This window comes from Paenibacillus sp. 01T443 (genome assembly GCF_056398325.1).
The window spans coordinates 230,687-408,060 of the sequence record NZ_JBFTPE010000003.1; the positions used below are offsets into that span (position 1 = coordinate 230,687).

Sequence of the window (177,374 nt, forward strand, 5' to 3'; positions counted from 1 at the left end):
GAGCGCCTTGACGAAGAGATTGCTTATCTTCAAACGATCGGAGCAAAATATGCGATTTGTCCATGGCTCCCGGCGGATGCTCGCGATACCGAAGCTTGGCGCAGCCATCTCGTGAAATTCGAAGAATATGGGAAGCGTTTCCGTGATGCGGGCATTTCATTCGCTTATCATAATCATGAATTTGAATTTGAAGTGGAAATCGACGGACAAATCGTATTTGATGCGATGTATGAGCGTATTGATGCGCAGTACTTGAAGGTTGAAATGGATATTGGCTGGGTGCAATATTCGGGCGTTGATCCTTTGGCTTATATTGCGAAATATGCAGGCCGCTTGCCGCTGCTGCATCTGAAGGATTTCCGCGCGGGCGAGAAAGGGCAGCAAATCGATACTGTTGAGCTGGGCCGCGGAGATTTGCCTCTGCTGGGTATCATTAATGCTGCTTCGAACGCATCGGTTGAATGGTTGATCGTGGAGCAGGACACATGCGCGAATCCGCCGCTTGAAGCCGTTGCGGAGAGCATGGAATGGATGAAAACAAATTATTTAAACAAATAATCTAATTCAGAATGGGTAGGGGAAAATATCAATGTCAAAAGTACGCGTAGCAGTTATAGGTTGCGGATCCATATCGAAATACCGTCATATCCCGGAATATGCCGCACACGAGAATGTTGAGCTTGTTGCATTCGTAGACCCGATTATCGAACGCGCAGAGCTTTACGCTAACCTTCACGGCGGCAAAGCTTTCGCAGATTATGAAACGATGCTGGCTGAAATTAAGCCGGATGCTGTGAGCGTATGTACGCCAAACGCGCTTCACGCTTCTATGTCCATTACGGCTGCTAATGCGGGCGCTCATGTGTTGGTTGAGAAACCGATGGCTGTTACCGACGAAGAAGCAGAAGAGATGATCGAAGCGGCTAAGAAAAACGGCGTTCATCTGATGGTTGGCCACAACCAACGTTTTATGCCGCCGCATGTGAAGGCAAAGCAAGTTTTGCAATCAGGCATCCTTGGAAAAGTTCTTACATTCCGCACGTCCTTCGGTCACCCAGGACCGGATGGCTGGAGCATTGATGGCGCAGCAAGCTGGTTCTTCCGTAAACCGGAAGCAATCATGGGCGCTATGGGCGATCTAGGCGTTCATAAATCCGATCTTATCCGCTGGATGCTGGATGATGAAGTGTCAGAGGTTGCCGGCTTTGTGGGCACGCTGGACAAAAAAGGCACGGAGGTTGACGATAACGCTTCTTGCTTGCTTCGCATGAAGAGCGGCGCGATCGGCACGCTTGTAGCTAGCTGGACCTACTACAAAGGCGAGGACAACAGCACAATTCTATGGTGCGAGAACGGCGTTATGAAAATCGGTACGCATCCAGACGATCAAGTTATCGTTGAATTGCGTAACGGCACCGTTGAGAAGCATAAAGTTGGCGCGATCTCCACAAATGATAAACAAGAATCAAGCGGCGTTGTTAATGCGTTCTTGGAAAGCATTCTAACGAACACGACTCCTGCCGTTAGCGGAGAAGACGGCCGCGCATCCTTAAAAGTAATTTTGTGCGCATTTGAATCACAAGCGACAGGCAAGTTCATAAGCGTAAACTAAGATAAGGAATACCTCCGATAGACGGCTTAGGCTGTAATGTCGGAGGTATTCTTTTTTGAACACTATCTTGCATTGTAGAATAGTATGTGGTAAATTGTAAAAAAGAGTAAATCACCTCGACGCGCTATTCTATAATGGTGAATAGTAAGTTATGCTTCATATACATTTTTGAAGCGGATCAGCTAAAGTTCACATATGGGGGACAGGAAATGAACATTCAGTTTAAAAAAGGCGTACTCGAAATTTGCGTTTTGGTCTTGGCAACAAGAGGAGACCGTTACGGGTATGAGCTTGCGGTCAAAATATCCGAAAAATTCGAGGTAGCTGTAGGAAGCGTCTATCCCTTGTTAAACAGATTGACACAGGACGGATACTTCTCAACTTATTTGAAGGAGTCGAACGAAGGACCTCCACGCAAGTATTATCAATTGACGCAGGAAGGTTGGAGCCATATGCGCAGGTTGATTGCCGAATGGGAAAGTTTCACTCAAGCCGTAAATGAAATTGTAGAGGAAGGTCTAAAACCATGACGACAAGAGATCAATATATGTTAGAGCTTGAAAGTATGCTCAAAGTAATTCCGGAGCCTCAGCGAAAAGAGTGGTTGTATGATTATTACATTCACTTTCAGCAGGCGGTTGAGAACGGTCAAAGTGAAGATGATGCGGCGCGCGAGCTGGGCGATCCAAGAATGATTGCCAATGAGCTGTTGCTCGGATACCGGGTGGTGCAGGCGGAGAAAAATAACAGCTTCGGAAAGCTCTCGAAGGCGGTCTTTGCAACGGTAAGCCTCGGTTTATTCAATATTATATTCATATTAGGCCCTTATCTGGCTCTTGCAGCGGTCATCATCGCTTTATGGGCATCAGCGGTTGCGATCGGTATCGCCGGTATCGGAATCGTGGTCGAAAGCTTATGGAACGGCACGTTCTCCATTCCTCAGGCTCTAACGCTTGGCTTGATCAGCAGCTCGATAACGATTTTGCTAGTCATAGGATTAAAGGCACTTACAACCTCCTTCTATAAAATGACTTTAAAATATTTGAAATTCAATACAAGAATTGTAAAGGGGAATATCAAATGAAGAAACTGGCGGCTGTTGCGCTCATTATGCTTGGAATCGGTGTGCTATGTGCATTCTTTGTTTTCAATAAAAGCGATTTAGTTAAGTTTAAAGGAGATCCATATTCAGAGGAGAAGACGGTGGATGCCTCAGCGATCCGGTCGATTCATGCGGAGACCGATACTTTTAACGTTACTTTTGTACGAGGGACATCAAAGGATATTCAAATCAAGCTTGATGGTAATGTTAACAAAAAATCATTGGACAAAATTATTTTCACAGCCGAAACAAAGGGAGATACGCTATATATCGAAGGAAATACGAAAAACAGCTTTACTATTGGTATCTCCATCGTTAATTTGAAAATGACAGTTGAACTGCCGGAAAAGCTTTGGAATACCATTGATATCGAAACAGATACAGGTAATATTGTTCTTGATCAGCTGGAAGGGAGCAAGCTTCATATTACGGCGGATACCGGCAATCTGAAGGTTACTAACTACAGCTTCGCGGAAATCGATTTCGAAACCGACACGGGCAATGTAACCTTCACAGATGGAGAAGGTATTTTAAAGGGCGAAACGGACACGGGTAATGTGCGTATCGAGACAGCCGAACTGCGGAATGATATTTCGTTGCAATCAGATACGGGCAACATCACAGTTAATGTAGATAAGGAGCCTGCTTCCGCAGCCGTTTATATCCAAAAGGATGTTGGCAGCAGCAAAGTCGAGTGGGAGGGCTTCTCCGATTCCAATGATTCTAAAAGCATCGTGGATGGCAAGATCGGCAGCGGCGATATTAAGATCGATATCAAGTCGGAAGTAGGTAACGTCAAGCTAGGCACGAGATAATAAAAAGAGGAATATTCCATGTAAGAAGCAGGCCATATCTGCAAATGGCCTGCTTTTTGCTTTTTTGCCGTTTCGGGTCATCGCTTTTAAGCATAGGATAATAATAATTGTTTTACCGAAAGGAAGCGATGCTGGATGGCTGTAGAACGCAAAAACTTCCGTAGGTTTACTTATGCGGAATATGTTGATTATTTGAAGCCGTTTCACTTAAAGGTAAAGTTCTCGCAGGTACATGTGCATGGGACCTGGAAGCCCACGATTGCGGATTACCGCAGAGCAGCGGATAAAATGAAAATTATCCAAGCGATGTGGCGTTTTCATGCCGTCACTCAAAATTGGGGCGATATCGCCCAGCATGCGACGGTCGATCCTGACGGGTATATATGGGAAGGGAGATCGCTGCTGGAAGCACCAGCCTCCTCGGTAGGCTACAACGATGCCGACAAGGATCGTATCCATCCGTTCATGTTCGAGATGATCGGGAATTTTGACATTGGGGCGGAGAAGCTTGAGGGTGCTCAGCTTGCAACAGCGGTAAAGCTAACAAGTCATATCGCAACAATGTGGAAGCTGCCAGATTCAAAAATTAAGTTCCACCGTGAATTGAATCCGGCCAAAACATGTCCAGGAAGCTCAGTGAATAAAGCTTCATTCCTAGAGCTTGTTCGCGATTGGAGAGATATCCAAATGAGTCCTGCCGACGCAAACAAAATCATTTCTACTTGGCTGTCGCCTGCTTGGTTTGCCGCTAGTACAAAGGCAGAACGAGACGAAATTCATCGTTTGGCTAATGAACTGCGCAAAGCCAGCGGTCAGCTATAAACGCTTATTTTTGGTGATGAGTATATTCTCATAAAGCAGTAACCGTGCTGTTTTGCAGGCCATTTTCACGTTAATTCCAGTTTTTGTGTCATGAAACGGCCAAAACCCCATGGTAAGATAAGTGGCGTCGGGAAGAACGAAACGCAAACAAAACGAATGCGCTGCTTCATAAAGCATCAGCGTACGTCGCTTTTGTATAAAAAAACTTATCTTATTAGGAGGAATTATTCATGAAGATGCAACCAATACGTGTAGGTGTCGCTAGTATAATCGCAGCAACCGTAATCGGCGCAGGATTTACAGCTCCAACTGCAGGTGCAGCACCGGCTGTGAAAACATACTCCAACTGTCCAATGATTACTACGATTAGTCAAGATACAATCAAGCAGATTGCAGATAGATACGGAGTAGATATTAACCAGCTGCTGGGCGGCACAATCAAATGGCCAACGACAGGCAGCGGTACAGTAACAAAGCCAAGCACTGGTACAGGAACTGGTACAGTAACGAAGCCGAGCACAGGAACTGGTACAGTAACGAAGCCGAGCACAGGAACTGGTACAGTAACGAAGCCGAGCACAGGAACTGGTACAGTAACGAAACCTAGTACGGGTACAGGAACTGGTACAGTAACAAAGCCGAGCACAGGTACTGGCAGCGGCACAGTAACGAAACCTAGCACAGGTACAGGCACTACAACTAACCCAGGAACAGGAACGACTACTGGAGGTAGCTTGAGCGCATTTCAATCCCAAGTCATCGATTTAGTCAACCAAGAACGTGCGAAAGCTGGACTATCGGCAGTTAAAAATGATGCTTTGCTTACGAAAGTAGCTACGGAAAAAGCAAGAGATATGGATGTTAATAATTACTTCAGCCACACATCGCCGACATACGGCTCTCCATTTGATATGATGCGTTCTTACGGCGTAACTTATTCTTATGCAGGTGAAAACATTGCTTCCGGCCAAAAGACTCCACAAGACGTTATGACAGCTTGGATGAACAGTTCAGGTCACAGAGCCAACATCTTGAGCCAAAACTTTACTAAAATCGGTGTCGGTTATGTAAACGGCGAATGGGTACAAATGTTTATCGGCTAGTTTGTCCCGTTTAATATTGGACAAGAGCACATGTTAAGGGCGCCCAGCGCCCTTAACGATATTTATAATAACGCTATCGAAGTTGTGAAACTTCGGAAGCGCACAGGAGGATTTACCGCATGTTTAAAAAACGCACTTTAGCAGCAGCAGTAATTGGGTTATCCGTTATGATGGCGGCAGGAACGGTAGATGCAGCTTCAAAAACACATACGACGATTGACAATGATACATTCTGGAAGCTTTCCAAGCAGTATAAGGTCCCTTTGGATGCACTGATGGAAGCGAATCCAAAAGTTAATCCTCTCAATTTATCGATAGGCATGAAGCTGAACATTCCAACCACGGAAGCGGCTGCGGCAAAGAAGACAATGACAATGAAAGCATCCGTTAACGATTCCTCTAAGACGGTTACTGCGATAAATGGTAAAGAATACGCTTACTCCAAATCGTTTTCCGTAAAAGCTACAGCCTATACGGCAGCTGCATCGGAAAATGGCAAATGGGGAGCAGTTGATTATTTTGGCGATAAGCTTAAGGTTGGCACGATTGCGGTAGACCCTAAGATCATTCCTCTCGGCACGAAGCTTTATGTGACGGGCTACGACTATAATGGACTGCCTCAAGGAGGCATGGTTGCAACAGCTACGGATACCGGAGGTGCGATCAAAGGTAAACGCATCGATATTTTCGTTCCTGGGGTAACGAGCCAAGCGAGATCATTTGGTTTCCAAAATGTAAAAGTGTTTATTCTTAAATAAGCAGAAAAAGTAAAAACGGCAATTCCCTCCTAGGAGCGAATTGCCGTTTTTTTGTTATTAGCGAGCAGCTGGCTGACCTAACAGCTCAGGCAATGTGACGAGCTCGTAACCTTTGCCGCGCAGCTGCCTAATAAGATTTGGCAACGCATTTACCGTTCCGTATAAATTTTGGCCCACGCCGCCTCCGGCATGCTGGAGAATAATCGAGCCTGGTTGAAGCGTTTTTTTTATGTTTTTCAGAATCAAGTCGCTGCTAGGATTATCTTTCCAATCGACGGAATCAACATCCCAATTGACGATGGAAAAGCCTGCCTGCCTGCTCCACTTCACCTGCTGGGGCATCAGTTCGCCGTAGGGCGGGCGGATGAAGTGAGGAGAGTAGCCAATTAAATTTGTAATAATGGCATCAGTACGCCAAATTTGCTTTTGATAGTTCGTTAACGTAAGCGTGGATAATACAGCATGGTCGTATGAGTGGTTGCCGATGATATGTCCTTCGTTATGTATCCGTTTCACAATCGCTGGATAATGAGATGCACGGTTTCCAACGATGAAGAAGGTTGCGCAAGCATCATGCTGGGCTAAGATATCCAATATCATCGGCGTGTACTTCGGATCAGGGGCATCATCGAAGGTAAGTGCAATCCGCTTCGAATGACGCGGGCCGTTTAATAAAAAGGTGCTCGGAAATTGCTGGTGAAGCTTTACCCATGACATGGAGGCAGCTCGGCGCTTCTTTTTTTCCTTATCGGGCGCGAATTGCCCTGCTTGCTTTCCGCTGGCAGACGCGGCATACGCGTCAGCCGAAATTCCAAGCAATAAAATACTGAGCAAAGCTAGGCCTGCAGCAGCCAGCCATTTTTGATGCTGTTTTTTTCGCATACCTTATCAGTCCCGTCCCCATGATTGAGAATAAAAAGCTGTGCCGCTATTTTACCCAAGAACCTTTCTTTCATGCACTTTACAAGGAAAAAGAGGAAGCTTAAGATGAATATATAATGCTCGTTATATAGGAGGAGAATGATTATGAAGCTGCTGCAGTTTAAACTCTCGGATGATGTATTGCTTGGGATGAAAACGGAAGAAGGTGTTATCGATATTGCAGCCGCATCACAGGCAATAGGGATAGCTGCGCCTAGGTCAATGGAAGCTGCTCTCTTAGGCGGCGAGGCTGTAAGAGCACAATTGGAAGCGCTTAGAGAAGCTGTGCAAAAAGAAGCAAACCCTGCCTACTTGGTGGCGGAATCGAGCCTGACGTATGCGCCGGTCGTTTCCAATCCGCAAAAAATTATTTGTGTAGGCTTGAATTACCGAAAGCATGCGGAGGAAACGAAAGCGGAAATTCCCACCTCACCGATTCTGTTTAATAAGTTTGCCAATTCTCTAAGCGCACATGGTGATATTGTCGAGCTTCCTCTTACAAGTGATGAGGTAGATTACGAAGCAGAGCTAGCCATTATTATTGGTAAAACAGCCAAAAATGTTGAAGAAACCGAGGCGCTTGACTATGTTTTTGGTTATAGCTGCGCAAATGATCTATCCGCACGCAATCTACAGCGCCGTACTTCGCAATGGATGCTTGGGAAAAGCTGCGACGGTTTCGCGCCGATCGGACCGTATCTTGTGACTGCCGACGAGGTGGTTAATCCGGATGAGCTAACGATTTCCTGCAGCGTGAATGGGGTACAGAAGCAGAATTCCAATACAGCTGATATGATTTTCTCATGTAGCGCCATTATCAGCTACATATCCAAACATATGACGCTTGTGCCCGGGGATGTTATTTTAACGGGAACGCCTGAAGGTGTCGTCATTGGCTATCCCAAGGATCAACGGGTATATCTGAAGTCAGGCGATGTAGTGACCGTTAATATCGAGCAGCTGGGAGAGCTTACGGTCAATATGGCTTAATGTAATTGATAATCATTATCGCATACGGTATAATAATTTTAATGCCAAATTATTGTACATGTATGGGGATGAGAGGACGATTGCATCGATGAATGAAGCAATGCTGGAGCTGCTGGAGAGTAATTTTGATCTGACGGTAAAAAAACGGGATGATCTCTTATTCAGCTGTCCCGCAACGGATCTACTGGATGAGGATAAAATGAAGCGGCTATTGGAGATCTATACTCCTTTAGTAAAAGGAAATGATCCTTCTGTAGGAGAAGTCTATACGGCGGGATGGTTTCGCGGACCGATGCTAGGTTTGATTTATATGCTCTCAGCATGGAACAAGACCTTGGACTTATCATTAGATAATATTACGGTTCAAATTTATACGGCTGACTATAACGGATATAAATATACGGCAACTAATTTTTATTTGAATCAAACGGATCTCATAGCTGCACCTGAGCAGGAACATGAACACGCGGCTTGGACGAAGGACAGGATCAGCGGTTTTTTTGAGCATACGGTACTGCCGATTTTTGAATCCATTGCCAAGGTAGGCACCTTACAGGTAGGCATGCTCTGGGGACAGCTTCCAACCTCGCTCGCTTACGGCTATGACCGACTGATGGATATGGATGTGAGCGAGCAGGTAAAGCAGCAGGCGCACAACAATTTTGAGCTTGTGAAGTCGCTTGAGGCTTCGGTTTTCGCACGAAACAAAAATCCGCTTAATGTAAAGTTCCGTATGACAGAAGCGATGGATAATCCAGATAAGCAGGTTCGCCTGAAATCTTCCTGCTGTTTGTATTATCACGTAGACGGCGGTTATTATTGCTATACCTGTCCGAGAATCAAAGAGAGCGAACGCGAGGAGCGCCGGCAAGAGTATAGAGCTAAGCAGCAAGCTTAATGGTGCCAGTCGAATTAAAAAGACCGTAATCAACCCGCGATAAGAGGGCTTGATTACGGTCTTTTTTCAATATATAAGAATTTATAAGTTTTCACTTATAAATGTGCTTATATATCACCGCGAAACGTCAGCTTTTGCCACAGAGGACGGCGACAGCCGTTTACGCTTGTATACACTTAATTCGTGAAGCGAAATTTATTTCATTTTGAAAACACTAATCGTTCTTAGGAGCTGGCCTGCCATCGTGCGCATGCGTTCGGTTTCTTCCACAACCGCCTGCACGGACGCGATCTGTTCGTTCATGGAAGCAGAAACCTGTTCGGTGCCTGCAGCGGATTGCTGCGTAATCGCAGAAATGTTCTGGATCGCACCGGATATTTTTCGGGCGCTCTCAAGCATCGCATCGCTTTCCTKCGAGAATACAAAAATTTTGTCCGTAATAAATTGTACGCTTTGAACGATTTCCGAGAATACGAGTTCCGATTCCTTGATGTGCTCGGTTTGCAGCTTAACGACCTCTTCGTTTGTTTTCATGTTGCTGATGGTATGCTTGATGCCCTCATCAATACTCTTCACCAGCTGGAATACTTGTTTGGTTGAAGCGCTGGATTCCTCCGCGAGCTTGCGGACTTCTTGGGCGACAACAGCAAAGCCTCGGCCATGTTCGCCTGCTCTTGCTGCCTCGATGGAAGCGTTCAAGGAAAGCAAGTTGGTTTGTTCAGCTAAATCAGAAATGGTCGTAGTAATGGCACTGATCCCCTTCGCTTTGCTTGCGAGATCTTCGATCGTAGCCGATACCTTTTCCGTGGCTTCCACGTTGCGGCGCATACCTTCGGCTTGTACATCCAGAGCCTTCATGCCTTTGTCTACGAGCTGCAGCGTCTGTTCTGAGCGTGTGTTCATCTCTTTCGTAGAGGAAGCATAGTCGGACACTTTCTCTTCGATTTCATTGATCGACTCGCTCATATCCGATACATCTTCGGAAATTTCATTTGCCCCGGTCGCAAGCTCGTTGGCGGAGGCTGCAACCTGCTGCATAGCTATTTGGATATTATTGTTTTTATCAAAGATGCTGTGGCTCGTATCGGACACGTGACGGATAATGTTTGTTGTTTCCGTCAGGATGTCGCGAAGCTTATCAATCATGCTGTTGAAGGAATGTCCCAGCTCCCCTAAAGCGGAAGAGGAATTAGTGTCGATTTTTTGGGTGAAATCGCCTTTGGAAATTCGAAGTGCGGTTCCTTTGATTTCATCGAAGGAATTGTTGATCGATTTCTCAATAAAGGAAACAAGCGGAAACGTAGCGATTGCCATAATGATTGTGACGATAATGCCTGTAAGAAGAGAGCCGCCAGATATCGATAAAACGAGAAGCATAATGAGGGCGAACACTGCTAAATTCAGATAGGAAGTGATCATCAGCTTATTGCGCACGGAAAGCGAATAGTACCATTGGATCATTATGTAAGCGCTCCTTTTATTAGATTATCCATATTATAGCACCACCCGCGAAATTGGTCTATAATTGTCGATTTGCAAAATGTATAAATATTTAGTGCCCGCAAGCGCCTTTTCGGAAAATACCAAATACGTTTTCGGTGTAACGCAAATTAGAAAATGATACCATTAGCGGTAATCGTAATTAGTTATTCGATTTACTGTTATTTATAAATGATGGTTCAAATATCCTAAATACCGATTTTAAATTTGGAAAAAGCAGGTGGAGCCAGGCGACAGAACTAATATAGCGGCTATCTTAGTCCAAAAGATTCAATTCGTATTTGCACATTATTGATTATCTTATTTAAATATGTAAAAAATAAGCATTAAACATTATTTATTGGTCGAAAATAATCGAATTTTTAAAAATAATGTTGAATAATATATTGTAAATGATAGAAATGAACTATATAATATGCGTTGAGACCTATATGGAAACTCATACCTAATAAATCATAAAGGAGGATAATTTGTATGCAAACGGATTCGACATCACTCGCTCGTCAAGTAGAATTTGTATTTCGCCAGCTTGAAGGTGAACTGACTAACGCTACTGCCGGTACGGTATTAATTCATGTAAGAAATAATGCGGTAGGAAAGTTCGGGGTAAGACATCATCCCATTGAAAGCAAAAACGGAAAGTTTGAGAGTGGGGATAAGGGACTTACAGCGGTTCAAGTCCAAGCCTTTAAGCAAATGGCAATTGAGTCGCTGAAGTACAGGAAGGAATGGTCGCATGGCGAAATTTTGTATGATTTCTCTGTACGGACAAGCTCCAACACTTGGTCAGCCAGCATCCTTTTTGAATCCAATTATAATATGGCTAATTGGAATTCACGCTATTATCCGAAAAGAAATGATTTATGGGATTCACAATAAACAGACACAGCGAACAAGAAAAAGAGCTGACGACCGCCGTCAGCTCTTTGCTTTATAGACCAAAATCGAGATCAGGATACACGTAAGGCGACTCTGGTGTCTTTATTCTCTCCAGTTTAACGGCATCCAATAGGATAATTTCGTTATCCATATAGGTAGAGGTAGTCAAGGTGCCTTTTACGGTTACCCATTCGTCATCCGCATACTCACTAGCTTTTGGCCAATTAATCATTAGTCCGTAAGGCAGAGCGTCTGCTGAACAGCAGCTCATTGCGAATCTGCTGACCGCAAAACGTTCCTTGCCCATATCTTCCTCGCGATAAACAAAGCCGGTTATTTCAATTTCCTTTCCCATGAACGCTTCCCGAAAGAGATCAAGCGTCGTTAAGGTCTCGATAAATTGCTTTTCCGGTACGCTGATAAGCGGCTGGGCATAAAGCTTTTTCCCATAAGCGGCATGCGCTTCTGTATATTCATCAGCTGGAAACAGCTTGTCTATGCCATCACCGGCGCCGTTGCTGCCCTGCGCTGATTGAGGCGTATTCACAGCCGCGTCTTTGACATCCGGTGTCTGCGTGTTGTTAGACAGGGTCCGCTCAAAGCCAGCGCTGCCGGAGAGGCTCATCCCCTTTTTTGCGGCAAGCGCACTGCCGAGCGTCCCGGTAGGAACGAGGAAGCCAAGCAGCAGCGGAAATATGAACAAGCCATAAATGATGATGTTTTTGAAAATGGAAGGCGAGGGCTCATGTTCGCAATCGCAGCTTGGTGTTTGATTGCCCATCCGCTTTTGAAGCGCGGCATACACTTGATAGATTGCAGCCGCATAAAGTCCGAGCGCTGACAGCTTGACGTAAAGCTCCATTCTTGGCGCGATGTAAAGCATCATTTCGCCTGTACGGTCCAAATAAACAATAAACATGGCAAAGCCGGTTAAGATGGCAGCACGTATCAAATGATGAGTCATAATAATACCTCCGTTATCCAAGCACCGATGAAGGTTAGCGCCGCGGTTAAAGCAATCAGAATAAATACGAATTTAACGCGGAAGGTGCTTAAGAGCATCAGCGTATTTTTAAGATCAATCATGGGACCGAATACAAGGAAAGCCAGCAGCGGTCCAAAGTCAAACATACCGCTGAATGAAGACGCGATGAACGCATCTGAGGTCGAGCAAATCGATAGAATAAAAGCAAAGCCCATCATGAATACGTATGAAAAAATAGGCTGATCAGCAAATGCCGCAAGGGTGCTGCGATCAATTGCGGTTTGGATAATAGCGGTTAATAAGGCGCCGAAAATCAAATATTTTCCCATTTCAAAAAATTCGTCTGACGCATGGGATAGGATCGAGGCGACTCGGCCCTTGAACCCGCTGCCGCTTGCTCCGTGGTCGTGGCTGTGGGAATGGCCATGATAAGCCATTTGTGTCGCTTGAGTTGTCTTAAGCGGACTGTTTTTCATAAATTTATAAAGCAGCAAGCCGACAATGACAGCGATGACGAAGGCTAGTCCCATTCGAGAATAAGCCATTTCAGGTTTTGTGCGGAAAGCTGTGAAGGTAGAGGCATAAACAATTGGATTTACGATAGGTCCGGCGAGCAAATACACAATCCCGATGTAGGCAGGCATGCCTTTGCGTATTAAGCGGCGGACGACAGGAATCATGCCGCATTCGCATAAAGGAAACAAGATACCAAGCAGCGCACCGAATAGAACGCCGGCTACCGGATTTTTTGGCGTGAATTTTTGGATCAGCTCGTCCGTAACAAATACTTGCAGCAGGGCTGAGAATAATACGCCAAGGAGGATGAATGGAAAAGCTTCTAATATAATGCTTATAAATAATATTTTGAAGGATTGCAGGTTTGCGGCGTTGAAAATATGTGTCGGCAATTCTCGATTAGTAACGATAAGGGCAAGCATTATTAAGCATCCTACCCCAAGCAGCGGGGTCCCGAAGCGAAAAACGAACTTTAGCATAGACCAGTATCCTTTCTTTTTGTAAAGATTACGAATATCAGTATAGCCTATGCAAGAAATGGTAACAATAGGACAACTATTTCGCCGCTTGACTTTACAGTTTTCACAGGTATAATCGTGTTAAATGCAATGATGGGAAAAAGTAAGCTCGATAGATTTGCGTGCAGAGAGCCGGTGGTCGCTGTGAACCGGTGCAAGCATCGATGCTGAATGGGCCCCGGAGCCTACAAAAGGAAACTGGCGGCATTCGCAGCCGAAGATGTTTGTACGGTAGCTCCCCGTTATGGAGCAATAAGGCTTATGGGTGTATCATGCGCTTGGTTTTACAGAAAAGCGTACCATAAGCGAATTAGGGTGGCACCACGGTCCCTCGTCCCTTGCGGCGGGGGATTTTTTGCGTTTTTTTAAGATCATATCGGAAAGAGGTTGAAGCATAATGAAAAAAGTTCTTTCGGGCATACAACCAAGCGGCCAGCTTACGCTTGGTAACTATATTGGCGCCATGCAAAATTTCGTGAAGCTGCAGCATACGGAAGAATGTTTCTTTATGGTTGTTGATTTGCATGCGATTTCCGTTCCGCAAGACCCGGCTGCACTTCGGGAACAAACAGAAGCGGTAGCCGCTTTGTTTATTGCCGCCGGCATTGATCCGCTCAAAGCCAATGTATTCGTCCAATCCCATGTCCGCGCGCATGCGGAGCTTGGATGGTTGTTTACGACACTGGCGAACATGGGTGAGCTGGAAAGAATGACGCAATTCAAAGATAAATCTGCCGGCAAGGATTCGGTCGGCGCGGGTTTGTTCGTTTATCCTACGCTAATGGCTGCGGACATACTGGTATACAATGCTGATCTTGTACCGGTTGGTGACGATCAGAAGCAGCATTTGGAGCTCACTCGTGATTTGGCTCATCGCTTCAATACGAGGTTCGGCAAATACTTTACGATTCCGGAGCCTTATATTCCGAAGGTAGGAGCACGGGTTATGTCACTTGACGATGCCAGCAAAAAGATGAGCAAAAGCAATCCAAATGCAGGCAGCTTTATCGCATTGCTTGATCCGCCTGATGTCATCCGCAAGAAAATTAGCAGGGCGACGACGGATTCTGGCCGCGAAGTGAAGTTTGATCCCGCGAATAAGCCGGAAGTCAGCAATCTAATGAGCATTTACTCGCATTGCGCGAATATGAGTATTGAAGAGATCGAAGCTCGCTACGAGGGGCAGGGGTATGGACCTTTCAAGAAGGAACTCGCTGAGCATGTCGTATCCGTTATCGAACCGCTCCAGGCCAGATACAATGAAATTCGGAGTTCGGGTGAAATTCATCAGATATTGAAGCAAGGCGCTGAGCGTGCTTCTGTTATAGCAGACCGCACGCTAGCAGATGTAAAGGAGCTTATGGGCTTTCTTCCTCCTCGCGGCTAGAGATTGAAACGGCAACAGGGCTGACGCCACGCGTCAGCCCTGTTTTTTTCTGCGTAAGCGAGCTTTAACGATAAACCCGGCTCCGATGGTAAAGAGGCTCAATAAGCCAAATAATAATACGAGCCAACCGCTATAGCTGATTGAGACAGACATAGCGCTCAAAAATACGATAGCAACGACGGAAAAGAACAAAGAAAGCGGCTTCGACATGGTGTTTTCTCTCCTTAACAAATCATCAATATATTTTTTTGAATTTTAGAATAGTTTCTTTGAAGCAGCACATAATAAGTTTGCAAGCTTGCAACACACATCAAAGTGCAGAGGACGAAAGGAGAAATACATTATGGCAGGAAGCAGAAATCAACTTGTTGTTCCACAAGCAACTGCAGCATTACAACAAATGAAACTTGAGGCAGCACAGGAGCTGGGCGTGCAAATTCCTCAAGATGGCTACTACGGTAATGTTTCGACGCGTGATGCAGGCTCCCTAGGTGGTTATATCACTAAAAAGCTTGTCCAAATTGCTGAACAACAGCTTTCTGGCGGCTCCCGATAATCGCTTCTTATACACAATGGTGAATGAAGCCCAAGGCTTGCCTTGGGCTTTTTAGTTAGGTTAGTCATCATTTTATCACAGCAGGAATGAAGATGGACTGAACTTTTTTTAACAAAAAAAGAAAGCCCCCTGTATCATGCGGCAAGGGCTTTCCAACGTCAATATTAATAAGTATCCATACGCAGTCTTTTCATTAAACGCTCATCGCTGAGCCAGCCCACATAAGAGCCGATCGTTTCATCGTTTTTGTTCATTAGCAGGACGCCTACAAAAGGATACTGCTTACGATGACGATATCTTACATCGCACCATCTGACCTCGTACCCCCAATGATGCTCCCTGACATCTGCGCAAGCAAAGCTGGTGAAATATAAAAACGAGCGGATTGCCGGATCGTTTTTGGATTTGGCGACGGAGGGATGGTCGGAGCACTGCACCCGATCCAGCCATTTTAATTTGCCATTGCGCAGGTTGCCAATGACAAAGCCGCTATTTTTAGCTTGCTTAACCACATTCCATATCGAAAGCGAAATCGTTGGGATCGCAATATACACATCGCCCTCTTCATATTCAGAATCGAGGGTTTTCATCTTTTGTACCGTGCTTCTTGCCGTTATTGTCCTCCATACGAAGTATACGGCAAGAAACAGATACATAAGCGGAAAGATAAATGCCGGATTTACGAAACCGCCGGCCCACAGTAAAATAGCAATGACATGCGTTGTGAAAATAATGGGATCAAAGATGTGTATGATGTTCCAGGAGATCCACTTGTCTGTAAAGGGCCGCATGGCTTGTGTGCCATAGGTGTTGAACAGGTCGGTGAATACATGAACGCATACGGCGAGCAGCACCCAGCTTCCAATATGGAGCCATGGCAGGCTACCGCCGTAAAATAATTGAAGGATGACGGTAATCAGCACCGTCCAAATGGCGATCGCCGGCAAAGAATGAGAAATGCCGCGATGGTTCCGAATATATACCGCGTTACCCTTTAAACGAAGCAGACTGTCTAAGTCGGGTGCTAGCGATCCGGCTACCGTGCCAAACAATACAGCGGTTTGAATGGATTGATCTGCTGCAACTAAGGGATCGATGGCTGCCAGTCCGGCGAGCCCAATACCCATGACGAGATGTGTGCCTGTATCCATGTCGAGTCCTCCCAAGGTAAATGAATAGGTGTAGTATCGACGGACAGGGGGAACTTTATCAAAGAAAGCAAAAGGAGACTTGAGGCAAATGTACATTTGTTTTGCGGAATACCGTATTTTACCGGAATGGCGTGAGCATTATCTGACGACTACGAAGGAGCTCCTGCTGCAGGAGCATGAGGTCTATTTATATGAAGGAACAGATCAAGAAAATCTTTTCGTTGAGGTTTGGCAAGCGTTCTCGCTCGAGCAGGCTGATCAAATCAAAAAAGAACGCTGCAGCGAGCGCTCTTCTTGGTTTCAACTATCGGATTGGATCGCGGGCGGGCCGGCGAAATTGCATGTATGGACATTCAAGCCGGCACATTCACGCGATCGCAGCTCGATTAACGGCTAGAATTAACCGTTCCTAAGGTAGCCATGCCGAGCGGTGTAGAAGAGGTCACGACGTTTCCGTTAAATGGATATTCGTAAGCAATAGGCTCGTCGAAGGTCACATAATCGAGATTAAGCGTCAAAAGTAAGTAACGCATACCCGTCGTCGGATCGCTTATTACGATATGGTCGCGACCGGCAGCCTCGATAATTCCTTTGAAAATTTTGGCGTTCCACTCGCTGTTGTTTTCGTAAGTCATGTAGAAGGTTGCCATTTTACCGCGGTTTAGACGCAAAATGTTTTCTACATAAGATTCCTCAATTGCAGGAAGAGTAACGATGTTGCCGCCTGCAGGGGTAACGAAGGCACCGCTTGGAACAGCTGGCGGCATTTGTTGCATTTGAGCAGACTGTACTTGCATCCCGGCAGGAAACGTAGTTGGCTGCTGCCCCATTGGCATGCCGGCAGGAAGCGTAGTAGGCTGCTGCCCGCCCATTGGATATGGATAGCTGCCATATCCGCCGTAACCGTAGCCATGATGTGGACCTACATTTGCGGGACTTACCTGAGTTTTAAAGCCGTAACCGTTAGACATCTTGAAATTCCTCGCTTTCACACATTAGAAATTGAAATTAATAGACAGCTGGGCATTCGCCTTGCTTTGGAATATAGAAGCAATGCGCCTTAAATCTTCCGCTGTGCGTTTGGTTCCACCAAGTAGGGGGACAGCCTCCAGCCGGACGGAAAAACCACAGCGCATTGGAAGCCGGATGCTGACGCTCACCGTTGATCATCCGCTTCGCCAATCGAATATCTTTTTCGCGGGCGCTTTGGTAAAAATAACCTTTGGTTATTGCTTCGAAGCCGCCGGGCCGTTGGTTGACCATCTGCGGAATGGAGCGAATGTTTTTAAAATCAAGACAGTTGCCGCGAACACGGTTTACGCCCACGTTGCCTACCATAAGCATTCCAAGCTCACCTTCGCCCTCTGCCTCAGCTCGCATGAGACGGGCGAGCATCTTCGTGTCCTCGGAGTTCGTTTTAATGACTGCCATAGACTTGTCGGTTCACTTCCCTTCGCATCTTTAGGACGGTTTGATACGCGGTTTGGAATGGGCATCAAACTACATAGTCATTGTACTCGGCGCCCAGCAAAATGGTTACTAAATGATTTGTCACAATTTGCGTGGCAAAATGATGAACAAAACCGTCGAACGTTGTCATCGCGGTCTTTTTTCGGTATGATTAAAAACGATTCATCAATGGATGATAGACGCATCAAGCGTCTTGTCGCATAACTCGGGAGGCTCGCTTCGTGCTGAAAGACTTGATTGCTTTAACAAAACCGCGGCTACTTCGACTTAATGTGTTTGCTGCGCTGGGTGGCTTTTTGGTTGCTTCCAAATGGGATATCGATTACCTATTGCTTATATGGGCGCTTATCGGTTCAACTTTGACTATAGCGTCAGCCACCGTCATTAATAATTATTGGGACCGGGAATTGGATTTGAAAATGGAGCGTACGAAGGATCGCGCACTGCCTACCGGTCGCATGCAGCCTGGAACGGTATTGCTTTACGGCATTATTTTGGGCATAGCTGGACTAGCCGTCTTGTTCATACTCGTTAATCCTTTATCGGGTTGGCTTGGCCTGCTAGGGTGGTTCGTTTACATTGTCATTTACACGATGTGGCTAAAACGGACTTCTACGTGGAGTACTTCGGTCGGAGGGATCTCGGGAGCTATGCCGCCCGTTATCGGATACTGCGCGGTTACGAATGAGGTTGATGCAGGAGCTTGGATTCTATTCGCACTRCTGTTTCTATGGCAGCCCGCTCATTTCTGGTCGCTTGCGATTAGAAGGGTGGAGGAATACCGCGCTGCGGGCTATCCTTTGCTTCCGGTTGTGAAGGGTATCAAGCGGACTAAGCTGCAAATGATTCCCTACATCGTACTGCTGCTGCCGACTGGGATCTTGTTTTACACCTACGGGTATGTAGGCATTTACTTTTTAATTATTTCTGTTTTGGGCGGACTTCTGTGGCTCGTTCATACGCTTCGCGGTACAGGAGCCAAGGATACGGAAAAATGGGCAAAAACAAATTTCCTTATTTCGGTTAATTATTTAATGGTAATTTTCGTTGTTATGATTCTGAATACGACAGGGTCATAAGTATTGATTAGGGAGTGACTTTCGTGGTTTTTTTGAAGAAGCATAGCTTTAAGATAGCAGTGCTGGCGCTATGCGCGGCTATGGGCATTTATTTATTTATTACGTACGGCATGCAGCCGAAGCAGACGCTTCCCATCGAGATGGCTGCTCCGGCATTCGAGCTTACGGATATTGACGGACAGAAGGTTTCGCTCCAATCCACCAATGGCAAGGCGCGAATCGTTTATTTCTATTTTGCGAATTGTCCGGATGTATGTCCGCCGACCACCTTCCTGCTCTCCCAGGTACAGGATCAGCTTGAAGCGGAAGGCAAACTTGGCACAAAGGCAGAACTGATATCCATCACGTTCGATCCGGAGCGCGATACGCCGGAAGTCATTCGCGATTTTGCGAAACGCCATTTTGCCGATACGAGCAGCTGGCGATTCCTGCGCGGAGAAGAAGCGAACACGCTTCAATTGGCTAAGGATTTCGGCGTGTCTGTGATGAAAAACGAAGACAGCTCTTATACACATATGAATGTTATTACCATCGTGGACAAGGACGGACAAATCCGGAAATGGATTGACGGCAGCAAGGAAGATTTAACAGCTGAAGATATCGTCAATGAATTAAATAAGGTGCTTTAAAATTCATCTTTGCTCCAACTGGAAGCGGGACTCTGCGCAGGATAATTAATATGCGCATCGAGGCCCGCTTTTTCTAATTGCTCAATTAAATATTCCAGAGGGGTATGCTCAACGCCAGAATAGCCTCTACGGGTATAAATATGCTCAGCGTCTGGAAAAACATCGCGAAGCAAAAAGCGGATTCTTTTTCCAGAGGAATCATTGTCGGTGAAAATATAGGCTTGATTATGCCCCACCTGCTTGCGAAGCTTGTCCAGCTGCTCGGAGCCGGGCGTGCCAAAGGTGCAATAGATCGGCACCTGATCATCGAGAACGCGCTTTAGTCTTGCTTTATCATTTTTACCTTCTACGATAATGGCAATTTCCATTGAAGTCACCTCGAATACGAAAGTAGGTGCAGCTGATTGCGGCATATTTATAGTTTACCACCAAATATCGATTTTACCGATAGCAGTTGTCATAGGAAAACAAACGGCCTGCTCTCAGCAGGCCGTTCACATTTTATCCTAGTATAGGCAAGTGCACGCAATGATTACGAGCAGGATAAACAGTACGAGGATGATGCCGATATTCGAATTGCCATGGTGTCCGCAACCTTGATTCAATCCACCCACATTATTTCCAGACATATATGAGTCACCCCGTTTCTTTTTGCCTAAAAGCTATGATAGCCGTCAGCGGGAGCCGACTGTCTTGGCTGGTCATTTGCCATAATGTATGTTATGTAGAGGGGGGGAATTAGCCCTGTGCGTATACCCATGCCTACGAAAAATGGGTTCGGGACGACATCGACCTGGAAATATGCAGAGGCAGAAGCGTCACGGCTATCATCAGTGCAATGAATGCGATGTAGTAAGGAGAAATATAATCGCGTACCTGCCCGGCAGCCATAGGACCGATAAATGCGCCGATTGAAAATGCAATCGATAAAACAGAGAAGGTTCGCCCATAACGCGCACCGCCGCTGAGCTCGATTAACAGCGTGGAGAGTGCGGGTAAAATGACCCCTTTGGCCATCCCGACCAAAAGCAGCATCAAGGTAAGCGGGGCCGGCATTTGAGAGGCGATGCCGAAATAGACAATGGCAAGAAAAAGCGAGCCCCACAGCGTACGTTGGTAGGCGGATACCCGGTTTAAAAACAGCATGCTCAGCGTAACGAGAGCACCTATGCTGACAACGGAGAATAGGAGCCCGGTCGTCATCATGGCTTCCTTCGTCTTGGCTAGAAGCGGCAGCTCGAACGATAAGATGCCCTGTGCGCAGCTTAGAGCAACTGGCAGTAAGAAGACGAGCCATGGTATGGAAACCGGCTGTTCCAGCGGCAGCTTTTCTTTGCTTTTTCCTTTATTCTCTTCTACCGGAGCTGCTGCCTGCACGGCACTCCCGCGGATATCTCTAATAAAGAAGAGAGCGCAAACGGAAGTGACGATCAGAATCCAGCCAAGCAGGGTAAATGCGGTCGTAAACCCGATTTTGGCAACAAGATAGGCGCCGGCTGCGGGGGAGACGACGGAAGCCAGCGTATGGACAAGACCGTTACCCGCCATAAGCTTTCCTTGTTCCGTTCGATCGCTGGTCATTTTGGCGAGTAAGGCCAGGCAGGCTGGTGAGAGGAATGCCAGTACGAAGCCGCTTATGGAGCGCAGCAGAAGCAACTGCCAAGGGTTAGTAACATGCGACTGGAAAAGAAGCACAACGCCCGCAGCCATGAGACTGAATACGATAAAAAATCTGCTGCCGTATCGGTCAACGCCGAAGCCCGCAATAAGATTGCCGGGCAAATGCGTAATGGAGTACATGCCCATCATAAGTCCGATAAAAGAAGGTGCCGCACCCAAGGAAATAGCAAAAGGTGTCAAAATCGGATATTGCGCATGCAAATCAAAAAAAGCAACAAACAAAAATAAATAAAGCCAAACCGCTGTTTTCACAGGGCTACCCCTCCTTGCCAATTACACACTTATATACTTGTACGTTTAATTGGGACAGGATATGTCTGCATAAAAAGGAGGCAAGCGTTTACGCCCTATATTTCGTAGGTTATAATATTTTGTAATGAGATTTTGTACGAGGTATAATGGAGGGGATGCAATTGGATTTTTTGGATTTTTCGACTTATGATACGGACACATGGATGACTTTCTTTAAAGACCATTGGTTAGTGCTTGTTATAGCGCTTGTTGTACTATTTATGATTGTGCGCATTGTGAAGACCGTGCTCAAATGGGCGATCGTTGCGGCAATCGTTCTTGGTATTGTTGTTTATAGCGGCTACAGTATGGATGATCTTAAGGAGATCGGGACTAAGGTAGCGGATACGGTGAAGCAGGAAGCGGTTAATGCCATGGTAGGCGAGGCAAAGGATGCTGCTTTCGTGAACAACTCGGACGGTACCTTCACCGTAAAAACTAAAAATGTAGAGCTTACCGGCGTGCCAGGCGAGAATGAGGTAGCCGTATCCTTTCGCGGGACCGAGCTTGGTAAGTGGGAGCTTGACAGCACGATACAAACCTTCATTGACCAAGCGAAGCAGAACGGGTAATGCTTATGACTAGCTGGATAGGACGATTAGATGAGTTAGAGCCCGTTGCTGTCATTGTGCTTCTGCTGCTGCTTGGTTCTCTTGTTCAAGGGATGAGGAGAGGCGCATCGGGATCTGCGAGGCGTCTTTTCTTTTTTGTCTGGGAGGGCATTGTCATTGCTGTCTGTTTGCTGCTCTCCGCTCAGCTTACGAATAAAATATCGCCCGTCATAGCGGATTGGCTCGCCGAGCGCGTAAAGGTTCCTGAGCATGAGATCAGCAGCTTGGAGCAAGCATGGTTCACGCTGCTCACAAGTCTGCGGGATTTCGCGCTGCTGCGCTATGGCGTCTTATTCCTGCTAGGCTATTTGCTGCTGCGCGCATTGGCTGCATTCGCGGAGCCTTTTGTAGAACGCGGATTGCAAGGGATGCTGCGCAGCGGGAGGGAAGAATCAGCCGCCAGCCTGCATAGCAAGAAAAATGCAAGCCGTGCGGTTGGGGCACTGCTTGGCGCCGTTCATGGCGCAGGGCGGTCATTTCTATTCGTAGCTTTCTTATTCGTCTATGTGTCTCTTATGCCAAATGGTTGGTATGTCGATAAAATATCCGATTCGCAGGTTTATAACAAAGCAGCTGCTTGGCTAAGTCCGGTTGCGGGAGATGTTCTCGAAGGACAAGGGCCGGTTTTCACCAAAGCGGTTGAGGCGCAGTTTAAGCAAATTTTACAACGCAAATATGAAATGATTGATTATGCCATTCCTGCTGAAATCGAGCAGGCGGCCCTTTATGTAACGAAGGATGCGCAGACGGAAGAGGAGAAAGCGCGCAGCCTTTACGAGTGGCTGGGCACAAGAATTGCTTATGATTATGACAAAGCGAGCAATTATGAGGAGCATGGGATTTGGAAGGAACAAACACCTCCCGAGACATTTGATACGCGAAAAGGCGTATGTATAGATATAGCTCGTTTGTATGCGGTAATGGCGAGGTCAGCAGGCCTTGAGGTACGGGTTGTGACGGGGATGGGTGCCGACGGGCGCGGAGGCTTTGGTCCTCATGCTTGGAATGAGGTGCAGATCGGATCAGAATGGATTCCGCTGGATGCCACATGGGCAAACGCAGGCGACTGGTTTAATCCGCCGGCATTCGATGACACGCATATACGCGAAGCATAGCCGGGTTATAGGAAATCGATTTATTTTAAGGATATGAGGTGATTCAACGTGCAAGATGATCCGCAAAAGCGGGAGATCATAAACCGGCGGCATTTTTCTTTTCGACTGAACTTATTTTTCTTTATTACTTTCGCATTGTTTAGCATATTGATCGTTCGTCTGGCCATATTGCAGTTCGTGGAAGGGCCGACGCTTAGCGCGGAGGGCATCAATAAGGCAACCCGCAGCGTGAAAATTCCGCCTATACGTGGTAATATTTACGATTCTACAGGTTATCCAATCGCCTATTCCACTTCAACGCAGTCATTGTATTTCAGCATACAGCCGGAGCTTAAGCTGGAGGATGCCAAAGAGAACGCCAAGGAAATGGCGGCAAAGCTGGTCGAAGTCTTTACGAGATTCGGCGATCCAACGAAAGCGATGACCGTAGATGACATTATCCGGCAGATGGACTTGGATTTTAGACGGAATACGATCTCGACGCCAAGACGTATCAAATCCGGCTTAACGAATAAGGAAATCGCTTATTTTATGGAAAACCGGACGGACTTTAAAGGAATCGACATCTTGGAGGAAAGCGTTCGGAATTACGATACCAATTCCATCGCGGTCCAGCTGGTCGGCTATTTGAAGAAATATAAGGGCGTTAGGGAAACGGTTGATTTCTATAAGGAAAAAACGACGGAAGACGATGCGACTCTTCAGTATCTGGAAGAGGAGGATGTGGGCATGGACGGCCTGGAGTTCATGTACCAGGACGTTTTGCGCGGAACAAACGGCTTGAAGACGTATCCGGTTAACAATGCGGAGCGTATTATTGGTCCTATGCAAATAACGAATCCTCAAAAAGGGTCTGATATTTATTTGACCATTAATAAAAACGTACAGCTAAGAACAGAGCAAGCGATTATGGATCAATTGAAAAAAATAACAACCTCAAGCAATAAATATGAGCGTGCGGAATACGCCAAAACAGGCTTCGCCGTGGCCATGGAAGTGGATACCGGCAAGATCGTCGCGATGGCAAGCATGCCGGATTACGATTCAAACATTTGGGCCGGGGGAAGAATCAGTTCTGAGGATTACGAAAACTTCTCCAACGTATTGGAAAACGGAACGATTCGCAGCGTTTACGGGAAATATGACTCGGAGGAAGAAAGAAAAAAACATCCTTCCTCCATCGTGCCGCTCGGTTCTACGATGAAGCCGTTGTCTGTATTGATTGGACTGAATGAGAAATTATTTACCACATCGAGTTATTATCTCGACACGGGTGTATTCACCTACGGTAAAAAAGGTTATGAGGTATTTATTCGAAATTCGCAGCGGCATGTGTATGGCAACATAGACGGCGCAGAAGCTATTGAGCATTCATCCAACCCGTTCATGGCTGCGATGGTCGGAGATAGGCTCTATAAGCGCGGCACCGTTAACGGAAAGAGCAGCGTAGAAATTTGGGATGATTACATGAAGCAGTTTGGACTAGGCGTTCTTACAGAGAGCGGCCTATTCGGAGAATCAAAAGGGATTATCGAATATTTTGACTCGGCCGAAAGATATAGTTCACAAGCAGCGCTCATTTTGGCTTCGTTTGGTCAGCAAGGACGTTATACAACGCTTCAGCTTGCGCAATATGCAGCGATGCTGGCTAACCACGGAAAACGGCTTAAGCCGCAATTCGTTAACCAAATAAAAGACTCGGACGGGAATGTCGTTCAAGGCTACACGCCCGAGATTTTGAATGAGGTAAATTTTCCGGCTGAATATTGGAAAGAGATTGAATCCGGCATGTCCAAGGTTAGCTCGCAGGGCTTTGAAGGCGTTGATTATTCCTACCGACGGAAGACAGGTACATCCGAGCAGGATGTGGCGAAGCGCACGGCGGAAAATGCGGTCTTTATCGCGTATGCCCCTGCAGATAAGCCGAAGCTTGCCGTAGCCGTTGTCGTGCCTGACGGCGGCTTCGGTAGTTACGGAGCATCTCCAATCGCGAGGCAAATATTCGATGCTTACAATGAAGAGATCGGCCTGTACGGCGTTCCTAAGAAAAAGACTGCGGATGCGGGAAATGCAGGGAATACAGCTGATGGAAATGCAGCGAATAATACGGCGGACACGGCAAATACGAACGAATAAGCATGTTTTATTAGTAAAGGCAGGTTGGAGCGATGGCTCCAGCCTGCCTTTTTTTTCCACGGAAAGAGCCCATTTAAAAATAAATGTTGCACTAGTGAAACATTTTTGTGTATTATTAAAAAAAAGGCATTAGGCAAACTAAGATTCATAAGGGCAAACTGTATTGAATATAAAAATAAGATAAGGTTATAGGAGGTCTTTATTATGCGTAAAGCTTATAAGACGAATTCTGCTCTTCGCAGATTCATCATGACAATTGTATTTTTGACGGTGACAGCCGTCTTAACATCCGCCTGCGGGCAGAATGGATCGTCCGGAGGCAGCGGAAAGCTAAACATAACGGCGACAACCGGAATGATTACAGACGTAGTGCAGGAGGTAGGCGGCGAGTATGTCGAGGCCAGCGGTTTGATGGGAGCGGGAATCGATCCCCATTTGTACAAAGCGTCGCAAGGCGATGTGAAGAAGCTGGATGATGCCGATATTATTTTCTTTAACGGCTTGCACTTAGAAGGAAAAATGGCGGAAATGTTTGAAGCCTTGGAGCAGCGTAAACCGACGGTGGCAGTATCCAAGTATTTGACAGAGGATCAGCTGCACGCCGCACCGGGGCAAGGTCAAGGCATGCATGATCCGCATATCTGGTTTAACGTAAAGCTTTGGATTTCTGCAACAGAGGTCATTCGCGATACATTAGTCGAGAAGGATGCTGCCCATGCAGACTACTATAAAGATAATGCTGCGGCCTATATCAAGGAGCTAGAGGAACTGGATGCTTACGCGAAAGAGCAAATTGCAACGATCCCTGAGGCCAGCCGTATTCTAGTAACCGCACATGATGCTTTCGGCTATTTCGGTGAGGCATACGGGTTAACTGTCACGGGTTTACAAGGCATGAATACCATGTCTGAATACGGCTCTAAGGATGTCAGCAAGCTTCGCGACTACTTGGTCGAGAAAAAAATTAAAGCGGTCTTTATCGAATCCAGCGTACCGAAAAAATCCATTGAATCGGTTATCGAGGGTGCACGTCAATTAGGCCACGAGGTGAAAATCGGAGGAGAGCTCTTCTCCGATGCGATGGGAAATGCGGGAACGGTGGAAGGAACCTATATCGGAATGGTGAGACACAACGTGGATACGATTGTAGCCGCTTTGAAATAGCAGAATATACACGTAGGAAAGCGAGTGATGAACATGAGCCAATCTCAAACAGCAGCTAAGCAAGACGTGAAATCAACAATAGCGCCGCTAAGCATTAAAGGACTAAGTGTCGCTTATCAGAAGAAACCCGTCCTTCGTGGCGTAACCTTTGAAGTAAAAGAAGGGGAGCTAATCGGTGTAATCGGTCCGAACGGAGCCGGTAAATCAACGCTGATGAAGGCGGCTCTTGGACTCATCCCAAGCATTGGCGGTGAAGTGCTTGTCTATGGGAAACCATATAAGCAGCAGCGTAAAATGATCGGTTATGTACCGCAGCGAGAATCGGTCGATTGGGATTTCCCTACCAATGCGCTGGATGTTGTGCTAATGGGCCGTTATGGACATTTGGGCTGGTTCCGCCGCCCAAGCGCGAAGGATAAGGCACTTGCACTGGAATGCCTCAGCAAGGTAGGCATGGCTGACTACGCAGGCAGACAAATCAGCCAGCTGTCAGGCGGGCAGCAGCAGCGTGTGTTTCTAGCGCGTGCGCTCGCGCAGGATGCGAAGCTGTATTTTATGGATGAACCCTTCGCTGGCGTGGATGCCGCGACGGAGAAAGCGATTATTACATTGCTGCAGGAGCTGAAGCTGCAGGGGAAAACGGTTATCGTCGTACATCATGATCTTGCGACGGTACAGGATTATTTCGACTCAGTTCTGCTTCTGAATGTGGAGCTGCAAGCATTTGGGCCGACAGCGAAAACCTTTACGCAGGAGAAATTGCAGCGTACTTACGGCGGCCGGCTTGCCTTCCTTGATCGCAGCCTGCAGTCCCCGTCACCATTTGACGGAAAGGGTGAGTGAGGATGGAAAAAATTTGGTTAATGCTGTCTGATCCAAATATGCAGTGGATTTTTCTCGGATGCACCCTGCTTGGTTTAAGCAGCGGTGTCATCGGATGCTTCTCTTATCTTAGGAAACAAAGCTTAATGGGCGATACGTTAGCTCATGCGGCGCTCCCGGGAATTTGCATTGCATTTATGCTTACGGGTATCAAATCAATTGGCCTATTTTTAATCGGTGCGGGCGTGGCGGGAATTGTCGCAACATTCGGCATTGGATATATTACACGCAATTCCAAGCTTAAACAGGATGCGGCGATGGGCATTGTATTGTCAGGATTTTTTGGCTTAGGCATCGTGCTCCTCACGATAATCCAGCATGGAAACTATGGCAATCAGTCAGGTCTGGATAAGTTTTTATTCGGGCAGGCCGCTTCTATGATCGCTTCCGACGTGATTACGATGACGGTGGTATGCATTTCGTTGATTACGATTTGTACCTTGCTGTTTAAGCAGTTCAAAATTATCTCGTTTGATCCCGGCTTTGCAAGGGGCCTTGGTTATCCGGTAGCGTTTCTTGAGCAGCTGCTCATGTTTCTTATTGTGGTAGCCGTAGTATCCGGCATTCAAGCGGTTGGCGTTGTGCTTGTGGCAGCGCTGCTGATTACTCCAGCTGTATCAGCCAGGTATTGGACGGATCGTTTAGGCTTCATGGTTATATTGTCCGGCTTATTCGGCGCTGTCAGCGGTGCCATCGGGACTTGGATCAGCGCCTCGGTCTCTAACCTGCCGACTGGACCGGTAACCGTACTGGCAGCGACGCTGTTGTTCTGCTTTTCTATTCTATTTGGACCACAGCGCGGCCTTGTTGCGAAGCGGCTGCTTCGTCAAAGGGTAAAGCAGCGCTATAATCGTGACAATGAGCGTCTTCTTGAGGGCAATGTGAAGAAGGAGGCGGCGTTATGAGTGACTTTTGGATTTTGCTTACAGGAGCACTGGTAGCGAGCTGCTGCGGGGTGCTTGGCGTATTTCTTGTTCTGCGCAAAATGGCGATGATCGGTGATGCCATCAGCCATTCCGTCATGCCGGGCATCGTTATCGCGTTTCTGCTTAGCGGTTCGCGCGATTCGCTGCTTATGATGTTCGCCGCATTATTATGCGGCTTGCTGACGACCTTTCTCATTCAAATGTTCCAGCAAAGCGGCATTCAATCGGATGCGTCTATCGGTGTTGTATTCACGGCATTATTTGCAATCGGCGTCGTGCTTGTCAGCTTATATGCCCGTCAGGTCCATTTGGACCAGGATGCGATTTTGTACGGCGAGATTGCTTATGTGCACTGGAATATATGGGAGCTCGGCGGCATCAATATGGGGCCGAAGGCCGTATGGCTGCTTGGATTTACGCTTCTTATTATTACGTCCGTGGTTGCCTTGTTTTATAAGCAATTCAAGCTTTGCGCGTTTGATCCTGCCCTTGCGGCAGCCATCGGCATTCCTGTAGCACTGTTTCATTACTTGTTAATGGGACTCGTCTCTATGGCAACGGTCAGCTCCTTCGAGAGCGTAGGAGCGATTCTTGTAGTCGGCTTGCTGATCATTCCGGCTTCAACGGCTTATTTACTGACAGACCGGCTCGGAATCATGATTGGCCTAAGCGTAGCCGCAGGTATTGCCAGCACCTTTATCGGTTATGGAGCAGCGGTAGTGCTGGATGCTTCAATCGCGGGCTGCATGGTTTGCGCGGCAGCATTATTGTTCGTGATCGCTTTTTTATTCTCGCCGTCTCACGGCATTGTGATAAAGAAGCTTCGGCTGCGGAAGCTTGCATAACCAGAACCCAAATATTAATAAAAAGAAATAATCGAGAAAAGAGCGGCCGAATTTGGCTGCTCTTTTTTTGTATGCAACAAAACATAAACCAAAAATGCAACTTTTATCCAGTAAGGGACGTACTATATTTGGGACTTATTAGGAGATATAAAGGAGAGGGAATTACAAATGAAGGTTTGGTCAAAATTCGTAATACCGTTTGTCATCATGACCCTTATGTTAACGGCATGCAGCTTTGGGGGAGACGATAAGAGAACAGAGAAAGATCAGCAATCGACACTAAAGGTTATGTATTATGACGAAGGTGCTTTTTTTCAAGATTACGGCATKATCTTCTCGGCTTTATATCCTAATGTTGAAATCGAGGTTGTGTCTACCCAGGGAATCTATTCGGAGGATCAAAAGGACTACGATGCCGCTTATGATAAGTTTATTGAAGAAAAGCAGCCCGACCTTCTTATGCTGGATACTGAGAAATATAAAAAGATGGCACAGGATGGGAAGCTTTATGATCTTGATGCGGTTATCGAGAAAGAAAAGTATGATACGGAGGGACTTATTCCCGGAATGCTCGATTATTTGAGAGAACTCGGAGGCGGCAGATTGTTCGGGATGACGCCTAATTTTTATAGCCAGGTCCTCTTTTATAATAAGGATTTGTTTGATGAATACAAAATCGAGTACCCGACCGATCGGATGAGCTGGAACGAGGTCATACAGCTTGCGCGCCGTTTTCCCGTCGAAGGAGATGCCAAGGATCGGATCTATGGTCTGAAAATGGGATACAATGAAAATTTATTTGAAGTGGCGAGCATGCTTGCAGCTGCCGACGGGATTAGCTATGTGAATGCTGCTCAAAAGGAAATGACAATCAATACGGATTCTTGGAAAAATGCAGCCCAGATTGCACTGGATGCTATAAACTCTAACTCGCTTTATTTTGAGAGCATGAATAATCAAGAATCGGATATGGCGCAAACCTATGAGGATTACCTGCTGCGGGATCCCTTCATATCCGGCCGCTTGGCCATGGCAATAGGCGATAATAATTATATTAGCCAAATGAAGCAAGCAGGTGAAAACGAAAAGGTAAAGGATAAAATCGTGAAAAATTGGGATCTGGTTACCGTTCCAGTCGGACAACAAAACCCGGATCAATCCAATATGACCTCCTTCCAAAATCTTTTTGCGATTCGTGCAGAATCCCCTAATAAGGAGACAGCATGGGAATTCCTTCAGTATGTAACGAGCGAGGAGTATGCTAGGGTAAAATCAAAATCCAATAACTATAACGGCTTGCCTGTTCGCACCAAATACATAACAGATGCCGAAGGACGCAACTTCGCGGCATTTTATAATTTGAAGCCAAGCACATTCAACAGCTATAAGGATTACGAAAAGCTGCCTGAAACCTTCTGGGGCGACTTTAACGCGGCTACGCAGCAGGAGTTCCAAAAGGTGAAAGATGACCAGCAAACGATTAATGAGGCGCTTGATATTTTACAGGTAAAAGGGCAAGAGATGCTTTTGAAGGAGTCTCCTGTCATCAAGGAGGAAACGCCTGCCGCAGAGGTGAATACGACTACGGCGGAGTAAGCTTAGGTTAAAAGCAACGGAGCATGCTTTCGCGTATTCGCGAAGGCTGCTCTTTTTTCAAATATAAGAAAGTATAAAATTCAACCTTATACGTTGCTTATATTTCACCGCGAAACGAGCTTTTGCCGCCAAGGACGGCGTCAGCCGTTTACGCTTGAAATGGATAAGAATTGATAAGGTTAAAGGACGATCGTTTGGAATCTGCCGCAAATGTGCTAAAATAATTTACTAGCGGGTTGCATCTGTGAACGGCATTTATGAGGAGGCACACTATTGGGAGAGTATAAACTGTTGGCGCTCGATATGGACGGGACGCTGCTAAATGAACAAAGTGAAATTAGTACGGAGAATGCGGAGTGGATTCAAAAAGCGCTGGATGCTGGCGTAATAGTCAGCTTCTCTACCGGACGCGGCTTTCGCAGCGCGCTGCCCTACGCGGAGCAGCTGAAGCTGGAGACGCCGATGATTACAGTCAACGGGAGCGAGATTTGGCATCGTCCGCATGTGCTGCATAAGCGTACGCATCTAAGCCATGTCTATGTGCAACGCTTGCATGAGCTGGCTCTTTCTCACGGTGAGCCGTGGTTCTGGGCATATACGGCCGATGATATTTTTAACAAAGAAAAATGGATTAATCCCGCTGATGACTACGCTTCGCATCACTGGCTGAAATTTGGCTATTATACGGAGGATGACAGCATTAGAGAAAAGCTGCTGGCTGAGGTACAAAGCTGGGGTGCGCTTGAAATTACGAACTCATCGCCTTGGAATTTGGAACTTAATCCGCTGGGCGTGTCCAAGGCAAGCGCTTTGCAAGAACTTTGCGTTTTGCTTAACATCGAAATGTCGCAGGTTATTGCGGTCGGCGATAGCTTGAACGATATCGCTGCGATCCGTGAAGCCGGTCTTGGCGTGGCCATGGGCAATGCCCAAGAATCAGTCAAGGAAGCAGCGGATTTCATAACCTTTACCAACAATGAGCACGGCGTTGCAGAGGTTATCAAACGATACGTTATGAAAGGATGATTAACGTATGGATATTTTAGGCTGGACATTAGTTATTATTTTGTTCGTTGTGGGAATGGCCGGGGCAGTCTATCCGATTTTGCCGGGCGCTCTTGCTATTTATGGCGCGTTTTTTGTTTATGGCTTCTTTTTCTCCTTTAGCGAATTCGGAGTATGGTTCTGGCTCATCCAGACCATTATTGTCATCGTACTGTTTGTGGCCGATTATGCGGTCAGCGCCTGGGGCGTCAAACGGTTCGGAGGCTCGCGTGCCTCTGTAATCGGCAGCACAATCGGTCTTATTTTTGGTCCTTTCGTAATCCCGGCGCTAGGTCTTATCATTGGGCCGTTTGCCGGCGCCGTTATCAGCGAAATGATTATCGGAACAAAATTCGATAAAGCGCTCAAGGTCGGCCTAGGCTCCGTGGTCGGATTATTTACGAGCGTTGTTGTGAAGTTTATTTTGCAGCTGGCGATGATTGTGTTGTTTGTGCTTTGGCTCGTATTCTAATTGAAAAGAGGATTCATTCGATGATTAAAGTGACGGTATGGAATGAGTTTTTGCATGAGAAGATTCACGAGGAAGTAAAAAACGTATATCCTGATGGCATTCATCAAGCGCTGGCCAAAGGCATCGCGAGCGGTGATATCGAAGTGGCAACGGCGACGCTGGAAGAGCCGGAGCATGGGTTAACGGTAGAGTGTTTGGCTAATACGGATGTTCTCATTTGGTGGGGGCATATGGGGCATGATCAAGTAGATGATGCCATTGTTGAACGCGTACAACAGCGCGTGTGGGAAGGCATGGGCTTAATCGTGCTGCACTCGGGTCATTTCTCGAAAATCTTCAAAAAACTTATGGGTACAAGCTGCGATCTGAAATGGCGCGAAGCGGGCGAGAAGGAACGGATTTGGGTCGTTAACCCGGCACATCCGATTGCTGCCGGCTTGCCGGAATACATCACGCTGGAGCATGAAGAAATGTATGGCGAGCACTTTGATATCCCTGCACCGGATGAGCTGATATTCGTAAGCTGGTTCGAAGGCGGAGAAGTGTTCCGCAGCGGCTGTACGTTCAACCGCGGTCAAGGCAAAATCTTTTATTTCCGCCCGGGCCACGAGACGTATCCTACTTATTACAACCCGCAGGTTTTGCAGGTCATTCAGAATGGCGTGCGCTGGGCGGCTCCATCGCTTGCAGCTGCGCCGGTTCGCGGCAACCATCAGCCGCTAGAGCCCATTGGCAATAAAGGATAGGGAGACTTCGGAATACCATTATGCTAAAAAAAGACTCATTACTAAAAGGTACCATTATTTTGACGGCTGCAGCCCTGGTCGTCCGTTTTCTCGGTTTATTCCAGAGAATACCGCTCGATTACATGCTGGGATCGCTCGGGCAAGCAGCCTTCAACTCAGCGAATACCATCTATTTATTACTGTTAACGATCGCTACCGGGGGCATTCCACTGTCCATTAGTAAGATGATATCGCAGCGTTATGCGCTGGGCAGGCCGGACGAGGCGAAACGGATCTATCAGGCCGCTTTAATGTTTGGTGCTGTGACAGGCTTGCTGCTCGCCACTGCCTTGTTTGTACTGGCGCCTGTCTATGAACGGATTTCGAGGGTGCCGGACTCAGCTTTATCGCTCCAAGCCATAGCGCCTGCGCTGCTGCTGTTTCCCATTATTGCGATGATGCGCGGTTACTTTCAAGGTAGGCAAATTATGGCCGCCGGCGGCATATCGCAAATTATGGAACAAATTTTACGGCTCATCGGCGGTATCGGGCTCGCCTTTATCATACTCGGTTTAGGCTGGGGTGATAAATACGGCGCGGCTGCCGTTGCGTTTGGCTCGGTACTCGGAAGCATCGGCGCATTTTCGGTCATGATGTGGTTTGCCAGAAAACTCAAAAAGCAGGATCGTACCGAAGCATTTGCCATAACAAGCGACAAGGCAGCAATGCCAAGCTCCAAGCTGCCGTTTCGTACGATTTACCGGGAAATATTCAGAACCTCAATTGCGGCCGTCGTAACGGCTATGACCGTGCAATTTGTCTATTTCTTCGATCAGACGCTCTTTGTGAGGCTGACGACTGCTTTTTACAACCATGACACGGCAATAAAAGTACTCGCGGAATATCAGAACAAAGCGATGGGCATTGCGGGCATCCCGCCTATTTTGGCTATTGCGCTTGGCGCTTCGATTATTCCGGTCATTTCTTCGGCCTATGCCTTGAAGAATATACAAGAAGTACAGCGGCAATCCTCGCTCGTTATGCGGATTGTTTGCTTTACTGGCGTACCGGTCGCTTTGCTGTTCACCGTCGCATCCTATTCGGTAACTGGTCTTTTATTTAAGAGTCCAAGCGGCAGCAATACCGTTGCTTTGCTGACGGCCGGAGCGATTTTTCAAATTACGATGATGATCTCTAACTCGATTCTCTACGGCCTCAATAAACCCAAGCAGCCCATGAATCATACGTTTATCGGGATTGGTTTAAAGGTCGTTACCAGCTTTGCGCTTGCTCCTTTTCTTGGTGTATACGGACTCATTATCGGATCAACAATTTGCTTTATTGTCATTACGGCACTGAATGTACGAACAATCAATAAGGAAGTCAATTTGAATATACTCGGCAGCAAGTGGCTGGCCTATATGGCAGCAATCGCGATACCGGCCTTGGCAGGCTGGGGCGCAGAATATGCCGTGCTGTCATGGACAGATGCTTGGGCTGACAAGCTATCCTATTTCTTAGCGTTTGCCGTTACTTCGGCCATTGTAGGAGGACTTTATCTCATTTTACTGGCAGCGCTGCGCGTTATAACGCCGGAGGATATACGCTCGTTCCCTGGACCTTTGCGTAAGATCCTCTCACTTGTTTTAAAACCTTTCTATAAGAAAGCGGTATAAAGGCTAGAAAAGTTAATGGCGAAGGACGTTTCCATAATAGGGAACGTTCTTTTTTTGTTGACTAATATGCAAAAAATAACCAAAATAGCAATGCTATATTTTTTTATTCGTCTCATGAATCTTATCTAAGTTTAATAAGTTGTACGTAGCTTTCGGTTGAAAGGAGCATAAGCATGACAAGAGAAACCATTCTGATGGTCGATGACGAGAAAGAAATTTTAAGCTTAATGGACATCTATTTTAAAAATGACGGGTTTACGATGCTAAAGGCTTCCAACGGGCTAGAAGCGCTCGCGCTGTTAAATAGCCATAAAATCGATCTAATTATATTGGATGTGATGATGCCCGTTATGGACGGTCTTGAGGCATGCATGAAAATACGCGAAAGTAACCATATTCCGATTATTATGCTTTCCGCCAAAACACAAGATATCGATAAAATATCGGGTCTCAGCCTTGGAGCAGACGAATATGTAACGAAACCTTTCAGCCCCCTGGTCCTGTTGGCAAGCGTAAAATCGCATATTCGCAGAGCAAAGCAGTTCCATGCACAATCGGTTCGGAACGAGCATGAAATGATCGTAGATGATCTGGTGATCAACACGGCTACGCATACGGTTACAGTGGATCAGAAGGAGGTTAAGCTCACACCCCATGAATTCGCCATTCTTAGCTTGTTGGCCGTGAACCGGGGAATTGTCCTTAGCATGGATAAGATTTATGAGAGCGCATGGAACGAGCCCTTCATGGAATCAAAAAATACAGTTATGGTCCATATCCGCAAAATTCGCGAAAAAATCGAAAAAGACACTCAACATCCCAAATACATAAAAACCGTGTGGGGAATCGGCTATAAAATGGAGGCGCTCTAAGCATGAATAACGTGGGGAGCCTTCGTCTTCAAGCAAACCCTTAAAATACAGGAGATGAAATGATAAAAAGAAACCTATTAAAAATGGCTGCAGCGAGCCTCGTAATCGCTTTGGCGCTTGCATGGCTCGCACGGCTGCTGCTTGCGTTCATGATTAAAATTCCGCCCTATGACAAACCGCTGAAATGGATTGTTGAGCATATCGGCTCTTCGCCAATAATGCTGGCCTCCGTTATTTTAATATTTGGCCTTTGCTATAAAAAGCTGTTCAAGCAAAGTCTGGCCTGGCTACCAAGCGGGCATCGCGAATCGTACCCGCCCAGTCAGCCGAGCCATCCGCTTTTCCGCACGATCCGCTGGACCTTTATGGCAGCCTTTCTAAAGAGCCTGGGTCTAATGCTTTGCTTTGTTATTGCGGGGCATTTATTCGCCTTCGTGCTTATTCAATACACACCGTACGACCGGACTTTGATCTGGATCGTCAACCATATCGGTTCAACGCCGGTTATTGCTCTATTCGGATGCCTGCTGTTTCTTGGCTTTTTTTTCTGGACGAGTCGAAACATGATTCTATATTTGAAGGAAATTCGTTATGGATTGCAGCAAATGGCTTCCGGCAAGTTTGATCATGAAATTCCGGTCAAAGCTGAGGATGAGCTCGGTGAAATCGCCAGCAGCATCAATGAATTAGGCAAGCAATTTAATCATTTGCTGCAAGAAGAAAGAAATGCCGAGAAATCGAAAAATGATTTAATAACGGGCGTTTCACATGATTTGCGTACGCCGCTTACCTCCATACTCGGCTTTCTTGAGCTGATTGAGCAGGACCGGTACCAAGATGAAGTGGAGCTTCGTTACTTTGTTAACATTGCGTATGAGAAATCGAAAAATTTAAAAGGCTTAATCGATGATTTGTTTGAATACACGAAATTAAACAACGATATGCCCCTTACCTTAGCTAAGCTGGACATCGTAGGTTTCGTGAGGCAGCTCGCCGAAGAGTTTGTTCCGAGCCTTGAGAAGGCGGGAATGAGCTGCCGTATTCATACCGATGAGCCTGCAATATGGATCTCGGCTGACGGGGAGCTGCTGGCCAGAGCCTATGATAACCTCATCGCAAACGCCATTCAATATGGACATGCGGGGAAATTTATCGATATCCAGGTGGAAAGGCTGCATGAAGAAGCCATTATTCGAATCATAAATTTTGGCGATCCCATTCCAGCGAAGGATGTACCTTATATCTTTGACCGTTTCTATCGTGTTGATCGTTCACGAACGGCGGAGTCGGGTGGAACCGGGCTCGGTCTCGCGATTACGAAGAGTATTGTGGAGTCTCATAACGGAAAAATTTCTGTCAGCAGTTCGGCGAAAGAAACCGTATTTGAAACCTGCTTTCCGCTGCTGTGACTCAAAACTTAAGAATTCATTAAGCAAATTATAAGCACCAGAAGGCATTCGCGATAAGATATTCCCCTTACAATAGCCAGTAGTTGGTTATTGGAGGGGAAGCAAAATGGATCGTACTCATCAGGCGGGTATCGCAATCGTTGTTGCTGTTGCTATGCTAGTCGGTTGGCTGCTCATGGGCTGCGCCTCTGCGTGATTTTTGCGAATTTTTCGGCTGGGCAGCACGTCCGAGCAATTCAATCAAGCAGATAGGAATCCTGTGACAATATTCGCTGTAAAAAAGCGCAGAAGTCTAGTAAAATCGACAAAACTAGAGCTTTCCATACATTTACATTAACTAGAGTCTCCTGTACAATGAATAGAGTTTGTCAGTAAAAAAGGCCTACTATATTCAATCATAAAGGAGACGAATGGATGAGAAATTTTTTTGCAAGACCTAAAAAGCTGACCATGCTGTTATTAGCATTTACACTCGTTTTTGCAGCAGGCTGTCAAGCGATTTCTAATTTGGATTTTAACACGGTATTAAAAAATTCCTTGAAGGTAACTTCTAGCGAGAGCAAACAATCCGTAGAATTAAAGCTTTTGCTTGATGATGCCGCATATGAGGGATCCTCTGAAGAGGATCTAGCCATGATGAAGCTTGTCTCCAATGTAAAGCTGCAGTTGAATAACGTGAAAACGCAGGACGACTCGCATATTTCTTTTGACGGCAGCTTGATTTTTGGAGATACCGCGAGCATTAAGTTTGCTTTGAAGATGTCGGATACCTTAGCGGTAATGGAGCTTGAAGGCGCTAAGCAGCCGTTTGTGCTGGATCTGACAAACGAGAGCCTGCTGGGTATGTCGGGTGTTGCAGGTCTGACCGGTTTGCCGGTGGAAACCGCGTCAGAAGAGGTTCCCGGAGTAGACGAAGCAGCGGTTACGGCGCTCGGTCAAAAGTTAATCGATACGGTTGGAACTTATGTCATACATAATCTTCCGAACCCGGAACGCATTGATGTGAAGCCGGTGTATGAGACAATTAATGGAACGGCAACTTCTTTGATGAAGGTGCATGTTGACTTAGACGGCCCTGAAATTTGGGCATGGGTTAAAAAATACGTAGATGCGCTTATCGCTGACCGAGCGGGACTCGATAAGATGGTTGCGGGCGTATTCGAAATTTTGCAAAGTAACCCGGATATTTGGGAAGCAGCCGGTACAATTCCTTTTGAGGAAGGCGGGCTTGATACTGCTGATCCAGCAGAGGCGCTTAAGGAAGCAACGGATGGCATCGCTCTTATGCTTACCGAGCTGCAGGATGAGCTGAAGCTGCTTGAGGAAGAGGATCAGGAAACGCTTGATGAAATATTCAGCAAGGATCTTACGATAAAAGCAGACGTATTCGTGGACAACAAGCTTGATATTCGCAAGCAGGTTTATGAACTTTCGTATGTACCGAGCCAAACTCCAGAAATTGGGGTACTGCCGATTAAAGGCCTTACCGTTAAATTTGAGAGCGAATCCTGGAATGTAAACGGACAGGTGAAGGCGGAAGTTCCAGTCGCATCCGCTAAGAATTTCCCGGTCGAAAAATTGTTCTCGATGCAAGGCTATCAAGTGTTGAAGCAATTTGATGAAAAATCTGCGATTTACGATCTGTTGAAAAATAAGCTGCATATTAATAAACAAAACCTTACATGGTATTCTTACCAATACTATAATCCGGTTATCGTCACCGCCAGCCACGTCACGCTTATACCGCTGCGCAATACGGTCGAGCGGCTGGGCGGAGTGCTTACCTATGATAAAAAAACAAAAAGCTTGAAGGTATTCGATGAAGCGACGAATACAACGATTGTTTTGAAGAACGGCAGCGATACCGCTGTAGTTAACGGCAAAAACGTTAAATGGTCATTCCCTGTGACTGTTATTGACGGGGTAACTTACGTGCCTGCACGCAATTTGGCTGCGGCAATAAAAGCAAAGATTGGCTGGACGGTTCTTGACGAGGATATGAAAGTATTTACGCTCGATCGGGAAGTCTAATCCATAGCTGGAATAACGTTAAATCATTTATTAGAACCGTAAGGGGTGCAGCATGAGAAAATTAACGACAGATGAAGCGTTTCGCGAAGCGGTAGCAAGCGAAGGGCTCACGATTGCGGTGTTTAAAGCAACCTGGTGCAAGGATTGTCATTTTATTAATCCCTTCATGCCAGACTTGGAGCGTCAATATGAAGGCAAGGTCACCTTCATTGAGTTAGATCGCGATGATCTTCCTGATCTATGCTCAGAGCTGAACATATTAGGCATTCCGAGCTTTATCGCTTTCCGCGGCAGTAAGGAGCTTATCCGTTTCGTAAGCAAGCTTCGCAAGACACGTGAGGAAATCGAGGAATTCGTAAATCGCGCGATACAAGTCAGCGATGCGCTGACACAATAGTAATCGTTAGTCCGCGTTTCAGGGGAAATCGTACCTAGGCGCGGGCTTTCCTTTTTTAATCGTGTTTTACTCGGAAGTGTCACATTTTCAACATGGCTTTTGCCTTTTTTTATGGCTATAATTGAACTGTTATTAAAACACGAAATAAGGTGATTTTATTATGGTAACCGGGCGTTTTCGCGCGTTGGCAGTCGCTGCGTGCATCGGAATGCTTCTTGTACTGCTCGGCGGAGCACTTGTCACGAATACGGATTCTGGACGAGGCTGCGGTGATGATTGGCCTTTGTGCCATGGGAAATTTATACCGGCTTATACGATTGAATCCATGATCGAATATTCACATCGGCTTATAACTGGCTTTGAGGGACTTCTTGTTCTTGCTACTTGCGTTTCCATTTTTTTGCGGTATAGAAAAGATAGGACAGGCTTTAAGGAGCCTCTTTTTTATGCAGGCGGCGCTCTACTCTTTACGATTATTCAAGCTTTAATGGGAGCAGCAGCCGTTATGTGGCCCCAATCACCGCCTATTATGGCGATTCATTTTGGAATCTCATTAATCGCCTTTGCTTCAACTCTGCTGTTGGTTATTTGGACGTTCCGTGCCAAAAACGGACCGCCTGAGGTGTTTAAGGTACCGCGTTCGATCTTTCCCCGCGTGCTTGCAACAGCTATTTATAGTTACGTCGTTGTTTACCTTGGAGCCTTTATACGGCATACCGATTCGGGTGGCGGCTGTCTAGGCTGGCCGCTTTGTAACGGAGAGATCGTTCCAGAAATCAATGGCGCTACTGGAGCTGTATTTATACACCGCGTAGCAGCCTTGCTGCTAGCCATCAGCCTAGCTGGCCTATATATGCACATTCGTAAAGTCAGTAAGGGCGGAGCCGGCTTAACTAAGCCCGCTGCATGGACGCTTGGCCTTGTTGTTACTCAAATTTTCAGCGGCGCGCTGCTGACGGCTACGATAACGAATTCGGAATGGTTTTTGTTCACCAACCTTTTGCATAATTTAATTGTTACCGGCTTATTCGGAATACTCATGGATATTTTAGTTCGTTCGTGGAGGCTACGCGAAGGGCGGTAAAGGCGTAAAAAAGGATTGCGGAGAAAAAAAGCGAATATGGGACATGCTGAAGGTAGATGAATATGCGTCTCCTTCCAGTCATGCGCCAAACCTGCAAGCCTGCAAACGTGAAAATTCGCTTGCAGGTTTGCCTGCTATTACGAACTTAAATTTTTGGTTGGCAGATGTCACTCTTTTGATGAAGGGACTGATCGATGATGCTGCGCTTCATGTTTAATGAACCTTTGAGAGAAGCGGAAGGAACCCTTGCAGAAACATTCCGTTTAATGGATCAGTTCGTTGCGATCCTGTCCAAAAAAATAAAGGCAGGCGGAGAAGACGTCCAAAAGCTTCGCAAATATGAAATATGGACGCTAGGCCTGCGCTCCTCTTTGGATGAGCTTGAGCAAAGCCACTATGTATCGCTGCACTTTCAACATAAAGTTACCTCCTCTTCGCTTAATCAAATGACAGATGAGGAACGAATCTATTATAATCGTTATATCTACTTCGATAAAAATGCCTTTATCCGCGTCTTCTCCTTGCTGGACAAGCTCGGTACGCTCCTAAACGAGCTCCTCGATATGCGGACGGAACGAATCAAAGCCCATTTTTCTTATTTCACGGTTTTGCGGAATATGAGAGAGAAGAGAGCTCATCCGGAGCTTACTTGGAAGCTTAATGACGTGAAAGAGAAATACAAGGAGTCGATGACAAGGCTGCGGAAACGAAGGAACACCGAGATTCATTATATGAACTCGGAGATGCAGGATGACTTGATTCAAAGCAATCGGATGTACGGCGAAGAGATCAAATTAGAAAATGTGGCGGAGCAATCTGCCGATTTGACGCAGGGCTTGTACCTGGCGATGGAATCACTACTGCTTACGTTTCAATACGCATGCGGATTGATGCGAAACAAGCACACATAATCCCGAGGGGGGAAAACTCGTGGGACTGAGAGGCAAAACAGCATTAGTAACAGGCAGCGCGAAAGGACTCGGCAAACGAACGGCGATCCAGCTAGCCGAGCAAGGCTGTAATGTTGTCATTAATTACTACGAGAGCGAGCATGAAGCACAGCAGGTTAAGGCACAGATCGAGCAGCTGGGCGTAAAGGCGCTTACGGTACAGGCGGATGTAGCAACCGTTGAGGGAGCAGAGAAGCTCGCGAATGCTGCGGAGGAATGGGCTGGGGGCGTTGACATTCTTGTCAATAATGCAGGACCATTCGTTCGGAAGCGGCGTCTATTCAGCGAATATGATGAAGCGACGATCATTAGGCTGCTGCATGGCAATTTGTTAGGCGTAATGCTGCTTGACCATCGATTGCTGCCAGGCATGCGTGAACGCAAGTGGGGACGCGTCATCCATTTCGGCTTCGGTCATGCGGGAGAAGCAAGAGCCTGGCCTCACCGCGCCGTCTATGCCGCCGCGAAGACAGGGCTAGTATCCTTTACAAAATCTCTAGCGGTAGAAGAAGCACCGTATGGCATCACCGTTAATCTCATCGGTCCTGGAGATATTCGCGGCGTGAATAAAGAACGGTCCATTGCTGAGGTAGAGGAAGAGTACGACAATGAATCTCCAATTGGCCGTCCAGGCGCAGGAGAGGACGTAGCGCGAGTGGTGCTTTTCCTTTGCGACAGACAGTCGAATTTCTTAACAGGGAACGTCATTGACGTCACAGGCGGCTTTGATCCTATTGTGGCTAACATCAAAGGCATGTTTTAATCGCGAATAAGCAAAAAAAGAGTCTTATCAATGAGCAAAGGAGCAGGACTCCTTGCTTCTGATAAGACTCTTCATCATTTGTGTTTCAAGGCCATCATGATTCGTTCTTATATATTAAAATACTTGAACGACTTCAATTACACCTTCAACTTCTTCAAGAAGAGCACGTTCGATACCCGCTTTAAGCGTGATCGTCGAGCTTGGGCAGCTACCGCATGCCCCCATTAGGCGAAGCTTGATGATGCCGCCTTCGACATCAACTAACTCAACGTCGCCGCCGTCGCGCTGCAAAAACGGACGAAGCTTATCGAGTACGTCCAAAACTTCGTCATACATCGTGTCTTGTACTTGTTCACTCATTGCAATCATCTCCTTTCTCCCCTATTATAGTACAAAGTGAAGCAATTGAAAATGGATAGTAACTAAGTAAAGTTAGGTGAAGCATGGTGTTTAAACCAATGATCGAGTTTTGTGCCAGTAATATGCATCACGGCACGGACCGGATAATGAAAATATTTGAAGAAAATGATGAATATGAAGTAACCGAATACGGCTGCTTGGGCAATTGCGGCGAATGTTATTTGAACCCATTCGCGTTAGTGGATGGCGCAATTGTATCTGCTGAAACGGTAGACGAACTTCATGAGAACATATTGAAAGCAATAGACCAGCAGCAGGCCGATAAGGAAGCTTTGGACAAGCTGCTGGATGATCTGTAATCGGTGCTAGCCAAGATGGCGCTTAGAGCGCCAGAGCACGCCGCTCTTAACAAGCCGCGGCACACGCCCCATGATCGCAGTGCCCCCCATAAGGCCAAATCCGCTTTTCTTTCCAAGTGAGCCGAGTACGCCCTTTAGCTTCAGCTTGCCAAGACGAGGCGTTTTATCATGCCACATCGCCTGCAAAACCTCGGCGATTTGCTTGCCTTGGGCTCCGGCTGCTTGACCGCTTGGAGAGAGCGGCAGCGCAGCGCAGTCGCCTACGATGAATACATCGTTATGATCAGGCAGCTGATGATATTCGTTTATTATGAGTCTGCCTTGGTTATCCTTAGGCAAATTCATGCGTTGTACGATCGGTACTGGCTGGATGCCTGCCGTCCATACCGTAACATCGGTATAAATAGGCGTTGTTGAATTACAATCATGCAATATGCCGCCTTCGACTCTAGTAAGTCCAACATGGCCGCGCATTTCAACATGATGTTCCTCGAACCATTCCGTGACAAAGGATTGCAGCTTGCTCGGGAAGGCAGAAAGCACACTTGGACCGCGATCCAAAATTCGGATATTAAGGTCAGGCCGGCTTTCGCGCAGTTCAGCTGCAACCTCAACGCCGCTCAAACCTCCGCCTACGATTGATACCTGTCCGTATGGCTTAATATCATTCAGCTGAGCATAAGTCTTCCGGGCTGCCGAGAAGGTCTGAATGCTTGTCGAATATTGCTCGGCACCCTCAATTCCATGGTATTTATCCGTACAGCCAAGACCAATAACCAGCCATTCATAAGCCATTGATTCTTGGCCTTCGATATGGACAAGCTTTTGCTCCACATTCACATCGGTAACTTCGCCGTAAGCTAATGAAATTCTCGGATCGACCGGGAATTTGACGCGAAGCTCCAAATCGGAAACCGTTCCGGCAGCAAGGGCATAATATTCTGTTTTTAAGCCTTGAAACGGCATCCGATCAATTAATACGATAGATACGTCGATTGGCATTTGCTTCTCAAGCAGTTCGTTTGCGATGGCAAGGCCGCCGTAGCCGCCGCCCAAAATAATAAGTTTTCTCATAGGATTTCCAACTCCACGCCTCTTGATGATAATCTATTTTGTGCTTCCGTGATGCTGATTACTCATTCATAAACTTTAATTTCATTGTAAAAAGTATCGCGTTCAACCGGGATGCGGCCTGCGCCTTTAATTAACCAGATCAGATCCTCGCGGGTAATGCCTTCCGGCGTAAGGGCGCCTGCGGCATGGCTGATTTTTTCCTTGACGATGGTACCGTGCGCGTCCGAAGCGCCCATTGTTAGAGCAACCTGCGTCAGCTGTACGCCGATGTTAATGAAATAAGCTTTAATATGCTGAAAGTTATCAAGCATCAAACGGCTGATGGCAATCGTCTTCAAATCCTCAAATGCTGAGTTGCGGCGGCGAATGCCGGCTCTCGGATTGATCGGCTGCATCGAGAGCGGAATAAATACAAGAAATCCGTTCGTTTCATCCTGAAGCTCGCGAATATGCATCAAGTGGCGAATACGATCCTCTTTGGTTTCAATCGAACCGTAAAGCATGGTCGTATGCGTGCGCAAGCCAAGCTCATGAGCCGTGCGATGTACCTGCAAATATTGGGTAACATCGGCTTTATCTACGCGCATTTTTTTGCGATAATGATCGGATAAAATTTCGGCGCCGCCGCCAGTGAGCGACTGCAAGCCGGCTTTCATAAGCTCTTGAAGCACTTCACGGTAGGATAAGCCGCTAATGCGCGAGAAAAAATCGATTTCTGCAGCCGTGTACGCTTTAAGCGTTACTTCAGGAAAACGATCCTTTAATGCTTTGAGTGAATCCACATAATATTGGAATGGAACATTGGTGTTGTGACCGCCGACGATATGGAATTCGCGAACGCCAGGGTGAAAATGCTTCTCTACGTATTCAATCATTTCTTGACCGCTTAGCGTATATGCGCCTTCGTCGCCTTCATCTTTGCGGAAGTTGCAAAACGCACAATGGGCTTCGCATACGTTCGTGAAGTAAAGACTCATGTTTTCGATAAAATAAACCTTTTTGCCATTTTTGCGCAGAGCGACTTCATTAGCAAGCTGTCCAATCGTGAGTAAATCATCTGATTGATATAAGTAAACGCCATCCTCTAATGTTAAACGCTGTCCATGACGCACTTTTTCAATAATTTCCTGCATTTTTGTATCTTCTGTCGGTATAACGACGTTCATGGCCGGGCCACCTCGATATCTTTAGATTGTGAAAAAAAGAACTTTCTTTTCCGATTAAGAAGCTGTAACTATTATAAACCTCATATGTAACATGAGCAATAAGAAAAGTAAGCGGTACGCCAAAAAATGGGAAATGAGTTAGTAGGCATGCTGCTATTGAGCAAGTGAAGAAACTGGAGTATACTACAAATAAGTAAGTGAGTTGCAACACATTCGATTAAACGGATAAACGGAGGGATGTAGCATGATCACAATAAGTGATACAGCATCTGACAAAATAAAAGAAATGCTCGCAGAAGAAGGCGGACCTGAGCTTTTCCTGCGTATCGGAGTAAAGGAAGGCGGCTGCAGCGGCTTTTCCTACGGAATGGGCTTTGACGATGAGCAGCATGACGGCGACAAGGAGCTGGATATGGAAGGCCTTAGAGTTGTCGTCGACGCCGACAGCATTAAATATTTGAATGGTCTCGTTATCGATTTCAAGGAATCGGCAATGGGGGGCGGCTTCACGATCGAAAATCCGAATGCCAGCGCAACATGCGGCTGCGGCTCCTCGTTCCGCACAGTGAGCGACGCAGGCAAACCGGCTGCTGCCGGTGAGTGTTAATCTAGAAGAAATAGGGATTGTATCTTCCGGAATGTGTATGGGGCTCCCTGCACATCCCGGAAGATTTTTTTGCTCATATATTTAAGAAGTTATATGTATTTCTTATAAATCTGTTTATATATCTCATCAAAACGAGCTTTTGCCGCAGAGAACGGCATTAGCCGTTTGTGCATAGCTTTTCGGCTTCACGTCTATAGATCAATCACCTTGGGGGATAGCGGCATATGAAATTCATTCATGATTATAGACATTTTATTGAAGTAGGGTGTACGTCTTGCGGCAGGAAGCACACGGTTCAAAAAGGAAGCTATAACGTAACTATGCAAGGGTATTCGTTTCATTCGCCGATCAGTTGTTCTTGCGGCCTAGTGGCAATCACGGCGATTAAGGAAAAACGAACGTGGACAAGCAAAACGGAGCCAAATGACATAATGAAGCGTAGCAAAGCGACAACAATCAAAATGATGTTAGTTATTAGTTTTGTTATCGTTTTTTTCGCGGGAGAAATGGTTTATATGTTCCAATAGTGAGTGATTTACGAAATAAACAAAAATTTTCGATTGCATGAATAAGCTCTGAGAAAAAGGTGCATTATAGTATTGACGGTGTGAAGAGAGGTGTGGTTCCGTTGGACCAATTGGTGCTAGGGCTGCAGGAGGAACTTATTTAATTTAATCACTAAGCTTTTATGAAAGCGAGGGGTTGTGTCGCAGAACTCTTCTGAACACACACGCTTACTGCAATCCATTAAAACGGAATGCAACCAGCGGTGCCCAAGTATTCTTAATAATGTGAAGTGTTAGATGTGAAGAGACTCGAACGATCAAACACCGTCGAAAGAGGGGCCTGAAAAGGCTCCTTTTTTCTGTTCATCAGCTCACCATCGGCTTACTTGAAAAGCGATTCGTTTCTAAACTCAACTTTTTAATTCGTTTTATGAATAAGCTTTGCGAAAAAGGTGCATGATAGTATTGACGGTGTGAAGAGAGGTGTGGTTCCGTTGGACCAATTGGTGCTAGGGCTGCAGGAGGAACTTATTTAATTTAATCACTAAGCTTTTATGAAAGCGAGGGGTTGTGTCGTAGAGCATTCTCGAACACACACGCTTACTGCGATCCATTAAACCGGAATGCAAACAAGCGGTGCCCAAGTAATCTTAACAATGTGAAGTGTTAGATGTGAAGAGACTCATACGATCAAACACCGTCGAAAGAGGGGCCTGTAAAAGGGCTCCTTTTTTCTGTTTTTCCTCCTGTGAACATTAAGGTAAGCTATAATTGTTAGAAATGAAAAGGATGAGGAGGATCCCCGTGTATCGTATTTTTATCGTGGAGGACGATGACAAAATCGCTTCTATTTTGAAAAATAACATGAATAAATATGGCTTTGAGGCGGCTGCCGTCAATCAGTTTCGCGAAATTATGCCTGAGCTGGAGGCCTTTGAGCCGCATTTGGTGCTGCTGGACATTAATTTGCCGTATTTCGACGGTTATTATTGGTGCAGACAAATCCGTGCCAGGTCGAGAATTCCGATTATTTTCATCTCCGCAAGAGCAGGTGAAATGGATCAGGTGATGGCGATCGAGAACGGCGGCGACGATTACATAACGAAGCCGATTCACTTGGATTTGCTTATGGCGAAGGTGAAGAGTGTGCTGAGGAGAACCTATGGGGAATATGCGGCGCCCGGATCGACGGCAGCAGCTGACACAGGAGCCGTGTCGCATGGGGAGTTGTCAGCAAACGGATTGCGCCTTTTTTTGAATCGCAACGAACTGGAATGGAACGGCCAACGCGTCGAGCTGACGAAAAATGAGCAGCTGCTTGCTGAATGCTTGATGAGGCAAACGGGCGTCGTCGTGTCACGCGAGCAATTGCTGGAGGCGCTCTGGGATGACGTGCAATTTGTTGACGATAATACGCTCACCGTAAACGTGACGAGACTTCGGAAAAAGCTTGAGGAGCTTGGGCTTCAAAAAGCGATTGAAACCGTGCGCGGTCAGGGCTATAAGTTGATTATCCCAGAGGGGGCGCCCTGATGAGAGGCTTGTCGCTGGCGTTATTTTTACGTGACAGGCTGTTGTTTATTTTTATGGCTTTGTTGATTATTTTGCTGTCGTTCAGCATGCTGCTTCTTGAGCGAGAGCGTTATCCAGGCCTTGTCGAGCTGGGTACGGTTTATTATTTTATGTTGCTGGCCTTATTTTTTCTTGGGGTATGGCTGGCTGTTGATTACGTTCGACAGCGTGCTTATTTTAAGCAATTAATCGATGCAATTAACCGGTCTGAAGAGCTCAAGGCTACGTCGATTATAAAAACCACCGTTACGCAGGAGCAGAAGCTTGTCTCCAAGATGCTCGAGGAGCAGAACCGCGCCTATTTGAACGAGCTCGGCAAGTATCGCCGGCAGCAGGAGCTGCACAATCATTTTGTGCTCCAATGGGTACATCATATGAAGACGCCAGTATCGGTTGTCGACTTGCTGGCGCAAGAAGCGCTGCAGAAGCCCGCATCCACTCAGGAAGAACAGAGGCTGCTTGCGCTGAGCCTGCAGGAAGAGACGGACCGAATGACGCGCGGGCTTGAAATGATGCTTTATACCGCAAGGCTGGGCAAGTTTGAAATTGATCTCCATGTTAAGCAAACGGCGCTGCATGCCTTGGCAAGGAACGTGGTAAATGCACATAAGAAGCTGTGTATAAGGCACTCCATTTTTCCGCGCATTGACGGCGAGTCTTGGGTGGAAACGGACGAGAAGTGGATGACGTTTGTGTTAAATCAGTTCGTCAGCAACGCGATCAAATACAGCAAAAGCAAAGCGGGCGCCAAAAAGATTAATTTTACGATGGAAGCTTTCGGAAATGGCGGAGGCAAGCTTACCGTGTCAGATGAGGGGATCGGCATAGCTCCGCATGAGCTGCCGCGTATTTTTGATCCATTCTTCACAGGGGAGAACGGCCGTACAACAGGGGAGTCGACAGGGATGGGTCTCTATTTGGCGAAGCAGGTATGCAGCCGGCTGGGCCACGAGCTGTCCGTAACCTCCGTTATGGGAGAGAGCACGGCGATGACTGTCGTATTTAAGCCGCGAGGCATTCATATACTAGGCAGCCAAGAGGAGAGCAGCGACTAGGTGACAACTTTGTAAGGTTCGCAGATAATTGAAAGGGAAATCGATGGGATTCATGTATCCTTCTCGTCTATACTAAGGCTATCGAAGCACACTATGGATCAGATTTGGGGAGGAACAAAGCAATGAGCGTACTAAAAGCACAAGGGCTAGGCAAAATATACAGCAGCAAAGGTAACGTTGCATATAAAGCGCTTGAAGATATTGAACTGCAGGTTGAAGCGGGAGAGTTCGTAGGCGTAATGGGACCTTCAGGAAGCGGGAAAACAACTCTGCTAAATTTATTATCAACGATTGATCGGCCAACCTCTGGCGAGATCGAAATCAACGGCGTCAATCCAAGCAAGCTGGCCGATAAGAAGTTGGCTTTATTCCGAAGGCGCGAGCTTGGCTTCGTCTTCCAGGATTTTAATCTTCTGGATACGTTATCGATAAAGGAAAATATCATTTTGCCGCTCGTATTGGAGGGCATAGCACCGAAACTAATTGAGCAGAAGCTGAATCCGCTCGCGGAATTGCTGCAAATCGCATCGATACTAAATAAACGGACCTATGAGGTATCAGGCGGACAGAAGCAGCGAGCTGCGATCGCACGGGCTATTATTCACCAACCTTCGCTTGTGCTGGCCGACGAGCTCACCGGAAATCTGGATTCGAAATCGGCGAAGGATGTCATGGATTCGCTTAAGGATATGAATGAGCGGTTTAAGGCGACAGTGCTCATGGTGACGCATGATCCGTTCTCTGCGAGCTATTGCCAGAGAATCGTATTTATCAAGGATGGGAAGTTTTTCTCGGAAATTCGCCGCGGTTCGAATAGACAAGCATTCTTCCAACAAATTTTAGACGCTCTCAGCGTGCTGGGAGGTAATTTCGATGACGTTCCGTTCGCTCGCGCTTAGTAACATTCGGGGCAACTGGCGATCATACAGCGCATTTTTTCTGAGCAGCGTGTTTTCCGTTATGATCTTTTACATTTATGCGGCATTTCTTTACCATCCCGAGGTAGTGAGCGGCTATATTATGGCGGCATCGAAAATACGTGAAGGCATGGTTTTCTGCGAGTACATTATCGTTATATTCTCGTTTTTGTTTGTACTGTATTCCAATTCCGCCTTTCTAAAGACGAGGCAGCAGGAGTTTGGTTTATTCTCCTTATTCGGCATGACAAGAGTACAGCTGCGAAAGCTGGTCATCTACGAAAATGCCGCGATCGCCTTTTTGGCTATCGTCGTAGGGATCGGACTCGGCATGCTGTTCAGCAAGCTGTTTTTTATGGCTCTATCGGTGCTGTTGAGTTTAGAAAAAACGATTCCTTTTGCAGCGCCTGTTAAAGCGATTGGACTTACCGCAGGCGGATTTTTTGTCCTGTTTATGCTAATTTCCATTTGGACTGCGCTTCGCATCGGCCGTACCGAAATTGTCGATTTGCTGAAAGCCGCGCGCAAGCCAAAGGGGCAGCTCGTATTTTCACCCTGGCTGGTTGCCGTGGCTGTATTCTGTTTAATGGCAGCGTACGGCATGGCCTTGGCCATGAACAGCGGAACTTTTATTATACTGGCACTGCCCATATTGGTTACCGTCGTAATCGGAACTTACTTTCTCTTTACGCAGCTCAGCATATTGCTGCTAAGGTTTATCCAGAAGCGGGCTTCGGTATATTACAAGCGTACGAATATGATTGTTTTCGCCCAGCTTGGCTACAAAATAAGAGACAATGCACGGATTCTTTTTATCGTATCGATTTTGAGCGCCGTCATTATGACCGCCTTAGGAACCGTCTATATTTTGCAGATCGGCGGAAAAAAAGGGATTCTCGAGAACTCGCCTTTCACTCTTGCCTACAGCGAGACGGGCTTAAATACGCATAAAGTCATCGATCCTGCTGAGCTAAAGCGTATCGTCGCCGAGGATGGCTTTCAAATAACGGAAGAAATAAAGGCTGCCGGCGTGCTTATTAATCGTTATTCCGTCCAATGGGGAGACGAGGAGTTCCGCGAATCGGATTTTGATGCGTTGATTCTCTCTGCTACGGATTACAATAAGCTTGCTGAATTAACGAGTCAGCCAAACATTCAACCTGAAAATGGCAAGGTAATTCTAGTTTCGTCATTTTCCAGAAAGGATACAAATCCGACCGGCGTTGTAAAAGGGAGCATCAACGGCAAAGCAACACAATTCGAAATTAGCGGCGTGAATGAAGCGACGGTAATGAACGGGCTTCAGAGCAATTATTACACGTTCGTAATGGATGATTTCTCCTATATGGAGCTGTTATCGGGCGTGYCGGAGGAACAGCTGTTTACGATGTACGGCTACGAGCTGAGTGATTGGGAGAATTCAGCTGCGACTGCTGATAAGCTGAGTAAGCTGGTGCCTGAAGAACTCCAAGGTCAAATAGATTTTAGGCGCGCAGGCCATTTGGAACAAATAAACGAGACGGTTTCATTAACGCTGTTTATAGGTATGTTCATCAGCTTGTTATTTTTTATCGCTTCCGGCAGTATGATTTATTTCAAGCTCTTTACTGAGCTGCAGGAGGATCAAGCACAGTTTAGAGCTCTGACCCGAATCGGCATGACGAAGGGCGAGATTCGAAAAATCGTTGTTACGCAAGTCGGCATCGTGTTCTTTGTTCCTGTTGTCGTCGGTATTTCTCACGCTTTATTTGCGATGCAAGCACTCGATAATATGATGGAATCCTCTAACTGGATCTATTCCTTTATCGTTATCGGCATTTATATTGCGATGCAGACGCTGTACTTCCTTGTCGCATGCAGCAGTTATATGAAGAGCATGCTTCGCGGTGCAAGCGCATAGTCGATATCAAATGAAAACGGCTTCCTTCTCATGATTGAGAGGAAGCCGTTTTGAATATATAAGAGGGGTTTAGCTGCAAGTAAAAGAGCTGATTTGACGCAAATCAATCCCCATATACATCCATGATCTTCCAAACCAACGGAAGCCGGCGACAGAATTCCGCCCAACAAATACGGGGAAAAACCAAAAGCCTTGACCATTTTGAAGCCAAACAAAGGTATTTCTGAACAAACAACCGGAAATAGCGCCAGGATCAACGGCGAACAAGGACGGAGAAGGCTGCTGCGGCGTAAACGAAGGGGGCGGCGCAGTTGGCGCTCCCATCATGCCTGGTTGTCCTTGCGGCCCTTGAGGCCCTTGAGGTCCTTGTGGGCCAAACGGCCCGATCGGTCCAAACGGTCCAAACGGTCCCGGAGGCGGGCCGGGAGGAGGCATAAATGACATGGATAATCACTCCTAATCAATTGGGCTAGAGCATTGTATGCAAAAGGGACTTACAAGGATTGGGCCATTTTACTATTCGCGCCATAACGCCAAAAGGATTAGAAATGGGAGATGAGCTTCGTGCCAAGAATGGCAACGGTCAGCCTGGAGGATGTAAAGGAGCTTCCTTCCCAGCTCAATAGATTCTCCACATATCCTAGCGTATCGGCGTTTGTTGGTCCGATAATGCGCTGGAGAGCAAGCAAATCAAAGGATATGCGATTTTCATTTGTCACGATCGGGTTCAATGCCGCAATCGCAAGCACCTCGCCCTGAACGGGCTTTTTTAATTTTCCGTTTTCTTTGTAAAGCTCATTTAAGTAACGGCTTCCTTTACCGCTGATATCAATCAAGAACAGAACATCAAGCTGGGGACTCGATACAGCTACCTTGTAGTGGTCTTCAAAGTTGACGCGAAACTTGTACTCCTGATTATAGTCTTCCGAATCAAACCGTTTGCGCAGCGTGTTGTTCGCAAAGGAGTAGATATAGAAGGTTCCGTACCCTCCGCTTCCCCCGGAATCAATGCTCACGAGAATATCCGGAATTTTATTCTGATCGAAATCGCCAAGCAGCACCGAGGCATTGTACCCGGCATTATTTTGCAAAGCAACGACAATTCGTTTCTGGGAATAGCCGTCCTGAATGACAAGCTTGATCTGATCGGCGAAAATACCGGATGGGCCATCCGGTTTATGTCCTATTAAGTAAACATGATCGGGTATGCCGTCTCCGTTTATATCGCCTTGCTTCATATCAAGCAAAAATTCATCTCTTGAAAAGCCGTTCTGTTGAATGCGGTGTGTATGGAAAGATGAATGCATGACCATTCCTCCAAGCAGCAATTTACAGTTCTCCTGTCTATACCTATGCAGGAGTATGCGTTTTGGATTGTGCGGATGCCCATTTCAAAGACATAGGCTGGAGTATAATTCCGTTAAATATGACCACATTGAATAGATAACGGAGAGAGATAAGCGAGGAATGAAATGAGTCATAAAGATGAAACTATGGCACAGGAAGACATTCAGGACCAAATCCAAAGCCCTTCATTTGAGCATACGATAAACGAGTTTAAAGATTGTGCAGATATCATTTGTCGAACGATGCCTGACCTTCAAATTCAAATGGTGTATTTTGGGCATTTAATGGGGAGTACAGAGTTTTCGCGTGAAATTGCAATACCTTTTGCAAATGTTAAAGAGAATGAAGTATCGCAGCTGTTACAACATTCACAATTTATAGAAATGACAGATTCCGATACTTTAATCAACAACATATTAAACGGTGCAGTAGCCATTTTCCATCAAGGAAAAAGCTATGCCATTAGTGTATTCAAGCCCGACTCCCGCGCCATTTCAGAATCGGAAACCGAGGTTGTCATTACGGGGCCGCATGATTCTTTTGTAGAAGCTGCGGCAATAAACCTGTCTCTCATAAGACGACGGGTTAAAAGCCCTCGTCTTAAAGTATTGAAATGCGAGGTTGGGGAAGTAACAAAAACCGATGTTTATATCCTCTATATCGATGGTATTGCCAATATGGATTATGTGAAAGAATTCGTGAAACGAATCGAAATCATTGAAGTGGATGCGATTCATGATGGGACGATGCTCGTTCAATACATTGACGATGCCCCCAACTCGATATTTCCGCAGTTTCCGACGACGGAGAGAGCAGATTCAGCCGTTTCCAAGCTTGTGGCAGGGAGAATTGTAGCGATTGTTGACGGGAGTCCTTCCGTTATTTCGGCACCCGCTTCCTTCTTCGAATTTTTCTCTTCACCGGATGATTATTACCAGAGATGGGCTCTAGGCACTGCAACGCGGCTGCTTCGATTTGCCGCCTTCATCATTACGATTTCATTTACAGCGTTATATGTTTCCGTCACTACGTTTCATTATGAGATGGTCCCCGAGGACTTATTGCTTACCTTAACCGAATCAAGGAGCAGGGTTCCTTTTCCGCCGATTTATGAGGCTTTATTGCTCGAAGTAACGATTGAGCTATTAAGGGAAGCGGGAGCCAGGCTCCCGTCCAAAATCGGCCAAACGATCGGTATCGTTGGCGGTATCGTGATCGGACAAGCCGCTGTTCAAGCGGGGTTGACCAGCAATATTTTAATTATTGCGGTAGCATCGTCTGCCATTGCGTCCTTTGTGATCCCCAGTTATATGATGAGCGCATCAATACGGCTGGCACGATTCGGACTTATTTTGCTCGCGGGTTTATTGGGTAATTTTGGGTTAATGATCGGAGTTGGACTGATGGTCATCCATTTATCCGGCTTGACCAGTCTAAAGAGTTCGTATTTGACGCCTATTGCTCCAAATAAAACGGGTGATTGGCGCGATACCTTTATAAGAGCGCCATTCTGGATGCTCATAAAAAGACCAACCCAATCCAAGACGCCAAATCCAGTGAAAAATAAAATGAAGCAATAAAGGGAAGTGGCCATTCATTGAAGGAGAAATTATACCCTTTCCATACCGCAATCTTGATTTATATGATCCAGACCGGCGTGGTTATTATGAGCCTGCCTCGTTTATTGGCCGAAAACTTCGGATATAACGGATGGATCGGATTGCTAATCATTTCTTTCTTGGTCAATGTTAATATATACATCATCTCACTGGTATATCGAATGGGGAAGGGGAAATCCATTTTTCAAATCTTAGAAAGCGTCATTCCTAAATTTATCCTTGTTCCCATATATGCGATACTAATCGGAATTTGGACGCTTACGGGTTCTATGGTCGTTAAAAACTATGTTTATATTTTTCAGATCGTATCCTATAATACGACCCATCCGATGCTCTTAAAGCTGCTGATCGACGTTCTTTGCTTCTTGCTCGTGATTAAAGGAATTTACAATATGTCAAAAGCGGCAACAAGCTTTTTTTGGATAACGATGTGGATGGTGCTGCTTCAGCTCTTTTTTATAAAGGATTTTGATTGGGCAAGGCTGACACCGTTTATATTTAAAGGAGATACTCATTTCATAGAAGGCGGATTTTTAGTATTTACCGCTTTTTTGGGATATGAGCTTTGTATGCTTCTGTTTCCGTATGTTGAAAACAACAAAAAGTTTATAAAGGCTGTCGTCGCAGGCAATGTTCTGACTACGCTGTCCTATGTCGTTTTTTGTTTCATCTGTTTCGGATTTTACAGCTTCGACCAGCTGAAAAATATGGTTTATCCGCTTCTTGATCTGCTGTCCTACATTCGGTTGCCCTTTATCGAGCGAATCGAAAATTTATTATACAGCTTTTTCTTATTTACGACGCTCATTACCGTGGCTCTTTACACCTGGTCGGCTCAATTGGCCGTCAGCCGGATGCTGCCCAAAATGAATGTGAATCTTATCATCCTCATCCTTATTGCAATCGGTTATGCAGTCGCATGGATTCCGGATACATTAATGGAAGTGGGACAGTGGCTGCAATATTTAGGTATGGCGGAGCTGATGGTTGCGTTTGGCCTGCCTATATTACTCATATTCATTCTTCTTGCTTTTAAAGGAGCCCGATCATCATGAGAATGGTATTCCAGTTGGGAGTTATCAGCCTGTTCTTTCTATTTCTGATCGGATGTAAAGATCAGCGAATTCTGGAAAAGCAGGGCTTTATGCAAACTGCAGGCTATGACCTGCTCCAGAAGGATGAAGAAAATTTAGATGATGAATTGTTAGTTACCGTAGATATTCCCAAGGCAGACCCCGAAGGGAAAATGCTCAGGGAAACGTTATCTGCTACTGCTTACTCAGGCAAAGAAGCAAAAATTAAATTTTCGGAACAGACAGAGCTCAACCTTGTAAGCGGGCAATTAAGGGATACATTATTTGGGCTTACGCTGGCTAAGAGAGGTATTTGGGAGCATATCGAAAGTTTGATTCGAGATCCTTCTATTTCCCAGAACGTGAAGGTGGTAGTCGTTAACGGAAGCGCGCATGATTTAATCGTCAAAAACTATACGCAGCATCCCCGTACCAGCCAATATGTCGACAGAATGCTGGAAAAGGAAGCGGGATCCAGTCAAATTCCAGTTGTGACGATCTACGATTTCGCAAGGGATTATTTTGATGACGGAATAGATCCGGTCGCACCGATTCTTAAAGAGACTGCCAAAAATATTACAATGGATGGTATTGCCTTATTTAATAAGGATAGATATGTCACCAAAATAGAGCCGGAAAAATCGCTTATATTTTCGATCCTGCGGCAAAACTTCAAAAAAGGAGAAATCAGCATTAATTTAGGCAAGGTGGATGGAAAGACAGAGCGTCTTCTGTTTAACTCTGTCATTAATGATCGAGAGATTCATGTAAAACGAATCAAAGACGAGTCATTTTCCGTCGAATTTCGAATTGATATTAAAGGTTCTGTTTTAGAATATTTAGGAAAGTATCAGCTTAACAAGGACAAAGACCGTCAGGCGGTAGAGAAACAGATGTCTGAGTATATCATGAAAGAAGCTGAATCGATGGTTAAGCTGATGCAGAAAAACAAAGTGGACAGTCTTGGCATCGGCAAATATGTTAGAAACAGCCTCAGCTATGAGGAGTGGAGTGCCCTGGATTGGAATGAGGTTTATTCTAACCTGGATGTACGCTGCACAGCGAAGGTCGTCATTAAGGATTTTGGGAAGTTCAAATAACGCTGCATCGTCCTTCTTACTAATGGTAAAGCCAGCAGGTCGGCCCTACATAATGCATTGAGATTAGGCAACACTAAGGCCGACCGATTCTCATATCTGCGGAGGTGTCGCTAATCATGAAGCATTTAATCATTTATTGTCATCCGAATCCGGACAGCTTTAACAATGCGATCGTCGATGCGTTTATCGGATCGCTCAAGGAACAGGGGCATGAAGTCATTGTGAGGGATTTGTATGCGATGAGATTTGATCCCGTGCTCAAAGCGAATGATTTCGAGGCTTTGCGCGCAGGCAATATCCCAGCGGATATCAAAACGGAGCAGGAGCATGTGAAATGGGCAGATGCCTTTACCATGGTGTACCCCATTTGGTGGACCGGTCTGCCGGCACTTATTAAAGGATATATTGACCGTGTGTTTTCCTACGGTTTCGCTTACGTTTACGGGGAGAACGGGACTATAAACAAGCTTCTAACCGGTAAAAAAGGACTTATTATTAATACGCATGGAACGCCTTCGGATATCTATAGCAAGACAGGCATGTACGATGGGCTCATAATAACATCGGACACCGGTATTTATGAATTTTGCGGCATCGAACCGGTGGGGCATATTTTCTTCGGCAGCGTGCCGCAAATTGACGATGACGCCCGCAAGCAAATGCTTGAGGAAGTGAAGGGAAAAGCGGTAAGTTTGTTTGAATAAGCCGTATGGAGAGCTAGTAAGTAATACGCAATGATAACGGCAAAAAAAGGTGCGCTAAAAGGTCTGAATGACCTTTGTTGGCGCATCTTTTTTTTATGTTATGAGTTTAGCGCTCATAGCCGGGATAATTGTAATCGGTATCCTCCAGCTTGGCCAAAATGTTCATCTGACGGATATGGGATCTGGTTTCATCCGTGCCGAGCTCATATATGGCGTGATAGACCTTAATCAAGTCCTCATTAAATTTATCCGTCGCTTTGTCATGATCCGAGGATTTGTAGGGGATTGGAGCCCGGAACTGCGTGATCTCATCATCCCGCTGAATCTGGTCCAGCTGCTGCTGGAGCTCATTCATCTCGTCAGGCGTTCCTACCACTGTCAGTTGGTCATTAATAGACGGCTCAGGCTCGATCCGCTTTCCGGATATAGATACATAGTACAATTTTCTCTGTGTCATGGCCCTCACTCCTCTAGATATTCATTACTAAGTAATAAAACAAGTTTGAAGCCGCTGAAACATCGAAGCAGTGCTGAATTTTAAATAAAATAGCATTTTATTGCAAATACTTGTCTTCCTGTTTTACCTATAATGGATGAATAATGATTTCTAAACGAACTTGGTTTAGTGTCTTATCCATAGGGAGGGAATAGAACAAGTGCAGAAATTTCTGATCAGGAAGAAAGGTAATTCATTTCATGCTATCATGTCTTGTTTATTATGCGTTTGCTTGTTAGTTACCTTTGTGCCGTCCATGCCGGCGGTGTCTGCCGCTGAAGGGCAGCCGCTGGCCGTATTCACGGATGACTTTAACGACGGCAATGCTGATGATTGGGATAAATACGGCTCGGATAATGCGGGCAATCGCGGGGTATGGGCGGTAAACCAAGCGAAGGAATACAGTATTAACGGCGCTCCTGGAGCCAAAACGGTTGCAGGCAGCACTTATTTTACCGATCTGGTCTATGAGGCGGACCTGCGGGTAACCGGCTTCAATTCAGACATGACGGGCGTTCTATTCCGGACAACCCAACTTTCCGATAACACGCTTGACGGCTATAATGGCTATTTTGCGGCGATAACGGTCGACAAAAAAGCGGTACTCGGCCGTGTGACCGGGAATAACGAGTGGAAGGAGCTGGGCCGTGTAGGGATCCCTTGGACCAGCGGCAAGATTAAGGTTGTAGCTGTCGGCAATCACATTCAAGTTTACGTGAATGATATGGTTACTCCAAAGATCGATGTTATCGACGATGACGGCAAACAAATCGTGACGGGAGGCGCAATCGGCCTTCGTACCTGGTGGGGAACAAGTACAATCGATAACATCAAAGTAAGGGAATATTCCGTAGAGGCGGCTGCTTCGCCGCAATTCAGCCTGGCAAGCGGAAGCTATGAGACACAGCAAACCGTCGCAATGACATCGGCCACGCCGGATGCTGTAATTAGATATACGCTTGACGGTAGTGAGCCGAATGCAGCTTCCCCTGTGTATACCTCGCCTTTCGTCGTAACGTCAGCGGTAGGCATTAAGGCATATGCGGAGAAAGTCGGACATATGGCGTCCGATACTGTAAGCGCTCTCTATGTGATCGCAGCAAGCACGATCCTGCTTGAAGAATCGTTCGAGGTTGGCAATGCGGAAGGCTGGACCACGTATACAGGTGTTCAAAACGGGGCTTGGTCCGTTGTAGACGGCCGGTATAACGTTCAAAATCCGCGGGGCGACAAAGCTATGATTCAGGCTGCGCCTGAAAACTTTGTATGGGAAGGCGATATTAATGCCGGCAGCAGCGGGCAGGACAACGGCCTTGTGTTCCGGGTAACCGCTCCTGGTAACGGTGCGGATCGTATGAACGGCTATTATGTTGGTTTTAATTTAAAGGGATTTGTGCAAATTGGGAAAATGAATGCGGATGCGAACAATGGAAACGGTTCGTGGATGGAGGTAGCCAAAGCGGCTGCGGAAGTATATCCGAATCAAGATAACCATCTGAAAATAATCGGAATCGGTACGACTTATTACGTTTATGTGAATGGCAAGCTGACGACGCAATTCACAGATGCGGATTATACTGCGGGGACGGTAGGAATTAGGGCATGGAACGACGGCAGCAAGGTTTCTTATGACAACCTGAAGCTGACAGGCTTAACATCGATTGCAGAGCAAGCTGCTCCGCCGGTGTTTGAACCGCAAAGTGCAAATTTTGCCGAGTCGCAGCAGGTTGTTATAGCAAGTCCAACAGAAGGAGCTGTCATCTATTATACGACGGACGGAAGCGAGCCAACTCATGCTTCTGCCGTTTATAACGGGCCGATTACGGTAACGGAAACGACGACTGTGAAAGCAATCGCTGGTAAAGGCGGCTTGTTTGATTCCGCTGTCCGCAGCGGAGTGTATACCAAAACCAGCCCGGGCTTTTCAGAAAACTTCGAAGACGGCAACGCGGACGGATGGTCCGTCTATGGGGGGACTTGGAATGTTTCCGCTGGAAAGTACAGCGTAAACAAAGGGGCTGGCTTCAAGGCAGTAGCGAATGGCACTAACTATAGCAACTTCGTATATGAGGCGGACATTCAAATTAACGGTGGTGCCGGCCCTGATAATGCGGGCTTAATCTTCCGGGTGAGCAATCCATCCGTCGGAGCCGACAATTTAAAAGGCTATTATGCCGGCATTGGCATGAATAACCGGGTTCAGGTCGGCAGGCTGAATAACAATTGGACGGAACTGGCTTCCATTCCTTTTACCGTCAAGCTGAATACGGTCTACCGGATGAAGGTAGTTGCCGAAGGACGCAATATCGAAGTGTACATCAACGATGAAATAGTCGTCAGTGTCGTCGATCGGATGTTTACGGAAGGAGCTGTCGGCATAAGGTCGCATTTCCTGAACACTTCGTACGACAATCTTTTGGTAACTGACACAGGGCCTGTCACGCAGCCAACCTATGATTGGTCTTGGGTGAAGGGAGCCGTATTCGTTCCGACGAATGTAGTCAATCAAATCCAGCAATGGAATGAGTATGACCATGACATTAATGACAGGGAGCTTTCCTACGCCCATGACTACGGCATTAATTTTGTGCGGGTGTTCGTCCATAACCTCCTTTGGGAAAATGACAAGGAAGCGCTGCTCGCTAATTTGGAGGATTTCCTTCAGCTGGCGGATAAGTATGACATCAAAGTGGAGCTGGTTTTCTTTGATGATTGCTGGAATGATTACCCTGTATTCGGACCGCAGCAGGCACCAAGGTATGGGGCCCATAACAGCCGCTGGGTAGAGGGACCGGGAGATGCGGTCAAATCGAATTATGGCGCTAATAAACAAAAACTGAAGGAATACGTTCAGGGCATTGTCAATGCGCATAAGGATGATCCGAGAATCGCGTTCTGGAACGTCTATAACGAGCCGAGCAACGGTGAAAGCGGCTTGATGGATGTGGTGACGAAACAAATTATGAACGATGCGCGGATTTGGATTAAAGAAACGGGCTCAACCCTGCCAATCTCATCGACGGGAGGACAATTCTCCGGCGGTCCGTTCTCTGATTTCATCACTTGGCATCCGTATGAATCGGATTATCCGACGCCATTTGGCGTAAGCAAGGAAGTGCTTGCCGATGAGCTGATGAACAGATTGACTCAAACCCTTCCGGGCGTAGTTGAGAACTACGGCGGCAGAGGTATGGGGTATGTGATTTGGGAGCTGGGCATCGGCCGCTCCAATACGAGATTCCCATGGGGCTCGGATGTAACGCCGCTAACCTCGGAGCCAGAGGTACCGTTCCACGGCATTGTGTATCCGGATGGCCATCCTTGGGATGTGAATGATGTTAAAGCGCTGCTGGGCGATGGCTTCGAATCCTTACCAGTGTTCAACGTTCAATATTATAAGGACGACAATTTCTCGCAATTGGCCAAAAAATCGATTACGACAAGAATAGATTTTGATCTTGGCAACGAGAAAGGCACAGGCTCTCCGGATCCGACGGCAGGCATTGGCGAGGATCATTTCTCAATCCGCTGGACAGGAACGATCATGCCGGAGCAGACAGGGGAATACACCCTTTATGCAGACAGTGATAATATCGCAAAAGTCTGGGTAAACGGCGAACAGGTTATTGATAAAACCAGCCTCGCAAGGGAAGAGGTTAGTGCCAAGCTGAACTTGATAGCAGGCCAAAAGCTTCCGGTTAAAATTGAATATGTGCACGCAACGGGTGATGCCAGCTTGCATCTGAAATGGTCCGCAGCGGGGATGCCTAAGCAAGCTATGCTTCCGATCTATTCCGGAAAAAGCGTAGAATCGGTCGCGATTACACCGGAATCCGTAAGCTTGAAGGTGGATCAAACGAAACAGCTGATTCCGGTGCTTACGCCAGTAGATGCATCGAAGCAGGAAGTGCTTTGGAGCTCCGATAAGCCCGGAGTCGCAGTTGTTAGCGCAAGCGGCGTGGTTAAGGGCGTGAGCCCTGGTACGGCAACGATAACCGTAACGACGGTTGACGGCGGCAAAACCGCAACGGCTGAGATCTCGGTTGCGGCCAGCACGCTTTTCCAAAATCCGATCGTGCCGGTAGCCGGAGGTGCGGGTTCGGCTGATCCGAGTATCGTCTTTAAGGATGGTTACTATTACTATGTGAAATCGGAGAAGGATTCTTCTCTGCAGGTGGCAAAATCAAAAAGGCTCCAGGATATCGGTACGGCTCCGCGCGTGACAGTATATACGCCGCCAAGCGGCACGATGTATTCAAAGGAGCTTTGGGCGCCGGAGCTGCAATATTTGAATGGAAAGTGGTATATCTATTTCGCAGCGGACGACGGCAATAACAACAACCATCGCATGTACGTGCTGGAAGGCATGTCACAGGACCCGCAGGGTGAATACGCATTCAAAGGAAAAATAGCGGATGCGACGGATAAATGGGCGATTGACGGCTCCGTCTTGGTTAAGGACGATCAAACGATGTATTTTGTTTGGTCAGGCTGGGAAGGCGATGTCAATGTGCGCCAAAATCTTTATATCGCTCCGATGAGCAATCCTTGGACGATTAGCGGTCCCCGCGTGCTGATATCGACTCCGGATCAGGCTTGGGAGCTGAATGGTTCGCCATTCATCAATGAAGGTCCCGAGGTGCTGAAGAAAAACGGGAAAATCTTTATCGTTTATTCGGCAAGCGGCAGCTGGACGGATGATTATACGCTTGGCATGCTGACGAATACGGATGGCGATGTGCTGAACGCGTCTTCATGGACGAAGAGCGGGCCCGTATTCAGCAAAGTGCAAAAGGCTTACGGTCCAGGACATAACACGTTCACAACCTCGCCGGATGGCACAGAAGACTGGATTGTTTACCATGCAACCCTAAACAGCGGCGGAAGCTGGGCAAACCGAAGCGTGAGAGCGCAGAAGTTTACATGGAATCCAGACGGCACGCCGAATTTTGGAACACCGGTTGCTTACGGCGAGCAGATTGAGCAGCCTTCAGGCACGCCTGCCGCTCCGCGATATAAATTAGAAGCCGAGGATGCCGTGCTTGGTGGCACAGCCAAAGCAGGCGATTCAGGAAATGCATCGGGCGGTAAGGTAGTCGGCCATTTGGACGCGCCGGGCAGCGATTATGTAGAATTTAACGTTAACGTGCAGCATGCCGGCGATTACAACTTGGTTGTTATGGCTGATAACGGCAGTGCCGGAGGAGCGATCGCGAAGCATGCCGTAAAGGTTAATGGCGGTGCTGAACAAGAGATCGCGTACAAAAACTTCGGTTGGAACCAAATTAACCCGTCATCTATGGATGTAACGCTGCAATCGGGAATAAATACGATTCGCTTGGCAAAGAAAACGAATTTTGCTCAGCTGGATTCGATCATATTAACACGAATTCTGGAAGAGGTAGGCTCAGAGCCGGTAACCTCGCTCCGGGTAGATCAACCAAGCTTGACCGTGACTGCAGGGGATTCCGCGGCTATCGTCGCTTCGGTCCGCCCAATCATGGGGACGAATAAAAATGTGATTGTCACTTCTTCCAATCCTGAGGTGGCTGGCGCAGCGGTAACGAGCAAGGATACCGCATCGGGAAGCATCATGATTACGGTCAATGGGTTGCAGAAGGGTACAGCCCAAATCAAAGTAGTAAGCGCGGATAATGATGCGATTATTGCAGAGAGCACCGTGATCGTCCGCGGGGAAGCAGGCGAGCCTAATCTAGCCGGGTATACGGTAGATCAGTTCGACAACACGACGCTGGACAGCGGGGTATGGTCGATTTTCCAAGAGAGCGCAGGCAATTGGAGCTTAACTCAAAACCCTGGCTCGATGACGATCCATACGACGGCTACAGATGTATATCAAGACAATAATTCGCAAAATAACGTGTTCCTTAGAAATGTCCCGGGAGACGGCGATTTTGAGATCGTTACGAAAGTAACGGCGCCCATTGCCAAAAACCACCAGCAGGCAGGATTGTTCATTTGGCAAAATGCGGATAATTTCATCAAGCTTGCCCATGTTTGGGTAAATGGCAGCGCTGTAGAAACCGCCTATGAAATAAACCGCGTGTATCAACAACCGGCTAATCAAGTTAAACATCCGGGCGGAGATACCATGACGCTTAAAATCCGGAAGATCGGAGACCGCTATACGACCTATTATTGGGACGGATACGAATGGATACAAGCGGCTGCTGCCGTAACAGCGAATCTTACGAATATTAAAATCGGATTTTTCGCGAACAACATCGTTGCCGGGAATGATCGGATCAATGCGAAGTTCGAGTATTTCGCGGTAAGAGCGATTCAGGGCGGCGTGGACCTGGCGCCTAAGACGCTAACACTTGAAGCAGGAGAAACGAGTCAGCTAACGAATTTAGGCGCAAGCGGCACCGAAGTGATCTGGACATCCTCGAATCCGGATATCGCTGCCGTGAATGCGGAAGGTTTGGTAGAAGCGAAGACTTCTGGAAGAGCCGTTATTAAGGCAGTATCTCTTTCCGGAGATTTTAGCGGGCAGGCCGTCGTAAATGTACGGGAGCAGACGCCGCCTCCAAGCGTATTGTTCGAGGAGGACTTTACCAGCTACAACGAAGGCAGCTGGGGCACTTACGGAGGAGAATGGAAGTCCGCAAACGGCGTTTATTCGGTAAACGCGGGAACCGGGTACAAATCGGTACTGCAAGAACGTAAATTTACCGATTTCAAGCTTGAGGCAGACGTGAAAATCGTAAGCGGAAACGAAGCGGGCCTTATTTTCAGGGCATCCGGGCTTGGTGTCGGACCTGATGCTTTGGAAGGGTACTATCTAGGCATTAATGCGGCTACGCATACAGCCGTGCTTGGGGAAATGAGCGGCGGCAAATGGAAGGAAATCGCTTCGAAGAGGCTTCCGATCTTTACGAATGTCTCTTACAAAATAAAGGTCATTGCCGATCAAAACCACATTCAAGTCTTTATTAACGATAACCCGCTAAACGTAAACGGTTATCCTAAATTTGATTTGCTGGACAGCACGCATGTCGCAACGGGCTTTATCGGCTTCAGAACATGGAATGCGAATGCCGAGTTTGATAATGTGAAGGTCAGCTCGTACTCGGAAAATCTAACCGAACCGACCTATACGAATTCATTGCTTGGAAACATCGCGGATCCGTTCGTGCTGTCACATGAGGGAATGTATTATCTCTACGGCACAAACACGACGGCAGGCGGAATGAGGGATGGATTCAAGGTGTACACGTCTGAGGATCTGGTCCATTGGTCAGAGCATGACCAATTGGCGCTTTCGAACGAAGATTCATGGGGCAGCACCAATTTTTGGGCACCGGAGGTCATTGAACGCGAAAGCAAATTCTACATGTACTATGTAGTAGAAGAGCATCTGGCGGTTGCAACAAGCGACTCGCCGCTTGGACCATTTGTCCAAGACGTGCAAGAGCCTATGCATGCGACGAAAGAGATCGACGCGCATATCTATACGGATGAAGATGGAAAAACGTATATTTATTTTGTCCGCTTCAACAACAACAATGAAATCTGGGTAGCTGAGTTGAACGACGATATGAAAACGATGAAAGACGAGACGCTGCAGAAGGTGTTTAGCCCGACCCAAGAGTGGGAGCTGAGTCAGAAGCCGCCAGTCGCGCAAATTAATGAGGGACCGTTCGTCATCAAGCATAATGGAACCTATTATATGACGTATTCCGGCAATCACTTCCAAAGCCCGGATTACGGCGTAGGGTACGCGACTGCACCGACTCCAACGGGACCTTGGACAAAATATGAGTATAATCCGATCATGAAATCGAATGTCATCGTGCCTGGCGCAGGTCATCATTCCTTGGTCTACTCGCCAGACGGCACAGAGCTGTTTATGGTGTATCACACGCATTACAATGTTGACCAAACCGAACCAAGAAAGCTCGCGATTGACCGCGTACAATTTGTTAAGACGGCAGATGGCCTGGATGTGATGGAGGTATGGGGTCCGACGATCACGCCTCAGCTTATGCCTTCTAACCAAAAACCACCTGTAGAGGTGCCGGTGCTGTCCGTTGAAGTCACAGGGGAGGACGGGGCAACAACGATTACTGAAAATGATGGTAAGCTGCAGCTGCATGCTTCCGTATTGCCGGAGGATGCGACGGATAAAAGCGTAGCATGGGCCATCGTAAGCGGAGAAGCCTATGCGACAATCTCGTCAACCGGTTTGCTCTCGGCAGCAGCGGACGGAACGGTCATCGTAAAAGCCGTATCAATCAGCACGCCGGCTGTTTATGGGACGATTTCGATTACGGTTACGGGACAAACAACGGGCGGCGAACCGAATGTGCCTCCTGTCGTGACACCGCCGGCGGATGCTCAAGCGGAAATTGACGGCAATACGCTGAAGCTTCCTGCAGGTAAGCCAAATGGTGAAGGATTGCTTGCGGTCGCGGTTTCAAGCACGGACTTTAATAAGCTGCTCGCACAGGCAGCAGGTGAAGGGATTCATGTAGAGGTTCGCGGCTTTGAAGCAGCGAAGGAAGTATCCTTGGCCTTTACGGACGGTCAGCTGGAGGCAGCGGCAGCTAAAGGAGTCAAGAGCCTAACCGTTGATTTGGGCCTTGCATCGTTTACCTTTAATCCGAGATCTTTCACAAGCCATGAAGACCCGATGGCAAAAATCGTCTGGTCAGTATCGAAATCGGATACCGCTTCATTGCCTGCTGAGACAAAAGCGTTACTCGGAAATAAACCTTTGTTTGATTTCAAGGCAGCCATTAACGGCGTAAACGTTACTGCATTCAGCGGTGAGCCGATTAAAGTTATGCTGGATTACGATCTCCAGCCTAATGAAGATCCTAACCTCGTCGTTGTGTACTATATCAACGAGAGCGGCAAGCCTGAAATCGTGAAAAATGCAAAATACATCGCGGAAACAGGCAAGGTTGCCTTTACGGTGTCCCACTTCAGTAAGTATGCAGCTTTGCATAAGAAGGTCATCTTTAGCGATCTTGCGAAAGCGGCGTGGGCTAGAACGAGCATTGAAGCATTGGCGGCCCGTGAAATGATTAACGGAGTAGGCGATGATCGATTTGCGCCAAGCGATAAGGTTACAAGAGCGCAATTCATTACGATGCTGATGAGAGCCTTATCATTATCAGCTGCAGATGCGACTAGCTCATTTACCGATTTGCAGCAAGGGGCCTGGTACTATGAGGCGGTAGCTGCGGCGCAAAAGCTTGGCATTGTACAAGGCAAGCAGGATGGCAGCTTCGGCATTAACGAAGCTATCAGCAGGGAAGAAATGGCGGTTATGGCGTACCGTGCTGCGAAGGCAGCGGGATCTGCTCTTGCCGGGGATGGCACAGTTCAACCATTTGTGGATCAAGCCCAAATTAGCGCTTACGCAGCTGAGAGTGTTGCAGCGATGCAGCAAGCAGCTATCATTAACGGGAAAGGCAATGACCGCTTTGCTCCGAAAGAGACAGCAACAAGAGCGGAGGCGGCGAAAATCATTTACAGCTTGTTCCAAATGCTGTAAGCGAATGAACGGGCTTTAATACCAGGATGAAAGACACCCTTTAGGTATAACAGAGAAATAACGGCAAGCCGGTTATTTCTCTGTTTTCCTAGGGGTGTTTTTTCATTTTGAGAAATAATAGAGTACGAGATTAGGAAGCAGGGGACTATTTTCAAGAAAAAGGGGAAAGAATGGAAGGGAGAGTACATCTTGACGGATAGGAATGATCGATATGATGAATATTCATTGGCGAATGGCCGAGCTTTGGCTGCTGCAGCAGAGCCGGGGCCTGACGGAACAAGAAAACTCAGAGCTGAATTCCTGCTTGAAGCTAAACGCCAAATATGCACAGCGGCTGGCCGAGCAATATAATTTTGGGTATATGGCGAGCATGACGGGCGATGAGTCATGGCTGTTGGAAATTTCAACGGACATCGATAAGATGGAGCGGTATTATGAAAGCAAGCGGCCAGCATTTTTTGAGAAATAACCGTAATGCTTATCGGCAGAGAACCGTTTATTTTTGCGTGTGCCGCAATCTCAAAAAATAGCAATCCAAAAGAAATCATAGGCTGTAAAAAATGCTAGAATAAGGATATAATCATATCGAATCGATATGTATCCTATCAAATGCAGAACATTCTAATGAAGAGGTGATTGGTCTTGGCATTTAAATCCAGTAACATTTTTGTGAATCTTCCGGTTAAAGATCTGAATAAGTCCGTTACGTTTTTTACGAAGCTTGGATTTGAATTTAACCCGCAGTTTACCGATGAGAACGCCACTTGCATGATAATCGGAGAAAATATTTTTGCGATGCTGCTGGTCGAAGACTATTTCAAAACATTCATCGACAAAGAGATTGCGGATGCCTCGAATTCGGCAGAGGTTATCGTAGCTTTATCAGCTGAAAGCAGAGAACAAGTGAACGATATCGTAAACAAAGCCCTTGCGGCAGATGCAAAGCCTTACCGAGATCCGGTTGACCATGGGTTTATGTACAGCTGGAGCTTTCAAGATCCGGATGATCATCTGTGGGAGCTTGTGTTTATGGAGCCTAGTGCCGTCGAGCAGGGCTAAACGATATACGAAGAAAGAGGCTGGCGAATTTCGCAGCCTCTTTTTTGTGCTTTTTTCAGCAGGGAGTAGAACAAGAAAATTGAACGAATGCAGTGAGCGGGACTCCCCGCATCAGCTATGTTTGGAGACCAATTCCCATAGCAGCTCGCGCCGGCTGTTTACGCCCATTTTGACAAAAATGGATTTGAGGTGGTCTTGGATGGTGTAGGCGGAAATATGCAGGGATTGCGCCATTTCCTTGGTGGAGAAGCCTTTAATGATTCGTTCGGTCACTTCATATTCCCGCGCCGTCAGTGCGTATGCATGCGTAATAAGCGGGAGGATGTCGGCCGGTTTGGCAGGCACCATCGTTACCGCAAGCTGGACAAGGCCAAACGAGTTTTCCAGCTTGGATGCCTCAATTGCCAGGTATAACCCGTCCGGCATCAGAAGGCACACCTTCGCTGCGTTCATCTGGGTTGAAGCAGCATTTTCGCGGCCTTGACCGAGCGCGCGCGAGCAAACCGCCCGCAGTGGTCTAGGCAGCGTCTCCGTGTCGATTCGCTCCAGCTTTCTGAGCTCGGCCAGCCAGTGGGCGCCGGAAGCATTGGAGCTGCTCAGCTCAAGCGAGTCAGTCAGGATAAGAATGCCTGATTCCTTTGCTTTGGCGGTAATGTTTGACGAAGACGGCTTTAGCGCAATTTTTTTTATCGTTTTCGCCAGATCAGGAGCAATCGCGGCTAGGATCAGACGCTCCTCCTCATTGAAAGCCGGCTCGCCGGTTCGGCGAAATAACGTTAAATACCCCCAGCAGGCTCCTTCGCTAAGCAATACGGCGCGAAGCTCGTCGCCAATGCCGGCAGGCGCAAGCACCTCCCGGAATCGCCCGCTGCGGCTGAGCATTCCCTCTGTCGAAGCGCTTAAGCTGGCAGCCGGAAGAGGTGCATGGATCAAGTGCTCATAGCTGTTATAGTCCTCATTCCCGTGGCCGTATTCATAGGCAAATAACTGGTGATGAATGGCCTCAATGACATCATCGGTAGAAGAACCGGTCGACAGCAGCGTTACTGGATCCACGGAGGTGCAGCATGCAGCAGCAAAAGGAACAGTATCCGAAATCATGGTCAAAGCGGCTTCACGGCATTGCTGCACAGAAAGCGTTGAGGATTCCAGCGTGCCTAATTTACGTTTCAAAGCTTCCAAACGATCAGCCATAGATGGCCTCCTACTCAAAATCCCCACATTTGTGGGATAGCGTTCATTTTGGTCCTCATGAATAATGAAAAGTAATTCCTTTTTATTTTACAGAACTGAGACGAGGATGAACAGAAGAACGCGGATAGGAGAGAGCAGCAATGAAGGAATCAAATCTGTCGATGGACGGCAATGAGAGCTTATTCGAGATCAAGAAAAGTAGGGCTCCGTTATGAAAACAGACATTATAGTAGTTGGCGGATACGGTCATGTCGGAGGGCAGATATGCAAGCTGCTTTCTGCTTCATATTTAAGCAACGTCTATGCAGCAGGTAGAAGTCTCGAACGGGCGGAGGCCTTCTGCAGCAGAATGGGAGGCGGGGTTAAGCCTCTTGTTATAGATGTGGAGAAGCCGATAAGCAGGCAGCAGCTCGAGAGGGTCAAGCTCGTCATTATGTGCTTGGATCAGACCGCGGCGGATTTTGCGAAGGCTTGTTTAAAGGCTGGCGCGGATTATATGGATGTATCGGCAAACGGCCGTTTTTTTGAAGTGATGGAGCAAGTGAAGCAGCAGAAAGAGGAGGTAGACGGAACTGCGCTGTTAAGTGTCGGTCTTGCGCCCGGCCTTACGAATCTTCTTGTGCTTAAGGCCATGCAAGCCTTGGAGGAAGTCACCAGAGCCGACATTGGGATTATGCTCGGATTAGGAGACGCGCATGGGAAAGCTGCAATTGAATGGACGGTAAACAGCCTTGGCGCGACTTTCGATATTACGGAAGAGGGCCGTACAAGGAAGGCTGACAGCTTCACGGAAGGAATTAAGACAGACTTCGGCGATGGATGGGGAATAAGAACCGCGTATCGTTTTCCTTTCTCCGATCAACAGACGCTGCCGAAGACGCTCGACATGCCAACGATTTCGACGCGTTTATGCTTCGATTCTCGAATAGCGACAGTTTTAATCGCTTGGTTAAGGAAAGCCGGTTTCGTGCGATTCATGTCTTTCAGCCCCATTAAGAAGCTAATGATCCATTCGTTAGGAAAGTTGAGGTTTGGTTCGGAGGGCTTTGCGGTGAAGGTTGCCGGTTACGGAAAGCTTGCCGGCGCTGCCGCCATGGCCGAATTTGGGCTTCAGGGCGAGAAGGAAGCCGATATAACCGCTGCGGTTGCCGCAGCAGCCGCGAAGCTGATGTGCGAAAACAAGCTGCCGAAGGGCATCTTTCATATCGAGCAGTTGTTTGAGCTGGATTTAATGGATGATGAGATTACGCTGCGTCTAACTCATTATGAGGGAACAGGCTCTCATGCGGTCATCCCGTCTATTCAAAGCTGGTCTCGCTTGCAAAGCTAGTGCTTTCATCCAATGATTTGATATAATTAGGATTCATTTACCATTTATATGGATCGTCAACGGGATTGGGGGAGGAGTGAAGCATGGATAGGACAGCTATGATTGCTTTTATTTTGGAGGAGTATGAGCAAACGAGTCAAGATAACCGTGAACAGTTTCATGCGGGGCTTCAGCAAATTTTTGCATTTGAAGGCGAGCTGACGTCTGAAAATTTGCTGGAATGGAAGGAACAAGAACTCTCCACGCTGTATAAAATCGTTTCTGGAATGAGGCTGACACGTCTGCATGTGCCGAATATGATGGATGCGTATGCCAGCATGGATACGAGCCAATTGCCCTCGCGTGTGTCGTTCGGCCGCATAGTTGAGGAAGAATGAGCTTTATCATGAGCAGCACCAATTGATGGAGCTCGACGATGAAACGATCAAGGAAGAGCTGTCCAGTGGGTCTTTAAAGACACGCTGAGACAGCTCTTTTTGCGGTACAAGGGCCACTGCTTAATTCATATCGTTCATTTGTGCAATAACCCGCCCAATAGCTTCTTCTGTTACTGCCCCTTGGCTGAACATGGCAAGCGCCCGAAGCGGCAAAAAGTTCAGCATGGCTTCCATCATCTCGGGAGCGTCCTCCATAAGCGAGCTCATCATGCCGCTGCCCTCGGAAAATTGCTGCAGCATGCCGTTTGCAACCGCGGCCCGTTCGGGATCCTGAAGCAGGTCGCCAAAAGTCGTATTCATCGTCACAGGCTTGCGGATGCTGACTGTGGATTGTACTTGCACGGTTTGGCTGCAGGCGATATCCCTTGAGGAAGCGCCCACGAGTATCTCGAATTCGCCGGTCTCGACATGCCAATCCTTTAAGCCTACATGATAATAGGCAAAAGCGCGTTTGCTCAGCTGGAAGGAAACGGTCTTCTTCTCGCCTGGCTGAAGCTCAATCTTGTTGAAGCCCTTCAGCTCCTTGGCAGGGCGGATCACGGTGCTGACGGAGTCTCTTACATAGAGCTGCACGATTTCCTTGCCGGCAACCGTTCCTGTATTCGTGACATCGACGGTAACGGTTACGGTATCCTGATCCGTAAACTCCGTTTTATCCACGATCAGATTGCTGTAAGCAAAGCTTGTATAGCTTAGACCAAAGCCGAACGGGAAAAGAGGCTCGACTTCCTTCGTATCATAATAACGATATCCGACAAATACGCCTTCCTTGTATTCGACTTTATCGCCCTCGCCGGGGAAGTTTAAGAACGAAGGGTTATCGCTTAGCTTAACCGGGAATGTCTCGGCAAGCTTTCCTGAAGGGTTGGCATCACCGAATAAGATGGCAGCAATCGCGCCGCCAACCGCTTGGCCGCCAAGATAGCCTTCAAGCACAGCTTTGGCTTTGCCAAGCCATGGCATGACAATAGGCGATCCGTTGCTTAGCACGATGACAAGGTTTTGCTGAACCTCTGCTACGGCTTCAAGAAGCGCGAGCTGGTTGTTAGGAATGTTCAGATGCTGGCGGTCATAGCCTTCCGATTCGTAGCGGTCAGGCAAACCGAGGAACAATACGACAGTATCAGCTTGGCTTGCCGTATTTTTTGCTTCCTGCAATAACTGCTCATCCGAATCATCATTTTCCAGCTTGTAGCCTTGTGCGTAGGAGACATTTGCTGTTTCGCCGACCGTGCGAACGATCTCTGCGTACGTGTTATCGAGCTTCGTCGGTTTAATATGCGAGCTGCCGCCGCCTTGGTACCTTGGCGCATCAGCGAAGGCGCCGATCACAGCAATCGAGCCGCTTTTTGCCAGCGGGAGGATGGCTTGATCATTTTTCAGCAGAACCATGCTCTCGGCCGCGACCTTCATCGCCAACTGATGATGGGCTTCCGCGTCATAATCTGCGTTTTCCTTCTTGTTGTCCACGGATTTAAATACAACGGTCAAAATCCGTTCAACCGCATCGTTCAGGGCAGCCTCAGAGATAAGGCCTGCTTGAACCGCTTCGACGATTTTGCGGTCTCCTGCTCCGTTGCTGGACGGCATCTCCAGCTCAAGGCCGGCTGCTAGGCCTGCAGCGCGTTCATTGACGGCGCCCCAGTCGGAGACGACAAAACCTTGGTGGCCCCATTCCTGCTTCAAAATATCCGTAAGCAAGCGGCTGTTTTCCGAAGCGAACGCGCCGTTTACTTGATTGTAGGAGGACATGACCGTCCATGGCTGCGCTTTTATTACCGCGCCTTCGAAGCTGGCCAAATAAATTTCGCGCAGGGTGCGCTCGTCCACGATCGCATCCACTGTCATCCGGCGATGCTCCTGGTTGTTAACGGCGAAATGCTTGAGCGAGGTGCCGACACCTTGGCTTTGCACGCCGTTGATATGCGCAGCAGCCATTTCCGAGGATAAATAAGGGTCCTCTGAGAAATATTCGAAGTTGCGTCCGCAAAGCGGCGAGCGTTTAATATTGGCGCCCGGCCCTAGCAGTACCGCTACATCCTCTGCTTGGCATTCCTCGCCTAGCGCAATGCCGACCTGATGCACGAGCTCGACGTCCCAGGAGCAGGCAAGCCCTGCAGCGGACGGGAAGCAGGTTGCCGGAACGCTGTCCAGCAGGCCGAGATGATCGCTGCTCCCGCTTTGCTTACGAAGTCCGTGGGGACCGTCCGTCACCATGACGGACGGAATATCTAATCGGTCTACACCCTTCGTATGCCAGAAATTAAGTCCAGAGCATAATCCCGCTTTTTCCTCCAGCGTCAATTGCGATACGATTTTCTTAATATCTCTAGTCATTACCCTAGCTCCCTTCAAAACTTAAATAGCGCTTTCATTGATTGTTGTAAGCCCATTTTATACGAAAAGAACAAAGATTTATGGTAAAATACATCGATAAATAGTATTTAATCTAAATCATGCAGCAGTAGGCATGGATTGCGTTTGAAAGGAGTGCTTGGCATGAGACAAGCCGTATCCGATGAGCAAATCACGGCGATATGCAGGCTAATGCATAATAATTTTCAAGTGCCCGCCTATTATGTAAACAAGGATAAGGAGCTGCTTGCAAGCTCGCATGGCGGCATCACTTTAGAGGGTCCTTTGCATAAAAGCTTTCGCGAATCGATTGAGCAGCTGCATATCGAAGAAGCTCCTGCAGAGTATCCGCTTATCCAGAGCCGGAACGGGCTGGAGAACTTTGTCATCACGCAGGTGCAGAGGGAGGAACAGCATGTTGGCTATGTCATCGTCGGGCCCTCGGCCTATACGGACATCTCCGATGAAGCCATTACTGGAATAATCAACGATTACGGGCTGCCTTCGGATCTGAAGAAGGACGCGCGGAAATATTACCTTTCACTGCCGGTGATAGGGAGCTTGAAGCTGCTGCATGCGAGTGCATTATTATATTTTTTGCTATATGGCGTAGAATTAAGCACCTTTGATATTCTCCAGCACGGAGCTGCTTCATCGGAGGAAGAGCATGCGGGATTTGCACAGCATATTGACCGGAACCTATCGAGCCAAAGAGAAATAACCGTATTGCATCATGATGTGGGGCTGGAGAAGCAGCTTTTTCAATTGATCAAGGATGGCAGAACGGAGCAGCTGGGGGAGTATGCGCGGTTCGAGCCGAGTAACCTTGGGATTTTGTCCAAGAGCAGCTATTTGCGAAGCCAGAAAAACATAGCGGTGGCGGGTATTACTTTGGCGACGCGGGCAGCGATTGAGGGAGGGCTTCATTCTGAAATTGCGTTTACGATGAGTGATTTGTATATTCAGCATATGGAGGAGCTTACCGATATCGAGAGTGTCGTCAAGAGCAGGACGGAAGCCATGCTCGCATTTGCGGAGCGTGTGAAGCATAGCCGAACCGGCAAATACTCTAGGGTGGTTGCGGAGTGCCAGCAAGTTATTTACAGCCATATCTATGAAGAGGTAACCGTAGCTAAGCTTGCAGAGAGAATGCGCTTAAATGCCAATTATTTATCCCAGCTGTTTAAGCAGGAAGTCGGAATGCCCATTCACAGCTATATCATTCAGGAGAAGATAGAGGAGGCGAAGAAGCTGTTAAGTGCTTCGGAGCTCACGCTGTCCGAGATTTGGGCGAGGCTTAACTTTTACGACCAGAGCCATTTTACGAAAACCTTTAAGAAGCTGACAGGTGTAACGCCTAAGCAATTTCGATCATATCCGAGGGAGTGAGCGGTATTCATCTACTATTTGTATGCAGCAGGAACAAGTGGCGAAGCCTGACGGCGGAGACGATTTTTCAAGGAGTCGGCGGTCATGAGGTAAGATCGGCAGGTACGGAAGAAAATGCCCGGATTAAGGTTACGGCAGGGCATATTGGCTGGGCGGATCTGATTTTTGCCATGGAGAAGAAGCATATTCGAAGGCTGCAGGATAAGTTCGGCTATGAGCTTGCAGGCAAGCGGCTTATATGCCTGCACATTCCGGATGAATTCGAATACATGAACGAGGATTTGATCGGTATGCTGCAATCGAGCGTATCCTTGCATATCGATCAAGACGATTAACGTTCAGCTTGGTTTCCGGACTCCTGCTTCTGCGCAATAACCTGCAGCAGCTCGTACAAATAATGCGCTCCGCGCAGCTGGTTTCTGTTGATTCGATTGAGAAACAGCATCGATTCCCGCGCAATTTTAATCGCATTTTCGACGCGGTTGTCGTCGACCTCCTCAAGCACCTGCTGAATGATCTCAAGCGACCATACAGCGGCCTTGAACGTGCGAATAATTAAAATTTGGCGCAAATTTGCAGGACTGAAACGCCGATAGCCATTTTCATTGTCGCGTACAATCGTAAGCAGACCCATTTTCTCCCAATGACGGATAGCAGAGCTTGGTATCGTTGTTTCTTTGGATATCTCCCCTATTGTCATCCATTTCCGTTTCCCGATCGTATGAAGCAGATCGATATCATCGGTCTCCAGCGCGCGAATCGTTTTATCGGCAATGGTTTTGTCTCGGTGCAGCGAAGCTTGGGCCTCGTTCGCAATCCATAAAGCTTCATCTATGCAGCCGTCGATAGTCTTCAGCATCACTTCCTTTGTAACGGTCATGCCAAAGCCTTCATTCATGGCTCGGATACATTCGAAATAGGCGATATGCTCCTCCGTATATTGCCGGTAACCGTTGCTCCCGCGTTCAACGGGAGGAATAATACCCCAATCCTCATAGTGCCTCAAAGCAGATGTGCTTATCTTTAGCTTCCTTGCGATATCAACGGGCCGGACATTCACAAAAACACCTCCTGCAGCTTTCTCAAAACCTTAAATAACCATGACAATGTTTTATCAATAATACCGAATAATATCAAGCATAGATTTACTGAACCTTCTCACTTGCATCAATGTAGTATGCTGAAGTAGAAATTGGAATCGATAGCAAGGAGGACAAGGATGAAGGATACGATAGTCATTAAAGGCGCCCGCGAAAATAATTTGAAAAACGTTACGCTTTCTATTCCCAAATATAAGCTGGTGGTTTTGACGGGGCCTTCAGGGTCGGGAAAATCAACGTTGGCGATGGATACGCTGCAAAGGGAATGCCAGCGGCAATATATGGAGTCGATGGGAATGGTATCGGATTCGATTAGCAAGCCCAAGGTGGACTCGATAGCCGGCCTGTCGCCGTCGATCAGCATTGGTCAGCATGTCACGAATCGCAATCCTCGCTCAACGGTCGGAACGGTAACCGACATCTACACCTATATGCGTTTTGTTTACTCCAGGTTGAGCACGCGGATTTGCTCCTCATGCGGCGGGAGCATCCCGCCGACGTTTAATGAAGGGGTCGATATCGCGGCGGCTGAGGAAGAAGAGGAACGGCAGCATATCACCTGTCCGAACTGCGATGCCGTGCTTGAGAAGCTGGGCATGTCCCATTTTTCATTTAATAAACCGGAGGGTGCCTGTGAATGCTGCAGCGGGCTCGGACATGTGGCATCGATTGATCTGGATGTGGTGTTCGATCAAGAAAAGAGCTTCCGCGGGGGCTGCGTCACTTTCATGAACGATGCTTATGTCGAGTACTTAATTAATAATATTATGGCTGCCGCCAAGCATTATGGATTTCCGTTCGATCCGGATATGCCGCTAAAAGAGTATTCCGAGGTTCAACGTGACCTACTCTATTACGGCGTGGAAAGCGAAGCGTTCGCGAAGCATTTTCCGGATAAGAAGCTGCCCAAAACCGTCGGGGGCGGCAAGTTTGAAGGCGTCGTCACCGGGATGTGGAGAAGATACAAGGAAAAGGACGGCGAGCAGGCTGGGATGGAGAAAGAGGGGGACTTCTTTAAGCAGCAGGTCTGCTCGGCTTGCCATGGCTTGCGCTTGAAGAAGGAAAGCAGATCGGCTATCGTAGCAGGCGCCTCTATCTCGGAAGTATCCTCCTGGTCCTTGGAGGATGTGCTGGGCTGGACAGCGCGGCTGCAGGAAGCTTTGCCGCCCGAGGGACTTCCTATGCTGACGCCTGTCTTAACAGATATGCCGGTTCGTTTGGAGCGGATCATCGATGTCGGCCTGGGCTATTTGTCGCTTGACCGGCAGACCGTTTCGCTCTCCGGCGGCGAAGCGCAGCGATTAAGGCTTGCTTCGCTGCTCGGCTCCGGATTAACGGGTGTGCTCTATATATTGGACGAGCCGACGACAGGCCTTCATCCGCGCGATACATCCGGCTTAATTCGTGTGCTGATGCAGCTTCGCGATCTTGGCAACACCGTGCTTGTCATCGAGCATGATATCGATGTAATGCGGGCCGCGGATCATATTATTGATATTGGTCCTGGAGCGGGCTACTTGGGCGGTACAGTTGTGGGTGAAGGCAGCTTGGAGGAGCTGATGGCAAGCGAGCATTCTGTTACGGGCGCCTATTTGCGTAAAGAAAGCTTGCCTGCGCCAGTTCGGACTAGAAGAGCGGGCAGCGGCAAACAGTTGTTTATTAAACATGCGAATGCCCGCAACTTAAAGGGGTTTGACGTTTCGTTCCCGCTCGGGACCTTGATTTCGGTAACCGGCGTGTCTGGGTCGGGCAAATCGACGCTGCTGTTCGATTTGCTTGCCAAGGGGGGACAGGGGGAGCAGTCTATTCACGGCTGTGAAAGCGTGACGGGCTTCGAGCACATCGGCAACCAAATTACGGTTGACCAATCGCCGCTCGGCCGGATGCAGCGCTCAAACATTGCTACGTATACTGAAGTATTTACGCAGCTGCGCAATTTATTTGCCGGGCTTCCTGAAGCGAAACGCTTAAAGCTCACCTCGAAGCATTTCTCATTCAATACGCCGGGCGGTCGCTGCGAGACATGCCAAGGGCTTGGCGTTTTGTCGGTGGACATGAATTTCCTGCCTGACCTTGAAATCCGCTGCACGGCCTGTAAGGGGAAACGGTTCAAGGATGAGGTACTGCAGGTCACCTTCGATGGATATTCCATATCTGATTTGCTCAACATGACCGTTCAAGAGAGCTTGCCTGTGTTTAGGGACAAGGAGAAAATATCGAGTATGATCGAGCTGCTATGCGAGGTTGGGCTCGGTTACCTGCAGTGGGGGCAGTCGGTGAAAACATTATCCGGCGGAGAAGGCCAGCGAATCAAGCTCGCCAGAGAGCTGAACAAAAAATCAAACACGCATACGCTGTATTTGCTGGATGAGCCGACGACGGGCTTGCATCCATCCGACGTAAGCCAGCTGCTTGCGCTGTTGAATAAATTAGTGGATGCCGGCAACACGGTCATTGTAGTCGAGCACAGCCTGGAGCTCATTCGCGAATCCGACTGGATTATAGATATTGGTCCGGAGGGCGGTGCGGCAGGCGGCAATCTGGTTGCCTCCGGAACGCCGGAGCAGGTAGCGGCAGTCACTGCCTCCTACACCGGTCAGTTTTTGAAGCAAGCTTTGACAGGCGGATTTTAAGAGAATCAAGTTAAGTAAAGAAGGAGCTGTCTCTGCGGGCCATTTGCCCATGGAGACAGCTCCTTCTATTTGGATTGCCAGCGGTGAATGATCGGCTTCGGCCACCGCAGCGCCGACGTAGGATTTTTATCCGCAATACACGATGTACTCTGTACAAAGTACACTAGAAAACTACAAAAAAGCAGAGATGAAGAAGCTGCACTGCAGAAAATACAATAAGAATAGCCAACTGCGCAGAAAATGAACCCAGCTCTACACAATCTGTTGTACGAACTGCAATGCAGCTTAATTATTGTCAATGAAAGTGGATTTATATTGTACTATCTGCACTGTATTCGAGAGTTTGCGGGCATATCGCCGATTATTTTATCAAGCAATCACCGTTTTTGGTTATGCGTGAATAGTTTCTTGTTCGCAGGCATTTACCATAAGCCGTTTATTCGGAAGCGAGCTCCAAAATCCGCTCATTCACGCRATCGGCGTATAACCCGCCATGGTAACAGATGACGGTCTCGATATCGTACGCGGTTAGCTTGTTGATCGATTGTTTAGCTATGGCGGGATCCATGCAATAATTCGGCGTTGGTCCAAGCAAACGATCGTTTTCGACGATTAAGGCATCCGCGGCAATTAAGGTTTTACTTGCTTTATGGTATAAGCTTAGATGTCCGGGCGTATGCCCAGGCGTTCCGATGACGACAATGCCTCCGCATAGCGGGAGCTCCTGAGCGTCAGCAATAAAATGATCAACGCGGCCTCTAGGCGGGTTTTCGAGCGTCTTTCTAAATGCGGCACGCCATTCCTCCGGGACCTCCTGCGGCAAGGTGCTTATGGCTTGCTCAATAGCCGAAGGCGTAAGCTTGAGCAGCTGCTCATCGCCCTGAATGTAGGGAGCTTCTATGGATGAAGCCAGTACTTCGGCTGGCTGCGGCAGCTCCTTTATTATGGCTGACAAGCTGCCGATATGATCGAGATCCTGGTGTGTAATAATGATTTTGGTAAGCTTGTCAAAGGATAGGCCTGCCCGCTCAAATTGCTCCTTGAATAAAGGCAGCTGTCCGGGATAGCCGGTATCGACTAAAATCGCCGCATCGTCATCCCATAACAATGTAGGATAGATCGTTTCCATTTTTCCCATCATGACCGCTGAGATGGGCAGCATGTTTACTCCGCTTGCAATGTTCATTTTAACCCTCCGCCGTTGTTAGAAGTGATCGTGCAGGTGGACTATTGATTTCAGGTCATATCCTATCAGTAAAATACCCTCATGTAAATAGAAAAATGTAATATTATACCACGAAAATAATTATTTGTCAATGAAATATTGTCCGTGCGAGGGGATAAAAAAGCACGGAACCAGATCGGAAATATTTCTTATTTATTACCGTACCATTCATTGTAATTTCTTATTTTCGGAAAATGAACCGTCAATTTCGTAAATCGCCCCTCATCGGATTGAATGGATAAGTCATGGCCGAGCTTGAGCGCCAATTGTTTGGCCAGATACAGCCCCATTCCCGTAGATTTCGACTGGGTTCTGCCGTTAGTGCCCGTAAACCCTTTCTCGAACACGCGGCCCACATCCTCCGAAGCGATTCCGATGCCGGTATCCGCAATGATCATTCGCTTCTCCTTGCCGTCTTCCTCAAAAGAAACGGAAAGCTGTCCGCCATCTTTCGTATATTTTAAGCTGTTGGCCGTAATTTGATCGATGATGAACGCCAGCCACTTGCTGTCGCTTTGAACGTCGCATCGCGCCTGCTCCATCTCAAAGCGAATATGCTTGTTAATGAACAGCTTCGCGTATTTTTTGACGCTGTCCTTCATCAACTGGCCTAGCTGTACCTCGGTTATAAAATAATCCCGCGAAAACGAGTCGATTCGCGAATAATAAAGAGCCTGCTCGACGCAGTCGTCGATTCTACCGAGTTCATCCTCGAATTTATCGACGATGAAGTCTACGTCCTTGCCGCCGCTGTTGCTTATAAGCAGCCGGCTAGCCGCGATTGGAAGCTTTACCTCATGAATCCAAGACATAATGAAATCCTGATGATCACGTTTTTCATTTACGAGCTGCTGCATTTGCTGTGAATGCTCGCGCTGCAGCTTGGCGATGAGCTGCAAATACAGCGCTTGCTCTGCATTTTGGGGTGCCGGAAGTGCCGCAGCCATCGTATCTCCGCCTTGGTCGATGACGGCGGTCAGCTCGCGCAAAAACATTTTCCGATAAAAGTATCCGGTAACAATATACAGCGCCGCCATGACGAAGCATACGGCGTTAACATATACGACATTGCTCGCCGAAGCGTTGGCCGTACCGCTTATATATAGGATGATCGATACAAAAAACATAAGCGCGGCGTAAAGCATGGCAAAGTTACGTTTATCCTTTAAATAGTGGGAGAAGCTCATTGGACGATATACCCTTGCCCTTTCTTGGTCGTTATAAAGCTGTCCTTGCCCAGCTCTGCCAGCTTCTTGCGCAGGCGAGTGATGTTGACGGTTAACGTATTGTCGTCGACAAAGCTTTCATCCTCCCAAAGACTGCGCATCATTTTCTGACGGGTCACGATCGAGCCCTTATGCTTCATGAGCATATGCAAAATAATAAACTCGGTTTTTGTAAGCTCAGCCTTCAGCTCGCCGCATCTCACGTCGCCGTTCTTGAGGCTGAGAACGATGCCGTCATGCTCGACGCTGCTCGCGCTTACCTCTACATAGGAATAGGTACGCCTGAGCAGCGCATTAATTTTTGCCAGCAGCACATCCGTAAAAAAAGGCTTCTGAATAAAGTCATCGCCGCCCATATTCATGGCCATGATCATATCAAGCGGCGTATCGCGCGAGGATAGAAAGAGAATGGGGACATTGGAAACTTCTCTTATTTTTTGGCACCAGTGGAATCCGTCGAAGGAAGGCAAATTGATGTCCATGAGCACGAGATGAGGATTTTCATTCGAAAAAAGCAGCAGAATACGGTCGAAATCCTCCGCGATTACGACCTCGAAGCCCCATTTGGCCAAGGTTTCGCCAAGCAGCTGGGCAATCGTGCGATCATCCTCGACAAGCAATATTTTCATAGCTAATTCCTCCGTTAGGCTGTTAAAAGCTTCGTCTCTATACTACGAAAGGATGCATGCTCCGTAAACCTATTTCGTTCATCCTGACAAAATTGTAAGGTTGGAGGCAGCCTTGTAAGCCACAACGAATAATAGCTAAGGTAGAATGAAGGCAAGCGAAAGAGTCAAAACTTGATTGGCTGGAGGAGAACGAGATGAGAACGATTGTAGAAGCTAGGCAAATAAAGAAGATATACGGCTCTAAAGGGAGCGTTTCGACGGCACTGCATGAAATTGATTTGACGGTGCTTGAAGGAGAATTTGTCGGCATTATGGGCCCGTCCGGATCTGGGAAGTCCACGCTGCTGCACTTGATTGCGGCGATTGATGAACCGACTGCGGGTTCCATTCATATCGATGGGAGCAACCTGCACACGATGAACGAGGAGCAGGTATCGATGTTCCGCCGCGATAAGCTTGGTTTCTTATTTCAGGACTATAATTTGCTGGATACACTGACCGTGAAGGAGAATATCCTGCTCCCGCTTGCGCTCGCCAAGGTTCAAGTCGCCGAGCTTGAACACCGCGTAGAGGAAATCTCGGACAAGTTCGGGATAAGGGAGCTGCTCGATAAATATCCTTATCAGCTCTCGGGCGGACAGAAGCAGCGTACGGCAGCGTCACGTGCCATTATCGCAAGGCCCAGCCTGCTCCTTGCCGATGAGCCGACCGGGGCGCTCGATTCCAAATCGGCAACCGATTTGCTTGAAAGCTTAAAGGCGCTGAACGAGCAGGATCAGGCTACGCTGCTAATGGTTACGCATGACGCGTTCGCTGCGAGCTATTGCAGCCGTGTGCTGTTCATAAAGGATGGAACGATCTTCACCGAATTAGTGAAGGGGCAAACGCAGCGTAAAGCCTTTTTCCGGAAAATACTGGATGTGCTTTCAGTGCTTGGAGGTGGAGCGGGTGACGTTATTTAGTACCGCCGTCAAAAACATGAAGGGCAATATCCGCAACTATTTGATCTACTTTGTATCCATGATGTTCAGCGTCGTTATTTATCATACCTTTGTTTCGCTTCAATACAGCACCGATATTCAAGCCAGCATCGCGTTATCCAAAAATATAGATATGACATTTAAAGCGGCCTCGGCCATCCTGATATTGTTCGTTGCCATATTCATTTGGTACTCCAACTCGTTTTTTACGCGAAAAAGGAAGAAGGAGGTTGCTCTTTATGCCTTGCTCGGCGTACGCAAACGGTCGATTGGCAAGATGCTGTTTTACGAAAATTTAGTTATCAGCATCATCGTGCTCGCCGCCGGGATTTTCGTCGGAACGCTGCTCTCCAAAATGTTCGCGATGCTCCTGCTCAAGCTGCTCGGCTCAACCGCAGAAATCGGCTTTTCCATTTCCGTAAGCGCGATCTTGAATACGACGCTGGTGTTCGCCGTTATTATATTGATCACGTCGATCCAAGGCTATCGGCTGATTTATCGCTTTAAGCTCATAGAATTGTTTCAAGCGGAAAAACAAGCAGAGACCGTTCCAAAAGCGTCGACTGTATTAGCCATTCTTGCGGTTTTGCTGCTGGCTGCCGGGTATGGGTTTATTTCCTTGTCATTCAAGTCCGAATCCGAAATATTGCGTAATTATAGCGTAGCGTTCGTTGGCATAACTTTAGGCACTTATTTGCTGTTCCGCTGCTTAACGGTGTTCCTCCTTCGGCTAGCCCAGAAAAACAAAGCCCGTTATTATCGGGGCTTAAATGTTGTTGGGACCTCGCAGCTGTTATTTCGCATGCGCGGCAATGTGGGAACACTGACGATTATTGCTTTGCTCAGCGCGTTCACGCTGCTGGCGACGAACATCGCATTTAGCCAATATTACACGAATACGAAGCATGCCGATCAATCCTCGCCGTTCAGCTATATGCATCTCTCGCAAGGGCAAACCTTTGATGAACAGGTTAAGCAAATCATTGGAGGGGATAAAGAGCATCCCGTTACGGCAGAGCTGAATATTCCGGTCATCAAATCGAGCGGACATACATCAAGCTCGGAGGTGCTGCCGGCACGTTATTCGGAAGAGGATGCACAGCCGGTCAAAATCATTTCCGTCAGCACCTATGAAGCAATAGCAAAAGCTTTAAATCGAAATATTACTGTTAATCCGACGATCGATGAGGCAGTTGCGGTCAAGACCATGTATACCGATTACAGCTTGTCCGATTATGAGAAGGAGAAATTGACGCTGGAGACGGCTCGGCATAACGTGKAGCTTTCATTTACCCAACTGCTGGAAGATCGGTTTTTAAACTGGGCTTTTCCCGATTTCGTAATCGTAGTTAACGATGAACGGTATAAGGATTTAGAAAAGCTGCATGATCCAATTCTCTACAAGGCCTATAAAGTGAAGGATGAGTCAACGGCCGCGGAGACCTCCAATAAGTTGATGCGGCTTGTGGGGGCAGAGCAAGCGGGCTTATCTTCATACTACAATGTGTACAAAATGGGACTAGAGGACACGGGCATCGGTACGTTCGCAGCTGTGTTTTTGGGCTTGGTATTTTTGGCGGCCACAGGGAGCGTGCTGTATTTCAAGCAGTTGACGGAGGCGCATTCGGATAAAGAAAGATATGCAATTTTGCGTAAAATCGGTGTAACTAGAAAAGAAATCCGCGTGACGATTTTGAAACAGTCGCTATTTATTTTCGGATTGCCGCTCATTCTTGGCATCACGCACAGCATCGTTGTCGTAAACGCGATGTCAAAGCTGTTTTCCAATATGGTAGACGTCAACTTTACGGTGCCCGTTCTCTTCTCGACGGGGCTATATATTATCATTTATTTGTTCTACTACTTCTTGACGGTCAATTCCTTTAATAAAATCGTAAACAGCTAGAAAGAACAGGCGCCCGCTCAGTAAGCGGACAGCTCCGGTTAATTCTCATCAACCGTCCATTCCGTTTTTGGCAGAGCAAGCTTATTCCGTAAACGGCGAATCACCAACTCCGATTCCGGTTCCGCCTTCGGCTGCGATAAAAGAGCAGAAGACATCGGTTGAAGCCGTCGTTGAGGTTACTGAAGCAAGAGATAACGGCGAGGGCAGCCGCTCGCTTTACGTGTTTCAGAAGGGGAAGGAACAGGATGCGGAGTGGCGCATTGCAGATGAGGATTAAGAAAATAAAATAGCGGTAACAAATGGCTGTATCCGTGATGAAGGGCTCATGCGAGCCGTAAATCAGAGGGGAAAGCCTATTTGTTACCGCTATTGCTGTGCTAAGCGCCTACGAAATCTACCTCGATTTGAATGACCTCGGACCGGCTGCCGATTCTAACTGGCGGCCCCCATGTTCCAAATCCGGACGAGACAATGGCATGCAGGGCGCCTTTTTTTAAGTAGCCCCAATCCAGCTCGAACAATTTTCTCGTAATCAAGTGGTTAGGCATCATTTGACCGCGATGCGTGTGACCGGATACGGAAATATCAATACCGCTCTCGGCAGCTTTTGCAATGTCCGACGGCTGATGGTCCAGCAGGATAAGCGGCCTCGACTGGTCGAGAGGCGCAATCAAATCACGGATAGGCATTCTTCCGTTCCCGCCGAAGCCGGCGGAAGCTTTGTCCTTGCGCCCGATGATGTAGAAGCTGTCCGCGATAAGCGCGGTCTCGTCCATAAGGACGCGAATGCCGATCGCATCCATGGCTGCGATGAATTCGGGAACCTTCCCGCCAATGTATTCATGATTGCCAGTGACCGCGTATACGCCTAAAGGCGCTTTAAGCCTGCCAAGGACTGCAGACATGTTTTTGCGAAGAAACGGCTCGATGTCATCGTCTAGAATATCGCCTGGCAATAAAATAAGATCCGGCTTGATCTGCTCTACCTTGCTGAGCAAGCGCTGTAGATGCTTATTACCGACAATTGTTCCCAAATGGAGATCGGATGCCATGGCAATGCGCAGCTTCTTCATTTGGCCCGCCGGCTTCGGTACCTGTATGCGATAGGTTCGGATAATGGGACTCCACGCATTCCAGGTTCCGCGGACGAGGAGTATGATCATGAGAAGAATGGCGATGCTGCCGACAGCGACGACGGATATGGATTTTCCGGCACCCGCCGCCTTTAGAAGCAGTGATAGAATGTTGGCAGCAGGCAAAATCAGTACTGCGTATTCAAGAACGGCAAACCAATAGGAGCCGACGAGCTTGAATACTTCCGCGACTGGTCGCAGCGGCGTTCGGTAAGCGGCACGGCCGATTATATACGCATAAGCGGCAATGGCAGCCGCAAGCGAATACCAGCCTGCCTTTTCCCAATTGAAAAGCGTAGAAAAGAACAGCCAGCCATTCCAGCCGATATAGAAGGAAATGCCGCTGTACACGAGCAACACACAAAAAAATATGGCAATAAAACGCATCTTCATCCTTCAACGCTCCCTGGCTCATAATCTATTTTCATATAAGCTGAATTTACTATAGCATACGGGGATTCCCGGCAGCAAAAAATGCGAGATTGAGAGKAACGGCTCCAACTAGAGCAAAAGCGGAGGGGCTTGCCGCGGCTCTTAGGCGTTGCGCAGGCTGCAAGCCTATGGTATCGTTTCGTCATAGTGATCGATGCATATAAACGGAATGGAGCGAATAATGAAATGAAATCGCTTGTACTGGCAGAGAAGCCAAGCGTGGCGAAGGAAATCGCCCGTGTGCTCGGCTGCGGACAAAAGCAAAAAGGCTACATGGAAGGCCCTAAATATATCGTTACCTGGGCGCTGGGTCATTTGGTGACGCTGGCTGAGCCGGAGGATTACGATCCGAAATATAAAACCTGGAATTTGGAAGATTTACCGCTGCTTCCTCCGAAAATGAACCTGAAGATCATGAAGGAAACTTCACAGCAGTACCGTGTGGTAGCACAGCTATGCAAACGGCAGGATATTAGCGAGCTTATTATCGCAACCGATGCGGGGCGGGAAGGCGAACTTGTCGCTAGATGGATCATGGAGTTGGTTCATTGGCGCAAGCCCTTCAAAAGGCTTTGGATTTCATCCCAAACGGATAAAGCGATTAAGGATGGCTTTAGCAGTTTAAAGCCAGGCAAGGACTATAACAATTTGTATGCTTCAGCCGTTTGCCGCGCAGAGGCGGATTGGCTGATCGGGTTAAACGTGACGAGGGCTTTAACGACCAAATACAACGCACAGCTTGCTGCGGGGCGCGTTCAAACCCCTACGCTTGCCATGCTGATGGATCGCGAACAGGAAATTCAATCCTTTCAATCGCAGCCTTATTGGAATGTATCGGCTGAATTCGGATCATTCTCGGCGCTTTGGCGCGAGCAGGATACGCATGACGGAAGAGTGTGGAGCCGCGAAGAAGCTGATGCGATATCCGCTCGTATCAAGCAGGGAAGCGCAAAGGTAAGCAAGCTTAAAACGGTGGAGAAATCCGAGCCGCATCCCCAGGCGTATGATTTGACCGAGCTGCAGAGAGACGCGAACAAACGGCTTGGCTTCTCGGCGAAGCAAACGTCTAACGTCCTCCAGAAGCTGTACGAGCAGCATAAGCTGGTGACCTATCCGCGTACTGATTCCCGATACTTGTCAAGCGATATGGTACCTACTTTAAAAGGACGCCTTGAAAGTATCGCCGTAGGACCTTACGCGCAGCTGGCCCGTAAGTTGGTAAGAATGCAGCTTCCTATTACGAAGCGCATTGTCGACGATACGAAAGTTACGGACCATCATGCGATTATTCCGACGGAGCAATTCGTTAATATTTCAGCATTAACGAACGATGAGCGCAGGTTGTATGATCTGATCGTCAGACGGTTTATTTCTTTATTTTATGGCCCATATAAGTATGATGAGACGAGCGTCGTGCTTACAGCGGGCAAGGACTTTCTCTATGCGAAGGGCAAGATTGAGAAAGAAAAAGGGTGGAAGGAAATTTATCAGTCTGACGCGTATTCATCCAGCCAAGAGGAGGATGAAGATGATGATAACGGAGCGAGCGAAGCCGGGCAAGGCAAAGCTGACCGTCAGCCTGCGCAGCTGCTTCCGCCGTTAACGATCGGGCAATCGCTGCCTATTAAACAGCCCAAAGTGCGTGAGCTGCGGACTCTGCCGCCAGCACGTTATACAGAAGCAACGCTGCTCACCCGCATGGAAATGCATAGCCTGGGTACGCCTGCTACAAGAGCCGATATTATTGAGAAGCTGCTTGGTACGGATACCATTACGCGCTCGCAAAACAAGCTGATGCCAACCGGCAAAGGAAAACAGCTGATCGAGCTGGTAGTTCATGAGCTGAGAAGTCCTGATTTGACAGCAAAATGGGAGCAAGAGCTGGAACGCATTGCAAAAGGCAAAGGTAATCCGGCGGCATTTATGAAAAATGTTCGTCAGCAAGCATCGAAATGGGTATCGGAAGTGATTGCGGAAACAAAGGAATATAAGCCGCATAATCTGACGCACTCGCGCTGTCCGGAATGTGAGAAGCCTTTGCTTGAAATCAACGGCAAGCGCGGCAAATCGCTTGTTTGCTCGGACCGTGAATGCGGGTATCGCCGCGCTGCAGAGCCTATGCTCTCGAACAAGCGCTGCCCGAATTGCCACAAGAAAATGGAAATCAAAGACGGCAAGGCAGGGAAATTTGCACAGTGCAAGCCATGCAATGTTATCGAAATGCTAGGTGACAAACAGGGTGGAAAAGTAAACCGCAAGCAAAATCAGAAGCTAATCGAGCAGTTTAGCGACAATACATCATTGTCGAACAGCTTGGCTGATAAGCTCAAGGCAGCGCTAGAGAAGCAGACTGACAAGTAAAAAGATTTAAAGCGGCAAGCATCTCCTGTAAGGTGAGCCCTGCTAAACGAATAGAGTATCAATAAAATGAAACCCAGTACCTAGTCGGTACTGGGTTTGTTGTATGCGGGAAGAAAAGTAAAAACGAGAAAAGCCTGTTTATACAGGACACCTGGAAGGAGTTTTGTGCAAAAACATGCCTTCGCTTTCTCCATTGTTTTGTTTATTTATATCGATTATATTGATAACTGTTCTCAATACAATTGGATGAAGGGGTTTTCGATATGTACAATAAACAACTAAGACTTTTTCTTTTATGCCTGCTGCTCATTACTGTTGGTATTTTGGCCGCTTGCGGCTCAAATAAACCAGCAGAGCCGGCTGTGACTGCCGAAACAACGGAGGCTTCAGCGACGACACGTATTTTTAAGGACTTCAGCGGGCATGAGGTAAGGATCCCGACGCAGCCGCAGAAAATAGTGCTGCTCGGAGATATTCCGGGTGACCTCCTGTCGCTTGGCATCAAACCGGCGGGTAACGACTGGCTTGGAGAGCCTTACGTTTATAAGAGCGAGCTTGAGGGAGTCCCGGATATTGGATATCCGCATAACATGGAGAAAATCATCGAGCTTGAGCCGGATCTTATCCTGCAATCCGGATATGGCAGCCCCGATGACGAGAAGACCTATCAAGAAATGTCCAAAATCGCGCCAACGGTCGTTTTTAATAGAGACGCGGTAACTTTTGACCGCATCCGCACGATAGCGGATATAGTCGGCAAGCAGCAAGCCGCAGAGGACTGGATCGCGAGCTATGAGAGCAAGGCGAAAGAGACATGGAAGAAGATAGGCTTGAAGGAAGGCGAAACCGCCACCGTTTATCTAAGCTTGGGTGGCGACTATTATGTTGTGGGACTTTTCAGCCTGACGATGTCCCTCTACCAGCCGGAAGGATTTAGCGCGAGCGCCAAGGTACAAGAGCTTATTGATATGAAAGAACCTTTCTCTCCGATTTCCCGGGAAGTTCTTCCGGATTTCGCCGGCGATCATGTATTCCTGCTGAGCCTGCCGGGGACGGAGGACGAGAAAGCAGCGAAAGAGCTTATCGAGAGCCCGTTGTGGAAATCACTGCCTGCTGTACAGAACGGCCATGCTTACACGGCCAGCATCTCATGGAATGCGAGCGATCCGATTACGATGGAACGCTTTCTAGATGAGCTTCCAAAAATCATGGGAATTGAATAATCGGTGAATGACAAGCGATTTCGACGAAATAGTTGAATCGCTTGTCTTTTTTGTATACAATAATGATAATAATTCTCAATTAGAGGTAAACTTCATATGCCAATAGACCATCATTCCTTTCTTTCCTCATCGCTGCTTTTCTCGCTTGCTGAGACACATTTCTTTCAATGTCGCAAGAACGAGAGCACGAAGCTCGCTTGCGACAGGCATGCCATTGTTTTTTTGCAGCTGGAGAGGGGCATTATCGTATTGCCGATACCAAATGGATGCTGGAAGCAGGTTTATGCACGCTTCTACCGCCTGGCAGCGAAATCGAATGGCATGCCGGTTCTGCGGGTGTACAAGCGCATGCGGTCTTCTTTGACGTATATGGGTGGGGAGAAAGGAAGCCATTGTCTGTCGTCGAGAAGGAGTGGCCCTACTATCGGCCGATTGTCGTCACCCAAGCATCCCGTCTACACGATTCTATGAATCGGCTCAGACTTATTCCTTCGCATACAAGCGGCTCAGAGCGGTTGCGTCAGCAGATCCTGCTTCAGGAGCTCATATGCTTGCTTCTAGAGATGAACGAGCAAGCGGCCAAGCTGTCAGCTGCAGAAGAGGCAGGCAAGCTTCGATTAACGATCCGTTATTTGAACGAGCATTATTTGGACAATGTGACCGTTGAGCAGCTAGCGAGGATGAGCGGTATGGGCCGCTCGAAGTATAGTGCGGCATTTCAGTTGTCCATGGGCAAAAAGCCGCTGGAATACTTAAACGATTTACGCATCGATAAAGCAAGGAAGCTGCTTGCAAGCAGTGAGCTGCCGCTTAGGGAAGTCGCTAGGCAGGTAGGCTTTAACGATGAATATTATTTCAACAGGCGATTCACGAAGCGTATCGGGATTCCGCCGGGCATGTATGCAAAGCTGAGCCGTGCGCCTGCTTCCGATTTCATCCACTCACGTTTTTCTGCCCTTTCATCGACGCCGCAGCGAATTGTGGTTACCGGGTATATGCTTGGTGAGCTGCTGACCCTTGGCATTAAACCCGTTGGCGCAGAGCTTACCGTAATGGGCAGTCAGGTCGTATACGGGGATTTGCTTCAGGACGTGGCGGATGTTGGCATTCTAGGGGAACCTTCCTTAATCAAGGAACTCAGGCCTGATCTAATTGTACTCGGCAGCAAGCTTCACCGGCATCATGCTAGGCTGAGCACGATCGCACCAACGGCGATATTAGACGGCGGGCAGTCTACGTCAGAACGGTTGATATCGCTTGCCGAATTAATCGGCAAGCGGGATGAGGCTATGGCATGGATCGCCGATTATGAGAGCCGCTGGCAAACCATGTGGACGGATATTCCAGCAGATATCGAGCGAGGAGAGACGRCATCCGTCCTGCTTCTGCTCAAGAGCAAGCTCTATTTAATGGGAATGTCAGGCTTTGCTGCAACTCTCTATCACCCGCAAGGCTTCAGGCCTTCCAGCAAAGCTTTGGAGCTGATCGGGAACGAAGAGCCTTGCATTGAAGTGCAAGCGGAGTCGCTTGCGGCTATAGGCGGCGACCGAATATTTCTGCTCGCGGATGCGGAGGAAATAAGCAACCACAACGTCATTCGATTGATGGATAATCCCAATTGGAGAGCGCTCGACTCCGTTAAGAAGGGGAAGTATCACATTGCTGACAGCTCGTGGAACTTCGATGATCCGGTCACCAGGGATCGGCTCTTAGCCATTCTTCCAAACATTCTGCGGCTGCATTCCATTCGCAGCGATAAAAGCTTTGAAACGGCTTGAGCAAATATGGCAACTCGCTTGATGATCGAATATGAATAATAAATCGAGTAGTTGCAGCGAACAATGTAAGGCATGGACTAACTACCCCCGATTAGGAGAGCCTTGCTAAAGCACTGCCTTTTAGAAAAAAAGGATTTCAAAATGGGATATTCATTATAAAACTGATAAAAGCAGCCCGTTCCTCATTCGAGGACGGGCTGCTTTTGCTCTACTAGCTTTACTATTCGTTTCACATTCGCAACAAATGAGATGCGGTACGCTTGTATCCGCAATAGAAATAGTCTTCGATATGGCTTTTGACAATCCGTGGAATACTCGTTTTGCAGAGTTTCTGTAGAGAGAATTTCGATCTTAGTGTTGAAAAATGGAAATATATAGTTTACAAACCGACCGGCGGTCTGTATTATGAAGATAACAACAAACCGACCGACGGTCTGAAGACTTCTTTTGAGAAGAAGCTGAGGAACTGAAGGGAAGTGGGGGAGACGGCTTATGGTAGATCACACGTCAAATTCGAGTTATAAACGATTGCTGGAGACGGCAGAGCAGCTTATCAAAGAGAAAGGATGCCGAAATACAACGCTGCAGCAAATCATGCTGAACACCGGTTTATCAAAGGGAGCGATTTATCATTACGTGAAGAGCAAGGAGGAGCTGTTTGGACACATCCTGGCTGCGCAGCTGGAKCAAATAAATGATTCCTTCCATCTAGCGGTAGAGGAAGGACGCAATCTGACTGCTCCGTTACTCGCAATCGCGGAAGGCTTTGAGCAGCTCCAGCAGAAGGACAGCGCGGCTAATCAAATATTAACTTATTTGCTAAGTCAGAAGGATAAGCCGGGCGTTGCCGGCGTGCTGCAGCAATTTCATGAACGCTCTACAGCAGCTTCCTACGAATGGATTGAGCTCGGTCAGCGTGAAGGAGTCATTAGCCGGACTATCGATGCGCGCAAGGCAGCGGAGCAATGTGTCATGCTATCTTACGGTATGTGTCTCCGCAATATTATGCTGTCCGAAGCAGAGGGGTCGCCGGCGCGTGCTTTCGAGAAGGAGGATTTTTATCAATTTATGCTGCTAATATTGCAAGGTGGAGGCGATTGAGGATGGAGCGAGTATTCGTATTTTTGCATGTGCTTGGAGCGGTGTTGTTTCTTGGGAACATCATTACGACCGCATTTTGGAAAATTAGGCAGGACCGCAGCAGTGACCCGCAGCAGCTGCATCATATGGCGCAGAGCATTATGCGGGCTGATTATATTTTTACGATACCAGGCATCATGCTCCTCGTTATATTCGGTGTTTTGACGGCTCATTCGTACGGTTATTCCTTCATGGAGCTAAACTGGCTTACCTTGTCCATTTTATTGTTCGTAATATCCGGCATTCTGTGGGGTGTCGTTCTGTTGCCAAGCCAGCTTCAAATGCAAACGCTGAGCAAGCAGGGGATTCAAACCGGCAAGCTGCCGGACGCTTATTTTCAATATTCTAAGCGGTGGAATGTCTGGGGGACAGTAAATACGGTTATTCCAATCATCGTATTGTTCTTGATGGTCGTGAAGCCTGGGTGACCTTGAACGATAAACGAAACAAGAATTTGGGAAATGGCTAGCACGATTTGCTAGACTTAGCAATAAAGGCTCTTAACCTATGACATTCATCCAAGAGATAGATAGTACTCTGTCATATGCTATGGATGAAGCAATAGGAAAGGGGATAGGATGAAATGGGTGAACATTCAGGCAGGCAGCTTGCCAGCAAATGGGTAAAGACAGCGACTTTACTTTCCCACTCGAGCATAGCGCCGCATATTCCTCCGACAAGGAGATTTACGGCGAATAATCTCAAAGCCATGCTCGATACGCATCAGATGGTTGTCGTGAAACCGGTGGTTGGCGCCGGCGGGCACGGAGTCATTAAGGTAGCTCAAACTAGCGACGGATATTCTTATACTTATTATTCGCAGACGAAACGTTTTGCTAGTTTTGGAGCGTTAATAGGTGCGCTTAATAAAAAACGCAGAGGCCGGGCTTATCTGATCCAAAAAGGAATAAATCTGGCTACGGTAGACGGAAGGCCGATCGACTATCGGGTGAAATACGTCAAGACGGGGAATGGCTGGGTTTACCGGGCGATCGTGGGGCGCATTGCCAAAAAGGGACTGTTCGTAACGAATTTATGCCGTGGAGGCAAGCTGGTATCAGGAGCCCAGGGCATTAGCAGATCCCTATCGCCAGCGCAGGTTTCAGAGAAGAAGCAGAAAATGCGTGAGCTTACCGTGCTGTCGACAGGCGTGCTTGAAGCCAAATATCCAGGCATCGGTCAGCTGGGCTTTGATTACGGCATCGATAAACAAGGCCATATTTGGATCTTCGAGGTCAATACGCGGCCGCAATAAAATCTCTTAAAATGGCTTAGAACGCATGATACGTCTTAGCTTAGAGGGTGCCGTGGAGGTCAAACCGACTTCCGCGGCACCCTATTTTTAGGTTTCGAATCCCCTCCTATGCAACAGAGGGGCAATATATTCCATTAATAGATTTATAGATTCCGATTAAAGTTTTTTATTGAAAAAAGGAAAATTTGTCCTGTGGATAACTATATCCACATTATCCACCTTGATTTTGCTCATTGATAGATGTATATGCACACGCTGTACACAACGTATACACAACATCTTGTGTATAAGTAGTGCTGTTGTCCTTCTAATAGTGCCATGCTACTATAAAAAAGTAATAACCAAAGTATGGAAGAAAGGGTGTGTAGTGTTGGAGCTACTGTCTGATGAAATGTTAGTAGACACCTATTATGCAGCTATCCAATTTGAATTGGAGCCAGAATTCATTCGAATGTTAGCGATTGAAATGAAACGCAGGCGCCTTAATCCGGAAGCCGTCAAAATTACAGCTTAACCCTATTGCTGCTCTTAGCCTTACAACATGATTACCATTCCATAACCGATACCTCGGTTGTTAGCTTGCAAGTCTGGCAATATACAAGATGCATGCAGGATAAAGTTTCTCGCACAGAAGCATGACTTAACAGCGGTTCGTCCTCGATTTGAGCGTAAGGTGAATATGGACCTGTCAAATCAGTTGAACGACCGCAATCGACAATTGCGCTATCACAAGAGGAGCAGCGTACATGCAGAGATTGAATCCCGTTACAAACCGGACAAAACATAAGGGTATCCTCCTTGGCACACCGTGCATATGAATGCGATAGGTGCATGATTGAACTAATCCAAGGTTAGGATACCCTTATGTTTATTTTTTAAAAAAAGCAATGAAACATAAACGAATTAAAGCTTCATATTGCTGCTATGCCCAGGGGATAGCTTAGCGCTTGGATCGACGTATACCTTCGCATTGTTTATAGCGGTCGGCGCCTCACCGAAGCCTACGGCGATCAGCTTGAGCTTGCCGGGATAAGTCGTAATGTCGCCTGCGGCGAAGATGCCCGGTATATTCGTCTCCATTCGGGTATCCACAAGAATGGAGCCGCCTTGTATTTGAATCCCCCAATCCGCTATCGGTCCGAGAGAAGAAATGAAACCAAAATTAACGATAACGGCATCCACGTCATGCTCGGTTGTCTCTAACGTTTTGACGTCGGTTAACGTCACTTTTGAAATGCTGTCCTCGCCATGGAGCATGGTAATTTCTTTTGGCGTAAGCACGTGTACATTGGATTTCATGAGATTCTCCACGCTATGCTCATGTGCGCGAAATTTATCTCGGCGATGAATGAGCGTCACTTTCTCAGCAATCGGCTCCAGCATAAGCGACCAATCCACAGCCGAATCGCCTCCACCGCTTATCAGCACCTTTTGCCCTTTAAACCGCTGCAAATCACCTACGAAGTAATGAAGGTTTTTTTTCTCGAATTTTGCGGCATTAGCGAGTTCAAGCCTACGAGGCTCGAATGCGCCTACACCCGCTGTAATAATGACGGCTTTGGCATAATGAACGCCTTTGTCTGTTATAATCTCAAAGAGACGTTCGTCACGCTTAATAACGTTAGTGACCTTCTCCTCCAAACAGATCTCTTGTTTAAAATGAGAAAGCTGTTCTATCAGACGGTCGACCAGTTCCTGGGCAGTAACTTTTGGAAATCCAGCAACGTCGTAAATATATTTTTCAGGATAAAGAGCTGCAAGCTGACCGCCTAGCTGTGGCATGCTCTCAATTAGCTTTACTGAAGCTTGGCGCATACCGCCGTAAAAAGCAGCGAACAGTCCCGCAGGCCCTCCTCCGATAATTAAGATATCGACTGGGTTTACTGCTGTTTCAGGGTTAGACAATGTAGCCACCTCCGCATTATAAGCTTTACGAATACCATTATAATCCTTCGCGGAAGAAGAAGGAAATATTTAATTTGTATAGAGTTCTAAACAATTTCGTATATTTTGCCCTTGAACTTTTACTGAAAACTATGTAAAATTTCTGATGTATGTTAAGCACGGGACTGCTTGCAACAAGCGGCGAAAGTTGTCGCGCAGCAGCTTCCGATTCATTGATAAAATGGCTTTAATTAGAACACACTGAACTTATAATTATAGATATTCGGTTTAGCATGTGTAATTTTTCACAATGTATAAATACAAAGATAAGAGGAATGGATGGGATTAATCGATGAGCAACATACCTAAAATCGTCATTCTTGGCGCAGGGTACGGCGGTATTTTGACCGCGCTTCGTCTGCAAAAAGAATTAAATTACAATGAAGCTGACGTTACATTAGTTAATAAACATGACTATCATTATATTACGACACATCTTCATATGCCGGCAGCGGGCACGGATAATCCGGAAAATGCGCGTGTCAGCATATCAAAATTGATCGATGAATTTAAAATCGATTTCGTGAAATCAACCGTTGTACAAATTCGTCCGCAAGACAAAAAAGTCATTCTCGAAGATGGCACTTTGTCTTACGACTATTTGGTAATCGGCCTTGGCGGCGAGCCGGAAACGTTCGGTATCCCGGGCCTAGGCGAGCATGCCATGAATATTCGCAGCATCAATTCCGTTCGTTTAATTCGCGAACATATCGAGTATCAATTTGCTCGTTTCAAGCGCGAACCGCATCGTACGGATTATTTGACGTTTGTCGTTGGCGGAGCGGGCTTTACAGGCATCGAGTTCGTCGGTGAGCTCTCCGACCGTATCCCTGAGCTTTGCAAACAGTTCGACGTAGATCCGGCGCTCGTGAAAATTTACAATATCGAAGCGGCTCCAACGGCTCTGCCTGGTTTTGACCCTGAGCTTGTAGAATACGGGATGGACGTATTGACTAAAAAAGGCGTAACGTTCCGTATCGGCACAGCGATCAAAGAATGCTCGCCAGAGGGCGTTATTGTAGGTGAGGGCGAAGAAATTAAATCCGCAACCGTTATTTGGACCGGCGGTATCCGTGGGAACCGACTTATTGAAGAAGCTGGCTTTGAGACGATGCGCGGACGTGTTAAGGTTGATGAATTCCTTCGTTCGCCCGGCAATGAAAACATCTATATCGTAGGCGACAACTCGCTGATGTTTAACCCGGAAGGCCGTCCTTACCCGCCTACTGCTCAAATTGCGATGCAGCAGGGCGTCGTTTGCGCGCATAACCTTGTTGCTTCGATTCGCAATCAGCCGCCTAAGGGCTTCACGTTCAGCAACAAAGGTACGGTGGCTTCGCTTGGAAAAGGCGAGGCAATCGGTATTGCCTTCGGCAAAAAATATAAAGGGCGCGTAGCCGCTTGGTTGAAAAAAGCAATTGACCTGCGCTACCTGTTCATAATCGGCGGTATTTCACTAGTGCTTCGTAAAGGGAAATTCCTATAATGCGGCACTGCAGCGTACAAGTTCGCGGTTTACTTACAAGAGATGAGCTGGATCGTTACAACGCATTGATGGAGGTCGGTTCCTTCTTAGAATCACAGACACGCTACGACTTGGCCTATACGGTGCAAAAGGAAGTTGACCTGCTGATTCAGCCGGCAATCGAGCGGTTGAAGGATAAAGGCCGCGAACGCGACCGCGCAACCCAAGAATACCTGGAAGCAAAGCGTCTGGGCTTGGAAGAAGATGAGGACGAAGACGAAATTTAAACATAAAGGCTTTCGCTCTTGATGCAGCAATTATGCTGATCAACGGCGAAAGCTTTTTTTTTGGCCAAATGGCATAAAAAAAAGCATCTAGAAGATGCTCTAGACGCTTGAAAAGGTATCGCTATTTTTACAAAGACCTTATTCAACATCATAACAGGCGGGAAAGAAACAGTCTATTCTTTTGGCGAAATTTTATTTATAGTAAAGCAGCCGGCAGCAAAAAAAGGAATTGGAGTGTTGCAGCTATGGATGATTGTTTAGTGGCAATTGAAGATTTACAGCAGCTTGCGAAGGAAACTTTTGGTGCCGGCTATATGGTCAAGCAGGTTACAAACAGGCATGGAGGCGCTCAAAAAACCGTCTATAAAGTGAAGTGCACGAATGGTTTTATATTCATGCTGTATGTCTGGGAACTGGCGATGAATTATTTTCAAGAGGAAATCGAAAGGCTCCCAGAGAACGAGCGCACTTACGGATGCGGGCTATTCGAAGGGAATCAAGCTTTTTTAAGCAAGCATGGCATACGGACGCCTGGCATTTATTATATAAACAAGGAAAGAGCGCGATATCCCTTTGACTTTGCTTTTGTCGAATATATCGACGGTCCGGATGCAGCGAGTTTTTTGAATGCTGACGAGGAACCTAAGGAGAAAGTGTTCGGGCAACTGGGGTCGATGCTTGCACGGATGCACAGCTTAGAGAGGGATTATCACGGAAACATAAACGATGACTTTGTTCGTACCGGCAAATGCCATTTGCAGGAATTGGAACAAGCGGAGCAGCAGCTGGCCTATGCTTCGGAATATATAGCGGCATTCAAGGAAAATCAGATGAAGCTGCTGGAAAAAATGCATGAGCTGGAATCCAAAATCGAGGCAAGAGAGCGATACAGCTTTATTCACGGGGAGCTTGGCCCGGATCACGTCATGGTGAATGACAAGCTGGAGCCCTATTTAATTGATATTGAGGGAAGCCGCTATTACGATTCCGAATATGAGCACAGCTTTTTGACGTTTCGATTTGGAGCTGCTTACTCTTATTTGGGCAATGACCGGCTGGATCGGAACCGTATGTTATTTTATAAAATGTATCATCATCTCTCCTGTACAGCCGGCGGCTTAAAGCTGCTGCATCGCGGGTTTCCGAACCGGCAGCTGGCAATGGAGATCACTCGGCATAACTATCGAAGTGCGCTTAATTTCATTGCTATAAGCATCGACGATCTCGAATAAGAAAAAGACAGTCCGAACTGCCTTATCCACAGGCTCGGACTGTCTTATTTATGCTGTTAGGCTATAAACCTATATAGCGAGCATTGCCGCGAACTTCTCGCCGTTTAAGAAATTGCCGACATAGAAATCGCCGAAGTCCGCGAAGCGGGCGCTCACTTCGTCAAATCGCATTTCGTAAATCAGCTTTTTGAATTGCAAAGCATCGTCTGCGAACAGCGTAACGCCCCATTCCCAATTGTCAAAGCCGACAGAACCGGTAATGATTTGTTTGACTTTGCCTGCATAGGAACGGCCGATCATGCCATGGCTGCGCATCATCGTCTTGCGCTCGTCCATGCTGAGCATATACCAGTTGTCTTGCCCGTCGCGGCGTTTGTTCATCGGATAGTAGCAGATGTGGTTTGCCTTCGGCAGGGTCGGCTTTAGTCTCGCAATAATATCCGGATTTTGCATCGGATCCGATCCTGGCTGTGCCATATAGTTGCTAAGCTCTACGATGCTTACATACGAATGCACCGGATAGGTAAAGCTAGCGAAGGTCGTTTTGTTGAACGCGGTCTCGATTGCGTTAAGATCCTCTAGTGTTTCGCGCAAATGCATGAACATAAAGTCTGCCTTTTGACCAACAATCGAATACACGGCAGTGCTGCCTTGTTTATTTTCCTCCACCGAAGTCCATTGCTGCAAAAACGATTGCAGCTCGTCCAGCGCGCGGCTGCGTTCGCTTTCATCGGCTAAGCGCCAGGCTGTCCAATCGACGCTGCGGAAATCATGCAGCGCGTACCAGCCTTCTAATGTTTGTGCTGCTTCACTCATTGTATAAATGCTCCCTTCAAGCTCCATAATGATGCTGCCATCATTGTATCTTAATCTAGGCAGGCGGAGCAAATGGCGGTCTTGTGACATTTCTCCTAACGTAATTGACTTCCACTGGGCCATTAATTAAACTAATAAACGAGAGTCTGAAAGGGGAAGTCTGGATGCTTCAGTTAATTATTGCAACAGTGCTGTTTTTAGTCATGATGTTCGGTATCGGCTTTATTCTGAATATGTTGTTAAAAACAACGTGGTTTCCGATATATTTATTTGTTATCGCTTTAATAGTACTGGGTATTTGGGCGCCATGGGATAAATCCGCAACCGCCACGATCGAGAACTTCGCTCATTATACGGTCATCGATTACATACCGGTTATCGGAGCGCTGATCGGCGCTTACGTAAGTGGCTGGGCGATTCAAGCGCTTCGCAAGGGCGGCTACAAAATGTTCTAATCTGAAAATCCCTCATTCGGGGGATTTTTCTATTTTTCGACTCGTCCTGAACATCGGTTTTTATGTTAAAATGATAGAATGAAAGTAAGGGATGGAGCTGATGCAGTGCGCATCAATAATATATTGCAGTACACGGAACATCATCGGTATTACATATTCCGTGATTTTTCGCTAAGCAGCTTGGACTATAAAATGCTGTCGCTAATCTATCAGCCGATGATTGGTGCTTTTGCCGTCGCATTTTACCAACAGCTTTATCACGGAATCGCAGAGGGGACTTCCGGTTATTCTTCTATAGAGCCGCAGCGCAAGCTGTTTCTGGGCTTAGGTCTGGAGATGAACGAGCGGGGACGCAAGCATTTGATTGAACAGGCTTCCAAGCTTGAAGCAGTAGGCTTGCTGCAAACCTCACGACTAGGCGTACCCGATAATGCAGATGTTATTTATGAATACGAGCTTTCGCAGCCGATGTCGCCGGCAGAGTTTTTCCGCAATATGCATTTAACGATGCTGCTTCGGGATAAGGTTGGCAAATATGCGGTCATTTCGCTCCGTGAATCATTCGGGGCTAATGAGCCGGATGAGCTGGCAGGCGCACAATTAACGAAAGAAAACATATCGGTGCCTTTCTACGAGCTGTTTAAGCTGAATATGCAATCGGTAGACAATGAGCTTGAGCAAGCATTGACGGAGGTTGCGCCTTCCAGGCAAGCTGCCGCGAGATCAGCGCAAGCAACAGCAGGGATACCGTATGGAGAAATCATTTTGCGTTTTCCGCGGAATTCGGCGAATCGCCGCTTTGTGGAGCGTCTGCGAAATGATGAAGAGCAGCTCTCGCAGGTCAATTATGTAGCCTACAAATACAACTTGGCGGTAGTAGATATATGCCGGCTGCTTGATGAGGACGGCATTTTCGGAGAAAACGGCGAGCTGAACATTGATGAGCTCCAGCTGAGGGCCAACCAGTTTTACAGACAGGACAAAAAGCGGGAAGGCGAGCGGCAGCGCACGCTTTCGCGGACGCAAGTGGTATCAAATGAAGAGCCGGTTGATTCCGATGAGCTGACGGAGGAATACGAGGTACAGGAACAGCATTATTTGCAGGTTCCGAACCAGCTGCTTGGCCGATGTGATGTTCAGCAGTACAATATGCTGATGCGGAATGAACCGCATACTCGCTTTCTGCAGCGCTTTTTTCCCGGTGCAGTGCCGGATTGGATAGAACGTGTATTTGAACGAATGGATCTTAATTATAAATTAGCAGGACCGGTTATTAATGTACTCATTCATTATGTTATTGGAGCAAATGATGCTCAAAGAGTAACGAAGACGTTTTTGGACGCGGTAGCCTCGAATATGCTCGTGAAACAAATTGACACGTTCGAGAAGGCCGTTATTTACGTGCGGGAGCAAGCTCAGGTGGAGCAGGACAAGGAACGACGCAAGGAAGCGGCAGCCAGCTATGCCGGAGGCGGCTATAACGGCTCCAAAGGCGGCGCACGCAGCGGAGGCAACAGCAGAGGAACATCGCGTAAGCCTTCAATTCCGATTGTCCAGGAAGGTCAAACAGCGTCTTCGGTATCGGCTGACGAGCTTGAGGAACTGCGTAAGCTCGCGCGTAAATTAGACGGCAAATCATAGAAGCGGGGTGAGCAGATGATGGAGTCAATGGGCGAATTGCTAAAGGCATGGCCCACAGGTCAGGCGCTTACGGAGCAAGCGGAGCACAAGCTGACTGAGCTGCTCGCAGAACCGCTTGTCGAGAAGCTGCGGGTGAAATATCCGGATTTGGATGAGCGGACGATCCGGCTTAATCTGAATCGGGTTTATCAATACGTGACAGAATATCGGAACTGCAGCAACTGTCCGGGGCTGGATAAATGCCCGAATGATTTCGAGGGCCATTATACCTTGCTTAGCTCGGATACGATTAATGGACTAACTCAGCTTTACGACCGCAAGGTTGCATGCAAGAAATTTAATGCGCGTCAAACGGAGGATCAAATTCGCAGCCGCGTCCGCAGCTTCTATATCGATGAGAAGGCGCTGCAGCGGGGTTATTCATCCGATGAGATTTTGACGAATGATATGGAGCGCGCAAAGGCCGTCGGACAGGTGCTTCGCTATATCGACCGCACGAAAGAACACGGGCTGCAGGAGGAAGGCTTGTATTTGGCAGGCCGTTTCGGAACAGGCAAGACATTTCTTATGTGCTACCTGCTGCATGAGCTGGCAAAGGCCGGTTATTCCGGCGTAATCGTCTACATGCCTGATTTTGTAGAAGATCTGAAGTCGCTGATGCATGAGCCCGGCAAGCTGAAGGAAACGGTCGAAATGATGAAAGAGACCGATTTGCTTATTTTTGACGATATGGGTGCCGAGAATTTGAACCCTTGGGTCCGCGATCATGTGCTTGGCGCGATCTTGAATTACCGGATGCAGCGCAAGCCAACGTTCTACACCTCGAATTACGAGCTGGAGGCGCTGGAGAAGCATTTCAGCTTCACGAGCAAGGATGGCGACGAGCTGCACAAGGGACAACGTCTGATGGACCGCATAAGGCCTTATGTTGAGGTCGTTATGGTAACTGGGGAGAATAAGCGCGGACGAAAATAATTGAATCAAGCTTCGGTAAACAGAATCCTAATGGAAGCTGCTGCCGAAGCTTTTTTTTATGCATATGAACCTAAAAAGACCAAGCTTTTAACCGAATCGGGTGAAAGCACATTCAGTTTGTGCCGAGATTGCTTGAAATCATGAATAGGCAAGCAAAAGCAGCGAAATATAACCCACTTATAAAGCAATCTTATCGAACTTATCATTTTTTTGAAATTAAGTATTGACAGTGTTAGGGGGTCGCTGGTAAGATTCTTCCATAACCAACTAAACAGGTAGGAATAATGGTTTCCGACCGGACGAACCGGAGTAAACACCTATCAGAGAGAAACACATTTTTCGGATCATCACTTATACGTGTTTCTGCAGGCCTGTTAAATTAAAAAAGGGGTGTATGGAAAGATGAAGAAAATTACTCAAGTTCGTTCAGTCGTTATTTTATTGGCATTGGTGCTGGTTTTGGCTGCTTGCGGTCAAGGAGGCAGCAACGGAGAAAACAAAGCATCCAACAAACCTACTAACGAGTCTTCGGCAACGAATGCCGCAGCAACGGAAGAACCGGCGAAAGAAGAGCCCAAACCTCCAGTTGAGCTGCTAAATGTATCGTATGACCCTACTCGCGAGCTTTATGTGGATTTTAACGAAGCATTCTCTAAGCATTGGAAAGCGGAAACCGGCCAAGAGGTAACGATTAAACAATCACACGGCGGTTCCGGTAAACAAGCCCGCGCCGTTATCGACGGATTGAAAGCGGATGTTGTAACGCTTGCGCTTGGTTACGATATCGATGCAGCCGTAGAGCCTGGCCTAATCAATGCAGATTGGCAATCTAAATTCGAACACAATAGCTCGCCATATACATCCACAATCGTATTCCTGGTTCGCAAAGGAAATCCGAAAGGCATCAAAGACTGGAACGACCTAATCAAGGATAAAGTTGAAGTAATTACGCCAAACCCAAAAACATCGGGCGGCGCTCGTTGGAACTACCTTGCAGCTTGGGGTTACGCTCTGAAGCAAAACGGCAATGACGAAGCAAAAGCACAAGAGTTCGTCGGTGAGCTGTTCAAGCATGTACCTGTACTGGATTCCGGCGCACGCGGATCAACGACGACTTTCGTAGAACGCGGAATCGGCGATGTGCTGCTCGCTTGGGAGAATGAAGCATTCCTATCCATTAATGAGCTTGGCCCGGACAAATTTGAAATCGTATATCCATCATTGAGCATTTTGGCAGAGCCTCCCGTTGCTGTCGTAGATAAAGTGGTTGACGACCGCGGAACTCGCGAAGTAGCCGAAGCGTACCTGAAATACCTTTACACCGAAGAAGGCCAAGAAATTGCTGCTAAAAACTACTACCGTCCGATTTCCAAAACCGTTGCTGCGAAGTATGCGGATCAATTTAAAGAGCTTGAGCTGCTGACTATCGATAAAGACTTTGGCGGCTGGAAAGAAGCGCAAACGAAGCACTTCGCCGACGGCGGCATTTTCGATAAAATCTACACGCCAGGCTCGTAATGCACGATTTAAACATGATTGGAGCTGACTTCACATGAAAGGTTCCAAGTCCCGCAACGTACTTCCGGGTTTTGGTTTATCGTTAGGTTTCACTTTGTTTTACTTGAGCATAATCGTATTAATACCGTTGACTGCCGTTTTTTTCAAAACGGCAGAGCTCAGCTGGACGGAGTTTTGGAGCACGGTTACGAATGCTCGCGTAGTCGCTTCCTATCGCATCAGCTTCCTTACCGCCTTTTTTGCCGGGCTTGTTAATGCCGTATTCGGTTTATTAATTGCTTGGGTGCTTGTCCGTTACCGCTTCCCAGGCAAGAAGCTTATCGACAGCTTGGTCGATCTGCCCTTTGCGCTGCCGACGGCTGTTGCGGGTATTGCGTTAACGGCTATCTATGCACCTAACGGCTGGGTAGGCTCTCTATTAGAACCGCTTGGCGTAAAGGTTGCTTACACGCCGATTGGAATTACGATTGCACTTATATTCATCGGTCTTCCCTTTGTCGTACGAACCGTGCAGCCGGTGCTGCAGGATATGGAGAAGGAGACGGAGGAAGCAGCCGTCATGCTTGGAGCTTATCGTCTGCGGACGTTTTGGAAGGTCATTTTGCCGGAGCTTATGCCAGCGCTTTTAACAGGTTTTGCGCTCGCATTTGCAAGAGGCATCGGCGAGTATGGCTCGGTTGTCTTTATTTCCGGGAACATGCCGCTAAAGACAGAAATTACGCCGCTACTAATCATGACGAAGCTGGAGCAGTATGATTACGCTGGAGCTACCGCAATTGCACTTGTCATGCTTGTTGTGTCCTTCCTCATGCTGTTAGTCATTAATCTACTGCAGTGGCGGATGAATCGCCGTACTGTGTCAGACTAAGAAGGGGGCATATACAAATGGCTGGAGCAATTACCGTTCATACCAATGAAGAAGCCTCGAAACGGCCGCAGCATATAACGGAATCGGGTCCCGTGCGGTGGCTGCTGATTGGAATCGCCATGCTGTTTCTCGGATTGATTGTATTGCTGCCGCTCGCATCAGTATTTGTCGAAGCGTTCAAGAAAGGCATTGGCGTATATATCGATTCCATAACGGAGCCGGATGCCTTGTCAGCGCTTAGGCTTACGCTCATTGTAGCGTTGATTGCCGTACCCATTAACACCATATTCGGGGTTGCGGCAGCTTGGGCAATAAGCAAATTCCGATTCCGTGGCAAAAATATATTGATCACTTTAATCGATTTGCCATTTGCCGTATCTCCTGTCATTTCCGGCTTGATCTACGTGCTGCTGTTCGGTGCACAAGGCTTTCTCGGACCGTGGCTGGATGAACGGGGCATTCAAATCATATTCGCGGTGCCTGGCATTGTGCTTGCTACCGTTTTCGTCACGGTACCTTTTGTAGCCCGCGAGCTTATTCCGCTTATGCAGGCGCAAGGGGTGCAAGAGGAGGAAGCGGCAGCCAGTCTTGGGGCTAAGGGATGGCAAATTTTTTGGAAGGTTACTCTCCCCAACATCAAGTGGGGACTGCTATACGGCGTTATTTTATGTAATGCCCGCGCCATGGGCGAGTTTGGGGCAGTGTCCGTCGTATCCGGTCATATTCGCGGAGAAACGAATACACTGCCGCTGCATATCGAAATTTTGTATAACGAATATCAATTTTCCGCATCCTTTGCGGTCGCATCATTGCTCGTAATGCTTGCCGTCATTACGCTGATCGTGAAAAACATTGTGGAATGGAAGTCCGGTCAGCAAAAACTGGCCGTAAAATCCGACTAAGTCAATTTAAATGGAGGGGTTTCGAATGGCAAAACCGTTAGAAGTAGATCAACAATGGCTGGAGCGAATCGCGGATCAGGTTAGCGGACTAAGTTATGGACATGTGACGATTACCGTTCATGACGGCAGAATCGTACAAATCGACCGGACGGAAAGAACGCGTTATGACGGATCCTCTCAGAAGCAGCAGGTTCCGTCCGAGTCCCAGCAGCAAACGAAGCAGAGAGAAAGCCAATCCTCAAGCGAGGCGCTCCGTATCGTTCAGTAGCGGATCGTTAAGAAGACACTCCATATCGATAACGAAAAAATAAGCAAGGAGCTGACCCATCGATCTATGATCCTTGGGACTGCTCCTTGTTTTTTTATATGAAAATCAAGCTTTTATTGTAACTAAGCCTATTGTTTTCTACAATGGAAGAAAGAAAAAAGCAGCTTGCAGGGAGAATAAACATGCCGGATTGGAGCTATCAAACTATATTTCGTCCTCTGTTATTTAGGCTTCCTGGCCGTTTAAGCAGAGCGATTACGCTTCATGCCATCGGCGGCCTAAGCAAAATGCCAGGCGGTTCATTCGTGGTCCGGACGTTTGGCCATATGGAGCCGACTCCGCTTCTAAAGCGGGAATTAGCAGCAATTTCTTTGGATGCACCGATAGGACTCTCCGGGGGCGTAGACCCGGAAGGAATTGCTCACAGAGCATTTGCGCAGTTCGGGATTGGATTTATAGAGCATGGACCCGTTACGGTTCAGGAGATCCGCTGTGAAGAGCCAATAATTAAAAATACGGAAAGGGAAAGGTTGCAATACCCGGACTATTATGAGAATGACGGCGCTCAGCGATTCGCTCGGCGGATTGCCAATCCTGGCCATCCATTGCCCCAGTTTGTGCGCATTGCGCCAATGCCGTTCGCATCGCGTGAGCAGTCGGCAATCGAGCTTGTAAGCATGATGGAACAGCTTTCCGCAGCAGGCGCTGACGGATTTTATATCGATGTGCTTTATGGAGCTAGAAGCTGGGAGGATGCTAGCGCAATTTTGAAGAATTTCGCGAGCCTGCTGCAAAGCCTGCCCGATGTCCAAGCACCTTTGTTCCTATATGCGCCTCCTGATTATCCGAATGAACAGCTTTTGGCGCTAATAGCAACAGCACAGAACGGCTTTTGGAGCGGGGTCGTCGTTGGCGAATCCGTTTGCGTAGAGGCTGGAGCAAGCTTCGGATGCATAGTAAGCAAATCTGCAAAGGCCGATAGCTTATCCAAAATTAAGCTTCTGCGCTCATCATGCGGGCCTGATTGGGTGATCAAGGCAGGCGGAGGCGTACATGAGCCGCAGGATGCATTGGATTTGCTTCAAGCGGGCGCGAGCGCCATTATGCTTCATAGCGGCCTCGTGTTTGCGGGACCAGGACTGCCGAAGCGAATAAACGAAGCGATGATCTTCGAGCAGGTTAAGGATCAGCGGGTAGAACAGACAGCTTCTTTCTGGAGGCATTGGGGCTGGATGTGCCTGCTCGGCATCGGCATGATGCTCGGGGGGTTATTATCCTGGATCATCGCAGCAACCACGGTGCTGCTGCCCTATGATTTGTCCTTTATTGGAATGTCATTAGAGGAATTGCATCAAATCAATCACAATCTGCTCCATTTCATGTCCCATGACCGAATCACGTTATCGGGTACGATGATTACGATCGGAATTTTATATTTTCAGCTAGCCAGGCATGGATTAAGACACAGCCTGCACTGGGCTAGGACGGCGCTGCTCACTTCAGGGATTGTCGGTTTTGCAAGCTTTTTTCTTTTTGTGGGCTACGGCTATTTCGACCCGCTGCACGCATTGGCTGCGGCAGTTCTATTTCCGATGTTTCTGCTTGCGATGCGCAGTAATCCTGACCAGGTTTACCGCTTGCCTGTCAATGTCCGGAACGGCCGACTTTGGCGCAGGGCAATGTGGGGACAGCTTTGCTTTGTGGCGCTAGGCTTCGCGCTTGCTATAGGTGGGATTACGATTTCAGCAGTGGGGATTTCAGAAGTATTCGTTCGGACGGATCTCGTTTATTTGGATACGACGTTAATTGGGCTGAATGAATCGAATGCGAGATTGATTCCGTTAATTGCCCATGACAGAGCGGGATTTGGCGGAGCGCTGCTTTGCGCGGCGATTGCCATTCTGATAACGGCATTATGGGGAATTCAGCAGGGCTCGCGCTGGATATGGTGGACGCTGCTTCTCGCCGGCGCGCCGGGCTTCTATGCCGGCTTAAGCGTGCATCTATCAATTGGCTATATTGATTTTTGGCATCTCTCGCCGGCACTATTTGCGCTGCTTCTTTATATACTCGGACTTATTTTGCTCTATCCTTATCTGATTCGTTTCCCAAATACAGATGCGGCTATGCGGCAAGCACAAAAGGAAAATGACTGAAAATAAAAAAAGGAGCAGTATTCTGCTCCTTTTTTTTACGAGATGATGAACTTTACGATTACGGCAATTGCGAAAATGACGGTCATAAAACCGAGCATTCCGCCAAAGCCGAAGACGACATCCATCAAGTCATCGCGAGGCTCTTCGTTAAAATGCTCGCGCGGGTCTCTTACATTTTCCATCGCTTACGTCCTCCTTGAAAAAGACCGATTGCTTCAATCACAACCTTGAGCGGTCGTCTTTATGTAGTATCGGTTTATTCAACTTATATTAGTATACCCAAACAGCCAAACAGTTGTAAAGCAAATAGAGGTGACAATTGTAAGACAAAATACGGTCTAATTATGCTAAAATGTGTACAGAATCATTAGGCAGTCGGAGGCGAGAGCATGGGTCAACAACATACGGATCGGTTGCAGGCGGAGCAGGAGCTTGCAGAGGCCAAAGAGACGATACGGAACAAACTAGCTTTGCTCCCCGATCAATCGGGCTGTTACCTTATGAAAAACAGCGAAGGCGTCATTATTTATGTCGGCAAGGCGAAGGTGCTCAAAAACCGCGTGCGTTCTTATTTCAATGGCAGCCACAACGGGAAAACGCAGCGGCTGGTGTCTGAAATTCGCGATTTTGAATTCATCGTAACCTCTAGCAATATGGAAGCACTTATTTTGGAATGCAATCTAATTAAACAATACCATCCAAGATATAACGTCCTATTAAAGGATGACAAAACTTTTCCATACATCAAAATAACGAACGAGAAGCATCCGAAGCTTGAGGTCACAAGACGAATCATCAAAGACAAAGGCAAGTATTTCGGCCCTTATCCAAATGCCTATGCGGCACAGCAGACGAAGAAGCTGCTTGACCGTCTCTATCCTTTGCGGAAGTGCAAGACGCTGCCGGATAAGGTCTGCTTGTATTATCATCTCGGGCAATGTATTGCGCCCTGTGAATTCGATGTGGAGCAAACGGAGTATGACCGCATGATCCAAGAAATTTCGCGGTTTCTAAACGGCGGTCAGGATGTAGTGAAAATAGAGCTGCAGCGCAAGATGGAAGAAGCGGCAGAGAAGCTGGAATTCGAGCGGGCCAAGGAGCTCAGGGATCAACTGATTGCGATTGATGCCGTCATGGAGAAACAGAAAATTACGATGTCTGATGCGCTTGACCGCGATATCTTTGGCTTTGCGGTAGATAAGGGCTGGATGTGTGTGCAAATTCTTTATATGCGCCAAGGTAAGCTTATCGAACGGCATGGGACGACCTTCCCCTATTACGGGGAAGCCTACGACGATTTCATGACGTTTGTGACGCAGTACTACAGCGACAATCCCGCACTCCCGAAACAAATTTTGCTGCCGCTGCCCCCAGAGTATGAGCAAGCCGAAGCAGCCGATGGGTCTGCGGCCGCAGACGAGATCTCCTCGCATGCGGATGATGTTATTGCTTCCCTGCACAGCTGGCTCAAGGTTAAGGTACTGATGCCGCAGCGGGGACGCAAGAGCGAGGTCGTGACGATGGCGATCGACAACGCGAAGGTCATGCTGGACGAGAAGTTCCGTCTCATCGAGCGGGACGAGGAGCGCAGCGTCAAAGCGTCGGAGTCGTTAGCCGGTTGGCTCGGTTTGGAAGAAGTTCGCAGAATCGAAGCTTTTGATAACTCGAACATTCAAGGTACGAACCCCGTCTCAGCAATGGTCGTCTTCACGGACGGCAAGCCAGACCGCAAGGAATACCGCAAATACAAGGTCAAGACCGTGAAGGGCCCGGATGATTACGAAACGATGCGAGAGGTTATAAGGCGCCGTTACGAGCGTGTGCTCAAGGAGGAAATTACGCCTCCGGATCTGATCGTTGTCGATGGCGGGAAGGGACAGATTTCGGCGGCGCTTGATGTGCTTGAGAATGAGCTTGGACTTTTCATTCCCGTATGCGGGCTAGTGAAGGATGCGAAGCATAAGACGGCTCAGCTCATGACCGGCGATCCGGCGGAGATTGTTCCGTTGCCGCGCGACAGCCAAGAATTTTATTTGCTGCAGCGCATTCAGGACGAAGTGCATCGCTTTGCGATTACGTTCCACCGGGAGCAGCGGGCCAAGTCGATGGTGGAGTCGAAGCTCGATTCGATCCCTGGCATTGGCGAGAAGCGCCGGAAACTTCTGCTTAAGCATTTTGGCTCCATCAAGAAAATAAAAGAGGCCTCAGTCGAAGACTTTCGGCCTCTGTCTATAGGGGATAAATTAGCTTCGCAAATTATAGCTGCTCTAGGGGAGGAGTCGTCGTAAATGACGGCTTCTTTTCTTTTTTGCGGCTAAAATATTTGAGAACAAACGCAATAATGACTGGCAGCACCGAGAAAAAGATAGCCGAGATGATATTAGGCGCTGTTCCGATCGTAAGCAAGGACATGCCAACCGCTACGCTGTTAAAGATCGCATGGGTGAACATCGCCGTAATGAAGCCGTATCTGACGAAAATAAAGCTGAACAGAAGGCCGATAATCATCAGCTCGATCAATCTTGTCGAGGACGGGTAGAACGGATACATCACATGCCCAAGCGCCCAAAATAGAGTAGGGAACAGCGCTGCGGCAAACGTATTTTTGAACCATCTGCGGAATAACCCGATGCCGAAGAAGCGGAAGACGGCTTCCTCGGAAATAGCGGCAGCCCAAGCAAGGACGGGCATGAGCCATAGAATGCCCATATTGTAAGGCGATTGGGTAGCATCAGACGTATCCCAAGTACCGATCGTCAGCCTAAGCGCAATGAAGATAACCGATTGAACGGCAAACAAAATAATTGCGAATAAATAAGCAAGCCCCATGCTCCGCCATACATAATCTCCATACCCCTTCTGACCGAATCGCGGCCATAAGGCACGGCCCTGGGCTTTCCATAGTCCGTCGCCGGCTACGATTGAGATATATATGGATCCGGCCATCGGAATGGTTAACAGAACTGTGAATATGGCAGTAAACAGGACAGCTTGCCCGGCCAGCTCGTTTTCGCCTAACGAAGCTCGAATGCCGTCGAGTACATTCAAGTTCATAATGATATAGGTGATAAAATAAACGACGGTCAAAATAATGCCGTATTTGAAAGACGTGAATTTTCGGTACAGCACTGCGTAAATAATGGCTAGAACAAAAAGAACGAAGCTCATGAACATGTAACCGAAGCCGGTAAGGAAGCCTGCCCATTTATCCTGCTTCTTCACATATTTGATATAGTCAGCAGGTGCAACGAATGCTGGTTTATATTTGGTGACCATGTTTTTTCCATGGATGTTCTGCGCGTAGATATCGATGTTAAGCGCAGCTTCTTCGATGACATAGCCGGCAGGCGCTTCGCCATGCCACTCGCCGTTTTCTTCTATTTTACTTTCTTTAAATGCAGCGCCTCCAAGGCTCTGAGTGGCTAGAAAAGCATTAACCACCTTGTTTTTATCAGCGTCTGCCAGCTCTTGTCCGTCAATATGAAAGTTCCAGGCTACGATCTTTTCACTTTGCATATGTACATATACGAAGCCGTTTCCGCCGTCCGTAAATTTCAAATCGACTTGAAACGTATCCGTAGGAAAGCTCTGATCATATTTATCGCTATACGTTTCGATCAGCTTATGCTTGGATAAGTAGCCGTTCATCAGCTTATCGGTTTGATGCACGGCTTTCGCCGATTTCACCTGAAGGCCCGTTTGCTTCTCGGCGAAAGCAGAAGCGCGGTCCTCGGCGGCAGTCTTTTCAATAACCTTTGTGTCTATTTCTCCGGAAACGATGGATGCGATCATGGGTCCTACTTCAACAGCAGCGTAAATGAGGAAGCAGGCAATCGCAGCCCATAGAAAACGTTTCCATTCATTCGGCTTGATTGAATCAATCATGGGTTCACCTCAACTGTCCTTTTAATAAATAGCTTATTCCAATACCTTAACATATAAATCCCTGAATTATCCAATGAAAAAGCACGTTTACTCTCAAAATAATGCGAAATAACGATGTCCGGCAAGCTTGATGCTTACTGCTTCGTCCGGTTGCCCTTATTTGGTCTAAAATCGTCTTGTTTGTCCCAAACGTCAGCTTTATATCAAGACTGCTTTGGGATTATAATCGTTAACGTCATACAAATCGCATAGCAAGCCGAATTTCCTAAGGAAATCGGGGGAACCATAAAGCTGTCAAAAGATATGATTGAGATTCAGGCGAATCGATTCATAATTGGCGGCATGGGGTGAATTTTAGCGGTGAAGCATTGTCTTCCGCCGCCGAATAGGGCTGCCTGTCCAGGCCCGAATCCGTCAGCTAACCTCGTAGGCATCATGGAACAGGACTCATCGCATAGAGCACTTGAGTTTCAGTGCTTTTTTTTATGCTTAAATATAGATATTGATTGGTTATGACATATCGCTGAAGAAGGTTAGAAGAATGAAAGTTGATTGGAATGTTCTTAAATGGTCGCCCCCACGGATATTGGTAAGCGGGTTTGCTCTTATTATATTACTGGGTGCACTGTTATTATCCATGCCGTTTGCATCGGCGAACGGGGAGAGGCTGCCTTTTATAGACGCATTGTTTACGGCAACGTCAGCCACCTGCGTAACGGGGCTGGTTGTCGTAGATACAGGCACTTATTTTTCGGTGGCGGGTCAGGTTATATTAATGTGCCTGTTCCAGCTCGGCGGACTCGGCTTTATGACAATGGCAACGCTTGTCGCGCTCGTGCTGCGCAAGAAAATTTCATTACGCGAGCGGTTATTGCTGCAGGAGGCTATGAATCAATCGAGCATGGAAGGAATCGTAAGATTGATCAGGCGGGTTATCGTTTATTCATTAACAATCGAATTTGTCGGATTTATCCTTTTTTCCACCAGGTTTACATTTGATATGCCTATAGGCAAAGCGTTGTTTTTCGGTGCATTCCACGCCGTATCGTTGTTCAATAACGCCGGGTTTGATATTTTCGGAAACTACCGAAGCCTTACGCTTTATGTAGAGGACCCGATCGTCAATATAGCAGCTATGATGCTCATCATAACGGGAGGCTTGGGCTTTGTCGTTATGTCGGATCTAATGGAATTCCGTAAAAACCAAAGGTTATCGCTGCATAGTAAAGTTGTTCTTTCCATGACGGGAACATTAATAGCAGTAGGTGCAATCGTTATTTTTGTTTTTGAATTTTCCAATTCGAAGACGCTTGGGTCTTTGGACTGGAGCGGTAAAATTTGGTCCTCTTTTTTCCAGTCTGTAACGCCAAGGACAGCAGGGGCTAATACGCTGGATTATACGGCTCTTCGTCAGGCCACCGTATTTTTTACGATCATTTTGATGTTCATCGGTGCGTCACCCGGGTCAACCGGCGGCGGGATTAAGACAACGACCTTTACGACTTTGATTGGTGCCGTTGTTGCGATGATTCGCGGACGTGATGATATCGTGCTCTTTCGGTACCGGCTCGGCAAAGACAGGATTTTCAAGGCGCTTACCATTACCTTGATTTCACTAGGGCTGGTCATTGTCGTTACGATGATCTTGTCGATGACCGAGGATCAAGCGTTTATTAAACTGTTGTTCGAAGCGACGTCAGCCTTCGGTACGGTAGGCTTGTCCGTGGGCGTTACGCCAGAGCTCAGCAATGTTGGGAAAATAGTCATTGCATTAACGATGTTTGCTGGTCGGCTTGGTCCATTGACGCTTGCTTATGCGTTAGGACCGCGCACAGAAAAAGAATTGTACCGGCATCCTGAAGGCAAAATTACGATTGGATAGGAGACATACGCAAGTGGGAATAAAGAAGAAGCAGTTTGTCATTATTGGATTAGGCCGTTTTGGCTCAAGCCTGGGACGGGAGCTCGTTGAGCTCGGTCATGAGGTACTCGGCATTGACAAGGATGAGGAAGCCGTTCAGGAAATGAGCGGCGTGCTTACCTATGCCGTATCGGCCGACTGCACAGATGAGGAAACGCTGCGTTCGCTCGGCGTGCGGAACTTTGACTGCGGTGTTGTCGCAATTGGCGATGACATTCAATCCAGTATTTTGACGACGATTCTGCTTAAGGACTTAGGCGTAAAGCAAGTTGTCGCCAAGGCGATGAGTGAGCTTCATGGTCGCGTGCTTGAGAAAATAGGCGTTGACCGTGTCGTCTATCCGGAGAGAGATATGGGAATCAGGGTTGCGCATCAGCTCGTTTCTCCGAACCTGCTCGATTATATTGAGCTTTCAAAGGAATATACTATTGCGGAGCTTGCGGTACCCCAATGCTTGGACGGTAAATCGCTGCATGATTTAAATCCGCGCGCCAGATTTGGCTGCAGCATCGTAGCCATTAATAAGCCAAGCGGTATTATTATTGCGCCTACGGCAACGGACGTGCTTGCTTTACGCGATGTGATGGTTATTATTGGAACGAATGAGCAAATCGAAGACTTTGAGGAAACGGTAATACGCTAAGAAGCCTCAGCTTCAAGAACGGAAGTGAGATGCAGTTGGAAACCGCGGCAACACCAGTCATTCATCATCTGCTTATATTGCTTATTCTCATCGTAACAGCCGGTATGCTGGCAGGCCGAGCGGCTGTCCATCTTCGCATCCCTGATGTAGCTGCTTTTATTATAGTAGGCGTGCTGCTTGGACAGGGCTTGCACTGGATCAATGAATCAAGCAGCTCCTTAATTAACCAGCTGATATTAATAGTAGGCTCGACCGTTATTTTATTTGACGGAGGGCGCAATATTAGTCTACCCGGGCTAAGCAAAGTGAAATGGACGGTCGCCTTGCTGAGTGTTCCGGGCGTTCTTATAACCGTTGCGGTCGTAGGCACAGCTATCCATTTTATTTTCGGCATAGAATGGATGTACGCGCTTCTCGCAGCCTCTGTTATCGCTTCGACGGATCCGGCTTCGATCATACCGGTATTTCGACAGGTTTCCATTAGGAAGAAGGTACGCGAGACCGTTGAAAGCGAATCGGCTTTTAACGATGCGACCGGCTCCATTATTACGTTTGCCTTAATTGCTGCGATAACAGGGAAATCGGCATTAGAGGCTGGACCTCTGCTTTACCAGTTCGCTTATACAGCATTTGGGGGCATTGCATTAGGCCTGTTGGTCGGCGCTGTCTCTGTATTCGTTGTGGCTCATCTGAAGCTGGGCATATTACGGGACTACACGACCATCGCCATGCTGGCAACGGCCTTGTCTGCGTATTTGCTTGGTGATTTATTGCATGTGAGCGGCTTTATGGCTACCTTTGTAGCGGGACTAATATGGGGAAATCCTCGGTTTTTGAAGCTGCAATTGGATGAAAAAGAGTCGGAAATCGTTCACTTCTCAGATAACGTGACGGTAATGCTGCGCATGCTCATTTTTGTGCTGCTCGGCAGTCAAGTCGATCTCGCCTTGCTGATCGAATATGGCTGGCAAAGCTTTGTGGTTATCATAGTGCTTATGTTTATCGCACGCCCCATTACCGTTCTCGCCTGCAGCCTTCCTGATCGGAAGGCAGAATGGCAAAAAAATGAGCTGCTATTTATGATGTGGGTGCGAGAGACAGGTGTCATCCCAGCTGTTTTATCCGGGATGATCACGAGCGCCGGTATTCAATATGCGGACAAGATCGCTTCGATAACATTAATGGCCATTCTCGTTACGGTTCTGCTTCAAGCGAGTACTACTGCGTTTATGGCAAAAAGGCTTGGCATGGATTCGGAAGCTTAATATTGGAAATGATGAGGACATCAGCCTCTTTAGAGGCTGATGTCCTTTTTCGTAGGGAAGCGTGCGGCCAGCTCATTAATCCATAGCCGAACGGAAGGGCTTAACGCGGCGGAATCCGCATGTATGAGCGAGGTTGTCCGCTTCGTATCTTCGAGCTCGCGTATAGGCATGACGATAAGCTCGTTATCTTCAAGAAGCTGATTGCGCATGTAGGATTGCGGAAGGAGAGTTGCGGCTCGGCATGTATGAAGCAAGCGCAAAATCGCTTCGAACGAATCAATTTCCATCCGCACATCCGGCTGGAGATGATACTTGTCGAAGAGCTCGTCGGTAAGGAGCCGGTACCATGTACCCTTGGAGAACAAGATCATCGGCATGCCGGTCAAATCCTGTATGCCAAGAGCGCCTTTGTCGGTTATGACCTGATTGCGCGGCAGCACAAGCGATAAATGATCCTCGAACAAAGGAATGCACCGGAGCGTGGAATCCTCAATGCTGGAGGCGACAATCCCGATATCTGCTTTATGGTCGCGTACGAGCGATACAATTTCATGGGTTTTGCCCGTTACCGCTTTGATATCGATTTCAGGGTGAGTGGAAGTCAGCCGTTGGATCAAATCCGGCAGCGTCGTTTGCAGTGTCGTCAGACTTGCGCCTATCGTCAGCGTGGTATGTCCCGTAGATGTAAATTCAGAGACGGTTTGCAAATATTTACGATGGAGCTGGCGCAGCTCAAGGGCATATTCATAGGTCAGCTGGCCGATCCGAGTGAGCTCCAGCCGTTTGCCAATTCGGCGAAATAACGGCGAGCCCAGCTCCTGTTCAAGCTTGGCTATTTTGCGGGAGAGCGCGGGCTGGGACAAATTAAGCAAAACCGAAGCTTTGTTCATGCTGGATTGCTCTACGATTACGGTAAAGACATGCATCTCTTCATTCATGAAAGAAGCTCCTTATGTCATTTTGTTATAAGAAATTATAAAAAATAAGCAATTCCATTATAAGATGAAAAGGAGTAGGATGGGAAGTGTGGCTAATATGTGTCGACTTTTGTTGACGGAGGTACATGCTGGGGTTACAATGTAGAATGATTTGCCAAGCGTAACAAGCTGATGCCAGCCCTCGGCGGCACAGCGCTTCATTTGCGCTGAAATATAAGCAATGTATAAAGGAATATCCGATACATTCTTATATTTTAAAAAATGCATGCTAGCACTCACAGTTTTGAAAGGAGAAGGAATGACATGAAAGGAAACTCGTATTTCTCGCGCAAGCTTCACTCGCTTCTCGGGATCATTCCGCTCGGCGGTTTTATCGTCGTACATGGATTGGCTAACTACCAGGCGTTTGAGCGCGGACCGGAAGGCTTCAGCAAAGGTGTACATTTTATCAACAGCTTGCCTGTGATCCCGCTGCTCGAGATTTTCGGCATTTACCTCCCGTTATTGTTTCATGGTATTTACGGCTTATATGTCGCTTACCAATCGAACACGAATACGGGACGCTTCAAATACGGACGGAACTGGGCATTCACTGCACAGCGCGTTACAGGGGTAATCACCTTTGTATTCGTATTCTGGCACGTATTCCAAACGCGGATCCAAGTATATCTAGGCAACATTACGCATGAAGAGCTGGGCTCAACGATGAATCAAATTGCAAGCAGCCCTGTTTATTTTGTGCTTTATGTGATCGGCGTACTCGCAGCCGTGTTTCACTTCAGCAATGGCCTATGGGCATTTCTGATCAGCTGGGGCATTACGATCGGCCCGAAAGCTCAACGTATCTCTTCTTACATTTGCATGGGCGTTTTTGTTATTGTATCCGCTTTGTTTATTCTTTCGCTAATCGCATTTACCGGCGACGAATTTAAAGAAGCTGCAAGTGCGGCATTGGCATTTACGAATATCGGTTAGTTTGTAGACAAGGAGCGAAACGTTATGGCTAAAAATAAAATTATCATCGTTGGCGGCGGTCTTGCCGGCTTGATGGCTACCATCAAAGCGGCAGAAGCCGGCGTACACGTTGATCTGTTTTCACTAGTACCAGTCAAACGTTCCCACTCAGTATGCGCACAGGGCGGCATTAACGGCGCTGTTAATACAAAAGGAGAAGGCGATTCTCCATGGGAGCATTTCGACGATACAGTTTACGGCGGGGATTTCCTCGCAAATCAGCCGCCTGTTAAAGCAATGTGCGACGCGGCACCAGGCATTATCCACCTTATGGACCGGATGGGCGTTATGTTCAGCCGTACTGCCGAGGGTTTGCTCGACTTCCGTCGTTTCGGCGGCACGAAGCATTCGCGTACGGCCTTCGCAGGCGCGACGACTGGACAGCAGCTTCTATATGCGCTGGACGAGCAAGTACGCCGGTGGGAAGCAGCGGGTCTAGTCAACAAATACGAGCACTGGGAATTCCTTGGCGCGGTCGTTGATGACGACGGCATTTGCCGCGGCGTATCAGCGCAGGATTTGCGTTCGATGGAAGTGCACACGGTTCGTGCGGATGCGGTTATTCTTGCATCAGGCGGTCCCGGCATTATTTTCGGCAAAACAACAAACTCGGTTATCAATACAGGTACGGCTGCGAGCGCGGTTTATCAGCAAGGTGTGAACTACGCGAACGGCGAATTCATTCAAATTCACCCGACAGCGATTCCAGGGGACGATAAGCTTCGCTTGATGTCCGAATCGGCACGCGGTGAAGGCGGACGGATCTGGACCTACAAAGACGGCAAGCCTTGGTACTTCCTTGAGGAAAAATATCCGGCTTACGGAAATCTGGTGCCTCGTGACATTGCAACACGTGAAATCTTCAGCGTATGCGTTGATCAGAAGCTTGGCATCAATCAGGAAAACATGGTTTACCTTGATCTTTCCCATAAAGATCCGAAGGAGCTTGACGTGAAGCTCGGCGGCATCATTGAAATTTATGAGAAGTTCATGGGCGATGACCCGCGCAAAATTCCAATGAAAATCTTCCCTGCGGTCCACTATTCGATGGGCGGCATGTGGGTCGATTACAACCAAATGACGAACATTCCTGGCTTGTTCGCAGCCGGCGAGTGCGAGTATCAATATCATGGCGCGAACCGTCTCGGCGCAAACTCGCTTCTATCGGCCATTTACGGCGGTATGGTAGCTGGACCGAAGGCCGTGGAATATATCAAAGGCTTGAAGAAATCAGCTGAAGATGTTGCTTCCTCCGTATTCGATCGCGAGAACAAGCGTCAAACAGATAAATACAACAGCATCATTAACATGAACGGCAATGAGAACGCGTATGTCATTCACAAAGAGCTTGGCGAATGGATGACGAACAACATGACGGTTGTACGCTTTAACGATAAGCTGGAGCAAACGATCCACAAGATCAAAGAGCTGAAACAGCGTTACGCTAACATCAACATTAATGATACAGCGCAATGGAACAACGCAGGCGTGGCATTCACCCGTCAGCTTTGGAACATGCTTGAGCTTTCAGAAGCAATGACGCTTGGCGGACTACTGCGCAACGAGAGCCGCGGAGCTCATTACAAGCCTGATTTCCCGGATCGCGACGACGACCAATTCATGAAATCGACGATTGCGAAATGGACGAAGGAAGGTCCGCAAATTTCGTATGAGGACATCGATGTAAGCTTGATCAAGCCTCGTAAACGTGATTACTCGAGCGACAAGAAGAAAGGAGAATAACGATGGCTGAAACGACTGTAGCTACAAAATCGGTTAAGTTTATCATCACGCGCCAAGACACTCCTGATTCAAAGCCTTATACGGAAGAGTTCGAAATTCCTTACCGCGCGAATATGAACGTAATCAGCGGTTTGATGGAAATTCAGCGTAATCCGAAGAAGGCTGATGGCGCGAGCACGGCGCCCGTTTGCTGGGACTCCAATTGCTTGGAAGAAGTTTGCGGCGCCTGTTCGATGGTCATTAACGGCAAGCCGCGTCAAGCATGCAGCGCGCTAGTTGATAAGCTGGAGCAGCCCATCCGTCTTGAGCCGATGAGCACATTCCCAGTTGTACGTGACCTTGTCATTAACCGTGAACGTATGTTTGGCGCTCTAAAACGCGTGAAGGCATGGATTCCGATTGACGGTACGTATGATCTAGGTCCTGGACCGCGGATGGCAGAAACGAAGCGTCAATGGGCTTACGAGCTATCTAAATGCATGACATGCGGCGTTTGTCTCGAAGCTTGCCCGAACGTGAACGATCGGAACAGCTTTATCGGTCCTGCGGCTATTTCACAGGTTCGTTTGTTTAATGCTCATCCAACAGGTGAGATGAACAAAGAAGAACGTCTGGATGCGCTTATGTCCGATGGCGGTATCGAAGGCTGCGGAAACTCGCAAAACTGTGTTCGCGCATGTCCGAAGGGCATTCCGCTCACGACTTCAATCGCTGCTATCAACAAGGATACGACTAAACATTTATTCAAAAAATGGCTCGGCATGTAGGCTGAGCGATAGGATGGAAGCCCTCGGAATTTCGGGGGTTTCTTTTTTTGCATATATAAGAATTTATATGTTTTCACATATAAATGTGCTTATATATCTCCGCGAAACGACTGCTTTTGCCACAGAGGACGGCGACAGCCGTTTACGCTTGTATGATATTGATTATTATTATCAATGATAGTGGATTGGGAATCCTTTGTCAATTACGTTGGGAGGGGAATAAAAATAAACGGAGAAATAAAAAAAACCGCCATAGCGGTTTCTTAGCTTACATCCATTGTTCGCCCCATTTTTGAATGGACTCGATGACTGGCTCCAGCTCACGGCCTTTGCCGGTTAGCTCGTACTCGATGCGTACGGGCATTTCAGGATATACCTGACGTTTAATAATCGTTATCGTTTCCAGTTCTTTCATCCGGTCCGTCAGCATTTTGTCGCTCATCTCGGGAATTTGTTCTTTAATCTCTTTGAACCGTTTAGGTCCTCCAAGCAATACCCGAATAATTCTGCCAGTCCACTTCTTACCTAATATGTCGGCTGCGGCTTCATACTTTGGGCACATTGTCGAATAATCCAACCGTATCACCCCGCTTTTTGTAATACTATTGTAGCATATGAACAAACTAAAAGTAAGTTCATTTGAGTGGGAATAGGTGTTATTTAAATAATATATATTTACTATACTAAAGTTAGACGTAAAATGAAAGGCAGACACCTTTCATTATAAACGGATAATGATTAAACCGAGTATGGTAAAGGCAAAGGCTGTCCACTGCACGAGCGTAAGCTTCTCCTTGTAAAAAAAAATGGCACCTGCCGCTACAACAAGGCTGTTTGTTGCAAAGATAGGCGCAGCCAGATTGGCTTGCCCCGTGGCAAGAGCGATCGCATAAAGCTGCAAGCCGCCGTACGAGAAAAGGCCGGCAACGATGCCGAGCCAAAGTCCAGTTCGTTCTGCGCTGCGGGATGAAGCAGTTTTGGCAGGAACAAGAAACCAAAAAAGTGAAAGGGCATAGGCAATAAATAAAATCGGAGCGCTGGGAAGCCCAAGTTCCTCTGTCACCTTAAGGCCGCCATTCCGGAGCGCGAACATGACGATCGCGGTTGCAACGAGCAGAAACCATCGTTTCTCCGTAATCGTAAGAGGTTCCTTCCGTTTATGGGCAATGAAGATGACCGCGAGCAGAAGCAGTGATATTCCAATGGCCTCAGAAGCGCCTAACGGTTCTTTGTACCACCAAGTGGCCATCGCGATGACTAAGATGATATTCATGTTCGTTAGCGGAGAGGTTAAGCTGGCCGGCCCAAAATGCAAGGCTTTCATAAACAAGGCATTGCCCCAAGCAGAACCTGCACCTATAATAATCCCGGCAACCCAAATTTGCGGATCGGCAAGCCAATCGAATGTTCCTTCAAGCGCAGCATGTACGCCAAAGCCAAGTGTTCCAGAGGCATACAGTCCGAGCAGAAGCGTCTTGGATGAGCCGCCGCGCATTTGTGATACCTTCATCCACCAGCCTGCTAGTCCGAATAAAACAGCGCTGCTGATGGCTGTAATGAGCCACATTGATGTTCAACCCCTCAAATTTGTTACACAAATGAAATAGTTCTGTTATCGTCTCATTACATTAAAGGGCTATTATAATAAACAAGACCCCCTTTTTTAATATATCCTTTGGGACCTGCAGCGTGCAGGTCCACTTTTTTGTCTATTTATAGGCTTATATCGGTACGATGACCTGCTGGCGCTTGCGATAATAAACCCAATGCTTAAAGCCGATCTCCTTCAACCTCTGCTCCACGAGCTCCCATTCATCGCCAACTCTGCTTGGCAGGTGGGCATCCGATCCGAAGGTTACGTTCACGCCAAAGTGCAGCGCGCGCTCTAGGATTGCATCTGACGGATACCAGCCGCCGACATACTTGGTGCTTCCGGATGTATTGATTTCGATGGAAACCCCGCACTCAGCGATGGTCTTGAGCGTATCGTCGATTTCAGCATTTGCCGGAATGTCGGAGAACGCGGGATAATAGCCCTTCATCGCGTCGATATGGCCCAAAATATCGAACATCCCGCTTTGCGCGGATTGCTTGATGAGATCATAATAGCTTCGTTTCACTTCGATATGCTGCTTTTCATTTAAGTTTTTCCAGCGGTTCCGGTTGAAAATGCTCACCTCGCCTACTTGATGGACGGAGCCGATCAAATAGTCGAAGGGTACACCTACGTAAGCAGCCTTGTAGCTCTCTATATGCTGAGGGAAGAAATCGGACTCCATGCCAAGCAAAACCTCGATTTTACCTGCGTATTTCTCCTTTAAACGAAGAACCTCTTGCACGTAGTTGGCGAAGTCGCTTCTAGCCATCGCAATACCCGGTGAAGGCTGATCCTCCTTATGGAAGAAGTAAGGGGAGTGATCTGAAATGCCGATCACTTGAAGCCCGGCTTCCAGGCCTGCAAGGATATAATCTTCGATAGTTCCGTCTGCATGGCCGCATCTCACATGATGGGTATGTAAATCGAATTTCATTAGTATTCTCTCCTTGTCGGGTTTCTGAAATGGATGCTGTTTATTCGCTGCTTATAAATTGATGCTCGGGCATGCCCTTCAAGTCGCTAAGAAATTGCTGCATTGCGGTATTGATGTAGCGTCCGGATTTATAGACGACACCGACGGGATGGCTCATATCCAGCTCATTTACTTTAATCATCTTTAGAGTACCCAATCGAACCTCGTTCGCAATGGAAAGCTTTGAAACAACTGCTGCGCCCAAATTGATTTCTACCATGCGCTTTACTTCTTCGCTGCTCGAGACCTCCATGACAACATTTGGTTGTATGCCGTATTTGCGGAATATTTGATCGATGAATTTGCGGCCAAGCGTATCTGGAGCCAGCATGATCATCGGAATGTCCTTGAGTGTATCAAAGGTCGTATGCACAAGCCGGCTCATGGGATGAGATGGCGATACGACGAGCTCGAATGTATCGTAATAAAGAACGGAGGAGGTTACGTTCGGATTTTTTTCGGTAAGGTATGTAATTCCGATATCGACAGAGCCGTTCTCGACGCTGGTCATAACCTGGGATGAGGGCATGGAATGTATCGTTGTTTTAATTAGCGGAAATTGATTTTGAAAATAAGATAGCACGCGCGGTAAAATTTGTATGGCAATGGAGGAAGTGGTTCCAAGAAGTATATGACCCTGCGGCGTTAAATTCAAATCGGACAGCTTATGCTTAAGCTCTTCCACAATCGTAAGAATTTGTTCGGCATGCTCTAGAAATACTTGTCCATGATCCGTTAAAGTGACTGGCTGATTACGATCGATGAGGATCGTTTTGAACTCATCCTCCAGACTTTTGATTTGCGCCGATACGGCAGGCTGAGTCAGATTCAGCAGCTCGCCAGCTTTCCGGAAGCTCATCGTTTTGGATATCGTTAGGAGTGTTTCAAGCTGACTAATGTTCACGTCAATCCCCCTTTCAAAGGTACAATATTCTCAAATATGTATTTTCTCATTATAAAGGATACAAGTTGCAACAGCAAAAAAGGACTGCGGCGCTTAGGGCATGATGACCATAGCGCTTGCAGTCCTTGTGAACCTACCCGTTTGTGGCGCCTTACAACCATTCCTTCTTGCGGAATATGAAGAACATGCTTATGCCGAGCAGCAGCATTATGCCAAGTAAAATGTAGGAACCGAGTCGAAGATGGAGACCCGGGATAAAGTCAAAGTTCATCCCGTATATTCCCGTAATAAAGGTGAGCGGCATGAATATCGTCGTAATCGCGGTAAATACGCGCATGATTTCATTGGCACGGTTCGATACGCTGGACTGATAGGCCTCGCGCAAGTTACCCATGAGATCGCGGTACGTATCGAAGGACTCTGCAATTTTGAGCGCATTCTCATATATATCGCTAAAATATTTTTGCAGCTGATCGTCAATAAGCTTTAAGTCTTTCTTATTAAGGGTAGCGATGACGTCGCGCTGCGGGCCAAGCACCTTCTTCAGCCACAATATTTCACCGCGCAAACCAATAATTTCGTTCAAATGCGATTTTTTGGTGTGCATTAGAATATCCTCTTCGAGCGCTTCGATTCGGTTGTCGATCCGATCGCCGACAAGAAAATAGTTATCGACGACAATGTCGACGAGATGGTACAAGAAATAATCGGGCCGGCTGACTTCTTGCTCCCACAGCACAGGCTTTAAAGAACGCAGCTCATTAATTTTCTGTTTCGTAACGGTAATAATAAAGTGGCGGCCGAGGAAAATGTTCAGCGCCCTTAGAAAAATTTCTTCATCATCGAATCGAATGCTGTTTATAACAATGAAATAATGGCTTTCGTATATTTCGATTTTTGGACGCTGCTCCTCTTCGCTGAGGCAGTCCTCGACGGCCAGGTCATGCATGCTGAACAGMGGCTGCAGAACGGCTAGATCCTCCACGTCAGCGTCAATCCAGTAAAAACCTTCTTTTGAGGGAACTAAAGTTTCATTAATATCATCTATGGTCGTAAAGATGCCATTGCTTACGAGACGTATTTTCATCCGGAGTTACTCCTTTCTTTCGTTAGAGGAAACTGCCGGCTGAATTGGACTTGGCCGGCAGTAACCGTATTCGATAGTTTTCAGGCTTCGGTCTGTCGCCTTCCATGTCCGTTTGCACCCCTTTATTAATGGAATAAAAGAAATAATTCTTGTCTAGTATACTCCCGCATCAGCTTTACATTCAAGCACAAAAACAACGGATTTTCAGGGATATCTTCAGGATATGCAAAGGAGCTTCTTGACGCGATTAACAGAATGCATTAAAGTAAAGTTGAAATGTAACCGCGGAAAATTGAATAGACTACTTTCTTATCAAGAGCAGGCGGAGGGACTAGCCCGATGAAGCCCGGCAACCGGCGTGAAAAACGCACGGTGCTAATTCTTGCGGAAACATTATTGTTTCTGAGAGATGAGAGAGGCGGATGGCTTATTTACTGAGCATACGACCTTTTCTCACAGCAGAAAGGGTCTTTTTCATGTTCAAGCGGTCATACTGCCTAATGAGGAGTGAAAACCATGCCTATTAAAGTACCAGACAATTTACCGGCAAAAGAAATTTTGAGCAACGAGAACATTTTCGTTATGGATGAGAGCATCGCCTACCATCAGGATATTAGGCCGCTCCGGATCGCTATCCTTAACTTAATGCCTACCAAGGAAACAACCGAAACGCAGCTGCTGAGACTCATCGGTAATACACCGCTTCAGGTGGAGGTTGTACTGCTTCATCCGAGGACGCATACTTCGAAAAATACATCAGCCGAGCATCTGGAATCCTTTTATAAAACGTTTGATGAGATCTCGCATGAATATTATGACGGGCTCATCATTACGGGCGCACCGGTTGAGCATATGCCTTTCGAGGATGTGAACTACTGGGAGGAATTAAAGGAGATCATGGATTGGAGCGTAAGGCGCGTAACTTCCACATTCCATATTTGTTGGGCGGCTCAGGCAGGACTTTACCACCATTTCAACGTGCCAAAATACAACCTGGACAGCAAAATGTTCGGCGTTTATCCGCATACCATCGAGAAACGCAACGTGAATTTGCTGCGAGGCTTTGATGAAATGTTCTTTGTTCCGCAGTCGCGTCATACGGAGGTTCGCAGAGAGGATATCGAGTCGATCGATAACTTAGACATCCTTTCGGAATCGGATGATTCCGGCGTGTATATTGTTGCTTCAAAAGACGGCAAACAAATTTTCGTTACAGGCCATTCCGAATACGATCCGACCTCACTCAAGTATGAATATGACCGTGATCAAGCCAAAGGGCTTAGCATAGATGTGCCGAAAAACTATTTCCCGGGAGATAATCCCGCAAATTTGCCGCGATCGACTTGGCGCGCACATGCAAACCTGTTATTTTCAAATTGGCTAAACTACTATGTATACCAGCAAACACCGTTTGATTTGGGTGGAGGCATTTAATAATAGAAAAAGGAGCGCTACATTACAATGAAAATTGAAAGTCATTTAGCTCAGATTGGATCGATTAAAGAGCCTGTCACCGGTGCAATAAGCTTTCCCGTATATCAAGCAACGGCATTTCGTCATCCTAAGCTTGGACAAAGCACGGGATTCGATTATGCCCGAACAAAAAGTCCGACTCGGGCAGTACTAGAAGAAGCAGCTGCGCAATTAGAGGCTGGCGACGCGGCTTTTGCCTGCAGCTCCGGCATGGCCGCTTTGCAAACGATTTTTGCATTGTTCAGCCAAGGCGACCATTTGATCGTATCACTTGATTTGTACGGCGGTACATACCGTCTGCTGGAGCGGATTATGTCTAGATTCGGCGTGACTGCGTCTTATGTGGATACGAACGATATCGATGCAATGGCGACGCTGTGGACGCCAAATACCAAAGCGGTGCTTATTGAAACGCCGACTAACCCGCTCATGATGATTACGGATATCGAACGTGTAGCGGCATGGGCGAAGTCGAAGGGCTTGCTCACTATCGTCGACAATACGCTGCTAACGCCGTTCTTCCAACGTCCAATCGAGCTTGGCGCTGACATTATCATTCACAGCGCGACCAAATATTTGGGCGGCCACAATGATGTGCTTGCAGGCCTAATCGTGACTAAGGGCAAGGAGCTTTCCGATGAAATGGCCTTCCTTCATAACTCGATCGGCGCGGTGCTTGGACCGCAGGATTCATGGCTGCTAATGAGAGGGATGAAGACGCTGGCACTCCGCATGGAGCGTCATCAGCACAATGCGACAACGATCTCGAACTATTTGCTCGAGCATCCGGCTGTCGAGGATGTTTATTACCCTGCTCTGCCGCATCATCCCGGCCATGAAATTCAGAATAAGCAATCATTGGGCAATACGGGAATCTTCTCATTCCGACTCAAGGATGCCCGTTATATCGAACCGATTCTCCGTCATATCAAGCTTATTGCTTTTGCTGAGAGCCTCGGCGGCGTAGAATCCTTAATGACCTACCCGGCCGTACAAACGCATGCGGATATTCCGCTTGAAATCCGTCAAGCCATTGGCGTTGATGACCGCCTGCTTCGTTTCTCTGTCGGAATTGAGCATGCGGATGATTTAATCGCTGACCTTGCGCAGGCGCTGGAAGCAGCAAAACGTGAAATCGAGGAGGTTCAATAACCGATGAGCAATGAAACGAACAATAAGAAACCTCAGGATCGGCGTTTTGCCACGAAGCTGCTTCATTTTGGCGCAGAGATTGATGAACAGACGGGCGCTTCGAGCGTACCGATCTTTCAAGCTTCAACGTTCCATCATCATGATATTTTCGAGCCGCCGCAATATGATTACAGCCGCTCTGGCAACCCTACCCGTCAAGCGCTCGAAGATTATATCGCGCTGCTTGAAGGTGGAGCCCGCGGCTTCGCTTTTGCCTCAGGCATGGCTGCAATCTCAACTACGTTCCTGCTGCTGTCTCAAGGGGAGCATGTTATTGTAACGGAGGATGTATACGGCGGAACGTACCGTTTGCTTACATCGATTTTGGATCGGCTAGGCATTGAATCTACATTTGTTGACATGACCGATTTCGAAGCGGTTAAAGCAGCGCTTAAGCCAAATACGAAAGCGGTCTTTATGGAGACGCCTTCGAACCCGACGCTCAAAATCACGAATATTGTAGAGACTACTGCGTGGGCGAAGGAGCAAGGGCTGCTTACCATGCTCGACAATACATTTATGACTCCGTACCATCAACGTCCGATTGAGCTTGGCGTAGACATTGTGCTGCACAGCGCAACGAAATTTCTAAGCGGGCACAGTGATGTGCTGGCCGGTCTTGCGGTAACCGCCGACGAAGCGCTAGGCAAGCGTCTGAAGCAGCTTCAAAACGGAATGGGCACTGTGCTTAGCGCACAGGAGTCTTGGCTGCTGATGCGGGGAATGAAGACGCTGCAAACTCGGATGGAGCATAGCGAGCGCAGCGCGCGCAGATTGGCTGAATGGCTCTCAGAGCATAAGGAAGTAACAGCTGTTTATTATCCTGGTCTTCCTAACCATCCAGGCCGGGCCATTCACGAGAAGCAATCACTTGGATATGGGGCTGTCGTTTCCTTCGACGTAGGAAGCGGAGAACGTGCCAAAGCCATGCTGAATAAAGTCCAAATCCCGCTTGTAGCGGTTAGTCTGGGCGCAGTGGAGAGCATCTTGTCCTATCCGGCGATGATGTCGCATGCGGCAATGCCTAAAGAAGTTCGTCACGCCCGCGGCATTACGGACGGCTTGGTACGGTATTCAGTGGGGCTAGAGGATATTGAGGATCTTATCGAGGATTTAGATAACGCGCTTCGTGCCTAAAAGGGATGAAATGCAAGAAAAACACGGTTGTTCTTACGAACACGCCGTGTTTTTCCTTATTTCAAGGCGAGAGAGCATCATATGGCATGTGACTTCAACCAGCTATTTATGATAGGATAAAGTGATCGATTGTTTACTAAGAACGGGAATTTACTAAGAACGGGAATAAGGAGGTCTTGCGGAATGGGAACGTTGGACCATATTTTGGATAAAGCATTGCGCGGCGAGCGAATTGCGCTCGAAGAAGGCATGGAGCTGCTCGCTTCAGATCAGATTGAGAAAATGGGACATGTAGCCAATCAGATCATGCTGAGGCATCATCCAGAGCCAATTACGACTTTTGTCGTTGGCCGGAATGTAAATTACACGAACGTTTGCGATGTTTATTGCCGTTTCTGCGCATTTTATCGCGCGCCGGGCTCCAAGGAAGGTTATGTCCTGCCGGATGAAACGATTTTGAGCAAAATTCAAGAGACCGTCAATGTTGGCGGTACGGAAATTCTAATGCAGGGCGGTACGAATCCGAATTTGCCGTTTACGTATTATTTGGACCTGCTCCGCAAAATCAAACAGCATTTTCCGGATATTACGATGCACTCCTTCTCTCCTGCGGAAATTCAGAAGATGAAGGTCGTATCCGATGGTCTTTCGCTGGATGAAGTCATCAGGCAGCTGCATGAAGCAGGTCTCGATTCTTTGCCGGGGGGCGGAGCTGAAATATTGGATGACCGTACTCGCCGCAAGATAAGCCGGATGAAGGGCTCATGGACGGACTGGATGGATGTTATGAAGTCCGCTCACCGCCATGGGATGAATACAACGGCTACAATGGTGTACGGACTAGGCGAGACGGTTGAAGAGCGTGCGCTGCATATGCTCCGCATCCGTGACGCTCAAGATGAATGTATTGCGAACAAATATGATTCCACTGGATTCTTGGCGTTTATTTCTTGGCCGTTCCAGCCGGACAATACGAATCTGAAGCTTGAGAAAGCAAAGCCAGAAGAGTATCTCCGTATCGTTGCGGCAAGCCGCATCATGCTCGATAACATACCGAATTTCCAATCGTCATGGGTGACGATGGGGCCTGAGATGGGTAAGCTATCGCTATCATATGGCTGCAATGACTTCGGAAGCACGATGATTGAGGAAAATGTAGTTTCGGCTGCGGGAACGACACATAAAGTCAACATTGAACTTATTCTTGAACTCATTCGCGAGGTTGGCAAAATTCCAGCCCAGCGTGATACAAAATATAATATTTTGAAAATTTATAATGAAACGGATAAAGCCGATCTTGATTTTGTAATGCAAAACTAAGCTCGCTTCAGGTGACGATTATAAATGATTAAACGTTTGTGTATTGTTCCTCCTTAACCGGACGGAGCATTATACAAACGTTTTTTTATTATCTTGCTTCCCTTACATTCCAATGTCTTCATCGTATATCCCCGTACGCGGCACCATATACTGATAAGGAAGGAAAGGGGTGAGCTTATGGAGCTATTCACGGTATCGTTGCCTGCAAGTCTCCAGAAGTCAGTGAGTAAACTAATGGAATTATTGATGGAACAAGCGCTCGTCGATTTACATATCGGCTCAAAAACGGAGCAGCCTGCGGTAATTGAGTTTATGCAGATATCCGAACAGGATGTTCGGTGTCAGGCTATACTACCGCATTTTCAGCTAAAGGTTCATGCTCAAGCTGTTTATCATGCAGCAGCGTTAGCTGTTGCTGAATTTGTTGTAAGCGAAATGGAGCCTGACATGCTTGCGGCTATTATTCGCAAGAAATATCGCAACAATAATTCGGGCGATGCAGCCGCGATTGAAAAGTATTGCCATGATTTGCTTCACGGCAAAGAATGGGATGGCTTAGGTACAAGATTTTTAGATGCAGATCGATTGAGGCGCAAGAATAAGGTTGCAGCCGAGGTCGAGCTTTTTTTACAAGAAAACACCGAGCTAAACGTGAAGGGATTTACCTCCTTCCGGCTTGAGCCTTACCGCAAGGAATTAGCTGAGGTAGTAGAATACGCATTGGATGAATATGTCCTCGATAAACAATACCAGGAGTTTATTTCCCTGTTAAAATATTTCGTGTTTCTTCAGGACACGAAGCTGCCGATGGTTCATTTGCTGCATAAAGGCGGGCATGATTTTATGCTTTACGATAATAGCTTTCAGCCGCTTGATCCCAATCCTCCATCAGACCGAATCGTAGCGGAAATGCTTGAGACGGAAATGAATATCGAGGATATGGTGATCAGCTCATTGATTGCTGTATCGCCAAAGCATATTACGATTCATACGAGACAGCCTGACATGCAGGTGATCCGCACGATTGAAACGATTTTTGATCAGAGGGTAACGGTATGCGTACAATGCGCATCCTGCAGCAGCAGCCTCGATGAGCTCGTTCAGCCGTAGAGGAAACGAGCAGTACCCTTGACCAAACGAGGAAGTCGAGCTATAATGACACACATATACGTTGTAATCGGCAATGATAAAGACATGTGTCTGCTTATGATATTTGGTCCAGAGAGAGGAAACTCGGCTGTAATTTCCTTCCGTAATGTCTGCAGATATACCCCTTTGAAGCTGTATGGCCCAACCCGTAGCGCTCATTTATTGAGATAAGCCGCGGCAGTATGCTGTACCGGAAATCTCCGTTACCAGATAATACGAGGACTGCAAAGCTTGATTCACAGAGGCTGGCAGTCGAAGTAGGGTGGAACCACGAGCACACAAGCACTCGTCCCTTTTTAGGGATGCGTGCTTTTTTTGTGTTCTTTTTTGCTTGTGAAGACGGAATGCAGCAATTCGCTTATTTACAAATTGGAGGATGAACAATAATGGCCATTCAAATCACTTTGCCGGACGGCGCAGTTAGAGAATATGCTGCCGGCACTACGATTGAAGAAGTAGCGGGCTCTATCAGCCCAGGATTACGAAAAAATGCAATTGCAGGTAAAATTGACGGCAAGGTAGTTGACGTATATACGCCAATCGATGCTGACGCGGCAATCGAGATCGTAACCGTGGAATCGGCTGACGGCCTTGAAGTATACCGCCATAGTACAGCTCATTTGCTCGCGCAAGCGATCAAACGCATTTATGGTAATGCAAATGTGAAGCTTGGAATCGGTCCGGTCATTGAGGACGGCTTCTATTATGATATCGATATGGAGCAATCCTTGACACCGGAGGATCTTGTTAAGATCGAGAAGGAAATGGAGAAAATCGTTCAGCAAAATCTTGATATCCGTCGCCGCATTGTAAGCAGGGACGAAGCGCTGGCGATTTTTACAGAGCTGGACGACAATTTGAAGCTGGAGCTCATTCGCGATCTTCCTGCTGACTCGGTTATCACGATGTATGATCAAGGTGAATTTTTCGACTTATGCCGCGGTCCACATTTGCCGTCTACAGGCCGCATCAAAGCCTTTAAATTGTTAAGCGTGGCTGGTGCTTACTGGCGCGGGGATTCCAAAAACAAAATGCTGCAGCGGATTTATGGAACGGCTTTCCCTAAGAAAGCGCAGCTTGACGAGCATCTCCACTTCCTTGAAGAAGCAAAAAAACGCGATCACCGCAAGCTGGGACGCGAACTGAAAATGTTCACGTTCTCGCGCGAGGTAGGTCAAGGCTTGCCGTTATGGCTGCCGAATGGCGCGAAGCTGCGCAGAACGATGGAACGCTACATCGTTGATCTAGAAGAAAGATTGGGTTACGAGCATGTCTATACTCCAGTGCTGGCGAATGTAGAGCTGTACAAAACCTCTGGTCACTGGGAGCACTATAGCGAGGATATGTTCCCGAAAATGATCATGGATAACGAAGAGCTTGTGCTTCGCCCGATGAACTGTCCTCACCATATGATGGTATTCAAAAGCGATATGCGCAGCTACCGTGATCTGCCTGTAAGGATTGCAGAGCTTGGAACGATGCACCGCTATGAAATGTCGGGCGCGCTCACTGGCTTGCACCGCGTACGTGCAATGACGCTTAATGATGCTCATATTTTCTGCCGTCCGGACCAAATCAAAGAGGAATTTGCGCGTGTCGTTAACTTGATCCGTAAAGTGTACGAGGATTTCGGTATCAAAGAATACCGCTTCCGCCTATCGTACCGTGATCCTAAGGATACAGAGAAGTATTTCCAAAATGACGAGATGTGGGAAATGTCTCAGCGTATGCTACGCGAGGTTGTAGAGGAGCTGGAACTGCCATTCTTCGAGGCTGAGGGCGAGGCGGCATTCTACGGACCTAAGCTTGACGTTCAAATTAAAACGGCGCTGGGCAAAGAAGAGACGCTCTCAACTGCACAACTCGATTTCTTGCTGCCTGAACGCTTTGAACTGGAATATGTCGGCGAGGACGGCAAGAAACATCGTCCGGTCGTCATCCACCGCGGCATTATCAGCACAATGGAAAGAATGACTGCGTTCCTGCTTGAAAACTTCGCAGGCGCACTGCCGCTATGGCTCTCTCCTGTACAAGCGAAGGTGATACCGGTATCGACTGCCTACGAGGGTTACGCCCGCAAAGTAGCCGAGCAGCTTCAAGAAAACGGAATTCGAGTGGAAAGCGATCTCCGCAACGAGAAGCTGGGCTACAAAATTCGCGAAGCACAGCTGGAGAAAGCGCCTTACATGCTCGTCGTTGGCGAGAATGAGATGCAGGCGGAAGCCGTATCCGTGCGTAAACGCGGCGAAGGCGACTTGGGAGCAATTCCTGTTGCTGAGCTGATTACTCAGCTGCAAACGCAAATTGCGAACAAAGAACAATAATAAATAGCGCATAAAGCTTGGGCCACTGGGGCATTATTCTTCTGAGGAGGAAGTAACCCAGATGGTCACAAGCTTTTTTTATTTCAGAAAAGGTCTTACCGCGTTGCTGCTTATATCTGTCATCGTGATCGGTTTAAATACTACGAGATGCTCAGCACAAGCTGAAGCCTCATCGCCAAAGGCAATTGATGAAGCGAGTAAGAGCGCTAGTTTGGCTAACTCAGGAAAGAAATCGGCGGTATCCAAAAAGGAAAAGGCTAACACGGTTGAGGTAATCGCTACAGGCTATACGGCAGGCGTGGAATCGACGGGAAAGCGTCCGGGACATCCGCTGTACGGAATAACGTATTCCGGCGTGAAGGTGCGCAGGGATCAAGTCTCGACAATCGCTGCGGACACGAAGCTTTTTCCAATTGGCACGCTGCTTTATATTCCTGGCTACGGCTATGGCGTAGTGGCGGATACGGGATCGGCCATTAAAGGGAAACGCATCGACTTGTATTTTGAAACGATCAAGCAGGTTTACGAGCAGTGGGGCAAGCGAACGGTTCACGTAGAGGTGCTTCGAATCGGAACAGGGAAGCTCTCGCAAGCGTGGCTTAATAAAATCAACCTGGCAATCGAAGCAGGAAAACCTATTCCGCAGACGTATTTAGAGTCGTAAAAAATTTGTATAATACGCGGCGAAATTGCCATACTAATTTTGAACGGGGAGGTGAATTACAATGGCTAAAAACAAAAACAATAAAGCCCAAAACAATCAATACAATGCAGAATTCGCGGAAGAGTTTAACCAGAATAACGCTGCTGGCAAACAAGCGGCAAACACAGCTCAACAAAAAGCTGAGAAGTAACATTTTTTGCTATGCAAAAACGAGTAATTATAGAGGAACTCTACGGGGTTCCTCTTTTCTTTTGTCCTATGCTGATATATAATTTAGGGAAATTTTGTATCAGCAAGCGAGAGGAGCAAAAAACCAGACATGAGTGCAACAACCAGGTGGTTTTCACGCAATCCTAAAATCCATTCAGCTGACTCACAAGGGACGGAGGAGCGTGCTCGAATGACACGCTTGTTAAATGAATCCGTCGTTATTTCTGACCAATTAAATGCCGCGGTAGACGAGGTCGACCACTCGGCGAGCCGTTTGACTGAAATTGCCGATGTATCCGCGGAGCATGAGAAGAAGCTTAGATCGAGCAGCTTGCTTGCAATGAAACGAATAGAGGAAGCCTTTTCTGCGCTGCAGGAGGTTGCCTCTGCTGCCGAGCAAATAAGCGGTGCATCCTCGCATTTAAACATAAAGAGCAAAGAAACGAAGGAAGTCGTTCTAGACGTTTGCCGATCGCTAACCAATACGGATGAGGTTATGAATGAGCTGAACAAAAATAACCGTTCCATGGATGTGCATATCAGGCAGTTGATCGAGCAAACCTCTCATATAAATGAAATCAATCAATTTATTCAGGAAATTGTCTCTCAAACCTCCCTGCTCGCACTGAATGCCGCCATTGAAGCTGCACATGCCGGGGAATACGGTCGGGGTTTCTCGGTCGTTGCCCAGCAAATCAAGAAGCTTGCCGAGCAGAGCGGCGAAGCCGTTAAACGTTCTTCGGCTATCGTAGAGCAAATCGAGCATGGGGTAAAACGAGTGGTGGATGCGGTTGATATGGAAAAGCTGTCCGTAGAGCGAGGCGTAGCGGAAATGGCTGTCAACCGAGACCGAATGGATGTGATTTTCTCAAAAATAACAGAGGTTGACGAGCTGGTGGGACAGACGAGCATGGCCAGCAAGCAGCAAACTGATCATACGGCGGATTCCACACTAATGCTCAAGGATGTCGTTGATTCAGTAAATGAAACGCTGCAAAGCGTAGACAGTACTCTTCAAATGAACCAGCTGCAGCGCGAGCAAATAGGAAATATGAATCGCATCAGCCATAATCTCAGGCGTTCATCCTCGGACTTGACGCAAGCGATCGAGCAAGTGGGCATGCGCCGATCTGATCAGGATGTTAAGGTAAACGTTGCGGGCGTACAAGAATGGCTGCGAATTGCCGCTGCAGATTCCCAATTAGCCGCATTGAACATAGCAGAGCATGAGGCCAAGCTCTCCTCGCTTCTTCGGGCAAAGACAGAGATCGAAGCGATTTGGTCCAACCGATTGGATGGCTCTTTTATATTTTCTTTGCCAGAGGCGGGTTTGCTGAATGCAAAAGGAAGAGAATGGTGGAAAAAAGCCATTGCCGGAGAAATCTTTCAGTCGGAGGTTTACGTTTCGGCAATATCAAAGCAGCTATGCCTTACGGTTTCCGTTCCGATACATAACACGCAAGGCAAAGTGGTCGGTGTGATCGGCGCAGATATTTCCATCTCATAAAAAACAGTTTTCAACGACCATGTTTTGTTGTATTATTATATATGTAAGAAATAATAACATGACAAGACAGGTGAATTCTCATGACAGATCCGATCATTCATTCAGGCTTTGTAATTGCTGCCCATCATCGTAAAGCGGGCGAGGTTTTTCCTTTTATCGATGCCTACGTTGCTAAGAAAGAGCAGGAAATAGCCGAAATTGAACAGATGGTTGAGCGTTATGAGAAAAGAAGAATGATGGAAGAACGCGCATATCAATCGATGTCTACAATTAGAAGGATGCTCACGGGAAAGAAGCCCGACCATCACTTGGCTGTTGAATATATTCATTTTGTTAGAAAACCAATGGAGAAGGTTCGTGCGCTCCGTTTGGAAATTGAGAGTGCCCGTTCTATCAAGAATGTATCTGCACCTACCGATATTGTTACCGTATCCTACGAACTCGCCAATGAGATGAACGAATAATTAAGCTGGCATGCATATAGAGAAGAAAAGAACCGTCCAGGCCATTGAGGCTTAGACGGTTCTTTTGGTTTATTTACTGTTTCTTAACTGATCAACGTCGAGGAAATCATGCTCCTGGCTGTATGCAGGGACGCCGTGAATACCCACATCAAGTCCGATAAGCTCTTCATCCTTGGAGACGCGAACGGGCATCACCTTGCGGATAAGCCAAAGCGCTCCCCATGTGAGAATGAAACCCCATACCGATACGATGACAAGTCCAAGCGCTTGCACACCAAGCAGGTTCCAGCCGCCACCGTAGAATAAACCATGATAGCCTTTACCTACTCCCTCTGTTAGTTCCGGCAGTGCGAATAATCCGACTGCGAGGGTACCAATGCTGCCGCTGACGCCGTGAACGGCAAAGGCGCCGACAGGATCATCAACCTGTTTGCTCTCGAGCCATTCCGTAACGAGTACCATTGCAACTCCCGAAACGGCGCCGATACCGATGGCGGCGATATCGGAAACGAAAGCGCAGCCTGCAGTAATACCTACAAGGCCGGCAAGCGAGCCATTAATAACCATTGGAGGATCAGCCTTCTTGTAGCGGAACATCGTGAATAAGATACAGGTTGCGCCGCCTGCAGCGGCGGATAGCATCGTTGTAATCGCAATGTGGCCGATCGACCCGTTCGTTGCGCTGAGCGTGCTTCCGGCATTGAAGCCGAACCAGCCGAACCATAGGATAAACGCACCTACCGATGCGAGCGGCAAATTTGAAGGCGGAACGATGTTTACTTTACCGTCGGCACTGAACTTTCCGATACGCGGACCAATAAAAATGGCTGCAGCGAGCGCGGAGAAACCGCCCAAAGCATGAATAACCGCGGAGCCGGCAAAGTCGATCATGCCCAGCTTTCCTAGAAAGCCGTTACCTGACCAGACCCAATGTCCGGCAAGCGGGTAGATAAAGCCGGTCATGGCAATCGTTAATAAAATATAAGCTCTAAAATTGATTCTTTCAGCCACCGCTCCGGAAACGATGGAGATTACCGCGATGACAAACGCGCATTGAAATAACCAATAGGTTTCGTGAGTAATATTTAATTCAATATGCGACAGGTCACCGTTAATGAGGAATCCGGTTGTGCCAATTAAACCGCCTGCATCTTGACCATACATGAGAGCAAATCCAAAAAAGTAAAAAACGAGTGCGCCGAAAGCGATGTCGACAAACACCTTCATGATAATGCTGACGGCATTCTTTTGCCTGACAAATCCCGCCTCAAGCAAAGCGAACCCGCCTTCCATGAGCAAGATCATGGCTGCTGTCAAAACGACCCAGATCGTATCCAGTCCTTTTGACAGTTCGATAACGTCCATTGCTTCATCTCCTGTTCCTTATTGTCGTGCATAGCTGTCTCTATCTCCTAATCCGTTCATCATTATAAATAGAAGAAGTGAGCTATGTCAACGTTCTGAGTGATGTTACATGACGCATGTCAGGTTTAAAATGGATAGAATCAACAAATGCTCGGTCTAGAGACTGATTGCGATTTCAATCGGTCGTCCCTTTTTCTGAGGATTACACTCCGTTATACTAAGATTATCAAACTTATCAAACCACGATGGAATCGTAAGGAGCTGGGGCCGCTTGAACGGTAATTTCGCAAACCGGTTATTCACCGGGCTAGTCATCATTGGAATTGGCGTATTGTTTTTGCTAAGGCAAACAGGTCATGTGACCTTTGATTTTGGTGATCTTTTTTCTACCTATTGGCCTGTGATCCTCATTATAGTCGGCATCCGAGGCTTATTGTCCAGCCGGACGCATGGATCAGGCTCTAGCTGGTGGGGAGCCGTTGTCTTATTAATCGGTTGTGTATTTCTGGGACGCAATTTAGAATTATTCTCTTGGTCCATCGGTGATATTGTTCCTTATATTTGGCCAGTTGCCGTTATTTTAATCGGTATCAATTTAATTTGGAGGCCAAAGTCGAAGCGCCAATCTCCACCAACAGATGATTGGAAGTCATACCGTCCTTATCCGGACGAGGCATCTGTTCCGCCGGCGCCGCCCTTGCATCCTGATCCTACAAAAACGCCCATTCCTACGCCGGAACAGGAATTTAAGCAAGAAGGCACTGGGCAAGGTCATTATGAAGGTTATTCCAATAGTAAAAAGGAATACAAAGAGTGGAAGAATCATCACAAATCCGAGCTCAAAAAAAATGCGCAGGAATGGAAACGAAACCATAAGGAGCATGTGGAGTGGTGGAGCCATGGAGACTCCAATGTGCAGACACGCTCGGGCTTCATAGGCGACATCCATATCGGTCATGATTATTGGGATTTAAAACCGCTTAATATTTCCCATTTCATAGGCGACACTGTGCTTGATTTAACGAAGGCGCAGGTCGCGCTCGGTGAAACGAAAATTCATATTTCTTCCTTTATAGGTGATGTGAAAGTATTTGTACCAAATGATTACGAGGTTGGCGTACAGGTCGTATCGAGCGCCTTTATCGGCGACGTGAAGATTTTAGGACAAAAAGAGGGCGGTTTGTTTACGAATATTAACATCCAGTCCCCTTCGTATATTGAGACGGACAAAAAAATCAAGCTGATCGTCAGCACGTTTATCGGTGATGTGCGTGTCACGAAGGTTGGGTGATTACGCATGATGGTTCGGTTTTTGAGGAGCGGGAAGTGGGAGCTCATTGGGATGTTCGTCATTGCCTCAGTGGTATCGCTCGTGCTAGGTGCGGTAACTTGGATCGGTCTTGCGGATGAAATGGGAAAGACGGAAGTGCGCTTAGGCGCCGCCTCCGTCTTCCTGCTTGTGAGCGCAGCTTTCGGTTACTGGGCTGCCCAGCGAATTGGACGACGTATCGATACGCTGCATTTGTCGTTGAAGCAAGCCTCCAACGGCAATTATGGCGTTCGGATTACGGAGAGCGGACATAATTCATTTATTGAAGTGTACCGGGAATTTAATGAGTTGGCGGAGCAAATGGAAGAGAAGATGAAGTGGCTGCAGATGCGCGGCGAAGAGTATGTCATGACGGAATCAGCCTCTAATGAAGCGGCTGTGCTTGAGGAGCGAAAGCGTCTCGCACGAGACTTGCATGATACGGTAAGTCAGCAGCTTTTTGCTATTCATATGTGTGCCTCTTCGCTTCCTAAGCTGCAGCTTGTTGACCGTGAGCGAGCGGATTCTGTATTGGAGCAGCTTGTAAATATGTCGAATTTGGCCCAAAAGCAAATGAGGAATTTTATCGCTCAACTGCGGCCAATGGAACTTGAAGGCAGAACCTTATACGAGGCACTCGATAAGTGGTTTCCGGACTATTGCCGGCAAAATAATTTGCAGGGTGAATTGGAATGGCGATTGAAGGAGCGCTTGTCAGAAGCGAAGGAGCATCAGCTTTTCTTGATTGCACAAGAGGCAATGGCTAATATCGTAAAACATGCAGGAGCAAGCGGATGCACGTTGGCACTGTCAGATACGGAACGGCAGGTTGTTATGATTTTGCAGGACGATGGGGTTGGCTTCAAGGCCGATGAGGTCAAGCGAGGTTCCTATGGGCTTTCGACGATGCAGGAGCGGGCGCAAAAGCTGGGCGGAGCAGCAGAGATTTGGAGCAAGCCCGGAGGCGGTACAAGAGTTAAAGTGACAATTCCTAAAATGCTGAGGGGAGAACTTGAACAGTGAGCGGAACTGAGCTAATAAAAATAATGATTGTGGATGACCATGATATGGTTAGAACGGGACTTCGAACGTATCTGATGCTGGAGCCGAAATTTCATGTTATTGCAGAGGCGGGCAATGGGCAGGCAGCAATCGACTTGCTTGAAGCAAGCCCGGAGGAAAAGCGCCCTCAAATCATTCTCATGGATCTGATGATGCCTGGGATGGACGGCATTGAAACGACAAGAGCCATAATCTCTAGATTTCCGGATATGAAAATCGTTATGCTGACCAGCTTCCTTGAGGATGACAAGGTGTATGGAGCGATTGAGGCAGGCGCGGTCAGTTATGTACTCAAAACGGTCTCGGCGGAGGAACTCATATACGCAATTAGCGGTGCGTTTAAGGGGATGCCGGTTATGACGGCCGATGTATCGCAAGCTCTAACAAGAGGTTTGAGGCAGCGGACGGCACAATCAGGCGATGAGGGCTTGACGGAGCGCGAGAAGGAAGTGCTGCTTCTGATTGCAGACGGCCAGTCGAATAAAGAAATTGCGGAAGAGCTGCACATTAGTATTAAGACAGTAAAGACGCATGTAAGTAATTTACTAATGAAGTGTGAGCTTGATGACCGGACGCAGCTTGCGGTGCTTGCTCATCGCAAGGGCTGGGCGAATCGCACATAAAGGAAGAATTGGGCGGGCATACTACCTACTAGCAAAATAAGATGCGAAATATGCTAGTGTAAAGGGGCAGCTTTCATGATACCGATTTCGTCCGTGCTGGAGTCGCGGGAGCAACATTTTTTAGAGACGAAGGAGCTGCTGGAGACGCAGCGATTTACACTTGGCGGCAATTGGGAGTACGATAGGGGATCCTTTGACCGTTCGCTCGATGAAGGGCATAAGGTCTGGCTTCGCATTCCGTTTGAAGTGGTAGCCGGTCATATCGATGTTAGCGAAGCAGACAATGAAGCGAGGATAAAGCTGGGCACGCCGTATGTACTAAAGCATCTTTACCGGGAAGGCAATGATCCGGAAGCGTCCGTACGCGTTGTGGGAGCACTGTTCGATCAATTCCAAGCCCCCACTGATCCTGATGCGCATGTAGATCCGAAGTGGATCGATCGGGCTAAGGAAGCTCTTCATGACGTAGAACAGCTATTTCCTCATTGATTTCCAATCCAAAAAAACGTTCCCAAAATCAATTTGGAGCGTTTTTTTTATTTCTGTTTAAATTCCTTTTAAGTTTGTTTTAAGGTAGAATGTGCATGATAGAACTATATCAATTAACATGCTTCGTGGTTTGAATGCCAATAGGATGCATGATGCAATAAGATTCAAGGAGGAGAACGTACATGGACGATCAAAACAACAAAAAGGGATTCGATGATTTTTTCCGGAAAAATGATGAAGAACAAGGCGCTGCAGAAAGCAGCGAAAACAGGAAAAGTTCAGATCCTGAAGCTTCCAATGAATCACAGGAGCAAACGGCCAAGCCATCTTATTACTATTCGTATGGACCATTTAAAGCTAACTCTGCGGAGGGAACAAGTTCTCCCAATCATAGCTATAACCCGGAAAAGCCTAAGCTGATTCAAGACGAGCCTTATGGCAATACGCAAAATGTACAATCCGAGGCATCTAGTGCGCAGCAGTCAAATGGACAGCAAGAGATGTTTGCGGATTCGGAACAAGTAAGGCCGCAATCGCCAGTGCAATCCCAAATACGGCCATTCAATCCCTCGCCGCAATCCTCCAAAGGACCATGGCAGGTAAGAGAAACGCGCCGGACATCATTTAAAGCTGTTTTCGCATCGTTTCTAGCAGGCGTTATCCTAGTTGGCTCTTTAATGTACACGGCAGATTTAAACAATTGGTTTACGAAGGAACAAGCTCTTGCGACCAACACGCAATCAAACGGTTCAAGCTCAGGATCCGCTGCTACTGCGGGAACGAGCGGCAGCGGAGCGGCTTCGACCGTCGCAGCTAGACCGGATAATATCGCGCAATTGTTTGAAACTGCTAGTCCAGCGGTCGTAAAGATCGAAACGTATGTGAATACAGCAAAACGCAGCAACAGCGGAAGCATGCTGGATGATTCGTTTTTCCGCCAGTTTTTTGGGGATGACTATCCTGGCACGACGGAGCCTGAGACTGACACGCAAAATGAAGAAGGCCAAATGCAGCAATCAGGCATCGGTACCGGGTTTTTCTTCGAATCCACCGGCTATATTCTGACGAACCAGCATGTGGTTAGCGAATCGGATCAAATCAAGGTTATTGTTCAGGGCTATGATAAGCCGTTCACGGCTGAATTGCTTGGTTCAAGCTATGAATTAGACCTTGCTGTACTTAAGGTTACCGGCGATAAAGCATTCCCAACGCTGCCGCTAGGCAACTCCGACAATATCAATATTGGCGACTGGGTAGTGGCAATCGGTAATCCTTACGGCTTTGACCATACGGTAACGGTTGGCGTGCTGAGCGCAAAGGAACGCCCAATCGATATTCAAGACACGCAGGGCGAGCGCAAATACGAGCACTTGCTGCAAACGGATGCTTCCATTAATCCAGGTAACTCCGGCGGTCCATTGCTTAACGTAAATGGCGAGGTTGTCGGCATTAACACGGCAGTCAGCTCGCAAGCGCAAGGAATTGGCTTTGCCATTCCAACGAGCACGATCCAGGAAGTATTGGATAACTTGAAAAACAATAAAACGATTCCTAAACCGGCTGTACCATATATTGGCGCCGAGCTGCAGGATGTAACGGCAGATATCGCGAAGCAATTAGGGATGGATAAGGTAGAAGGTTCTATCGTTCGTAACGTATACTATAATTCACCAGCTTATTTGGCTGAGCTTCAGCAGTTCGACGTAATTGTGGGTATCGACGGCAAGAAATATGCGAATACGCAAGAGTTGATTGCAGCGATACAAACGAAGAAAGTCGGCGATAAGATCGAGCTGAACATCGTTCGAAAAGGCAGCGCGATGAACTTGCAAGTTGAGGTCGGCGACAAGAATACAGCTAGCGCTCAATAACGTTAAGAAATTGGAAGTAAAACAAAAAGCGCAGAGTGACAGCATGCTCTGTGCTTTTTGCTGCAAATAGAGGGGGACAAGCAGATGAGACAGCATATTGTAGTAGTGGATGACGATGATAAAATCATTTCTTTACTTCGCAGAAGCCTAGCGTTCGAAGGTTATGAGGTGACTACCGCTTCGAATGGCATGGAAGGGCTTAAAGTACTGCTTAAAGCGGAGCCCGATTTGCTTATTCTGGACGTGATGATGCCGCAGGTGGACGGCTGGGAGGTCTGCCGGCGTGTGCGCGAGAGCGGAAGCACCGTGCCGATTATGATGCTGACGGCGAAGGATGATGTGATCGACCGGGTGAAAGGCTTGGATCTTGGCGCAGATGACTATTTGGTCAAGCCGTTTGCGCTCGAAGAGCTGTTAGCTCGCGCACGCGCATTGCTGCGCCGCAAATCCGATAAAATCGAGCAATCCAGCAATCAGCTGCTATACGAGGACTTGATTTTGGACATGGACGCCAGGGAAGCAATTCGTTCTGGACGCCGTATCGAACTTACCTCAAAGGAATACGATTTGCTGCTTCTATTCATGCAGAACCCGCGCCGCGTGCTGACGCGGGATGCCATTATGGAGAAAATTTGGGGCTATGACTTTAGCGGGGAATCGAATGTGTTAGAGGTATACATTGCAATGCTGCGCCAAAAGGTAGAGGACGGAGGCAGAAACCGGCTTATTCAGACGGTTCGCGGCACCGGCTACGTGCTTCGCGGAGAGGCGGGTTAAACTTATGTCTATTAGGCTTCGGCTGACGCTTTGGTATTCGAGCTTGCTTGCGGTAACCATGATTGTTTTTGGCATTTGCATTTACGTTTTCGTGAATTGGAATACTTATGCGGAAATAAAAGAGCAGCTGCGAATTCAGGATAGTAAAACCGATATAATAGGTTCCACTAATTTTCTCGATAAAAAACTAGATTTGTTTGTTGGACCGCAATTCCGAATCGACCAAAAGGATACCTATATCCAGCTCGTAAACTATAAGGAATCAGCCATTACGCAATCAAACAATTACCCGGATCAATTTGTCATCCCTTACCCTGAAGCCGAGAAAAAACCTAAGGATGGATTTGTAAAGACTAAGGTTGAGATTAACGGAAAAAAATATGACATGCTGACGTATCAACGGGCGCTCTTTTTAAAAGAGGATAAAAGCCTCGTGGGGCTGCTTCAAATTGGCGTATTTACGTATAATGAGGAAAGATTCCTGAGCGGTCTGCGGACTATACTTATATTTTCTTCCTTAGTCGTTGTCTTCATCGCTTTTACAGTAGGTTTATTCATTGCTCGTCAGGCGCTGCGTCCAATTGAACGGGTTATCCGATCAACTCAGCAGATCGAGAATGGCTCTGATCTCAGCGTCCGCATTCCGACGATGGGGCCGAAGGATGAGATCGGCAGACTCGTCAGCACGTTGAATGTCATGCTCGCACGCCTTGAGATGGCCTATAACGAGCTGGATGAAGCTTATAAAGCACAGCGTAGATTCGTATCCGATGCTTCTCATGAATTACGGACACCATTAACGACAATAAGAGGCAATATCGAGCTTCTGGAGCGCATGTGGATGAAGGTGCGCGAAACGAACCAGGATTCGGAAACGGGAGAATGGATGCCGCTTGATTTGGATCGCTGGGAATTATCGAAGGAATCGATGAGCGACATTTCCGCTGAAGCGACACGCATGAGCACGCTCGTAAATGATCTGCTTGCGCTCGCAAGGGCTGACGCAGGTTATACGATGGAGAAGACGCCGCTTGATTTAATGCCGCTTACTGAGGAAGTTGTGCGTCGTGCGCAGCTGCTACCTCGTACAGCGGATTGGAAGGTAGGAAGTCTCTCTGCGCTGGAGGACATACGCGTAAATGCCAATCATAACTATTTGCAGCAGCTGCTGTTTATATTTATTGAGAATGCGTTCAAGTATACGCCAGTGGGCTCGATAGAACTCAGCGCAATCAGGAACGAACAGCAGATCGGTTTTGTCATCCAAGATACCGGAATTGGCATGAATCCGGAGGAGATTCCGCATATCTTTGACCGCTTTTATCGGGCGGACGAATCGAGGGGCGTCACAGTCGGGACGGGTCTCGGTTTATCTATCGCCAAGTGGATTATTGACGAGCATCAAGGCTCTGTTGAAGTGACGACCCGTGAGGGAAAGGGAACCAAGTTTACGATTTGGCTGCCAATAAGCTTTTCTGACACGTCTCATTCGTCTATAATAGTAGCAACGGATGAAATGAAGGAATTATAAATATAGTGCATATCCGGTCAGAAAGCAGGTGCAAGGAATGGAAATCGTTAGAATATCACCGCGTGGTTATTGCTACGGCGTAGTCGATGCAATGGTGTTGGCTTTGCAAACGGCCAAAAACTTAGAGCTGCCGCGGCCCATCTATATATTAGGCATGATCGTCCATAACGCGCATGTAACGGACGCATTCGAGCAGGAAGGCGTCATTACGCTTGATGGTGCCAATCGTCTCGATATTCTGGATCAAATCGATACTGGAACTGTTATTTTCACTGCGCACGGGGTATCCCCCGAGGTTCGCCAACGCGCCCGTGAGAAAGGACTGTCCGTCGTTGACGCCACTTGTCCTGACGTAACTAGAACGCATGATTTAATTCGTGCGAAATCGGCGGATGGCTATCATATCATTTATATTGGCAAAAAGGGCCACCCCGAGCCGGAAGGCGCAATCGGCGTTGCGCCGGAGCAGGTTCACCTCATTGAGCGGGAAGAGGAGATTGCAGCCCTCAATGTGCCCGAAGGTCGCATTATTATAACCAACCAAACGACGATGTCGCAGTGGGATATTCGTCATATCATTAGCCGTCTCCTTGAGCGCTATCCAGCGGCCGAGGTCCATAACGAAATCTGCATGGCCACCCAGGTGCGCCAGGAAGCGGTTGCGGAGCAGGCGGGAGAAGCCCAATTGTGCATCGTAGTCGGCGATCCAAGAAGCAACAACTCCAACCGTCTTGCCCAGGTTTCAGAGGAAATTGCAGGCGTTAAAGCCTATCGGGTTTCTGATGTATCGGAAATTGAACAAGAATGGCTCAAAGGGGTAGACCGCGTAGCTGTAACATCAGGCGCATCCACGCCAACGCCGCTGACAAAAGAGGTCATTACCTACTTGGAGCAATACGATCATAATAATCCAGAAACATGGGAAATTCGCCGTACGGTTAATATGAATAAGCTGTTGCCTAACGTGCGTGTGAAATCTACGGCTGCTGTTTCTTCGGCGACGGCAACGGAAGAGAAAGTTGAATAAACAAAATATTCGAATCGAAGAGGGAAACCTGTTTGCCGTGAGACTGTCTCAAGGCAAACAGATTTCCTTCTTTTTTTGGGAGACGGGTTGACGAAATGGGCATTCTCCTGTATATTTACTTTAGTGATTAAAAGCGTAGAAGCTAAACAGCATAAAAGCTACGAAGCATAAAAGCTATAAAGCGTATAAGCGATAAAGCGAAAAGAAGGACAGAGCAAGTATGTCTGCAATCTACAAGCCGCCCAATACAAATTCAAGCCAACTTACGAAGTAAGTTTGACATCACAAAACCAATAAAATTTTAGGAGTGATCCATATGATCGTCATTACAAATTCAAACATTGCAGAAGAGCGTATTTCAGAAATTGTTGCCCATATTGAAAGAGCTGGCGTGCAGGCTCATGTATCAAGAGGTACGGACCGTACGGTAATCGGAATCATCGGTCAAGCAGAGCCGACGCTTGCTGAGCATTTGCGTCAGATGAAGGGCGTAGAAAACGTAATTAAAATATCCAAATCCTACAAGCTGGCAAGCCGCGACTTCCATCCTGACGATACCGTTATTGATATCAAAGGCGTGAAGATCGGCGGAAGCAACCTTGTTATTATGGGCGGACCTTGCGCCGTTGAAACGCCAGAGCAAATCGATGAAATCGCTCGTCTGGTCAAAGCAGCGGGCGGTCAGGTATTGCGCKGAGGCGCGTTCAAACCGCGTACAGGGCCTTACAGCTTCCAAGGCGTAGGCGTAGAGGGACTTGTGATGATGGCGGAAGCAGGCAAGAAACACGGGCTTCTAACGATCACAGAGGTTATGACACCGGAGTACGTAGATGTTTGTGCGGAATACGCCGACATCCTTCAAGTGGGCACACGCAACATGCAAAACTTTGATCTGCTTCGTAAGTTGGGTACTATTCAAACGCCGGTGCTGCTGAAGCGCGGTTTCAGCTCAACCTATGACGAGTTCCTAAATGCGGCTGAATACATTTTGGCAGGCGGAAATCCGAATGTTATGCTTTGCGAGCGCGGAATCCGTACATTCGAAACGTACACACGCAATACGCTCGATTTGTCGGCAATTCCCGTATTGCAATCTCTTAGCCATCTGCCGGTTATCTCAGACCCGAGCCATGGTACTGGACGCCGCKAATTGGTAGAGCCAATGTCCAAAGCATCGGTTGCTGCAGGGGCGAACGGACTTATTGTTGAAATGCACACCGATCCGGATAATTCAATGACTGGCGATGGCGTACAATCGTTATTTCCTGACCAGTTTGCTAATCTTTTGAAGGATCTTGAAAAGCTTGCGCCAATCGTAGGCAAACAATTCGATACACCAAAAGCGCCGGCAGAGGCATTCAAGGAATGGAAAATTTAATTAAAAAACAAACAACGCTTTGCCATCCTGGGATGGCAAGGCTCTTTTTTTGTATAGGGTTCATGAAGCGGCATGAATGCGAATTCCGAATATACTACAGTTATGATTTTAAAGATTTTAGTTTTCAAACAAGGATTGTATTACATTTCCAAGACTCAGCCGGTTACCAGTTCAAATGCCGCCGAGCCTTTGTTATTCAAGGGTTGAAGCGATTTTCAACTGGCTTTTAAGGAGTATTTGTGAACAACTGTACAAACTTGTAAGTATAGCTTACATAGCTTTAAAAAATACCTTACATAGCTATTGACGGAGATTGAGAGCTAGTTTTATAATAACGACATGGATTTGGAGCAATAATTGAACAATACCTGTTCAACACTACGCTAATGTTCGGAAATGGAGGAAATTATTAATGTCAGTTCAAAATGTTTTGGACAATATTAAAGAAAACAGCATCATGTTTGTAGATTTCCGCTTTGTAGATCTTCTTGGTCATGCACACCACATCACGCTTCCAGCTGCTGAGGTGGATGCTGATACTTTCGTAAACGGGGTAGCTTTTGATGGTTCTTCGATCCACGGTTTCCGCGGTATCGAGAATTCCGATATGGTTATGATGCCGGATACAGAATCCGTATTTATCGACCCTTTCACTGATCACCCTACACTGAACGTTATGTGTAATATCCATACACCTGAAGGCGACCGCTATGACCGCGATCCGCGCAGCATCGCTCAAAAGGCTGAAGAGTATCTTCAAACGACTGGCATTGGTACGACAGCATTTTTCGCGCCAGAGCCTGAATTCTTCATCTTCGACGAAGTTCGCTATGAAAGCACAATGAATTCTTCTTCGTACATGGTTGAATCCGAAGAAGCTGGCTGGAACACGAACCGTAAAGAAGAAGGCGGAAACCTTGGTTCGAAAATTCCGGTTAAAGGCGGCTATGTTCCAGTAGCTCCAGTTGACTCCCAACAAGATATCCGTAGCGAAATGGTACGCCTTTTGCAAGAAACGGGTCTTCGCGTTGAACGTCATCACCATGAAGTTGCAACTGCTGGTCAAGCAGAAATTAACTTCCGTTTTGACACATTGACTAAAACTGCTGATAACCTAATGAAATTCAAATATGTAATTCACAACACTGCTCGCCAATACGGCAAAACGGCTACTTTCATGCCGAAGCCACTATTTGGTGACAACGGTAGCGGTATGCACGTTCATACTTCTATTTTTAACGGCGACGAGCCAATGTTCTACGATAAAGGCGCGTATGCAAACCTTAGCGAAATGGCTATGCACTACATCGGCGGCGTGCTTTACCACGCTCCGGCTTTGATCGCTATCACAAACCCAAGCACGAACTCGTTCAAACGTCTAGTGCCTGGTTACGAAGCGCCAGTTAACCTTGTATTCTCAAAAGGTAACCGTTCTGCAGCAATCCGTATTCCGATTGCAGCTGTAACGCCTAAAGGCTGCCGTATCGAATTCCGTACACCGGACAACACAGCTAACCCTTACCTAGCTTTCGCAGCAATGCTGCTTGCTGGTTTGGACGGCATCAAGCGTAAACTTGATCCAGTTGCTCTTGGTTATGGTCCTTTCGACAAAAACATCTACGAATTGCCTGAAGAAGAGAAAAAAGAAATTCGCAGCGTTCCTGGAACGCTTGACGAAGCGCTTAGCGCTCTTGAAGCTGATTCGGATTTCTTGACTGAAGGCGGCGTATTCTCTAAAGACTTCATCGAGAACTATGTAGCTATCAAACGTCAAGAAGCTAAAGCAGTTGCAATCCGTATTCATCCGCATGAGTTCAGCCTTTACTACGATTGCTAATCCGATCGTTAAGAAATATAAGAAACGGGTCCTTCTAGGACCCGTTTTTTTATGGATTGTAAAGAAATGATGAACGAAAACCGAATGTTTTTTGTCAGTAATTCGACATACGTTCGACTTTTTGTTTTTTGAAATTGACGAATAGACTTGATGCGGCCCTTCAAAATTGCTATCATAACCATATCATATATAAAGAAACAGAGGTGGGTATCCGAAGATGACACGAGCATTTAATTTTAATGCAGGACCAGCCGCAATACCACTTGAGGTACTAAAGCAAGCACAGGAGCAATTTGTTGATTATCAAAACGCGGGCATGTCCATTATGGAAATGTCTCACCGCAGTAAAATGTACGAAGCTGTGAATAACGAATCACAGTCGTTGCTTCGTGAATTGTTCGGAGTTCCTGAAAATTATGATGTGCTTTTGCTGCAAGGCGGTGCCAGTACACAGTTTGCTATGCTTCCGCTTAATCTTCTAACTCCCGGAAAACCAGGTGCTTATGTAATGACAGGCGCTTGGGCGGACAAAGCGCTGAAAGAGGCGAAGTTTGTCGGAGAAACGGTGGTTGCTGCTTCGACAGAATCCGACAAATTCATGCGCATGCCGACAATGTCTGAGATCGAGATACCAAGCAATGCTTCTTATCTTCATCTTACATCGAATGAAACGATCGGTGGGACCCAGTTCAAGGAGTTCCCGGAAACGGGGGATGTGCCGCTTATAGCGGATATGTCGAGTGATATTCTAAGCAAGCCGATTGATGTTAGCAAATTCGGCGTAATCTATGCGGGTGCTCAGAAGAATTTGGGTCCATCGGGTGTTACGCTTGTTATTATTCGCAAGGACCTAGTTGAAAATGGTTCGAAAACCATTCCAGCCATGTTCCGATACAGCACGCATGCGAAGAGCGGATCGCTTTACAATACACCGCCGTCATTCTCTGTATACATGATGAATCTGGTATTGCAATGGATCAAGAACAAGGGCGGAGTTGCCCAGCTGGACCAGCTTAACCGGGACAAAACCAAGCTTATCTATGATGTGATCGATCAAAGCAGCGGCTTCTATATCGGCTGTGCGCAGCCGCAAAGCCGTTCGCTTATGAATATTACGTTTCGGATTCAAAGCGAGGAGCTTGAGAACCTGTTCGTTAAAGAATCGGAGAAGGAAGGCTTCGTAGGTTTGAAGGGACATCGTGATGTCGGCGGATTGAGAGCTTCAACTTATAACGCGGTTCCTCTCGAGAGCTGCCAGGCGCTACAGCAGTTCATGATTGATTTTCAAAAGCGTAACGGCTAATCGGACGAATCGTCTCCGGTTAGGTTATTAATAGGGGACAATAAAGAGCCGCCCTTTCCTTCTTCAAAGAAGGCAGGGCGGCTTTTGGTTTGCATTTATTCTAGATCTAAGCTTGTGCGACCGAGCTCTCGGCAACATGAGGCCCGTTCAGCTTATAGCCGACATTACGTACAGTCATGATATATTCCGGCGTGCGGGCATTTTTCTCGATTTTATCGCGCAAATGGCTGATATGGACGTCGACAATCCGGGTGTCACCAAGGAAATGATAATCCCAAACGCCGTGAAGCAGCTGCTGGCGGCTGAGTACTTTGCCTTTGTGGCGGCAAAGGAACAGCAGCAGCTCGAACTCTTTTGGCGTAAGCTCAACGGGCTTGCCGTCAATGAATACCTCGCGCTGCTCTACCTGAACCTTTAATCGGCCAATGTTGAAGATGGTTTCTTCCGCAATGCCAGGCAGCGATTGAACGCGGCGGAATATAGCTTGAATGCGAGAAACCAGTTCCTGCGGGCTAAAGGGTTTTGTCATATAATCATCGGCACCGTTATCAAGTCCGGCAATTTTGTCCGTAACGTCCTGAAGAGCGGTAAGCATAACGATCGGTACTGCATTGCTTTGCTTGCGCAGTTCGCGGCAAACCTGGATTCCGTCCATTTTTGGCAGCATGAGATCAAGAACGATCAAGTCGGGACGAAAGGGCTTTAACATTTCAAATACAGCTTCACCGTCACCTACGCAGCGTACGTCATAGCCTGCCAGCTTTAAGTTAAACTCAATCAACATCGAGATAGATGGTTCGTCATCCACGACCAATATCTTTTTTCGCATGCTTCAGCTCTCCTTCATGTGTTTCCGCCTATTCTGTACCCTATTATGAGGGTGGAAATTATGCTTGAGATTAACGGTACGTAAAGTGGGTGTAAAAATATTCGGTGATTTCGTGTATAATAGGCAAAATGAGAGGTGTGATAGATAGCTATGCCATTTCATATCGTTTTGGTAGAGCCGGAAATTCCGGCAAACACAGGCAATATTTCTCGGACCTGTGCGGCAACTGGTACAATTTTGCATTTAGTTAGACCGCTTGGCTTTGATACGGATGACCGTACCTTGAAGAGAGCGGGGCTCGATTACTGGCATTCGGTACATATCGAGTACCATGATTCCTTTGAAGAGGTGCTGGCTGCGTATCCGCAAGGGCGTTTTTTCTATGCAAGCACGAAAGCAAGCAAGCCATATTCACAATTCGATTATCAGGATGGCGATTTCTTTGTATTCGGAAAAGAAACAAAGGGTCTGCCGCAGGAGCTAATAGATGCGAATAAGGAAACTTGTATTAGAATGCCGATGACGGATACAGTGCGTTCACTGAATTTATCCAATTCGGCAGCAATTATCGTGTATGAAGCGCTTAGGCAAAATGATTTTCCAGGACTTGAGTAAATTAGTTGCTTTATTTCTCATTTTTTGGGATTTATTAGCCAGAAAACAAATTTTTATTGCAGGATATTAAGAAATTATGAATTTGGGAAGGAAAAGCCGTAGTGCCATCGAAAGACTATAACGCAGAGGTTTCTCAGAAATGACTTGCGAAACCAGACACAGAAGAGGTGAAAGCGATGAAACCAGCAGGTGTAGTAAGAAAAGTGGACCAACTCGGACGTATTGTACTTCCAAAATCATTGCGTAAACGTTATTTGATGAACGAGGGCGATCCCGTTGAAATTTTCGTCCAAGGTGACCATATTATTTTGGAGCGTTACCGTCCAAAATGCGTTTTTTGCGGTTCGATGGTTGAAGTTCGTGATTTCAAGGATCGCTATGTATGTGGCGACTGTATGGAGGAAATGGCAGTTCTGCAGCGCTAATCAGCATGACGGAATGCTTTTCTAACCAAATGAAGCTTCCCGTTATGAGCTAAATGCTCTGCGGGAAGCTTCATTTTTTTTGAAAAGAAGAGAAAGCATAAGATTCAGGCTTATTTCTTTCATATCCTTCAACAATATGCGGATGGCGGCCAATTTCTTGGCCGCCATCGATACGCTTGCTATAAGCTGAGCAAAGTCGGCTTATAGACCTTTTGTTTTGTCTTCATTGTAGGAGCTGGTCAGCATCGCCGTAATGAACAACGCAAACACAGTCATGACAATAATAAAGTTCATCTGTGGGACACCTCCAAGTACGTTGTCTTTATTATAACCAACGTCAGCTAAAAAGAAAACTTTAAAAGTTGTGAACACATTGTTAACATAGAGAGTATGAGCATAGCAAGCGTTTAAGTTTGCGAGGAGGAGCATATAATATGAATTATCGTTTTTCATCTAGAGTGTCACAGCTTAAATCGTCAGCGGTTAGAGATATTTTGAAGCTGACGCAAGGGAAAGATATGATTTCGTTTGCTGGGGGCTTGCCAGCTGAGGAGTTATTTCCTGTACAAGCAATCCGCGAAGCGGCTGACCGTGCATTTACGGCTGGGACAGGCGCATTGCAATACGGCTTGACGGAAGGTTACATGCCGCTTCGCGAACAGTTATGCGAGCGTATGGCGGCGAAGCAAATGCATGTAAATCCGGAGCAAATGATTTTGACAACGGGCTCGCAGCAAGCGATTGATCTGCTGGTAGGCGTGCTTACCGAACCAGGCGATACCGTCTTGGTCGAGAAGCCTACTTACTTGGCAAGCCTGCAGGTATTCGCGCTCCATGGCTTAAAAGTGATTGCTGCAGAGAGCGACGAGGATGGAATCATCCCAGAGGATGCGGAACGTCTCATCCGGGAGCATCGTCCGAAGCTGCTTTACGCCGTGCCTACTTTCGGTAATCCGACAGGGCGCGTTTGGAGTGTTGAACGAAGAAAGAAGCTGCTTGCTTTGTGTAAGCAAAATGAAATGCCCATCATTGAAGATGATCCATACGGAGATATTACCTTTGATGAGAGTGAACAATATCCAACGCTGTTTTCGCTTGAGGGTCAAACGGAGCGAGGCGCCGTCTTTTATACAAGCACATTTTCCAAAACGGTTGCGCCTGCGCTTCGATCAGGTTGGGCTATCGGGGACAGCGGCGTAATCGGTATGGTAGCCAAAGTGAAACAAGCGGCTGATCTTCATTCAAGCGCAATCGATCAGCAGATCTTGAGCCAACTGCTAAAAGGTTTCGATTTGGACGGCCATATCCGGTTGATTTCCAAGTCATATGGCGAGCGCATGATTGAAATGCATGAACTTCTAAAGCGGCAGGGGCTGCAGGATGTTTCATGGGTTAAGCCTAAAGGCGGTATGTTCCTGTGGCTTGAGCTGCCGGACGGATTGGATGCAGAAGCGCTTCTTCGCTGCGCCGTTCAAAAGGGCGTCGCGTTCGTGCCGGGCAGCTCGTTCTATGCCGATCATCCTCAGCGCAACACCGCAAGACTGAACTATACGTATAATACAGGTGCGCGTACGAAGCAAGGAGTGGAGCGCTTCGTAGAGGCGCTCGGCGAATTTACGGCGCGGAGCTAATACTTAATTTCCATTCCGCAATGACTTCTCCATACTCGGCCAATGCAGCCGCGCCTTCTGGGCGCAGGCTGTATTTTCCGCGTGCAATGCGCTCGAACCAGCCATAGTAGTTATTGCGGAGCGTTTCACCGCTTCGGCTATAGCCCGTAATAGCGGATACTTCACGCGGGGCAAGCGGTCCAGCTGTATGAAGCGCGTATGCGCAGCGCAGAGCCTTCTCGCGGTAAGCTGTCACTAGTTTGCGGCGGGTGCTTCCGCCAACGTTGTAGTCGCCGCTGCGCTCTCTGAATTCGGTAAGCAGCTGTGCCTGCTTTTTGCGTCTTACGCCACGCTGCGGCGGATCGCCCGGGTGGCAGAGCATTTCAATGACCGGCGGTTTTGTTTTGTAAAAGGTCACAGTCATCAAGCCAAGCCCCAGCAAGCGGCAAAGCTCCGTCAAATCGCCAAAGCGTTGATTGTGAGCACCGCTTTTCTTTCGGTTCCGTTCAACGGCGAGCACGACATGGCTGTTCAGACGAAGACGTTCAACCCCTTGCAGCAGCAGTGCGAGGTTGAACGTTTTTTTCATTTCGACAATTATCGTTTCATTCTGATCCGGATGGATAGCAACCAAATCACAATGGAGCACCTCGCTTTTTACGGTAAAGCCAAGCTGCTCATAGTGCTTTTTTATAGGGCTGTAGAGCTCTTCCTCGCGTGCGACTGCCACGTTTTTTTCTCCTCTCCACTCGTTTMAATCGAAGCATTTGCCTCCATTATAGCAAAGGAAACTGCCGGCTTGTCGTTTTTTGATGGATGATGGACAAAAATAGTGTGCAATTATCTTCCCGAATAAGCATAGGATTGTTATATCTCAATAAAAGTTGACACCACTCGATAGAGCGTCTAGAGACAAATCCCGGGCGTAGAATGATAAGTGGAATGCGGAAGCGATGGGAGGAGGCACGGTATGGACATTTTCAAGCGAATATCGGAGTATCAGGCTGAGAGCGAGAAGCTTTCATGGACAGGAACATTCAAGGATTATATTGAATTGCTGAGGAAGGACCCGTCCCCGGCCATGACTGCACATTCACGCGTTTATGAAATGATTGAATCTCACGGGGTGGAAGATGTTGGCGGTCACAAGCAGTATAAATTTTTTAATCAAGAAATTTTTGGGCTCGATCGTGCGATTGAGAAGCTGGTAGAGGAATATTTCCACTCATCAGCTCGCAGGCTTGAGGTTCGTAAACGGATTCTGCTTTTAATGGGTCCTGTCAGCGGAGGCAAGTCAACGATTGTTACCATGCTCAAAAAAGGACTTGAGCGCTTCTCCAGAACACAGCGAGGAGCCGTTTATGCGATTAAAGGCTGCCCTATGCATGAGGATCCACTGCATCTTATTCCCCATGAGCTTCGTCCTGATATCGAGAGGGAGCTTGGTGTTCGAATTGAAGGCAACCTATGCCCATCCTGCCAAATGAGGCTGCAAACGGAATACAGCGGCGATATTGAGAACGTCCTCGTTGAACGTGTGTTTATTTCGGAGGATAACCGCGTCGGTATCGGTACATTCAGTCCGTCCGATCCGAAATCGCAGGATATTGCCGACCTTACGGGCAGTATCGATTTCTCTACCATAACGGAGTACGGATCCGAATCCGATCCGCGCGCCTATCGGTTTGACGGCGAGCTTAACAAAGCGAACCGCGGATTGATGGAGTTCCAAGAGATGCTGAAATGTGATGAGAAGTTTTTGTGGAACCTGCTCTCCTTAACCCAGGAAGGCAACTTCAAAGCTGGACGGTTCGCGCTCATTAGCGCCGATGAGCTCATTATTGCCCATACGAATGAATCCGAGTACAAATCGTTTATAAGCAATAAGAAAAACGAGGCTTTGCATTCCAGGATGATCGTTATGCCGGTTCCTTACAATTTGAAGGTATCGGATGAAGAGAAAATCTACAAAAAGCTTATCGCCCAAAGTGATATGCGGCATATCCATATTGCGCCTCATGCCTTGCGTGCGGCTGCGATCTTCTCTATTTTGACAAGGCTGAAGGAAACGAAGAAGCAGGGTATGGATTTGGTCAAAAAAATGCGGATGTACGATGGCGAGGAAGTAGAAGGCTTCAAGGAAGCGGACTTGAAGGAAATGCAAAATGAATACTTAGAGGAAGGCATGACGGGCATTGATCCGCGCTACGTCATTAACCGGATCTCTAGTGCGCTCATTAAGCAGGATACGCAATGTATTAATGCACTTGACGTGCTGCGTGCGCTGAAGGAAGGATTGGATAGCCATCCATCTATCACGAAGGAAGAACGTGAGCGGTACTTAAATTTCATTTCCGTCGCGCGCAAAGAATATGATCTTCTTGCGAAGAAGGAAATTCAAAAGGCGTTTGTTTACTCCTATGAGGAGTCTGCCCGCACCTTGTTTGAGAATTACCTCGATAACATCGAGTCTTACTGCAACTGGGCCAAAATCAAGGATCCTTTAACCGGTGAGGAGATGGATCCGGATGAGCGCCTCATGCGTTCCATTGAAGAACAAATCGGTGTCTCGGAAAATGCCAAAAAAGCATTCCGGGAAGAAATTCTGATTCGCATATCCTCGTATTCCCGAAAAGGGAAGAAATTTGATTTTACGAGTCACGAACGTTTGCGCGAGGCGGTGGAGAAGAAGCTGTTCGCCGATCTTAAGGATATCGTGAAAATAACGACTTCCACGAAAACACCGGATGAGAGTCAGCTGAAGCGTATTAATGAAGTCACAAAACGGCTTATGGATGAGCACGCGTACTGCCCGGTATGCTCGAATGAACTGCTGCGTTACGTAGGAAGCCTGTTGAACCGGTAAACCTTCCATGCGAGCGTTGGGGAAGCTGATAGACAATTGTCTATCAGCTTTTCTGTACGAGGAGAAGGTTTAAAAAGTATTTAAAACGTTCATACTATTTCTTGTATGTTTTCCGATATAATAGGTGGTAGTGAAGAACAATACACCGAAGGAGTCGGATTATTTGATTAAATTATCGGCAGAACGCAAGAGACAGCTTGAATACACGGGCATTACAGAGCAGGATTTAAAGGTCCTGGCTGACTGTAAGCCTATTTTTCAGAAAATTGTCGATGAAGTGGTTGACCGATTTTATGAAAGTGTCGGACAGCAGCCGGAATTGGTTGCGATTATATCGAAAGTCAGCACCATTGAACGTCTTAAGGAAACGCAGCGATGGTACTATATGTCGCTTACCGAAGGGGTAATCGATCAAGCGTATATTGATAACCGAATAAAGATAGGAGCCGTCCATTCCCGCATTGGCTTAACGACGGATTGGTATTTAGGCACCTATATGACATATCTGGACATATCATCAAGCGTACTTCAAAAAGTGATTCCTGAAGGCTGGCAGGAAGTTGTACATGCTTTGACGAAATTATTTAATCTGGATTCGCAATTCGTGCTTGAAGCCTATAATCAGCATGAGCAGCAGAAAATCCAGGAGCTCGCGGACAATCGCTCCATCATGCTTACTACCGTAACCAGCGCGGTGCAGGAGCTGGCTTCGCTTATGCTCGAATTGGACGAGGGTGCACAAACTATTGCAGCAACGGCAATTTCGACTTCGCAATCCCAGGATAAGACGCATACATTATTAGGAGAGCTTCGTGAAGAGCTGGACGGCATTAATGAAATGGGCTCATTAATTCGCGGGTTGTCGGATCAAACGCATTTACTCGGGCTTAATGCCGCAATTGAAGCGGCGAGGGCTGGAGAAAACGGGCGAGGGTTCGAGGTTGTAGCGAATGAAGTGCGCAAGCTGGCCTCCTCATCACGCAATGCGCTCGAAGGGATACAGTCGAAGCTTGAAGAGATTGACAAGAAGCTGTTCGCCGTACGTCACGAGTCCGAGCAGACATCGGTCGAAGCTCGTAACCAAGCAGCTCGTTCACAGGAGCTGGCTTCGTTCGTTCAGATGGTCGATAAGGTCACGAAAGATCTACAGCAATTAAATCAATCCTAGAATAAAACGCAGCTTAGAAAAAGCAGGAATTCTCTCTATCGAGGGTTCCTGCTTTCGCGTTATATAAGTTGACACAATTTTCTGATTTTAGTATGATAATCCTAACATTAAGATGCGATTCGGTTATAATTGTTAAGTTTTTTAACATGAATATAACATAATTGATCAAATGTTTAACTTGCTCGTACCAAATCGGTGCAGCGCCCATCATGGAGGAGGCGGTTGTCATGTCGACGGCCAAACAGTCGCAATCGCAATTTTACGATTCTCAAACCTTTTACGATGAAATGTTCGATAAGGACTTTTCGGTACGTGCCCACTATGACACGGTTCATCGTTTATTTGGGAGAATGAAGCCAGCAGAGCTCGCTGTCCGTCAAAATGCGATTAATCAAAGAATGATGGAAGAGGGCATTACGTTCACGCTGTATAGCGGAGCACAGAATGAACCCCTCGAGCGAACGATTCCGTTCGATTATATCCCACGTGTTATTCCTAAGCATGAGTGGGAAGGCGTGGATCGCGGAGTAAGACAGAGAATTCGTGCTTTAAACGCTTTCCTTCATGATGTGTATCATGGTCAACGAATCGTTTCAGACGGCATTATACCTCGGCGCATGATCGTATCCAATACTTATTTCAGGCCAGAAATGGCTGGTCTACATGTTCCTGGCGGTGTATATATTACAGCATCGGGTATTGATTTAATTCGTGACGAAAAAGGCCGTTATTTTGTGTTGGAAGACAATTTACGGTCACCGTCGGGTTTTTCCTACTTGTTTAAGGGCAGAACGTTAATGAATGAGTTATTCCATGATTTATATTTATCCAGCTCAGTGCAAAGCATTGACCGCAGCTTGAACTGCTTCTTAAGCTCGCTCCGCGCGCTTTCTCCAAACGGCAAACGGGATCCTTTGATCGTCTTGCTAACACCAGGCGCTTATAATTCTGCCTATTACGAGCATACCTTTCTGGCTCAGCAAATGGGCATTCACCTCGTTGWAGGCAGAGACCTTGTTTACAAAGACCACAAGATTTTTTTGCGAGATTTGCGAGGTCTCCGTCAGGTAGACGTGATTTACCGACGCATCGACGATGATTTCCTTGATCCTCTAGCCTTTCAGCCTGACTCCTTCCTGGGCGTGCCTGGACTCATGAATGCTTATCGTGCCGGAAATGTTGCAATAGCTAATGCACCGGGAACCGGGGTAGCAGACGATAAAGCCGTTTATGCGTATGTTCCGGACATGATTCGTTACTATTTGGGAGAGGAGCCTCTCTTGCATAATGTTCCTACGTATATATTGTCGCGCAAGGAAGAACGCGAATATGTGCTTGATCATTTAGATCAGCTAGTGGTGAAAGAAACATCACTGTCGGGCGGCTACGGGATGCTGATTGGGCCCAGCGCTACTTCAAAAGAGCTTCAAGCGTTCGCGGAAGCCATTAAACGCGAGCCGGGTCGCTATATTGCACAGACTACGATGAAGCTGTCTCGCGCACCAGTCATGGTCGATGGCGGCATGACGCCGCGTCACATCGATTTACGTGCTTTTGCTTTGATGGGTGAGGATACGCATATCATTCCGGGAGGTTTAACGAGGGTTGCAATGACAGAGGGTTCACTTGTTGTCAATTCTTCACAAGGCGGCGGCGTCAAGGATACGTGGGTCCTTAATCGATAAATATGGAGGGAATGCGATGCTGAACCGGAATGCAGAAGCATTATTTTGGATTGGGCGTTATATGGAGCGTGCTGAGAACCATGCTAGATTGATTGATGTACATTATCATCTTCAAGGAGATGAAGTCACCATGGGCATCGACGGGAATCCCGAGAACGAAGCGGCAGAGCCTTATTTGAAATGGGCAAGGATCGTGGACGCGTTAGGCAGCCGTGAGGACTATGAGCAGCAATATGACAGCTATAATGAACGGGATGTGCTTTTCTATACGACGCTGGACCGGGATAATTCCAACTCCCTAGTCTCGTGTGTCAGCCATGCTCGCGGCAACTTGCGCACGCTGCGCGAGAAGGTGCCAAGCGAAATGTGGGATGTGACGAATGCCTTCTATTTATGGCTGAGGGAGAAGCAGCCGGATGATTTGCTTCGCGAATCTCCGCATCTATTTTTCGGGCGAATCAAGGAATGGACAGCATTGTTCCAAGGGGTTAGCCAATCGGTCATGCCGAGAGAAAATGAATGGCATTTCATTGAATGCGGCCGATACCTGGAGCGATCAGAAAATACGCTGCGAATCATTAAAGCCGTAGGCAATGCGGCAAGCGGCGATGGCTGGAACAGCGCGAGCGCTTATCCGTACTTGCAAGCAGTCTTGCGTTCCGTTAGCGGCTATCAAGCATTCCGTCGTTATTATGCAGACGGGATATCGGTGGAAACCATTGTTGAATTTGTCGTGCTGAACAGCGCTTTTCCGCGTTCTCTTCATTTTGCGCTGCATACGCTTGATGATCATATGCGGCATATCGAGCTGCAGGATAAGCAGTTGCGAACTGCTCATGAGAGAGTTATCCGTCAGGTGGGCAAGGTGAAAGCCGATTTGGCGTGCTTGGAGCGTGAAGATATGGTTATCGATCGGGGTGGAACAATCGTTGCCCATTTGCTCGATGCTTGCCAACAGCTGGGGATGGCGTTCGCCAAAACCTTTTTTCGAATGGGGGAAGCAAGCGCATGAAGCTGAGTATTTCGCATGTGACCAAATACGAGTACGCGGACGCTGTTACGGACAGTGTCAATGAGATCAGGCTTACACCAAGCACGAATGAACGGCAGTCCTGCTATCAGCAAGCAATCTCAATCGAACCGAATGCCTCCTTGTTCACTTACGAGGATTATTTCGGAAATCGGGTGCATGCGTTCTCGGTAAACGGACCACATAAACGGCTTACGATACGAACATCTATGACGGTCGTAACAAAACAGGCGCCAACCTCGGAGGAGAGAGCCCAATACTTAAGCAAGCGTTCGCCGGAACAAGCTTGGAGCTGGCTGAAAACAGACGCTGCAGCCGACCGGTTTACCGAATTTCTGTTGACGACAGAATATACTGCAGTCACGAGCGAGGTTGAGCAATTCGCGGGTGAAATTTCGGGTAAGGACGAGAATGGGCCTACGAGCGTACTGGACTGGTTGAGTGCTTTATCGACCAAAATTAGAACGGAATTCATTTACGATCCTGAAGCAACGGACGTAAAGACAAAAACCTCAGAAATGTTTCTCAGCAAACGGGGCGTATGCCAGGATTTTGCACATTTGATGATCGCAAGCTGCAGGGCTTACCACATCCCTTCCCGTTACGTGAGCGGCTACCATTTTGTTGGAGATTTACAGGGCGGAAGTGCGGATTTTGAGCAGGCATCTCATGCTTGGGTAGAGGCCTTCGTGCCTGGTCTCGGCTGGTGCAGCTTCGATCCGACGAATGTTGATCCTGTCGGAGAGCGATATGTGAAGCTTGGTCATGGACGGGATTATAAGGATATCGTACCGGTTAAAGGGGTTTATAGAGGTACAGGCGAGCAAGTGCTGCATGTATCAGTTGATGTAAGAAATGTAGAGGATTAACAGATGAATAATCAGTTATAAAAGGAACAGTGACCCGCTGAATCAGCATGGGGTCGACTGTTCTTTTTTGTTCGGTTTAATGAAATATAAACATTTTTCCATGTATGTTTAATTGTCAGCAGTGAACCTTATAAACAACAAGCAGGAGGTGTTTTGGGGTGTTGAGATTTTTGAAGCCAATTGTAACTACATTCATGGTTGCGGTGTTAGGCTGTTCATTGGCAGCATGCGGACAAAATAATACAGTGAAAGAAAATGCGATTCGGACAAAAAATGAAATGCATCGTTTGGAAACCAAGTCTTTGCCAAACGGAATGAAATCAACGCACAACGCCAAAGAACTGGCGAATCGAGCTGATCAAGTAACTGGCGTGAATAACGCGACGGTCTTCTTGCATAAAAAAGAGGCACTCGTTGGCCTTGATGTAACCGATATGGGAAAACGATCGATTATCGAGAAACAGGTTTACGCTGCTTTAAAAGGCCAATATCCCGAATTTAACATCCATGTAACCTCAGACCGGGGCATACAGGAGAAAATTGGAAAACTTGATAACGGTTTGACGAATGGACATCCTGTGAAGACCTTAGCTCAAGATGTGGCTGTCATCATACGTGCTATTGGCAACGCGGTAACCGCACCAATCAAATAGAGATATTCTATATCTATCGGCAGCTTCCTCGAGAGCTGCCGACCGCTGTTTGGAATACATACGAATATTTTTACACCTCTTAAGTTAATTTCGAATCCGCTATAACCTAATTTATCCTGAAAATCCCGCTGATTACCGTATATATCGTAAGGACGAGCAGCAAATAATCGCTGTGTTAGGAGTGAAGTTTGAAGGCAAGGGGGAAATGAAAATAAAGAAAGGAGAATGACCGCAGATGAATGACGAGAAAGTAGTGGAAGAAATTAGGAATCGGGCGGTTAAGCTCGAAAGTGCAGACGATCTCGACTTGATCGTTCAAGCGGTCGGAGATGCTGATTTTGTTCTGCTTGGGGAAGCTTCGCATGGCACCTCCGAATTTTATACGCTGCGTGCGGAATTATCAAAGCGTTTAATCCTTGAAAAAGGTTTCACCTTTATCGCCGTGGAAGGAGACTGGCCTTCCTGCTACACATTGAACCGTTACATTAAGCAATACGCAGGCTCTGCCGCAAACGTCAGAGAAGCGCTCCGGGATTTTAATCGCTGGCCGACATGGATGTGGGCGAATAACGAAGTGATGGATTTCACGGAATGGCTGTATGATTTTAACCGAGATAAAACGGCAGAAAGAAAAATCGGCTTTTATGGAATCGATGTATATAGCTTATGGGAGTCTATGGAGGAAATTATCAGCCATCTGAAGAAAACGGGATCTCCGGAATTGGGGGCTGCACAAAAGGTTTTTAAATGTTTTGATCCCCACAACCGCGATCCTCAAAAGTACGGGGTTTCGGCAGCATTCTTATCTGAAGGCTGCGAGGAGGAGGTGGTCAATCTATTGAAAGAGCTTCAGACCAAAAGGCAGCTTAGCAGGGGAGAAGATGAATCGGCTTTAAGCGATGAATTGAATGCCCTGGTTGCAGTGAATGCCGAACGATACTACCGATCTATGGTACAAGGCGGTCCGGATTCCTGGAACGTTCGGGATCGGCATATGGTTGAAGCGCTTAACCGCATTAAAGCCTTTCACGGAACGGATGCCAAAGTCATTGTATGGGAGCATAATACTCATATTGGCGATGCGAGAGCGACGGATATGGAGGCCGATGGGATGGTGAACGTAGGGCAATTGCTCCGCGAGCAGCACGGCGATGAACGGCTATTCATTGTGGGATTCGGCACGCACCGAGGAACTGTGATTGCAGCTGATCATTGGGGCGGTGAAATCAAAGCGATGAAGGTACCGGAGGCTCAGCTAGGCAGTTGGGAAGATTTACTGCACAAGGCAGGTGCCAGCGACAAGATCCTGGTGTTTGACCACGACTGTGAGCCTTTCCTTGAGCCAATGGGGCATCGGGCTATAGGTGTCGTATACAATCCTCGACGTGAACGCGGAAACTATGTTCCGTCTAGTATGACCGAGCGATATGATGCTTTTGTCTATGTAGACGAATCACATGCGCTCACCCCTCTGAAGCAGGAGATATATCACTATTAAAACCGCAAAGGTTCTGAGATAAGCGAAACAGGGTGCCATATAGGAGCACCCTGTTTATGATAACTCTGACAAATTGACCGATGGAATCAATATTTAGAAATCAGTTAAACAAACTTCCGGCTCGTCTTCTTCCCATCGCAGCTAAACACGATCTTTTTATCCTCAACGAATGTCTCGAGATGAACGTTTTTCCCCCAAAGCTGAACGACATGCGGCAGCGTACGCTCCACATATTTGAGATCAAGCTCCATACCCTCGTATTCATGAATCAGGTAAAGTTCGCCAACACGGTTGAAGTCCCCATCCTTAACCATTAAGCTCGGAAAACCGCCGTTTACTTTGGAATAGACGAGCTGATCGCGAATGTTCTCCCAAGACTTATCGGTAATCTTCCATTCCGGCCCCTTTTTCTCGAAAATATAGAGATCGAGGTCGTTTACTAAATCCTTCGTTAAATAATTGCGGAGGAAGGAGATGTCGGAATCCAGCTCGCGCACCTCGAACATTTTCTCCCTGCCTTTCCCGGGAACGCGGCCAAAACGCCTTTGTTCTTCCTTGGTCGGGTTATCGAAGCGGCGCTCGATATCCTCAAATATTTTGAGCCCTAAATAGTAGGGATTCAGGCTGTGCCTGGACGGCTGGACGACGGAGGAGTTCAGCTTGGCAAACTCGATCGTCTCGTCGCTCGTCAGATCCAGCTCGCGGATGATGCGTTGATGCCAGTACGAAGCCCAGCCTTCGTTCATGATTTTGGTTTCGATTTGCGGCCAGAAGTATAGCATCTCATCGCGGAGCATCGACAAAATATCGCGCTGCCAATCTTGAAGGGTAGGCGAATATTCTTCAATAAACCAAACGACATCCTTCTCGGGACGCGGAGGGAAACGCTTGGCATCCGCGGCCTGGGATTGAGCGGCAGAAGCGGCGGCAGCGGTTCGATCGGGATCGAGATTCCATAGGTCGTCATACTGGGAAGCAGGAATGTTCCACTCAGAACGCTCGCTGTCCTTCTGAACCATCTCAATGTAGCGCTTCTTATCAAGCTGGTAAGGCTTAATAAGCGTGGGATCGACATGCTCCTGAATCGCAAGGATCGCATCGATAAATTTCTCAACGGCTTCCGTGCCATGATCCATTTCATATTGATGAATCCTGTCAGCCGTAGCGGACATACTCTCGACCATATTGCGGTTGGTCACGCCGAAGCGGGCGTTGTTTTTGAAAAAATCGCAGTGAGCGAGCACGTGTGCGACGATGAGTTTATTTTGAATTAAGGAGTTGCCTTCAAGCAGGAAAGCGTAGCAGGGATTGGAGTTAATGACGAGCTCATAGATTTTGCTTAGGCCAAAATCGTATTGCATCTTCATTTTGTTGAAGGTTTTGCCGAAGCTCCAATGGCTGAAGCGGGTCGGCATGCCGTAAGCGCCAAACGTATAAATGATATCCGCAGGGCAAATCTCGTAGCGCATCTGGTAAAAGTCGAGTCCAAAGCCCTGTGCAATTTCAGTTATTTCATCGATGGATCGCTCCAGCGCGCGAATCTCATCCTGTTTCATCCGTCATCCCTCCGCATTCGAAAATACGATTCATACCATGTTTATGAATAAATGGCCAAGGTTATGACGATAGTCAGCTTTATCCGCACGGCGGAAAAAGATTTCAGTTTCATTTAAGCTTCGTTTCAGATTGTTCTCAGATTGTTACATTACAATGCGTAGTGTGGATAAACGAATGAGAATCAGAACAGATGCCTTCCACGAAAAAACCTAGGAGGGAAAGAGATGAAAAACAAAAAGATAGCCGTACTGGGAGCAGTAATTGTTATTGTAATTGGCGGTACCCTTTATTATGCTTATGATCGTTTGACCGGTAATCATGTAGAAATTGAAAGTATCATAGCGGAAGCACCAGCAGTAGACAACAGCGGTGTCGTATCGGGAGATACAGGGGATACAGCTAATACTGAGCAATCGGAAAATAATGCCGCAGAAACCTCCGGCGATGCAGTCGACGTAGATGGGACATGGACGATCGGTACCGACTCAAAGGTGTATTTTTCGGTGACAACCTCTAGGGATACGGTCAACTATGAAATTGATAAAGTAACAGGCTCATGGGAGCTGAATACGGCTGATCCTGCTCAGACGAAGGCGGAAGGTACCGTTGATGTGACGAGCATGGACTCTGGAAATTCGCAGCGGGACAAGCATATTTCAGAGGCTGAATATTTAGATACGGCACAGTTTCCGAATGCATCATTTAAGGCAACTTCCTTTGATGGACTTCCGACAGCATGGAAATCAGGCGAGGTACACGATGTAAGTATTACAGGTGAGCTAACGGTTAAGGGAATAACAAAGGAAGTTGTTTTTACGGGACAAACCTCATACGATCAAGGGGCGTTAAAGCTTGAAGCAAGCACTGTAGTCACCTTTAGTGACTTTGGCATGAAAAATCCGCATACAGTCGTTATGGATACGGAAAATAATCTTACGGTCGAGCTGAGGCTTCTATTAAACAAATAAAGCAGCTGACTGTTAAGCGGAGGCGCTTTGCTAGGAAGGCTAAACACGAGGATATACAATGAAAAACCTTTGTAGAACCGCCAGCCGGAGTTTTATCTCCGAGCGAAGCCTGGTTTCTCAAAGGTTTTTTTCATTTTGTTTTATGCCGTACATGGCCTGGTCGGCGTCGCTGATCAGGTCTTTTAAGCTGTTGCTTGTACCCTGCATGGAGCTGATGCCAATGCTTGCGGAAATACGAAAGGTATGTCCGTCAATCGTGAAAGGCTCTTTAATCGAATCCTTTATTTTTCCAGCCACAAATTCGATATCCTGATTATCAACCAAATGCTGAAAGCAAATTACGAATTCATCTCCGCCGTATCTAACGAGTATGTCGGTTTTGCGGACACTCTGTTTAAGTCTTGCAGAAATTTGAAGCAGTAGCAAATCGCCGATATCATGGCCGAATGAATCATTGACCTCTTTAAAGTCGTCGATATCGATAAACATCACGCTAAACTGCTTGTCCGAGTCGTTATAGTACAGATGAGACAAATACCGCCGATTGTATAAGCCAGTTAAACTATCCGTGACGCTTGCGTTTTCCAGCTCTAGAATATAAGCGAAAAAAGCGGCCATTGATTCGAGGAAGCCAAGCTGCCTCGAATCTAATTGAATAGGCTCGCTGCTTAATGCGCATATGGTTCCGATAGGTTGACCGTCATTTGTTTTTATAGGAATTCCGATTAGCGAACATGCTCCAAGCTGCTGAGTGATCGGTAATGAGGCAGTACGCTGATCATCAAGTGTGTTTGTTATGACTAGTAGGGGCGCGGATTGCTTCACAATGAGGTTGCTGTAACTTTGTAACAATGGGAGTTGTGAGCTGCTTTGCGCTAAAATCTCATGATGGTTTAATGCCCGGATGATTCTGCTTCCATGACCATCGTTTGCTGAGATGAATATTGTGTCTACTTGTAGAAAGTGCTTCAAGGTGTCAATAATGTGGTCGGCTGCATCTTCTAGTGAGCGTGTGGGTCTGCTCATGTTCTCAACTCCTGCCGTAGTGTTGAAACAAAGGATTTACCTTATAGTTCCATAGTAGTCTAAAATGAGGACTAACTCAAGAAACTAATGATAAATATTAGGAAAATTGAACTACTTTTTTACACATGTAAAACTTTAGGCGCATATAAGGAGAAAAATGCCCTATGATTTTTTTTGAAATAATATATATATTAATTCAAATATACTAAAATTAATACTTGAATTAATTACGAACCTGTAGTTAAATAATAATAGAAGTTTGTATTAATGCTCAACTAACTAATTAATGAAACTATTAATTGATGTGAGGTGGATGATCATGGCAAACAAAGCAACAATGATCGTGGATAAGGATTTTCAAGTTGGAGAAGTAGATAAACGTATTTACGGTTCATTCATAGAGCATCTTGGGCGTGCCGTTTATGGTGGTATTTACGAGGCTGACCACCCGCAAGCAGACGAGCAAGGTTTTCGTTCCGATGTACTTGAGCTTGTAAAGGGACTTGATGTTCCGATCGTCCGTTATCCAGGAGGTAATTTTGTATCCGGTTACAACTGGGAAGATGGCGTCGGCCCGGTAGACCAACGTCCGAAAAGGCTTGAGCTTGCTTGGAGGACGGTCGAGCCAAACTGGATAGGATTCAATGAGTTTATGGACTGGTGCAAAAAGGCGAATACAGATGCAATGATGGCGGTTAATCTAGGTACTCGCGGCATTGATGATGCGCGTAACTTGATTGAGTACTCCAATCATAAGTCAGGCTCGTATTGGAGCGATCTGCGTATTCAGCACGGTTACAAGGATCCGCATAATGTAAAAACCTGGTGCCTGGGTAATGAAATGGACGGGCCATGGCAAATTGGCCATAAAACGTCAGTAGAATATGGCCGCCTTGCTAACGAAACAGGAAAAGCGATGCGTTGGGTCGATCCAACGATCGAGCTAGTCGCATGCGGAAGCTCGCATATCGGTATGCCGACATTCCCGGAATGGGAATCCACGGTGCTCGATCTGGCTTATGATACAGTAGATTATGTTTCTATTCATCAATATTACGGAAACCCGCATAACGATACGCAAAACTTCTTAGCGCAATCCATGAGCATGGATTCTTACATCAATACGGTTATCTCGACCTGTGATTTTGTGCAAGCGAAGAAACGCGGCAAGAAAAAAATCAATCTCTCCTTCGATGAATGGAATGTATGGTTCCACTCCCATTCGCAGGATAAAAAGCTTGATCCTTGGCAAATTGCTCCGCCACAGCTTGAAGATGTGTATAATCATGAGGATGCACTTGTGGTTGGCTGTATGCTGATCAGTATGCTGAAGCGTGCTGACCGCGTGAAAATGGCTTGTATCGCGCAGCTGGTTAATGTTATCGCTCCAATCATGACGCAAAACGGCGGTCCTGCTTGGAAGCAAACGATTTATTATCCGTACATGCATGCAAGCATTTTTGGCCGCGGAACGGTTCTGGTACCGCTTGTGAAATCGCCGAAACATGATACGAAGGATTTTACTGATGTTCCTTACCTGGAGACGGTAGCTGTTCATAATGAAGAAAAAGAGGAAGTGACGATTTTTGCGGTTAACCGCAATATCGACGAAGCACTGCCTTTTGAAATCGATCTTCGCAGCTTCGGTGCTTTCCGGGTTATCGAGCATATTGTGCTTGAGCATGAGGATCTGAAAATGACAAACACAGCAGATGCGCCTAACCGCGTAACGCCGCATACGGCAGGTAACGCTTCTCTTGCAGACGGCGGAAAAATTCAAGCGACGCTTAGCAAAGCATCGTGGAACGTTATCCGTATTAAACTTTCATAAAAACAGAACGGGGTATCCGGAAGCCAAGATTGCGGCTTTTGGGATGCCCTTCTCTTATTATAGAATAGAGAGAGGAGGGGTCAACGATGATACATGCAAATACAAACGAAGAATGGCTGCCTTTATATGAAGCTTTAGCGAGCCCGGTCAGGCTTTCCATCATAAACCTGCTTGCTACGGATATGATGAACGTCAAGGAGCTTGCCGAGGCGATTGGCTTAAGCAGCGCGATTGTAACCATGCATATCCGGAAGCTGGAGAAGGCGGGAATCGTTCAAACCAAGATGGTTCGAAAGCAGGGAGGCACTCACAAAATATGTACCCTGGCAGAACGTTCCATCGCTATTGAACTTCCGCATCCTACGCTGGATGTGAAAAAGGTGCATGATGTAAGCGTGCCTGTTGGACATTTTACAGAATTCGAGGTGTTTCCGACCTGCGGCATTGCTACGGTGGACAAGCTGATCGGGCAATTTGATGACCCGCGCTTCTTTTTGGAGCCGGAACGGATGAATGCCGGCATTTTATGGTTCGGCAAAGGCTACGTGGAATACAAGGTACCGAATTACTTGCTTGCAGGTCAGCGTCCTATTGCGCTGGAAATCACATTGGAGCTAGGCTCTGAGGCGCCGGGCGTGAACGAGAACTGGCCGTCGGACATTAATTTCTCTCTTAATGGCAAGGACATTGGCATGTGGACGAGCCCTGGCGATTATGGCGAGGTTAGAGGACGGTTCTCACCTGCTTGGTGGGGTGAACGCGTCAATCAATACGGATTGCTTAAGGTGATACGCATACAAGAGGACGGTACCCTAATCGACGGACAGCATATGTCGTCCATTAGTATCGGAGAAATTGGGCTGGAGCGCAATTTTTGGACATTCCGAATAGGAGTGAAAGAGGATGCCTTGCATGTTGGCGGCTTAACCTTGTATGGAAAAGGCTTCGGTAATTATAATCATGACATTATGTTTCGAGTCTTTTACGAGGATGTGCGCGGCGTTTAAAGCAGTTTAGCTGCTTTGGACCCGTGCCTCACCCGGGCTTACCTCATTAACCTCCCCGTTATCCAAGGTCCAGTCATCTCCGTTTATTTTTATATTCCGCTATGCCATTTCTAAATTCTAGAAGATATAATGAGAGTAATAGCTAGTTTAAGCCATTATTACTCGGAGGATCAAAGATGCTGACGATGTTCGCTTTTCTCAAAAAGTACCGTTTGGCTGCTTATGTAGCGCTGCTGCTGATGCTGGTAGAGCTCATGGTGGAGCTGCTTCAGCCTTTTATTATTTCCAAAATCATTGATGACGGCATTGGCAAGGATAATTTAACGGTTGTACTTCAGTGGGGCGCTTTCTTGATTGGCTGTTCTATTATTGCATTTGTAGTAGGGATACTCAGCTCCTTCTACGCCTCACATGTCAGTCAAAGCTTTGGTTTTGATTTAAGGGAACGTTTATACGAAAAGGTGCAATCGTTCTCGTTCGCGAATTTTAACCGTTTTCCGGAATCATCTCTAATTACCAGACTTACAAATGATGTATCGCAGCTGCAAAATACAGTCTTTATGGGCTTGCGAATCATGCTTCGTGCCCCGCTGCTCGTCATCGGAAGCATTGTGATGGCCTTTGTCGTCCAGCCTAAGCTGGCAATTTGGCTTGTCGCTGTTATTCCGTTCCTTGGTGTTTTTCTGCTTTGGGTGCTTAAGAAAGGCGAAAAATTATTTCGCTCCGTTCAGCAGCAGCTCGATCAGGTAAACAGCGTAATGCAGCAAAATTTGATCGGAATGAGAATTGTCCGCGTATTCGTACGTATGAGGCATGAAGCTTCAAGGTTTGCGGGTTCAAGCGAGCAGTTGATGGACCGGACCGTTGCAGCGCTTCGTCTAACGGAGGCTACGATGCCTATTGTTCTTCTTTTTATGAACGCGAGCGTCATGGCTGTGCTCTGGTTTGGCAGAATTGAGCTTGATACAAACGGCGCAACGGTTGGTGAAGTTATCGCGATCGTCAATTATGCGACAAGAACAACTGCTGCGTTATCCATTATGTCAATGATCGTGGTCAACTTCTCAAGAGCTCGCGCATCGGCTCAACGGATTGAAGAGGTTGTGTTAACAGATATCGACTTGACCGATACGTTGGAAAGTGACGAAGGCGTAAAGCTGCGAGAAGGATATGTTTCATTTAAGAACGTATCGTTCCAATATCCGGGTTCGGACCAGCATGTGCTGCAGCATATTTCCTTCTCGGCAAAGCCTGGCGAGACGATTGCGATAATGGGAGCGACCGGTTCAGGGAAAACCTCTCTCATCCAGCTTATTCCGCGTTTGTACGACGTGCAGTCCGGAGAAATAGGCGTGGATGGCAAGGATAATCGTTTAATGAAGCTGGAGCAGCTCCGCAAGCAGATTGGATATGTGCCGCAGGAGATCATGCTGTTTACGGGAACGGTGGAAGAGAACATCCGCTGGGGTAAAGAGAACGCTACCATCGAAGAAATTATGGAAGCAGCGAAACTTGCTCAGATACATGACACGATAATGAAGCTGCCGGAGCAATACGATACGATTGTTGGTCAAAAGGGCGTCAACTTATCAGGCGGACAGAAGCAGCGTCTTACGATTGCGAGAGCATTGGTGCGGAAGCCGGTTATTTTGCTACTGGACGACAGTACGAGTGCATTGGATGTCAAGACCGAATCGGCGCTTCTGCAAGCGCTTAAGCATATCAAATGCACTACGTTTCTCATTACGCAAAAAATAAGCTCTACGGTGTCAGCCGACTCCATTCTGCTTTTAGATGAAGGGCAGCTGCTGGCACAAGGTAAGCATGAGCAGCTCATAAGGCAGTCAGCCTTGTATCAAAAAATTTATGAATCACAGTTCGGGAAGGAAGGTGTATCCCGTGCTTAAACATTTAAAAGAGCCTTTTCAATATGCGAAGCCGCTTGATGGAAAAGAAGCAAAAGCTAAAGATCAAATGGCCGGAGGCCCTGCCAGAAGCAAGCCGCGGGCGAAGAATATGTCCGGAACGCTAAAGCAAATGTGGAATTATCTCCTTGAATATAAAGGAAAATTAGCTGCAGTCATCATCATGGTGTTATTAAGTTCCGCTTTTTCCTTGCTCGGTCCATATTTGGCAGGCACGGCAATCGATCATTTTTTGATCAACCGTGACAGCGGTTTTATCGTATTTCTTATCGGAATGGCGATCGTTTATGTGTTTCATTCTGTCACGATGTGGTTACAAAGCATATGGATGATAACGATATCACAGAAAACCGTATACCGTATGCGCGTTCAATTGTTTGAGCATTTGCACAGACTTCCGATACCCTATTTCAGCAAACGCCAGCATGGGGAGCTTATGAGCCGCGTGACGAATGATATTGAAAATGTCAGCGCATCTTTAAACAGCTCCGTTATTCAAGTATTTTCAAGCATGCTTCTGCTAGTTGGAACGGTGAGCGTCATGCTGTCGCTTAGCCCGTTGTTGACTTTGCTGACATTTCTTGTCGTGCCGCTTATGGTGCTGGGAATGAAATGGATAACGAAGCAAACGGGACGTTTGTTCAAAGCGCAGCAGCGCAATCTTGGCGATTTGAACGGCTATATTGAAGAGACGCTGTCTGGGCAGCGCATCGTGAAGGCCTTTTCCCAGGAGCAGACGGTCATTGCTGCTTTCAAGGAGCGTAACGAGAGAATCCGCGTTTCTGGCTTTTGGGCGCAGACGATCTCCGGCTTCATTCCCAAGCTGATGAATGCGCTCAACAATTTGAGCTTTGCCATTATAGCCGGGATCGGCGCTATTTTTGTGCTGAATGATCAAATTACGGTAGGTACGATTATCATATTCGCGGAGTATTCGAGACAGTTTACTAGGCCGCTTAATGATCTCGCCAATCAGTGGAATACGCTGCTATCCGCGGTTGCCGGCGCAGAGCGTGTGTTTGATGTGTTAGGAGAAGACGAGGAACGGTCAGACGAGGGTTCTGCAATAGAGCTTGGAGAGGTAAAGGGGAGCGTTGTATTTGATCATGTAACGTTCGCTTACGAAGGACGGGCATCTACGATTAACGATGTAAGCTTCGAATTAACCCCGGGAGAGACCGTCGCGCTAGTAGGTCCTACCGGAGCGGGAAAAACAACGTTGATTCAGCTGTTATGCCGCTTTTATGATCCAAGCTCTGGCAGCATCCTGATCGATGGACACGATACCCGCATGATCAAACGTGAAAATCTGCGCTCGCATATGGCATTTGTACTGCAGGATCCTTTTTTGTTCGAAGGCACGATAAATGAGAACATTCGTTACGGCAAGCTCGATGCAACGGATGCGGAGGTAGAAGAGGCTGCGAAGCTTGCTAATGCGCATTCGTTTATCACACGTTTGAAATCCAGCTATAATACCGTGCTTAAGCCGGATGGCAGCGGGATCAGCCAAGGACAGAAGCAGCTGCTTGCGATTGCTAGAGCTATACTTGCCAATCCTTCCATCCTAGTACTTGATGAAGCGACAAGCAGTATCGATACCGTTACGGAAATCAAAATCCAAGAGGCACTGCAGCGTCTCATGCAAGGCCGCACAAGCTTTGTTATCGCCCATCGACTGAACACCATCCAGCAGGCGGATCAAATTGTGGTCCTTCAGGATGGTGCCATTATAGAAAAAGGATCCCATTCACAGCTTTTGGCACAACAAGGCTTCTATAGTTCCTTGGTTAACGGACAGCTTAGGAATGGCATGTTGAACGAAACGAGCTAATCGTATTGCAGCCATCATTTTTAGTTAATCCGGAACGGAAATTGCAACTATTTTTAGGGATTGAAAGTATAAGTAGGTATAACATGGAGGTGGGATGTATGACTATTGCCCAGTGCGCCAACTGTGGAAAGAACAACGATGTCGATCCGAACAGGTTAATGGTTATAGAATGCTCCGCATGTGGCTCGAAGCTCATCGAAGAGTCCGTTCCGTTTGAGATTGCGGAGGAGGAGCTTAAAACATCCTTGGACTTGAGTAAAGAAAAACCGTTAGAGGAAGTCGACATAAATAAATGGATCGGCAAAATTGGGGACCACGAGAAACAATCGAAGTACGTAGAAGAAGGGTTTTGGGCAAAGGTGAAGCGCCATGCAGCTAAAGTACCGTTTGCTAAGGAGGTTGTAACGCTTTATTATTGTTCGGCTGATCCCAAAACGCCGATTTCAGCCAAGGCGACGGCAATTGGCGCCTTAGCTTACTGGATCTTGCCTCTGGACCTTATTCCTGACTTTCTGCCGGTAGCCGGCTTTGTTGACGATGCAACGGCCGTGTTTATTGCTTACAAAGCGATCAGCGGTCAAATTACGGATGATCATCGTGAAAAGGCGGAGCAATTTTTTATATTAAATAAAGGTGTGAAGCTGATTAACCATCAGCAATAAAATAGACGCAAGCAAGAAGGATGACCCTGCGAACTTATTCGCCTTGGAGTCATCCTTCTTCATGTGCGTGGGAGTATGCAATTAGAATAAGCTCCAATCGAACTCACGCGATAAGGATTCCAGAAGCGCGACACCGGCAATGCTGTTTCCTTTCCGATTCAGTGAAGGGCCTATCAATCCAATACCGTATCTCCCAGGCACCAGCGTTAAGATACCGCCGGATACTCCGCTTTTTGCAGGCAAACCGACTTGGATAGCAAACTCGCCAGACGCATTGTACATTCCGCATGTGATCATGAACGTTTTGGCGATTTGGACGTAACGACGGGGGATTAGTTCTTCTCCTGTAAGCGGGTTTTTACCATTATGGGCAAGCACCAAAGCCATTTGAGCTAAATCCGTGCAGGTAACGCTAATGGAGCAATGCCGGAAATAAACGTCGAGAACATCCTCGACCGCGCCTTGTAACACGCCGTTGTCTTTTAGAAAATAAGCCATCGAACGATTTAAATTCGCGGTAGCGGATTCGGATCGGTAAACATCCAGATCGTAGTTAATAGATTGATTATTAGAAAGAAGCCGCATGAAATCAAGTACGCGATCGGATTTTTCTATGGGATCCTTACCTGCAATTAAGGAAGAGATTGCAATCGCACCGGCATTGATAAGGGGATTAAATGGGATGCCCGGCTGTACAAGCTCAAGCTTGAGCATGGAATTAAAATTGTCGCCGGTAGGCTCCATGCCGACTTTGTCAAAAACAGCTTCTTCTCCGTTATCCATGAGCGCAAGAATGAGTGTGAAGACTTTAGAAATACTTTGCATGGTAAAAGACAGTTCTGTATCGCCAGCGGAAATGGAGTATCCTTTTGAATTAATCAAGTGTATTCCCAATGCGCCTATCGGCGATTTGGACAACTCAGGAATATATGAGGCTACCTTGCCATAGCTGCATTGTTGCCTGCTTGATTCCACCCATTGCGGCAGAAGGGCCTCGATACGTGCGATTTCAGATAATGACATTTTGTTACCCCTCCCGTATAAGCTTTTAGAATGGATCGAATGATCTGTTATAATACTTATTATTTTATAACAACAGCCAAGCTATTATAAAGTTGTTTTACTGCTAGGTAGAGCAGATGTATAAGTGTGTGTTTTGCAGCCCCAAATCACAAAAAACATGATTTTAAAAGTTTTTTTGAATAAACGCTTGACCAATTGGGCGGTAGCATGATATATTCTAATTCCGGCCGAGAGAAACACGCGGACGACAAGCAAAACAAGCGTAACAAACGAAAGAAAAGATTGCTCTTTGAAAACTGAACAACGAGTAATAACTGCCTCGCAAATCCTTCGGGATAAGCGAAAAAGCGATAAAAAAGTAATGAGCATTTCAAACACCAATTTGGAGAGTTTGATCCTGGCTCAGGACGAACGCTGGCGGCGTGCCTAATACATGCAAGTCGAGCGGATCTTGTCCTTCGGGACAAGGTTAGCGGCGGACGGGTGAGTAAC

The 177,374-nt window shown here is 47.3% G+C and carries 158 protein-coding genes, 1 rRNA gene, 2 riboswitches and 1 other annotated feature (1 of these 162 cut by a window edge); of the genes, 120 read left to right on the plus strand and 39 right to left on the minus strand.

Annotation, left to right across the window (positions count from 1 at the left end):
• From AC1DLI_RS05480 to AC1DLI_RS05515, 8 genes are all read left to right on the plus strand, one after another.
• Positions 1-558: the 3' portion of a sugar phosphate isomerase/epimerase family protein gene (locus tag AC1DLI_RS05480; RefSeq protein ID WP_477600387.1), read on the plus strand. It extends 213 nt beyond the left edge of the window; only the last 558 of its 771 coding nucleotides appear in the window; its start codon lies beyond the left edge, outside the window; it ends in the stop codon at positions 556-558.
• A gap of 31 nt (positions 559-589) precedes the next feature.
• Positions 590-1,612: a Gfo/Idh/MocA family protein gene (locus AC1DLI_RS05485; RefSeq protein WP_477600389.1), complete on the plus strand. Its 1,023-nt coding sequence runs from the start codon at positions 590-592 to the stop codon at positions 1,610-1,612.
• A gap of 209 nt (positions 1,613-1,821) precedes the next feature.
• Complete coding sequence (locus AC1DLI_RS05490; protein WP_308994354.1) at positions 1,822-2,142, plus strand: PadR family transcriptional regulator; 321 nt, start codon at positions 1,822-1,824, stop codon at positions 2,140-2,142.
• The gene (locus tag AC1DLI_RS05495; RefSeq protein ID WP_308994355.1) at positions 2,139-2,696 is read left to right on the plus strand and encodes an HAAS signaling domain-containing protein; all 558 of its coding nucleotides are present in this window, start codon (positions 2,139-2,141) and stop codon (positions 2,694-2,696) included. Before AC1DLI_RS05490 ends, AC1DLI_RS05495 begins: the two co-directional genes overlap by 4 nt.
• Positions 2,693-3,529: a DUF4097 family beta strand repeat-containing protein gene (locus tag AC1DLI_RS05500; protein WP_477600392.1), complete on the plus strand. Its 837-nt coding sequence runs from the start codon at positions 2,693-2,695 to the stop codon at positions 3,527-3,529. Before AC1DLI_RS05495 ends, AC1DLI_RS05500 begins: the two co-directional genes overlap by 4 nt.
• A gap of 135 nt (positions 3,530-3,664) precedes the next feature.
• The gene (locus AC1DLI_RS05505) at positions 3,665-4,351 is read left to right on the plus strand and encodes a peptidoglycan recognition protein family protein (protein WP_477600394.1); all 687 of its coding nucleotides are present in this window, start codon (positions 3,665-3,667) and stop codon (positions 4,349-4,351) included.
• A gap of 230 nt (positions 4,352-4,581) precedes the next feature.
• Entirely contained in the window at positions 4,582-5,454 is an 873-nt protein-coding gene (locus AC1DLI_RS05510) for a CAP domain-containing protein (protein WP_477600396.1), read from the plus strand.
• 119 nt (positions 5,455-5,573) lie between these two features.
• On the plus strand, positions 5,574-6,212 hold the full coding sequence (locus tag AC1DLI_RS05515) for a 3D domain-containing protein (RefSeq protein WP_477600398.1): 639 nt from the start codon (positions 5,574-5,576) through the stop codon (positions 6,210-6,212).
• A gap of 57 nt (positions 6,213-6,269) precedes the next feature.
• Here the strand turns inward: AC1DLI_RS05515 and AC1DLI_RS05520 are convergent, their stop codons facing one another.
• On the minus strand, positions 6,270-7,094 hold the full coding sequence (locus AC1DLI_RS05520; RefSeq protein WP_477600400.1) for a polysaccharide deacetylase family protein: 825 nt from the start codon (positions 7,092-7,094) through the stop codon (positions 6,270-6,272).
• 144 nt (positions 7,095-7,238) lie between these two features.
• Between AC1DLI_RS05520 and AC1DLI_RS05525 the strand changes: the two genes are divergently transcribed.
• Both AC1DLI_RS05525 and AC1DLI_RS05530 read left to right on the plus strand, forming a co-directional pair.
• Positions 7,239-8,123: a fumarylacetoacetate hydrolase family protein gene (locus AC1DLI_RS05525; RefSeq protein ID WP_477600402.1), complete on the plus strand. Its 885-nt coding sequence runs from the start codon at positions 7,239-7,241 to the stop codon at positions 8,121-8,123.
• Positions 8,124-8,211: 88 nt separating this feature from the next.
• Positions 8,212-9,021, plus strand: coding sequence for a (2Fe-2S)-binding protein (locus AC1DLI_RS05530; RefSeq protein WP_477600404.1), 810 nt, complete (start codon positions 8,212-8,214; stop codon positions 9,019-9,021).
• Between the two features lie 195 nt (positions 9,022-9,216).
• Here the strand turns inward: AC1DLI_RS05530 and AC1DLI_RS05535 are convergent, their stop codons facing one another.
• Positions 9,217-10,479 carry a methyl-accepting chemotaxis protein gene (locus AC1DLI_RS05535; protein ID WP_477600656.1) on the minus strand — a complete coding sequence of 421 codons (1,263 nt, stop codon included), beginning with the start codon at positions 10,477-10,479 and terminating at the stop codon, positions 9,217-9,219.
• Between the two features lie 516 nt (positions 10,480-10,995).
• Between AC1DLI_RS05535 and AC1DLI_RS05540 the strand changes: the two genes are divergently transcribed.
• Complete coding sequence (locus tag AC1DLI_RS05540; RefSeq protein WP_308994364.1) at positions 10,996-11,400, plus strand: O-methyltransferase; 405 nt, start codon at positions 10,996-10,998, stop codon at positions 11,398-11,400.
• Between the two features lie 52 nt (positions 11,401-11,452).
• Here the strand turns inward: AC1DLI_RS05540 and AC1DLI_RS05545 are convergent, their stop codons facing one another.
• Together AC1DLI_RS05545 and AC1DLI_RS05550 are read right to left on the minus strand one after the other, a co-directional pair.
• A complete protein-coding gene (locus tag AC1DLI_RS05545) occupies positions 11,453-12,364 on the minus strand; it encodes a TIGR03943 family putative permease subunit (RefSeq protein ID WP_477600407.1) in 912 nt (303 codons plus the stop codon).
• Positions 12,361-13,380 carry a permease gene (locus tag AC1DLI_RS05550; protein ID WP_477600409.1) on the minus strand — a complete coding sequence of 340 codons (1,020 nt, stop codon included), beginning with the start codon at positions 13,378-13,380 and terminating at the stop codon, positions 12,361-12,363. Before AC1DLI_RS05550 ends, AC1DLI_RS05545 begins: the two co-directional genes overlap by 4 nt.
• Before the next feature lie 120 nt (positions 13,381-13,500).
• Positions 13,501-13,761: a binding site (T-box leader), on the plus strand.
• Positions 13,762-13,816: 55 nt separating this feature from the next.
• Here AC1DLI_RS05550 and trpS point away from each other — a divergent pair.
• Positions 13,817-14,806, plus strand: a complete 990-nt coding sequence (gene trpS / locus AC1DLI_RS05555; RefSeq protein WP_308994367.1) for a tryptophan--tRNA ligase — start codon at positions 13,817-13,819, stop codon at positions 14,804-14,806.
• Between the two features lie 33 nt (positions 14,807-14,839).
• On the opposite strand, the gene AC1DLI_RS05560 is transcribed toward trpS, so the two are convergent.
• A complete protein-coding gene (locus AC1DLI_RS05560; RefSeq protein WP_477600411.1) occupies positions 14,840-15,016 on the minus strand; it encodes a DUF5325 family protein in 177 nt (58 codons plus the stop codon).
• A 133-nt stretch (positions 15,017-15,149) separates the two neighbouring features.
• Here AC1DLI_RS05560 and AC1DLI_RS05565 point away from each other — a divergent pair, with 133 nt between their 5' ends.
• Complete coding sequence (locus AC1DLI_RS05565) at positions 15,150-15,362, plus strand: alpha/beta-type small acid-soluble spore protein (protein WP_054023438.1); 213 nt, start codon at positions 15,150-15,152, stop codon at positions 15,360-15,362.
• 164 nt (positions 15,363-15,526) lie between these two features.
• Here the strand turns inward: AC1DLI_RS05565 and AC1DLI_RS05570 are convergent, their stop codons facing one another.
• Positions 15,527-16,513, minus strand: coding sequence for a metal-dependent hydrolase (locus AC1DLI_RS05570; RefSeq protein WP_477600413.1), 987 nt, complete (start codon positions 16,511-16,513; stop codon positions 15,527-15,529).
• Positions 16,514-16,601: 88 nt separating this feature from the next.
• Here AC1DLI_RS05570 and AC1DLI_RS05575 point away from each other — a divergent pair, with 88 nt between their 5' ends.
• Positions 16,602-16,910 (plus strand): hypothetical protein, encoded by a 309-nt coding sequence (locus AC1DLI_RS05575; protein ID WP_477600415.1) that lies wholly within the window; start codon positions 16,602-16,604, stop codon positions 16,908-16,910.
• On the opposite strand, the gene gerQ is transcribed toward AC1DLI_RS05575, so the two are convergent.
• Both gerQ and AC1DLI_RS05585 read right to left on the minus strand, forming a co-directional pair.
• Positions 16,900-17,484, minus strand: coding sequence for a spore coat protein GerQ (gene gerQ / locus AC1DLI_RS05580; protein ID WP_477600417.1), 585 nt, complete (start codon positions 17,482-17,484; stop codon positions 16,900-16,902). The two genes, AC1DLI_RS05575 and gerQ, sit on opposite strands and share 11 nt — an antisense overlap.
• Before the next feature lie 37 nt (positions 17,485-17,521).
• Complete coding sequence (locus AC1DLI_RS05585; protein WP_477600419.1) at positions 17,522-17,944, minus strand: cell wall hydrolase; 423 nt, start codon at positions 17,942-17,944, stop codon at positions 17,522-17,524.
• A 239-nt stretch (positions 17,945-18,183) separates the two neighbouring features.
• Between AC1DLI_RS05585 and cyoE the strand changes: the two genes are divergently transcribed.
• Both cyoE and AC1DLI_RS05595 read left to right on the plus strand, forming a co-directional pair.
• Positions 18,184-19,062 (plus strand): heme o synthase, encoded by an 879-nt coding sequence (gene cyoE / locus AC1DLI_RS05590; protein ID WP_477600658.1) that lies wholly within the window; start codon positions 18,184-18,186, stop codon positions 19,060-19,062.
• 23 nt (positions 19,063-19,085) lie between these two features.
• Complete coding sequence (locus AC1DLI_RS05595; protein WP_477600421.1) at positions 19,086-19,691, plus strand: SCO family protein; 606 nt, start codon at positions 19,086-19,088, stop codon at positions 19,689-19,691.
• Here the strand turns inward: AC1DLI_RS05595 and AC1DLI_RS05600 are convergent.
• Positions 19,688-20,059, minus strand: a complete 372-nt coding sequence (locus tag AC1DLI_RS05600; RefSeq protein ID WP_477600660.1) for a toprim domain-containing protein — start codon at positions 20,057-20,059, stop codon at positions 19,688-19,690. The genes AC1DLI_RS05595 and AC1DLI_RS05600 overlap by 4 nt on opposite strands.
• 394 nt (positions 20,060-20,453) lie before the next feature.
• Complete coding sequence (locus tag AC1DLI_RS05605) at positions 20,454-21,623, minus strand: MFS transporter (RefSeq protein WP_477600423.1); 1,170 nt, start codon at positions 21,621-21,623, stop codon at positions 20,454-20,456.
• A 161-nt stretch (positions 21,624-21,784) separates the two neighbouring features.
• Here AC1DLI_RS05605 and AC1DLI_RS05610 point away from each other — a divergent pair, with 161 nt between their 5' ends.
• From AC1DLI_RS05610 to AC1DLI_RS05705, 20 genes are all read left to right on the plus strand, one after another.
• Positions 21,785-22,234: a hypothetical protein gene (locus tag AC1DLI_RS05610; protein WP_308994375.1), complete on the plus strand. Its 450-nt coding sequence runs from the start codon at positions 21,785-21,787 to the stop codon at positions 22,232-22,234.
• Between the two features lie 5 nt (positions 22,235-22,239).
• Positions 22,240-23,388: a transglutaminase domain-containing protein gene (locus AC1DLI_RS05615; protein WP_477600426.1), complete on the plus strand. Its 1,149-nt coding sequence runs from the start codon at positions 22,240-22,242 to the stop codon at positions 23,386-23,388.
• 48 nt (positions 23,389-23,436) lie between these two features.
• Complete coding sequence (locus AC1DLI_RS05620) at positions 23,437-25,524, plus strand: peptidoglycan D,D-transpeptidase FtsI family protein (RefSeq protein WP_477600428.1); 2,088 nt, start codon at positions 23,437-23,439, stop codon at positions 25,522-25,524.
• Positions 25,525-25,728: 204 nt separating this feature from the next.
• The gene (locus AC1DLI_RS05625) at positions 25,729-26,688 is read left to right on the plus strand and encodes a metal ABC transporter solute-binding protein, Zn/Mn family (RefSeq protein WP_477600430.1); all 960 of its coding nucleotides are present in this window, start codon (positions 25,729-25,731) and stop codon (positions 26,686-26,688) included.
• Between the two features lie 33 nt (positions 26,689-26,721).
• Positions 26,722-27,531 (plus strand): metal ABC transporter ATP-binding protein, encoded by an 810-nt coding sequence (locus AC1DLI_RS05630; protein ID WP_477600662.1) that lies wholly within the window; start codon positions 26,722-26,724, stop codon positions 27,529-27,531.
• A 2-nt stretch (positions 27,532-27,533) separates the two neighbouring features.
• Positions 27,534-28,475 (plus strand): metal ABC transporter permease, encoded by a 942-nt coding sequence (locus AC1DLI_RS05635; protein ID WP_477600432.1) that lies wholly within the window; start codon positions 27,534-27,536, stop codon positions 28,473-28,475.
• Entirely contained in the window at positions 28,472-29,341 is an 870-nt protein-coding gene (locus tag AC1DLI_RS05640; RefSeq protein WP_477600434.1) for a metal ABC transporter permease, read from the plus strand. Before AC1DLI_RS05635 ends, AC1DLI_RS05640 begins: the two co-directional genes overlap by 4 nt.
• Positions 29,342-29,509: 168 nt before the next feature.
• Positions 29,510-30,937, plus strand: coding sequence for an ABC transporter substrate-binding protein (locus AC1DLI_RS05645; protein ID WP_477600436.1), 1,428 nt, complete (start codon positions 29,510-29,512; stop codon positions 30,935-30,937).
• Positions 30,938-31,210: 273 nt separating this feature from the next.
• A complete protein-coding gene (locus AC1DLI_RS05650; protein WP_477600438.1) occupies positions 31,211-31,963 on the plus strand; it encodes a Cof-type HAD-IIB family hydrolase in 753 nt (250 codons plus the stop codon).
• Positions 31,964-31,970: 7 nt separating this feature from the next.
• Complete coding sequence (locus tag AC1DLI_RS05655; RefSeq protein WP_477600440.1) at positions 31,971-32,453, plus strand: DUF456 domain-containing protein; 483 nt, start codon at positions 31,971-31,973, stop codon at positions 32,451-32,453.
• Between the two features lie 20 nt (positions 32,454-32,473).
• Positions 32,474-33,199: a ThuA domain-containing protein gene (locus AC1DLI_RS05660; RefSeq protein ID WP_477600442.1), complete on the plus strand. Its 726-nt coding sequence runs from the start codon at positions 32,474-32,476 to the stop codon at positions 33,197-33,199.
• Between the two features lie 20 nt (positions 33,200-33,219).
• The gene (locus AC1DLI_RS05665) at positions 33,220-34,854 is read left to right on the plus strand and encodes a putative polysaccharide biosynthesis protein (RefSeq protein ID WP_477600444.1); all 1,635 of its coding nucleotides are present in this window, start codon (positions 33,220-33,222) and stop codon (positions 34,852-34,854) included.
• A gap of 173 nt (positions 34,855-35,027) precedes the next feature.
• Positions 35,028-35,726, plus strand: coding sequence for a response regulator transcription factor (locus AC1DLI_RS05670; protein WP_477600446.1), 699 nt, complete (start codon positions 35,028-35,030; stop codon positions 35,724-35,726).
• 59 nt (positions 35,727-35,785) lie between these two features.
• Positions 35,786-37,135, plus strand: coding sequence for a sensor histidine kinase (locus tag AC1DLI_RS05675; protein WP_477600448.1), 1,350 nt, complete (start codon positions 35,786-35,788; stop codon positions 37,133-37,135).
• 414 nt (positions 37,136-37,549) lie between these two features.
• Entirely contained in the window at positions 37,550-39,166 is a 1,617-nt protein-coding gene (locus AC1DLI_RS05680; protein ID WP_477600450.1) for a copper amine oxidase N-terminal domain-containing protein, read from the plus strand.
• A gap of 52 nt (positions 39,167-39,218) precedes the next feature.
• Entirely contained in the window at positions 39,219-39,563 is a 345-nt protein-coding gene (locus AC1DLI_RS05685; protein ID WP_477600452.1) for a thioredoxin family protein, read from the plus strand.
• A gap of 160 nt (positions 39,564-39,723) precedes the next feature.
• A complete protein-coding gene (locus AC1DLI_RS05690) occupies positions 39,724-40,647 on the plus strand; it encodes a COX15/CtaA family protein (protein WP_477600454.1) in 924 nt (307 codons plus the stop codon).
• A gap of 43 nt (positions 40,648-40,690) precedes the next feature.
• Positions 40,691-40,864, plus strand: a complete 174-nt coding sequence (locus AC1DLI_RS05695) for a hypothetical protein (protein ID WP_477600456.1) — start codon at positions 40,691-40,693, stop codon at positions 40,862-40,864.
• A complete protein-coding gene (locus AC1DLI_RS05700; RefSeq protein ID WP_477600458.1) occupies positions 40,842-41,558 on the plus strand; it encodes a Cthe_2314 family HEPN domain-containing protein in 717 nt (238 codons plus the stop codon). The genes AC1DLI_RS05695 and AC1DLI_RS05700 overlap by 23 nt, the downstream gene beginning before the upstream one ends.
• 25 nt (positions 41,559-41,583) lie before the next feature.
• Complete coding sequence (locus AC1DLI_RS05705) at positions 41,584-42,360, plus strand: SDR family oxidoreductase (RefSeq protein ID WP_477600664.1); 777 nt, start codon at positions 41,584-41,586, stop codon at positions 42,358-42,360.
• 114 nt (positions 42,361-42,474) lie between these two features.
• Here AC1DLI_RS05705 and AC1DLI_RS05710 read toward each other — a convergent pair whose 3' ends face one another.
• Positions 42,475-42,720 (minus strand): NifU family protein, encoded by a 246-nt coding sequence (locus AC1DLI_RS05710; protein ID WP_054026871.1) that lies wholly within the window; start codon positions 42,718-42,720, stop codon positions 42,475-42,477.
• 98 nt (positions 42,721-42,818) lie between these two features.
• Here AC1DLI_RS05710 and AC1DLI_RS05715 point away from each other — a divergent pair, with 98 nt between their 5' ends.
• Complete coding sequence (locus AC1DLI_RS05715) at positions 42,819-43,079, plus strand: YuzB family protein (protein WP_477600460.1); 261 nt, start codon at positions 42,819-42,821, stop codon at positions 43,077-43,079.
• Positions 43,080-43,085: 6 nt separating this feature from the next.
• Here AC1DLI_RS05715 and AC1DLI_RS05720 read toward each other — a convergent pair whose 3' ends face one another.
• Both AC1DLI_RS05720 and mqnE read right to left on the minus strand, forming a co-directional pair.
• The gene (locus AC1DLI_RS05720) at positions 43,086-44,153 is read right to left on the minus strand and encodes an NAD(P)/FAD-dependent oxidoreductase (protein WP_477600461.1); all 1,068 of its coding nucleotides are present in this window, start codon (positions 44,151-44,153) and stop codon (positions 43,086-43,088) included.
• A gap of 62 nt (positions 44,154-44,215) precedes the next feature.
• Entirely contained in the window at positions 44,216-45,319 is a 1,104-nt protein-coding gene (gene mqnE, locus AC1DLI_RS05725) for an aminofutalosine synthase MqnE (protein ID WP_477600462.1), read from the minus strand.
• 244 nt (positions 45,320-45,563) lie between these two features.
• On the opposite strand from mqnE, the gene erpA reads away from it, so the two are divergent.
• The 5 genes from erpA (at position 45,564) to AC1DLI_RS05750 (ending at position 51,876) form a co-directional block, all read left to right on the plus strand.
• Positions 45,564-45,926, plus strand: coding sequence for an iron-sulfur cluster insertion protein ErpA (gene erpA / locus AC1DLI_RS05730; protein ID WP_477600464.1), 363 nt, complete (start codon positions 45,564-45,566; stop codon positions 45,924-45,926).
• 1,310 nt (positions 45,927-47,236) lie between these two features.
• Positions 47,237-47,965, plus strand: a complete 729-nt coding sequence (locus AC1DLI_RS05735; protein WP_477600466.1) for a response regulator transcription factor — start codon at positions 47,237-47,239, stop codon at positions 47,963-47,965.
• Positions 47,965-49,059, plus strand: a complete 1,095-nt coding sequence (locus tag AC1DLI_RS05740) for a sensor histidine kinase (protein WP_477600468.1) — start codon at positions 47,965-47,967, stop codon at positions 49,057-49,059. Before AC1DLI_RS05735 ends, AC1DLI_RS05740 begins: the two co-directional genes overlap by 1 nt.
• Positions 49,060-49,181: 122 nt before the next feature.
• A complete protein-coding gene (locus AC1DLI_RS05745) occupies positions 49,182-49,958 on the plus strand; it encodes an ABC transporter ATP-binding protein (RefSeq protein ID WP_477600470.1) in 777 nt (258 codons plus the stop codon).
• Positions 49,933-51,876 (plus strand): ABC transporter permease, encoded by a 1,944-nt coding sequence (locus AC1DLI_RS05750; protein ID WP_477600472.1) that lies wholly within the window; start codon positions 49,933-49,935, stop codon positions 51,874-51,876. The genes AC1DLI_RS05745 and AC1DLI_RS05750 overlap by 26 nt, the downstream gene beginning before the upstream one ends.
• A 69-nt stretch (positions 51,877-51,945) precedes the next feature.
• Here AC1DLI_RS05750 and AC1DLI_RS05755 read toward each other — a convergent pair whose 3' ends face one another.
• Both AC1DLI_RS05755 and AC1DLI_RS05760 read right to left on the minus strand, forming a co-directional pair.
• Complete coding sequence (locus AC1DLI_RS05755; protein WP_477600474.1) at positions 51,946-52,320, minus strand: collagen-like protein; 375 nt, start codon at positions 52,318-52,320, stop codon at positions 51,946-51,948.
• 98 nt (positions 52,321-52,418) lie between these two features.
• A complete protein-coding gene (locus tag AC1DLI_RS05760) occupies positions 52,419-53,183 on the minus strand; it encodes a VCBS repeat-containing protein (protein WP_477600476.1) in 765 nt (254 codons plus the stop codon).
• A 165-nt stretch (positions 53,184-53,348) separates the two neighbouring features.
• On the opposite strand from AC1DLI_RS05760, the gene AC1DLI_RS05765 reads away from it, so the two are divergent.
• The 4 genes from AC1DLI_RS05765 to AC1DLI_RS05780 all read left to right on the plus strand — a co-directional run bounded on the left by AC1DLI_RS05765 (position 53,349) and on the right by AC1DLI_RS05780 (position 57,719).
• Positions 53,349-54,803, plus strand: coding sequence for a spore germination protein (locus AC1DLI_RS05765; RefSeq protein WP_477600478.1), 1,455 nt, complete (start codon positions 53,349-53,351; stop codon positions 54,801-54,803).
• Positions 54,804-54,820: 17 nt separating this feature from the next.
• Positions 54,821-55,897 (plus strand): GerAB/ArcD/ProY family transporter, encoded by a 1,077-nt coding sequence (locus AC1DLI_RS05770; protein WP_477600480.1) that lies wholly within the window; start codon positions 54,821-54,823, stop codon positions 55,895-55,897.
• Positions 55,894-57,015, plus strand: coding sequence for a Ger(x)C family spore germination protein (locus AC1DLI_RS05775; RefSeq protein WP_477600482.1), 1,122 nt, complete (start codon positions 55,894-55,896; stop codon positions 57,013-57,015). Before AC1DLI_RS05770 ends, AC1DLI_RS05775 begins: the two co-directional genes overlap by 4 nt.
• A 116-nt stretch (positions 57,016-57,131) precedes the next feature.
• Positions 57,132-57,719: an NAD(P)H-dependent oxidoreductase gene (locus AC1DLI_RS05780; RefSeq protein WP_477600484.1), complete on the plus strand. Its 588-nt coding sequence runs from the start codon at positions 57,132-57,134 to the stop codon at positions 57,717-57,719.
• A gap of 106 nt (positions 57,720-57,825) precedes the next feature.
• Here the strand turns inward: AC1DLI_RS05780 and AC1DLI_RS05785 are convergent, their stop codons facing one another.
• Entirely contained in the window at positions 57,826-58,176 is a 351-nt protein-coding gene (locus tag AC1DLI_RS05785) for a hypothetical protein (RefSeq protein ID WP_477600486.1), read from the minus strand.
• A 199-nt stretch (positions 58,177-58,375) separates the two neighbouring features.
• On the opposite strand from AC1DLI_RS05785, the gene AC1DLI_RS05790 reads away from it, so the two are divergent.
• From AC1DLI_RS05790 to AC1DLI_RS05800, 3 genes are all read left to right on the plus strand, one after another.
• Positions 58,376-67,741: a family 43 glycosylhydrolase gene (locus AC1DLI_RS05790; RefSeq protein ID WP_477600488.1), complete on the plus strand. Its 9,366-nt coding sequence runs from the start codon at positions 58,376-58,378 to the stop codon at positions 67,739-67,741.
• A 211-nt stretch (positions 67,742-67,952) separates the two neighbouring features.
• A complete protein-coding gene (locus AC1DLI_RS05795) occupies positions 67,953-68,210 on the plus strand; it encodes a DUF7667 family protein (RefSeq protein ID WP_308994419.1) in 258 nt (85 codons plus the stop codon).
• A gap of 173 nt (positions 68,211-68,383) precedes the next feature.
• On the plus strand, positions 68,384-68,800 hold the full coding sequence (locus AC1DLI_RS05800) for a VOC family protein (protein WP_477600490.1): 417 nt from the start codon (positions 68,384-68,386) through the stop codon (positions 68,798-68,800).
• Between the two features lie 111 nt (positions 68,801-68,911).
• On the opposite strand, the gene AC1DLI_RS05805 is transcribed toward AC1DLI_RS05800, so the two are convergent.
• The gene (locus AC1DLI_RS05805; RefSeq protein ID WP_477600492.1) at positions 68,912-69,994 is read right to left on the minus strand and encodes a helix-turn-helix transcriptional regulator; all 1,083 of its coding nucleotides are present in this window, start codon (positions 69,992-69,994) and stop codon (positions 68,912-68,914) included.
• 211 nt (positions 69,995-70,205) lie between these two features.
• Between AC1DLI_RS05805 and AC1DLI_RS05810 the strand changes: the two genes are divergently transcribed.
• Complete coding sequence (locus AC1DLI_RS05810) at positions 70,206-71,324, plus strand: saccharopine dehydrogenase family protein (protein ID WP_477600494.1); 1,119 nt, start codon at positions 70,206-70,208, stop codon at positions 71,322-71,324.
• A gap of 83 nt (positions 71,325-71,407) precedes the next feature.
• Positions 71,408-71,701 carry a hypothetical protein gene (locus AC1DLI_RS05815; protein WP_477600496.1) on the plus strand — a complete coding sequence of 98 codons (294 nt, stop codon included), beginning with the start codon at positions 71,408-71,410 and terminating at the stop codon, positions 71,699-71,701.
• Positions 71,702-71,821: 120 nt separating this feature from the next.
• Here AC1DLI_RS05815 and AC1DLI_RS05820 read toward each other — a convergent pair whose 3' ends face one another.
• Positions 71,822-74,098: a beta-glucosidase gene (locus AC1DLI_RS05820; RefSeq protein WP_477600498.1), complete on the minus strand. Its 2,277-nt coding sequence runs from the start codon at positions 74,096-74,098 to the stop codon at positions 71,822-71,824.
• Positions 74,099-74,260: 162 nt separating this feature from the next.
• Here AC1DLI_RS05820 and AC1DLI_RS05825 point away from each other — a divergent pair, with 162 nt between their 5' ends.
• Positions 74,261-75,505: a helix-turn-helix domain-containing protein gene (locus tag AC1DLI_RS05825; RefSeq protein WP_477600500.1), complete on the plus strand. Its 1,245-nt coding sequence runs from the start codon at positions 74,261-74,263 to the stop codon at positions 75,503-75,505.
• 5 nt (positions 75,506-75,510) lie between these two features.
• A complete protein-coding gene (locus AC1DLI_RS05830; protein WP_308994476.1) occupies positions 75,511-75,840 on the plus strand; it encodes a low molecular weight protein tyrosine phosphatase family protein in 330 nt (109 codons plus the stop codon).
• On the opposite strand, the gene AC1DLI_RS05835 is transcribed toward AC1DLI_RS05830, so the two are convergent.
• Complete coding sequence (locus AC1DLI_RS05835; RefSeq protein ID WP_477600502.1) at positions 75,837-76,565, minus strand: MerR family transcriptional regulator; 729 nt, start codon at positions 76,563-76,565, stop codon at positions 75,837-75,839. The genes AC1DLI_RS05830 and AC1DLI_RS05835 overlap by 4 nt on opposite strands.
• Before the next feature lie 159 nt (positions 76,566-76,724).
• On the opposite strand from AC1DLI_RS05835, the gene uvrA reads away from it, so the two are divergent.
• Positions 76,725-79,238: an excinuclease ABC subunit UvrA gene (gene uvrA, locus AC1DLI_RS05840; RefSeq protein ID WP_477600504.1), complete on the plus strand. Its 2,514-nt coding sequence runs from the start codon at positions 76,725-76,727 to the stop codon at positions 79,236-79,238.
• Positions 79,239-79,674: 436 nt separating this feature from the next.
• Here uvrA and AC1DLI_RS05845 read toward each other — a convergent pair whose 3' ends face one another.
• The 3 genes from AC1DLI_RS05845 to AC1DLI_RS05855 all read right to left on the minus strand — a co-directional run bounded on the left by AC1DLI_RS05845 (position 79,675) and on the right by AC1DLI_RS05855 (position 82,318).
• On the minus strand, positions 79,675-80,424 hold the full coding sequence (locus AC1DLI_RS05845; protein WP_477600506.1) for an MBL fold metallo-hydrolase: 750 nt from the start codon (positions 80,422-80,424) through the stop codon (positions 79,675-79,677).
• Positions 80,425-80,612: 188 nt separating this feature from the next.
• The gene (locus AC1DLI_RS05850) at positions 80,613-81,650 is read right to left on the minus strand and encodes a sensor histidine kinase (protein ID WP_477600508.1); all 1,038 of its coding nucleotides are present in this window, start codon (positions 81,648-81,650) and stop codon (positions 80,613-80,615) included.
• Positions 81,647-82,318, minus strand: a complete 672-nt coding sequence (locus AC1DLI_RS05855; RefSeq protein ID WP_477600510.1) for a response regulator transcription factor — start codon at positions 82,316-82,318, stop codon at positions 81,647-81,649. The genes AC1DLI_RS05850 and AC1DLI_RS05855 overlap by 4 nt, the downstream gene beginning before the upstream one ends.
• 194 nt (positions 82,319-82,512) lie before the next feature.
• Here AC1DLI_RS05855 and AC1DLI_RS05860 point away from each other — a divergent pair, with 194 nt between their 5' ends.
• The 3 genes from AC1DLI_RS05860 to AC1DLI_RS05870 all read left to right on the plus strand — a co-directional run bounded on the left by AC1DLI_RS05860 (position 82,513) and on the right by AC1DLI_RS05870 (position 85,481).
• Positions 82,513-83,280: an ABC transporter ATP-binding protein gene (locus AC1DLI_RS05860; RefSeq protein WP_477600512.1), complete on the plus strand. Its 768-nt coding sequence runs from the start codon at positions 82,513-82,515 to the stop codon at positions 83,278-83,280.
• Complete coding sequence (locus tag AC1DLI_RS05865; protein ID WP_477600514.1) at positions 83,267-85,204, plus strand: FtsX-like permease family protein; 1,938 nt, start codon at positions 83,267-83,269, stop codon at positions 85,202-85,204. The genes AC1DLI_RS05860 and AC1DLI_RS05865 overlap by 14 nt, the downstream gene beginning before the upstream one ends.
• 67 nt (positions 85,205-85,271) lie before the next feature.
• A complete protein-coding gene (locus AC1DLI_RS05870) occupies positions 85,272-85,481 on the plus strand; it encodes a hypothetical protein (RefSeq protein ID WP_477600516.1) in 210 nt (69 codons plus the stop codon).
• Positions 85,482-85,581: 100 nt separating this feature from the next.
• Here AC1DLI_RS05870 and AC1DLI_RS05875 read toward each other — a convergent pair whose 3' ends face one another.
• Entirely contained in the window at positions 85,582-86,730 is a 1,149-nt protein-coding gene (locus AC1DLI_RS05875) for a metallophosphoesterase (RefSeq protein ID WP_477600518.1), read from the minus strand.
• Between the two features lie 225 nt (positions 86,731-86,955).
• Here AC1DLI_RS05875 and AC1DLI_RS05880 point away from each other — a divergent pair, with 225 nt between their 5' ends.
• The 7 genes from AC1DLI_RS05880 (at position 86,956) to sda (ending at position 95,040) form a co-directional block, all read left to right on the plus strand.
• Positions 86,956-89,130, plus strand: a complete 2,175-nt coding sequence (locus tag AC1DLI_RS05880; protein ID WP_477600666.1) for a DNA topoisomerase III — start codon at positions 86,956-86,958, stop codon at positions 89,128-89,130.
• Between the two features lie 263 nt (positions 89,131-89,393).
• The gene (locus AC1DLI_RS05885; RefSeq protein ID WP_477600520.1) at positions 89,394-90,353 is read left to right on the plus strand and encodes an ABC transporter substrate-binding protein; all 960 of its coding nucleotides are present in this window, start codon (positions 89,394-89,396) and stop codon (positions 90,351-90,353) included.
• Between the two features lie 197 nt (positions 90,354-90,550).
• Positions 90,551-92,131, plus strand: coding sequence for a helix-turn-helix domain-containing protein (locus AC1DLI_RS05890; RefSeq protein ID WP_477600522.1), 1,581 nt, complete (start codon positions 90,551-90,553; stop codon positions 92,129-92,131).
• A gap of 492 nt (positions 92,132-92,623) precedes the next feature.
• The gene (locus tag AC1DLI_RS05895; protein ID WP_477600524.1) at positions 92,624-93,232 is read left to right on the plus strand and encodes a TetR/AcrR family transcriptional regulator; all 609 of its coding nucleotides are present in this window, start codon (positions 92,624-92,626) and stop codon (positions 93,230-93,232) included.
• 2 nt (positions 93,233-93,234) lie between these two features.
• Positions 93,235-93,699 (plus strand): DUF2269 family protein, encoded by a 465-nt coding sequence (locus AC1DLI_RS05900; RefSeq protein ID WP_477600526.1) that lies wholly within the window; start codon positions 93,235-93,237, stop codon positions 93,697-93,699.
• 155 nt (positions 93,700-93,854) lie between these two features.
• Positions 93,855-94,526: a YheC/YheD family protein gene (locus AC1DLI_RS05905; RefSeq protein WP_477600528.1), complete on the plus strand. Its 672-nt coding sequence runs from the start codon at positions 93,855-93,857 to the stop codon at positions 94,524-94,526.
• Between the two features lie 367 nt (positions 94,527-94,893).
• Complete coding sequence (sda, locus tag AC1DLI_RS05910; RefSeq protein WP_308994439.1) at positions 94,894-95,040, plus strand: sporulation histidine kinase inhibitor Sda; 147 nt, start codon at positions 94,894-94,896, stop codon at positions 95,038-95,040.
• A 389-nt stretch (positions 95,041-95,429) separates the two neighbouring features.
• Here sda and AC1DLI_RS05915 read toward each other — a convergent pair whose 3' ends face one another.
• Complete coding sequence (locus AC1DLI_RS05915) at positions 95,430-96,431, minus strand: NAD(P)/FAD-dependent oxidoreductase (protein WP_477600531.1); 1,002 nt, start codon at positions 96,429-96,431, stop codon at positions 95,430-95,432.
• Positions 96,432-96,762: 331 nt separating this feature from the next.
• On the opposite strand from AC1DLI_RS05915, the gene AC1DLI_RS05920 reads away from it, so the two are divergent.
• The 3 genes from AC1DLI_RS05920 to AC1DLI_RS05930 all read left to right on the plus strand — a co-directional run bounded on the left by AC1DLI_RS05920 (position 96,763) and on the right by AC1DLI_RS05930 (position 99,454).
• A complete protein-coding gene (locus tag AC1DLI_RS05920) occupies positions 96,763-97,956 on the plus strand; it encodes an NAD(P)/FAD-dependent oxidoreductase (RefSeq protein ID WP_308994441.1) in 1,194 nt (397 codons plus the stop codon).
• Positions 97,956-98,222 (plus strand): hypothetical protein, encoded by a 267-nt coding sequence (locus tag AC1DLI_RS05925; protein ID WP_477600534.1) that lies wholly within the window; start codon positions 97,956-97,958, stop codon positions 98,220-98,222. Before AC1DLI_RS05920 ends, AC1DLI_RS05925 begins: the two co-directional genes overlap by 1 nt.
• Before the next feature lie 245 nt (positions 98,223-98,467).
• Positions 98,468-99,454, plus strand: coding sequence for an aminoglycoside phosphotransferase family protein (locus AC1DLI_RS05930; RefSeq protein ID WP_477600536.1), 987 nt, complete (start codon positions 98,468-98,470; stop codon positions 99,452-99,454).
• Between the two features lie 69 nt (positions 99,455-99,523).
• Here the strand turns inward: AC1DLI_RS05930 and hemQ are convergent, their stop codons facing one another.
• Positions 99,524-100,270 (minus strand): hydrogen peroxide-dependent heme synthase, encoded by a 747-nt coding sequence (hemQ, locus tag AC1DLI_RS05935; protein ID WP_477600668.1) that lies wholly within the window; start codon positions 100,268-100,270, stop codon positions 99,524-99,526.
• 164 nt (positions 100,271-100,434) lie between these two features.
• Here hemQ and AC1DLI_RS05940 point away from each other — a divergent pair, with 164 nt between their 5' ends.
• The 8 genes from AC1DLI_RS05940 to AC1DLI_RS05975 all read left to right on the plus strand — a co-directional run bounded on the left by AC1DLI_RS05940 (position 100,435) and on the right by AC1DLI_RS05975 (position 109,053).
• The gene (locus tag AC1DLI_RS05940; protein ID WP_308994444.1) at positions 100,435-100,725 is read left to right on the plus strand and encodes a YuiB family protein; all 291 of its coding nucleotides are present in this window, start codon (positions 100,435-100,437) and stop codon (positions 100,723-100,725) included.
• 105 nt (positions 100,726-100,830) lie between these two features.
• Positions 100,831-102,366, plus strand: coding sequence for a replication initiation and membrane attachment family protein (locus AC1DLI_RS05945; protein WP_308994445.1), 1,536 nt, complete (start codon positions 100,831-100,833; stop codon positions 102,364-102,366).
• 18 nt (positions 102,367-102,384) lie between these two features.
• Positions 102,385-103,341: a primosomal protein DnaI gene (gene dnaI, locus AC1DLI_RS05950; protein WP_308994480.1), complete on the plus strand. Its 957-nt coding sequence runs from the start codon at positions 102,385-102,387 to the stop codon at positions 103,339-103,341.
• Positions 103,342-103,743: 402 nt separating this feature from the next.
• Positions 103,744-104,859, plus strand: coding sequence for a sulfate ABC transporter substrate-binding protein (locus tag AC1DLI_RS05955; protein ID WP_477600539.1), 1,116 nt, complete (start codon positions 103,744-103,746; stop codon positions 104,857-104,859).
• Positions 104,860-104,893: 34 nt separating this feature from the next.
• On the plus strand, positions 104,894-105,727 hold the full coding sequence (cysT, locus tag AC1DLI_RS05960; RefSeq protein ID WP_477600541.1) for a sulfate ABC transporter permease subunit CysT: 834 nt from the start codon (positions 104,894-104,896) through the stop codon (positions 105,725-105,727).
• Between the two features lie 17 nt (positions 105,728-105,744).
• The gene (gene cysW, locus AC1DLI_RS05965) at positions 105,745-106,629 is read left to right on the plus strand and encodes a sulfate ABC transporter permease subunit CysW (RefSeq protein ID WP_308994456.1); all 885 of its coding nucleotides are present in this window, start codon (positions 105,745-105,747) and stop codon (positions 106,627-106,629) included.
• 25 nt (positions 106,630-106,654) lie between these two features.
• Complete coding sequence (locus AC1DLI_RS05970; RefSeq protein WP_477600544.1) at positions 106,655-106,897, plus strand: YezD family protein; 243 nt, start codon at positions 106,655-106,657, stop codon at positions 106,895-106,897.
• A 182-nt stretch (positions 106,898-107,079) separates the two neighbouring features.
• Entirely contained in the window at positions 107,080-109,053 is a 1,974-nt protein-coding gene (locus AC1DLI_RS05975) for a dihydroorotate dehydrogenase (RefSeq protein ID WP_477600546.1), read from the plus strand.
• Positions 109,054-109,088: 35 nt separating this feature from the next.
• Here AC1DLI_RS05975 and AC1DLI_RS05980 read toward each other — a convergent pair whose 3' ends face one another.
• Positions 109,089-109,235 carry a YqzM family protein gene (locus AC1DLI_RS05980; protein ID WP_308994459.1) on the minus strand — a complete coding sequence of 49 codons (147 nt, stop codon included), beginning with the start codon at positions 109,233-109,235 and terminating at the stop codon, positions 109,089-109,091.
• A gap of 207 nt (positions 109,236-109,442) precedes the next feature.
• On the opposite strand from AC1DLI_RS05980, the gene uvrC reads away from it, so the two are divergent.
• Positions 109,443-111,341, plus strand: coding sequence for an excinuclease ABC subunit UvrC (gene uvrC / locus AC1DLI_RS05985; RefSeq protein ID WP_477600548.1), 1,899 nt, complete (start codon positions 109,443-109,445; stop codon positions 111,339-111,341).
• On the opposite strand, the gene AC1DLI_RS05990 is transcribed toward uvrC, so the two are convergent.
• Positions 111,310-112,938 (minus strand): CPBP family intramembrane glutamic endopeptidase, encoded by a 1,629-nt coding sequence (locus AC1DLI_RS05990; protein WP_477600550.1) that lies wholly within the window; start codon positions 112,936-112,938, stop codon positions 111,310-111,312. The genes uvrC and AC1DLI_RS05990 overlap by 32 nt on opposite strands.
• Positions 112,939-113,182: 244 nt before the next feature.
• A riboswitch (cyclic di-AMP (ydaO/yuaA leader) is annotated at positions 113,183-113,386 on the plus strand.
• Positions 113,387-113,479: 93 nt separating this feature from the next.
• Here AC1DLI_RS05990 and AC1DLI_RS05995 point away from each other — a divergent pair.
• From AC1DLI_RS05995 to AC1DLI_RS06005, 3 genes are read left to right on the plus strand one after another with little or no spacing between them, the layout of a single operon-like run.
• Positions 113,480-114,820: a TrkH family potassium uptake protein gene (locus tag AC1DLI_RS05995; RefSeq protein ID WP_477600552.1), complete on the plus strand. Its 1,341-nt coding sequence runs from the start codon at positions 113,480-113,482 to the stop codon at positions 114,818-114,820.
• Positions 114,821-114,839: 19 nt separating this feature from the next.
• Complete coding sequence (locus AC1DLI_RS06000) at positions 114,840-115,502, plus strand: potassium channel family protein (RefSeq protein ID WP_477600670.1); 663 nt, start codon at positions 114,840-114,842, stop codon at positions 115,500-115,502.
• A gap of 29 nt (positions 115,503-115,531) precedes the next feature.
• Positions 115,532-116,767: a cation:proton antiporter gene (locus AC1DLI_RS06005; protein WP_477600554.1), complete on the plus strand. Its 1,236-nt coding sequence runs from the start codon at positions 115,532-115,534 to the stop codon at positions 116,765-116,767.
• 29 nt (positions 116,768-116,796) lie between these two features.
• Here AC1DLI_RS06005 and AC1DLI_RS06010 read toward each other — a convergent pair whose 3' ends face one another.
• Positions 116,797-117,705, minus strand: coding sequence for a LysR family transcriptional regulator (locus tag AC1DLI_RS06010; protein ID WP_477600556.1), 909 nt, complete (start codon positions 117,703-117,705; stop codon positions 116,797-116,799).
• 303 nt (positions 117,706-118,008) lie between these two features.
• Here AC1DLI_RS06010 and AC1DLI_RS06015 point away from each other — a divergent pair, with 303 nt between their 5' ends.
• Genes AC1DLI_RS06015 through sdhB form a run of 3 tightly spaced genes read left to right on the plus strand, consistent with a single transcriptional unit; the run spans position 118,009 to position 121,229 of the window.
• Entirely contained in the window at positions 118,009-118,680 is a 672-nt protein-coding gene (locus AC1DLI_RS06015) for a succinate dehydrogenase cytochrome b558 subunit (protein ID WP_477600558.1), read from the plus strand.
• 24 nt (positions 118,681-118,704) lie between these two features.
• Positions 118,705-120,462 carry a succinate dehydrogenase flavoprotein subunit gene (gene sdhA, locus AC1DLI_RS06020; RefSeq protein ID WP_309000263.1) on the plus strand — a complete coding sequence of 586 codons (1,758 nt, stop codon included), beginning with the start codon at positions 118,705-118,707 and terminating at the stop codon, positions 120,460-120,462.
• Between the two features lie 2 nt (positions 120,463-120,464).
• The gene (gene sdhB, locus AC1DLI_RS06025; protein ID WP_309000262.1) at positions 120,465-121,229 is read left to right on the plus strand and encodes a succinate dehydrogenase iron-sulfur subunit; all 765 of its coding nucleotides are present in this window, start codon (positions 120,465-120,467) and stop codon (positions 121,227-121,229) included.
• A 268-nt stretch (positions 121,230-121,497) separates the two neighbouring features.
• Here the strand turns inward: sdhB and AC1DLI_RS06030 are convergent, their stop codons facing one another.
• From AC1DLI_RS06030 to corA, 5 genes are all read right to left on the minus strand, one after another.
• Complete coding sequence (locus tag AC1DLI_RS06030) at positions 121,498-121,806, minus strand: winged helix-turn-helix transcriptional regulator (RefSeq protein ID WP_053371996.1); 309 nt, start codon at positions 121,804-121,806, stop codon at positions 121,498-121,500.
• Between the two features lie 144 nt (positions 121,807-121,950).
• Positions 121,951-122,796, minus strand: coding sequence for an EamA family transporter (locus tag AC1DLI_RS06035; protein WP_477600562.1), 846 nt, complete (start codon positions 122,794-122,796; stop codon positions 121,951-121,953).
• A gap of 154 nt (positions 122,797-122,950) precedes the next feature.
• Positions 122,951-123,760: a histidinol-phosphatase gene (locus AC1DLI_RS06040; RefSeq protein WP_477600564.1), complete on the minus strand. Its 810-nt coding sequence runs from the start codon at positions 123,758-123,760 to the stop codon at positions 122,951-122,953.
• 40 nt (positions 123,761-123,800) lie between these two features.
• On the minus strand, positions 123,801-124,703 hold the full coding sequence (locus AC1DLI_RS06045; protein WP_477600566.1) for a LysR family transcriptional regulator: 903 nt from the start codon (positions 124,701-124,703) through the stop codon (positions 123,801-123,803).
• A gap of 151 nt (positions 124,704-124,854) precedes the next feature.
• Positions 124,855-125,790, minus strand: coding sequence for a magnesium/cobalt transporter CorA (gene corA / locus AC1DLI_RS06050; protein ID WP_139996439.1), 936 nt, complete (start codon positions 125,788-125,790; stop codon positions 124,855-124,857).
• A gap of 306 nt (positions 125,791-126,096) precedes the next feature.
• A riboswitch (SAM riboswitch) is annotated at positions 126,097-126,206 on the plus strand.
• A gap of 100 nt (positions 126,207-126,306) precedes the next feature.
• Between corA and metA the strand changes: the two genes are divergently transcribed.
• From metA to AC1DLI_RS06100, 10 genes are all read left to right on the plus strand, one after another.
• Positions 126,307-127,224: a homoserine O-acetyltransferase MetA gene (gene metA, locus AC1DLI_RS06055; RefSeq protein ID WP_477600568.1), complete on the plus strand. Its 918-nt coding sequence runs from the start codon at positions 126,307-126,309 to the stop codon at positions 127,222-127,224.
• A gap of 27 nt (positions 127,225-127,251) precedes the next feature.
• Positions 127,252-128,415 (plus strand): aminotransferase class I/II-fold pyridoxal phosphate-dependent enzyme, encoded by a 1,164-nt coding sequence (locus AC1DLI_RS06060; protein WP_477600570.1) that lies wholly within the window; start codon positions 127,252-127,254, stop codon positions 128,413-128,415.
• Positions 128,416-128,418: 3 nt separating this feature from the next.
• Positions 128,419-129,591, plus strand: a complete 1,173-nt coding sequence (locus tag AC1DLI_RS06065; RefSeq protein WP_477600572.1) for a trans-sulfuration enzyme family protein — start codon at positions 128,419-128,421, stop codon at positions 129,589-129,591.
• Between the two features lie 183 nt (positions 129,592-129,774).
• On the plus strand, positions 129,775-130,911 hold the full coding sequence (mqnC, locus tag AC1DLI_RS06070) for a cyclic dehypoxanthinyl futalosine synthase (RefSeq protein WP_309000254.1): 1,137 nt from the start codon (positions 129,775-129,777) through the stop codon (positions 130,909-130,911).
• Positions 130,912-131,088: 177 nt separating this feature from the next.
• Positions 131,089-132,021 (plus strand): putative sporulation protein YtxC, encoded by a 933-nt coding sequence (locus tag AC1DLI_RS06075; protein WP_477600575.1) that lies wholly within the window; start codon positions 131,089-131,091, stop codon positions 132,019-132,021.
• Positions 132,022-132,446: 425 nt separating this feature from the next.
• Positions 132,447-134,384, plus strand: a complete 1,938-nt coding sequence (thrS, locus tag AC1DLI_RS06080; RefSeq protein ID WP_477600577.1) for a threonine--tRNA ligase — start codon at positions 132,447-132,449, stop codon at positions 134,382-134,384.
• A 61-nt stretch (positions 134,385-134,445) separates the two neighbouring features.
• Positions 134,446-135,048 carry a 3D domain-containing protein gene (locus AC1DLI_RS06085; RefSeq protein WP_477600579.1) on the plus strand — a complete coding sequence of 201 codons (603 nt, stop codon included), beginning with the start codon at positions 134,446-134,448 and terminating at the stop codon, positions 135,046-135,048.
• A gap of 61 nt (positions 135,049-135,109) precedes the next feature.
• Positions 135,110-135,238: a hypothetical protein gene (locus AC1DLI_RS06090; protein WP_255314595.1), complete on the plus strand. Its 129-nt coding sequence runs from the start codon at positions 135,110-135,112 to the stop codon at positions 135,236-135,238.
• A gap of 210 nt (positions 135,239-135,448) precedes the next feature.
• On the plus strand, positions 135,449-136,765 hold the full coding sequence (locus AC1DLI_RS06095) for a methyl-accepting chemotaxis protein (protein ID WP_477600581.1): 1,317 nt from the start codon (positions 135,449-135,451) through the stop codon (positions 136,763-136,765).
• A gap of 80 nt (positions 136,766-136,845) precedes the next feature.
• Positions 136,846-137,229 (plus strand): hypothetical protein, encoded by a 384-nt coding sequence (locus tag AC1DLI_RS06100; protein ID WP_308999478.1) that lies wholly within the window; start codon positions 136,846-136,848, stop codon positions 137,227-137,229.
• Between the two features lie 69 nt (positions 137,230-137,298).
• On the opposite strand, the gene AC1DLI_RS06105 is transcribed toward AC1DLI_RS06100, so the two are convergent.
• The gene (locus tag AC1DLI_RS06105) at positions 137,299-138,594 is read right to left on the minus strand and encodes an ammonium transporter (RefSeq protein ID WP_477600584.1); all 1,296 of its coding nucleotides are present in this window, start codon (positions 138,592-138,594) and stop codon (positions 137,299-137,301) included.
• Between the two features lie 271 nt (positions 138,595-138,865).
• Here AC1DLI_RS06105 and liaF point away from each other — a divergent pair, with 271 nt between their 5' ends.
• From liaF to serC, 11 genes are all read left to right on the plus strand, one after another.
• Entirely contained in the window at positions 138,866-139,885 is a 1,020-nt protein-coding gene (liaF, locus tag AC1DLI_RS06110) for a cell wall-active antibiotics response protein LiaF (protein WP_477600586.1), read from the plus strand.
• 6 nt (positions 139,886-139,891) lie between these two features.
• Positions 139,892-140,926 carry a sensor histidine kinase gene (locus tag AC1DLI_RS06115; protein ID WP_308999481.1) on the plus strand — a complete coding sequence of 345 codons (1,035 nt, stop codon included), beginning with the start codon at positions 139,892-139,894 and terminating at the stop codon, positions 140,924-140,926.
• Between the two features lie 23 nt (positions 140,927-140,949).
• Positions 140,950-141,588, plus strand: coding sequence for a response regulator (locus AC1DLI_RS06120; RefSeq protein WP_477600672.1), 639 nt, complete (start codon positions 140,950-140,952; stop codon positions 141,586-141,588).
• 75 nt (positions 141,589-141,663) lie between these two features.
• The gene (locus tag AC1DLI_RS06125; RefSeq protein ID WP_477600588.1) at positions 141,664-142,077 is read left to right on the plus strand and encodes a YugN family protein; all 414 of its coding nucleotides are present in this window, start codon (positions 141,664-141,666) and stop codon (positions 142,075-142,077) included.
• 182 nt (positions 142,078-142,259) lie between these two features.
• A complete protein-coding gene (locus AC1DLI_RS06130) occupies positions 142,260-143,948 on the plus strand; it encodes a S1C family serine protease (protein WP_477600590.1) in 1,689 nt (562 codons plus the stop codon).
• 84 nt (positions 143,949-144,032) lie between these two features.
• Positions 144,033-144,725: a response regulator transcription factor gene (locus AC1DLI_RS06135; protein ID WP_308999485.1), complete on the plus strand. Its 693-nt coding sequence runs from the start codon at positions 144,033-144,035 to the stop codon at positions 144,723-144,725.
• Between the two features lie 4 nt (positions 144,726-144,729).
• On the plus strand, positions 144,730-146,256 hold the full coding sequence (locus tag AC1DLI_RS06140; protein ID WP_477600593.1) for a sensor histidine kinase: 1,527 nt from the start codon (positions 144,730-144,732) through the stop codon (positions 146,254-146,256).
• 37 nt (positions 146,257-146,293) lie between these two features.
• Positions 146,294-147,283, plus strand: coding sequence for a 4-hydroxy-3-methylbut-2-enyl diphosphate reductase (locus tag AC1DLI_RS06145; protein WP_308999487.1), 990 nt, complete (start codon positions 146,294-146,296; stop codon positions 147,281-147,283).
• Positions 147,284-147,599: 316 nt separating this feature from the next.
• The gene (gene aroF / locus AC1DLI_RS06150) at positions 147,600-148,661 is read left to right on the plus strand and encodes a 3-deoxy-7-phosphoheptulonate synthase (protein ID WP_477600596.1); all 1,062 of its coding nucleotides are present in this window, start codon (positions 147,600-147,602) and stop codon (positions 148,659-148,661) included.
• 412 nt (positions 148,662-149,073) lie between these two features.
• Entirely contained in the window at positions 149,074-150,498 is a 1,425-nt protein-coding gene (gene glnA / locus AC1DLI_RS06155; RefSeq protein ID WP_477600598.1) for a type I glutamate--ammonia ligase, read from the plus strand.
• Positions 150,499-150,715: 217 nt separating this feature from the next.
• A complete protein-coding gene (gene serC / locus AC1DLI_RS06160) occupies positions 150,716-151,801 on the plus strand; it encodes a 3-phosphoserine/phosphohydroxythreonine transaminase (protein WP_477600600.1) in 1,086 nt (361 codons plus the stop codon).
• A gap of 106 nt (positions 151,802-151,907) precedes the next feature.
• Here the strand turns inward: serC and AC1DLI_RS06165 are convergent, their stop codons facing one another.
• Positions 151,908-152,630 (minus strand): response regulator, encoded by a 723-nt coding sequence (locus tag AC1DLI_RS06165; RefSeq protein ID WP_477600602.1) that lies wholly within the window; start codon positions 152,628-152,630, stop codon positions 151,908-151,910.
• A gap of 150 nt (positions 152,631-152,780) precedes the next feature.
• Between AC1DLI_RS06165 and trmL the strand changes: the two genes are divergently transcribed.
• The 3 genes from trmL (at position 152,781) to AC1DLI_RS06180 (ending at position 155,301) form a co-directional block, all read left to right on the plus strand.
• Positions 152,781-153,245: a tRNA (uridine(34)/cytosine(34)/5-carboxymethylaminomethyluridine(34)-2'-O)-methyltransferase TrmL gene (gene trmL, locus AC1DLI_RS06170; protein WP_308999492.1), complete on the plus strand. Its 465-nt coding sequence runs from the start codon at positions 152,781-152,783 to the stop codon at positions 153,243-153,245.
• Positions 153,246-153,421: 176 nt separating this feature from the next.
• Positions 153,422-153,670, plus strand: coding sequence for an AbrB/MazE/SpoVT family DNA-binding domain-containing protein (locus AC1DLI_RS06175; RefSeq protein ID WP_477600605.1), 249 nt, complete (start codon positions 153,422-153,424; stop codon positions 153,668-153,670).
• 434 nt (positions 153,671-154,104) lie between these two features.
• Positions 154,105-155,301 carry an aminotransferase-like domain-containing protein gene (locus AC1DLI_RS06180; protein WP_477600607.1) on the plus strand — a complete coding sequence of 399 codons (1,197 nt, stop codon included), beginning with the start codon at positions 154,105-154,107 and terminating at the stop codon, positions 155,299-155,301.
• Here the strand turns inward: AC1DLI_RS06180 and AC1DLI_RS06185 are convergent.
• Entirely contained in the window at positions 155,285-156,010 is a 726-nt protein-coding gene (locus tag AC1DLI_RS06185) for a DUF2161 domain-containing phosphodiesterase (protein WP_477600609.1), read from the minus strand. The genes AC1DLI_RS06180 and AC1DLI_RS06185 overlap by 17 nt on opposite strands.
• 240 nt (positions 156,011-156,250) lie before the next feature.
• On the opposite strand from AC1DLI_RS06185, the gene AC1DLI_RS06190 reads away from it, so the two are divergent.
• The 7 genes from AC1DLI_RS06190 (at position 156,251) to AC1DLI_RS06220 (ending at position 165,049) form a co-directional block, all read left to right on the plus strand.
• On the plus strand, positions 156,251-158,146 hold the full coding sequence (locus AC1DLI_RS06190) for a PrkA family serine protein kinase (protein WP_477600611.1): 1,896 nt from the start codon (positions 156,251-156,253) through the stop codon (positions 158,144-158,146).
• 163 nt (positions 158,147-158,309) lie between these two features.
• Entirely contained in the window at positions 158,310-159,314 is a 1,005-nt protein-coding gene (locus AC1DLI_RS06195) for a protoglobin domain-containing protein (RefSeq protein ID WP_477600613.1), read from the plus strand.
• A 227-nt stretch (positions 159,315-159,541) separates the two neighbouring features.
• Positions 159,542-160,999 carry a circularly permuted type 2 ATP-grasp protein gene (locus AC1DLI_RS06200; RefSeq protein WP_477600615.1) on the plus strand — a complete coding sequence of 486 codons (1,458 nt, stop codon included), beginning with the start codon at positions 159,542-159,544 and terminating at the stop codon, positions 160,997-160,999.
• A 16-nt stretch (positions 161,000-161,015) separates the two neighbouring features.
• Positions 161,016-162,011: an alpha-E domain-containing protein gene (locus AC1DLI_RS06205; RefSeq protein WP_477600617.1), complete on the plus strand. Its 996-nt coding sequence runs from the start codon at positions 161,016-161,018 to the stop codon at positions 162,009-162,011.
• On the plus strand, positions 162,008-162,898 hold the full coding sequence (locus tag AC1DLI_RS06210) for a transglutaminase family protein (RefSeq protein WP_477600619.1): 891 nt from the start codon (positions 162,008-162,010) through the stop codon (positions 162,896-162,898). Before AC1DLI_RS06205 ends, AC1DLI_RS06210 begins: the two co-directional genes overlap by 4 nt.
• A gap of 158 nt (positions 162,899-163,056) precedes the next feature.
• Positions 163,057-163,551 carry a YhcN/YlaJ family sporulation lipoprotein gene (locus AC1DLI_RS06215; RefSeq protein ID WP_477600621.1) on the plus strand — a complete coding sequence of 165 codons (495 nt, stop codon included), beginning with the start codon at positions 163,057-163,059 and terminating at the stop codon, positions 163,549-163,551.
• Positions 163,552-163,786: 235 nt separating this feature from the next.
• Positions 163,787-165,049, plus strand: coding sequence for an erythromycin esterase family protein (locus AC1DLI_RS06220; protein WP_477600623.1), 1,263 nt, complete (start codon positions 163,787-163,789; stop codon positions 165,047-165,049).
• Positions 165,050-165,153: 104 nt separating this feature from the next.
• On the opposite strand, the gene AC1DLI_RS06225 is transcribed toward AC1DLI_RS06220, so the two are convergent.
• The gene (locus tag AC1DLI_RS06225) at positions 165,154-166,605 is read right to left on the minus strand and encodes a SpoVR family protein (protein ID WP_308999504.1); all 1,452 of its coding nucleotides are present in this window, start codon (positions 166,603-166,605) and stop codon (positions 165,154-165,156) included.
• Positions 166,606-166,830: 225 nt separating this feature from the next.
• Between AC1DLI_RS06225 and AC1DLI_RS06230 the strand changes: the two genes are divergently transcribed.
• Positions 166,831-167,574 carry a YceI family protein gene (locus AC1DLI_RS06230; protein WP_477600625.1) on the plus strand — a complete coding sequence of 248 codons (744 nt, stop codon included), beginning with the start codon at positions 166,831-166,833 and terminating at the stop codon, positions 167,572-167,574.
• A 117-nt stretch (positions 167,575-167,691) separates the two neighbouring features.
• On the opposite strand, the gene AC1DLI_RS06235 is transcribed toward AC1DLI_RS06230, so the two are convergent.
• Positions 167,692-168,600 (minus strand): sensor domain-containing diguanylate cyclase, encoded by a 909-nt coding sequence (locus AC1DLI_RS06235; RefSeq protein ID WP_477600627.1) that lies wholly within the window; start codon positions 168,598-168,600, stop codon positions 167,692-167,694.
• Positions 168,601-168,919: 319 nt separating this feature from the next.
• Here AC1DLI_RS06235 and arfA point away from each other — a divergent pair, with 319 nt between their 5' ends.
• The 5 genes from arfA (at position 168,920) to AC1DLI_RS06260 (ending at position 175,859) form a co-directional block, all read left to right on the plus strand.
• Positions 168,920-170,431 (plus strand): arabinosylfuranosidase ArfA, encoded by a 1,512-nt coding sequence (arfA, locus tag AC1DLI_RS06240; protein ID WP_477600629.1) that lies wholly within the window; start codon positions 168,920-168,922, stop codon positions 170,429-170,431.
• Between the two features lie 86 nt (positions 170,432-170,517).
• Entirely contained in the window at positions 170,518-171,438 is a 921-nt protein-coding gene (locus AC1DLI_RS06245; protein WP_308999508.1) for an ArsR/SmtB family transcription factor, read from the plus strand.
• Between the two features lie 176 nt (positions 171,439-171,614).
• Positions 171,615-173,345, plus strand: a complete 1,731-nt coding sequence (locus AC1DLI_RS06250) for an ABC transporter ATP-binding protein (RefSeq protein ID WP_477600632.1) — start codon at positions 171,615-171,617, stop codon at positions 173,343-173,345.
• The gene (locus AC1DLI_RS06255; RefSeq protein ID WP_477600634.1) at positions 173,338-175,197 is read left to right on the plus strand and encodes an ABC transporter ATP-binding protein; all 1,860 of its coding nucleotides are present in this window, start codon (positions 173,338-173,340) and stop codon (positions 175,195-175,197) included. The genes AC1DLI_RS06250 and AC1DLI_RS06255 overlap by 8 nt, the downstream gene beginning before the upstream one ends.
• Before the next feature lie 98 nt (positions 175,198-175,295).
• Positions 175,296-175,859, plus strand: a complete 564-nt coding sequence (locus tag AC1DLI_RS06260) for a YkvA family protein (RefSeq protein WP_477600636.1) — start codon at positions 175,296-175,298, stop codon at positions 175,857-175,859.
• A gap of 81 nt (positions 175,860-175,940) precedes the next feature.
• On the opposite strand, the gene glsA is transcribed toward AC1DLI_RS06260, so the two are convergent.
• Positions 175,941-176,882, minus strand: coding sequence for a glutaminase A (gene glsA, locus AC1DLI_RS06265; protein ID WP_477600638.1), 942 nt, complete (start codon positions 176,880-176,882; stop codon positions 175,941-175,943).
• Between the two features lie 379 nt (positions 176,883-177,261).
• Here glsA and AC1DLI_RS06270 point away from each other — a divergent pair.
• Positions 177,262-177,374, plus strand: a 16S ribosomal RNA gene (locus AC1DLI_RS06270); the annotation flags it as partial.

Bases quoted from the DNA above. Each gene is read 5' to 3' on its own strand.
- AC1DLI_RS05485 (WP_477600389.1), top strand. From the start codon at position 590: ATGTCAAAAGTACGCGTAGCAGTTATAGGTTGCGGATCCATATCGAAA.
- AC1DLI_RS05490 (WP_308994354.1), top strand. From the start codon at position 1,822: ATGAACATTCAGTTTAAAAAAGGCGTACTCGAAATTTGCGTTTTGGTC.
- AC1DLI_RS05495 (WP_308994355.1), top strand. From the start codon at position 2,139: ATGACGACAAGAGATCAATATATGTTAGAGCTTGAAAGTATGCTCAAA.
- AC1DLI_RS05500 (WP_477600392.1), top strand. From the start codon at position 2,693: ATGAAGAAACTGGCGGCTGTTGCGCTCATTATGCTTGGAATCGGTGTG.
- AC1DLI_RS05505 (WP_477600394.1), top strand. From the start codon at position 3,665: ATGGCTGTAGAACGCAAAAACTTCCGTAGGTTTACTTATGCGGAATAT.
- AC1DLI_RS05510 (WP_477600396.1), top strand. From the start codon at position 4,582: ATGAAGATGCAACCAATACGTGTAGGTGTCGCTAGTATAATCGCAGCA.
- AC1DLI_RS05515 (WP_477600398.1), top strand. From the start codon at position 5,574: ATGTTTAAAAAACGCACTTTAGCAGCAGCAGTAATTGGGTTATCCGTT.
- AC1DLI_RS05520 (WP_477600400.1), bottom strand. From the start codon at position 7,094: ATGCGAAAAAAACAGCATCAAAAATGGCTGGCTGCTGCAGGCCTAGCT.
- AC1DLI_RS05525 (WP_477600402.1), top strand. From the start codon at position 7,239: ATGAAGCTGCTGCAGTTTAAACTCTCGGATGATGTATTGCTTGGGATG.
- AC1DLI_RS05530 (WP_477600404.1), top strand. From the start codon at position 8,212: ATGAATGAAGCAATGCTGGAGCTGCTGGAGAGTAATTTTGATCTGACG.
- AC1DLI_RS05540 (WP_308994364.1), top strand. From the start codon at position 10,996: ATGCAAACGGATTCGACATCACTCGCTCGTCAAGTAGAATTTGTATTT.
- AC1DLI_RS05545 (WP_477600407.1), bottom strand. From the start codon at position 12,364: ATGACTCATCATTTGATACGTGCTGCCATCTTAACCGGCTTTGCCATG.
- AC1DLI_RS05550 (WP_477600409.1), bottom strand. From the start codon at position 13,380: ATGCTAAAGTTCGTTTTTCGCTTCGGGACCCCGCTGCTTGGGGTAGGA.
- trpS (WP_308994367.1), top strand. From the start codon at position 13,817: ATGAAAAAAGTTCTTTCGGGCATACAACCAAGCGGCCAGCTTACGCTT.
- AC1DLI_RS05560 (WP_477600411.1), bottom strand. From the start codon at position 15,016: ATGTCGAAGCCGCTTTCTTTGTTCTTTTCCGTCGTTGCTATCGTATTT.
- AC1DLI_RS05565 (WP_054023438.1), top strand. From the start codon at position 15,150: ATGGCAGGAAGCAGAAATCAACTTGTTGTTCCACAAGCAACTGCAGCA.
- AC1DLI_RS05570 (WP_477600413.1), bottom strand. From the start codon at position 16,513: ATGGATACAGGCACACATCTCGTCATGGGTATTGGGCTCGCCGGACTG.
- AC1DLI_RS05575 (WP_477600415.1), top strand. From the start codon at position 16,602: ATGTACATTTGTTTTGCGGAATACCGTATTTTACCGGAATGGCGTGAG.
- gerQ (WP_477600417.1), bottom strand. From the start codon at position 17,484: ATGTCTAACGGTTACGGCTTTAAAACTCAGGTAAGTCCCGCAAATGTA.
- AC1DLI_RS05585 (WP_477600419.1), bottom strand. From the start codon at position 17,944: ATGGCAGTCATTAAAACGAACTCCGAGGACACGAAGATGCTCGCCCGT.
- AC1DLI_RS05600 (WP_477600660.1), bottom strand. From the start codon at position 20,059: ATGGAAATTGCCATTATCGTAGAAGGTAAAAATGATAAAGCAAGACTA.
- AC1DLI_RS05615 (WP_477600426.1), top strand. From the start codon at position 22,240: ATGACTAGCTGGATAGGACGATTAGATGAGTTAGAGCCCGTTGCTGTC.
- AC1DLI_RS05625 (WP_477600430.1), top strand. From the start codon at position 25,729: ATGCGTAAAGCTTATAAGACGAATTCTGCTCTTCGCAGATTCATCATG.
- AC1DLI_RS05630 (WP_477600662.1), top strand. From the start codon at position 26,722: ATGAGCCAATCTCAAACAGCAGCTAAGCAAGACGTGAAATCAACAATA.
- AC1DLI_RS05635 (WP_477600432.1), top strand. From the start codon at position 27,534: ATGGAAAAAATTTGGTTAATGCTGTCTGATCCAAATATGCAGTGGATT.
- AC1DLI_RS05640 (WP_477600434.1), top strand. From the start codon at position 28,472: ATGAGTGACTTTTGGATTTTGCTTACAGGAGCACTGGTAGCGAGCTGC.
- AC1DLI_RS05655 (WP_477600440.1), top strand. From the start codon at position 31,971: ATGGATATTTTAGGCTGGACATTAGTTATTATTTTGTTCGTTGTGGGA.
- AC1DLI_RS05660 (WP_477600442.1), top strand. From the start codon at position 32,474: ATGATTAAAGTGACGGTATGGAATGAGTTTTTGCATGAGAAGATTCAC.
- AC1DLI_RS05665 (WP_477600444.1), top strand. From the start codon at position 33,220: ATGCTAAAAAAAGACTCATTACTAAAAGGTACCATTATTTTGACGGCT.
- AC1DLI_RS05670 (WP_477600446.1), top strand. From the start codon at position 35,028: ATGACAAGAGAAACCATTCTGATGGTCGATGACGAGAAAGAAATTTTA.
- AC1DLI_RS05675 (WP_477600448.1), top strand. From the start codon at position 35,786: ATGATAAAAAGAAACCTATTAAAAATGGCTGCAGCGAGCCTCGTAATC.
- AC1DLI_RS05680 (WP_477600450.1), top strand. From the start codon at position 37,550: ATGAGAAATTTTTTTGCAAGACCTAAAAAGCTGACCATGCTGTTATTA.
- AC1DLI_RS05685 (WP_477600452.1), top strand. From the start codon at position 39,219: ATGAGAAAATTAACGACAGATGAAGCGTTTCGCGAAGCGGTAGCAAGC.
- AC1DLI_RS05690 (WP_477600454.1), top strand. From the start codon at position 39,724: ATGGTAACCGGGCGTTTTCGCGCGTTGGCAGTCGCTGCGTGCATCGGA.
- AC1DLI_RS05695 (WP_477600456.1), top strand. From the start codon at position 40,691: ATGCTGAAGGTAGATGAATATGCGTCTCCTTCCAGTCATGCGCCAAAC.
- AC1DLI_RS05700 (WP_477600458.1), top strand. From the start codon at position 40,842: ATGATGCTGCGCTTCATGTTTAATGAACCTTTGAGAGAAGCGGAAGGA.
- AC1DLI_RS05710 (WP_054026871.1), bottom strand. From the start codon at position 42,720: ATGAGTGAACAAGTACAAGACACGATGTATGACGAAGTTTTGGACGTA.
- AC1DLI_RS05715 (WP_477600460.1), top strand. From the start codon at position 42,819: ATGATCGAGTTTTGTGCCAGTAATATGCATCACGGCACGGACCGGATA.
- AC1DLI_RS05720 (WP_477600461.1), bottom strand. From the start codon at position 44,153: ATGAGAAAACTTATTATTTTGGGCGGCGGCTACGGCGGCCTTGCCATC.
- mqnE (WP_477600462.1), bottom strand. From the start codon at position 45,319: ATGAACGTCGTTATACCGACAGAAGATACAAAAATGCAGGAAATTATT.
- erpA (WP_477600464.1), top strand. From the start codon at position 45,564: ATGATCACAATAAGTGATACAGCATCTGACAAAATAAAAGAAATGCTC.
- AC1DLI_RS05740 (WP_477600468.1), top strand. From the start codon at position 47,965: ATGAGAGGCTTGTCGCTGGCGTTATTTTTACGTGACAGGCTGTTGTTT.
- AC1DLI_RS05745 (WP_477600470.1), top strand. From the start codon at position 49,182: ATGAGCGTACTAAAAGCACAAGGGCTAGGCAAAATATACAGCAGCAAA.
- AC1DLI_RS05755 (WP_477600474.1), bottom strand. From the start codon at position 52,320: ATGTCATTTATGCCTCCTCCCGGCCCGCCTCCGGGACCGTTTGGACCG.
- AC1DLI_RS05760 (WP_477600476.1), bottom strand. From the start codon at position 53,183: ATGCATTCATCTTTCCATACACACCGCATTCAACAGAACGGCTTTTCA.
- AC1DLI_RS05765 (WP_477600478.1), top strand. From the start codon at position 53,349: ATGAGTCATAAAGATGAAACTATGGCACAGGAAGACATTCAGGACCAA.
- AC1DLI_RS05775 (WP_477600482.1), top strand. From the start codon at position 55,894: ATGAGAATGGTATTCCAGTTGGGAGTTATCAGCCTGTTCTTTCTATTT.
- AC1DLI_RS05780 (WP_477600484.1), top strand. From the start codon at position 57,132: ATGAAGCATTTAATCATTTATTGTCATCCGAATCCGGACAGCTTTAAC.
- AC1DLI_RS05785 (WP_477600486.1), bottom strand. From the start codon at position 58,176: ATGACACAGAGAAAATTGTACTATGTATCTATATCCGGAAAGCGGATC.
- AC1DLI_RS05795 (WP_308994419.1), top strand. From the start codon at position 67,953: ATGATGAATATTCATTGGCGAATGGCCGAGCTTTGGCTGCTGCAGCAG.
- AC1DLI_RS05805 (WP_477600492.1), bottom strand. From the start codon at position 69,994: ATGGCTGATCGTTTGGAAGCTTTGAAACGTAAATTAGGCACGCTGGAA.
- AC1DLI_RS05810 (WP_477600494.1), top strand. From the start codon at position 70,206: ATGAAAACAGACATTATAGTAGTTGGCGGATACGGTCATGTCGGAGGG.
- AC1DLI_RS05815 (WP_477600496.1), top strand. From the start codon at position 71,408: ATGGATAGGACAGCTATGATTGCTTTTATTTTGGAGGAGTATGAGCAA.
- AC1DLI_RS05820 (WP_477600498.1), bottom strand. From the start codon at position 74,098: ATGACTAGAGATATTAAGAAAATCGTATCGCAATTGACGCTGGAGGAA.
- AC1DLI_RS05825 (WP_477600500.1), top strand. From the start codon at position 74,261: ATGAGACAAGCCGTATCCGATGAGCAAATCACGGCGATATGCAGGCTA.
- uvrA (WP_477600504.1), top strand. From the start codon at position 76,725: ATGAAGGATACGATAGTCATTAAAGGCGCCCGCGAAAATAATTTGAAA.
- AC1DLI_RS05850 (WP_477600508.1), bottom strand. From the start codon at position 81,650: ATGAGCTTCTCCCACTATTTAAAGGATAAACGTAACTTTGCCATGCTT.
- AC1DLI_RS05855 (WP_477600510.1), bottom strand. From the start codon at position 82,318: ATGAAAATATTGCTTGTCGAGGATGATCGCACGATTGCCCAGCTGCTT.
- AC1DLI_RS05860 (WP_477600512.1), top strand. From the start codon at position 82,513: ATGAGAACGATTGTAGAAGCTAGGCAAATAAAGAAGATATACGGCTCT.
- AC1DLI_RS05875 (WP_477600518.1), bottom strand. From the start codon at position 86,730: ATGAAGATGCGTTTTATTGCCATATTTTTTTGTGTGTTGCTCGTGTAC.
- AC1DLI_RS05880 (WP_477600666.1), top strand. From the start codon at position 86,956: ATGAAATCGCTTGTACTGGCAGAGAAGCCAAGCGTGGCGAAGGAAATC.
- AC1DLI_RS05885 (WP_477600520.1), top strand. From the start codon at position 89,394: ATGTACAATAAACAACTAAGACTTTTTCTTTTATGCCTGCTGCTCATT.
- AC1DLI_RS05900 (WP_477600526.1), top strand. From the start codon at position 93,235: ATGGAGCGAGTATTCGTATTTTTGCATGTGCTTGGAGCGGTGTTGTTT.
- AC1DLI_RS05905 (WP_477600528.1), top strand. From the start codon at position 93,855: ATGGGTGAACATTCAGGCAGGCAGCTTGCCAGCAAATGGGTAAAGACA.
- AC1DLI_RS05920 (WP_308994441.1), top strand. From the start codon at position 96,763: ATGAGCAACATACCTAAAATCGTCATTCTTGGCGCAGGGTACGGCGGT.
- AC1DLI_RS05925 (WP_477600534.1), top strand. From the start codon at position 97,956: ATGCGGCACTGCAGCGTACAAGTTCGCGGTTTACTTACAAGAGATGAG.
- AC1DLI_RS05930 (WP_477600536.1), top strand. From the start codon at position 98,468: ATGGATGATTGTTTAGTGGCAATTGAAGATTTACAGCAGCTTGCGAAG.
- hemQ (WP_477600668.1), bottom strand. From the start codon at position 100,270: ATGAGTGAAGCAGCACAAACATTAGAAGGCTGGTACGCGCTGCATGAT.
- AC1DLI_RS05940 (WP_308994444.1), top strand. From the start codon at position 100,435: ATGCTTCAGTTAATTATTGCAACAGTGCTGTTTTTAGTCATGATGTTC.
- dnaI (WP_308994480.1), top strand. From the start codon at position 102,385: ATGGAGTCAATGGGCGAATTGCTAAAGGCATGGCCCACAGGTCAGGCG.
- AC1DLI_RS05955 (WP_477600539.1), top strand. From the start codon at position 103,744: ATGAAGAAAATTACTCAAGTTCGTTCAGTCGTTATTTTATTGGCATTG.
- cysT (WP_477600541.1), top strand. From the start codon at position 104,894: ATGAAAGGTTCCAAGTCCCGCAACGTACTTCCGGGTTTTGGTTTATCG.
- cysW (WP_308994456.1), top strand. From the start codon at position 105,745: ATGGCTGGAGCAATTACCGTTCATACCAATGAAGAAGCCTCGAAACGG.
- AC1DLI_RS05970 (WP_477600544.1), top strand. From the start codon at position 106,655: ATGGCAAAACCGTTAGAAGTAGATCAACAATGGCTGGAGCGAATCGCG.
- AC1DLI_RS05975 (WP_477600546.1), top strand. From the start codon at position 107,080: ATGCCGGATTGGAGCTATCAAACTATATTTCGTCCTCTGTTATTTAGG.
- AC1DLI_RS05980 (WP_308994459.1), bottom strand. From the start codon at position 109,235: ATGGAAAATGTAAGAGACCCGCGCGAGCATTTTAACGAAGAGCCTCGC.
- uvrC (WP_477600548.1), top strand. From the start codon at position 109,443: ATGGGTCAACAACATACGGATCGGTTGCAGGCGGAGCAGGAGCTTGCA.
- AC1DLI_RS05990 (WP_477600550.1), bottom strand. From the start codon at position 112,938: ATGATTGATTCAATCAAGCCGAATGAATGGAAACGTTTTCTATGGGCT.
- AC1DLI_RS05995 (WP_477600552.1), top strand. From the start codon at position 113,480: ATGAAAGTTGATTGGAATGTTCTTAAATGGTCGCCCCCACGGATATTG.
- AC1DLI_RS06005 (WP_477600554.1), top strand. From the start codon at position 115,532: ATGCAGTTGGAAACCGCGGCAACACCAGTCATTCATCATCTGCTTATA.
- AC1DLI_RS06010 (WP_477600556.1), bottom strand. From the start codon at position 117,705: ATGAATGAAGAGATGCATGTCTTTACCGTAATCGTAGAGCAATCCAGC.
- AC1DLI_RS06015 (WP_477600558.1), top strand. From the start codon at position 118,009: ATGAAAGGAAACTCGTATTTCTCGCGCAAGCTTCACTCGCTTCTCGGG.
- sdhA (WP_309000263.1), top strand. From the start codon at position 118,705: ATGGCTAAAAATAAAATTATCATCGTTGGCGGCGGTCTTGCCGGCTTG.
- sdhB (WP_309000262.1), top strand. From the start codon at position 120,465: ATGGCTGAAACGACTGTAGCTACAAAATCGGTTAAGTTTATCATCACG.
- AC1DLI_RS06035 (WP_477600562.1), bottom strand. From the start codon at position 122,796: ATGTGGCTCATTACAGCCATCAGCAGCGCTGTTTTATTCGGACTAGCA.
- AC1DLI_RS06040 (WP_477600564.1), bottom strand. From the start codon at position 123,760: ATGAAATTCGATTTACATACCCATCATGTGAGATGCGGCCATGCAGAC.
- metA (WP_477600568.1), top strand. From the start codon at position 126,307: ATGCCTATTAAAGTACCAGACAATTTACCGGCAAAAGAAATTTTGAGC.
- AC1DLI_RS06060 (WP_477600570.1), top strand. From the start codon at position 127,252: ATGAAAATTGAAAGTCATTTAGCTCAGATTGGATCGATTAAAGAGCCT.
- AC1DLI_RS06065 (WP_477600572.1), top strand. From the start codon at position 128,419: ATGAGCAATGAAACGAACAATAAGAAACCTCAGGATCGGCGTTTTGCC.
- mqnC (WP_309000254.1), top strand. From the start codon at position 129,775: ATGGGAACGTTGGACCATATTTTGGATAAAGCATTGCGCGGCGAGCGA.
- AC1DLI_RS06075 (WP_477600575.1), top strand. From the start codon at position 131,089: ATGGAGCTATTCACGGTATCGTTGCCTGCAAGTCTCCAGAAGTCAGTG.
- thrS (WP_477600577.1), top strand. From the start codon at position 132,447: ATGGCCATTCAAATCACTTTGCCGGACGGCGCAGTTAGAGAATATGCT.
- AC1DLI_RS06085 (WP_477600579.1), top strand. From the start codon at position 134,446: ATGGTCACAAGCTTTTTTTATTTCAGAAAAGGTCTTACCGCGTTGCTG.
- AC1DLI_RS06090 (WP_255314595.1), top strand. From the start codon at position 135,110: ATGGCTAAAAACAAAAACAATAAAGCCCAAAACAATCAATACAATGCA.
- AC1DLI_RS06095 (WP_477600581.1), top strand. From the start codon at position 135,449: ATGACACGCTTGTTAAATGAATCCGTCGTTATTTCTGACCAATTAAAT.
- AC1DLI_RS06100 (WP_308999478.1), top strand. From the start codon at position 136,846: ATGACAGATCCGATCATTCATTCAGGCTTTGTAATTGCTGCCCATCAT.
- AC1DLI_RS06105 (WP_477600584.1), bottom strand. From the start codon at position 138,594: ATGGACGTTATCGAACTGTCAAAAGGACTGGATACGATCTGGGTCGTT.
- AC1DLI_RS06115 (WP_308999481.1), top strand. From the start codon at position 139,892: ATGATGGTTCGGTTTTTGAGGAGCGGGAAGTGGGAGCTCATTGGGATG.
- AC1DLI_RS06120 (WP_477600672.1), top strand. From the start codon at position 140,950: ATGATTGTGGATGACCATGATATGGTTAGAACGGGACTTCGAACGTAT.
- AC1DLI_RS06125 (WP_477600588.1), top strand. From the start codon at position 141,664: ATGATACCGATTTCGTCCGTGCTGGAGTCGCGGGAGCAACATTTTTTA.
- AC1DLI_RS06130 (WP_477600590.1), top strand. From the start codon at position 142,260: ATGGACGATCAAAACAACAAAAAGGGATTCGATGATTTTTTCCGGAAA.
- AC1DLI_RS06135 (WP_308999485.1), top strand. From the start codon at position 144,033: ATGAGACAGCATATTGTAGTAGTGGATGACGATGATAAAATCATTTCT.
- AC1DLI_RS06140 (WP_477600593.1), top strand. From the start codon at position 144,730: ATGTCTATTAGGCTTCGGCTGACGCTTTGGTATTCGAGCTTGCTTGCG.
- AC1DLI_RS06145 (WP_308999487.1), top strand. From the start codon at position 146,294: ATGGAAATCGTTAGAATATCACCGCGTGGTTATTGCTACGGCGTAGTC.
- glnA (WP_477600598.1), top strand. From the start codon at position 149,074: ATGTCAGTTCAAAATGTTTTGGACAATATTAAAGAAAACAGCATCATG.
- serC (WP_477600600.1), top strand. From the start codon at position 150,716: ATGACACGAGCATTTAATTTTAATGCAGGACCAGCCGCAATACCACTT.
- AC1DLI_RS06165 (WP_477600602.1), bottom strand. From the start codon at position 152,630: ATGCGAAAAAAGATATTGGTCGTGGATGACGAACCATCTATCTCGATG.
- trmL (WP_308999492.1), top strand. From the start codon at position 152,781: ATGCCATTTCATATCGTTTTGGTAGAGCCGGAAATTCCGGCAAACACA.
- AC1DLI_RS06175 (WP_477600605.1), top strand. From the start codon at position 153,422: ATGAAACCAGCAGGTGTAGTAAGAAAAGTGGACCAACTCGGACGTATT.
- AC1DLI_RS06180 (WP_477600607.1), top strand. From the start codon at position 154,105: ATGAATTATCGTTTTTCATCTAGAGTGTCACAGCTTAAATCGTCAGCG.
- AC1DLI_RS06190 (WP_477600611.1), top strand. From the start codon at position 156,251: ATGGACATTTTCAAGCGAATATCGGAGTATCAGGCTGAGAGCGAGAAG.
- AC1DLI_RS06205 (WP_477600617.1), top strand. From the start codon at position 161,016: ATGCTGAACCGGAATGCAGAAGCATTATTTTGGATTGGGCGTTATATG.
- AC1DLI_RS06210 (WP_477600619.1), top strand. From the start codon at position 162,008: ATGAAGCTGAGTATTTCGCATGTGACCAAATACGAGTACGCGGACGCT.
- AC1DLI_RS06220 (WP_477600623.1), top strand. From the start codon at position 163,787: ATGAATGACGAGAAAGTAGTGGAAGAAATTAGGAATCGGGCGGTTAAG.
- AC1DLI_RS06225 (WP_308999504.1), bottom strand. From the start codon at position 166,605: ATGAAACAGGATGAGATTCGCGCGCTGGAGCGATCCATCGATGAAATA.
- AC1DLI_RS06230 (WP_477600625.1), top strand. From the start codon at position 166,831: ATGAAAAACAAAAAGATAGCCGTACTGGGAGCAGTAATTGTTATTGTA.
- AC1DLI_RS06235 (WP_477600627.1), bottom strand. From the start codon at position 168,600: ATGAGCAGACCCACACGCTCACTAGAAGATGCAGCCGACCACATTATT.
- arfA (WP_477600629.1), top strand. From the start codon at position 168,920: ATGGCAAACAAAGCAACAATGATCGTGGATAAGGATTTTCAAGTTGGA.
- AC1DLI_RS06245 (WP_308999508.1), top strand. From the start codon at position 170,518: ATGATACATGCAAATACAAACGAAGAATGGCTGCCTTTATATGAAGCT.
- AC1DLI_RS06250 (WP_477600632.1), top strand. From the start codon at position 171,615: ATGCTGACGATGTTCGCTTTTCTCAAAAAGTACCGTTTGGCTGCTTAT.
- AC1DLI_RS06260 (WP_477600636.1), top strand. From the start codon at position 175,296: ATGACTATTGCCCAGTGCGCCAACTGTGGAAAGAACAACGATGTCGAT.
- glsA (WP_477600638.1), bottom strand. From the start codon at position 176,882: ATGTCATTATCTGAAATCGCACGTATCGAGGCCCTTCTGCCGCAATGG.